This is a genomic window from Chitinophaga chungangae (assembly GCF_017742215.1).
GTDB classification, from domain to species: domain Bacteria; phylum Bacteroidota; class Bacteroidia; order Chitinophagales; family Chitinophagaceae; genus Chitinophaga; species Chitinophaga chungangae.
On sequence record NZ_JAGHKP010000005.1, the window covers coordinates 1 to 209,973 of the forward strand.

The window sequence follows — 209,973 nt, forward strand, 5'->3', positions numbered from 1 at the left end:
ATTTTGTCGATGTTGATTTTAAACCAGGAGATGATGATGTAATTGAAGCACTGGAACACCTGACATTGGTTCCATCCGCAAGCGGCTTCACCTTTAGCCAATCCGTAAGTTTCGATATTACCGACCAAGATCTTGCAGGTGCCAGCATCACCCTGTCCGCCGCACCTGCTTCCGTGGCGGAAGGCAGCAGCACCGTGATCACGGCCACATTGAATGGTGGTGTTACTGCTGTGAATAACCTGACCGTTACATTAAGTAAAAACGGCAGTTCAACTGCCGGTAACACCGAACATGGCGCGCCTGGCGTTATCACGATTCCCGCAGGCACTGCCACCGGCACGTTCACATTGACTACCAACACCGATCAATTAATAGAAACCAATGAAACAATAGTGATCGACGGCTCAAACGCACAAGGCATCGCCATTACCGGTACCACCGTAACTATTACCGATAATACCGGCCCGGTGAATATCACCCTGTCGCCCGCCACCGCCGCGGTTGCGGAAGGCGGCGTCGTGAAACTCAAAGCCAGCCTGCCGTCAGGCGTTACGTCCACACAAGACATCAACGTGAGCATCAGCAGGGCATCGGGCTCAACGGCCAGTCACCCGGCCGATGTGGGTTTCCCGTCTGCCATTACCATCGCGGCGGGAGAAACGGAAGAAGAATTTGATGTAACCGCCGTAGCCGATAATGTGATCGAATCCTCAGAACTGTTGAAACTCACCGCCACCGCCACTATCGCTGGCAACACGTCTACCGGCGCGGCTGATGTGACCATCACGGACGTTTCCGTGAAAACTATCACCGTAAGCGGCCCCGCAACAGTAACCGAAGGCAACCAGGCGGTATTCACCTTCAGCCTGCCCGCCGGCGTAACCACCGCCAGCCCGATCGTTATCCAATTAACGCAGGGCGCTGCAACACCGGCCGTAACTGCCGCGGACGTTGCAGGCGGCATACCGGCCACCGCCACCATCGCTGCCGGCGCAACTTCCGGCACACTCACGCTCGATATCAATACCGATGCTGTGATAGAGCCGGTGGAAAAACTGGAGCTGATCCCGTCTTCCGCAGGTTACACCATCAGCGGCAATATCCTGCTGGATGTGCAGGATGCGAATTCCGGAGGCGCCATTTCTTTCACCAGCAACAACGCCACCATCCGCGAAGGCAGCGGTACGGCCTCCATCACGGTGAGCCTGCCCGGCACGCTGACCGCTACCAGCGATATCGTGGTGGATATCGTGAAAGACGCATTGTCTGCCTCCGATAATACGGACCACAGCGCGCTGCCCGCATCGGTAACGATCACGGCCGGCCAGCACAGTGCCGCATTTAATATTACCGCACCGGCGGACAATATTCTCGAACAGCTGGAAACATTGCAGTTGGATGGTTCCGCACCAGGGTTCAGCGTGAACGGCGTCACTATCTCCATCGAAGATGCAACCAGCCTCGATGCGCAGAACACCGTGATCTCACTCGTGCACGACGGCGGCAGCATTGCGGAAGACGCCACGGGCGACTTTATGGTAAAACTGCCGGACGGCATCGTATCCAGCACGCCTATCACCGTTACGCTTTCTAAAACCGCCGCTTCTTCCACCGCCGCGGATACGGACCATACGCAGATACCGGTGAGCATCACCATTCCTGCAATGACCAACGCCAGCGCCGGGTTTGACATCTCGGCAGTGAAAGACGGCATCATCGAACCGGTGGAGACCATCCGTGTAGACGGTGCTGCGCCCGCAGGGTTTAGTTTCACCGGCGCGGATATCCAGATTACGGATATCACCGGTCTCGATCCCGCGAACAGGCAGATCTCCATCAGCATCGATTCAACCACCCTGCACGAAGGCAATAGCAGCAAAGTGATCCTGTCGCTGCCTGCCGGCATTACCACGGCGCTGCCCATCGCCATCAACCTGGCTGCGGACGCGGCTTTCAATGCGGATAACGCGGACTTCACCCTGCTGCCCGCCGCAGTGATCGCCAAAGACCAGCAGAAAGTGACGATTAATCTCACCGCGGTACAGGATAATCTCACTGAAGGCGATGAAGTGCTCCGGCTTACAGGCATCGCCGCCGGCTTCACCGTAACGTCTTCCGCGCAGGTGAACATCCCGGGCGACCCGGCGCCTGCCCTGAACGTAACCGTTGTAAAAACTGCCGATGCCGCAGAGCCAGCTACCAATGGCGCTTTCAGCATACAACTCACCGGCGCGGCCATCGCTCCGTACGACGTAACCGTGCAATATACCGTGAGCGGTACGGCCACTTCCGGCTCCGATTTCAACGCGCTTAGCGGCACGGCCATTATCAAAGCGGGTGCTTCATCAGTGGTGATACCGGTAACGGTTACAGACGATCATGTGATGGAAGGCGCTGAGACCATACAGATACAGCTGGCTTCCGGCAGCTTCCCATACTTCGGCAATACTGTAAACACTACGCTCGACGCGGTGAAAACCGCATCGCTGCAGATCGCTGACGACGAGATCAGTGCAGACCGCAGCATCCTGATCGGGAAGATCGCAGATGCCACCGAGCCGTCTGCCGCGGGCAGTGTGCGCGTGCGTTTCGCGAATACGCAGCTCACCGCCGCCGTACCGGTTACGGTTACCTACACGGTAAGCGGCACTGCAACGGCCGGAACGGATTATAACACATTGTCCGGCACCGTTACCATCCCCGCGGGCTCGAAAGAAGCAGTGATCAGCATCGCGCCGAAAGACGACATCCTGCTGGAAGGCACCGAAACCATCAACATACAGCTTACCGCGGCCAGCTCGGCCATGCCGGCCATCACCTGGCCTGTAGCCGCGCAGAACACAGCCAGCGTGAACCTGTACGACAATGACGTGATCACCGTAGAATTATTCACTTCCAGCGCCGCTGGCGAGGGCGGCGGTCTTACCGTGACGCTGAAAGCCTCACAGGCGCCGACTGCAAACATGCCGGTGAACATCAGTCTCCAACACGACGCGATCCGCGAAATAACCACCACTGTGCCGCAATCCGGCGGGAACCTAACGGTCACCATCCCGGCAGGCGAAACCGAAGTGAGCTTTATCCTGAACCTGGTAGATAACGATACGAACGACGACGACGGTTTCGTGAACCTCACGATCCAGCCGCATACCGGGGCGGGACAGCCTTACGGCAAAGGCTCCAGCGGCAATACGTCAACCGCCGTCACAGACAACGATGCGCTGGAGATCAGCTTCAGCAAAGACACGGCAAAAGTGCAGGAAGGCAACACCGGTATCGAGATCATGCCGTTCAAAATCGTGCTGAGCCGCCAGAGCACCAGGACCATTGTACTGGAATATGAATTTGCCGACGCGTTCGAAGGAGCGGGCGCGGATAAAGACCCGCAGCGCGCGAGGGCAGGGGAAGACTTCCAGGATCACATCAAACAGATCGTGATACCCGCGCTCACCAGCGAAGCCGAAATAGAAGTTCCGGTAACCGGAGATATTGTGCACGAATCGGATGAATATTTCGCGCTTAGGCTGAAAGCCGCCACCGTGGCTTCCGGTCAGCAACCGCCAGTACTGGGCGCGCAACGGACTGCTATCGGCGCCATTCTCAACGACGATGCGAAACCCGATTTCGAGATCAGGGTCCACAAAGGAATATCGCCGAACGGAGATGGCAAAAACGATGTGCTGATCATTGAAAACCTTGAAAAATATGCCCGGAACGAGATCGTGATCGTGAACCGCTGGGGTGGAACGGTGTTCTCCACCAGCAATTACCACAACCAGTCCAACAACTTCAACGGCCAGGCCAACAAAGGCAGCGGCGGCGGCAAGTTGCTGCCGGACGGCTCCTATTTCTATGTGCTGCACGTGTGGGACAACAATGGTAACATGACGCGGTACACCGGGTACGTCGTATTAAAATCTGCCCAATAATTAAAAATATTACTATGAAACCGAGCATGATGAATTTTAATATGCGGGGTGATGAACGGGGAGGTTCCATCCGTCCATTGAAATGCGGAGCATTCAAATGTGATCGAAGTAAAAGACATTTTGTATGGAAGAGCCTCAGAAGGCTGTTCATAGCCGGGTTTATCAGCGGTATGGCGCAACAGGCCGAAGCGCAGCAGCATCCTATGTATGCGCAGTACTTATACAACGGCATGGTCATCAACCCGGGTTACCCTTCGATGGACGAGTTCAGCAGCGCCACCGTAGTGGCCCGGAACCAGTGGGTGGGCATGGACGGCGCGCCCAAAACGGCCACGTTCTCCTTTTATTCGCCCATTAAAGCCACCAGTACCAGCGTGGGGTTTATGGCGATGAAAGACGAGATCACGATCTATTCGCAGACCGGGTATTATTTTAATATTTCGCAGAAAGTAAAGCTCGACGATAAGCTGTATCTGGCCATGGGCCTGAAAGGCGGCATGGAGCAGTTTAAGGAGAACAACGAGCACCTGGGCACGGACGATCCCGTTTTCGCGGCGAACCAGACCTATTGGAAAACCGATATCGGTTTTGGTTTCGTGTTGTACAACGAGAAGTTTTTTGTTGGCTTTTCCGCGCCTTCGTTCCATAATTTTGACATCGGCGGTTCTGTTAATAAAGTGGAATTCAAACGGCATATGTACCTCCACGGCGCATACCTGGCGAATATCAATAAAATCCTGAAATTCAGGCCGGGGGTGGTTTTGCGCCAGGTTGGGGGAGCGGGCGTGCAGGCGGACCTGAACGCGACGTTGATTTTAAAGGACATATTGTGGATGGGCGCCACATGGAGAACGGAAAAATCGGCCAGCGCCATGGTGCAGATACAGGCGACGAAGAATTTCTCCTTCGGTTATTCCTATGATTTTGCATCGGCCACCCATCTGAAAGGCATGCAGAGCGGGAGCCACGAACTGATGCTGAATTACCGGTTTTCGCTGCTGAAAGGCAAAACACTGACGCCCAGATTACTTTAATATAGTTATTTACATATTATAAAAACAATTATCCGGGTCCCAGAATCCGGTTTTTGTTTTTGTACGTAAATACTCTCGTAATAGGATATACGATGAAAAACCTTCCCCTCATATCAGCAATCTTTCAGCATAAAGAAATTTAGTTAATTGTTAGTTATCCTAACGTGAAATATTTGTTTGTTCGTTTTTTTCGTATAGATTTGGTTTAACGTTGATACTGGCAGAGGGCCACCATTAAGTTCTTTCAAACAAGATCATTAACTTTTTCACCATAAAATATTTGCAAGGTGTCGAACCTGCTCAAGAATTTGTCTTAAGCTAAATTGGAGAAAAAATCGAGCCTGATGGTCGTGTCGGGCTCTCTTTTTTACTTTCGGCATCTTGTTTGAATTGATTTTAAAGAGTCTATTTATTAGGGAATAAGGGATTTTTGTCTTAAGCTAAATTGGAGAAAACGAGCCTGATTGTCTTATCGGGCTCTTTCTTTTTAAAAATCAATCACTTCTGTTCGTCTTTTTTACACCCCGTTTCTTGTTAACCGGATATGCTTCCTGATATTAGTATTCCTAACAGAATAATATTTTTTTTGTAGCTTTGAAACCGGAATTCCCGGCTTGTGCGCATGATCAAAACCGACATTTATCATTCGATATATACCTCTTTATCCACTTTGCATTACTAGTTAATTTGGAGGATGGGCCTGATTTTCGAGTCGGGCTCTTTTTTTTGCCCCGACTTCAGCGCACGCTTTTCCCCTAAAATTTGTAGATTTAAGTAACGTAAAGTATCAGGAATTATGTTCGACCAGGAAATATGGCTCACATTGCTGTTTATGCTGCATATCTGGATAGTGGTGCGGTTCGTTGTGCAGCATACTTTCAAGCAGGGCGGCAACCGCCGGCCATATCATCTGAAATGGCTGATGCTCGTGTTTTTTCTCCCCTTCGTAGGGTATGGCCTTTACCTTTGGCTCACCCGCAATTATTCCTCTCCTTCCCGCTGACGGCCGTATTGGTCGCGCCACCGCGCTGAAAGCTCCCGGTGCTGCCGTACCGCTTTGACAGACAGCCGTATGCCGATGAAAAGGCAGAACAATGAAGCCATTATCAGGAAAAGACTGTTGCCGATAAAAAGGAAAAAGTCGAAAGCGCCATGGAATGCCGTGGCCCAAAAAAGCCCTGTGAACAATAATGTGCCGCGATGTTGGGGGATGAACTTCGCCAGCCCGGCGTAATATCCCATCAGGATGGCGAAAGCGGCATGCGCCGGCACGGAAATGAACATTCTCACCCACCCGGTGCCGATGCCGTACTGCATCACATAACTGATATTCTCCGCCGTTGCAAAACCCATCCCGATCATCACGGAATATACGATGCCGTCGAAAGGCTCGTCGAATGCGGGTTTGCGGAATGCATAATACCGCAGCACGAGGAATTTCCCCAGTTCTTCGCTGAGCCCCACGACGCCGAACGCAAAGATCGCTTTGTTCAGCACGCCGGGCACCGTGGCCGTCCATCCAAAGGATGCCGCCGCTATCTGGAAAGTCAAAGGCAGGATCACTGAAAACACGCCCAGGAGGAAACAACGTATCAACAGCCGCACCGGCTCACGGTCGTGCCCGTCGAGCATGTAGATCAGCAAGGAAATAGCGATGCCCGGGGCTACGGCAATGGCCAGTGCGTGCAATAGTTGCGGCGACATTTATAATCCTTTTTTGAGTTTGCGTGTTTCCAGGAAAGCTTCCAGTTCCGCGCGGCTGAAACTGCTGAGGTTCCGTTCTTTGGTCAGGCCGCCTTTTTGCGCGGCGAGCGTGCCGTAATGAATGTCTTTATATCCTTCAATCGCATGCGCATCCGGATCGATGGAGATCATCGCGCCTTTTTCGAGCGCGTAGGGGATCCATTCCCAGTCGATGTCCAGCCGGCGCGGGTGTGCATTGAGTTCTATCACTACATCGTTCGCCGCACAGGCTTCCGCTATTATTTTATGATCTACGGGGTAACCGTTGCGGCTGAGCAGCAGGCGGCCCGTCATGTGACCGAGAATGGTGGTGTAAGGATTGGAGATGGCTTTGAGCAAACGCGCCATGGCTTTATCTTCCGGCATTTTGAGATTGGTATGCACGGAAGCGATCACCAGGTCGAAAGTTTTCAGCACTTCATCGGGATAGTCGAGGCTGCCGTCGTTGAGAATGTCCGCTTCGATGCTTTTGAAAATGCGGAAGGGGGCGAGTTGTTTATTGAGCTCTTCTATCTGCTGGTGCTGTGCAACGATGCGTTCCACATGCAGGCCGTTCGCATAAAAGGCCGAACGGGAGTGATCGCTGATCACGAGGTATTCAAAACCCTGGTCCCTGGCAGCTTTCGCCATGTCTTCCAAACTGGCTACCCCGTCGCTCCATTGGCTGTGGGAGTGGATGATGCCTTTAATGTCCGTTGCCTGGATAAGCGCGGGCAAAGCGCCGTTTGCCGCGGACTGAACGATGGCTGCGGTTTCGCGCAGGGCGGGCGGTATAAACGCGATGCCGGCGTTGGCGAAGATATCTTCTTCCGTGGTTTCCTCGCCGCCGGACGATCGGCCGGTATGGGCGAAAAATGCGTCGAGGAAGGTTTCGGTACCGGTGGTGGTGAACAGTTTGGTTGCGAAATGGTCCGCTTCCACGCCGTAAACCTTTATTTTGATGTGCTCTTTGTAATGCAGCAGCACGGCATCGTCTGTATTATCGAGGCGTTCGAAGCCTTCGACCGATTTGAATTTTTCAGCCACTTGGTCTATCGCCATCCCGATCACGAACTCAAGCTCGTCGATGATGGGCTGTTGCCGCCTGAAAGCGCCGGTAACGGCTACTTTTGCGGGAGCGAAGAGGCGGGAGAGGAGCGTGGTGAGCTCACCGGCAAATTTTTCCACTTCGGCATAAAGGAACCTTTCGCGGTTGGACAGGAAAAATTCGATGGCCTGGCGGATGCTTTCCTGTGTTTTTTGCCCGAATCCCTTGAGCAGGGTGAGACGGTTTTCGTTGCAGGCGTAGAGAAGCTCGCCGAGCGTTTCTATTGCGAGTTCTTTCCAGATGGTGGCGATCTTTTTGGGCCCGATGCCTTTGATGCGCATCATATCGAGGATGCCGGCGGGCGTTTTGCCGAGGTATTCTTCCAGCAGGCCGAACTGCCCGGTTTCGAGCATTTCTATGACGCATTTGCCGGTGGATTCGCCGATGCCTTTGATACGGAAGATGCCGTCGCGCGGGGTATCCTGGAGGGGAACGGTGAGTTTTTCTATCTGGAAGGCCGCATTGGCGAACGATTTGGCTTTGAAGGGATTATCGCCGTGGATATCCATCAGTTTGGCCAGCAGGGAGAGGTTATCGGAGATGATGTAATTGTCCATAGAGGCCCTAAGTTAGGCAAAAAAAAAGAACCTCGATTTGCATCGAGGTTCTTTATGCTACAGTTTGTAATTCCGATCTTACATGGCCGGAGCTGCAGGTGCAGAAGGAGCAGCTTTTTTCTTGGGAGCGGCTTTCTTCTTAGGTGCAGCTTTCTTAGCCGCGGCTTTCTTTTTAGGAGCAGCTTTCTTAGCGGCAGCTTTTTTAGGAGCGGCTTTCTTAGCAGCAGCTTTCTTTTTAGGAGCGGCTTTTTTAGCAGCGGCTTTCTTTTTAGGAGCAGCTTTCTTAGCAGCAGCTTTCTTTTTAGGAGCGGCTTTTTTAGCAGCAGCTTTTTTAGGAGCGGCTTTTTTAGCAGCGGCTTTCTTTTTAGGAGCGGCTTTCTTAGCAGCAGCTTTCTTTTTAGGAGCAGCTTTTTTAGCAGCCGCTTTCTTAATTGTTGCCATTGTTTTTTGAATTTTGGGTTAGTAATTAAAATTGGGTATTAAAAAAACTTTATGGCAAACACTGCTTTTAGGCTTCTGCCTGGGCAGTGGTGTCAAATGATTTTACGGAAACGAAAGTTCTGTTCTCGCGACCTTTCCGGAACTCCACAACACCATCTGTGAGAGCGTAGATGGTAAAATCTTTACCGATGCCTACGTTAGAACCTGCGTGATATACGGTGCCCCTCTGGCGGATAATGATGTTACCAGCCACTGCCACCTGACCGCCGAAGATTTTTACACCAAGCCTTTTGCTTTGTGAGTCGCGGCCGTTCTTAACACTACCTTCACCTTTTTTATGTGCCATTGTATTGTTACTTTATAACTTTATTAATATTAAGCGATTTCGTTGATCCTGATCTTGGTAAAATGGGTACGGTGACCTACTTTCTTCCTGAAACCTTTTCTGCGTTTCATTTTGAAAGCAATCACCTTATCACCCTGAACATGGCTCAGGATCTCGGCCTTGATCACTGATTTTACATCAGTACCTACGGTAACTTTACCGTCGTTGTCGGTCAGCAAAACTTCTGCAAATTCTACTTTATCTCCAACATTACCAGCCAATTGGTGTACGAAGATCTCCTGATCTTTCTGTACTTTGAATTGCTGACCTGCGATTTTTACAACTGCGAACATAATATTCCAAAAATAATTTCCTGCAAAGGTATTACTTTGTTTTTTAATCAACAAAGATTTTATACATTTTTACAGGAATCAAGGCCCCGCTGACAGGGCACTGTATTGAAAAATAGCTTTTTACATATCAAAGATACGGAGTTTTTACAATTTTAGTTTTTTTTAACAATTGTTTAGCAACCCATTTCTGCCGCTATTTTACCCGTTCCCCCGTTTTTTGCCCGCTAATGCCCGCCAGTGGCCCGTTCTAAAAAGGCCCAAAGTTGTGCACAATTTTTATACATTTGTTTTTTACGTTGATCATTAAAATATCGGGGCATGAAGTTTAAATCACTGCTGGCCAAACCATTTGCTTCCATCATAGCCGGTAAGGTGAAGAAGGAAATGCTGAGGGCGGTGGAAGATCAGGAGGCTATCCTCCAGGATCTGCTTAAGACGGGCAAAAAAACGGAATTCGGGAAAGAACATAAATTCGACGGCATCAGCTCCTATGAAAACTTTAAACAGGCAGTGCCCATCCGCGATTACGAGCAATTTAAACCGTATATCGAAAAAATAAAGGAAGGAAAACACAACATCCTCTGGAAGGGCCAGCCCATCTACTTTGCCAAAACCTCCGGCACTACCAGCGGAGTAAAATATATTCCCATCACCAAAGAATCGGTGGACCATCACTTCAACACTTCCCGCAACGCGGTGTTCTGCAACGTGACGGAACTGGGCGACGCCAGCGCTTTCGACGGCAAGCTGATCTTCCTCTCCGGCTCGCCCGAGCTGGAAAGGGTAGGCGGCATCCCCACCGGGCGCCTCAGCGGTATCGCCAATCACCAGATCCCGCGGTATCTCCGCACGAATCAATTGCCCAGCTATGAGACAAACTGTATCGAAGACTGGGAAACCAAGCTGGGCAAGATCGTAGACGAAACCATCGGGCAGGATATGCGCCTCATCAGCGGCATTCCGCCCTGGATGCAGATGTACTTCGACAGCCTTATAGCCCGCAGCGGCAAGCCGGTAGGGGAGCTGTTCCCCAATTTCAACCTGCTCGTGCACGGCGGTGTGAATTTCGAGCCGTACAAAGCCAAACTGTTCGATTCCATCGGCCGGAAAGTTCCTGCTATCGAGACTTTTCCCGCTTCGGAAGGGTTTTTTGCGTACCAGGACAGCCAGCAGCACGAAGGCCTGCTGCTTAACACCAACGCCGGTATTTTCTTTGAATTTGTTCCCGCCGGCGAGATATTCTCCGAAAACCCGACCCGCATCACCCTTAAAGACGTGGAGCCGGGCGTGAACTACGCGCTCATCGTGAGCACCAACGCGGGTTTATGGGCTTACAACATCGGCGATACCGTGAAGTTCGTGAGCACCAATCCTTACCGCATCGTGGTGACCGGCCGCACCAAACATTTTATTTCCGCCTTCGGCGAGCATGTGATCGGCGAGGAAGTGGAGCAAAGCCTGATGGGCGTGGCCTCGGGCAACAACGTGCGCATCACCGAGTTCACCGTGGCGCCGCGCATACAGGTGAACGGGGAATTGCCGTACCATGAATGGTTCGTGGAGTTTGAGGACGTGCCGGGCAACCTGGAGGGTTTTGCCCTGGAGGTAGACCATGTGCTGCGCAAAAAGAACATTTATTACGACGATCTGTTAACCGGTAATATATTGCAGCCTCTGAAGATAAGGCCCGTGCGCAAGAACGGGTTTATCGACTATATGAAGTCCATCGGCAAGCTCGGTGGCCAGAACAAGGTGCCGCGCCTGAGCAACGACCGCAAGATCGCGGAAGAAATGGAAAAATACCTGCAAGCGCGCTGATACGGTCCAGGAAAGGCTTAGCCTCCCGCCAGCCGCGGGAAGGCAGGCGTTCGCACGCACAATAGATAAAAACCTTTAAATTTAAGCGCAGGAAACAGTCCTGTTTGATCATGAGTAAAAAACGCATAGGAATTTTCGGCTCCACAGGGTCCGTCGGCCGCCAGGCGCTCGACGTTATCGCCGCACACCCGGATAAGTTTGAAGTGGAAGTGCTCACCGCGCAGCAGAACGCCGCCCTGCTCATCGAGCAGGCCGTTCAGTTCAAACCCAACGCGGTGGTGATCGGCGACGAAACGAAATACACCGAAGTAAAGGACGTACTGTTCGATAAAGGCATCAAGGTATTTGCCGGCGCCGCCGCCATGGTGGAAGTGGCCGCGTGGGACAGCATCGACCTGGTGCTGGCGTCCATTGTAGGTTTCGCCGGCCTGGCGCCCACGCTCAGCGCGCTGGAGCAGGGCACGCCGGTAGCGCTGGCCAACAAGGAAACCCTGGTAGTGGCAGGCGATATCGTGATGGCGACCGCGCGCAGGAAAAACGTGCCCATCATCCCGGTGGATTCGGAGCATTCCGCCATTTTCCAATGCCTGCTGGGAGAGCCGCCAGGCAAGGTGGACAAAGTGATACTCACCGCATCCGGCGGGCCTTTCCTCGGGAAAAAGACCAATTTCCTGATCAATGTAAAAAAAGACCACGCGCTGCAGCATCCTAACTGGAGCATGGGCGCCAAGATCAGCATCGATTCCGCCACCCTGATGAACAAAGGGCTGGAAATGATCGAGGCCAAATGGCTGTTCGGCCTGGATGCGGAGCAGATCGAAGTGGTGATACACCCGCAGTCTATCATCCATTCCATGGTACAGTTCACGGACGGATCGCTGAAAGCCCAGATGGGCCTGCCGGATATGAAACTGCCCATCCAGTATGCAATGGGTTACCCGGACCGTTTGTCCAACGATTTCCCGCGTTTTTCTTTCAAGAATTACCCCTCCCTTACTTTTGAGCAGCCCGATACGAAAACATTCCGTAACCTTGCCATCGCCACAGAAGTATTGAAGAAAGGGGGGAATGCGGCCTGCGTCATGAACGCAGCGAACGAGGAAGTGGTGCTGGCGTTCCTGAAAAACAGGATCGGGTTCCTGCAGATGACGGAAGTGATCGAAGAAACCCTGGCGAAGATCCCCTTCGTGGAAAAGCCGACTTTACAGCATTATTACCAGGCAGATGCCGCTGCCCGCGAACATGCCGCAGAATTGATACATAGTCTCACCTGATTCATTTACCTTCGCAAACTAAGAGTATACATCCAAGCAATACATGGAAACATCGGAAATATTAATCAAAGCAGGCCAGTTGATTTTGTCGCTGTCGATCCTGGTGGTCCTGCATGAAATGGGGCATTTTATCCCGGCCAAACTGTTCAAGACGAAAGTGGAGAAGTTCTATCTTTTCTTCGATCCCTGGTTTTCCCTTTTTAAGTTCAAAAAAGGCGATACGGAATACGGCGTGGGCTGGCTGCCCCTGGGCGGTTATGTGAAGATTTCCGGTATGATCGACGAGAGCATGGACAAGGAGCAGCTGAACAAGCCGCCGCAGCCCTGGGAGTTCCGTTCCAAACCGGCCTGGCAGCGCCTGATCATCATGATCGGCGGGGTAACGGTGAACCTGATCCTTGGGTTTTTTATCTATTCCATGATCCTCTGGCAGTGGGGAGACGATTACCTGCCTATCCGCAACGCCAAATACGGTATTTATGCGGATTCGCTCGCCCAAAGCATCGGTCTTCGCGATGGCGATCACATCATTGCGGTGGATAGCGTTAAAAAGGAAAAGTTTGAAGAAATCACGGGAGACGTGATCCTGAATCAGGCCAAAACCATCCAGATAGAACGCGACGGCCGGGAAATGAGCATTACGATCCCGCAGGGATTCGTCAATAAAACCATCAACAAAAAAGCGCCCATTGCCCTGCCGAGGATGCTTTCGATATTGGATACCGTGTTCCCGAAAGGGAACGCCTACAAATCCGGCATCCGCAACGGCGATCGTGTATTGAGTGTGAACGATACAGCCGTGACCTACTTTATGGACATGGCGAAAATGATCAAACGGCAGGCAGGCAAACCGGTGAAACTCACCATCCTGCGCGGCGCCGACACATTGACGTTTAATCCGCTGGTATCGCCGAAAGACAATCTTATGCTCGGTTACAGCATCAACAAACAGCTGGACGTAGTGCATGTGAGTTATACTTTCGGCGAAGCGATTCCCGCCGGGTTCAAAAAAGCGATATCGACCCTTGTAAAATACGTACAGCAGCTGCGCCTGATCTTTGTTTCTCCTGAAGTAAAAGCAAGCGAATCGCTGGGCGGCTTCATGAGCATCGGGAGCCTGTTCCCTTCCGTTTGGGACTGGCAGAGTTTCTGGGAACTGACAGCATTGCTGAGCATTATTTTGGCATTCATGAACATCCTGCCGATCCCCGCGCTGGACGGCGGCCACGTACTGTTCCTCATTTATGAAATGATCACCGGCCGCAAGCCCGGCGAGAAGTTCATGGAATACGCGCAGATCGTGGGGATGGTGATATTGTTCGGTTTACTGCTGTATGCGAACGGGCTGGATGTATGGCGTTGGATCACCTCCAAATTCTGATGAAAATTCCGTATCTTTGCGGGGCAGATAAACTGGGGCCGACCGGTTTTGACAGCATAGGTCTTTGAAAGTGTAAGCATGCCGTGCGTTGGATAATTAGCACGTAAATCTGAATACCCAAACACTAATTGGCGAATCTAACTACGCCATGGCTGCCTAATTAAATTAGGTACCCATTATAGCCGCTTGAGCTTGTCGCCCTATGCGACTCTTGCCGCCGAATCAAAACCACATTGGGATAGGTACACATGGTTTCTGTGAGTGTGTAATGAAAATCTAAACGGATACGAACGAGGTTGGTTTGTTCTGCCCCTGCCGAGTTCCGACAACCCAATGCAGAAATAAGCATGTAGAAAGCTTTTGGAGGATATGTTTGGACGCGGGTTCGACTCCCGCCGGTTCCACTTCAAAGATAAAAGGCTATAAATCAATAGATCTATAGCCTTTTTTTATTTCAAATAACTAAACCCTACTTCGCCCTCAACGCCTCCCCTTCAAACATGATCCCCGGCCAGCCGTGCTGCATAAACTGCCGGATATTCTGATGGTCCGTGGCATAGGGATGGTCCAGCACGGATTGATAATGTTCCGCAAATAAATACAGCGTGTTTTCCTTGTCAAGGTTATTTAATTGAGCAAAAGCGAACACTTTCGCGCTGCCCTGGTTCTGGGCCGCTTCGTTGTATGTCCCGCCATTTTTAAAGGCCGTCGGCTGATGCTGGTAATAGCTTTCTATAAACGTGATCACATCTTTGAACTGGATCGAATTATTCTTCAATTGTTGCAGCAATGCCGTTATTTGTTCTTTCATGCAGCTTGTCGTTTAGCGGTCAAAAATAGAAATTCTCATTTAATACGCTCTTCAAAATCCCCAATGCTTCCACTATTTCTTTTTCATCCAGCGAAGCGAAGCCCATCCTGAGCCCGTTGACGGAAAAAGATTCGTTCCTGTAGAAGATCCCGTCGTCGATATTCAATCCTTTTTTTGCGGCTTCGCGCGACATTTTGACCAGGTCTATCTTTGGATGGAAGCGCGCCCACACGGCAAGTCCTCCTTCAGGCACGTCGAAAATGATTTCCTTTTTGAAGTCAGTCCGGAGTATTTCACAAAACTGGTCGCGGCGCTGCCGGTAAATTTTCAGCGACTTCCGGGAATACCGGTCCATCTCGCCGTTATTGTACATCACCGCAAACGCTTCTTCCATCACCGTGTCTCCCTGTTTGTCGATCAGTTCCCGCAAAGCGGCCGCGGCATCGACAAATTTCGGCGGCCCAAGCATAAAACCGATCCGCAGCGCGGGCGCAAAGGTTTTCGTGACGGAGCCAAGATAAATCACGCTCTGGTTATGATCGATGCTGGCCAATGGTAGGTAAGGCTTGTTATCGTAATGAAAGTCATAATCATAATCGTCTTCGATGATCGCAAAACGATATTCCTTTGCAAGGCCCAGCAGTTTCAGCCGCCGCTCCATGCTCATCGTAACGGTGGTTGGGCAATGATGATGCGGAATGATGTACACCGCTTTTATCTTCTTTTTCTTCAATACTTTTTCAAGATGGTCCACGTCCATGCCCTTGCCGTCTACGGGAATCCGCAGGAGATTTGCCCCGGCATGCCGGAAAGTATCGTCCGCCAGCGCGTAGTTCGACGTGCCTACCGCGATATGGTCCCTCGGCTGCAGCAGCAGTTGCGACGCCAGGTAAATGCCCATCTGGCTGCCTTTTGTGATCAGGATATTTTCCGCTGGAATGGCTACGCCGCGCGTTTGCGAAAGCGAACTGCGGATCGCGGAGCGCAAATGTTCCGAACCTTTGGAACTTCCATATTTCAGAAAATTTTTGCCATACGATTTCCGGGAAATACTCCGGTATTCCCGCATCAGTTCGTCCACCGGCGTAAGGCGCACGTCGGGGAAACCATCGTCGATAGCGAGCTTCGTTTTCTGGAGATTTTTGCTGGGAAGGGCATTTTCGAAACGGTTGGTCCAGGTGAAAGCGTCCTGTCCCCGGGTGTTTGTATTGTTTTCCGGCAGCTTTTTCCTGGCGATCACCGGCAGCCCCGGCAATACGAACACACCTTTCCGCTCCACGGATTCCGCCCAGCCCTGGCTGACCAACTCTTCATAAGCCAGTTTCACGGTGTTCCTGTTAATACCGATCAGTTCCGCCAGGATGCGCGACCCCGGCAGCACGTCCGAGGGCTGCAGCGTACCGTTCGTGATCAGCGCGATAAAACCGTTGCAAACCTGGATGTGAAGCGCCACGGCGGCGTTGCGGTCTACCCGGATCAATGATTTGTATGGAAGCATCTGGGCTGTAGTTTTTGTTGAATCTGGTCTGTAAATGTAGCCCAGCACCGCCATACTTTTGTATAAAATAGCAGGATGAAAAAAGTATTGGTCATTAATACGAGCGCAAGAACGGCCGGGTCCAAAAGCAGGAAACTGACGGAAATGTTCACTGAATCCTGGGAACGCACGCACGACCGCCCGGAGATCCGTTTCCGTGAGCTGGGCACGGGCGATGTGCCTCACATCAGCGGCGAATGGCTGACTGCGGCGTTTAAACCGGCGGCGGCCAGGTCTGAAGAAGAAAACGGGCTGCTGGCAAGGAGTGATATTTATATCTCCGAACTGCGGGAAGCAGATGTGATCGTGCTGGGCGCGCCCATGTACAACTGGTCTGTTCCCAGTACGCTCAAGGCCTGGCTGGACCATGTGATGAGGATCAATGAAACGTTCAGGGCAGATCCCGCCCGGGCGCCGCATCCTTATATCGGGCTGCTGAAGAATAAAACACTGATCCTTTTATTGACGAGGGGCAACGACGGGTACGAAAAAGGAGAGCACAGCGAACATATGAATTTCCAGAGTACTTACCTGGAAACGGTATTCAATATTATGGGCATCACCGACATCCATACGATCGCCGTTAACGGCGCTTCGCTGGGCGCGGAGATGCTGGAGAGTTCCATAGATAGGGCTCGTCAGGCAATAAACAGGCTCGTGAAGGGAGAATTGATCTTATGAAAAATTCAGTGATCAAAGGAAGCTTGTTTATTGCGCTGGGAGCCGCCAGTTACGGCATGCTGGCCACATTCGTGAAGATGGCCTACCGGGAAGGGTTCAGTACGGGGGAAGTGACGTTGTCGCAATACATGCTGGGCGTAACGGGGCTGTTTATCTTAACCCTGTTCCGGAAAAGGCAGCCCCCATCGGGCGTACAAACCGGGAGGATCAAAAGCGCCGGAAAGCTGATCGTGGCGGGAACTTCCCTGGGGCTTACCAGTATCGCGTATTACAAGGCGGTGCAGTACATCCCGGTGAGCGTGGCGATCGTGCTACTGATGCAAACGGTTTGGATGGGCGTAATCCTGGAAATGATGTTGCATAAAAAAAAGCCGGGATGGCAAAAGATCATGTCGGTTTTTATCGCGCTTGCCGGCACCGTGCTGGCCGCGGGCCTGCCGGGGCGATCCGTAAGTATGAACTGGACGGGTATTGGCTGGGGAATGCTGGCGGCAGTGTGTTACACAGCAACGATGTATTCTTCCAACAACGTTCAGTTGCAGATGCCGCCGCTGAAAAGAAGCCTTTATATGATTCTCGGGGGACTGATCATCATTGCCTGTATTTTTCATTCGTCGCTGTACGGTTTTTCCTGGCGGATATTTCTCAGCTGGGGCTTGGTACTGTCGCTTTTCGGAACAGTGCTGCCGCCGCTGTTGTTCACCATGGGTATGCCGCTCACAGGCATCGGTCCGGGCGCTATTATCTCGGCCATCGAAATACCGGTTACCGTAATGATGGCAAGCATACTCTTACACGAGCCGGTAAGCCCGCTGCAATGGGCCGGCGTTGTGCTGGTACTGTTTGCGGTAGTGATGATGAACGTGGGCGGGAAGACACGCATGAAACAGGAAAAGCATTTTCATAAACTTCAAAATCATAATGATCAATGACAACACGCATTAGAATCGACGCGGTTGAACCGGCGGGATACAAAGCTATTCTTGGATTGGAAAAATTCATCGAAAGCACGCCGCTCACCCGGACGCATAAAGACCTGATCAAGATCAGGGCATCGCAGGTGAACGGCTGCGCATTTTGTATCGATATGCATACCAGGGAAGCGCGCAGGGCGGGCGAAACGGAACAGCGCATTTATGCGCTCAACGCCTGGCGCGATGCGCCGTTCTTTTCGGAGGAAGAGCGGTCCATCCTGGCATTGACCGAAGAAGTGACGCTGATCGGCGGTCATGTATCGGACGAAACTTATGCGCAGGCCGCCGGATTGCTGGAAGAAACTTATCTCGCACAGGTGATCCTCGCGATCATCACAATTAATGCATGGAACAGGATTGGCATCACTACCAAACTGGTTCCGGCCTGAAGCTGAAACGACTGGTATGCCGTTTACGTAGGTTAAGCAGTAGCTGGCACGTCGTATTAGTTTGGTTTGAAAGGAGGCTTTTTAGCCTCCTTTTTTTGTGCCGCCTTAACGGGCCCATCGCGGCCATAACCGGCCCGGAACTTTCTCATGCCGCTTGTCGCAGCGATTGACCTTTGTTTTCGGCACGAGAGGCAGATAACCGTTCGCGATCATCCGGAAGACCCATAGGAACGGGCTTTCCCCCGAAAATACCTTTTTTATGCCGCGTCAGCGCTTTTTTTCTTTTATTTGTATCAAACAACCAAATCTATTTGCCGACGAGCCTACCATATGAAGGAACGAGTGAAGTGCAGCTGATTGCAGAGGGCAACGAAAAGGCGTTTTTTGAGTTTTATAACCATCATGCCGGGCTTCTCCGGCCTTTCCTGGTCAGGTATACCCGCTCCGAAACAGACGTGGAGGACATTATCCAGGAAACTTTCATAAAAATATGGCTTCACCGCGACCAGCTGCCGCAGATCGAAAACCTCCGCGCCTGGATCGTCCGCATCGCCACCCGCGTGTACCTCGACCATGTAGACCGCGAGCTGCGCAGCCGCAACCGTAAGGAATCGTTCAGCCGCGACTGGTATGGTGCGGGGGAAGTGGTTTCCGAAGAGCGCACCCGGCTGCTGGAGATCCGCAAAAATATCCTTCATGCGCTGGACGGGCTTTCCGAACTACGGAAAAAGATCTTCCGCCTCAACCGTGAACTGGGAATGAAACCCGCCCAAATCGCCGAATTGCTCGATATGCCCGTCGGTACCGTTAAAAACCAGCTCTCCGCCGCCCTCCGGCAGGTACGCGACCAATTGGCCGCCTCCGGTTACGGACCGCTGATAGCCCTGTGGCTTATTTCCCGCTTTTTTTAAAAAAATCCTCTTTTTGCCGTGACGTTTTTTTCCCGGCGCCGTCTATCGATATAGAGGCGCATTATAATGCCTGTACGTCAACCAATAATTTCACTCATGGATCAGCAACGGATCGATCATTTATTGAAACAATACGCCGCAGGCGAACTAACGGAAGAAGAACAGCAGGAGCTGGAAGCGCTGCTCGCGCAACCGGGACAAAAGGAGCTGGAAGAGCGCATCGCCGCGATAATGGGAGAGGAAGGCAGCCCGTCATACACCGTCAGCGAAGAAAGGTCAAACGCTACTTTCGGCCGCATCCTGTCGGCAGACAAACCTTTGCGCAGGAAAGTAAAACCGGTTCGCCGCTGGCTGGCGGCGGCAGCGGCGGTTTTGCTCGTCGTGTCCGCGGGAGGTTATTTCCTGCTGAACCGCAGCCGGCAGCCCGTTGAAACGGCGCAATCGCAACCGCTGAAGCCGGAGAAAGCGCCCGGCCGCAATACGGCCATCCTGTACCTGGCAGACAGTTCGGCGGTGGAACTGGACAGTCTCGGCAACGGCATTCTCGCCGCGCAGGGCGGCACGCGTGTGATGATGGCCAACGGGCAATTGTCGTACCTGCCGCAGCCCGGCGGAAGCCCGCAAAAGCCGGCGTTTAACCGCATCGTTACGCCCAGGGGGGGAGAGTTCACCATCGTGTTGCCGGACGGCACGCGCGTATGGCTCAACGCGGCTTCTTCGCTCATTTTCCCGACCGCGTTCAGCGGCGCCAAAAGGGAAGTGGAACTGACGGGCGAAGCGTACATGCAGGTGGCGGAAGACAAAGCGCATCCTTTCGAGGTGAAGATCCGGGAGGTGAATATTTCCGTGCTGGGCACACAGTTTAATATCATGGGGTACGAAGATGAATCGGGCATTGTGACCACGCTGGTATCCGGCTCAGTGCGCGTAACGGCCCCGGGCAACGACGCGCGGCTGCTGACGCCCGGTCAGCACGCGGTGGTGGACAGATCTGGCGCGCTGCGCATCGAAAAAGCCGACGTTGCGGAAGAAACCGCCTGGAAAAACGGCCGCATTTACTTCGAGCGGGCGAATATCCGGCAGATCATGCGCCAGGTGTCCCGCTGGTACGATATAGACATCGAATATCGCGGCAATGTCGCCGATATGGATTTCACCTGTACCGTTTCGCGCAGGGATAAATTGTCGAAACTGCTGGCCCTGCTGGAAATGACGGGGGCAGTCCATTTTACGATGGAAGGGAATACCATCGTGGTTCAACCATAAATCGGGGTTCAACCCGTCACCCGCGGCGGAAGGTGCGCGGAGAAAAAAGTTGCCGGCGGGAAGCCGGTACGATCGTCGTTCAATCAAACCAAATCTAATATTCAACCAAAAGAGACACTTATGCAGGTAACAACAAGATGATAAGCAGCCGCCCCCGACGGGGCGACTTATTTGGTCCGGGTATAAAAAAAGGCCGATGATGTTGACGCATCACCGGCCGGAGTATCGGATCGAACATTCGCAATTGACATTCCGCAAACATTAAATCCAACAATGCTAAAGTATGAAAATTACTGCTTTTGGGAGCGTCCCACCTATGCGCGGCCGGTTTCCCGCCAAAAGTTTATTAATTATGAGACTCATTTTTTTGTTGACGGTTGTAGCCACCCTTGAGAGCAGCGCTTCGGGCTGGGCGCAGACTGTTACGCTCAGCGTCAGGAATGCGCCGCTGGAAAAGGTGTTCCTCGAAATGAGACGGCAAACGGGCCGGCAGTTCGTGTTCAACTCGCAAATGCTGGACAGGGCCGCCAGGGTAACGCTTTCCGTCAAAAACGCACCGCTGGAGCAGGCGCTGAAGCTATCCCTCGCCGGGCAGCCGCTCACGTACGCCATCGTAGACAGCAGCGTAGTCATTAAACCGGCTCCCGTTACGGCGATCGCCGCGACACCGGACGCGAACGCCGCCATCGGCGTTACGGGCGTGGTGAAAAGCAAAGACGGTACGCCGCTGGCCGGCGTGTCTATCCTCGTGAAAGGCACCAACCTCGGCACGGTTACCGACGGCAACGGCCGCTTCGAACTGAAGAATGTCGCCGAAAACTCGGTATTGCTGTTCCGCTTCATCGGTTTCGCCGTAAAAGAAATAAAACTCTCGAACGCTTCCGCCAACCTTAACGTTGTGCTCGAAGAATCGGAAAATAAGATGTCGGAAGTAGTAGTGACCGGTTACCAGAACGTAGACCGGAAACTGTTCACCGGCGCGAGTTCCAAAGTAAGCGCCAAAGACGCGGAGCGCAACGGCGTGCCTGATATTTCGCGTATGCTGGAAGGCCAGGTGGCCGGCGTATCCGTTCAGAACGTATCCGGCACTTTCGGCGCGGCGCCCAAGATCCGCATTCGCGGCGCCACTTCGCTTTCCGGGGAAAACAAACCGTTGTGGGTGGTAGACGGCATCATCCTGGAAGACGTGGTGAACATTTCCAACGAAGCCCTTTCCACCGGCGACGCCAATACGCTGATCGGTTCTTCCGTGGCGGGGCTCAACCCGGACGATATCGAATCGTTCAACATCCTGAAAGATGCGGCAGCCACGGCCATGTACGGCGCCCGCGCCATGAACGGCGTGATCGTGGTGACCACCAAACGCGGCCGCAACACTGAAGGCAAACCGCAGGTGAATTACACCGGCACCTTCACCACTTACCTCAAACCCACCTACGACCAGTTCGATATCATGAACTCTGCCGACCAGCTGTCTGTACTGCTGGAGCTGGAAAACAAAGGCTGGTATAATCACAGCAGCGTATCGCGCGGCGCCTACGGCGGCATCTTTTACAAGATGTACAACCAGATGTACGAATACGATGCCGTAACCGATACGTATACGCTGAAAAACACAACGGACGACCGTTTGAAGTTCCTCGAAAGGTATGCGAAAGCCAACACGGACTGGTTCGACCTGCTGTTCCGCAATTCGCTGCTGCAGGAACATTCCCTCAGCGTCAACTCCGGTTCCGCCAATTCGCAGACTTACTTTTCCACTTCGATGATGAAAGATAACGGAATGACGCTTGGCGACAACGTGACCCGCTACACCGCGAAGTTCCGCAACAACTTCCGCCTCAGCGAAAAACTCCGCGCCGAAGTATTGGTGAACGGCTCCGTGCGCGACCAGCGAACACCCGGCACGCTCACCCGCAATTCAGATCCCGTGTACGGCGTTTATTCCCGCGATTTCGACATCAACCCGTATTCCTATGCGCTGAACACCAGCCGCCTGATGACCCCTTACGATGCAGACGGCAACGAGGAATATTTCGTGCGGAACTATGCGCCCTTCAACATCATTAACGAACTGAACACGAACTACCTGACCCTGAAAGGCATTGACCTGCAGGTGCAGGGCGGCATCAAATACAAGATCATTCCGCAGCTGGAATATTCTGTGGACGGGGCTTACCGCTATGCCAACACCACCCGCGAGCATTACGTGCTGGAAGGTTCCAACATGGCCGAAGCTTTCCGCGCGGATTACGACGCCACCATTGCCGCGGGCAATATCAATCTTTACACAGACCCGGACGATATCAATTCCCTGCCGGTAGTGGTGCTGCCCGACGGCGGTTTTTACAACACCACCATTAACTCGCTGAAGAATTTCTATTTCCGCCAGAACCTTGAATACGACAACACTTTCAACAAAGTGCACCGTTTCAATTTTTTCGGATCGATGGAATTGCGCGGCACCGACCGTAAAAACTCCGCGTATGAAGGCATCGGCTACCAGTATGCGAACGGCGGACTGGTGAACCCCAATTACCGTTATTTCAAAAAAATGATCGAAGGCGGCGATCCGTATTTTATGATGAACTACGGGGCTGAACGTTTCGCGGCATTCATGGGCCGCGCGGCATATGCTTTCGGCGAAAAATACAGCGTGAACGCCACCGCCCGGTACGACGGCTCCAACAAAATGGGCAAATCCAAAGTAGCGCGCTGGCTGCCCACCTGGAACGTGTCCGGCGCATGGCACCTGGACAATGAACCGTTTTACGGGGAAGGCATCAAAAAAGTGCTGTCCGGCGCCACGCTGCGCGGTACCTACGGCATGACGGCCAGCATCGGCGATGCGCGCAACTCTTCCGCCGTGTTCTACAACCGCGTGACCTACCGCCCTTACGAAAACGAAAAAGAATCCGGCGTTTTCCTGAGCGGCCTCGAAAACTCAGAACTGACCTGGGAAAAAATGTACGAACTGAACATCGGCGCCAACCTCGCATTGTTCAACAAGATCGATCTCACCATCGACTGGTATCGTCGCAATTCCTTCGATCTCATCGGCAGTCTCAATACCTCCGGCATCGGCGGCCAGTTTGTAAAAACGGCCAACTATGCGGACATGAAAGCGAGCGGCCTCGAATTTACCATCGCCGGCAACCCCGTTGCGTCCCGCGGTTTCCGATGGAGAACACAGTTCAACATCGCGATGAACAAAAACGAGATCACCAATCTGGATATCAACCCGAGCATCTGGACCAACGCCCGCGCGGAAGGCGGCATGCGCACCGGTTTCGCGCAACGCGGCCTGTATTCCATTCCCTTCGCCGGCCTCGACCCTGAATACGGTTACCCGACCTATAAAACGCTCGACGACAAAAGCCCGGTTACCACCACTTACGTTCGTTTGCAGGACGAAGACAAAAATTACCTGGTATATCACGGCCCTACCGACCCGACGCTTACCGGCGGTTTTTACAACAGCTTTTCCTATAAAAATTTTTCGCTCTCCACGCTGCTGACCTTTGCGGCCGGCAACTGGATCCGTTTGCAGCCTTCTTTCGCCGCCTCGTATTCGGACATGTACACATTGTCTAACCGGATGAACGACCGCTGGCTGCAGTCAGGCGACGAAAAACGCACCAATATCCCGTCGCTGCTGGGCGTGTACCATGTCGTGAACGGCGTGACGAATGGCTCCACCGGCGCGGTAGTGGACGGTGTATACCCTTACAACGCCTACAACTATTCCACCGAAGCCGTCGCCAAAGGCGATTTTATACGCCTGAAAAGGGTCGCGCTGGATTACACGCTGCCCGCCCGCCTGATCTCGCGCATCGGCCTCCGCAGCGCGCAGCTGTCGCTGGTAGGGAACAACATCGCGCTGCTGTACTCCGACAAAAAACTGTATGGCGCCGATCCTGAGTTCTTCAACAACGGCGGCGTTGCGATGCCGATCCCCAAACAATATACGCTGGCCGTAAAAGTGGGGCTCTAAACTGAAACCATTAAACCGACAACAAACCATGAAAAATAAGATCATATACGGCCTGTTACTGCTGGGAACGATCGTGGCGCCTTCGTGCAGCAAATACCTGGAGGTAACTCCCGATAACCGGGCCGAAATCAATACCGTGGAGAAAGTGGCAGGGCTGCTGGTGTCTGCCTACCCGGACAGGCATTACCTGTTCGCGGAATCCGCATCCGACAATGCGGAAGACCGTACCCGCGCGTTATCAAGCAACCAGTCGCAGCCCTACGTGGACCTTTACATGTGGAGAGACCCCGAAGGCTCGGGCAACAGTACACCCGCGGAATACTGGAATGCCTGTTATTCAGCCATTGCGGCGGCCAATCATGCGCTGCAGGCCATCGAGGAGAACAATCTCGGCAACCAGGCGAAGCCGTTCAAAGGAGAAGCGCTTATCGCGCGGGCTTATTGCCATCATATGCTGGTAACGCTTTTTGCGCAGGCGTACGAGATCGGCGGGGCAAACAGCGGGATGGGCGTGCCGTACGTAATGGAACCGGAAACCGTAGTGTCTAAACAATACGACCGCGGCACCGTTGCCAGCGTGTACGCGCAGATCGAAAAAGACCTGACGGAGGGCCTGGCATTGCTGGCCGGCGGCAGCTGGCAGGTGCCGAAGTATCACTTCACCCCGCAGGCGGCGCATGCGTTCGCGGCGCGTTTTTACCTGTTCAAAGGCGATTGGGACAAAGTGATCGAACACGCATCGGCCATTTTCCCGGAGAATAATTTCTACGACAATATCCGCCAGTATGCCGGCAACCTGTACAACCTCACGTCCGACGAGCACCGCCAGGATTACACCAAAGCCGAAAGGCCCTTCAACCTCCTGCTCGCCAACACCTATTCCGTGTATCACCGCAGCAGTGGCGCGGGAGCGAACCGTTACGGTTTCGGGGAACAGGTGAAAAATCACTACGCAGGCACTACCGTGTTCGGCGCCGTGTTCCGCACCAGGCTGTTCAGCTGGGGCGCGCCCAATTACAACCCGGGCAAGTTCAACGAATATTTCCATTACACCAACGTGGCGCAGGGCATCGGTTACCCGTACATCATGATGCCGCTTTTCACGGCAGACGAAGCGCTGATGAACCGCGCCGAAGCATATATCCAGAAACAGAATTACACCCTGGCGATCAACGACCTCAACGATTTCGCCCGTTCGCGCATCGTGAATTTCTCCGCCGCCACACACGGGCTCACCATGGAGAAAGCAAAAACTTTCACCGGCAGGGCGGACGATAAGGAAGCAATGCTGGAAGCGCTGCTGGATTCGAAAAAACGCGCGTTCATATGGGAAGGTATCCGCTGGATGGACATTCTCCGTCACAAGCTGACCGTAAAACATAACCATATAGACGACAGCGGAACCGAAACGTTCACCGAACTGAAACCCGGCGACAACCGCAGGATGTTCCAGCTGCCGCAGGAAGTAAAACTTTCAGGTGTACCCTTAAATCCCAGATAATCATGAAACTCAAACATATATTCTACGCAGGTTTCGGTGTGCTGCTGCTCGCGGGCGCCCCTTCCTGCAAGAAATCAGAAACGCTCGATGTGGATATGTCGCGATACAATGTAGACAATCCCCCGCCCACCGAGCTCGACAACTGGATCACTTCCAACCTCACCGATCCTTACAATATCCAGCTGGTGTACCGTTTTGAAAGAGGGCTGACCGATGTGGGCAAAGACATTTCGCCGGTAAAGCTCGATAAAGTAAAACCCACGGCCGAGGCTATCCTCAACATTTTTCTCAAAACCTACGAGAAAGTGGCCGGGCCTGCTTTTATTAAAACCTACACGCCGAAACAGTTCGTACTGTATGGTTCCCCTTCCTATAATTCCAACGGAACGATCACGCTCGGCACGGCAGACGGCGGCCGCCGCGTAGTGCTGTACGAGCTGAACGATCTCGACTTCACCAATGCCGCGCAGGTAAGCCGCAAGATGCGCACCATTCACCACGAGTTCACGCACATCGTGAACCAGATGATCGCCATCCCGCCGGAATTCAGGCAGGTAACGAAGGCGGAATACAACGAGGACTGGACCTCCGCTTCCGCCGCCACCGCGCAAAAACAGGGTTTTGTTTCCACCTACGCCAGCAGCCAATACACGGAAGATTTCGCGGAAATGACCGCGCACCTGCTCGTGGAAGGCCAGCTCTGGTTCGATGCATACGCCAAAGCAGCAGGTGCGGACGGGCAGGCAAAGCTGAAAAGAAAAGAAGCGCTGGTGGTGGACTATTTCAGACAATACTTCAACATCAACTTCCGTGAGCTGCAATACGAAGTAGCGAAAGTGCTGCGCGAAAAATATAACGACAACAGCAAATCGTTCCTGTACGCCTTACAAAACAATATGATCGCCAACCCGCTGGTGGTGGATTTCAACGGCGGCGCGCATTATGCGGAGTACGGGCAGTCCGCCAAGTTCAAAGAAGTGTGGGACGCGGTGATCGCGGGGCTGGGCGTGAACAACCGCAGGCCCGTATCTTTCAGCATCGTGATCAAATCCGCCACCGAACTGCAGGTGCAGCACAACTACACCAACGCCTCCGGTTCCAGCTTTTTCGCCTGGTACGATTTTAAGATCAACGTGGCGCCGAACGGGGACATTACGTTCGAACACTTCGATTCCGGCGCTACGGACACACAGTACAACAACGGGCGCAATTCGCAGGTGAAAGCGGGTTTCAAGCCGTTTCACGACTACCTGGAGGGACATGTTTTCCGCGGCGACTGGATACCCGAATCCGCCGGTCCGCTTAACTTCCTCAAGTTCGGCGGCTTCTACGTGAAAGACGATCCGTCCAATTACTTCTATGGTAAATTCTAAACGAACAAAGCATGAAAAAACTACTCTATATACTTTTTACGGCTTCCCTGTTTGCAGCCTGTCAAAAAGATTCGGCCAGGGTTTTTGAGGAACAGCCGGAAGAAAGGATGACGGCGCGGATCAACGAGCTGAAAACGGGCCTGCTGAGCTCGGAGCACGGATGGAAAGCGTCGCTGACCACTTCCGCCAGGGGCGGTTACGGTTTCTATATGGACTTCGACGCGGCGCAATCGGTAGTGATGGTAGCCGATCTCAACGACGAAACCGCCACCACGGCAAACACTTCATCGTTCCGCATCAAATGGGTGATGAACGCGACGCTGATATTCGATACCTACAATTACATCTCGCTGCTGCACGACCCCACGCCTTCGTCTTACGGCGGCACGGCGGGCTCAGGCCTGCAAAGCGACGTGGAATTCGAGTACCAGCGCACCAGCGGCGACACCATCGTGCTGCGTGGCTTCAAATATAAAAACGAGCTCATCCTGGTGAAAGCCACCGGTGAAGAAAAAAGCCGTTTTCTCGGCGCGGATTACAAAGCCAACATCGACGGCGTGAACGATTATTTCGCCACGCATGAGAATAACTATACGTCTGTGAACGGCATCACAAATAAAGTGGAATTCGTATTGGACAAATCCGGTAAAACCGCCAGCTTCCAGTATGTGGAGGAAAACGGCGATGTAAAACAGGTGAAAGGCAAATTCAATTATGAAGACGTGGGCATCCGGTTCGCCGCCGGTTTTGAACTGAACGGCGTTACTTTCGTAAAAGGCGGACTGGAAAACGGCGTGTTTGTACTGTACGACAACAAAGGCGGCCGGTACGAGATCAAACAGAACGATCTGCCTATCCTGCCCATGCCCGCCCTGTTCGCTTACAACGGCACCTACCGCGAGCTGTACATCGGCAGCGGGTTGCCCGTGGGCGTAACTTCCGGGTTCAATGAGGCGTACCAGAACTGTGTTGACAAGTTCAAGGCGATGAATCCTTCGCGTACGCTGCTGGACGTTCGTTTTACGCTCGCCAATTCCACCACGGCAACGGTTACGACGCGCAACAACAACGGCACGTCCACTTTCACGGCGGTAGCTTCATATAAGTATACCTATGAAAATGGCGTGATCACGCTGAGCAATCCCTCTTACGACGGCAACTGGACTGCCCGGGGGATACAGTTCTCGGACATTCAGTTTTACTTTGAGTATGCCGGCCCTTTCAGGGTAGATTATGTGAAAAGTTCAGACCCGGGCGTGGTGAACCTCGGGGGGCTTTACCCCGAAGCGGACAACAGTTCCTTCTTTTACGGAAGCCTTAGAAAATAAAATGCGGAGGGTGTATCAAATGATACACCCTCTTTTTTTGGGGAAACATCTTTATTTTTCTGTGGGGTTATGGTGTTGAAGTGCGATTTATCCGCTGTTAAAATCTTCTCAATGCAAGAGGTACCTGTTGTTTGAAATGTTCCATGCCAGGCCCTTCCCGGTGAATTCGCACGCCATCTTCCGCAAATCCGAAAATCGGATACGAGCCTTTTTCTCCTGCCGCTGTTGCGGTGATAATGAACGGGATGTTTCGTTGCTGCGCGAATTTCATGGCTTTGTCCAGCGCAGTGATGGAACCTTCGTGATGCCCGCTGATATTGCAGCTTGTGCATAGCGGCCCGCCATAGTTTTTCCCTTCCCAGATCTCATCCGGCGCATAATGCCTGAAAGAATTTTCGACCTGCCTGAACAGTTCGCGCAAAACGCCGTCCAGCAGCAGGCCCTGGTGCGTACCGCTGCGGATGGTTTTGGAGTGAAAACCTGCGTTTCGGAACTGAAGGCGGATAAAGCTGCCGGTCATGCCGCTGAAATGTTTGCCGGTATTAAATTGCGCGGGCAACGTTTCCTGCCGCGCCTGCGCGAGGAAAGAACGCAGGCTGCCGATGGCGGTGCCGTAATTTTTTCCTGCCAGCCGCATTTTGCAATCATCGAGCTGGCGTGCACCTTCCGTAGTGGGTGCGGCCAGCAGTGCGTACACGCTGGGCAGCTGGATCAATATGGGATGCCGGTGAATGGTTTGTACGGCCAGGGCCATGGCGCCGGGCTGATGAATATTGACCAGCGCTACGGCCGGCCGAGGCGAAAGGCGCGGGAATGGTTTGCTGATTTTGGGGCTGGCTGTTTCCAGCGGGAAGATCGTTTGCATAACGGCAGTTTTTTTGAACCGGGGAATGATCCAAAACTACTGCCGGTGCGGCTGTGCTTCACGGCGTTTTAACGAAGGGCGGTTCCGGGTTCACGGAAAGGGCGCCCGGTTTAATGGTCAGGCTTTTGCGGCGTTCAGTTCCTTGCTCATTTCCATAACATGTTTCCGGTGCCGGCTGCCCCAGGCGCCGAGCAGGTTCACGATCTCGGACAACGATTTGCTGTAGGGCGTCAGTTCGTAGATCACCTGCGTGGGGTTTCCCGCGATTTCCACACGTTGCAGGAAGCCGTTCAGTTCCATGTCTTTTAATTCTTTGGATAACACCTTCGGCGTAATGCCGTCGATGGCGCGTTCTATTTCGTTGAACCGGTTGGCGCCGCCCAGCATGGCGACCATCACCATCATTCTCCATTTTCCGCTGATCGCGTATAAAGCGTCGCGCACACCTTCCATCGTGGCCTTGCATTTTTCCGGGTTACGTTCGTTCTCACTCATTTTTTAGCAGGATTTGATGATCTGCTATCCTCCAGGATACCGCTATCCCGCTGGATAGGAGCAGCTTTTGTAAAGCTAGCGAAAATAATTTTGCATAGACAAAAGAACAAAACATGAAAATATTACATCTCATTTCAAGCCCGAAACAGGAAGGCTCTTTCAGCGTTCAACTGGGCAACGATATCGTGGCAAAACTGCAATCCAAATATCCCGGGAGCACGGTAGTGACGCGCAACCTCGGCGCCACGCCTTTTCCGCATCTCGAAGAAGTACATTTCACATCGTTCTTCACGCCGGCGGAAGCCCGTACAGACATGCAGGTGAACGCGCTGAAACACTCGGACGAGGCGGTGGCGCAGCTGATGGAGGCGGACATTATCGTGATAGGCGTGCCCGTGTACAACTTCGCCATTCACTCTTCGCTCAAAACCTGGATCGATCACGTGGTGCGCGCCGGGGTTACTTTCAAATACGGGGAAAACGGGCCGGAAGGTTTGGTGAATGGCAAAAAGGTTTACCTGGCAATCTCTTCGGGCGGCGTTTTCAGCGACGACAGCAGGAACGGACTGGATTTCAGCGAGCCTTACCTGAAAGCCATCCTGGGCTTTATCGGTTTAAAAGACATTACCACCTACCGCGTGGAAGGCCTGGCGATTCCGGGCGTAAAGGAACGCGCGCTCGAAAGAGCGGTGGAAGCAGTGGCCGTATAAATTGTGCCTGGTTTTTTCGTGGCCTTCTCCGGAAAGGGGAGGGCCATTTTGTTTTGAAGGAAGCCGTTATGCTTTTCCTTCCATCACTTCTTCGAACACTTCCTCAAAAGGCCGCCCGCGGTGTTTGGGCCAAAGGGCGGAAAATTTTATCTCGACGTTTTTCAGCAGCTGTATGCACAGCTGTTTATCGTCTTCCGTGAGCTCGCTCAACATCATCGCCGCCATTTTTTTCACCCTCGGAAAACTCGCCAAGATCGTTTTTTCGCCCTTGGCGGTAAGCTCGATGCGTTTGGAACGTTTGTCTTCCTGATCGTCGTACTCCCTGATCAGCCCGCGTTTCATCATCCTGCCCAACATATCGGTGCCGCTGCTCAGCTCGAACAGGTTGGCGTAGATCACCTCCGTTTTCCGGGGATTTTTTTCCTGCTGAATAGTGAGCAATATGCCGAATTCCTCGATCTGGTTGAGATCGGTTCCTTTCAGGGCGAGGTTGGCGTAAGAAAAATTGAGCTTGTGTACCCGACCGATGATCTTTAATAATAACCCGTCGGTTAACGGCGGCACCACGCCGCCCGTTAGCGGGGCTTTGGGCTCTTTTCCTTTGGGGCGCTGCCTTTGCGCGAGGTAATGACGGCAAAAGTCTTCCAGGTCCCCGTCAGGATGGTTCTCTTCGAACGCTCCCCAGGCTTTCACCAGTGCAACAGTTTTATTCATAAATCGTTATTTCGATTTCGAAGCAAATGTAAAAAAATTGCTTCGGGTATCATTGTTTTATTCCGTTAACGTCTTATATTTGATAGATATTAATTCGAAAACGAAATACTTTTACCATGACGACCATGACTATTTACCACATCGCGCTGATCATTCACATTACGGGACTGGCCGTGATGGCGGGCGCAACTATTCAGGACTTCTCCGTGTCTGCGCAGTTCTGGAAATATTTCGCCACCGATCGCACGCGCGGGCTGGCGATCCGCGAGGCGAGGGCCAGGTCTCCGCTGTTTTTTGCGGTCGGCGGGCTTTGTCTCATTCTTTCGGGCGTTACCATGATGTTCCTCACCAAAGGGGTGTACGGAGAACAGGTGTGGTTCCGGATCAAGTTTGCGCTGGTGCTGATCGTGATCGTCAACGGCATTATCGTAGGCAGGCTGCAAAAGGGGAGGCTGGGCAAAATGCTGGAGCAGCAGGCGCCGGAGAGCAGTTTGCTGAAAGTGAAAAACCTGATCGGCCGGTTCCATTTCGCGCAATTGCTCCTTTTCCTGACGATCTTTTGCCTGAGCGTGTTTAAATTCAACTGATCCTTTTCCCATATAATTTTATTTATCCTTTAAATATGCCTCGATGGCGGCAAATTTTTCCTTTTCACCGGGTGGCGTTTCGTTGGTGTGCTGCATGTACTGCGACCAGCCCAGCGGCGTGCCGTGATAAATGAGATCTGCCAGGCGTGTGTCTGCACCGGCTTCCACCAGCAGCATGACCGCCTCCAGCGAACCGGAAGAAACGGCCTGGTGCAGCGCCGTGGCGTGATAATGGAACCCGTAACCTTCAGTAGGCAGCGCGTTGATATTCACGCCATGCCGCAGCAGCAGCTCCAGCATATCCGCATACCCGTAAAACGCGGCGGCCACAAATGCCACTTGTCTTTCCGCTTCGTTGGAACGGTCCAGCAGCGCGGGCAACCAGTCTGTACGGCGAAGGCATACCGCTGCCGCCAGCGTCAGTTCGCCGCCGCGGTCGATGAGCCGTTGCGCCGCATCGATATTATTATGCGCCAGCGCGCCGATGCCCGTGCCGGGATTCGCGCCGTTATCTATTAAAAGGTCTATCAGCGGCAGCTGCACGCCCTGCTCGCGCGGTACGCGGCCGGTAGCCACCAGCGCCAGCGCATAATCCAGCTGCTCCTGCAACAGTTCGGGCGCATGCAGTCGAACGGCTTTGATGATCGCCGCGGCGATGCGCGGGATGTTTTGAGGAAGATGATCGTTGGTAACAGGATTGTCTGCAATGAACCAAAGCAGGTAAGGATGTTTGAAATACCCGTCTTCCGGGATGTCGCGGCGATGCGACGCCAGCTGGGGATGCCAGGCAAGCAGGTGCTCCAACTCGGGCAGATCGCCGGAGCCGATCGCGTTCACCGCTTTTTGAAAGATCGCTTCTGTAATGGCGAATGGCATAAAGTCGGTTTAATGGCTGATGTTAATTTACTGAATTTTGCCGCCAGCCCGAAGCAGCATTCCTGTCTTTGAAAAAATCGTTATTGATAATCAACCAAATAGAAAGGACGGTATACATTTTAATACCTAATTATCAACATATGCCTACCCCCGCAGAAGGCATGACCGGGTAAATTTGAGCGTGACCGGCTACCAGGTCATCCACGGAAATATTTGAGAAACGAACATTATGGCATTCAGGCAACTTCTGCGCACAGCATTTTTTTCAATTTTATTTTTGCAGCCCATCCCCAGTTTTGCGGGCGACCCGGTAAAGTTCATCCGCGAAAAGGATGGCGTAACGGTATTCCCGGAAACCTATCTTTCCGGCAATGCAAGAGCGGTAAAACTGCAGGTGATCACAGACAACATTATTCGTGTGATGGCTTCGCCGGGAAAAGAAATTCCCGGGCGTAAAAGCCTGATCACCGTGTACAGTCCGCCCTCGGCGGATTTTACGCTTACCGAAAGTACCGATAAGGTCACGGTGCAAACTTCTTCCCTCACCGCAACGGTCACACTGGCCACCGGCGCCGTTGTTTTTACGGATAAAAACGGCAGGCCCCTGCTGGCGGAACGGCCGCATAACGGCAGAAACCTGCAGCCCGCGGTATTCGAAGGCCAGTCCGTTTACGGCATCACGCAAACTTTTGAAACTACCGATGGAGACGCGTATTATGGCCTCGGTCAGCACCAGGACGATATATTTAATTATCATCACCGCCAGGTGTTCCTTTTTCAGAACAATACCGAAGTGGCGGTGCCATTTTTGATCAGCCGGAAAAATTACGGCATCCTGTGGGACAATTATTCGCTCACCAAAGCCGGCGATACAAGGGAATACCTGCCGCTTTCGCGCCTGCAGCTGTTTTCCGCCAAAGGCGAGCCCGGCTGGCTCACCGCGTCGTACAGCAACCAGCGGCAACACCCGGAGAAAGTCGCGTTCACCCGCGCGGAATCCATAATTGATTATCCTTATCTCGACGATAGTAAAAAAAATCTGCCCGCGGACTTTGCCGTCAAAACCGGCGTGCTTACCTGGGAAGGTTCCATCGCTTCGGACTTTAGCGGCTTGCACACGCTTCGTTTCACCTACGGCGGTTACCTGAAAGTTTGGGTAAACGGCAAACTGATGGCCGACAAATGGCGGCAGGCATGGAACCCCGGTACCGCATTGCTGGAGATCGACCTGGAAAAAAATAAAAAATACCCGGTAAAGATCATGTGGACGCCGGACGGCGATGTGTCTTACATCAGCGCCCGCTGGATCAATCCCGTGCCGGAAGCAGACCGCAATGCCTTTACCATTCAGTCCGAAGCCGGGCAATTCCTCGACTACTACTTTATTCACGGCAATAACATGGACGAAGTAGTGAGCGGTTACCGGCAGCTTACCGGCAAAGCGCCCATCGTTCCGAAATGGGCCATGGGTTTCTGGCAGAGCCGCGAACGTTATAAAACGCAACACGAACTGCTACAGGCCGTGGCGGAATACCGGAAAAGAAAATTGCCGCTGGACAATATCGTACTGGACTGGAGTTACTGGAAAGAAGACGCCTGGGGCAGCCAGGAGTTCGACCCGCAGCGGTTTCCATCGCCTGACAGCATGATACAGGCGCTGCACGAGCGTTATCATGCGCGGTTCATGATCTCGGTATGGCCCAAATTTTACGAAGGCATCCCGGCGTACCGGGAGTTCGACAAACAGGGCTGGCTGTACCGCCGCAATATTGCTGACCGGCAGCGGGACTGGATAGGGAAGGGGTACGTGTCCACTTTCTACGACGCATTCAACGAAAGGGCCCGTCGTGGTTTCTGGGAGCTGCTGCATAAAAAATTATACAACAAAGGTGTGGATGCCTGGTGGATGGATGCCAGCGAACCGGATGTGCTCAGCAATGTGTCGCCCGAGAAACGCAAGGAGCAGATGTCGCCCACGGCAAACGGCACCGCCGCGGAATACCTGAATGCATACCCGCTTGAAAACGCGAAAGGCATTTACAACGGCCAGCGCAGTGTGGATGCGGACAAGCGGGTGTTCCTGCTTACGCGCTCCGGGTTTGCGGGCTCGCAGCATTACGCCGCGGCCATCTGGAGCGGGGATATTGCGGCGAGATGGGAAGACATGCGCACGCAGATCTCCGCCGGGCTGAATTTTTCGCTTTCCGGTATTCCTTTCTGGACGATGGACATCGGCGGGTTTGCGGTGGAGCCGAGATATGAAAAGCCTACGGCTGCAGATCTTGAGGAATGGCGGGAATTGCAGGCGCGGTGGTTCCAGTTCGGTTCGATGGTACCGCTGTTCCGCTCCCATGGCCAGCTTCCGTTCAGGGAAATTTATAACATTTCGCCGGAAGGCCATCCTGCCTATAAAAGCATGCAATATTACAGCCGGCTGCGTTACCGGCTGATGCCATACATTTATACGCTGGCCGGTATGGCATATCACCGCGATTACACGATCATGCGCGCGCTGGTAATGGATTTTCCGGAAGATGAAAATGTGCGCGAGATCGGCGATCAGTTTATGTTCGGGCCGTCGTTGCTGGTGAGCCCGGTGTATGTTTACAAAGCCCGCGAGCGCAGCCTGTACCTGCCTTCCGGCGGCGGCTGGTACGATTTTTATTCCGGGAAATATTTTGACGGGGGGAAACGCATCACGGTTGCCGCGTCTTACGAAACCATGCCGGTGTTCGTGAAAGAAGGCTCCATCCTGCTTTCCGGGCCGGCGTTGCAATACACGGCGGAGAAAAAGGCGGATACGGTCACTGTGCATGTTTATACGGGAAAGGACGCGGAATTTACTTTGTATGAAGATGAGGACACGAATTACAACTACGAAAAGGGCGCTTTCAGCAATATCACTTTCAGTTACAAAGAAGCCGGCGGTACTTTAACGATCGGCGGGCGGCATGGCGAATTTCCCGGCATGCTTCGTGATCGTGTTTTCCGCGTGGTTTGGATAAGCCGTAACGAGCCGAAGGGCTGGAACCCGGAGGGGAAAGCGGATGAAGTGGTGCGGTACAGCGGGGTGACGGTGAAATTAGTAAAGAAGTAATAGTATATTTCATAAAACAGGTTGAACGTTATGAAAGGAACCATAGTTTGTATGTTACTGGCTTTGCCCGCGATGGCGCAGCAACGGATACAATTGAACCAGGCCGGTTTTTACCCCTATGCGCCGAAGATCGCAGTGGTGACGGGAAGTAATTCCGGAGAAAATTTTTACGTCGTCGCCGGGAATGGGAAAGACACCCTGTTCAGCGGACGGTTAGGCACGGAGCAACGTTCCGCCAATTCTTCCACGCTTACACGCATCGCTGATTTTTCGGTGGTGACGAAAGAAGGGCAATATGTGCTGGTAGTGCCCGGTGTGGGCGCGTCGTATTCTTTCGCGGTGTCGAAGGATGCATTAAAAAAACCGGCAGCAGCCAGCCTGAAAGGATTTTATTTCCAGCGGTCGAATATAACGCTGGAAGAAAAATATGCGGGAAAATGGCATCGCAGTGCGGGCCACCCGGACGATACCGTGTATGTACATGCCTCCGCGGCCGGCCCCGGGCGCCCTGCCGGTACGGTGATCGCTTCGCCGGGCGGCTGGTACGATGCCGGCGATTATAACAAATACATCGTGAACTCGGGTATTTCAATGAGCTCGTTATTGTCAGCTTATGAAGATTTTCCCGCGTATTACGCCTCGCTCCGCACAGCCATTCCCGAAAGCGGCAACGCCCTGCCCGACATCCTGGACGAAGCCGTGTATAATCTCCGGTGGATGCTCACCATGCAGGACCCAGCGGATGGCGGCGTGTACCACAAATGCACCAACGCATCGTTCGACGGCATGGTGATGCCCGGCGTCACTAAATTACCGCGTTACGTGGTGCAGAAAAGCACCGCGGCCGCGCTGGACTTTGCGGCGGTAACCGCGCAGGCGGCGCGTGTGCTGAAAACGTTCAGCCCCCGGTTGTCTGACAGCTGCCTGAAAGCCGCCGCTGCGGCCTGGCAATGGGCGGAAAAGAATCCCGCGGCGATGTACGACCAAAATGCGATGAACAAACAATTCCAGCCTGCCGTTACTACCGGCGCTTATGGCGACAATGACCTAAAAGACGAATGGAGCTGGGCCGCAGCTGAAATGTATATCACCACGAAAAACGAACGTTATTATGGAATTTTCAAAGAGCACTTAAAAGATAATGTTTCGCTGCCCACCTGGCGCAACGTGGCAATGCAGGGATATTACACGCTGCTGCGGGCTTCGGGCGACCTGCCCGCTGTGCGGGAAGACCTGCCTTTGATCAAAGAACGCGTGCTGCATTTGGCGGACGGGTATGTTAGCAAACAGCCGGGGAATGCATTCAGAACGGTGATGGGCCAGTCCCGCCGCGATTTCAGCTGGGGCGGCAGTTCGGTAGCGGCCAACCAGGGAATTTTGTTGTTATACGCGTGGCGGCTTACGAATAAACAGCACTACCTCGATGCGGCGCTCAGCAATATGGATTACCTGCTGGGCCGCAATGCCACCGGTTATTCCTTTTTAACCGGCTCAGGCAGTAAACCTGTGATGCATCCGCATCATCGCCCGTCTATTGCAGACGGCATCGAAGATCCTGTGCCGGGGCTGCTTTCAGGCGGCCCCAACCCCGGCAGGCAGGATAGTTGTTATTACCAGTTCACAGAGCCGGAAACGGCCTTTTCCGACACGGCCTGCTCGTATGCTTCCAACGAGATCGCGATCAACTGGAATGCCCCGCTGGTGTACCTCGCCAATGCACTGGAAGCGCTGAAGAAAAAGGCACGGTATGTGAAGTGAAAACGGTTTCCCGGGGAAATGCTCTTTGGCTGAAGGAGATCCGCTATTTCGTCGCCTCTTTTACGGAACACGTAAATGGCCACATGGTTCCGATACACATCATCTTTAGCGGAGAACTGTTCATCATTTCTTTTTCGTCGCTAACACGGACTGGTCGCCTTTGGAAAGCTGGAGCGCGGCTACCTGTCCATAGCTGTCCATTTCAAACTGCATGAGAATCGCTTTTTCAGCCACATAGAACTGGTGCTGGCCGGTGCGCACCATCAGGTGTTTGTGCCCGCTGGTGGGTATGCCGTACAGTTTGCCGTTTTCCAGTACCACCGTCAGGTCAGGATCGTCGGGAATGGCGTAGGTGCCGGTGTATACTGCAAACATCTTCAGTGAATCCGGCGTGTTCGGATTCGCCGGAAGGGAATCCCGGGTAGCAGTACCTTGAGAAACGGATTGTCCTTTGAGATGGCCGCCTGTCAATGCGCCAGCGAGACAGATCAGGACAAAACATTGCCAGGCCCCGGAGGGCAATAAAGATTTTCGGTTCATATTTTTTTGATTTAAAGTGAAATGATCAGGGGCGTTCGTTGTATCTGAGGTACAGGAAATAGGCGAGATAACTCAGTGCGATGCTGAATGCCATGATCGCGAGGGAATGAATATCCAGCGGAAGCGTGTAATACACAACCAGGAACCCCAGGCCTGCACCGGCGAGCATCAGGCACCATTTGAGGGCCTGCGAGCGGAGGTCGCGGTTCACCGGTTGAAGGAACTGCTCGGCTACTTTTTCCGATACGCCTTTATCGACCATTTTGGAACGCAGGCGGTGTTCCAGCACCGCTTTGACGATGTACAGCACGAATGCGCATACCAGGTACAGCATGATCAGCATGGCAGGGATCGTGAGAAGCTGGGCGCTGAATTCCCGGTTGTCCGCCAGGCGGAAGTTTTCGGCGAAAAGCGCCGCGGGCGTCAGCACTGTAACCATCAGTACGAATGTCTTCTTCATTTTGGGTGTGTTTTAATCTTTATTTCAACATCATGAATTGGCTTAATAATATTCCAGCCGTGCCATTTTTTGCCCGTGGCGGCTGAGTATGTCCGTTACCAACCACAACAGCAGCAGGGTGGCGGCCGGACCGAGACAGAACAGCAGGTAGGGGAGCGAACTGTTGAAAATGCCGGCGAGATCTTTCCTGAATGCATAACCTCCAATTCCGAGCGGCAATACGGCTCCCAGCACTATCACCAGTACCGGTAACCATCCGGACTTTCGCATGGTTTGCGGTTTCCCGGGCACCGGCAGCTGCGGCAGCACCAGCGCTTTTACATCAAAGTCGAACACGGCGGGCGGCGATGATTGAATACCTGAAAACATCCGCTGGTAGGCGGCTACAGCTTCGCGGCATGTTTTACATTGCTCCAGGTGCGCCGAAGCTTCGGGATGGTAATAGTTTTTATCCAGTGCAAATACCTGTATGATTTCGTCGTTTACATGTGCATTGCTCATAAGTTATTTTTTTACCGGTAGCGTCCATTAGTCTTGTTCTGCCCTTCCTTTTTGCTTCTTTTAATATCTCTCTTTCTTTACATCTTATTCTTTCACATTCCGGTTTTTCGTTGTCATTTCTTTTCCAAAACCTGTCCTCAAATTCTTCTTCGTTCAAATTCCCGGGTGCATCTCTCTCAAATTTCTCTTCATCACATTTCCTCCAAACCATTCTACATTATACTTCTCTCCAACCAATATCTTTTGCATTTGCCATCAACACATTTTTCATCAAACATTCCCTTACCACACTTCCGCTACACATCTCTCTCAAATTCCCGTTCATCACATTTCCATCATCACACTTACCTCAAACCCAATATTCATCCACATCCCCCAAACCCTCATCACCCATCCCCATCGTCCCCGCGCGGCTTCATCTCTTTCTCCCCGTAATACCACGACAGCCGTTCCTTCAACGCCTTCCGCGCCCGGAAAAGATAATTTTTTACCGTGCCTTCCGGCATGCCCGTGATCTCGCCGATCTCCCCATAACTCAACTCCTCCTGGTGATACAACGTCAGCATCGTACGATACACCGGCTGCAGCTTCTCCATGCCCGCCTGTAAAATACCCGCCAGTTCCTTCCGGTACATCTGCCCGTCCGCAGTGGTTTGACCCGGCCCGTCCACCGGTTCCCCGGGGTAAAACAACTTCTTCCGCCGCAAATAATCCATACACGCATTATAACTGATCTGCGCAATCCACGTTGACAACTTCGATCCATGTTTAAACAACCCCAGGCTCCGGTACGCTTTCAGGTAGATCTCCTGCGCAAGGTCCTTCCGGTCCTCCACGTTACTCACCATTCTGCACACGATCTGCGCAACCAGCTTCTCCGTATTACCGATAATGATCCCGAAAGCCTGAGCGTCGCCACTCAAAGCCCTGTGAACCAGTTGCTTGTCAGCCAGTTTATCGGGATCAGGAATCATTTGCTCTATATGACGGGCTTGGTTGAATAATGTTGCAGAATCATGAAAATAAATTTTAAACCGCACTTTTGTCGCATCACGCCCCTTTTTTTGACGCGCCGCACTGCCTTCCGTCTATAACATCCCCGCCGGCCGCTACCTCTCCATGACCGTCAAACCCTTCGGCCCGCAACTATCTAAATTCCCGCAGTTTTTCCAGGAACTGCCCGGTCACCCCATGGCCAAACCAGGCTCCATCGGGGTAGAACACTACAAAACCCTCGACACCGCCGTGCTGATGGTGCAGGTACGCTAAAAATGTATTTTCTTTGATGACTGTAACTGGAACGCACTTTGCAGTAGCGCACCGGCCAAAGACATCGATATGCATTTATTACAGGTTTCTGATATATACAGGAAAGATCAGCTGGGATTTGAACTGAAACCCATCTCATTTACGCAGCGGCAATTCCAGAAACTAGCCATAGCAGGAGCTTCCGGCTCGGGGAAAAGCACGTTGCTGCGCATTATCGCGGGCTGGATACAGCCTGACGGCGGACAGGTGCTGTTTGATGGAAAAAAAGTGAAAGGCCCTGACGATCAGCTCATTCCCGGGCATCCGCAAATAGCCTATCTCTCCCAGCATTACGAGCTGCGCAACAATTACCGCGTGGAGGAACTGCTGGGTTACGCCAATAAACTTACGCAGGAACAGGCCAACCGCCTGTTCGAAATATGCCGCATCGCGCATCTCGTAAAACGGAAAACAGACCAGCTTTCCGGCGGGGAAAAACAACGCATCTCCCTGGCAAGGCTGCTGCTCACCATGCCCACGCTGCTGCTGCTGGACGAGCCCTACAGCAATCTCGACCTCATTCATACCCGCATTCTCAAAGAAGTGATCCACGATCTCGGGAACGAGCTGGATATTACCTGCCTGCTGGTGTCGCACGATCCGGACGACATCCTGCCCTGGGCGGACGAGCTCATTATCATAAAAGACGGCGCCATCGTGCAGCAGGGACCGCCCGCGGAACTGTACCGCAAGCCGGCGAACGAATACGTGGCCGGACTGCTGGGCGATTACCATCTTTTTACGCCCGATAAGGCAAAGGTATTTTCACTGATGCCCGGCATGAGCGTTAACGGCAAAAACATGTTCGTCCGCCCCGAACAGTTCCGCATCGTGCGCGAAGGCACGGACGCGCTGAAAGGCCGCGTAAAAGCAGTGTATTTCGGCGGAAGTTACCACGATGTGGAAGTGGAAGTACCGGGCAACGTGATCCGCGTAAGGACTACTGCCGGCAATTATAAAAAGGGGGAAGCGGTGTTTGTTTCGCTCTCCCCGAAAGGCCTCTGGTACATGCCGTAAACGTGTTTTTGTTTATTTTGAAACATAAACTTTTCTGACCTTGAACCTTACCTCGAAGCTGCCCGGCTGGGGCACTACCATTTTCAGCGTAATGAGCGCGCTGGCGGCCGAACACCGTTCGGTGAACCTCGGCCAGGGTTTCCCCGACTTCCCGATGAACCAGGAACTGATCGCGAAAGTGAACGAAGCGATGTACAACGGCTTCAATCAATACGCGCCCATGCAGGGTTACCTGCCCCTGCGCGAAACGCTCGCGGAAAAAGTGAAATTCCTGTACGGTACGGATGTTGATCCGGACAGCCAGATCACCATCACGCCGGGCGGCACTTACGGTATTTACACTTCGCTTACAACAGTGCTGCAGCCGGGCGACGAAGTGATCATTTTCGAGCCGGCGTACGACAGCTACGTGCCGAACGTGCTGGTGAACGGGGCGGTGCCGGTGATGATAGACCTGCAATTCCCGGGGTATAAGATCAACTGGGAAGAAGTACGCGCGAAGATCACGCCGCGCACCCGCATGATCATGATCAACACGCCGCATAACCCTACGGGCGCGGTGTTGAGTGAAAACGACATCAAGGAGCTGCGGAAGACGGTGGAAGGAACGGATATTTTTATCCTGAGCGACGAAGTGTACGAACATCTTATCTACGACAATATTCCCCACCAAAGCATTTTGCGTTATCCTGACCTGCTGGAAAGAAGTTTCGTGTCTTTTTCATTCGGGAAATTGTACCACTGCACCGGCTGGAAACTGGGTTATTGTATCAGCTCGCCGGCATTGATGGCGGAATTCAGGAAAGTGCACCAGTACAACTGCTTCAGCTGCCACAGCCCTTCGCAGGTGGCGCTGGCGGGTTTCCTGCGCGACAGGGATTCTTATTTGCAATTAGGCAATTTCCTGCAGGCCAAACGCGACCATTTCCAGGAGCTGATGGCGCAGACGCGTTTTACGCCGATGCCCAGCCATGGCAGTTATTTCCAATGTTATCAATACCACCGCATCAGCGACGAAAGCGACCATGCATTTGCCGTGCGGCTCACGAAGGAATTCGGCGTTACGCCGGTGCCGGTGTCCGCATTTTATCAAAACGGGAAAGACCACAAAGTGCTCCGTTTTTGTTTTGCGAAGAAGGATGAAACGCTGGAAAAAGCGGCGGAGCTGCTGCTGAAGGTCTAGTTTATTCGATCCCTTTTACGTTCATTTTTAAGGTATACACGGATGTTCCGGCGGTCAGGAAAAGCTCGTCGCGGTTCTTCCCGCCAAAACATGCATTTGCCACCCACTTTTCCGGAACGGGGATATGCGAGATCTGCCTGCCTTCGGTGTTAAACACAAATACGCCGTTGCCGCAGATGTAAAGATTGCCGCGCTCATCGAGCGTAATGCCGTCGCCGCCTTTATCCGTGAAAAGGATGCGGTTGGCGAGCGAGCCGTCTGCCTGAATTTCGTAACGGTAGGTTTTGTTATCGCCGATGTCTGCCACGAAAAGATATTTCCCGTCTGGCGAGCCCACGATGCCGTTGGGTTTTTTGATATCGTCCGCCACCATCACCGGCTCTTTTTTGCCCGGCGCCAGGTAATACACGCGCTGGGAATCGATCTCCGGTTTTTTTCTTTCCCAGTAATTGCGCTGGTAATACGGGTCGGTGAAATAGATATTGCCGTTGGGATGGATCCAGAGATCGTTGGGGCCGTTGAGTTTCCTGCCTTCGTAGTTGTCCATCAGCACGGTATGTTTGCCCTTTTTGGTAAATGCCCGGAGCTCGTTATGATCGTCTGCACAGGCAATGATCCGCCCTTTTTTATCGATGTACAGCCCGTTGGAACGGCCGCTGGGAGAGGCGAACTCAACGAGCTTGCCGTTGGTGCGGTAGATCCATATTTTATCGTTGGGCTGATCGGTGAAATAGATATTTCCTTTTTTATCGCGCGCGGGGCCTTCGGTAAAACTGAATTGTTTGGACACCAGGTTTAATTTGGCGCCGTCGGCAACCAGTTTCTGCAGCGAATCGGACTGTGCCCGGGCGGAAAGCGTGAGCAGCAGCAAGGCGGCTATTTTCATGTGGAATCTTTGTTTCCGTCAAGATAATAAAAAAAGGGTGTAAAGTATAACTATACGGATTGCAGTTGCCGCAGCAGGCTGTTTTTGTCCGTCATCCCCGCATGCCGCCAAACGATCCGCCCTTTCCTGAAAATGATGAACGTAGGCACGGCGCTTACGTTGAACTGCATGGCCGCCGCCTGGTTTTTGTCGATGTTCACTTTTACCACGCGGGCCTTGCCTTCCACGGCTTTCGCCACTTCTTTGATCACGGGCGTCATGGCGTGGCAGGGCTGGCACCAGTCTGCGTAAAAGTCTACCAGCACCGGCTGGTCCGATTGAATAAGGTCGTTAAATGCTCCCATGGTTTGCTGTATTTTTTTGAAGGGCGGCCATGATGGAATCCCGGTCGTAGCCGCCGTTGTACCTGATCTCGTTGATGAAAAATGTGGGCGTGCCGTTCACGCCGCTGCGAACGCCGCTTTCGAAGTCCGCGTCCACTTTGTCTTCCAGCTCGCGGTCGTTGATGTCTTTTTCGAACTGTTGCATGTCCAGCCCGATGGTTTCCGCGAATGCCCATAATGCTTCGGCGCTAAGCTGCTGCTGGTTTTCGAAGATGATGTGGTGCATGGGCCAGAACTTTCTTTGCCTGCCTGCCGCTTCCGCCGCGATGGCCGCGGAAAGCGCCAGCGGATGGGCGGTTGAAAGCGGGAAATGACGGTACGCGAAACGCAGGCCGTGGCCCAGTTCCCGTACGATCTCTTCCACAATGGGATAGGCTTCGCCGCAATTCGGGCATTGGAAATCGCCGTATTCCACGAGGGACACCGGCGCATTGGCGTTGCCCCTTACATGGTCCAGTTTGGTGATGGGCGGTTTCAGTTTCGACATCGGCTCATTTTTTTGCGTTGATCTTCCGGAGCGCGTTCAGGATACCGTCTGCCCCGGGGTTTACAGATGGCGGCGACAAGTAATGCCAGCGAACGATGCCTCCGGCGTCCAGCACGTAAAGGGCGCGCTCGCAAAGACCTTCTTTTTCGTCGTACGCCCCGTAAGCCTTCGCCACGGCGCCTTTCGGTTCAAAGTCGGCCAGCAGGGGGAAGTGCAGGTTGCGGCTTTGCATGTAGGCCTGGTGGCACCACCTGCCATCTACTGAAATGCCGACGATGGCGGCATTCTCTTTCCGGAACAGCTGGAGCATTTCGTTGTAAAGCGACACCTGGTCGCCGCACACAGGGCTCCAGTCTGCCGGGTAAAATGCGAGGATGAGGTTTTTGCCGGAATAGTCCTTTAGCGAATGCTGCTGGTCTGGTGTTGAATAAAGCCGGAAATCCGGCGCTGCGCTTCCGATCGGTAACATGCCACACGATTTAAATGCTGGAAATGAGGTTTTTTCGCTGTATTATAAAAGTACGATCAAAAACCGTGCACACCGTTCCGGCTTACCACCCGATGCCGTAATCTTCGCCATGGTTGCTGCTGCCGCCCCAGATGCTGCCATGCAGCCGGTCGAGGAAGATGGCGTTAATGGGGCCGCTGCTGCGCGGGGTGAAACTGAGCGAATACCCCATTTTTTTGAGGGCTTCGCGGGTACTGTCCGGCGTACGGCTGTTCAGCAAAATGCTGCCGGGTTTGGGCATGCGTTCTTTCAGGGTGGTGCCGCCCAGGCTCAGCCACAGCTGGTTGCTGTTGATGTTCGGCGCTTCGGTAGCCTGCTGCACCGTCATGCCGAATTCGACCATATTGAGGAAAAATTGCAGCAGGTTCTGGTCCTGTGTATCGCCGCCCTGTACGGCAAAAGAAAGATAAGGTTTGCCGTCTTTCAGCGCCATGGACGGCGTGAGGGTCACACGGGGGCGTTTGCCCGGGGCGATCACGTTAAAGGGGCTGAGCGCCGAATCGAGCACGAAGCTCTGCGCGCGCTGGCTCATGCCTACGCCCGTACGGCCCGCGATGCAGGCGGGTAGCCATCCTCCGCTGGGAGTGATGGATACCACCCAGCCTTCTTTGTCTGCCGCTTCCACGCTGGTGGTGCCGCGCCACAGGCGGTCCATATAAGCGCTGTCTGCTTGCATGTAAGCCACTGCATCGTGTTTCGGCACAAAAAGGTCGTTTTTCTTTTCCAGCGTGGTGTCGGAATATAATTTTCTTTCTTCCAGGAATTTCAGCAGCGGGTTCTTTTTCCCTTCAAACGGATACGGGTCGCCCGGCCCCGCGGCGGCATCGTTGTGCGCGAGGTTGATCTGCGCGGCGCGTTGTTTTGCATATTCTTTGCTGAGCAATCCTTTTATGGGTGGATGTGAAAAGTATGGATCGCCATAATAAAAATCGCGGTCGGCGAACGTGAGGTTCAGCACCTGGTACAGGGTGTGGATGTATGCAGGGGAATTGAAGCCCATTTTTTTAAGATCGAAATTTTCCAGGATGTTCAATCCCTGCAGCAGCACGGGGCCTTGCGTCCATTCCTGCAGTTTGTACACTTCGATGCCTTTGTAATTTACATGCAGCGGTTCTTCCTCTAACGGTTTCCATTTCGCAAGGTCTTCCATGGTGATCAGCCCGCCCTGCTCCTGGCAGCCGCGCACGAACTCCTTCGCAATGTCTCCTTTGTAGAACCGGTTGTACGCCGCCATAATGGCTTCTTTCCGGCTTTTTTTATTTTTCAGCGCCTGTTGTTCCGCTTCGACCATTTTGGTGAGGGTGGCCAGGAGGTCTTTTTGTACAAAGATCTCCCCCGCCTCGGGCGCTTCTCTATTTTCCCCGGGATGCGTGAGAAAAACGTTTTTGCTGTAAGGCCACTGTTTGATGTAATTTTTCCCCCGCTCGATGCTGTTGGCCGTCTGCGCTTCGATGGGGTAACCGGCGGCCATTTCCATGGCGGGCGCCAGCACTTCTTTGAGGCTCATGGTGCCGTATTGGCTCAGCATATAACAAATGCCGCCGGGCGTGCCGGGCGTTACCGCCGCCAGCGGACCGTATTCCGGGGGGAAGTTGAAGCCTTTGGATTTATAAAATTCCGGGGTGGCGCCGGTGGGTGCAACCCCCAATGCATTGATGGCGATCACCTTGCCGGTTTTCGGGTTGTAAATGAGGGCCTGCGTTTCGCCGCCCCAGCTGAGCACGTCCCACATGGTGCAGGTAGCCGCCAGCATGGCGCATGCCGCGTCTACGGCGTTGCCGCCTTTCTGGAAGATCATCGCGCCGGCGGTGGCGGCCAGCGGTTTGCCGGTTACGGCCATCCAGTATTTGCCGTGCAGCGGCGGCTTTTGTGTTTGCTGTGCGAAACCGGCCGCGGCCAGCAGCAGGAATAGGGGAAGGAAGATTCGTTGCATGATCCTAAGTTAATAAAAAACGAAGGAAGGCGGCACGCACAAAAACAAAAAGGGCGTCTTGCAGGAAGACGCCCTTTCGTTTATCTGGAAAAATTGCTAAGCAGCTACTTTATTGCTTTCCTTCACTTTCACCGGCACGCCGCGAATATCCCACACAATACCCATCCAGCCCAGCACACGGATCACGTAATAGGTGATGTCGATCTCCCACCAGTAAAATCCCTGGCGCGCCGCGCTTTGATAATAATGGTGATTGTTGTGCCAGCCTTCGCCGAGGGTCACCAGGGCGAGCAACAGGCTGTTCTTGGATTCGTCGCCGGTCTTGTAACGGGGGCGGCCCCATTTGTGCATCAGCGAGTTGATGGTGAAAGTGCCGTGAAACAGCAGGATGGTGCTGAGGAAGAACCCGATGAACAGGGTGGAAAGCCCGGCCGACCAGTCGAACCAGCCCGCGCCGTTTACTTTGTTCCCGATAAAATACACCACGGCGGCCAGTATCACGGGCGGAACGAAATGATATTTATTGAGCCAGAACAGCTCTTTGTGTTTCATGTCTTTGATCAGGTCGTAACGTGTTTCTTTATGTTCCTTGTCCATGATCCAGCCGATATGCGCATGCCAGAAACCGTAGATCTTGGCGGAATGCGGGTCTTCTTCGGTGTCGCTGTGTTTGTGATGCACGCGGTGATTGGCGGCCCACCACAATACGCCTTTCTGGAAACTGCTCTGCGCGCCGCAGGCAAGTATGAACTGGAAGAAACGCGAAGTTTTGAAGGAACGGTGCGAGAAATAACGATGATAGCCGCCGGTCACGAAAAACATCCGGACAACGTACAGCGCCGCGCAAAGTATCCAGTCGAACAGCGTTACGTGCGTGAAAAATGCAAGGAACGGAACGAGATGCATCCCGATAAAATCCATCTCGTGCAGCCAGTTAATTCCTTTCTTTGGAGGAAGGGTCGTATTCATTTCCCAAAAATAATGGACGTTTTCAAAAAGACCAATGATTTATATCAATGATAATATAGACGGGCCCTGTAGTTTTAACATTGTTTTAACGTATTGTTAATATGCCGGAATGCCTGGCTGACGGTGCGGAACGGGCGAATAAAAAAACGGCTCCAGTTATCCGATAACAGGGAGCCGTTTGCAATATATATGGGAGTTGAGATGTAAATGCATTTAGGCAAGAGATTCTTGTGCCTTGGCGCTCATCTTTTTTGCCTTGTGGTTCATCTTGTGATAAGCGTTCCTTGCTGCGTCTTTTACATCATTGAGTGCCTGATCGGCACGCTGGCGGTTTTTCATATACCAGAAAACGCCTGCTGCGGCAGTACCTAATACGGATGCTGCGATAATTATCTTTCTCATGACTATATGATTTAGTTCATGAAGTATAAAACAATGTGCGTGCCAAAAAATGTCAATCAAACCTGAAAAGCCGCGCTGGGTATATATTTCCACACTTCCGTTTTTTTACGTTTCCGCTAAAACCCTGCCCGGCGCGGAAATGCAACAGCAGTACGGGTTTGGCGCATTCATTGCGCCGTTTCACCCTGACAGCACCATCCTCCTGACACTTTACAAATCACGGTTATGGCAAAAGAGCAAAACGGGAAAGACAACCCTAAAAAAGAACAGCTTGAAAATTACACGGAAGACAACACCGGGCAGTTTCTCACCACCAACCAGGGCACCAAGGTAAACGACGATCAGAACACGCTGAAAGCCGGCGAGCGCGGGCCTTCGCTGCTCGAAGATTTTATCATGCGCGAAAAGATCACGCACTTCGATCATGAACGCATACCCGAACGCGTGGTGCATGCAAGAGGCTCCGCCGCGCATGGCGTGTTTAAAGTGTACGACAATAAGCTGGGTAAATTCACGAGGGCGAATTTCCTGACCAATCCTTCGCTGGAAACGCCCGTGTTCGTGCGATTTTCAACGGTGGCGGGCTCCCGCGGCTCCACCGATCTTGCGCGCGACGTGCGCGGTTTTGCCGTAAAATTTTATACGGACGAAGGCAACTTCGATCTTGTAGGCAACAACATGCCCGTATTTTTTATCCAGGACGCGATCAAATTCCCCGACCTCATCCACGCCGTAAAACCCGAGCCGCACAACGAAATGCCGCAGGCCGCCAGCGCGCACGATACTTTCTGGGATTTTATTTCCCTCATGCCCGAATCCGCGCATATGATCATGTGGCTGATGAGCGACCGCGCCATTCCCCGCAGTTTCCGCATGATGGAAGGTTTTGGCGTGCACACGTTCAGGCTGGTGAATGCGAAAGGTACATCCACCTTCGTGAAATTTCACTGGAAACCTTTGCTTGGAGTGCATTCCGTGGTATGGGACGAAGCGCAGAAGATATCCGGGAAAGACCCTGATTTTCACCGCCGCGATCTCTGGGACGCGATCGATAAAGGGTTTTTCCCCGAATGGGAACTGGGCGTGCAGCTGGTGCCGGAGGAAGATGAACATAAATTTGAATTCGACCTGCTGGACCCGACGAAGATCATTCCCGAAGAGCTGGTGCCGGTGCAGCGTATCGGGAAAATGACATTGAACCGCAACCCGGAAAACTTTTTCGCGGAAACAGAACAGGTGGCGTTTCACCCGGGGCACATAGTGCCGGGCATCGATTTCACCAACGACCCGCTGCTGCAGGGCAGGCTTTTTTCTTACACCGATACGCAATTGATCCGCCTCGGCGGCCCCAACTTCCACGAAATTCCCATCAACCGCACGGTTGCGCCGATGCACAACAACCAGCGCGACGGTTTTATGCGGCAGGAGATCAACCGCGGCAAAACGAGCTACCAGCCCAATTCGCTGGGCGGCGGATGCCCCTTCCAGGCGAAAATGGTGGAAGGCGGTTACAGTTCCCATGCCGAAAAGATCGATGGCCAAAAAGTACGCGCACGCAGCCGGAGTTTCTTCGATCATTTCAGCCAGGCCACGTTATTTTACAACAGCCAGTCCGAGCCGGAAAAGACGCACCTGCAGGACGCGTTCAGTTTTGAGCTGGGCAAAGTGGAAACCGTGGAAGTAAGGCGGCGGATGGTGGGCATACTCACCCAGATCGATACGGGGCTGGCCACCAAAGTGGCGGACGCATTGGGGCTGCAGGTGCCCGCGCGGCCGGAGCATCCCATCAATCACAGCATCCCGGCAGACGGTAATCCCCCTGATTTTCAGCCGGTCAAAACAAAAAGCTCCCTGGACCGCTCTGCCGCGCTGAGCATGGCGAATACGCCGAAAGACACCGTTAAAAGCCGTAAAGTGGCGATACTCACCGCCGAAGGCGTGAACGCCGCCAGCGTGGAAACCATGCAACAGGCGCTGGCCGCCGCGGGAGCGGTGGGGGAGGTGATCGCGCCGAAACATGGGATGGTGGAAGCGGGCAACGGTAAAGACCTCCCCGTGAAAAACACCTATCTCACCACATCGTCTGTTTTGTACGACGCCGTATATCTTCCCGGCGGCACGGCCGCGCTGGCGGGCAACGGCGATGCGCTGCATTTCCTGAACGAGGCTTACCGTCATTGCAAAGCCATTGCGGCAGACGCGGATGCGAACGAAGTGCTTCGTTCCACCTGGTTTGCGGAAGGCGAAACGCCCGGCGTATTTATTGGCAATGATGTAAAAGCGCTGGCGGGCCAGTTCATCGAAGGCATGAAACAACACCGCTTCTGGGAAAGGGAAAAGATGGGGAAAGTGCCGGCGTGATCTTATTTCAGCTTCGCCTCCTTCGGCAGCCGCCCCGTCCAGCTTTTGAAGGCGCGGCGGAAGCTGGTATGGTCTGCATACCCGAGCAATAAGGCTATTTCGTTAATATTTTTTTTGTCGTTTTCCAGGATGGCAAGCGCGAGTTCTTTACGGAGATCGCTGCAAACGGCGCGGTAGCTGCTGCTTTCTTCGGCGAGCCGCCGCTGGAAAGTGCGCGTGTTCATTCCGAGATGCGAAGCGGCTACGTGAATGGGCGGCGCCTGGCCTTTGAAATCCGTCAGCAATGCGAGACGCAGCTCTTCCGAAAAAGTTTTGCGCGACGCCAGTTTTTGCTGTTTTTCCGTCAGCAGGTTATTAAATAACGCAAACAACGATTGGTCGTGGCTCAGCACCGGCGCGTCCATTACCGCTCGGGGAAACACCATGCCGTCACGCGGGGCGTTGAACACAAGCTCGCATTGCAATACGCGGCGGTATTCTTCCACATTGTTTTTACTGCAGGTAAACAGCGCTTTTAACGGCCGTGCATGTTGGCCGGTGAGCAGGTTAAACGTGCGGAGGGCGGAAGATTTGCCCACGTCTGCGCCCTGCTGCGCGCTCACCGGGTATTTGCTCCACCACAGTGGCATCGGTTCCATATACTGATACACCAGGTCGCCTTTTATTTCGGCGGTGTAACGGAAAATGGAAGAGAAGGTATTGTTGAAGCCGGATACCGCCGTAATTACCTCTCCGAATGTGCCGCAGGCCTGCAGCAGGTAACCGATCATGCCGTAGGCGGTGGGGCGTGTTTCCTGGCCGATGTGCAGGCCGATGAGCGGGTCGCCCGTCATTTCCACAATATGGTCCCAGAGATAGGGCGAATATTCCCAGGGTACCATTTTTTCCGCATCTTTCAGCGTTTCGGGGTCGATGCCGGCCCTGCGGCAGAGCTGGTGGAAATTGGCGCCGTGTTCTGCCGCGCCGTAAAGCATGTCCCGGATAATTGAAACCTGGAATTCCATGACATCAAAAACATTGAATTGTCGCAAATTACATCTTTTGCGCAGCCGTTAAGCCGCTACTTTTGTTCCCGGCGAACGAATTGAGAAAAAGCGCCGCTGAACCCCCAAAAATCCCGAATGATGAAGCGATTTTTTTCATGGGCGCTCAGGATATTCCTGGGCATCGTGACCGTTATTATGTTGCTGGTGCTGTATATCCAGCTTACTTACCGCCGGAAGTTCGATGCGCCGCCCACGGGCATTGTTGCCAGTAAAGATTCCGCCGTGATCGCGCGGGGAGAGTATATTGTAATGGGGCCGGGCCATTGCTGGACGTGCCATGCGCCGGACGCTATCGAAAATCTGCAGAAAGGCCCGGCCGGCGGCATGTCTGGCGGCGTCGAAATAAAACTCCCTTTCGGCACGCTGTATACGCCGAACATCACGAACGACGCCGCTACCGGCATCGGCACTTATTCCGACGAAATGCTGGCCCGCGCCATCCGCTTCAATGTAAAACACGACCGCACCGCGCTCATCCCTTTTATGAGCTACAATGGCATGAGCGACGAAGACCTTACCGCCGTGATCTCTTACCTGCGCGCTACAACGCCCGTCGTGCATGAAGTGCCGCCGCATAATATCAACCTGCTCGGTAAAGGCGTGATGCGTTTCCTGCTGAAAAATTACGAGCACGAAACGCCGCCGCCCGCCGCCATGAAACCCGATACCACGGCGGAATACGGCAAATATCTCGCGTTCAGCGTCACCAACTGCCACGGCTGCCATACCAACCGCGACAAAAACAACGGGCAGTTTATCGGCACACCTTTCGCCGGGGGCGCGGAAATGCCTTCGAAAAGCGGCGTTTTTTTCACGGCGAACCTGACCCCGCACCCTGAAAATGGCGTGCTGAGCAAATGGAGCGCGGAAGATTTTGTGCGCAGGTTCAGGACGGGCGCCGCGTATCCCGAAAGCCCCATGCCCTGGAAGTCGTACCAGCGCATGACGGACAACGATCTGAAGGCGTTGTATTATTTCCTGAAAACAGTAGAGCCGTCCGCCAACAAAGTGACGGCGTTCAGGCCAAAAACGGCGGAAGAAAAGAAAAATTGATCAGGCGCTGTACAATTCTTTCCCGAAGGGCGTGAACGTAAGCGTGAGCAGCTTGAAATGCTGGCGGGCAAAAGGAATGCCGATGATGGTGATGGTAAGCAGCAAACCGAAGAAAAGGTGCCCCAGCGCGATCCAGATGCCGCCGCAGAAGATCCAGATGATGTTCAGCACCGCCGCAATGCAGCCCGAAGCGCCCTGGATCTCGCGCACCTGCGTGCCGAACGGCATCAGCGTGAGTATCCCGATCTTGAAAAGCTGCAACCCGAACGGAATGCCGATGATGGTAAGGCAAAGCATAAGTCCGCCGAACATGTAGCCAACAAACGTAAAAAATCCGCCGAAGATCAGCCAGATGATATTACCCAATAGATTCATAAGAATAAATGTAATGAAAAAAGCGGCGCCTATGCCTGCTTTTTGGGGTATGTTTTTAACAGCTCGACAATTTCAGTGTGGCCCCTTCTTTCCGCCCAGGCCAGCGGCTGCGCCCATGGGCGGTCGTGCGGCAGGGAAGGATCGGCGCCTTTTTTCAGCAGCCATTCCGCCATTTCCTTTCGCCCGTGTTTCGCGGCGTAGCCTAATGGCGTGGTACAGTTTTCTTCATCTACCGCGTTGATGTCCGCCCCATGTTCCACGAAACTTTCCGCGTTTTCCAGATCGTTGTGCCCGGCGAATTTATGCAAAGGCGTAATGCCCAGCCACGAGCGGAGATTGGGGTTCATGCCATAACTGAAAAGCAGGTTGCGGAGGGCTTTGGTCTGTATCCTTTCTTCCGGTCCTTTTATGCTAACTCCAACGGATATACGTTTTGCAAGATCCGGCTGGTAATGCAGCATCAGTTTAACGAACAGTTCATTCCCCTGGCCCGCGGCGTTTTCCAATGCGTTCGTATCGTTGGCCAATGCAGGATTGGCGGCGAACATGGCAGCTGCGGTGAGCAGGTCGTTGTAATAAGCCAGCAGGTGTACTTTCCGGTAAGCGCCGTATGAACAAAGCAGGTCGATGATGGGCTGGTTTTTATTGCGGATGGCGCGGGAAAGCGCGTCGGCGGAGCTTTCCACTTCCACGTTCGCATGCGCGCCGTATTGCAGCAGGAGTTTTACGGTTTCAATGTCTTCCCGCACCACGGCCGTATAAATGGAATGCCCCATGGGCGCGATGCCCGGCTCGGACAGGTTCGGGTCCGCACCGCGCTCCAGCAGCAGTTTTACCACTTCCCTGTGCCCGCCGGAAACGGCGTTGTTAAGCGCCGAGCCGGACCCCTGGTAATAAGAAACGTAATCGGAAAGGCGGTTTGCCAGCGTTGGGTCTTCGTCCAGCAATTGACGTACGCGTTCGATATTGCCGGTAAGGCTCGCCATGTAGATGTCGATGTTCGCGCCGTGTTTTACCAGCAGTTCGTAAATGTCTTTGGGCGTGGCGGTTCCGTCTGCGGGCACGTCGCGCCAGCCGCGGTAACTGTAATCGCCGTTGCAAAGCTGGATGGGCCGCGCGCCGTCGTAGCGCTGTGCATTGATGTCTGCCCCGCGCCGCAGCAATTCTTCGATCAGCTCCGGCTGCCGCGTCATCACTGCCCAGTGAACGGGCTGATTGGTCGCTTCGTCCGGCGCGTGCAGCAGCTGCGGATTGGCGTCCAGCATTTTTTTTACCTGCCCGATGTTCCTGTCGCGGATCGCCTTTGCCATGTTGTTGCCTTCCGGGTGAACAAGCTGGCCGGTCGCTTTTTCGAGGAGGGTTTGTATTTCGGTGAAGCCACGGTCTTTCGCCATCAGCGATAAAATGTCTGAAGTGCCCGAAGAGACAGGATTTGCACCCTGTTCCAGCAGGAACTTCACCGCCTCCGCCTGGTTTTCTTTCACGGCGAAATACATGGGCGTGCGGTATTCGTATTCACATTTTATCAGTCCCGGGTCGCGGGAAAGCAGCGTGCGGAGCGCAACCACATCGCCGGTGGCGGCGGCCTGGAACATGTTCCACACGTCGATGCCGTTGCCATGCGACCAAATGAGCGGTTCGTTTTTGCTGAGCGCTTCAGGGCGTGTCATAAAAAATGATTTCAGGGTGAGAGGAGCGGTACATCAAATTACCGAAATTCCTTGGTTAATCCAGGATGCCGTACTTTTAATACATGAACGAACATCAACCTTACATGGAACGCTGCATGGAACTTGCCGCCATCGCGCAGTCGGAAGGGGAAAGCCCTGTCGGTTGCGTGATCGTCCAAAACGGGGTCGTTATCGGCGAAGGTATCGAGCAGAGCAAAAAGTACGGCGACATTTCGCGCCACGCGGAAGTAATGGCCGTGCTGGACGCACTGGGCAAGGGTTTTCAGCTTGCAGGCACGGTGTTGTATTCCAATGTGGAGCCCTGCATGCTTTGTTCCTACGTCATCCGCCACCACCGGATCGGTACAGTGGTGTACAGCACGCCCTGCGGCGAACTGGGCGGCACCAATCCGAAATTCAACCTGCTCACCACTAAAGAAATAGCTGCCTGGGAAAGCGCGCCGGAGGTGATCGTGGTATAAGCAAAAAAGGCCGCCCGCGGGCAGCCTTTCGTTTATCGTAAAAAAATATCCTAGATCCCGGGCTCCTGCTGGCTCAGGCAATGGAAGCTGCCCAATCCCCAGATGATCTCCGTACTGTCGATCCCCACTACTTCGCGGTCTTTAAAACATTCCGTGATAATGCGCAGCGCCTCGTCGTCTTTTTTACAGCGGAAGGTGGGCACGATCACGTATTTGTTGCTGATGTAAAAGTTCGCGTAAGATGCGGGCAGGCGCTGATCTTCGAACACCACAGCGTCCGGCATGGGCAGCGTAACGATGTTCAGCTGTTTGCCGCTGAGAAGGCGCATCTGCTGCAATTGTTTGAGGTTCTGCTGCAGCAGCTCGTAGTTCTCGTCCTGTTTGTCGGTTTCGATCACGGTCAGCACCGTGTCTTCGTTCACAAAACGGATGGTATCGTCGATATGGCCGTCCGTATCGTCGCCCACGATGCCTTCTTCCACCCACAACACCTGGTCTGCGCCGTAATACTGGTGCAGGTATTCTTCCACCTGGCCGCGGCCGAGGTGCGGGTTGCGGTTTTCGTTCAACAGGCAGCAGGTGGAGGTGAGAATGGTGCCTTTGCCGTTAAATTCCACCGATCCGCCTTCCATGATAATGCCGGGATTGAACAGCGGCAGCTGGTAATGGTTGGCGATGAGGGTAGGGATGATGTCGTCCTGGTCGAACGGCGGGTATTTGCCGCCCCAGGCGTTGTAATTCCAGTCCACCACGGCTTTTTTCTGCTCCGCCGCGGGGTTCAGCAGGAAAGCGGGGCCATGGTCGCGGCACCACGCGTCGTTGGTGGGATGGAAGAAAAATTCCACGTTTTGCATGTTCACGCCGGCCTGCAGGAGATGCCCGGTGGCAAAGGTTTTCATGGCTTCGTCCGCCACGTTGATGCGCACCTTCTCACTGTCTGCCAGGTATTTTACAAACAGGCTGTAATGCGGGAAAATGGTATGGATCTTTCCGGGCCAGCTGGCTTCTTTATGCGGCCAGCTAAGCCAGGTTGCAGTATGAGGATGGAATTCCGCCGGAAAATAATATCCTAATTGCTTGGGAGTTGGTTGCGTCATGCTTCGTCGTCGATGTATCTTTTGGTAATAGGTTGGTAGGAATCGATCCGCCTGTCGCGCAGGAAAGGCCAATGTGTGCGGTAACGGTCTGTTTTGGCAAGGTCCAGCTCCAGCACGAACACTTCTTCTTCCCCGTGTGAGCTTTGATGAAGCACCGTGCCGAATGGATTGGCGATGAAGGAGCCGCCCCAGAATTTCATCAGCCCGTTCTGCTCAAAACCGGTCCTGTTCACGCTCACCACGTGCACGCCGTTTGCCACGGCATGACTGCGCTGCATGGTTTGCCAGGCATTGTATTGTTCGGTATTGGTATCGCCGTCCTGGCTGGTGGCCCAGCCGATGGCGGTGGGATAGAACAATATCTGCGCGCCCATCAGCGAAGTGATGCGGGCCGCTTCGGGATACCATTGGTCCCAGCAGATAAGCACGCCGATGGTGGCGAATTTTGTTTTGAATACTTTATAACCGAGGTCCCCGGGCGTGAAATAAAATTTCTCGTAATACGCCGGGTCGTCCGGGATGTGCATTTTACGGTATTTGCCGAGGTAAGCGCCGTCTGCGTCCAGCACAGCGGTGGTGTTGTGATACAGCCCTTCGGTGCGTTTTTCGAACAACGAAGCGATGATCACCACGCCGAGCTCTTTGGCCACCGCGCCGAGCGATTCGGTGGAAGCGCCGGGGATGGGCTCGGCCAGTTTGAAGTTCTCATAATCCTCCACATCACAGAAATAAAGGGAGGTGAACAGCTCCTGGAGGCACACGATCTGCGCGCCTTTGGCGGCGGCCTCCCTTATTTTCACGATGGCTTTGGAAAGATTCTGCGCTTTGTCTGCAGAACAGCTCATCTGTACATAACCGACTTTTACTTTTGACATGGTTGCAAAGGTATAAAAAAGGCAGGGTTTCATACCATATTCCCCCTGTTTCGTCCCATTTCGGGAGAAAGCGGACAACTGTTCACTATTATTGCAGTAAAGAAAACGATCCATGGATAAAATCAGGAAAACGGAGTTCTGGCTGGCTACGGCTATTTACCTGCTGGTAATATTTGCCATGATCTTCCCGACCCTATTCAATGAAGGCGCCGGGTACGGTTATTACCTGGCGGACAGGTTCGAAAAGAACCACATGGCATACGACGGGTTTCTGCATTACCTGATGCCCCGAATGCTGATCGCCACAGTGAGTTATGTAACGTTCGTAGCGATCAACAACTGGCTGATCCCATATTTTTTCGAAAGGAAAAATGCGTTGTGGGGAGCGATCTTCACAGCGGCCACGATGTTTTTTTTCTGGGGGATGCTCACGATCGCATTTACCTGGCGGTACGGCTACATGCTGGGATACCGCAGCCTGGGCAGCTTTTATAACATCTGCTGCTGGCGTGCTTTTATTATCGTGTTCACGTCTGCGCTGGGATACGTGGCTTACCACCTGCTGAAAGCCACGTATTTCGGGTTCGTGCACCGCATGCTAGTGGAAAAGAAGATATGGAAAAAAGTACCGCTCGATATCATGTTGCTGGTGATCGTTTGGGCCCTGTCGGCGTTCATTATGGTGGCAGATAGCCGGCCGGCGCGGTTCCACATCGTATTGTGGGGAGGCATGGCCTACATTGTGGCCTACATGGCTTACTGCCGTTATATTTTCCTGCCGCTGTTCAGAAAAGAGCAGACCTTTAAAAAACTCGTGCCCGTCCTGCTGCTGATCCTGACGTTATCCTCCATTTTCGCATGCCTGCTGATCGATGGCTTCACGCGTATCGGGCAAATGGGCGCCATTTATGCGCTGGTCGTTTTTTGCAATGTGATGTTTATGCTGCCCCTGGCCGCATGGGTTTCATATAACCGCTTATCGAGAAAGAATGAGGTGTTGAACCTGGAAAAGGCGCTGGGTCGTTCTTCCGCCAATCTGGACTTCTTGCGCTCCCAGATCAACCCTCATTTCTTGTTTAACGCGCTCAATACGCTCTACGGCACGGCGCTCCAGGAAAACGCGCCCCGCACCAGCGAAGGCGTGCAGAAACTGGGCGATATGATGCGGTTCATGCTGCATGAGAACAACCAGGAAAAGATCGAGCTGGACAAAGAAGTGGGCTACCTGCAGAATTATATCGCGCTGCAGAAGCTGCGCACGCAGCAGTCGCCGGACATCAAGATCGAAGTGAACATCAACGACGCCGACTGCACGCACGACATTGCGCCCATGCTGCTGATACCTTTCGTTGAAAACGCTTTCAAACACGGCATCAGCCTGCGCAACCGCTCCTGGATCGTCGTGTCGCTTTCCTGCGACGAAAACCACATCTATTTCGACGCTTACAACAGCATTCATGTGAAGCCGGACAACGACCCGGAAAAACACAGCCTCGGCATTGGCCTCAACAACGTGCGCCGCCGCCTGCAGCTGTTGTATCCCAACCGGCACGAACTAAGCATCCGGCAGACCGCCACAGAGTTCTTTGTGCATCTCACGATCACGACGAAATAAGATCCTTATTCCCGGCTGATAGAAAATTAACCACAGCCTTACTTGAACGACAGGCATAGGATAGGTATAGGAGAGGTATAGGAGAGCACCGGGAGAATTACGTGAAAATAATATTACAGTATCCATCTTATATACTTAAACGCACAAAATGATCCGACAGCAAAACCCGGAAACCGACGCAGAACCTAAATCGTACGAGCCGGACGGCTTCACCCGCTTCCTTTGGTGGCTGGCCACCGCGGATGCGGACATTCTCAAACAATGCCAGGCAGACCGCGAGCGCTACCGCATTATCGGCATCGCCGTGCTGGTCACCGGCCTGTTCGCCACCCTGGCCTGGGGATATTTTTTCTCCACCGTGGTAAAAGACGACCTCGCCATTGCCGGACTGGCGCTGTTTTTCGGCTTCGCCATCCTTTCCATCGACCGCAGCCTGATTGCCGCCATGCACCGCAACGGCGGCAAACCGCAATTCCTGCCCGTAGCTTTCCGCCTGCTGCTGGCCGTTACCATCGGGCTGTTTATTTCGCAACCCGTAGTGCTGATGTTGTTCAAAAAAGACATCGACGCGCAGATGGTGCTGGACAGGCAGGAGAAAATGGACGTTTTCCGCAAGGAGCAGACCGATTTCAACGCCGCCAAAACCAAAGAAGTACGGCAGCAGATAACGGGTTTTGAAAAACAGCTGGTACAGAAGGAAGAACAGGTGAAAGAATACAAAGACGGCTACATCCGCGAAACAGACGGCACGGGCGGCTCGGGGAAAACCGGGGAATCGGTGATCGCGCGCGTCAAAAAAAGCGAATACCTTAAAGCCGAAGAGGAAATGCGGAAGCTGAAAAAGGAACTGGAGCCGCTGCGACTGGAGCAGGCGGAAAAACTGGCGCTGCTGAAAACGGAAGACAGTCTCAAAGAAGCCGCCTACAGCGCCACGCTCACCGACGGTTTTTTGTCGCAGGTGGAAGCGCTGAACACGCTCACGGAAGAACATCCGCCGCTCAAACAACGTTACCGCCTCATCGTGTTCATCATCACCCTCATCGAAGTAATGCCGCTGCTCACCAAGCTGCTGATGCCGAAAGGGGAATACGATGCAAGACTGGCCGCGCTTACCGAAGGCAGCGTACAGGCGTCGACGCTGGCGCGGGAAAAACAGCAGGAATTGCAGGAACATTACCACGAAGGGGCAACGGTGGCAGACAAGGAAGTGATGGACCATCTTTTCGGGCTGACGGAAAACCAGCGCCGCCGCGAAGCGGAAAAACTGGTGAAGGAATGGGAACAAAAAGACGGCCGCAGTTTCCAGCGTTTGTGGGCATCCGCGCGCAGGCTGCTGCTACTTCATAAAGTGTAATTTGACGTATCTTGGGTACCATGAACATGACCGCCATTGCGATAGACGACGAGCCCGTGGCCCTCAGCGTGATACAGGCGCACGCAGCCAAAGTGCCATTTATGGAACTGAAGGGCGTGTTCACCAACGCATTCGAAGCCATGGACTTTTTGCGGCGGGAAAAAATAGACCTGCTGTTTCTCGATATTAAAATGCCGGACATTTCCGGGCTGGACTTCCTGAGCAGTCTTCACGAGCCCCCCATGACGGTTTTTACCACCGCTTATTCCGAGCATGCCGTACAAAGCTTCGAGCTCGACGCGATCGACTACCTGCTGAAACCCTTTTCCCTGGCCCGTTTCCTGAAAGCCTGCAACAAAGCGCACAGCCTGTTCCAGCTGAAGCAGGAACGCGCGCAGAACCCCGTGCAGGCGGATTATATCTTTATCAAAAGCGGCTACGAACAACTGAAAATACAGTTGCAGGACGTGTTGTACATCGAAAGCGCAGGCAATTACGTGAATTTTGTGCTGGGTGATAAAAAGCTGCTGTCGCGCCTTTCCATGCAGGAGGCGCTGGCGCTGGTGCCGGCGTCGCAGTTCACGCGGGTGCACCGGTCTTACATCGTGGCCAACGGCCAGGTGGACAGGATAGACCGGAACTGCGTGTACATCCGGCAGGCGGTGATCCCGATCGGGGCGGCGTACGGCGAGGCGGTGAACCGCATTGCGGGAGAGGAACGAAGCTGATCGTCAGGGGGTTGTGAAACGAAACAGGCGCTGCGGAAGCAGCACCCGTGTCCTGTCAGTGTACTCGGTTTTAACACTTTCTTGTATAGAATCCAAAATATAAGACTATTGGGAAAAATGCAAATATATATTAAAATAATTTTCGAATTAAGATAATATTAATGTTGAGGCGGATTTTTGTAAAATTGTCATGCAGCGCCTTAAATACGTATATTTGGGCAAATACCTCCAGATGAAAAAGATATGTATGTTATTGCTGGGCGGGCTTTTCAGCGCTACGGCGGTGCTGGCCCAGCAGGAAATAACCCCGGCCCAGCCAGGCGTTACCTACGGAAAGGCCATTACGTCCGGACCGGCTATCGGCATGACGGACCTTCACAACAAATTACAGGCAGACACGGCTTTCACCGGCAAGATCGAGGGGAAAGTGGTGGAAGTGTGCAAGAAAAAGGGCTGTTTCATGAAGCTGGAAAGGACATCCGGCGAGGCGGTGATGGTGAAGTTCAAAGATTACGGTTTTTTTATGCCGCAGAACATCGTGGGTAAAACGGTGGTGTTGGAGGGCGTGGCCAAAGTGAACGAAACTTCCGTTGAGCGGCTGAAACATTTTGCCGAAGATGCGGGTAAAAGCAAGGAAGAGATCGCAAAGATCACCGAGCCGAAGAAAGATATCGTGATCGTGGCAGACGGTGTGGTGGTGGTGAAATAATTCTTCCCGCGAAAATATTTTATGAATGCCTCCCGGTGAAAGCCGGGAGGTTTTTTTATGTCCCGCTTCACGTTTTTAGCATCATTCACAACACCATAAAACTCCTGATCTCCCAGATCAGCACGGCATTGTTCACCCTGTCCAGCGGATGTTTGGTATCCGGCAGCACCGCCATAGAAGCCTGCGGCAGGCTTTTGAACACATGGAGCGTTTCTTCCACGCCCACCATTACGTCGCGGTCGCCGACCATTACGCGCACAGGGATATGGATCGTTGAAAGGTTGTCGGGCGTCAGCAGCGGGTTTGCGCCGAGAGCGGTCATCAGCCCGGCAGTGGCGGGAAGCAGGTCTTTCCAGCCTTCGCCGTGCAGTTCTTCGAGCTGGGCCACGAACGCGGGCGCTTTTTCCCGCAGGAACCCCGCATCCAGCTGCCGTGTTTCTTTCGCGGCGGCTTCGGGGCTCCAGTTGAATTTGGTCGCCAGCGTCTGCACCCGCAGCACCGCTTCCGGCGCCTGCAAAGCAGCGTGCAGCGCCACATAACCGCCCATGCTGTAACCGAATATCGCAACGGGGCCAAGACCGTTTTGCCGGATGTAATCCAATAACTGAGACGTACATGTTTCGATGCTGAGCGGAGACGATGGTAATGGCGTACCGCCGTGACCGTGAAAATCGAAACGGTGAATAACATACTGTTCACTCAATATGGGAACGATCGCATCGAAGTGCCGGGATGAGCCAAGAGCGCCGTGCAACAGCATTAAGGCAGGTTTCATGAAGACGGGGTTTTATAAAAAAGACTAACTATATCGGCTAATTTACTTATATTTATGTAAATCCTGACCGACCTTCAGCTTACAATCATCTCTTTTATCCCGTATCAAACTTATTTCCGTTTCTAAACGCATTGTCCTCGAAAACCCTACCGGCGCAGAAGGAAAGTGAGTAAAAATGGATAATATCCGCAGCGTACGCGCTGCGGTTTTTTTTTATAAAAGCATAAGGTCCCCTGAACGTGTTGCATACACGCTCCGTTTATTATAAAAAGTTTTGGGAGGAATTAAGCGGTCGCTTTGATCTGCTCGCCGAACTGCAACAGGTACCCGTTGTTGTCGTAGATGCCGAATTCGCGCATGCCGTAATCAAAATCCTGCACGGGGAAACATACCTCGGCTTTGTCTTTTACCTTTTCCCAAAGCTCGTCCACGCCTTCCATATGAATATAAATGGCGCCGGTGAACACGGGCTGGTCAAAAGGATCATCGCTGCCGAACGGGAATTTCGCCTGGGGGTGCACCAGTTGCATGGTCACCTTGTCTTTGTTGATGGACGCGAATTTCCATTGCTCGTCCATCGTTTTACAGGTAAAATCCAGCACGTTCACAAAAAAATCTACCGTTTCCTGCAATAAAGGAGTAGTTAATGTAGGGATGGCTGCCAACAGTTCCATAAATAGTTCGTTTCGGGTTAAAAGTGAATAACAGTTGTGTTTTAAAGTGCGACAGTTGTAAAAAATGACTCTCTTATAAATGTAAACAAATATTCCGCTTTGCAATTGCTGTTCCGATTAATTTTTATGCACATCCCTTTCCCTTATATTTGTCCCGGAGGCAAATCAAAAGTTCGGGCTATGCAGCAATCTTCGTTGTTAACACTGTTAAAACATCACTTCGGGTATACCCATTTCCGTCATAACCAGCAGGCGATCATAGAAAATGTACTGGCAGGGAAAGACACGCTGGTGCTGATGCCTACCGGCGGCGGGAAGTCTATCTGTTACCAGCTGCCCGCGCTGGCTTTCGGGGGGGTGACGGTAGTGGTATCTCCGCTGATCGCGCTGATGAAAGACCAGGTGGACGCGCTGCGGCAAAACGGCATCCCGGCGGCCTTTCTTAATTCCACCCTTTCCGGGCAGGAGCAGCAGACCGTGATCCAGATGCTGCGGGCCGGCCGGCTGAAGCTGCTATACCTCGCGCCCGAGCGCCTCGTGGGCGAAGGTAATTTCATGAGCCTGCTCGCCGAAGTGAACGTATCGCTTTTCGCGGTGGACGAAGCCCACTGTATCAGCCACTGGGGCCACGATTTCAGGCAGGAATACCTGGCGCTGGGCCAGCTGAAAGACCGTTTCCCCCAAACGCCGGTGATCGCCCTTACCGCCACGGCAGACGGCGTTACCAAGCAGGACATCCTCGAAAAGCTCAACCTGCGCCAGTATACCGTTTTTGAAAACTCCTTCAACCGGCCCAACATATTTTACGGCATCCGGCCCAAACGGGATTATTACGACCAGCTGCTTGCGTACCTGGGCGAACATAAAGAAGACAGCGGGATCATCTACTGCCTGTCCCGCTCCGCCACCGAATCGCTGGCGGAAGACCTGCAAAAGGAAGGTTTTTCCGCCGCGGCATACCACGCCGGGCTGGACAGGCAGGTACGCGAAGAAAGGCAGGAAAAATTCCTGCGGGACGAAGTGCGCATCATGGTGGCCACCATCGCCTTTGGCATGGGCATCAATAAAAGCAACGTGCGGTTCGTGGTGCATGCGGACCTTCCGAAGAACATCGAAGGGTATTACCAGGAAACGGGCCGCGCCGGCCGCGACGGGCTCGCCAGCGAAGCCATTTTATATTACGGCGCGGGCGACGTGTTCAAACTGAAACGTTTCGCCAGCGTGGAAGGCAACGAAGCGCAGAGCGCCGTGATGCTCAAAAAACTGGAACAGATGGCCGGCCTCGCCGAAACCCGCCAGTGCCGCCGCAAATACCTGCTGCAATATTTCGGGGAAGATGCGCCCGACCATTGCGGCAACTGCGATAACTGTCTTGGCCAATACGAAAGGGCCGACGGCACGATCGCCGCGCAAAAGATGCTCAGCGCCGTTTACCGCCTCCAGGGCCGTTTCGGGCTGAACTACGTGGTCGATTTCCTGCGGGGCGGCAGCACCGTGCGGGAAGCGCACCAGGAGATCAAAACCTACGGCATCGGGAAAGACATTTCCAAAGAACAATGGAAACAATACGCCCGGGAGCTGATCCAACTGGGCTACCTGGCGCAGTCCGGCGGGGAATACCCGCTGCTGCAGCTGACGGACACCAGCTGGCAGGTGCTGCGCGGCGAAGAAAAAGTGGAATTCACCGTGACCGCAACCGGGAAGGAACAGCCCGCCGGCGCCAAACCGACAAAACAAAGCGCGGAGATCGCCCATCCCGCGCTGTTCAACGAACTGAAGCAGCTGCGCCGCCAGCTGGCAGATAAAGAGAACGTACCGCCCTACATCGTGTTTTCAGACGCCACGCTGGCCGAACTGGTGGCGTACCTGCCCGTTACCACTTCCGACATTTCCCGCATTTCCGGCTTCGGCGATGTGAAACTCGCCAAATACGGCGACGCGTTCCTCGACGCGCTGCAGAGCTATTGCCTGCGCAACGGCCTCAGTACGCAAATGCATCTCAAAGCCGGTTCCGCCCGGCAACGGCCTAAAAAAACGCGGTCCGATACCGGCGGCAGCCAGCGGCAAACGCTCCAGCTTTTCCGGGAAGGCAATGCCGTGGAAGAGATCGCCGCGCAGCGGAACCTGGCGGTAAGCACCGTGGAAAGCCACCTCGGGGAATTCGTGCGCAAAGGGGAGCTGGACATCCAGGACCTTATCCCCGACGAAAACCGGCTGACCCGCATCCTGAAAGCCGTGGAAGACACCGGCGGTTATTCGCTCAGCGCGGTAAAGGAAAAACTGGGCGACGTAGGTTACGGGGAGATCAGGGCGGTGCAAAGCTATTACCTCTGGTTGCAGGAACAGGCCTGACGCCCGGCGCTCATCCGCCGGTAATGCACATCAGCGATTCTTTATATTGTAAACATTTTTTAGTACTTTGTTTAATGCTTCCACGTTTTACAGATTGAGCGTGTATGCTTTACAGTTATGAACTCATTACAAATCACAAACTCTTAAACAATGTCATCATCCACGAACCGCAGACATTTTTTACGCCAGCTGGGCATGGTTACCGCAGGCGCAGCATTCGGACCCGCTTTTCTCGCAGCCTGCAACAGCGGCGGCGTTAACGGCGGCGGAGATTCCACGAAAAACGATTCCACCGGCACCGGCGGCGTAAGCACGAAAGACCTTTTTTTCAAGATCTCCCTCGCGGAATGGTCTTTCCACAACGCACTTTTTTCCGGTAAAATGACCAACCTCGAATTTGCCGAGAAGGCCAAAAAAGATTACGGCATCACCGGTGTGGAATATGTGAACCAATTCTTCAAAGACAAAGCAAAAGATAAAACCTACCTCGCCGAGCTGAAAAAACGCGCGGACGACAACGGCGTTACCAGCGTGCTCATTATGTGCGACGGGGAAGGGGAGCTGGGCGACCTGGACGTTAAAAAACGCACGCAGGCAGTGGAAAACCACTACAAATGGGTGGAAGCGGCGCAATTTCTCGGTTGCCACTCCATCCGCGTGAACGCGGCGGGCGCGGGTAAGGAAGAAGACGTGAAAAAAGCCGCCATCGACGGCCTGGGCCGCCTGACAGACTTCGCGAAAGACTTCAACATCGGCGTGATCGTGGAAAACCACGGCGGCTATTCCTCCAACGGCATCTGGCTGAGCGATGTGATGAAAGGCGTGAACAAACCCGGCTGCGGCACCCTGCCGGACTTCGGCAACTTCTGCGTAAGGCGCCAGAAAGACGGCGACTACAGCACGCCCTGCGCCGAAGAATACGACCGCTACAAAGGCGTGACCGAACTGATGCCTTACGCCAAAGGCGTGAGCGCCAAAACGCACGATTTCGACGCGGCGGGCAACGAAACCCAAACGGATTTCAGGAAAATGATGGAAATTGTGAAAGCTGCCGGTTACAAAGGATTTGTCGGCATCGAATACGAAGGCAGCAAAGACAGCGAAGAAGTGGGCATCCGCAAAACCCTGGAACTGCTCAAACGCGTAGGCCAGGAACTGAGCTGAACAGGCATCTCAAAATAATCGTATATGGAAACGACACCCAATGGCATGACCACGCTCACGGGCGTGATGGAAGTATTGAAAGAACGCGGAATCGATCATGAACTGCGGCTGATGAAAGACGGGCGGCTGGAAGACCAGGATTCGCGCCGTATTTTCAGCGCGGAAGGCATGAAGATCATCCGTACCTACCGCTTCGAGGGAGAAAGCAACCCTTCGGATTCCGCGGTATTATACCTGCTCGAAAACGCCGACGGATTTATCGGCTACATCATCAATGCCTACGGCGCGTACGACGATTACGAGGGAGACCTCTTCGATAACCTGATCAGGAACCTGCCCGTGGACGAACGTGAGTTCTGAACCGGGGCATCCCGATATAATCTAAAAACCTTGCAGGATTTACCCTGCAAGGTTTTTTATGAATATCATAAACGATCTGAAAAAAACATGCCGGCTGTCTGCTTCAAACAACCGGCATTTCTTTTTGTGTTAGGATATGGAAAAACAACTGAGGGTTAGAATTTGATCACCACTTTATCGCGGGTAACGCGGTAGGTAAAACCGATGCTGTCGCCAAGGGTGGCGAGCAGGTCTTCCACAGACTGTGGGTTATACACGCCGGTCACATATTTGCTGCGGCCGTTTCCCTTCATTTCCATTTCAACGCCGAACCAGTCTTCCATCTTCTTTAACGCCGCGGGGAGCGGTGTATTGTTGAAGACCAGCTTTCCCTGCAAACATTCTTCCTGTTCGGCCAGTTCGAAGGTCTCTTTTTCCATCAGGTCAATGCCTTTGTTGGCCAGCACACTCTGCCCGGAGGAAAGGTCTTCGACGGCGTTATCGGTAGGCGAGTGGTAGCTTTTGCCCACATGTGCCTGCCCGTTGAGCACGAGACAATAGGCCCCGCTCTGGCTTTCGAGGGAGCGCAGGCGGAAGATGGCGCCCGGCGTGCGGGTTTTGAGCTTGTCCGTTAAAATGACCATCTCCTGACCGGTGGCGGGCACGGAAAAAAACGCTTCGCCATCCAGCACCAGCGCACGGTCTTGCGGGAAACCCTCGGGCATGTATAATTTGGAACGGGAGTTCAGGATCACGAGGGTACTGTCCGGCAGCTTCACCACTTTACGCTGGCCGTACGCGCTCTGGAAAGTGACGTACCGTTTGCCCGGCTCGAGCATGGCGGAACTGCGCTGATGGCGGCCCGCCAGGTAATATAACATGCCGGATGCAATGAGCATAACGACGATCAGCGTAAGGGCAACAGGTTGCCAGTTACGCCGTTTTTTCATATACAGTGGAAGCCTTGGCCGCCGGAGATGCGTATGTGTTGCGCTCATGGTTGGGAATAAGATTTTGGTGACACTGTCCCGGGTTAAATATAACAAAAAAAATTCCACCTCAAAGGGCGCGTTTCTGCTTGTATGTCAGAAAACTATCATGAGTGAAGGCTCTTTTTTGTTAGTCCAATGCCGTCCCCTTAACTTTGCCCGCCATGGAAAAGCAGCAACCACCATTATCATTCGAAGATACGGCTATCGCATTCGAACATATGTCGAACAAAGCGCTGAAACGGGCGAATTTCCTGTTCAGCAACATCGGCAAACCCTGGCTGGTGAAGTTCGGCGCCTTCGCCACACCACTCGCCTTCAAACTGCATCTGCCCGTTAAAGGCATCATCAAATCCACCATTTTCAACCAGTTCTGCGGAGGCGAAACCCTCGAAGAAGCCGTAAAGGCGGCGGAAGTGCTGGGCCGTTTCGGCGTGGGCGTGGCCCTCGACTACAGCGTGGAGGCCGTGGAAGGAGAAGAAAATTACGATAACGCCCTGCCGGAATTCCTGCGGGCCGTTCAATACGCCGCCGGAAAGCCGCACATTCCTTTTATTCCCATTAAAGTGACCGGCTTCGCCCGCTTCGGGCTGCTGGAAAAGATGCATAAAGGCGAAACGCTCACGCCGGAAGAAAATGAAGAGTTCGAAAGAGTGCGCAAACGCATCCATGCCATCTGCGCCGCCGCCGCCAAAGGCAAGGTAGGCGTGCTGATAGACGCGGAAGAATCCTGGGTGCAGCAGCCGGTAGACGACCTGGCCGACGAAATGATGGGGCTTTTCAACCGGTCTGAAGTGATCGTGTTCAATACCTTTCAGATGTACCGCCACGACCGTCTCGACTTCCTTCACAAAAGCTTCGAAAAGGCCAAAGCCGGGGGGTACCTGCTGGGCGCCAAACTGGTGCGCGGCGCATACATGGAAAAAGAAAGGAAACGCGCGGAAGAGAATGATTATCCTTCGCCCATCCAGCCGAATAAAGACGCGGCGGACGAAGATTACGACGCGGCGGTGCGTTTCTGCATAGACCGGCTGAACCACCTGGCCGTGTTTATCGGCACTCACAACGAAGACAGCTGCATGCTGGCCGCCTGCCTGCTCGACGAGAAGAACATCCCGCACAACCATCCCCGGGTCAGCTTTTCACAGCTTTACGGCATGAGCGACAACATCACGTTCAACCTGGCGCACGCCGGTTACCGCGTGTCCAAATACCTGCCATACGGCCCTGTGAAAGACGTGGTGCCTTACCTGATCCGCCGGGCGCAGGAAAACACCTCCATTGCCGGTTCCATGGGCCGGGAATTGAGCCTGATACGGAAAGAAATGAAACGCAGGGGGATTTAACCGGGAAAAATGTAACATTTTGCCGCCCTGCCTCGTTATACGGGTATACCAACCGGCAAATCAACGCATTATAACCGGGAACCAATTACTGCTATGCAAAGTTAAAAGCCGCTCCGGCCATCGTCGGAACGGCTTTTTTGTTTTCTTCCCGTCAGATCTGGCTTCCTTTTTCCTTTATCAGTTCGATTCCGGCAACGGGATGGGGAATTTGTCCCAAACCTTATCGTTCGGCCGGTCGTTGGGCAATTGGTTCAGGCGGTTGTAGCGCCGCATGTCTATCCAGCGGTGGCCTTCTGCGAACAGGGAAAAGCGCCGCTGGTTCAGCATTTCGGTGATCAGCGCGGCCTGTGTAACGGCCCCTGCGTATGGCGTCAGGTTGTGCTGCACCCTGATCCGGTTCAGCGCCACGATCGCGTCCGGGAGCTGGTTCAGGTTGATCTTGGCTTCGGCGTAGATCAGGATCAGTTCTTCGTTGCGGATGATGTACACAGGCGCGGTATTGCTCCGGTGGACCCATACGTCGCGGTTGGACTGCAGCCCGTCCAGCGATGCGGGCGCCGCCCTGAGCGTGGCTTTGGCGATGCGGTCGTCTCCCGGCGCGATCTGCGCGGCGTACGTAGGATGCGCCAGGCGCTGTTCGCCGGAGTTGTTCTGCGGCAGGAACACCGGGTTGAGCACATCGCCCGAATTGGCGCTGAAAATATGCACGTACCCGCTGTTGAAATCGCCGAGCAGGCTAAAGTTCGAGCCGTTGAGGGCTGTGAGCGCTTCCGCCCATTGCTGGCGGTACACGGCTACCCGGGCGGCCAGCGCGCGGTTGAACTGCATCAGCTTGGCGGCCGTTACGTCTGTCACGATAGACACGGGGAAGACGATCTCCGCGCCCGTCAGGTCCGTCAAACCTTCATTCAACATATTGGCGATGTCCGTCAGGCTTTCGGGATAACCTTTAATAGGCCCGAGGTTGTTCGCATCTTTCACATCGGTGCGGATGCCGTTGGTATACTGCATGTTAAGCGCCAGCAGCAGCTGGTAGGCCATGATGGTTTTTGCGTAACCGAGATACCCCTTTTTTTCGTTGGCAGACAGGCGGGAGCTGTTGTTCACCGCGTCCATCAGCGTATTGGCCTGCCTTACCACGCGGTAACGCGAAGCCCAGGGATTGGTGGTGTAAAACGTGTTGTTGTCCAGCGGCGAAGTGCCCATCAGCTCGGTGGTGTAACGCGGCTCGGAACCGGAGAAGCGGTAGATCTCGCGCCCCTGCAGGCCGATCGCGTCGTAATACGTATTTAGAGTGAGGCGAGTGCCCGATTCCATGGCAACGGCCAGGTTGTCTATCTGCTCCTTGGTGCCGTTGGCGATGATCTGGCTGGCCACCGGGGTGTTCAGGTTCGGTATCTCGCCTTTCTGGCAGGCTCCCAGGCCCAGCAGCATTGCGCTGAATAATAATATGCGATGTTGTTTCATGATGATTCTTTTTTGGTTGTACGGATCAGAAGGTTACGCCCAGGTGAAACATTGCGCGTTTGGACGCGGGGAACGGCGTTACTTCCACGCCGGTGCTGATGCCATTGCTGCCGCGCGAAGTGGCGGTGGAAATGGTGTTGCTGCCGAAGTTGGAAGTTTCCGGGTCGTAACTGTCATAATCCGTCCAGGTGAACCAGTTATTGGCTGAAATACCGACGTTCACGGCGGAAATGATATTGTTTTTCGGGATGGGAATATTGTAGTACAGTCCTATCTCACGGATACGAACATACGAAGCGTCCTGCACGCGCACGCTCGCGTCCGAAATAGCCGCCGCGTTCATCCTGTCCACGCCGTCTTTGACGCCGTTGCCGTTTTTATCATCGTCGTAATCGTAAGTGGTGGCGAAAATGTCGGAGAGATATTGCGTCAGGTTGATGTTGTCCCCGCCTTTTTTCCAGTGCAGCATCACGCGCAGGCTGAAGTTGGTGAGGAAAGTAACGTCGTTGTAAAAGCTCAGCTGGAAATCCGGCTCTGAATTGCCCAGTACGCCCACGCCTTTGTTGTTGCCCAGCGTACCGATGATCTGTGTGGCGGATTTGCCTTCTTCGATATAGAAGTTGCCGAGCGTATTACCGAAAGCGCCCATCGGGAACGGGGGAATGGTGAGCTTGGTTACTTCTGAAGTGTTTTTCCAGAAATTGACCTGCGCATTCCAGCGCACGTTTTTGGTGTTCACAGGAATGGCGCCGATGCCGATCTCCACGCCTTTGTTCCGCAGGTCGCCGCCGTTCACCCACTGCTGGGTAAAGCCGCTGGACGAAGGCACGTTTCTCCGCAGCAGCAGGTCGAAGATCTTTTTGTTGTAATACGTCGCTTCAAGGCTTAACCGGCCGTTGAAGAAACTCACGTCCAGCCCCGCTTCCAGCTCCGTCTGCCTTTCCTGCTCGATGTCCGGGTTGCCGAACTGGGTGTCTACAAAAGAACCGGGCTGCCCGCCGACATTGCTGGCGGTAAGCGCGAGGAACTTGGCGCCGTACGGGGCAACGTTGCCCGCTTGTCCGTAAGCCGCGCGCAGCTTGAAGCTGTTGATGCTCTGAATGCCCCAGAAGTCCATTTTCGCGAGGTTCCACGATGCGGAAGCCTTGGGCAATACAAAGTATCTTTTGTAATCGCCGTTGTTGGTGCTGCGGTCGAAACGCACGCCGGCGGCGAGGGTGATCGCGTCCATCAGCAGCACTTCTTCCTGGATGAAGATGCCATTGTCGCGGTATTTCTGGCGGAACTGCTGCAGCTGCGAACTGGCCGCCTGGTCTACGTTGCTCTGGTCTGGTATGAGGTTGGTGGCGATGGAAAGAATGTTGTCCAGGTTATTGGTTTCCAGCGTGGCGCCCAGCGAGGTGGTGAAGCTCAGGTCGTTGTTCGGCTGGAAATAGTTCACCAGCACGCCGGCGAGGTTGGTGTTGAGGTTGTTGGTATTGCCCTGGATGGAAGCGCCTTCCAGCCCGCCTCTCATGAATTGCAGCGTGCGGGGGAAAATGGCTTCCGTTTTCAGGTTGAAGAAATCCACGCCGCCGCGCACGATCAGTTTGGTATTGGTGCGGTCGTTGGTATGAAGGGTGGCCCTTATCTCGCCGCCGGTGATGAAGCGGTTGGTGGTTTCGTTGTTGCGCATTTTATCCCGTGTTTCGAGCGGGTTGGCTGCGGAAGGGTTCACGGGATAAACGCCGTTGGCGTCAGGGTGCAGCTCGAGATACTGCGGGATGGTGGCCAGCGACACGCCATAGGTCACGCTGTTGTTGTCGTTGTTGGTCAGCCCGCGGTCTGCCGAAGTATTCATGTAAGACGCGCGCAAACCCAGGCTGATGCGGTCGTTCAGCTGATGGTCCACGTTGATGCGGACGGCGTTGTTGAGATAACCGGAGTTTTTGACGATGCCTTCCTCGCTTTTCCGGTTGGCGGAAAAATACACGCCGGTGCGCTCGGTGCCGCCGTTTACACTAACGTTGGTGTTGGATATGAGGCCTGTTTCACCGTACATTTCATCTTCGTAATCGTACAGCTTGCCGGCATCGCGGGCAGCGATAAACAGATCTCTTTCCGTTGCGCCGCCCCTGTCGAACGCGGTCTGTTCGGTGAACTGGCGCACGCCGAGCAGCTTGCGGGCCTGCGCAAAACCAAGGTCCTGCCGCAGGCGCACCAGGGTGCGGCCGAGGTTGGTGCCTTTTTTGGTGGTGATGAGAATTACGCCAGCGGCGGCTTTGGAGCCATAAATGGCGGCCGCGGACGCGCCTTTGAGTATTTCAATGTTCTCGATATCGTCCGGGTTGATGTCTGCCACGCGGCTGGAAGGATTGTCCTGGTTCTGCGGGTTGCCTGCCGTGGCGGCACCGGTGATGAGGTTAAGACCGGCGGGCACGCTGATGTTGGAGATGAATACGCCGTCTACCACGTACAGCGGTTGCGAGTTGCTGAAAATGGAGGTTACGCCGCGCATCTTCACGGAAATGCCGCCGCCGGGGGCGCCGGTGTTGGCGGTGATGAGCGCGCCCGGAATTTTACCGCTGAGCGCCGCGTCGAAGGTTTGCGCGGGAGCCACGCCATAGAGTTGTTTGGCGGAAATGGTCGCTACCGCGTTGGCGAGATTGCTTCTTTTTACGGAAGTGGCAAGACCGGTGATCACCACTTCATCGAGATTGGCGTAATCTTCCTGGATGGTGACGTTCAGCGTGGCGCCATTGATCACGGTTTGTTGCGTTTTGTAGCCGGTGTAGGAAAAAATAAGGGTGCTGCCGTTGGGGGCGTCGATGGAATACCGGCCCTGTGCGTCGGTAACGGCGCCCCGGTTGCTGCCCTGCAGGCGCACGGTAACCCCCGGCACGGGATTGCCGGACGCGTCGGACACGAGGCCGGAGACCTTTTGCTGGGCAAACGACGCTACCGATAACAATAGCAGCATTACCAGCAACGTAAAGGATTTGGACAAATGCATGTTCTGGCGATTTAGAGGTTTAAGAATCGGGAGGTTGATAAAAAAATTTTGGGAAACATGGTTTCAGTACAGGCAATACGATGCCACCCATGCCGTCAATGTGGTAAATTTGTGCGCATGATAAAAGAATTTAGAGGTTGATAAAAAATCTTATCAACTGCAAGGCCAGATGGGAAATCGCTGTAGTGTTGTATCAGCTCTCAGGCTCCGGGTTTCGCTGTGTTCGTTCTGCTGCATGGTCTGACCCTGCAACGGATAATTAGGGTTGATGATAAACGAATAGTGCCTTTATTTTATAAGCGTTTAGATCTAAGTTTATAGTTTGTTTTGGATGTTGATTGATATGGCCGGGTACATTTCGCAGATTAACGAAATTTATGCTAAAGTAGATTTGTTTGTTTTCACCCTTTTGTTTATATTATTTCTGACTGTAATCTGACGGCCGTGGTAGGCTATTTCCCAATTTACATTTAACTTGCGGGGTCATGCAACAATACCTTGATCTATTACAACATATTATCGCCAAAGGGAATAATAAAACCGACCGCACCGGCACCGGTACCCGCAGTGTGTTCGGTTACCAGATGCGTTTTGACCTGAAGGAAGGTTTCCCGCTGGTGACCACCAAAAAACTTCATCTCAAATCGATCATATACGAATTACTCTGGTTCCTGAAAGGAGACACCAATGTGCGTTACCTGCAGGAACATGGCGTGAAGATCTGGGACGAATGGGCGGATAAAGACGGCAACCTCGGCCCGGTATACGGCAAACAATGGCGCAGCTGGGAAGGAGCGAACGGTAAAACCGTGGACCAGGTGACCGACCTGATCAGCCAGATCAAAAAGAACCCGGACAGCCGGCGGCTGATCATCAGCGCCTGGAATGTGGCCGACCTGCCAGACATGGCCCTGAGCCCCTGCCATTGCCTGTTCCAGTTTTACGTGGCAGACGGCAAACTGAGCTGCCAGCTGTACCAGCGCAGTGCGGACGTATTTCTCGGCGTACCGTTCAACATCGCTTCTTATGCGCTGCTCACGCTGATGATCGCCCAGGTGTGCGGGCTGGAGCCGGGAGAGTTCGTGCACAGCTTCGGTGACGTGCACCTGTACAACAATCATTTCGAGCAGGCGGAGCTGCAGCTGACCCGCCAGCCGCACCCGTTGCCGCAGATGAAGCTGAACCCGGATGTGAAAGATATTTTCGCTTTTGAATACGGGGACTTCACCCTCGAAAACTACCAGTTCCATCCTCACATCAAAGCCCCAGTAGCCATATGATCTCCATTATCGTAGCCGCTTCGGAGAACAATGTGATCGGCATCAACAACCAGCTGCCCTGGAGCCTGCCGGCCGATCTCCAGTTTTTCAAGAACACCACCTGGGGCAACCCGGTGATCATGGGCAGGAAAACGTTCGATTCGATGGGAGGCAGGCCGCTGAAAGGCCGGCAGAACATTGTGATCACGCGGCAGAAGGATTATGCGCCGGAAGGCGCCACCGTGGTATCTTCTATCGATGCGGCCATCACGATCGCGGAGGATTTCGATGTGGATGAGATCTTTATCACAGGCGGCACGGAAATTTTCCTGCAATCATTTTCACGCGTAGACAAGATCTACATGACGCGCGTGCATACCACCCTAAAAGGAGACGCTTTTTTCCCCGCCATCAGCCCCGATGAATGGGAGCTGACGCATGCGGAAGATCATCCGGCGGATGAGAAACATGCGTATGCTTTTACGTTTCAGACCTGGGAGCGCCGTTAACCTGCGTGTCACATAAAAAGTAAAACTGGGCTGTGTTTTCCTTTGCGATGGGCACAGCTACTTTTTATGTGACACGCAGATTAACGGCTTTGTGATAAAGACCTGGTTATTTGTGACGGCGCTATAGGCAATTTTATTATCAGCCTGCAAACGGCAATGCCAATAAGCCTGAATAATTTGTGATGGATCGGCTTTTCAGGGCATTCAATTTTTGTTGGGAATCATTTTCGGAAAGGCCATTCAAGAATCTTCTCAATACCAGCTTCTATTGTTTCAAACCTGTTCTCAAAGCGGATCTCCATTGAATTTATGCGGAGGTACAGCTTGTCCAGGCGTTGATTGACGCCGTCCGGTTTTGACAATACTTCCTGCAGAATTGATAGTACATCCATGTTGTTTTTTTTTACAACACGAAATTATGCCGGAACACAATATGGGACAAGGAAATCCGCCTCCTTTCGCCGGAGAATAGCTCAGTGTTTCGAAGATTGAAAAGCTGGTTTATTTAATGATCACCGTCCCCACCTTATCCGTCAGTTCCTTCGCCATTTGTTTCAGCTGGATGTCCATTTCAAGGCATTTCTTAATTTCTTCGAAGTCCGTGGCGGTTTTCAGCTCCTGCTGATTTTCTTCGATGAGTTTGCGGATCTTCCGGAGGATCAGGTAGTGGGTGGCGCTGAGGGTGTCTTTTACGAACGCATCGTCGCCGTAAACGGTCTTGATCTCGAACTTGTCCCGCCAGTTCGCGCTCAGTTCGGCCTCTTTGTCTTCGAGGATGAGGGCTACGTTTTGGGAGATCTCGGGGTCCTGGTGATAGAGGAACCATTTTTTATCGAGCGGCGCGCCCTGGTCGTATTGGGTTTTGTATTCGTGCAGGATCTTTTTCACCACCTCGCTTTCCGCCAGCGATTCGAAATCGTACGGCAGGTGGAAAATATAATCGGCGACGGTGGTTTTCTGTTCTTCGTCGAACATTTTATCGCCAAAGCGGAGCAAGACTTTCACCAGTTCACGTTCCTGCTTTTCGTCTTTATTAAAAAGATTTTCGGGAACGGCTTCCGGCTGGTTGTTTTCGTCGAAGTACTCGGGGTACATTTCGGCGAGGGAAGGGCCTTCTTCCTGCGCGGGCGCTTCCTGACCGCGGTTCTTAAAACGGTTCTGCTCCTGGTTGGCCTGTTTGGTGAGCCGGTCGCGGATGTATTTGTTCACCAGCGACACCATGCCTTCCTCGTCTATTTTGAGCAGCTGGCTGCACTGGCGGATGTAGTCCTGCTGTTTGGTGAAATCCTCCACCTTGTCGATGCGCGCGATGGTTTCGGCGATCTCGTTCACCAGTTGGCTTTTTTTCGCGGTATCGTTGCCGGCTTCGCGCAGGGAAACCTGCAGTTTGAAGAGGATAAAATCCTGTTTGTTGTCTGCAATGAACTGGCGGAAACCTTCCACGCCGATCTTCTGCACGTAACTGTCCGGGTCTTCGTTGTCCGGGATGAGGGCCAGCTTTACGTTCAGGCCTTCTTCGATGGCCATGTCCAGCCCGCGCAGCGCCGCTTTTACGCCGGCATTGTCGCCGTCGTACAAAATAGTGAGGTTGCGCGTGTATTTTTTGATCAGCCGCAGCTGGTCGGTGGTAAGCGAGGTGCCGCTGGACGCCACTACGTTCTCGATGCCGGCCTGGTGAAGGGAAACCACGTCCGTATATCCTTCCACGAGCAAACATTCGTCGAGTTTATCGATGGCGTGCCTGGCGAAATAAGTGCCGTACAGCACTTTGCTTTTTACATAGATGTCGTTTTCGGGCGAGTTGATGTATTTGGGCGCGCGGTCGCTTTTTACGAGAATGCGCGCGCCGAAGCCCAGCACTTTGCCGCTCTGGTTGTGAATGGGGAAAATGACGCGGCCGCGGTAATTGTCCGCCGGCTGATCGTTGCGGATGGTAACGAGCCCCGTTTTCTGCAACAGTTCCATGTTGTAGCCCTTGTGCTGCGCTTCGCGCACGAATGCGTCGCGGAGGTTGAGGCAATAACCCAGCTGGAATTTGCGGACGGTCTCTTCCGTAAAACCCCTTTCTTCAAAATAACTCAGGCCCACGTTCTGCCCTTCTTCGGTTTCGTGGAGGGTTTGGACGAAATAGTCCCGCGCAAAATTGTTGACGATAAAAAGGCTGTCTGCCAGCTGTTGCCTGGCGCGCATTTCAGGGCTTACTTCCTTCTCTTCGATCTCGACGTTGTATTTGGCGGCCAGCCAGCGGAGGGCTTCCACGTAAGAGTATTTTTCGTGCTCCATGAGGAAGTTGATCGTATTGCCGCTTTTGCCGCACCCGAAACACTTGTAAATTTCCTTGCTGCCGGAAACGGTAAAGGAAGGGGACTTTTCGTTGTGGAAAGGACAAAGCCCCATGTAGTTGGCGCCGCGTTTCTTCAGTTTTACGAAGGAACCGACGATTTCCACAATGTCTATCCGGTTGAGTATCTGTTGTATCGTGTCCTGGGAGATCAAATTCTTTATTGGGTTTGAGGAAGAAGCGCCTGACAAATTACTTTTTTGACCGGGAAAATGCCACGCTGCCGCCGTCTGCAAACTTAGTGAAAAATCGGTAAGGTCGGAATTTGCTATATTTGAGATTCCCCCCGAGGGGATCACCAAAACAACAAAATCATCAAGATGTCTAAAGAAGTATTTATCGTTTCCACGGCCCGTACGCCTATCGGCAGTTTAAACGGCGGGCTGGCTTCCGTTCCCGCGGTTACGCTGGGCGCCACTGTGATCAGGGCCGCGCTCGAGAGGGCGGGAGTGGGGGTAGACCAGGTGCAGGAATTATACATGGGCAATGTGATCAGCGCCAATATCGGCCAGGCGCCCGCCACGCAGGCGAGCCTGTTCGCGGGGCTTCCCAATACCGTGCCCGCCACCACGGTGAACAAAGTGTGCGCTTCCGGTATGAAAGCCATCATGCTCGGGGCGCAGAGCATTCTGCTGGGCGACAACGACGTAGTGGTGGCAGGCGGCATGGAAAGCATGAGCAACATCCCGTATTACCTCGATAAAGCCCGCAACGGCTACCGCCTGGGCCATGGCTCCGTGATAGACGGCATCCTGCGCGACGGCCTCTGGGACCCGTATTCCGATTTCCATATGGGCAACGCCGGGGAAATCTGCGCGAAAGAATACAAGATCACCCGCGAAGACCAGGATAATTTCGCACGGCAAAGCTACGAGCGCGCCGCGGCGGCTTATAAGAACGGTTATTTCACAGACGAGATCGTGCCGGTAGGCGTGGGTGGGAAAACGCCCGTAGTGGTGAACGAAGACGAAGAATACCGCAAGGTGAACTTCGAAAAAATGGCCACCCTGAAGCCTGCGTTCCAGAAAGACGGCACCATTACCGCGGCCAATGCTTCCAAGATCAACGACGGCGCGGCGGCCGTAGTGCTGGTGAGCGGCGAAAAACTGAAAGAGCTGGGCCTGAAGCCGGTTGCGCGCATCGTAAGTTTCGCGGATGCTTCACAGGCGCCGGAATGGTTCACCACCACGCCGGTGATAGCGGTAGGCAGGGCGCTGCAGAAGGCGGGTCTTACCATGCAGGACATGGATTTTACCGAGATCAACGAGGCATTCAGCTGTGTGGCGCTGGCCAACGAGCGCGACCTGGGCGTGAAACCCGGCACGCTCAACGTTTGGGGCGGCGCCGTGGCCCTGGGGCACCCGATCGGATGCAGCGGAGCGCGCATCGTGGTAACGCTTTCCTCGATTTTGCAGCGCCTCGGCGGCCGTTACGGAGTGGCCGGGATCTGCAATGGCGGCGGCGGAGCAAGCGCCATGGTGATAGAGAAAATGTAAATGCTTTGCTTTTTGGCAAACAAACGATAAATTTGCCCTGCCTTTTGAAAAAGGCGTGTATATATTTCAAATAACTTTTATAGAACCAAATGCGTCAGATAGCCTTCAGACAAGCCTTAAGAGAAGCCATACAGGAAGAAATGCGCCGTGATGAGCGGGTGTTCCTGATGGGCGAGGAAGTGGCAGAGTACAACGGAGCGTACAAAGTAAGCCAGGGTATGCTGGATGAGTTCGGCCCCCGTCGTGTAATTGATACCCCTATCGCCGAGCTGGGCTTTACGGCCATCGGTGTGGGCGCTGCCCAGAACGGGTTACGCCCGGTGCTGGAGTTCATGACCTGGAACTTTGCCGTGCTGGCGCTGGACCAGATCCTGAATACCGCCTCCAAAATGCTCGCGATGAGCGGCGGACAGGTGGGTTGCCCCATTGTTTTCCGCGGCCCTAACGGTTCTGCAGGCCAGCTGGGCGCGCAGCACTCCACTGCTTTTGAAAGTTATTACGCCAATATCCCCGGCCTGAAAGTGGTTTCCGTTTCCAACCCTTACGACGCCAAAGGCCTGCTGAAAGCGGCCATCCGCGACGACGACCCGGTTGTGTTCATGGAATCGGAGCAGATGTACGGCGATATGGGCGAGGTTCCCGAAGAGGAATACATCATCCCGATCGGTAAAGCGGATATCAAACGCGCCGGTAAAGACGTTACCATCGTGTCTTTCAATAAAATGATGAAAGTAGCCCTGGGGGCCGCTGAAGAGCTGGCGAAGGAAGGCATCGAGGCCGAAGTGATCGACCTGCGCACCATCCGCCCGCTGGACTGGTTCACCATCCTGGAATCCGTGAAGAAAACCAACCGCCTGGTGATCGTGGAAGAACAATGGCCGTTCTCCAGCATCTCCTCCGAAATCTCTTACCGCATCCAGAAAGAAGGGTTCGATTACCTGGACGCGCCGATCCGCCGCATTACCGCCGCCGACGCGCCCATGCACTATGCGCCGAACCTGGTGAAACTGTACCTTCCCGATATCGAAAGGACGGTGAAACTGGTGAAAGAAGTGATGTATATGAAGAAATAATTTCTCCGGATAAAGAAAAAGCCCGTTCCGAATGTTTTCGGAACGGGCTTTTTTAATTATTTGAAAAAAGGAAATGATACCCGGGCAACTAAATAGGCTGTTCGCAATTCACGAACAGCGGACAATTAGCGGTCACAATTTCTTATGGGTTCTTCTACGAACCGAAAAGGTCCGTGCTCAGGTACCGGTCCCCACGATCGCAGATAATACAAACGATCACGCCGCTGCTCAGCTCCCGCGCCACGCGAACGGCCGCCGCTACCGCGCCGCCGCTGCTCATGCCGCAGAAGATGGCTTCCTCGCGCGCCAGCCTGTTGGTCATAACACGCGCTTCTTCCTCCGAAATATCCATGATCCGGTCTACCCGCTGCCGCTCGAATATTTTCGGCAGGTAAGCTTCCTGCCATTTGCGGATGCCGGGAATCCTGGAACCGTCCGTCGGCTGGCAGCCCACGATCTGCACGCCCGGGTTCACCTCCTTCAAAAAGCGGCTCACGCCCATGATGGTGCCGGTGGTGCCCATGGCAGACACAAAATGCGTAACGCCATGCTGCGAATCGCGCCAGATCTCGGGCCCGGTGGTGCGGTAATGCATGCCGTAATTGTCCGGGTTGGCGAACTGGTTCAGCATATGATAACCGCCTTTTTGCACCTGCGCGTGCGCGTAGTCGATCGCGCCCTCCATGCTCTGCTCTTTCGGCGTAAGCACCACTTTGGCGCCGAAAGCCTCCATGGTAAGCACTCTTTCCCGCGTGGCGTCTTCAGGCATCACAATCTCGATCTCCACGTTAAAAAGATTGGCGATCATCGCCAGTGCAATGCCGGTATTGCCGCTGGTGGCCTCCACCAGTTTCACGCCGGGGCGAAGCTCTCCGCGGTCCAGCGCGCCTTTGATCATACCGTAAGCGGCCCTGTCTTTTACGCTGCCGCCGGGATTGGTGCCTTCCAGCTTGGCATAGATGGTTACGTCAGGGTTTTCGGGAATGCGTTGCAGGGCCACCATGGGGGTGTTGCCCACTAAATCCAGAACTGATCTCATGTTTAAATCACTTTTATACTGCCGTCTGCTTTGTAATAAATCCGGGAATGCGGCGCTACCGTTTTGATGAGCCATACGTTGCCGCCGATAATGCTGTGGTGGCCGATCACCGTGTCGCCGCCCAGGATGGTGGCGCCGGCGTAGATCACTACATGTTCTTCGATGGTAGGGTGGCGTTTGGCGCGCGCCATTTGTTTGTCGATGCTGAGCGCGCCCAGGGTTACACCCTGGTATATTTTAACGTGCGGGCCGATCACGGTGGTTTCGCCGATCACTACGCCGGTGCCATGGTCTATGCAGAACCAGGGCGCGATCTCGGCCGCCGGGTGAATATCTATCCCCGTGCGCGCATGCGCGAATTCGGTGATCACCCTTGGCAACAGCGGCACTTTCAGCAAATGCAGCCCATGCGCCACACGGTACGCTGCGATGGCGTAAAAGCCGGGATAGGCGCGGATCACCTCGTAAAGACAAGTGGCCGCGGGGTCGCCCTGGAGGATAGCCTCCGCGTCTTTCGTAAGGTCTGCATACATGCCGGGCACCAGTTCCATAAAATCATGCGCGATGGCTTCCGGCCTGTCTTTCAGCTGCGGGGCCATATTGGCCAGCAGCAAGGTCAGCTGCGTTTCCAGCTTTACGGCGTATTGCTCCAGCGCCGCTTCGTCCAGCACTTTGCCGTTGTGTTCCGGGAAAAGCCAGTTCAGCAGGTCGCTGCAAAATGCCCATACCTCTTCGGAGGAAGGGTAAGCCGATTCTCCCGCGGCGGCGTGCCGCGCTTTTAATTGCTCCAGTAATTTTTTCATCATAACGGATAGTTACCTGCCAGGGGCTAAAATTACAGAAAAACCGACAAGATCAGTAGACTTTATATATGCAAAGCGGCCATCCATCAAGATTTATTTTTATCACTGCTGTGGAATGAGAGTATTTTGTGGTAGGTTCCGTCTTTTCCTTTATTTTTGGCACTGTTTAAAATAGTAGACAACCTATGGCCAATATATTGATTATAGACGACGAGAAAAGCATCCGGAAAACGCTGTCGGAGATCCTGACCTACGAAGGGTACAAGATCGAAGAGGCGGCAGACGGGGCGGAAGGTTTCAAAATGTTCCAGGCCAAGGCCTACGATGCCGTGCTGTGCGATATCAAGATGCCGAAAATGGACGGCCTCGAATTCCTGGAAAAAGCAAAAGAAACCAACCCCGACGTGCCCATCATTATGGTGAGCGGCCACGGGAACATCGATACCGCCGTAGACGCGGTAAAAAAAGGCGCGTTCGACTACATCTCCAAACCCCCCGATCTCAACCGCCTGCTGATCACGCTGCGCAACGCGCTGGACAAAACCACGCTGGTGGCCGAAACCAAAACGCTGCGTAAAAAGGTGAACAAAATGCCGGAAATGATCGGCGAATCGAATCCCATCGTAAAAATTAAAGACACCATTCATAAAGTGGCGCCCACCGACGCGCGCGTGCTCGTAACCGGCGAAAACGGCGCGGGCAAAGAGCTGGTGGCCCGCTGGATACACGCCTACAGCAACCGTGCAAACGGCCCGCTGGTGGAAGTGAACTGCGCCGCCATCCCGAGCGAGCTGATCGAAAGCGAGCTGTTCGGCCACGAAAAAGGTTCTTTCACCTCCGCGATCAAACAACGCATCGGCAAATTCGAAGCGGCCAACGGCGGCACGCTGTTCCTCGACGAGATCGGAGACATGAGCCTCAGCGCGCAGGCTAAAGTATTGCGCGCCCTGCAGGAAGGAAAGATCACCCGCGTGGGCGGTGATAAAGAGATCAGTGTAGACGTGCGCGTGGTGGCGGCTACCAATAAAGACCTGCTGAAGGAAGTGGAAGACAAAAACTTCCGCCTCGACCTTTACCACCGCCTCAGCGTGATACTCATCCATGTGCCTTCGCTGAACGACCGGCGGGAAGACGTACCTTTGCTGGTAGATCATTTCCTGGACACGGTTTGCGCCGAATACGGCACCGCCCGCAAAGCGGCAGACAAAGACGCGATGAAGGCGCTGCAGAACCATCACTGGACAGGCAATATCCGCGAGCTGCGCAACGTGGTGGAAAGACTGGTGATCCTCAGCGGGAAAACCATCACGGCAGACGATGTGGAGAATTACGTGGTGCCGAACAGTGAGAAAAAAAAAGCCACTACCTGAATGACGAGCTGCTGATACTCACCCGGCTGCACGATTTCAGAGACGAAGTGGAGAAAATATTCATCGAATTCATGCTGCATAAGAACGGGTGGAACGTATCCCGCACGGCACAGGAACTGGATATTCAGCGAAGCCACCTTTACAACAAAATGGAACGGTACGGCATCCGTAAATCCGCCGAAGATGAGTAAAAAGCACATATACCTGATCAGCGGGCTGGGCGCGGACGAGCGCGTTTTCAGCAGGCTCAGTTTCCCGGAAGACTGCGACGTGCATTATCTCCCCTGGATCAATCCCCTGGGGCCGGACGAGCCTATCCAGGAATATGCGTCTCGGCTCTCGCGCCGCATCCTTCATCCCAACCCCGTGCTGCTGGGGCTTTCCTTCGGCGGGATGATGAGCATCGAGATCGCCAAACAACAGCCCGTCGAAAAAGTGATCATCGTATCCAGCGTAAAACATAAAGAAGAACTGCCGCCGTACTATAGCGGCATGGCGCGTTTGCTGCTGCGCAACCTGCCGGACCGCCTGCTGTTCGGCAACCGGCATTACATCGTGAAGCTGTTCATGCAAAGCAGGAGCGAGGAAGAAAAGATGTTGCTGAAAGATTACCTGCGGAAAAGAGATTTCCGCTACATGCGCTGGGCGCTGGCGGCTGTGCTTAACTGGCAGAACGAATGGGTGCCGCCGTCTACAGTGCATATCCATGGCAGTGCAGACAGGCCTTTCCCGCGCCGTTACGTAAATCCCACGCATACTATCGTAAAAGGAGGGCACTTCATGGTGATGAACCGCGCCCAGGAGATCAGCCGTATCATTGAAAAAGAGCTTGCCTAAGATTTTTCGGCATTTTTCCGTCTTGCATATTGCAGCACTTCCTCCATGCTCATAAGAACCGTAAGGTTTTCCGGCAGCGGCACCGTGATGCGCGCCACCTGCGGGCCTGAAATGGCGACGGGGATGCCGGGGAACAGCCTGCCGAGGTCTTTGATGAAATTATCCAGCGCCCTTTGCGGGAAATTGGTGATCACGTGCGTATAAATGTGCTCCACCTGTTTGCGCTCGGTGTAAAAACGGAGGTCTTCCAGCGGTACGTTGGCGCCGAAGTTCACCACGGTGCAGCCGTGTTTTTTGAGCATGTAGTGGATAAAAAGCAGCGGTATCTCGTGAAATTCCCCTTCGGGGAGAAAGATCATAAAACGTTCGCGGTCCTGCACGGGCGTGTCTAGCCCGTCGATGGCCACCATCAGTTTTTTGCGGATGATGTTGGACGCGAAATGCTCCTGCGCGGGGATCACGCAATCTACCAGCCACAGCAGCCCGATACGCTCGAGGTACGGATAGATCACCTTCAGCATCGTTTGCTCGAAACCCATGCGCAGCAGGATGTTGTGAAAGATCTTTTCGAATTTCACCTGGTCGAAATCGATCATCGCCTCCACCAGCTGGTTGATGTACACCTGGTACAGGTGCGTGCCTTTGTGGCCGGTTTCCTCCAGGGAAAGCTGCTTGATCTCCTCCTCGCTCATATTGGCGATGCGGGAGATCTTGTAACCATGGCGGTACAGGTAGGCGATGCGCATGATGTGTTTCAGGTCGCCATTGTCGTACACCCGGTGATTCGTATCTTTCCGCTTCGGCCGCAGCACATTGTAGCGCTGCTCCCATATCCTGATGGTGTGCGCCTTGATGCCCGTGAGGCTTTCGATGTCTTTTATCGTGAAAGTGTTCAATGTTCTGGATAATAGGATTAAACAAAAATAGACATAAACTGGTTTACCGTTGATTCTATTTGGTAAACTTAAGTGGGATTTTTTTATGAAAACTTTTGCGTGTTAAAACTGGCATACAATTAACAGAATATTATATTTGTCTTTAAAATAACTAAACAACACAGCATGAACCTGGCATTTTGGAGAAAGAAGGACGGTCAGCCCAAGAAGAAAAAGTCCGCGGTCCGCGAATGGATCGATGCGGCTGTTTTCGCTATCATTGCGGCTACGCTGATCCGAACGTTCATTTTCGAAGCCTATACCATCCCTACGCCTTCTATGGAAAAAACCTTGCTGGTGAACGACTTCCTGTTTGTAAGCAAAGTTAGTTACGGCCCCCGCGTGCCGATGACACCATTGGCAGTGCCTTTCACCCATCATACGCTTCCTCTCACCAAATATACCAAAGCCTATTCCGAAGCCATCCAGTGGAAATACCGCCGCCTTCCCGGTTTTGGCGACATTCACCGCACGGACGTGGTGGTGTTCAACTTCCCGGAGGGAGACACGGTGGCGCTGGAGCGGTCAGACGAAAGTTATTACGATCTCGTGCGCCGCTACGGCCGCGAAGCGGTGTGGAGCCAGTACCGGGTGATCTCCCGTCCTGTAGATAAACGCGAAAATTATATCAAACGTTGTGTGGGCATTGCAGGCGATACCCTGGAGGTGCGAAATGGCATCGTAGTGGTGAATGGCGTGCCGGAAACGCCTCCTCCCCATGGCCAGCGCCAGTACGCCGTAACCACCACCACCGGCGACCCGCTCAATGCCATGCGCCTCGAAGAAAAGGGCATTACCAATCCCTACGAAGTGATCATGGACAAACCGCATTACAACCTCACGCCCTCCGAAGCGCAGGAAGTAAAAGCCATGGAAGTGGTGAACGGCCAGGTGGAGCCGTACATCAGCCCGATCGTGGACGGCGTTTGGCCGCAGGATACCATCCACCAATGGACCGTAGACAATCTCGGCCCGCTTTATATCCCGAAAAAAGGCGCCACCGTGAAGCTGGACAGCTCCAATATCGAGCTTTACCGCCGCATCATAGCCGTGTATGAAAAAAACACCCTCGAAACACGTGGCAACCAATACATTATCAATGGCCAGCCAGCCTCCAGTTACACGTTCAAAATGAACTACTACTGGATGATGGGCGACAACCGCCACAAATCGCTGGACAGCCGCTATTGGGGCTTCGTGCCTGAAGACCATGTGGTGGGCAAGGCCTGGCTGATCTGGATGAGCTATGGCAGCAGCGGAATCCGCTGGAGCCGCCTGTTCAGCACCATCAAATAACACGCACTTTCCCGATAACGGCGAGCCGTTCACTTTGCAGAATCCGAAAAGAAGTATCTTCAGGAACGCAAAAGGAACGGCTCCCTTTTTTACCGCCGCCTTAAACCGGAACATTATGGAGAAAAAGATACAACAGGTTGAATACGAGGAATATAAAGACGCGTCCGAACTGCCGCCGGAGGATCTTTCCCTGCTGCAGCTCGCCCGCCGTGCACTGGAAGACGCCTATGCCCCGTATTCCCGCTTCAGGGTGGGGGCGGCGCTGCTTTTGGACAACGGGCAGACCGTAACCGGCACCAACCAGGAGAACGCATCGTACCCCGTGGGCATCTGCGCGGAAAGAACGGCCCTTTCCACGGCTTCCTCCCTTTACCCCGGCATACCGGTGCGGGCGCTGGCCGTAAGCTACCGTAACGAGCTGGGAACCAGCGAAAAACCGATCTCTCCCTGCGGCATCTGCCGGCAAACCATCTGCGAATACCAGCAGCGGTCCGGCACGCCCATCCGCCTCATCATGGCCGGGCTTTCCGGCCCCGCCATCGTGATCCGCGACGCGGGCAGCCTCATGCCTTTGTCTTTTTCTTCCAGCGATATGTTATGAATTAAATAAAATATGTATATTTGATCAGCGCCATTGCGCATCGACTATGTTCCTATACCGTATCCTACTGTACCTGTGCATCCTGCTGCCGCTATGCCGTATATCGGCCTCGGCAACCACCGCCGGCCACGACCGTGGCGCCCGGCAACTCTACGAGCAGGGCGTTCGCCTGAAGCTCAGCGGCCGCCTGCAGGAAGCGGAAGAACGTTTTGCCGCCGCCATCAGGGCAAACCACAATTACGCCGCTCCTTACCTCGAGCTGGCCAATCTTTACCGCCTTCAGCACCAACCCGAAACCGCCAAGCAGCAGTTGCTCCTGTTGCTCGAACAGCATGCCTCGCACGGGGAAGCGCTGGGCGCTCTCGCGGAAATATTCTTCGAACAGAAAGCATATGAAGATGCGCTGACTTACGCCTTCAAAGCACGAGACCAGGGCGCGCCGCATATGAACAGCATCATCGGGCTCAGTTACTCCGCCCTCGACCATCCCGCGGAAGCCATCCGCGCGCTGGAGCTCGCGCTGCTGGAAGAGCCCGGGCAACCCGTGCTGCTTTGCCGCATCGCCCGGCTGCACGCGCAGAACGAAGATTACGAACAAGCGCTTATATACTATGAAAAAGCACTGAAAGCAGACAGTACGTCGGCCAGTGTATATTACGAATCAGGAATGATGCATTTTAACATGAAAAACTACAAAAACGCCGCCGGGGCATTTGAACAGGCTGCCCGGTTAGGGCACCCCGGGAACGCAGATCTTTATGTAAACCTCGGACTGTCGCAACTCAAACAGTCCGCATTCGACGACGCTATCCGCAACCTGCAAGCCGCGCTCAGCTTAAGACCGAAAGACATCCAGATCATGCAAAGCCTGGCCAACGCCTATTACAAAAAACAGGATTACACGCAGGCCGCCGTGCAATGGAACAACATCCTCATGTTGCAGCCCATGAACGCTTTCGCGATGTTCATGCTCGGTAAATCGTACATCTGTTCCGGTGAAGTGGCCAAAGGCCAGAACATCTGCGACCAGGCGATGCAGCTGCAGTAAACCGCATTAAAAAAGCCGTCCCGGTATATCTCCGGGACGGCTTTTATATTTTTTTCTTCAGCCTACATTCTTTCCGGCACCTGTATGCCCAGCAGCTTCATGGCCTCCTTGATGGTATTGGCCGTGAGCATTGCGATCTGGAGGCGCAGCTTGCGTTTGTGGTCCGTTTCCGCATCCCTCACAGAATAAATGTATTTGCCGTTTTCTTTTTTCGCGTAAAATGAGTTGAAGGTTTGCGCCAGCAGGAACGCGTAGTTCGCGATCACCGAAGGGCTCCATTCTTTCTGCGCGTCTTCCAGCACGGTGCCGAACTGTTCGTTGATCATGATCAGTTCCTTTTCCATGGGAAGCAGGTCTTCGTTGTGCGTATAATCCGCCAGGGCCGCAAGGTCTGCGGTTGAGAACTCGCGCAGGATGGATTTGATGCGCGCGTGGCTGTACTGGATGAAGGGGCCTGTAAAGCCGTGCAGGTCGATGGATTCTTCCGGGTTAAAGATCATCCGTTTTTTCGGGTCTACCTTCAGCAGGAAAAATTTCATCGCGCCGATGCCGATGGTTTCATGCAGTTCGCGCAGTTCTTCTTCAGAAAAACCTTTCACCTTGCCGAGCTCTTCGGTGTGGGTGGCGGCGGTAGACACCATTTCGGCGATCATATCGTCTGCGTCCACCACCGTGCCTTCACGGCTTTTCATGCGGCCGTGCGGCAGTTCCACCATGCCGTAGGAAAGATGTTCGATGCCGCCTGCAGACGCGTCGCCGAGTTTCTGGAGGATGAGCCGAAGCACCTTGAAGTGGTAATTCTGTTCGTCGGCCACCACGTACAGGCTTTGGTCCATGTGGAAATCCGCGTATTTGAGCTTCGCCGTGCCAAGGTCCTGCGTGATGTACACGGAAGTGCCGTCGCCGCGAAGCACGAGTTTTTCATCCAGCCCGTCCGCCGTAAGGTCGATCCACACGGAGTTGTCCGGCTTGCGGAAAAACACGCCTTTCTGCAAACCTTCTTCCACCACGTCTTTCCCCAACAGGTAAGTATTGCTTTCGAAATACATTTTGTCGAAGTCGATGCCGAGGCGTTTGTAGGTTTCTTCAAACCCTTCGTACACCCAGCTGTTCATGGTCTGCCACAGCGCGCGCACTTCGGGGTTGCCGGCTTCCCACTGCTGCAGCATGATCTTCGCTTGCTGCATGATCTCGGTTTTATTCCGGCTCAGTTCTTTGATCTCGTCTTTTATTTTCCCTGCTTTCTCCGCATCGGCCTGTATTTCGGGCTTGTGCAGGAGGTTATGGAGTTTGATGATCCTTTCTTTTTCTTCCCCCTCAAAATCCTTAAAATTTCCTTCCAGCACGTCGGAGATGATGGTTTCAGCCTGTTCGCGGAGAATGGTCTCGAACCGCACGTAATAGTCGCCCACGAGGTGGTCGCCTTTAACGCCGGTGCTTTGCGGGGTGTCTCCATGTGCGAATAGCTGCCATGCCAGCATGGATTTGCAGATGTGAATGCCGCGGTCGTTCACCAGGTTCGCCTTGATCACTTCATAACCGTTGGCTTTGAGGATCTCCGAAATGGAATAACCGAGAAAATTATTCCGCAGGTGCCCCAGGTGAAGGGGTTTATTGGTGTTGGGGGAGGAGTACTCCACCATGACTTTTTTGCCGTTTGAGGGTTTCCTGCCGGGCGTTGCCTGCTGGTGCGCTTCCTTTACATAGCTCAACCAGTAATCGCGGTGGATGCTGAGGTTGAGAAAACCTTTTACCACGTTGAAACCGGCCACCAGGGAAGGATAATGCTGCACGAGGTAATTGCCCAGCGCCTGCCCGGTTTCTTCAGGCTTCAGGCGGCTGAATTTGGTGAACGGGAACACCACGATGGTGTATTCCCCTTCAAATTCGGGTTTGGTAGTGTTTACGGACACGTCCGCAACGGTGAAGGGCTGTTGGTATAATGCCTGTACGGCTTCGGCTGCTGCCTGTTTTATGGAAGAAACTACGCTCATTCAGTTGAATCTTATTGACGGCAAAGGTAACAGAATGTTGGGTGAAAGCCCAACATCCCCCGGCTGGCCTGCAAAATTGCCTGTTTTTCACGGGTTTGCAGCTGTGCCGATCACCAGCAGGCGCGGGGGAAAGGGGTTTAACACAACGTTCATCTCCATGCCGGCACTATTTTCGTAACTTTACCGCGTTTACATCCTGTTACCCCCGCCGATTGTTTCACCGAACAAACCGTTATGCATACCGCAGCTAACCCGACCTCTTTCGTTAAAATGGCCATTTTCGACATGGACAACACCCTGCTCCACCGTAGTTTTATCCACACTGCCGCCGCGGAACTGGGCTTCTCCGAAGATCTGAAACGCATTATCGCCGAATGCCACCCAGATGTGGTGCGCACGCAGCTCATTGCGCAGCTGCTGAAAGGAAGAACGCAGGAAGAATTGACCGCCGTGGTACGCTCCATCCCCATCGTGGAAGATGCGGCCGCCGTGGTGGCCTCGTTGATCGGGAAAGGATACGTGTGCGGCATTATCAGCGACAGCTACACCTGCATCACCAATTATGTGAAAGAAAAGCTGGGCATGCATTTCTCCTGCGCCAACGTGCTGGAGTTCGACAACGGCCGCGCCACGGGCGTCGTAAGCATCCCGGCGAACTTCCTGCGGGCAGCCGATAGCGGCTGCATGAACGATTACTGCAAATGCAACATGATGCACCACATGCGCTCGCATTACGCCATCAGCCTGGAAAACACGCTCGCCATCGGCGACGGCGTGAACGACATCTGCATGATCCGCCAGGCAGGCACCGGCATCGCTTTTAACGCCACCAACGAGAAAGTGAACGAAGTGGCCGATCATATCGTGGACGAGCGCAGCTTCATGCCCGTTCTGGGCCTGGCATAAAAAAGGCAGCACACCCGGAGATGCGCTGCCATGGGTTTTATAGGCAGACTACCTTTAGAATTTTCTTTTTTCCCGAACACGTAATACACGCCGATCCGCGCGAAACGGCAGTAAAAGAGTTAGTTTTTCATAATATGTTAAAATAATCACTGCCCATTTAACAAATAGTATGCCGGGAAAAAAGCCCCGGCGCGTGCCGGGGCTTTGTCATGTTGTCATATGATTGTCAGTGCGCTAGAAGATCGTAAACTCCACGCGGCGGTTCTTCTGCCTGCCTGCGGCCGTTTTGTTCGTCGCGATAGGCTGCAGTTCGCCGTAACCGGTGGCCTCGATGCGGCTCGGGTTCACGCCTTTGCCGGTGAGGTAGGATTTTACGGATTCGGCCCTGTCTTTAGACAGGCGCATATTGTTGGCTTCCGTGCCCACATTGTCCGTATGGCCGGCCAGTTTCAGGCTCAGGTTCTTGCGGACCATGAGATCGGCCACGCGGTCGAGCGAAGCGAAAGATTTGGGCAGGATATTCGATTTGCCGGTGGCAAATTCGAGGTTGGCGATGGCGTCGCGCACCAGGCGGCGGTCGTCTTCGGTGATGATCACCTTCACGGGCGCGGGCTTCACAGTGTCTTTCGGCAGCGGGCAGCCGGAGCCGTCCACTTTATCCGTAGCCGGGGTGTTCGGGCATTTGTCGAACAGGTCCGACACGCCGTCGCCATCGCTGTCTGCCTGCAGCTTAGCCACGCTGGCGGCCAGTTTGGCGTTGTTTTCCTTTTCGGCGTCGAGTTCCAGTTTAAGTTGTTCTTTTTGCGCCACCAGGTCGTCGTACATCACGGCCGGGGCGTTATGCCAGGCCAGCTGCGGTTTGGTGCGGTCGCCCAGCGCAAATTCCAGTCCCGCATAGCCGTAAGCGTAGCGGTCTTTGGAAGGGCCGTAATTGAACCCGTCCAGGTTGTCGCCGTCGAGGTAATGCATGGTGTAGCCAAGGTCGAGGTTCATGAAATCTGACAGTTTGAATTTCACCCCGGCGCCTACGGGCACGAAGAACTCGTTGATGCTGCCGGAGGATTTGTAATCGCGGGTGATCCCGCCCGGGGTAGTGATGGTCGGTTTATAACCGGCCAGGCCGCCGCCCACGGAAACGTAGAGCTGTGCCGCGCTCTGGCGGTGCAGCCAGTTGATGGTGGCAAGATTGAACACAGCGTTGAGGCTGCCGGACCAGTTGAGGGAAGTTTCGAAGCTTTGAACGGCCCTGTTCGGGTTTTCCCCGTTGCCGAGTTCCTTGCTGTTGTCTCCTTTCAGCTTACCCCCCACAAAATCGGCGCGGAGGCCGAGGAAGTGGAGCAGCTGCCATTTAACATAGGCGCCATAACCGTAGTTCAGCTGCCATTTGGTGAAATCGTTGCTACCGCCGGTAGCTACAGCAGGCACTAGCACCCCGCCGTTCACACCGATGGAGAATGTCCTGAATTGCTGGCTGCCGCCGAAAAGGCCGCCTTTGGGCGTTTGGGTCGTGGTTGCGGGCTCGGGCTCGGGATTTTGGGCAACAAGCGTAAGGGGCGATGCGGCCATCAGGAAAAAGGCCCATCGAAGCGTGTTTTTTTTCATATGATTACTGGTTAGTTACTCAGTGTGAAACAAATTTTGCGCCACTGTGTTGTATATATCCGCCCTTCTTTTTAAAACACATACACGGTTGTTAGCGGGAACTGACATATTTTCATACAGGCCTGCCTTGGCATAATCATTGACAAACGTAAGCTAAGTCCGGGAGCCCTCCCGGGCCACACTGTTTCACAAAGGAGAACATTAATTATTATGGGAAAAATCATAGGTATAGACTTAGGAACTACCAACTCTTGCGTTGCCGTAATGGAAGGTAACGAACCGGTAGTGATCGCAAACGATGAAGGCCGCCGCACGACGCCTTCCGTGGTTGCGTTTTTAAAGAATGGTGAAAGGAAAGTGGGTGACCCCGCCAAACGCCAGGCCATCACCAATCCCGTTAACACCATTATGTCGGTGAAGCGTTTCATGGGCCGCCATTTCGACGAGGTATCCAACGAATTGAGCCACGTAAGTTATAAAGTAGCAAAAGGCGACAACAATACAACGCGTATCGATATAGACGGCAGGTTATACACCCCGCAGGAAATTTCTGCGATGATCCTGCAGAAAATGAAAAAAACAGCGGAAGACTACCTGGGCCAGGAAGTTTCCGAAGCGGTGATCACCGTTCCGGCTTACTTCAACGACGCCCAGCGCCAGGCTACCAAAGAAGCCGGTGAAATCGCCGGTCTTACCGTTCGCCGTATCATCAACGAGCCTACCGCCGCGGCGCTGGCTTATGGTATGGACAAAAAACATGCTGACAGCATGATCGCCGTATTCGACCTTGGCGGTGGTACGTTCGACGTATCCATCCTCGAACTGGGCGACGGCGTATTCGAAGTAAAATCCACCAACGGCGATACGCACCTCGGTGGCGACGACTTCGACAAAGTGATCATGGACTGGCTGGCAGACGAATTCAAGAAAGACGAAGCGGTAGACCTGCATAAAGACCCGATGGCATGGCAGCGTTTGAAAGAAGCGGCTGAAAAGGCGAAGATCGAATTGTCTTCCTCACAGGAAACCGAGATCAACCTGCCTTACATCACCGCTGTAGACGGCGTTCCCAAACACCTCGTGAAAAAACTCACCCGCGCGAAATTCGAGCAGCTGAGCGACAGCCTGGTGGAAAGAACACTGGAGCCCTGCCGCAGGGCGATCGCCGATGCCGGTGTAGACATCAGCAAGATCGACGAAGTGATCCTCGTGGGCGGTTCTACCCGTATCCCCCGCATCCAGGAAGTAGTGGAGAAATTCTTCGGCAAAAAGCCCAATAAAGGCGTGAACCCGGACGAAGTAGTGGCCGTAGGCGCCGCTATCCAGGGCGGCGTGCTCACCGGTGAGGTGAAAGACGTACTGCTGCTGGACGTTACCCCGCTTTCCCTCGGTATCGAGACCATGGGCGGCGTATTTACCAAGCTGATCGAATCCAACACCACCATTCCTACTAAAAAGAGCGAAGTATTCTCTACCGCGGCAGACAATCAGCCGAGCGTGGAAATACACGTGCTGCAAGGGGAAAGGCCGATGGCCGCGCAGAACAGGACGCTGGGCCGCTTCATCCTGAACGACATTCCGCCCGCACAGCGCGGCGTGCCCAAGATCGAAGTGGTATTCGATATCGACGCCAACGGCATCCTTCACGTAACCGCGAAAGACCAGGGCACCGGTAAATCCCAGAACATCCGCATCGAAGCAGGCAGCGGCCTGAATAAGGACGAGATCGAAAAAATGAAAGCCGAAGCGAAAGCCAACGAAGCGGAAGATAAAGTAGCCCGCGAAAAGGTGGAGAAGATCAACCAGGCAGACAGCCTCGTGTTCCAGACGGAAAAACAACTCAAAGAATACGGCGACAAGATCCCCGCAGAGAAAAAAGCGCCGATCGAAGCAGCCCTCGAAAAACTGCGCGAGGCGCAGAAAACGCAGGACATTGCGCAGATCGACACAGCCGTGAACGAACTGAACACCGCATGGACCGCCGCTTCGGAAGAGCTCTACAAAGCATCCCAGGCACAGGGCCAGCCCGGTGCAGACGGCGGCGCCCAGCAAGGAGGCCAGCAACAGGGCGGCCAGCAGGGTAACGCAGGCGATACCGTAACAGACGCTGAGTTTGAGGAAGTTAAATAAGTGTAATAGTTACTGCGAATAATTGGTAAAAGCCCCGGCGTAAGGCCGGGGCTTTTTTGTATCTTGAGAGGAGTTTCCCTTACCATGCGACAGATAACCGTCAGTGTTTTCATACTTGTTCTACTCCTTCATGCATCGGCTCTCAAAGCCGAAAACTTCATCGTTACCTCCAGGGCCGACCGTGGCGCCGGCTCCCTCTGGGAAGCCATCGAACGGGCGAACGCCAACGGCACCGCCGACCGCGACTATATCCGCTTCAACCTGCCCGGCACTACCGTAGACGACCGTACGATCATTCTCGACAAACTCGAACTGCCCGCGCTTACCTCCAATATCGAAATAGACGGCACCACGCAGCCCGGCACGCCTTTCGGCATCAGCAACGCGAAAGTGAGGATATTAAAAACCAGCCTGGTAGGGGCGGGGTATTTTCATATGCTCAAAATATATTTTGCCGAAGATGTGGCGATTTACGGGCTTTTCCTGGATTTTCGCATACCGGAGACCGGCGCTTACGGCATTTCATTGTTCAACAGCAGCAACATCACCATCGGCGCTACCGGGAAAGGAAACGTGCTGAATGCGGCCGGCGGCAGCGTAGGCAGCGATGTCGTATCGCCCGGCAAATCGGAAAACATTCATATATCGTACAACATCATCGGTATGGAGCCGGATGGCATAACGGTGGCGGGCCTCGGAGCGCAGGCCAGGATCAATCTGCGTTCGTCAGGCGACGTGGAGATTGACCACAACCAGATCAGCGCGGAAACTATCATGGAGGAATTTCCCGCCAGTGTGCCCAACCCTTCGTCCCGCATTTACCACGTACACGACAACCTGTTTGGAACAGATCGTACCGGTACCCTGGCGGTTGGCGTCAGCCGGATGCTGATCACCAGTCCTGACCCCATGGGAGGGCCTGCCGCACGGATACATGTGCTGAACAATCACTTCGTTTCCGGCTATTTGGAATTACAATGTTTTGGCGGCGAAATAAAAGTGCAGGGCAATAAAGTAAATACTGACATAACAGGCACCATACATACCGGCACTACCGCTTCGCCGGCGGTCACCGTTTGGAACAATGGCGGAACAACGCTGATCGGGGGAGACCTTCCGGCGGAAAAGAACTATATCGCTGGCGGGCCATACGGCGTGTACGTTGCCGATGTGCATAATGCCACCATCAAAAAGAACAGTATTTTTTGCACGTTGACGAGAGGCATCCAGTCGATAGAAACTACTTTCCTGGAAACGCTTTCCGCTACCACCGTTACCGGCCGCAGCGAGCCGAACGCAACGATAGAGATCTACGAAGCGGACCATTGCGACGCACGTTCCGAATGCACCGGCAAGGTATTCATCGGTTCCACAACGGCCAACGGTGCAGGCCAGTGGTCTTTTTCCGGCACCCTGCCGCCTGATGTGGTGGCTACCGGTACCAATTCCGCAGGCCGCACTTCGGAGTTCACCCGCGCCACCATCGATCTCCAGCAGCTAGATATTGTGCCGCCGCTTTGCGGCACGCCGGGCAGCATCAAAGGGATACGTGTAACCGGAGCCATAAGCATGCAATGGGAAGACGGCGCGGGTAACTTGATCGCCGCCAACACGCCGGAACTTTTGAATGTTCCGCCCGGCACCTACAAGCTGTTCGCCAGCGCCAGCAACGATCCACATTCGGATTGCTCGCCGCAGGAATTTAGCATAAACATGATCAATACCCAGCCTGACATCATCACCACCGCCGTGACCGTTGTAAGTCCCTGCGGGAACAATACCGGCTCTATCAGGAATGTGATCGTTACCGGCGGGTATAAAAATACTTATGAATGGCGCAACGACAGGAACGAAATCGTAGGAACGGACGTAGAGCTGTTGAATGTTCCTTCCGGCTCTTACCGGCTTACCGCCTACAGTTCGCCCACCTGTTTCGATGTAAGCGACCCGGTGGTGATCACCGATCAGCCCGGGCCGGTGATCGATATCACCAATATGACCGTTACGCCTTCCACCTGTATGAACAACAACGGTTCGATCCGCAACATCCAGCTGGGCGGCATGGGCACTTTGGCGATACGCTGGCTGAATGAACAGGATACGCATATCGGTTCGTCCGAAAACATCGGCAACCTTGCGCCGGGCACGTACCGGCTGGAAGTGACGGACCAAAGCTCTTGTCCAGCCCTGGTTTCAGCGCCCATTGTGATCGGCGCTCTTGGCCAGGTTACGATAGACGTATCGCAGATGAAATCGCAGCCCGCGGGCTGCAACAACCAGCCTGGCGCTATTACGGGCATACAGGTCACCGGCGCCGAAACATACACCTGGCGCAATGGCAACAACGACATAGTGGGCAATACACCGGACCTCACCGGCGTGCCGGCGGGCGCATACATGCTGACGGCCACCAACAGGTATAACTGCACCGCACAAACCTTATGGATCGAAGTAGAGAATATGCAGGCCTCAAACTGGAGCGTAAAAGGAGAGATACATCTGCCGGTCTGCAACGAATCGAACGGTGAAATAAGGATCACGGACATCAGCGGCACGCAGGTGCAATCGCTGCGCTGGACGAATGCGGCCACCAACGCCACGTTGGGAACAGACCGTACGCTGGGCGGCCTTGGGCCCGGCGATTATAAACTTTATCTCACCGATCCGGACGGCTGCGAACTGGAAGTATACACCGCTAATATTCCCCAACGTACGCCGCCCGTATTGACCGGCACGCCGCAGATCACAAACGAATTCTGCGCAAGGGCGAACGGTTCCATAACGCTGCCGGGCGTGAATGGCGCAGGGCCGTTCCTGCTGCAATGGACGGATGCTGCGGGCGCGCTGATGAGCACCGAACAGCAGGCGAAAAACCTGAAGGCGGGCAGCTATTATGTTGAAGTGATGGACATGTACGGATGCACCGTGAAGTCTGACGCATATATCGTGCAAAACGAGGCCGAACCGCTGGCCCCGCCCGCCGACCAGACGATCACCATCGGGAAAGGCCTGCCGTTGCGCATCAACGTTACTTCGCCTTCCCCGGCCGTGTTTACGTTGTATGCGGACGCCGGTACAACCATGCCCCTGCAGGATAATACCACCGGCATATTCGACATGCCGCCCCTGCAGCAAAATACAACGTATTACGTCACGCTCACGGAAGACATCTGTAAAAGCCCGCCCGCGAAGATCGATGTGAAAACGGTGGATAAAGTAACGGTGGGCGTGCCTACCGCCTTCACACCGAATGGCGACGGGCTCAACGATATTTTCCGCCCGCAATATTCGATGATGACCTCTTTGGAATCTTTCACGGTCTTCAGCCGCTGGGGCAATGAAGTGTTCACCACCAAGACGATGGGCGTAGGCTGGAATGGCCGCCTGAACGGCGCGGAACAGCCTACGGGAAGTTATATTTACATCATCCGCGGGAAAGACGTGATGGGTAATCCTTTCCAACTGCAGGGCAGTGTATTGCTGATACGGTAAACGATAAAAGCAGCATAAAAAAATCCGCAGCGATCATCGTTGCGGATTTTTTGTTGGCAGGCGAATGTTTTATTTCGCGGAAAGTTCCGCGAAATCGAATACGAGGTTGCAGAACGCTTTCACGCCTACGTACAGCTCGCTATCGTCGATATAAAAATCGGGGGTGTGATGGCCGGGCGCTTTTTTCGGGTCGTTGCCTTTGGGCATGCCGCCGAGATAAAAGAAAAACGCCGGGGCTTTGGTACCGTAAAATGAAAAATCCTCCGCGCCCGTCACCCAGTTCATGACGGCCGTTTTACCGGCGCCGGCGGCCTTTTGCAGCGAAGGCACCATCTTTTGCACCAACGCCGAATCGTTAAATGTCACCAGTGTTTTTTTGTCGATAGACACAACGGCTTCCGCGCCCGCCGCTTCGGCGATCTTCACCGCCGTTTTGCGGATGCGCTGATGCACGTCTTCCTGCATCCTGCTGTCCAGCGTGCGGATAGTGCCTTCCAGCAGAGCTTCTTCAGGAATGATATTGCTGCGCACGCCGCTGTGGAACTTGCCGACGGTGATCACTACCGGCGCGTCCACGATGTTGGATTGCCGGCTGACGATGGTTTGCAAACCTTCCACGATCTGCGCGCCGGTCACGATCGGGTCTACGCTGTTCCATGGCGTCGAACCGTGCGCCTGCTTGCCTTTGACGGCAATGGTGAACCAGTCGGACGATGCCATCATAGCGCCCTGTCTATACCGGATGCTGCCCGCCTCGATGGCAGAATTGATGTGCAGGCCGAACACCGCGTCTACCTTCGGATTGTCCATCACGCCTTCTTTCACCATCAGCGGCGCGCCGCCTTCCTCATCGCCCGGAGGGCCCTCTTCCGCGGGCTGGAAAATAAATTTCACGGTGCCGGATATATCTTTTTTCATCGAAGCAAGCACTTCGGCGGTGGCCATCAGTATCGCCACATGACTATCATGACCGCAGGCGTGCATCACCGGCACCGTTTGCCCGAGATATTCGGCAGTTACCTGCGATTTAAAGGGAAGATCCACTCGTTCTTTCACCGGCAACCCATCCATATCCGCGCGGAGCGCCACTACCGGCCCGGGTTTGCCGCCTTTCAGCAGGCCCACCACGCCGGTTTTGGCAACGCCGGTCTGCACTTCGATGCCCAGTTTTTTAAGATGCGCGGCAACATACGCGGCAGTTTGCACTTCGCGGTTAGACAATTCGGGATGTTCGTGCAGGTACCTTCTCCATTCGATCAGTTTGGCGGAAATGGCGCCCGCTTTTGCGGCGATCTGCGCCTGCTGGTCCTGCGCCTGAAGGGATACGGCAAAAAAGGCCAGCCATAGGGTAAGCAATGTTTTCATTGTGGCAATGATTGGTAGTACCATAAAGTAATAAGTATACCGCTATTATCCTATTTTTTTAATACGAAATCTCCTGCCACTTGTGCCCCCGCCGGATACGTAACCGCCGGTCCCTTTTTTACGGGTAAAAGGAACCGGTCTGCTTTTTTCGTAATTTCCCCGTTATGACGCTGCGTTTTTTCGTACGGTACTCCACTTCCTGGGGCCAGCAACTTTCTCTCGCCCTGCATAATGGCCGCGTGCTACCCATGGACTGGCACGACGCAGACCACTGGACGGCCGAGCTGGAATGGAACGAGCCGGAGCTGCATTACCGTTACATTTTTACGCAGGGATGGGAGCTGAAAGAACAAGCCGATCGCGTGCTGGTATTCCGTGAAGGCGAAACGGAGCTTACCCTCCGCGACGAATGGCGGCAACCCGGGCGTTTGGCGGATAATTTGCTGAAGGCGCCTTTCCGCGACGTGTATTTTCATCATCCGCCGCAAGGCGTGCCACGCGGCGGATCGCATTATTTCCAGGTGAGCGTGCCGCTGCTGGAAAGCGGGAGGGAAGTGGCGCTGACCGGGAACATCCCTTCGCTGGGCGACTGGAACACCGCGCTGGCGGTGAAGATGCAGGCGCGGGAAGACGGCCGCTTCGCCGTCAATGTGAACATCCCGCCCGGCATGGACGTAGCGTACAAATATTTGCTGGACGGCGCTGAGTTTGAAACAGGAGAGAACCGTTCTTTCCATTCTTCCGCCGCCTGCGTGATCGACGACGGCTTTGCGCGGTTTAACCATCAGCCCTGGAAAGGCGCGGGCGTTGCTGTGCCCGTGTTTTCGCTGCGCTCTGAAAAAGGGCTGGGCTGCGGCGAGTTCGCAGACCTCAAGCTGCTGGCGGATTGGGCTTCGGCTACCGGTCAGCGCTTGGTGCAGCTGTTGCCGGTAAACGATACGATGACGGATAACAGCTGGAAAGATTCTTATCCTTACGCCGCCATTTCTGCGTTCGCGCTTCACCCCATGTACATACATCTTCCCGCACTGGGAGCGTCGGAAGGTTACACAGCTGTGCAGGAACGGCTCAACGCCTTGCAGGACATGGATTACGAAACAACTATCCTTTTCAAAATAAATGCGCTGCAAACGTTCTATCAAAATTTTCGCGGCGATGCGGCATTTGACGGATGGGTGAAGAAAAACCTTTACTGGCTGGAACCTTACGCGGCATTTTGTTGCAAACGCGACGGCAGCAGCGACGTTGTTTTTTATCAGTACGTACAATATTGCCTTCACCTGCAGCTCTCCGAAGCCGTGTCCTACGCGCATTCGCAGGGCGTCGCCATTAAAGGCGACCTGCCCGTGGGAATGGCATTGCACAGCGCGGACGTGTCGTATATGCCCGAGCTTTTCGACGCCACCGTGCAGGCCGGCGCGCCGCCGGACGAGTTTGCGCAGAGAGGCCAGAACTGGGGCTTCCCCGCTTACAACTGGCCCATTATGGAAGTGACGGGTTACGGCTGGTGGCGGCAGCGTTTGCAGCATATGGCGCAATATTTTTCCGCTTTCAGGATCGATCATGTGCTGGGATTTTTTCGCCTGTGGCAGATCCCGCGGCACACGAAAGAAGGCATACTCGGTTATTTCCACCCGGCAAAAGCTTTTACGGAACAGGAGATTATCGACTGGGGCATTCCTTTCGAACATGCGCGGTATTGCGAGCCGTACATTACGGACGATGTGCTGTACCGCATCTTCAGCGCCGATGCCGTAACGGTAAAGTCCGTTTACCTGGAACCTTCCGGCGACGGCCGTTACCGGCTGCAGGAAGCATACCGCCGCCAGTGCGATATTCACGAAGAAGACCCGGGCATCCGCCAGGGCCTGTACGATCTCATCACCAACGTTATTTTCCTGGAGCCTTCGCCGGGTGAATTTCATCCCCGTTTCGGTTTGCAGGAAACGGAATCGTTCCTCGCGCTGGACGCGGCGGTGCAGGAAAGCCTGCTGCAATTGTCTTTGCACTTTTTTTATCACCGCCACGACGAACTGTGGGAGAAAGAAGCGCTGCGCAAGCTGCCCGTGCTGCAATCCGCCACCGATATGCTCGTGTGCGGCGAAGATCTTGGCATGGTGCCGCATTGTGTGCCGGGCGTGCTGCAAAGGCTGGGCATTCTCAGCCTGGAAGTATTGCCCATGCCAAAACAGAGTGGGCAAACACCCGCCGGCGCGCCTTATCTTTCCGTAGTAACGCCTTCCACGCACGATATGGCGACCGTCAGGGAATATGCGCCGGGCAGGGAAGAAGAGGTGCTGCGGCTGCACCTTGAAGCCCCGGCCATGTGGTGCATAATGCAGCTGCAGGACTGGTTTTCGCTGGACGGTGCGCTGTGCGGCCGCCCGCCGGAAGAAGAGCGCATCAATGTGCCGGCAGTATCGCCATGGTATTGGCGCTACCGTATGCCGGTAACGCTCGAAACGCTTTGCCAAACCGCCCCGTTGAACGAAAAGATACGGTCGATGCTGCGGGAAAGCGGCCGCTGAAAACTACGCCCGCATTGTTTTACATCGTGATACATATAACAGATATTCCGGCATGAACGCCCGTAGGAAATGCCATAATCCCGCAGTATATTTAGTTTATGGAACTGACATTGTATCCCTTCGTACTGAAATTCAGGCATACGTTTACGATATCGAGAAAAAGCAAGGATGTGCAACCTTTGCTGGTGGCGGAACTGCGGCAGAACGGCCTTAGTGGTATCGGCGAAACGGCTGACAATGCCTATTACAACATCACCGTGCCCGGCCTGATGAAGGCCATCAATGCGCACCGGCCTTTTATCGAAAGTTACCAGCTCGATACGCCGGAAGCTTTCTGGGAGGAGATGTACCCGCGCCTGGCGGACAATATGTTCGCGCTTTGCGCGCTGGACCTTGCGGCGCACGACCTGTACGCCAAACAGCAGGGCAAAAAACTCTACGAAGTCTGGAACCTCGACCCATCGCATAATCCCATGACGGACTACACCATCGGCATCGATACAGTGGAGAACATGGTGAAGAAATTACAGGAATTTCCCTGGCCCATTTACAAGATCAAACTCGGCACCAAAGACGATATCGCTATCATCACCGAACTGCGGAAACACACCACCGCTGTTTTTCGCGTAGACGCCAACTGCGCCTGGGGCGTGGATGAAACGTTGCGCAACGCAAAAGCTTTTCGCGGGCTGGGCGTTGAGTTCATCGAGCAGCCGATGCCCGCGGCGGATTGGGAAGGCATGCGCAAAGTATACGCGGAATCTGCGCTTCCGCTGATAGCGGACGAAAGCTGCATCGTGGAAAGCGATGTGCGGAAATGCGAGGGTCATTTTCACGGCATCAACATCAAACTCACCAAATGCGGCGGCATCACGCCCGCACGCAGGATGATCATGGAAGCGAAATCGCTGGGCATGAAAGTAATGACCGGCAGCATGAACGAAAGCACCGTAGGCACTTCAGCGGTAGCGCACCTGCTTCCTTACCTCGACTATACAGACATGGACGGCCCGCTGCTGCTGGCCGACGACATTGCCGACGGCGTAAAGATCCGCGACGGCGAGATCATTTATGCCGACAGGAACGGCACCGGTGCGGAATTGCACCGGGCGTTCTGATGATCGCCATTTTTTCTTCCACTTTTTTTAAAGCATCGGTCTAAAAAAACAGACCGCCTCTCCCCGGTTAATCCCGGAAAAAAACGGTCTGTCAGGATCTGGAGAAAAAGTCGTTAATGTTTCGAAAGCGCAACGTCGGCGCTGGCCGTAAGGTTTTCAGGCTCCTGTTTCATGCCTGAAAAAGCGAACGACGGCATGTCGAAATTGTTGGTTACGACCATGTAACCGCTGATGATGTTGGCTTCCCTGAATTTGAAGTACACCTTGTTGTTAAGCAGCCACTCGTGCGGGTGGCAGGCAAGGCTGTACGGCTGGTCGCTGCGCAGGTCGGGCTTCATGATGAAATCATGGTTCTTGCCCGGCGCGATCATGCCTTTGATGTGACAGAAGTCCCTCCACTTCGGGTGGTAACGCTGGTCGTTTTCCATCCTCCCGTAAAAGAACATCCCGCGCGCGCTGTCTATATGCAGGATATAGCGCAGCTGGCCGGCGTCTGATTTAAAAGAGATGTAATAAGTTCCTAGAAGGGCAGCGGTTTTTTGCTGCATGATTTTGTTCACATGCTGGCTGTGCGATTGCAGGGGGATACATAGCAGGAAAACTGCAATAACGGTAACAGCCGGCCGGATGATAGAATGGCGGATCATGGCGCGACAATTTTAGTGCACTTAAAGTTACGACGCTTCCATACCGCAGTGGCGGCCAATATTACCGGTGGAAATAACAGGATTAGTTGGGTGTTAACGATCAGGCTTCGGGCTCTGGAATTTCCCGCCAGCTGCTGGCGAAGAAAACATAGTCGCTCCTGCGCCCCGTCGCTTCAATGAATTTACCGGCCAGTTTCGCCAAAGGGTTATCCGTAAAAGGATTGCCGCCCGCCGGGCGGATCAGGAAACTTCCGTCTTCCGTTTCCAGGTACACCCCGAGGCTCTCGCTTTTGGTCGTTCTGGCGAAGGTTTTCAGCACCAGGCGGCCTTTTACGGTAAGCTGTTTATTTTTTTTAGCGTCTGACATATTCGCGGTAACCGAGTATTTCACCGTTCCTTTCCTTCACCACCAGCACTTTCGTGCTTTTGAACTTCCCGTGAACGGTGCTCGCCGAATATACATGAAATTTCACGGGCGCAGTGAACGATTTCATCCCGCGGGTGAGCGGCGAAGTTTTGGTTTCGTTGACGAATACTTTTTTGTTGAATCCACGCGGCAGTTTACGCGTGTTCAGAAATCCCGCCAGCGCGGCATCTTCTTTCTTTTCTTTTGCCGGCTTCGGTACGGAGATAAAGGTGTTTAATGCCAAACCTTTCGCCATGGCGCCGGAACGGCGGTTCTGCCGCTGATCGCCCTGCGCGGCCGCAACGGCAACGGCTGTTAACGAAGGATCGCCCAGCAGGTAAAATTGCGCGATGGTCTTCAGTTCGTATGGATCAAGCGTCGGGCCCATTTCGTCGAGGAAACGCTGGCGCGCTTCCAGGAATGCGCGGCCGGTGGAAGCGCCTTTGATGGTATTGATCAGGAAATATTGCGTGAGCAGGTCTGCCAGCCCCTGGCCTTTGGCAGGCCCGTAAGCGATCGTAGAGCTGCCCGCGAAAGCGATGGCGTGATTGAGCAGGTAATTGCTGGCGATGCTGAGATTTGCCGTTTCCGTCAGCGAAGGATCGTACAGCTGTGCGCCGTAACAACATTCCGCGGCCACTATCGCGCCTTTGCTGATCTTTTTGGCGAGCAGCGAAGAACAGAGCGCTTCGGGGAATTTTTTGCCTTTCTGCCCGTAATAACTCGGGTCGTCCAGCGCACCATGACAATTGATAAAATGCGTCCTGGCTTTCAGCTGCGTGCCTGTCCATTCCGGGCCGAGCACAGGCGAAAGCTGCAGGCCGGCGTTGTCGCCAAAGATGTTGCGCAGGCTTTCCTGGGTTGAAAGCCGCCAGTCGTGCACGCTGACGCTGAAGTATCGCCGGTATTGCCGTTGTTTGCCGGGTTTGCTGGCGGTAACGTCCTGCACCAGCGAATGGAAATAAGCGGGGTCGCTGCCGCCGGGCACGTCGGGCAGGCGGCCTACCACGCGGGTGGGCGATACGAACCTGCCGGGGTCGGTGCTGTAAGCGGCTTCGCAGGCATAAGGCAGGTCGCTGGGGATCAACTCGTCTTCATCGTCTTCGCTGAACAGCAGGTTTTTCAGCGGCTGGAAAGGGATCACGTCCTGCGCGCCGGCGATCAGCAGGTAATCCGGCTCGAAATGCCTGAACAGGCCGTCTATCGCGAATTTGTGCTGTTTGGCGCTGCCGGGCGTTTTTACGGCGGGCGATTTATATTTTTTCATGAGGGCGGCATCGTCCACGAAAACTGTTTCGCTGTTCAGCCCGCGTTTTTTATCCGCAGCCTGCAAGGCTTTCAGGTCTTTTAAGATGGAAGAAAGTTTGCTGCCGTATTTTTTCTCCAGCGCGGAGCGGCAGGACACAATGAGTTTGTCCTTTTTCATAACCGGGGTCGTTTTTGGGGTGTGGTAACTGTTACGAAATTAAGCTATTTCGGACTTATTGCATAAATGCGGAGGAATGAGTATTTTAATCGTTCATTACAAATAGTCCATATGAACTACCCGCGTTATGCCTGTTTTATCACGCTCATTTTTTTTGCCATGACGGCCAATGCGCAGCTGCAAGCCCGTTACACGGTGAAAGCCGGGAAATACGCCCGTCACAATACCATCATTTCCGTGCCCGGCGAAGCGCAAAAGGGCGATGTATACCAGCTGTACCTCGTGAACGGCGACAGCAAAACACCCGTGCCCGTGCAGGTGAGCAACGGGAGGTTCGTATGGCCGCTGGGCGATGATCTGCAAGCCGGGCAGCGCCGCGTGTTCGAGTTGTGGAAGAACGGGAAAGACGATGCGCCGGCGAACCCGGACGATGCAGTAACCGTCGATAATTCAGCGGAGGGTTTTACGGTGAAACGCGGCCGCAAGCCGGTGCTGTTTTACCAGGCGGCGATCAAAGACGTGCCTCCCGGTGTGGACACGGCTTTTCGCAGAGGCGGTTTTATCCATCCCGCGTATACCCCGGGCGGAAAAGTGCTCACCAACATCCAGCCCAAAGACCACTACCACCACTACGGCATTTGGAACCCCTGGACGGATACGGAATTCGAAGGCCAGGAGGTCGATTTCTGGAACCTTTCCAAAAAACAGGGCACCGTGCGCGTGAATTTTGAAAGCGACCGCAATTACAGCGTGTCCGGCCCGGTTTGGGGCGGCTTTTTACAGGTACAGGACCATATCGTGTTCGGAAAAGGCGGCCCTGATAAAACGGCTATCAAAGAAGAACTGGAAGTAAGCGCTTACGGCGCCACGAAAGACGTACAGATATGGGATTACAATTCCACGATGGCCTGCGGTACGGGTTCGCCGATCACTTTGAAGGAATACCGCTATGGAGGCGGGTTTTCGATAAGAGGGGCCGAAGAATGGAACAATGAGAACAGCGCGGTGCTGACTTCGGAAGGGAAGACCCGCAAAGACGGCGATATGACGCATGCCCGCTGGTTCAAAATTACCGGCGAATTGAAAGGCGGTAAAGGCGGCATCCTCGTTTTATCTTCCCCGCAAAACTTCAACTCGCCGCAGCCGCTGCGCGTTTGGCCCGAGAAGGATCAGCACGGGCAGGTGTTCGCCGAGTTCAGCCCAACCAAAGACAAATCCTGGACGTTGGAGCCGGGTAAACAATATCTTCAGCAATACCGCGTGATCACTTACGACGGCGACCTCACGGCCGAGCAGGCGGAGGCTTATTGGAACGACTATGCCCATCCGCCGGTGGTGGATGTGGCGCCTGCGAGAAAAATCAAAAAGTAGCTTTACTGGATATACACCGTCTTGATATTCATGAATTCATGCACTCCTTCCACGCTCAATTCGCGGCCGTAACCGGATTGTTTGATGCCGCCGAAGGGAAGCCTGGCGTCTGACCGTACCATGGCGTTGATGAACACGTTGCCGCTTTCGATAAGAGAAGCGAGGCGGGCGGCCTTTTCAATGTCTTTCGTCCAGAGCGCGGCGCCGAGGCCGAATGGCGTTTGATTGGCGAGACGGATGGCGGAGGCTTCGTCGTTAGCCGTGATAATAACGGCCAGCGGCCCGAAAGTTTCTTCGTCGAACGCGGGCATGCCGGGTTTTACGCCGGTGAGCAATGCGGGGATAAAATTGCAGCCCTCGCGTTCGCCGCCCGCGAGCAATTGCGCGCCCTGGGCGATGGAACGTTCCATCTGCGAGGAAAGTTCTTCCGCCAGGTCCGGCCGGGCCATGGGGCCGGTATCAGTATCCGCCCGAAAGGGATCGCCCTGGCGCAGCGAAGTGATGACGGATTGCACCTGCTGCGTGAAGTCTTCCGCGATGTTTTTTTCCACGATCCATCTTTTTGCGGCGATGCAGCTTTGTCCTGCATTCTGCATACGCGCCTTGACGGCGGTTTTGGCCGCTTCGGCAAGGTTGGCGTCTTTCAGCACGATGAACGGGTCGCTGCCGCCCAGTTCCAGCACGGTTTTTTTGATGTATTTGCCTGCCAGCGCCGCGACGCTCATGCCCGCCGGCGTGCTGCCCGTGAGCGTAACGCCCTGCACTCGGCTGTCTGCGATCAGCGGCTCCATGTCTTTAGACGATACCAGCACGGTTTGAAATGCGCCTTCGGGGAAACCCGCTTCCAGGAACAGTTTTTCGATAGCCAGCCCGCAGCCGCTTACATTGCTGGCATGTTTCAGTATGGCGGCATTACCTGCCAGCAGGTTCGGTATGGCGAAGCGGAACACCTGCCAGTAAGGGAAATTCCAGGGCATGATGGCCAGTACGATGCCTTTGGGCTCAAACGCGGCGTAACTTTTTTTACCATCCGATTCGATGGGGCGGGGCTCCAGCAGCGGCGCGATGTTGGCGGCGTAATATTCGGCGGTGGTAGCACATTTCAGCACTTCGGCCTTCGCTTCTTTCAGGGTTTTGCCCATTTCTTTCGAAATGATGGTGGCGTGTTCCGTGGCATTGTTCTTCAGCAATTCCGCCACGCGCAGCATCCAGTCGCAGCGGCGCTGCAGGCTTTCATGACGCAGCGAGGCAAACGCCTTCCAGCCGGCCTGCATTTTCTTTTCGATCTCTTCCGGCGTATGCGCGGCATATTCAGCAATGGTTTCCTGCGTGTAGGGGTAAATACTCTTGAACGTCATGTTATAAAGTTAAGGAATTTTGCGCGTGGCGGCACTTGTCGCAAAACCGTTAACTTTGCAGCCGAAACAACGGGAAACATGTCTTTAAGCAAGCTGAACATTGCCGTGATGGCCTTATGCACGGGCCTTATCGTCGCGAACATATATTACGCGCAACCTTTGCTGGCGCTCATCAGCAGGGACTTCAACGTTTCCGAATCCAACGCGGGGCAGGTCACATTTTTTACACAGATCGGGTATGCAATGGGGCTGTTGCTCTGCGTGCCGCTGGGCGACAAGCTGGAGCGGCGCGGGCAGATACTGGTAATGACCGGTCTGGCGGTAGCTTCGCTGGTGGCGGCGGCGCTTTCCGTTAACATCGGGATGCTGAAAGTAACGGGTTTCGTGATCGGGTTCACTTCCATTGTGCCGCAGCTGATATTGCCGCTGGCGGCTTCGCTGTCGGCGCCGGAAAAAAGGGGAAAAGTGATCGGCGTGATCATGAGCGGGCTGCTGATCGGCATTTTGTTGTCGAGAACGGTGAGCGGCATTATCGGCGAGCACCTGGGCTGGCGCGCGATGTTCTGGATCGCGGGCGCATTGTCTTTCCTGATGATGGCGATCATGTTTTTTTCGTTTCCGAAAAGCAAGCCCGCGTTTACCGGGAGTTACGGCGCGCTGATGCGATCGGTGCTCGTGCTGGTGAAAGAGCAGCCGCTGCTGCGGGAGGCCTCGGCCATCAATGCGTGCGTATTCGCGGTTTTCGGGCTGTTCTGGACCACTTCGGTGTTCCTGCTGGCAAATCCTCCTTATAATTTCGGAAGCGATATCATCGGCCTGATGGGCCTTGCCGCGGCCGCGGGCGCTTTGGGCGCGCCGCTCGTGGGAAGGATAGCGGACAAAAAGAACCCGCGCATCGCGATCGGTTACGGGGTAACGATGATCCTGCTGAGTTACGTCGTGTTCTGGATCTTCCGCAATTCGCTCACCGGCATCATCGCCGGCATCGTGCTGCTGGACCTCGGTTTGCAGGGTGTGCACGTGTCTAACCAGACCCGCATTTACTCCCAGTTGCCGGAAGCGCGCAACCGGATGAACACGGTTTTTATGACGGTGAGCTTTATCGGCACTTCGCTCGGCTCCGGGATCGGCCTTTGGGTGTGGGACGCGGCGAAATGGACGGGCGTTTGCATCGCAGGGCTGGTCATGACGTGCATGGCTGTGCTGATCTACGCTTTTACTTACAGGAAACAGGCGCAGCTTCAATTATAAACATCCGTAGCGGAGGCTTGATTTTTGTGCCATGTTGGGGAAAAAAGACATGGAAACAACAACATTCGATATGCTGCTGCACCAGGTGCCTTATATAGTGAAAGCAACGCCTTTCCGGTTCAATGACGAAACCCGGTTTACGATCAGCTATAACGGCGGGCCGGATCACATATTCGCGTGGGACGATAGCACGATGGAATTTACTGCCATAGACGACGATGCGTCGGCGATTCCCGATGAAATGGAAAATGCGATCTCGCTCAAATTACAGCTGTTGCTGGCAGGCAAAAGTTAGATCATTGTTCTTCCCTGATCCGTATTACCAGGCCGCCCGTTGGCGGAAGCGTGAACTTTTCCGCGGCTGAAGCCTTTATGTTTTTCTTTTGAACCGCAAACCCTTCGCCGTCGCTTACCACGAGGGCCGCATAGTTTTTGCGGCCCAGGAAAACGGGGCGGAGGGTGAACGCCTGCGGCTGCTCCGTTCCGTTGATCACCGCCACATACCAGTCTTTCCCTTTTCTTTTTGCCAGCGCTGCCAGCTTGCCTATTTCACTTCCTTCGAGCGAGATCGTTTCGTCCCAGGTAACGGGGAGCGTTTGCAGCAGCGGTATTACCGGCGCATACAGCGGATCGTTTATGACGGTTACGGGGTTTTCCGCCATACATTGGAAGGGAGAATTAAAAAGGTAAAGCAGCGCCAGCTGGTGCGTATAAGTGGTGTTGCCTTTGTTCGAAAAGAAACCCGGCGTATAATCGCCATGCCCGCAGAGGAAACGCGTGAAAGGCAAGGCCGCATTGTGCCAGGCGGGGATCGGCTCGTTCATGTTATTCAGTTCCATGCCGCGGATGCCTTCCCTGGTCATTTCATTGGGATAGGTGATGTTTTCGCCTGTAGGGGCGTGGCACCCGTGGAAGTTAACCATCAGGCGGCGGGCGGCGGCGGCTTTGAGGAAATCAATCTCAAAATCCACCAGCGCTTTTGCTTCGCTGTTCATAAAATCGGTTTTAACGCCCGCTACGCCGCAAAATACCAGGCTGTCCAGGAAACCGTTGCGCTGCGCGGGCTCGCGCAGCCATTTGGAATCGCGCCAGACCCATACTTTCACGTTTTTTTCCGCTGCGTAGCGGCAGATCTCTTTCAGCTGCGCCCACTTGTCCGGCCATACGGTTTCCCAGCCTTCGTCCAGCAAAGTATATTCGAAATGCAGGGCAGACGCGGCGTCGATGAACCGTTTTTCCTCATCGGGCTGCATGTAATTTTCCTTCCGCGTGATCCAGCTCCAAACGCTTTTGCCGGGGCGGACCCAGGAGCGGTCTGCATACAAAGAGGTATCCGCGGGAGGCGCCAGCGCGGCGATCATCCCGTTGTTCACGAGGCTGTTCAGGTCTTCCGCGTACATCACTATCCGCCAGGGAGAATACCGGCCGCCTCGCACTTCAAAACCATTGTTCCCTTCCGTGAAATTCACCTGTACAAGGCGGTCGCCTTTCGCTTCCAGCCGCATGCCGCTGTAATCGTACAGTGCGGCTTCAGAAATGGCCATATAACTTTTATCCGTAAGCTGTATCACCAGCGGTTTGCCCTGCACCGGGCCGGATGAGGAAATAACCGGCAGGCTGTCTACCGTGGTATGCATCCACCATCCCGCATAAGATTTCAGTTTCCAGGCGCTGTTCCTCTCAAAGAACCACACGCGCGACGATGCGGGCAACGTAAATGATGTGCGTTCTTCTTTGACGTTTAACACGCCTTCGCCGGGAAAGCGGTAACGGAAAGCGCAGCCGTCGTTGAACAAGCGGAATTCCATCCGGAACGTTTGATGTGTTCCTTTCACCGTAACCTCGTACAGGCGGCTGTTTTGAACGGACGTTTCCCGCGAAATGTCAATGGCGGTGACGTTTTCCCCCAACACCCCGGCAAAAAGCCGCACGCCGGCGGGAGAAGGCGCAATGAGCGGTTTTTTGCCTGCAGAAAAAGACCAAAAGAGGTTGCCATTGCTGACGGACAATCTGGCGGAAAGTTTACCGTTGGGGGCTTTGAAATGAAGCACGCGCTGCGCATGCACTTGCGGCGTTAGGTACGATAACAGTATGAAAAGAAGGATGAATGGACGCATTGCTCAAAATAACAACTTCATGAAAATTCGCCGAACGGCTGCGGAAGGAAAAGGAGTGGGAGCGCTCCCATTTTGCGGGAATGCTCCCAAAACAAAAAGCCGGTACAGCGATGTACCGGCTTCGTTGAAAAAAATATGATCTGCCTTATTCTGGCACTCTTGTGATCTTCAGCATGTTGGTGGGCAGGTGCAGTTTAACGGGCGTGCTGCCGGTGTTTACCACCACGTCGTTCGTTTTCACGAAACCTCTTTCCTTCAGGATGTTGATCTGGTCGGAGATGATATCGTCGAGGCTTTCTTCTTCGCCATAGTAGAAGGCGCGTACGCCCCAGCTCAGGCTCAGCTGGTTCACCAGCGTTTTTTCTTTCGTGAAGATGAACAGCGGCGATTTCGGGCGGTAGCTGGAAAGCATGAAACCGGTGTAACCGCTCTGCGTCATCCCGATCAGCGCATCGGATTCCAGGTCTTCCGCGATCTTGCACGCATTGTAACAAAGCGCGTCGCTCAGGAAGGTGGGGGAGTGGCGGTGGGGGATCAGGTTGCGGTTGTAGATGATGCTTTCTTTTTCCACTTCGCCGATGATCTTGCGCATGGTCTGGATCACGAGGGTAGGATGGTTGCCGGTGGCGGTTTCGCCGCTCAGCATTACCGCATCGGCGCCTTCCAGCACAGCGTTCGCCACGTCGGTGATCTCGCTGCGGTTGGGGCGTGTGCGGTCTATCATCGATTCCATCATCTGCGTGGCCACGATCACGGGTTTCGCGCGGTGGATACATTTGCGGATAATGTCTTTCTGGATCATGGGGATCTGCTCTACGGGCAGCTCCACGCCCAGGTCGCCGCGGGCGATCATTACGCCGTCGCTTTCCCAGATGATCTCTTTCAGGTTCTGGATCGCTTCGGGTTTTTCGATCTTGGAAATGATCTTCATTTTGGAATTACGCTCTTTCAGGCGTTTGCGCAGCAGTCCGAGGTCTTTTACGTTACGCACGAAAGACAGCGCCACCCAGTCGCATTCATGGTCGATGATAAATTCCAGGTCTTCCTCGTCTTTCACGGTCAGCGCCGGGAGAGATACTTTGGTATCGGGAAGGTTGAAGCCTTTTTTGGAAGACAAAACCCCGCCCAGCAGTACTTCCGCCTTGATGAGGTGGTCGGGCGTGATCTCTTTTACCACGGTTTCGATCTTGCCGTCGTCCAGCAGGATCTTCTGGCCGGGACGAACGTCTTTGTGGAGGTCATGGTAAGATACGTAGATCTTTTCCATGGTTCCCACGCATTTTTCGGTGGTAAAAGTGAGGATGTCTCCTGTTTTCAGCGGAAGGGCGTTGTTCTCGATCTCGCCCACGCGCAGTTTCGGGCCTTGCAGATCGGCCAGGATGGCGATGTTGTAAGGCTCCGTTTTATTGATCTGGCGGATGTAGTTGATGATCCGCAGTTTATCTTCATGGCTCCCATGGGAAAAGTTCAGGCGGAATACGTTCACCCCGGCCTGTACGAGTTCCAATAATTTCTCATAGGTATCAGAAGCAGGGCCAACCGTGGCTACGATCTTGGTTTTCTGCTTCGCATGCGCCGCTCCGGCATCGTTGTCCATTTCCTTATGAAAGTATTTGGACAGATCTTTTGTACTCATAGACGTTTATTTAACTCGCAAGAATTTTGACGATCTTAAACCATTCCGGGTCGATTTTTTGTTTGGCTTTTACGGCCTTGTCGAGCGGAGTATATTGTATTTTATTATTCACGATACCGATCATGACGTTGGAGGTGCCGGTGATGAGGGCATCTACCGCGGCATAACCCATCCTGCTGGCCAGCAGCCTGTCCATCGTGGTGGGTGTTCCCCCGCGCTGGATATGGCCCAGGATACATACGCGCGTATCCAGCTGGGGCATTCTTTCCTGTACGTGACGGGCTACTTCGTTGGCGCCGCCGAATTCGTCGCCTTCTGCCACTACGATGAGGTTCACCATTTTCTGGCGGCGCTCGTTGGCCTGGAGGTCGTCGATCACATCGTCGATATTGGTTTTACGCTCGGGGATGAGGATGTGCTCCGCACCGGTGGCAATACCGCTGTGCAGGCCGATATATCCCGCGTCGCGGCCCATTACTTCGATGATAAAAAGGCGGTCGTGCGCATCCGCCGTGTCGCGGATCTTGTCGATGGCTTCCACGGCGGTGTTCACCGCAGTGTCGAACCCGATGGTGAAATCGGTACCAGCAATGTCTTTATCGATAGTGCCCGGTAAACCGATGCAGGGGATATCAAATTCCTGGCTGAATTTCTGCGCGCCTTTGAAAGAACCGTCGCCGCCGATCACGACCAGCCCGTCGATCCCGAATTTCTTCAGGTTCTCATAAGCTTTTTTCCTGCCGTCGGCTTCGTAAAATTCCTTGCAGCGCGCCGTTTTCAAAACCGTGCCGCCACGCTGGATAATGTTGGCGACAGATTTGGATTCCATAGGAAAGATCTCACCGGTCAACATCCCTTTGTAGCCATACATCACGCCGAACACGTTCAAATGATGGTAAATTCCCGTCCTTACTACCGCCCTTATGGCTGCGTTCATCCCCGGGGCATCGCCTCCGGAAGTAAGAACCGCGATGTTGTTCACTTTTTTCATGTGATAATTAATGTCTTCAATAATGCCACATGGAATGTTATTTCATGTGTAATCTTAATATTTTCCGTCAATGCCACATGGAATGGTCATTTCATAGTAATATTGCTCAGTAGACGCCCCTTTAAAAGGCGCACAAAATTAACATTTTTAAATAGTTTCCTATCATTATTCGATGAATTAACCTAAATTTTTAATTTTAATCAAATAAATGCCCAACTTTTTTTAAAAAATATATGTATGACAAAATTAAACCATAAACATGTGGCCATGGGTGTTTTGATGTCGATTACTACCGGAACGGTGGCTGCGCAACAAGCCCCGATCACTTATCCCCTTACCAGGAAAGTAGATACTGTTGATACCTATCACGGCAAAAAGATCGCCGATCCGTACCGCTGGCTGGAAGACGACAACAGCGCGGACACCAAAAGCTGGGTGGACGCGCAGAACGCCGTTACCCAGAACTACCTCGCTTCCATCCCTTTCCGCCCCCAGGTGAAACAACGGCTGGAAGAGCTCTGGAACTACCCCCGCTACGGCACTCCCTTCCGCGAAGGCAAATATTATTATTTCTATAAAAACGACGGCCTGCAGAACCAGGCCGTGCTGTACCGCCAGGAAGGCCTCAACGGTACGCCCGAAGTGTTCATCGACCCGAATAAACTCTCCGATAAAGGAACCGCCGCCCTCGGCTCGCTCAGTTTTTCCAAAGACGGCAAATATTGCGCGTACCTCATCGCCAAAGCCGGCTCGGACTGGCAGGAAGGTTTCGTGATGGACGTAGCCAGCAAACAGCTGCTCAGCGATAACCTCGACTGGATCAAATTCTCCGGCCTTTCCTGGAAAGGCGACGGCTTTTATTACAGCCGTTACGACGCACCGGACGAAAAAAGCAAACTCTCCAAAAAGAACGAGTTCCATAAAGTATATTATCACAAAGTAGGCACCGCGCAGGAGGAGGACGAGCTGATCTACGTGGATAAAGAGCACCCGCTGCGCAATGCAGGCGTGGGCCTCACGGAAGACGAGCGTTTCCTCATCCTCAGCACTACCGAAGGCACCAGCGGCAACGAACTGTATTACCGCGACCTGCAGGACCCTTCGCAGACCGGTTTTAAACTGCTGGTGAAAGGTTTTGCGTACGAGCCGTCTGTAGTGGAAAACGTGGGCGACAAACTGCTGCTGCTCACCAACCACGACGCGCCCAATTACAAGCTGGTGCTGATAGACCCGAAGAACCCGGCGAAGGAAAACTGGAAAGTTATCATTCCCGAACAAAAAGAAGTGCTGCAGGGTGTGGGCACGGCCGGCGGCAAATTGTTCGCCAGCTACCTGAAAGACGCATCCACCCGCATCGTGCAATACAGCGTGGACGGCAAACTCGAAAAGAACATTGCTTTGCCGGGGATCGGCTCTGCCGGCGGTTTTGGCGGTAAGAAGGAAGACAATATCCTGTTCTATACCTTCACCTCTTTCGTAGCGCCTCCCACTATTTACAAATACGATATCCGGAGTGGGAAATCCGAAGTGTTCCGCAAAACCGAGGTGAAATTCAACCCGGCCGATTACGAAACCAGACAGGTGTTCTTTACCAGTAAAGACGGCACCAAAGTGCCCATCTTCCTGTCTTACAAAAAAGGCATTAAAATGAACGGCCAGAACCCCACGCTGCTCTACGGCTATGGCGGTTTCAACATCCCGATGACGCCCGGTTTCTCCGTATCCAACCTCTTCTTTATGGAGCAGGGCGGTATTTACGCGGTGGTGAACCTGCGCGGCGGCAGCGAATACGGCGAAGAATGGCATAAAGCGGGCATGCTGGAAAAGAAACAGAACGTGTTCGACGACTTTACCGGCGCGGCTGAATACCTGATCAAAGAAAAATACACCAGCCCGGCGAAACTTGCCATCCGCGGCGGTTCCAACGGTGGCCTGCTGGTAGGCGCGGCCATGACGCAGCGGCCCGAACTGTTCAAGGTAGCGCTGCCCGCAGTTGGCGTGATGGACATGCTCCGTTTCCAGAAGTTCACCATCGGCTGGGCCTGGGTAACGGAATACGGCAGCAGCGACAAACCCGAGCAGTTCGATTACCTGGTGAAGTATTCCCCGCTGCATAACCTGAAAAAAGGTACGCATTACCCGGCTACGCTGGTTACCACGGCCGATCACGACGACCGCGTGGTGCCGGCGCACTCCTTCAAGTTCGCCTCCGCGCTGCAGGAAGCGCATGCGGGCGACAACCCGGTACTGATCCGCGTGGAAACGCAGGCGGGCCATGGCGCGGGCAAACCTACGTCTAAACTGATCGACGAGGCGGCAGACGTTTGGTCGTTCACCATGTTCAACCTGGGCATGAATTTCAATGCGGTGAATGTGGGCAAAAAAATGTAAGCATAAACTTTACCGATAAACGCCGCGTAATACTCCATGTTACGCGGCGTTTTAGTATATTAACATGATGAAAGTTTTAATCACAGGGAGCAATGGTCTCCTCGGACAATACCTGGTACAAAGGCTGGCCGGAAACCCGGATTACGATGTGATTGCAACCGGCAGGGGGCCTAACCGCCTGCGGATGAAAGAAGGGTATACCTACGAATCCGTGAACCTGGCGGACGAAGCGGCTGTAAAAGGCCTGGTGGACCGCCACAAGCCCGATGCGATCGTACATGCCGCGGCCATGACGCAGGCAGACGATTGTGAACGCAACAAGGATTCCTGCTGGATGGCGAACGTGACCGCCACCCGCTCCCTTTTGCAGGGCGCTGAAAAAGCCGGTTCGTTTTTCCTTTTCCTCAGCACCGACTTTGTATTCGACGGCCTCGCCGGGCCTTACCAGGAAGACGATCCCGTCAACCCCGTCAACTACTACGGCGCCAGCAAAGCCGCCGCGGAACGCATTGTAAAACAGGCGAAAATACCCTGGGCCATCGCCCGCACCGTGCTGGTGTACGGCGTGGCAGACGATCCGCGACGAAGCAACATCATCAGCTGGGTAAAGTCCAACCTCGAACAAAAGAAAAAGATCAAAGTGGTGGTGGACCAATGGCGTACGCCCACCCTCGTGCAGGACCTCGCCGAAGGCTGCAGGCTTATCATCGATAAAAAAGCGGAAGGCGTATTCCACCTTTCCGGGAAAGACATGTTAACCCCTTACGATATGGCCGAAAAAGTGGCGGATTACCTGGAGCTGGATAAGAAGCTCTTCGAAAAGGTAGACGCGTCCAGTTTCCGGCAGCCGGCGCAACGCCCGGCAAAAACAGGCTTCGTGATCGATAAAGCGGAACGGGAGCTCGGTTTTGAGCCCCATAGCTTTGAGAGCGGGCTGAAGATCGTGGTAGAGCAGCTTACAGGCAAATAAAAATATGCAGCATAAAAAAAGGCCGTCCTGGTAATGAAGGGACGGCCTTTTCTTTTTATGATCGTTCGTTAATAAGCGATGTGTACCAGCATTTTGAATTTTTCCGCTACGGAATCCTTCGCGGCGGCAGTATCCGCCGGCAGGCTGCGGAAAGGTACGGCCAGGTTGAACAGCGTGGAATCTTTAGACGCAAACAGCACCACCTCGGAATGACCCCAGGAGATCCTTTTGGCGAGGTTTTTTTCCGCGGTCTCTTTGGTTTTGAAGGTCTGGAACACCACGAAATAATTGATGCTGTCGCTCACCGGGGGCGCAACAGGCTCGGCCACGGCGGGCAGGGAATCCTGCACGGGCGGAGTAACCGCTGCCGGTTCGGGACTTGTATTGGCCGGGGCCTGCGGCATCAGCTGGTCTTTGAATATCCAGGCGGCTGCGCCCGCGCCGATCAGCGCGAGGGGCAATACCACCCACCACCAGCGGAAGCGGCCGCGGGATTCATCTTCCAGCACGGCTTCGGTATATTCCACGATCTCCTGGTTCACCACTTCGGTAGTGCCTTGCAGCACTTTGGGCGCCGCATCGTGCCGCAGCACGGGCGCCAGTTCCAGCGGCTGCCAGGCATCGGGCAGCTCCTGCGCGGTAAAACGTACCTGGCCCAGCGGGTCGAGGCGGAGGGAGCCGATGTTCGGCAGGTCTATTGGCTGGCCGGACTGCAGGTTTTCCCTGAACTCCTGGAGGTATTTTTCCAGCTTGAGGCTGGCCACAGATTCGATCAGGTTCTCTTTCTGGGAGATCCAGTGAAGGCAGGAGCCATCGTCTTCCCAGCGGGTCTCAAAGCTCACCTGCTGGCGGGGCGGCGTCAACACCTGTTCCACCACGGAAAAATGCGCCGGGATGTGCTGGATGGTGAACGTGCCCACCTGCGGCAGCGAGCAGGTCTGCTGTTTGAAGAGCACTTCTGTGATATATTGCTGTAGCATTACGGCCGGGTCGATTTTGAGTGCAAGTTTACGCAATTAAAACTTAACCATGATACCCCCTACCACATTCAGGCCATAGCTCTGGTACCCGTACCAGCGCTGGTACTTGTAACTGAGCAGGTTATTGGCATTCAGCCAGAGGTTGAAGTTTTTACCGATGTTGTACACCGCTCCCGCGTTCAGGTCCTGCGCCGGCTTGGTTTTCCCGAAGTCGCCGTTGCGCAGCACGTAATAGCTGCCGCTCAGGGTGTAAAGATTGGCGTTGAGGTGGAATTTTTTGCCGAAAGAGTACTGGGCAAACAGCGTGGCTTTGAAAGGCAGCATGTGCCAGGGTTTCAGCTCGGTTTCCTGGTCGTTCCAGTTATACCAGTCCACGCTTACGCGGGCCTGGAATTTCTCTTCCTGGATATACCCTACTTCCGCATGCAGCTGGAACGCCTTCAGTTCCTCTTCGTTCCGGATGTCGAATTTTTTCCCGTCGGCGGTGGAGGTATCGTTCACGAACAGCGGCAGGTTGTGCCAGGTGATGGCGCCGAACTTGGTGTTGTAAGTGAAATGATTGCCCAGCGTCCCTTTGATGCCGGTATACTTTTCTTCCACGCGGGTGTTGAGGATGCCGGCCGGGTAGGTGTTGATGAACGGGTTTTCGTTCGCCAGGTTGCGGAAGTTGTTCTTGTCGATATAAGAGATCCAGCCGCTGCTGAGGATAAGTTTTTTACGGATCAGGTGCGATTCGTTCACGATGTCCGGCAGCAGGTAAAACTTGCCGTTGCTCCAGGTAGGGTTGGCGCCGGCATGCAGCATAAACCCGGGCTTGGTGATCTCCACCGCTGGGTGGATCGCGGCCAAGTTGTTATTGATCTGCTCGTTGTTGTCTTCTTTGAACGTGCTGAGGTCGGCCAATCCTTCCACCTTGATCCAGATGTCTTCGAAAAGCTGTTTACGGATGGGCGCTTTCAGCACGAAGGTGTTTTCCATTCTTTTATACGAATCGCCGAACACCACGAACTCGGCCTGGGGGTTGAACCGGAACGCCCAGTCGTTCTGCGGCCTGTTTTTCAGTCCCACTTTGGCGATCACTTCGTTGAACGCCTGGTTTACGTCAGATTTTTCGAATTCATATTGAGTATGATCGTACCCGTAATAATGCACCTGGTTGCGGTTGTAACCCAGGCTGCCGTTGATCTCGAACAGGGGCGAGAAGTACGTGCCGGATGCCAGTACGTTCACGGTGGAATAGTCCTGGTTTTCGATATCGCCTTTGGAAGAAATGTAATTAAAGGCCAGCCCGAAGTTGTATTTGTCTTTGCGGCCGCTGCCGAACCCTGCCTGGATGAGCGGGGTGGAGTAATTGCCGTAACCGATCTTCACGAAATTGTTCTGCAGGTTGAGGGCCGAAGTGTCTCTCCCGAGCGCCAGCGGTTTGATGGGCACGGGCTGGTACATGAAATAAAGGTTCAGCGCGGGCACCTGGTAGCCGAGCCGCGGGCGCGCCGTGTCCAGCGAAGGCAGCGAGGCCGTAAGGTTCAGCTTGGCCGCGTCGCGCAGCTTGGGCTGGTACTTGCTGATGATGTCTATCGTTTCCTGCTTCAGGGAATCTTTCTGTGCGAAAGCGCCAAGTGGCAGTGCGAGTAAACCAAGGATATATCTGATCTTCATGTTTGTCATCATTTAATTTTAGAACCTGCTTTTTCTTCCGCTTCCACTTTTTCGAGCTTCTCTTTGGCTTCGGCTTTCAGCTCCGGTATCGGGCAGTTTTCCGCGATGCTCTGGAAGGTGGCTTTGGCGTTGAAATAATCTTTCTGGCGGTGATATACATCGCCCAGCAGGATGTATGCTTTGGCTGTCCAGGTTTCGTAGGAAGAAGTATTCTTGATCACGTCGAAGCCGGCTTTTTCGGCGGCAGCCAGGTCGTTTTTATCAAGATAACACTTGGCGATGTTGTACCGCGCTTCCGCGCCTACTTCCGATTTGGTAAGGCCCGTCACGATCTTAAACTCTTCGATGGCTTCGTTGTACTGCTGCTTTTCCTGCTGAGCCTTGCCGAGGTAGAAGTGCCCGATGATCTGATCGTCTGTGCTGATATTGGTGGCAGACAGCAGCTGTTCGGCGAACTGGCTTACTTCTTCCCAGTGTTTCAGCTGGTAATGACTGCGCAATAAACCTCTTTTAGCCGCCATGGTATTGTCTTTGGTGGTGGCCATGCTTTCCAGCTGCTGGTAGTAGCCCAGCGCTTTTTCATAATCCTTCACCTGGTAATAGTTCAGGTAAGCGGCCTGCAGTGCGGCCCTTTCAGCGAAAGGACTGGCGCCTTTGGTGAGCACGAACTCATAAGCGGGCAGGGCGGCGGCGTAGTCTTTTTTGTTGTAAAGACATTCGGCTTTATAGAAATTGGCCTGCAGGGCGAACTGCCCGGCCGGGAATTTCTGCAGGTAGGTATCGAACGCCGTGATGGCGCCCGCATAATCCCCGCTGCTGAAGCGCGTTTCCGCGGCGGCGTAGCTCAGCGAATCTTCCGCGGTGGCGGATACAGAGCGGCCGGTGGATTTCAGCAGGGCGAGATAATCGTCTGTTTTGCCCTGGTCTACATAAATAGTGCGGATATTCTGCAAAGCGGTATTGGCTTCGTTGGAAGCGGGGAATTTTTCCACCACCTGCCTGAAATAACCCACCGCGGTGTTGCCCTGGTCGGTGTTGAAATACGCAAGCCCCAGCTTCAGCAATGCTTTCGGCGCATTGGGCCCTTCGGGTGCTTTCTGAAGGATGTTCTTAAGATGGGGAATGGCGTCGCTGAAACGTTCGTCGCTCAGGTAAGTGTCTGCAATCTCCATTTCGGCGTCGTTGTTGAAACCGGAGTTGGGATACTTGGCGGCGAGCTGTTTGAGCAGGTTCAGCTTTTCGCTGTGTTTGCCCTGGATGCCGAGGATGATGCTTTTCTGGTAAGTGGCGTAATCTGCCCCGGGATCGTTGTTGGCGATGATGCGGTCGTACAGCGCGGTGGCTTCGGGGAAGCTGCGCAGCATATAATGACAATCGGCCGCGCGCAGCAATGCGTCTGTATTGATGCGCCCGGCATTGGGGCCGCTCGCGCGCTGGGCCGCTTCAAAATAAGGCAGCGCGTTGGCGTACTGTTCTTTTTTGAGCAGGCTGTAACCCATGTTGTAGCTGGCCGTTTGTACGTTGGCCTCGCCGGAAACAGGGGCGGAGCCGGTGCTGAAATAAGACTGGAGCGCGGAGATCGCTTTGTCTGTATTGTTCTGCCGCAGTGCTACTTCGGCTTTCCAGAACTGCGCCAGCTGCACGATGTTTTTGTCGTAAGGATTGGCCAGCGAAATATCCAGCAAACGGTCTGCCTCGGCCAGCTGCTGGTCGTTGATCAGCTGCGTGGCGCGGCCGTAGGCCACTTTCTGGTAGGCTTTCAGCACGGCCGGGCTTTTTTCCGGCAATTGTTCCAGTATGGCGATGGCTTCTTTGTAATTGTTGGTGTTGGCGAACAATTGCACGAGTATCTCGCGGGCTTCGCGGGCGTACTCGGAGCGGGGATAATTGTTCATGAAATTGGTCAGCTCGGCGATGGCCGCGTCCTGGTAACCGAGCTCGAAAGAAAGTTTGCCGTAATTAAAACGGGAAATTTCCTGCTGTCTGGCGTTGGAGCTGTTGCGGGCGCTGAAGGCGAAAGCGTTGCGTGCGTTGGCTTTCTGGCCGGTGCGCAGGTAACAGTCGCCCAGCAGGTACATGGAGTTCTGCCCCAGGGAATCCTTCTCGCTGCTCAATTGTTTGAATCCCGCGATGGCTTTGTCGAGATTGGCGGTCTGGTAGTAGGCGTAAGACAGCTGGTAAACGTCTTCCCTGCGCACTTCATCCGCGTTGTCGTTAAATTCTTCGAGGTAAGGGAGCGCTTTCTGGTAATCTTTCTTTTCAAAATAAGCCTGGCCCACGAGCTGTTTGAGTTCCGCGTCGTAATAGATGTTGCCTTTGCGGATAAGCGGTTCGGCGTAAGCGATCACCTGGTCGCGTTTGCCCTGGAAGTACAGGATCTCGGCGATGTAGTACGGTACTACGGTGGCGTATTTCGGTTCGTTCTTCACGCGGTCGAAGCTGCTGAGCGCGGCCGCGTACTGTTTGTTGTAATAGGAAATAAAGCCGTAATAATAGTTGGCCGGGATGTAGTATTTATTCTGGATATCCTTGATGGAAGCGAACAGCGGTTGGGCTTTCGCAAAATCCTTCACGTTGAAATAACAGTAGGCCAGTTCGAATTTCATATCGGCGATCTCTTCGTTGGAGAGATTGTCGATACTTGCTTTTTCGTAATAGGGAATGGCTTCCTGGAGTTTGTTGGCGTTGAAATAATACCTTGCGAGCTGGAAGCTGACCATTTGTTCGCGGGCGCTGTTGTTGAAATATTTCAGGAACTCCAGCGCTTTTTTCTCGGCATCGTCGTTGCCGAGCTTGAGGGCGCACATGGCGTAGTAATAATGTGCGTCGGTATTCACCAGCGAGCGGTTGGTTTCTTTGAAATACCCGATCCCGTCGATGGTTTGTTTAAAAAGTTGCTGGGAAACGGCGTATTTGCCTTCCTTGTAGAGTTGCTGCGCTTCTTTGAAAGTTTTGTCCGGCTCGGTATACACGCGGGTCTGCTGCGCGGACGCGGCAGTGGCCCCTGTAATTCCCGCCAGGATCAGGAGCGCATGCAATCGTGGAAAAGCGCAGTTTTTTCTGGTGAATAGCTTCATGCTTTTTATGTTATTTCGTACAATATTTTTTAAAAACGGTTCAGCCCCGGAAATATTTCAGTGGCCGCGCATTGCGGCTTTCGAAATATCCCGGCGCCGGGTCTGAAAATTGGCATCAAAAAAGGGGTGCAAACCGGGCAAATATAACCGTTTCCGCCTGTTTTGCCCTGCGCAGGTTATCTACCTTATGTGGATAAACTGTGGATGTGGATAACTATCAGGATGTGGCCTTTGGTTTTCGGGAAATGCCTCGCTAATTTTGAATTTTATGTTGATATGCATTAAGAATATCTAAATTTGAGTAGTGATCCCGATGCGGGAGTACTTAACAAGAATCAAACCAAATATCATCTATGAAACTTCTCTCTTCCAAGGTCAACAGCGGAGCACTGAATTTCGCCCTGTTGCTGCAACGCGTGGTGTTCGGCGCGCTTATCATGATGCATGGCTGGCCCAAGCTCGTGAATTTTGCGTCGAAAGCCCAAACCTTTTCAGATCCTTTGGGTATCGGCAGAACGCCGTCGCTCATCCTCGTCATCTTCGCCGAATTTTTCTGTGGCGCGCTGGTGCTGATGGGGCTGCTCACAAGGCTGGCCACCGTTCCGCTGATCATTCTTTTTTGCGTGATAGTTTTTATGATCCATGGCAACGACCCCGTGATGCAGAAAGAAGCCGCCGTGATGTTCCTCGGCATGTGGGTGTCCATCCTCTGCACCGGACCCGGCAGATATTCGCTGGACGCAGCCATCGGCAAATAACCTTTTTACATACATTTCCAGGGAGTTCCGTGCCATCCGCGCACGGAACTCTTTTTTTATCCCTGCCAAATCCCCTACATTTACAATCCATTTTAAAGACTGACCATGTACACAACGACGATCGATATACGCGTGCGGTACGGCGAAACGGACCAGATGGGCTATCTCTACTACGGGAACTACGCGCTGTATTACGAAGTGGGAAGAACCGACGCCATCCGCCAGCTGGGCTTCACTTACCGCGAACTGGAAGAACAGGGCGTGATCATGCCGGTAGCGGAGCTGAACGTGAAATACCTCCGCCCCGCGTATTACGACGACGTAATAACGGTGAAGACTATACTAAAAGAACTGCCCGCCAACCATAAGATCCAGTTCCACTCCGAATTATACAACCAGAAAGGCGAACTGCTGAACGTAGGCTCGGTAACCTTAGCTTTTATAGACGCCAGAACAAAAACACGTATGAATATGCCGCAGGCCCTGCGTGAAAAACTGGAGCCGCATTTTAAAACGGCGAAGTAGATCGGCATCGCCGCCCCACAAGATCTTATCATGGAAAAAATTTTAGCGAGCATTATCACGATCGGCGACGAGCTGCTGATAGGCCAGACAGTAGATACCAATTCCGCCTGGATGGGCCGCCAGCTCAACGATGCGGGCATCTGGGTGCAGCGCCGCGTAGCGGTGGGAGACGACCGCGAGGCCATCGTTCGCGCGCTGGACGAAGAAGGGAAACTGTCGCACATCGTGCTGATCACCGGCGGCCTCGGCCCTACGGCAGACGACATTACCAAACCGGTGCTGCTCGGTTATTTCGGCGGCAAACTGGTGCAGGACGAGCCCACGCTCGCCCGCCTCATGTCTTTTTTCGAAGCGCGCAAACTGCCCGTGCTCGAACGGAACGTAGCGCAGGCGCTCGTGCCGGACAGCTGCACGGTATTGCAGAACATGCGCGGCACCGCGCCCGGCATGTGGTTCGAAAAGGAAGGGAAGATCTATGTATCGATGCCCGGCGTGCCGCATGAAATGAAAGGCCTGATGGAATCGGAAGTGATCCCGCGGCTGCAGGAACGTTTCACCACGCCCACGCTGCTGCATCATACGCTCATTACCTACGGCATGGGCGAATCTTTCGTGGCCGAACGCCTCACCGGTTTCGAAGCCGCTTTGCCCCCGCACATCAAACTGGCGTACCTGCCCAGTTACGGCCTGCTGAAGCTGCGCCTCACTTCGGTTTCCCCCGGAAAAACTTCCGCCGCCACGGAAATGAAAACAGCGTTCGATACACTGAGATCCTTGCTGGCAGACGTTGCCGTAGCCGAAGCCGACGAGCCCATGGGCGTGATACTCGGGAAAATATTGCTCGAAAAAGGACTGACCGCCGGCACCGCCGAAAGCTGCACCGGCGGCAATATCGCCGGCCAGATCACCGCCGTGCCGGGCAGTTCCCGCTACTTCAAAGGCAGCGTCGTGAGTTACGCAAATGAAACAAAAATGAACCTGCTCGGCGTGAAAGCCGCCACGCTGGAGCAATACGGCGCGGTGAGCGAACAAACCGTGCGCGAAATGGCGGAAGGCGCTTTAAAAACGCTGAACGTAGACTGCGTGATGGCTGTTTCCGGCATCATGGGGCCGGACGGAGGCAGCGGAGAAAAGCCCGTAGGCACCGTATGGATCGCCGTTGGCGGGAAAAACGATATCCGGACAACGCTGCACCGCTTCCGCTACGACCGCTCGCGGAACACAGACATGACAGTGGTGGCGGCCATGAACGAATTGCGGAAATGGCTAAAACTTTAATTTCCCTTATTTTTGTCATCTATTAATAAAAAGCACTTATATGGCAATAGTCGAACTGGTGATGCCCAAAATGGGAGAAAGCATTATGGAAGCCACCATCCTGCGCTGGCATAAAAAGCCGGGCGATAAGGTGAAGGTGGACGAAACGGTGCTGGAGATCGCTACAGACAAAGTGGACAGTGAGGTCCCTTCCATTGCGGAAGGAGAGATCACCGAGATCCTTTTTAATGAAAATGACGTGGTGCCCGTGGGTACCGTTATTGCAAGAGTGCAAACCGAAGCGGGCGCTCCCGTGGCCGCATCTCCGGCAGCGGCGCCCGTAGCCCCGGCAAAACCGGCGCAAATGGAATCGCAGTTCCAGTCCGTGCCTTCGCCCGCAAGGCCGGAACCCGCGCCCAGCCAGCCTTCTGGCGAGCCGCGTTTTTATTCTCCGCTGGTGTTGACCATCGCGCAGCAGGAAGGCATCAGCTTCGCCGAACTGGAGAAAATACCCGGCAGCGGCAACGACGGCCGTGTAAGCAAAAGAGATATCCTTGATTATATCGCCCGCCGCGGCCAGCAGGTACAGGAGCCTGAAGTGGTGCACGAAGCGCCCCGGGCCGCAACGCCCGTACGGGAAATGACGACCGTGCCCGCTTCCAACAGCTATGGCGGCAACGTGGAGATCATCGAAATGGACCGCATGCGCAAGCTGATCGCCGACCATATGGTGCGCAGCAAGGCCATCAGTCCGCACGTGACCAGCTTCGCCGAGGCGGACGTGACCAACATGGTGCGCTGGCGCGACAGTGTGAAGAAGGATTTTGAGAAACGCGAGGGCGAAAAGCTCACTTTCACGCCGTTGTTCGTGGAAGCCGTGGTGAAATGCATCAAACGTTTCCCGCTGGTGAACTGCTCGCTGGACGGGGACAAGATCATCCTGAAAAAAGACATCAACATAGGCATGGCCACCGCTTTGCCTTCCGGCAACCTGATCGTTCCGGTGATCCGCAATGCGGACACGCTCAACCTGGTAGGCCTTACCAAACAGGTGAACAGCCTGGCCAACGCCGCGCGTCAGAACCGCCTGCGGCCGGAAGACACGCAGAACGGCACTTTCACGCTCACCAACGTGGGCACTTTCGGCAGCCTTACCGGTACGCCGATCATCAACCAGCCGCAGGTGGCCATCCTGGCGGTGGGCGCCATCAAAAAGCGCCCGGTGGTGGTAGAAACGGAACAGGGGGATTCCATTGCCATCCGGCATATGATGATCCTGTCCATGTCTTACGACCACCGTATCGTAGACGGCTCGCTGGGCTCTACTTTCCTGAGCGCGGTGGCTACGGAACTGGAAAATTTCGATCCCGCGAAGGAATATTAAGTCTTTCCGGAAAAATGATAGCAAGGCCGTCCCGCACCGGGGCGGCTTTTTTGCTGGCGGTTATCCGGGGAAATGCGGGCGCAGGGAAAGTAATGGTATATTATCCGGTATGCGGGGTACAACGATCCTTATAGGATCGATATGTGAGTGAAGGTAGAGAGAAGAAGGAGAGCAAAAGGCAAAATGATATGACTGGAGGGGACAGTCCTTCCATGGGGTAAAAGCGTTCAGACCGTAGCTGAAGCGCGGGCAAAGGCGTTCCGCTTTTAACAAAACCACCGTCCGGCGGCACTCCCGGCGTGCCGGGAACGTATTCGCTACCGGGCCGGCGGATAAAAATGTTCCGGTCCGATCCGGCTGGTAGCGGGAAAGATGGCGCCCGGGCTATGAATTTAATCGAAATGCCGCGTTTAAGCCGCTTTGCCGCCTGGGAGGGAAGCGGGCAGGGAAGGGGTGTTTCGGGGCTTTAATCAGCCCGCAGGGCATAAAAAAAGGCTTCCGGAGAAGCCTTTTATAGTGTCATCGATGTAAGTCTTATTAGTAACGACGATCGCGGCCACCGCCACCATAACCACCGCCACCGGGCCTGCCACCTCTGTTGCCGCCACCGGGGTTCGGTGCTTTCGGACGTGCTTCGTTGACCATCAGCTGTTTGCCTTCCACTTCACTACCGTTCAGACTCTCCATTGCTTTACCAGCTTCGTCCTGGTTAGGCATTTCAACGAATCCAAAACCACGTGAACGACCGGTTTCGTGATCTTTAATGATTTTTGCGGAGGTAACTTGCCCGAATTCGCTGAAGATTTGGTGAAGGTCCTCATCGTTCAACCTGTAATGCAGGTTGGCTACGTAGATGTTCATGATAAAGAAATTAAAAAATGAAAAATAATATTGAAGTTAAGGAATTAACTGAATAAAAAAATAACTCCCCGCATTTTTCAAGGATTTCACGTATTTGCCATATATGTTAAATAACGGTTAAATACAATATCATAGGCCTTTTTCAGGGATTATATACGGGGTAAAAAAATGTGAAAAACGTGGATGACCGTGTTATGTATTAGAAAATTTCGTAAATTCAATGAAGGCCGGATTAAATGGCCCGCCAACTATGAAAGCATTGAGCGACACATGGTTCGCGGAAGGGTTCATAGATTTTGAACTGAAAAAATATACCCTGCTCGCGTACCTCCAGGAAATCAACCGTTATTTCAACGAAAATAAATTGTACCCGCAGCTCGGCGATGTCATTTTCCACTACAACAACCTCGTCGCTTTCCGGGACAATAAACAGTTCCTTCAGCAGCATTTTCCCAAACGCCTCACCGCCGTTAATATGGAAAGGCTGCAGCTGCTTTACGAACAAATGATCGCAGACGACGAACTGATGGAAGAACTCGAAAACATTCTCCAATACGCTTTACAGAAGATGAACGGAACGATCAAAGAAGGAACGGAGATCTACGAGTTCGTGGAAGACAAACTCAATATCACCCCCGTCGGCCTCATCCCGCTCGATATCCAGGAAGGCTACATGCTGCTGTGCGACGGGCGTTTCAGCGATACGCGCGTTTATCGTTACCGCCTCACCATCTTCGAACGGCACGACGAAAAATACCGCGGCATCCATACCGATTTTATCAACACCTACACCCGCAGTCTTACGCAAACGTATTCCGGCATCAAACGCGACCTTATCCGTCACCGGAAAGACCTGCCTAACCCCGCGGTATACACGGTGGAAACAGACCTTACCTTCCCGGTGGAAGAAACGCTGCTGCCCGTTGCGAAACGCTGCCTGGTGAAATACATCAGCACCGGCGCGGCATAAAAAAAGACCGGCGGGAAGCCGGTCCTGGTATCTTCTGAAACCCTTGCGGGTGTTTAGTTTAGCTTTAATCTTTTTGGCGATTCGTTGCCGAATTTTACTTCCACATCGTACTTCAGCGGCGCGTAATAGGTGGCTATGATGTTCCTGATCTTTTCCTTGCATTGCTCAAGATACTGGGGATTGTTCGTCAATTGTTCGCGGGAAGTTTCGTAGAGTTTTTTCTGCACGTCAGTATAGGTTTCGTCGTCGGAAAACATAAGCCATCCTTTTTTATTGGCGGTTTCCATCTTATTCAGCTGCAGCTCGTAACTCAATAACGACGGGGCCGGGAGGTTTACGGTAATGAGCTTGTCCTTTTGCGAAACGGAAAAATTCTGATCGTTCACATCCACGCCATACTTTGCGGTATACGGAACCGTTACCCAGATGGTATTTTCGGCGAACACGCGTTTCAGGTTATCCGTCCATTCGCCGCTGTTCTCCACATTGCTGCGTTTGATGGAAGCATTGCCCTGCACTTCAAGGCTCGCCAGCTCCGCGATCTCTTTTACGATCAGGCTGTTCGACAGCACCTGCTGGTTCACGTTCTTCGAGCCGGAACACCTGCCCAGCATGAATATGCCGATTATAAAAAGTACGACGACCGCCCACTGGATGATCTTCTTCATGCAAATATTTTTTATGAATGCGCCTCGTTTATCCCGGCGTATGTTTTACCAATCCTTCTGCTCATGCATCTTTCCGGGTATTCCCATACCGTGAACCCGAACTGCGAATAAAGCCCCTGTGCGTCCAGCGTCATCAGCATCATTCTGCGGATCTGCTGCAGGCCGGGGTGGGAGAGGATCACTTCCATCATCCATTTGCTCAGCCCGAGGCCGCGCCTGTTTTGCAATACAAATACGTCCGCCAGGTAAGCGAACGTCGCGAAGTCGGTAATTACCCGCGCAAAACCGACCTGTTGCCCGTTTTCTTCATAAATGCCGAAACACAGCGAATTTTCAACGCTTTTTTCCACGAGGTCGCGCGGGATATGCTCCGCCCAATACGATTCGCCAGAGAGGTAACTGTGTATCACATCGATCTGTAATAATGACTTGTCCGTAGAAATCAAAAATCCGTCTTTCCGGGCTTCAACTGGTCTTTGCATGGTTTGTTGGTTAATGCCCTAAAAATAACAAAAACGCCGGATGCACGGCACCGGCGTTTTCAATATTCCGTACGCTTGTTAACGACTTATGCGTAACGCTGCCTGCGCAGGATGCGGGTGTACAGCTGCGGCGTAAGGCCCGTTACTTCCATGAACTGGCGTTCCAGTGTATGGCGGCTGGTTTTGAAGCGGAGCGCGAGCTCCAGCATGGCAACCTGCCCTTTTTGTTCAGTTAGGTAATCCACCATTTCATCCACCTGGCGAAGTGCCGGTTGCTGATACGGTAAAAGGCTTTCGAGGGCCGAATCCAGGATATGATGAATTGAATGGATGTCTGTCGCCTGGTGCAGCTGCGCGGCCGTGTCTTTCCAGCGAACGTCCACCTTGGTGAGATCGCGGAAATAATTGGTCACCGATTCCATGCTGATGCCCATCAGCCGGTGGCTGGCGTAGGCGTTGAGCTGCACGATCACTGCGTTGAGCGGCCCGTTCACGCGTGCGTTCACCACGCAGGTAAAAGGCCCGGTCACGGATGCTTCCGGCAATTCGAAAGACGCATGGTCCATCGGTTTAAATGCCAGACCGCCCTGCTGAATGAATACCAGGTATTGCCTGCCTGCCGTAAAAAGTTTCTTTTTAGCAATGTCTGCAGCTGAAGTGATGTTCTGCAGTACGATGTACTTTTGCACAAAAGGATGCAAAGTGGCTTTCGGACTAAGGATATAGGTGTTCATAGGACTGATTGCGGTTTTTTCGTAAACCTTCCGCACTGAATTCTGCTGTAAATATAGTTAAATAACTATATGCAATATCATTTTAATTAGAAAAATTTCTGCGATGCATGGAAGTTATTGAAAATCTTCCAGTTAACGACAGAATAACAAAGTCCCGGCGTTTGCCGGGACTTTGTGTTTATAACCAGTTGAATATCAATAATCAAATCCCCAATCTTTGCCCTTTTCCGTGGCCGGCACGCCTTTGCTCAGCCATTTCGGGGCGGGGGCGCCTTTCAGGAAATGATCGAAAAACTGCTGCTCCCGCACCTGGATGTCTTTCCGGTTTTGCCGCTGCACCAGGTTGTGCGCCTCTCCATTATAATTGAGCAGCCAGACCGGTTTGCCCAGCCTGCGCATGGCGGTGAACATTTCGATGCCCTGGTACCAGGGCACTGCACCGTCCGCATCGTTGTGCATGATGGCCAGCGGCGTGGTCACTTTGGGAATATGGAACAGCGGCGAGTTTTCGATGTACAGCTCCGGTTTGTCCCACAACGTGGCGCCGATGCGGCTTTGCGAATGTTCGTACTGGAACTGCCGGTTCATGCCGCTTTCCCAGCGGATGCCGCCGTAAGCGCTCGTCATGTTCGCCACGGGCGCGCCGGCCCATGCGGCTTTGAAAAGCGGGGTGGCGGTGATGAGGTAACATACCTGGTAACCGCCCCAGCTCTGGCCCTGGATGCCCATGTTGGTTTTGTCTATCCAGGGATTTTTAGCCAGCGCTTCCGCGCCGCTTACGATGTAGTTGTAGGCGCTTTTGCCGGGATGCCCCGTTTCATACCGGATGTCCGGCGCAAGCACCACGTAACCGCGGCTCACGAAAAACGTGATGTTCAGCCGCGAAGGCGTGGGAGCGGGCGCCTGGTAGCTGTAAAGACCGTCTGTCAGTTTCTCGTAGAAATAGATCAGCACGGGATATTTTTTGTTGGGGTCGAAGTCCTCAGGTTTGTACAGGATGCCTTCGGTGGTTTTCCCGTTGTAGGTCTGCCAGCTGAAAAGCTCCGCCGTGCCCCAGTTGTATTGGCGCTGCTGCGGGTTCAATGCGCTGATGCGTTCGGCTTTGGCGATATCCGCACCGGCGAACACGTCCGGCGATTCCACGAAACTGCTGCGCTGGAACAGATACATCTCCGCGTTCTTCGCCTTGTCCACGGCGGAATACGCATACGGCGCCATCACGAGCTGCTGCGGGCCTTTTTTGTCCTGGAGCTTCAGGCTCCACAGGCCGCCGTATTTGCTGGAATCGTTTTGCGCGGCCAGCAACAAATGTTGTTTGGGCAGTATAAAACGTTCGTCCTGGTCCAGTTTCAGGATGCGGAAGCTCGTGCGAAGCCTGCGCCCTTCGCCTTTGGTGAGGTTTACCGGGGTTTCTTTCCCCAGCGGGTCTACCTGCCAGATATCGTACCGGTCGTTGATGTACACGTATTTGTCGTGCTCCTGCCAGCCGTTGGTGCCGTATGCGCGCGGGTAATCGGGCATGTCCATTTCCTCGTCGGTGATGCGCGCGGGAATATTGGCGCTGATCACGCGGCTGGTGCCGGTGGCGGTTTCATAAGTATGCCACTGGCCTTCCGGCTGGTCGAACCAGAGGATAAAACGACCTTCGGAAGAGATGACGAAGTTGCCGTCCACGTCCGTTTTGATCACTTTGCGCTCACCGGTGGAAATGTTCACGGCGTAACCGGTTTTGAGCGTGCCGCCGGTCCATTGCATGGCCACGCGGCTGTTCGCGTCCGTATAGCCGACGCCGTAATTGGCGTTGCCTTCGTCGCCGGGGAAGAACGTTTCCATGCTGAGGTCCGCCAGCTGCACTACACGCTGCTGCGCGGGGAAATACACGGCGGCGTAATTCCTTTTCAGTTCGCGGTCGAGATTTTTGAGCTGCATGGTTTGCAGGTAATCGTCCTGGTAATGCCAGATGTCCACCTTCGCCACTTCAAAATCCACGATGGTAGTGTCTTTCGGCTTGGGGATGGGCGCGGTGCCGAAAAACAGGCGTTCGCCGTTGCGGGAGAAAACAAGCCTGCCGTCTTCTGAAACGTCCCAGTTGGCCGGGATGCCTTTTGTCGATTTGGTCACTACGATGCGCGCGGTATCCTGGCCGGGTTTGAAATAATACAGCGAATAGAATTTCTGCAGCGCTTTGGCGCTGTCGCGGCTGCCGACGTAGGCGAGCTGTTTGCCGGCCTCGTCGAACGCGAATTGCGCGAAGGCGCCGTGGCCGTTGCTGAGAATGGAAGATCTGCGCGCGGCCGCATCCCAGAGCAGCACGGCGGGTTTGGCGAGCGAATCTTTTTTAGGCGGATTGGTAACCAGTGCCAGGCTGTTGCCGGGTTTGCTGAGGGTGTAGGAAGTCACGTATTTCACCGTGTCTGCGGGGTGCTGTTTGCCGAGGTACACGATCACGAGATCGCCCGCGTCCGCGGCGGAAGATCTGCCGGGCGTATCGTCGTCCGCATCGAGATCTTTGAGCGGCGCGGGTTTGGTGAGATTTATTTTCGCGGCGGTGTCTTTTGGTCTTTCCATTAAATAAGCCAGCAGGCCGCTGCCTTTTTCGGGCGTTTTAAAGGACCTGACGTTGGGTATTTTGGTGACGGCGGTTTGCCCCAGCTCGAGAATACCCAATGAATCTTTGGGCATATCGGTGGGGATCTTCTTTTTGATGCGCGCCTGCCGCGTGTCCTGGAAAAACGGTTTGATGTAGAAGACCACGTAACGCGAATCTTCGGTGATCACCGGCGCGGAGCCGCGCGGGATGCTGACCTGTCGGCCGTCGCGGAGATTGCGCACCACCAGTGTGGCGTCGCCTTCCTGCGGTGTAACGGTATAGGCGGCCCACTGGCCGTTGTTGGAGATCGTTTTTACGCCGATGTTTTGCCAGCCATCGTACACCGTATGGTCCAGCGGTTTTTTGGATTGGGCGGATACCGATGCCGGGATCAAACAGGCCAGGGATAAGCTCCACCAGAGGGATCGTGTCATAGCAATAATGGTTTAGACTTGGATGAGACAGGCCCTAAATTAACATTTTTCCCCGCACAGGATGCGTTTAGATGACAGGCGGTTATACGGAAGGGAGGCTGCGGCGGTGCTGGCGCATCACGCGCAGCATCTGGAGCAGTACGGAAAGCAAAATGAGGCCGAGGCCGGCGTAAAAACCGTCCTGCAGCAGTTTATTTTCCTGGAAGATGACAAAAGCGAGAATGATGCTGTACAGGGGTTCGAGGTTAAAACAAAGATTGACGGTGAAGGCGGAAATTTTGGTAAGCGCGTTCATGGAAAGCGTGTACATCAGCACGGTGCAGAACCAGGCGAGTATGAGCAGGTAAAGCATATCCATCCCGGAAGGTATCAGCGAAGCCACGGGAAAGGCTTTGAGGTAGAAAGGCATGAGCACGGTAAGACCGAGGAAACCCACGCCCAGCTCGTAAAAGGTAATGCTGGCGGTGTCGTATTTTACGACCAGTCTTTTATTAAAAACGGTGAACAGGGCGCAGAACATCGAGGAGATGATGCCGAGAATGATGCCTGTGCGGTATTGCGTGTCGAAATGAAAGATCAGCAGGATGCCGGCGAGGGGGAGCATGCTAAGGAGCATCTCCGTTTTGTCGAACGGGCGGCGGTTGATCAGCGGGTCGAAAATGGCGGTGAAGAGGCTGGTGAGGGAAAAACAGACCACGCCGATGGACACGTTGGCATATTTGATGCTGCCGTAAAAAAATATCCAGTGCAGCATTACGATGCAGCCGGTGCCGCCGATGCGGAGGATGGCCTGCATGGGCAGTTTTTTCAGTTTGCCCTGCCAGCGGAACAGCACGTACATGGTAACGGCGGTGATCAGCAGCCGGTACCATACGAGCAAACCTTCGTTTAAGGTGATCAGTTTTCCCAGGATGCCGGTGAAACCGGCGAGGAAAACGGAAAGATGAAGCTGTAAAAATGCTTTTTTCACTGTAACGGAATTATCCAAACAAGCTCTGCCACTGGATCTTCAACACGCCTAAAATGCCTTCCTTCACAATGCCTTTGCTCATTTTGGAATAGCCTTCCTTACGGTCTATAAAAGTGATGGGAACTTCCCTGATGGTAAAGCCCAGTTTCCAGGCGGTAAATTTCATTTCGATCTGGAAAGCGTAGCCTACGAACTGGATGCTATCGAGATCGATCTTTTCCAGCACTTCGCGTTTGTAACAAACGAAGCCGGCGGTGGCGTCTTTCACCGGTATCCAGGTGATGCAGCGCACGTAAATGGACGCGCCGTAACTGAGCACGGCACGGTTCCAGGGCCAGTTCTCGGTTTTGCCGCCGCGCACGTAACGCGAGCCCACGGCCATATCGGCGCCTTCGTTTGCGCAGGCGTGATGGAGGCGCACGAGGTCTTTGGGGTTGTGCGAAAAGTCGGCGTCCATTTCGAAGATGTATTTGTACCCTTTTGCCAGCGCCCATTTAAATCCGTGTATATATGCGGTGCCGAGCCCCTGTTTGCCGCTTCTTTCTTCGAGAAAAAGCTGCCCGGGATGATCGGCCTGCAGTGATTTTACGATCGCGCCGGTGCCATCCGGGGAACCGTCGTCTACGATGAGGATGTGAAAGTCCTCCTGCAATGAGATCACCGCGCCAATGATCTGGCGGATATTGTCTTTCTCATTGTACGTAGGTATGATAACTAATTTTTCCAATTAGCACGGTTTTTATAAGGATGGCAAAAATAGATAAAGTCGCGCGCAAATTAGCACGTTTTACTAAAACATTAAGATTTTTTTAGCACCATACTGGTGTAGATCTCTGTCAGTTTTTGTTTGGTGTTGAGCGGAAAATCGGCTTTCATCATCCAGTCGTAATATTGGGGTTCGGCTTTAAGCACGTCTCTTACGGGTCTTCCTTTGTATTTGCCGAAGTTAAACATTTCCACGCCGTTCTGCATCACGATGCGGCGGGCAAAGTCCACGAAATCGTCTTCTTTGGTGAACGCTGCGAGGGCGTCCACATCGGCTTTGAGCTGCGATTCGTAGCGTGCCAGCTGCGCTTCGAGGATTTCGAAGGTGGCTAGCGCGTCTGCCTCGGCGCTGTGAGCGTTCGTGAGGTCCTTATCGCAATAGAATTTGTAAGCTGCGCTGAGCGTGCGTTTTTCCATGAGATGGAATATTTTCTGCACGTCTACGAAACGGCGGTTGCTCACATCGAAGGTGAGACCGGCGCGCAGGAATTCTTCCACCAGCATCGGGATATCGAACCGGTTGGAGTTATACCCCGCGATATCGCAGTTTTCGAGGAACTGGCGGTATTCGTTGGCTACCTGTTTGAAAAAGGGCGCGTCTTTCACGTCGTCGTCGGAAATGCCGTGAATGGCGGTGGTTACCGCGGGAATGGGCATGCCGGGATTGATCCGTTTTACTTTGTTTTGCACGGACCGGTCCGGCATTACTTTGATGACGGCGATCTCGATGATCCGGTCTGTGGCTACGTTGGTCCCGGTGGTTTCCAGGTCGATCACAGCAAGGGGGCGGGTAAGTTGTAAGGCAGACATTCTTTTATTGTGGTTTCTGTACCGTTAAATATTTTTTCAGTTCTGTAAGGTTGAGGCCTTCATAGTCGCCGGAGCTCATCAGCAGCAGGTTGGTGTTGGTAAAATCCTGCTGGTCGAGAAAACGTTCGAGCGCCTGGCGGTCCGTCAGTATTTTGAGGTCTTTCCGGGCAAAGCCGTTGCGTACCACGTCGGGCTCAAGGTAAGGCATCCGTTTGATCTCGAGGGCGTGGCCGCTGTAAAATACAGCCGCAACGTCCGCCGGGTCGAGGGCGCCTTTGTATTCGGTCATAAAACCGGCGTTGAGGCTGCTGTACGTGTGCAGTTCAAGTACGGCAACGAGCTTCCGTTCGGGGTACTGGTTGCGCAGCGCCTGGATGGTGGCCTTCACTTTGGAGGGGGCGTGGGCGAAGTCGCGGTAAATGGCCGTTTGTTCGTCTTTCACCACCAATTCCATTCTTTTGGCGGCGCCTTTAAAGGTGGCGATGGCCGCCAGGAAGTCGATATCGCCTACGCCGAGGGCGCGGCAAACCAGCAGGGCGGCGTGAATGTTGAGCAGGTTATGCTCGCCGAACACCATCAGGTCGGTGGAGGCGTTGCCGAAACGAACACGGGTATGGCCGTTGAGGATGGTATGTTCGGGCACGCCATAGGGGATGCATTCGAGGTGAGTGCCTTCTTTTTCAACGAGTTGGCGCAGCGTTTCGTCGGTATGATTGTAGATCAGCTTACCGCCCGGCTCCATGGTGCGGAGGAAGATGGCGAACTGTTCGAGGTAGTTGCTGAAAGTGGGGAATACGTTGATATGGTCCCAGGCGATACCGCTTAAAACGGCGATATGAGGGTGCAGGAAATGGAATTTCGGCCTTTTTTCGAGCGCGGAGGCGGGGTATTCGTCTGCCTCGCACACAATGAGCGGGGCATCGGTGACGTTTACGGACTGCGCGAAACCTTCCAGCCGGGCGCCCACGAGGTAGTCGAACTTGAGGCGGCATTGCTGCAGCACGTGCATGATCATGGAGGTGATGGTGGTTTTTCCATGGCTTCCGCCGATGGCTGCGCGGGTTTTGTGAAGGCTTTCCTGGTAAATGTATTCCGGGAAGGAGTATATCTTCAGGTTGAGTTCGCGGGCGCGGAGCAGTTCGGGATTGTCTGCCCGGGCGTGCATGCCGAGGATAACGGCGTCGAGGTCCGCTGAAATGCGCTCCGGGTCCCAGCCGAGGGTGGCGGGAAGGATGCCTGCCCGGGCGAGGTTGCTGCGGGAAGGCTCGAAGATCTCGTCGTCGCTGCCGGTTACCTGGTAGCCTTTATTCCGCAGGGCAATGGCGAGTTGGTGCATAACCGAGCCGCCTATTGCAATAAAGTGTACTTTTGCCATGCTTATCGGGTCCTTATGTGTTATTTCCGGGCCGTAATAACGGGTAGTTAACAGCACATAGGATTGTTTTTTTTAATATAAAGTATATATTTGCAAAATAACGTTACAAAACACGAATCACAAAGTTCTACAATCCAAGCCTATGAAATTTCGTTTATTTACTAAAAAGCAGACTATGAAATCAGGACGCCGTATTTTCGGTATTGTATGTTTGATGGCAGTATGCGCTGCCGCATTTTCTTCCTGCGCCTCCCAGAAGCTGGGTTGCCCTATGAAGATCACCAAGGTACAACATGTAGGAGACAAAAACTGTTAGGATTATTTATGATTATGATGTGGACGGCATTGGAAAGTGAAGAGCAATTAACGGAAATCAAATCCCGTTCTTTCGAACAACCGGTAGTGATATTCAAGCACAGTACGCGTTGTTCCACCAGCAGCATGGTGAAATCGAGGCTGGAGCGGAGCGAGGCGCCGGAGGGTTTCGGGTTTTATTACCTGGACCTGATCAGGTACCGCTCGGTGAGCAACCTGGTAGCGGAAACGTTCGGCGTGCAGCATGAATCGCCGCAGGTGCTGGTGATCCGCAATGGCGCGTGTGTGTACGACGAGAGCCATATGGCCATACGGATGGAAGAGTTGCCGGAGATGAGCTGATAAAGACATTTACCTTAGTAATAAGGCCCTGTTGAAAAGTATTTTGCTTCTCAACAGGGCTTTGTTTTTTGTAGCTTTGCGGATATGAGCGTGCAAAAGAAACATCGTATAGTAGTGGCGGTTACTGGGGCGAGCGGTTCCATTTACGCCCGCCAGCTGCTGGGCAAGCTGGTTGCGTTGAAAGACCAGGTGGATCAGGTGGCGATCGTGATGACGGAAAATGCGAAGACCGTTTGGGAAACGGAGCTGGAAGACAAGGGGTTTGAGCATCTGCCGTTCCCTGTGTATTCGCAGCACGATTTCCATGCGCCGTTCGCGTCCGGCAGCGGGCGGTACGACATCATGATCATTTGCCCGTGTTCCATGGGTACACTGGGGCGAATTGCCGGCGGTATATCCAACGACCTGATCACGCGGGCGGCGGACGTGGTGCTGAAAGAGCGCCGCAGGCTGATCTGCGTGCTGCGGGACACGCCTTATAACCTGGTGCATATCCGGAATATGCAGGCCGTAACGGAAGCCGGGGGGATCGTTTGCCCGGCCACGCCGTCTTTTTACAGCAAACCCCGCACGATAGAAGAAGTGGCGGCCACGGTGACCGACCGGGTGATAGACCTGGCAGGGCTTGAACAGGATACTTTCCGCTGGGGGGAATCATCAACACGATAAATCCGAATATGAAAATAGCGATCATCAACGGCCCCAACCTGAACCTGCTGGGCAAACGCGAGCCGGAGGTTTACGGCAGCCTTACATTCGAACAATATTTAGACACGCTGAAAGCGCAGTTCCCGGAAGTGGAGTTTGTGTATCACCAGAGCAATGTGGAGGGAGAGGTAGTGAATTTTCTGCACCAGGCCGGTTTCGACCACGACGGCATTTTGCTGAACGCGGGGGCTTATACGCATACGTCGGTAGCGATCCGCGATGCGATCGCGGGTATCAAAACGCCGGTGGTGGAAATACATATCAGCAATATTTATGCGCGGGAAGAGTTCCGGCATACGTCGCTGACGGCGGCGAAAGCGGTGGGGGTGATCTGTGGATTGGGGATGAAGGGGTACGCGCTGGGGGTGCGTTTTTTTCTCGAAAAATAATCCCTCCGGGAAGCGGAGATATTTGCCCCTGAAAGTGAGATATTCTCAGGGCTGAAAGTTGGTGTGGTCAAGGGGGTTGGGGTAGATTGCGGATGAAGTATAAAGATCAGTACGATACAAGATTGATTGAAGACGAAGGGATATTGATTTTTCAATTTGTCAGCCGAGGTCTCAGGGAATTATTCAAAGCGATCGAATTTCATCCGCAGTTTTATGAGATATACCGACGGTCGGTGTACGGCTTGATATTTGGTGTCTATAAAGATGAAGATCGCCGTTTGCGCGATTTTCGAATTACGACCCCGGAAAAGCATATGATGAGACCATAATATTCCAAAAATAAAATCCACTATAAAAAAAGGAGCAAACTTTAGTATGAGGTTCAGATTGCGGCGCAAGTCCCGGCAGCAAATACTGGAAAGAAGACGGAGCGTCCGGTTCCTGAAAAGCCTTAAGGGCAAAACACCGCTTTTCCCCGAAGCATACGCAAGAGCACAAGAAGTATTAAAAAACGCAGTCTGGGATGAAAAACTTGAAGCGCTCTTCGCGTTAAAACAATGATCCATTTAATATTTTAACTTTTAAAATGGAATTATGAAAACGGAGAAAATCGTCATTGAAATTTCCGCCGGAAAATCCATCGAAGAAGTACGGGAGATATTACACGATGTAGCAGATATGTACGGGAAAAGCCTGCCGAGAAAGCAAATTATAACAGCACAAGAATATTTAAGAAATTCCATTTGGCCTGAAGACCTGGAAGAGACTTTAAAGAGTTCGCCAAAATAGAATTCACTAAAAAAAGGAGCAAATTCTACTCAACCTTCATGATTAAGAATATGAGACGGAAAATTATCATCGAGATACCTCCAAACATGCCGTAAGAGACAAAAGCGCGATTAACGGAACTCGCCCTGAGCCATGTGGGAAACACTTTTCCCCAACGGCTTGCAGAGGCTGAAAAGATATTGAGAAATTCGGTATGGCCGGCAAACCTTGAGGAATTATCGGCCTCCTGAAAAACAAAAAGCCACGCTTCACAGCGCGGCTTTTTTACAAAAAATATCCTCTATCTAGTGCACATGCACATGTTCCTCTTTAAATGCTTCACGCGGCTTCAGCCCCAGTAATTCGAACATCATGTGATCTTCCTCGAAGGAAGGGTTTTTAGTGGTCAGCAGCTTCTCGCCGGTAAAGATCGAGTTAGCCCCCGCCATAAAACACATCGCCTGCTCGGAAAGGCTCATTTCAGCGCGGCCGGCGCTCAAACGTACCATCGCTTTCGGCATCAGGATGCGCGCAGTAGCGATCATCCGCACCATATCCCAAAACTCTACCTTCGGCAAATGCTCCAGCGGCGTGCCTTTTACGCGGGTCAGCGCGTTGATGGGAACGGAATCCGGATGTTCGGGCATCGTGGAAAGCGTGAGGAGCATGTTGATGCGGTCCTCATGACTTTCACCCAGGCCGATAATACCGCCGCAGCAAACCGTTACGCCTGCCTTGCGCACGTTGTCGATCGTTTTCAGACGGTCGTCGTAAGTACGGGTGGTGATGATCTCGCTGTAATATTCGTCTGAAGTGTCCAGGTTGTGGTTGTAGGAATAAAGCCCGGCGTCAGCCAGCTTTTGCGCCTGCGATTCGGTGAGCATGCCCAGGGTGCAGCATACTTCCATGCCGATCTCGTTCACTCCCTTTACCATTTCGATCACACGGTCGAAATCGCGGTTGTCGCGCACTTCCCTCCATGCCGCACCCATGCAGAAACGCGTGGAACCAGCTTCTTTGGCTTTACGGGCATATTCCATTACCTCGTCCTTTTTCATCAGGGCCTGTACGTTGATGCCGGTATTATAACGGGCTGCCTGGGGGCAGTAAGCGCAGTCTTCGGAACAGCCCCCCGTTTTGATCGAAAGCAGGGTGCAAACCTGTACTTCCGCCGTGTCCTGGTGCTCACGGTGCAGCGTGGCCGCACGGTACATCAGCTCCAGCAGGGGCGTATTATAGATATCCTTTATTTCTTCGAGTGTCCAGTCATGACGGATCATATGCTTCGGATTTGACGGCAAACCTATAAAACTATTGCGAATTATCAATTATGAATAACGAATAATATTATTATTTAATTGATAAAGTGTTAGTTACAGGTAGTGAAAGTTGGTTTTTGGTGTGATATTGAGTAAAGTCTGGTAGATCAGCTGGATGGTCTGCTCTATATCGTCCTTTTTCACCATTTCCACGGTGGTATGCATATACCGCAGCGGCAGGCTGATAAGGGCAGACGGCGTACCGTCGTTGGAATAGGCGAACGCGTCCGTGTCTGTTCCCGTGCTGCGGCTTACGGCATGCAGCTGGTAAGGGATCTTTTCCTTTTTCGCGGTGGAAATGATCAGGTCGCGGAGAATATTGTGCACCGCCGGGCCATAGGTGATGCTCGGGCCGCTGCCGCATTTGATCTCCCCTTCGATGTTTTTATTGATCATCGGCGTGGTGGTGTCGTGCGTAACGTCGGTGATGATGGCAACATTGGGCTTGATGCGTTTAGCGATCATTTCCGCGCCGCGCAGCCCTACTTCTTCCTGCACAGCATTCACGATGTAGAGGCCGAAAGGCAGGCGCTGTTTGTTTTCGGAAAGCAGGCGGGCTACCTCGGCGATCATGAAGCCGCCGATGCGGTTGTCTATCGCGCGGCAGATATAATAATCATAGTTCAGTTCCTCGAATTGATCGTCGAAGGTCACCACGCAGCCAACATGGATGCCGAGGTCTTCCACCTCCTTGCGGGAACGGGCGCCGCAGTCCAGGAAAATGTTGTCTACCTTGGGTTGCGGCTCTTTGCCTTCGTTGCTGCGCAGGCGTGTGTGGATGGCGGGCCAGCCGAACACGGCTTTTACGATGCCTTTTTCGGTGTGGATGTTCACCCTTTTTGAAGGCGCGATCGACTGGTCGGAGCCCCCATTGCGGATCACGTAAATGAGCCCCTCGGGTGAAACGTAATTCACGAACCAGGATATCTCGTCCGCATGCGCCTCAATCACCACTTTAAAGGCGGCTTCGGGGTTGATGACGCCAACGGCCGAACCGTAAGGGTCCACGATCGTATCGTCGATATAAGGTTTAAGATATTCCAGCCATAATTTCTGCCCTTCTTTCTCAAACCCCGTGGGAGCGGGGTTGTTGAGGTAATTTTTCAGAAAGGTCAGCGATTCCTTCGTCAGTATTGATTTCTGTTTCTTAGACATCTTTTGTTCAGGTTATGTACTTGTATCCGGCAAAAATACGGATTCCGCGCATTCGCTCCTCAAATTCCCCCCGCGGCAAGCCAGCCGAGGTGCAGCAGGGCAGACAGCATCATGAGCCCGTCCAGGAAAAAATAATATACGTAATCGGACGTATGGCGCTGTGAATATTCTTTCACCAGGGCCGTTACCGCCACCGGCGCCAGCAGGCTGAACACCACGTACAACGGCACCGCCGGCGCCAGCGCCAGGGCAAGGCCCGCGGCAATGACCAGCGAAATATAATACAACCGGTCCAGCTGCTTTTCAGGCAGGAAGGTGATCAGGCTGCGGATGCCCTGCTGGCGGTCTTCTTCACGGTCGCGGTAATCGAACAGGATGCAGATGGCGTAGATCAGGAAAAAGCGGTACGCAGCCAGGAATACCAGGTCCCACACGTCGGCCAGCATAATGTCCGCCATAAAAGCCGGCAGCAGCGTGGTAACGTACATCCACACAAAAGCGAGGAAAATGGTTTTCCCCACGGCGATCTTCGACAGCCAGCTGAAAGCCCGGTGCGGCACTTTGGGAGCGGAATAAAGGAAGGTCAGCACTACAGCCCCGCCGATCGGCAGCCAGTGATGGTACAATTGGAAAAAGAACCACAAAGAGCCTACCAGCCCGATGCCGCAGCCCAGCAGCTGCAAAGACCGCCGGCGCTGCCCCCAGAGGATGCGCTCGGAATGCCGGATAGACCCGGGCGTGAGGTACCAGTGAAAATTGTAACTGCAAATGGTGGAGAAAAACACGAACCCGGCAAAGTTGAACCTGTCCAGCTTCAGCTGTAAGATCTCTTCCGTTTGCCAGGCCATGGCCAATGCGCATAATGCGATATAAATCGAGCTGAATAGCAGGAAATTAAAAAAGCCCCGGATCATTCGGCTAAAATAGAAAGAAATTACTTGTCCTTTAAAAGGGATTCGTACAGGGCGTAATTTTCATCGTCGAAACAAACGAAAGTAACGGACAGCGGGCCTTCATGCCCATTCAGGAACGCCTTTACCGTGTCTACGGCGATGCGCGCCGCCAGGTCTTTCGGGAAATGGTAAATGCCGGTGCTGATATTGGGAAAGGCGATGGTATGGATATCGTTTTCCACGGCCAGTTTCAGGGAATTCCGGTATGCATTGCCCAGCAGCTGCGGTTCGCCTTTGTCTCCGCCATTCCAAACAGGCCCCACGGTATGGATCACGTATTTAGCTTTCAGGTTGCCGCCGCCGGTGATCACGGCCTCGCCGGTTTTGCAGCCGCCCTGCCGGTTGCGTATCTCGACGCACTCGGCCAGTATTTGCGGCCCGCCCGCACGATGGATCGCACCGTCTACCCCGCCGCCGCCCAGCAGCGACGAATTGGCGGCGTTCACGATCGCGTCGGCGTTTTGTTTCGTGATGTCCCCCTTGACAAGATGGATGCTTTTCCGCATAATGACGCGTTTTACAGTGAAAACATATCCGAAAGGTATGCAAATAATGAATATTTTGTTCACTGATAAAAAGCACGCCTCCGGGGTGGCGACATTTACGGATATGATGGGGAAGGAGGTCTTGACCTGTTTGCCATACAGCTTTCAGGGAACGCGCCGGCTGGTGAAGCGCGCAATCTCGGCGCCCCGCTCAATTCCCCGCAGGACGATTTCGGCATGTGGCTCAACGCGGACGGCAACACGGGTTATTTCAGCAGCAACCGCTATGGAACTGACGACGTGTTCGGGATGGAACGGAAGTGATTACGAAATAGCGTTGATGTAAATGAGCTTGGCAATTACCGAGGCGATAACGATCCCGTAAACAATAAATACCCATCGTTTGCTACCCTTGGCAAGCAACAGGCCGAAGAAGATGAAGAGGAATATCAGCGGGGAAAAAAAATTCATTACTTCGATCGACTGATCGTCAGGTTGCTTGATCGTTTCGTCCCAGGCATATTTGTAAGGCGAAAGACACCCGAAACATAAAGTGAAAAAAAGAACGATGATAAAACAGAGCACCTGGAGCAACTTATTTTCTTTCATGGTATTGCAAAGCTGGCCTTAATAAACGTAACGATTCTGACGTATTGATGTTAAAAATAAAAGCCTCCGTTTTCCGGAGGCTTTTAGTATTTACAACGGAATGTTCCCGTGTTTTTTCTTTGGCATGTTCACCACTTTGTTTTCGAGCATTTTGTAGCCCCTGATGAGTTTTTCCCTCGTTTCTTCGGGCGTCACCACTTCGTCGATATACCCTTTTTCGGCGGCGAGGTATGGGTTGGCGAAACGTTCGGTGTAATCGGCCACGAGCTCGTTCATGCGGGCGTCTTTATTTGCCGCCGCGTCGATCTCTTTTTTGTAGATGATCTCCACCGCGCCTTTCGGCCCCATTACGGCGATCTCCGCCTGCGGGAATGCAAAGTTCAGGTCTGCCCCGATGTGTTTGGAATTCATCACGCAATACGCGCCGCCGTAAGCTTTACGGGTTGTTACGGTGATCTTCGGCACGGTGGCTTCGCTGAGCGCGAAAAGCAGTTTGGCGCCATTGGTGATGATGCCGTTCCATTCCTGGTCGGTGCCGGGAAGGAAGCCGGGCACGTCTACCAGCACCAGCAGCGGGATGTTGAACGCGTCGCAGAAACGCGTGAAACGCGCGCCTTTCACGGACGCGTGAATGTCGAGCACGCCGGCCAGCACGGCGGGCTGATTGGCCACGATGCCGATGCTTCTGCCCGCAACGCGCGCAAAACCGACAATGATATTGTCCGCGAAATCTTTATGTACTTCCAGGAAGCTGCCCGCATCCGTCAGTTCCGCGATCACTTCCTTCATGTCGTAAGGCTGGTTCGGGTTCTCCGGGATCATGTTATTCAGCGCAGGGCGAAGTTCGTTGCCGTTTTCGTAAGGATACACCGGCGCATCGTCTTCACAGTTCTGCGGCATATAACTCAGCAGTTCCTTGATGTTGCGGATACATTCCACTTCGTTGGCGCACGCGAAATGCGTGACGCCGCTTTTGGTGGCGTGGGTATGCGCGCCGCCGAGCGCTTCGCTGGTCACTTCTTCGTGCGTAACGGTCTTTACCACGTTGGGCCCGGTTACGAACATATACGAAGTGTTCTCCACCATCAGGATAAAATCGGTGATGGCGGGCGAATACACGGCGCCGCCCGCACAGGGCCCCATGATGGCGGATATTTGAGGGATCACGCCGGAGGCGCGGGTATTGCGGTAAAAAATATCGGCGTAACCGGCGAGGCTTACCACGCCTTCCTGGATACGCGCGCCGCCGCTGTCGTTCAGGCCGATGAGGGGCGCGCCGTTTTCCATGGCAAGGTCCATCACACGGCAGATCTTGCGGGCATGCGGCTCGGATAGACTGCCCCCGTACACCGTAAAGTCCTGCGAAAACACATACACCAGCCTGCCATTCACCGTGCCGTAACCGGTCACCACCCCGTCTCCGGGAAACTGTTCCTGGTCGGTGGTCATGCCTTTATTGCGGTTGTGCACGAACATGCCCAGTTCCTCGAACGAACCTTCGTCCAGCAAAAGCTGTAATCTTTCACGGGCGGTCAGTTTGCCTTTTTTATGCTGGGAATCGATGCGTGCCTGTCCGCCGCCGAGCTGCGCTTCAGCGATCTTGGACTGTAGTTCCTGGATTTTGCTCATTTTTCAAATGTACGGAAAGCGCCTCAATAGTGGATCGCCACTTTGGGCAGGCGAAGTGTGTCTGATGCGTTGCCGGCCTTGTCCACAATGTACACCTTTAGCTGGCTGGTATCGGGATTGGTGGTGGGTGTGGGATTGTTGCCGCGCAAACGCAGGAAGTTGCTTTCGTTCACATCGCTTACGACGAGGGTAAGCTCCGCTTTCAGCTTGATGCCGCTGTGGGATTCGAGCCCGGGCATCAGCATATAGTCGTATTTGGTGGAATCCTGGCGGTAAATGTCGGTCACGAAAAATTCGCCTTCCGTGTCGCCGTCCCCGTCCTGGAGGTCAAAAATATAGTGGATCTCATGCACGTCGGTGGGGATGTCTTCCATCGTCACGGACTTGAAGGTGAGCACCGGCTTTTTGCCCGCTTCCCCTTCTTTTTTGCAACCGAAGAAAGTAAAGGCGATAGCGGATAAAAGAATTATTTTCTTCATATAACAAACCTACATTAAAATGACCAAAAGGCAAAACACCCTGAATTATAAACGTCAGGTATCGCCGGTTTGTTACATATACCTCCCGGTATTCGTAAATTTGCCATCCAGATGAAGGACCAATTCGCAGACAGGATATTTTCAGCAAAAGACCCGATGGCCCTGGCGCCGGAGCTTTTCCGCTACCAGTACGGGCAGAACGCCATTTACCGGGCGTATGTGGACGCCCTGAAGGTGGACCCGGCGGCCGTACAGCGCGTGGAAGAGGTGCCTTTCCTCCCCATCCGTTTTTTTAAGACCCACCCGGTGGTTTGCGGCGAATTCGAGCCGGAAGCCGTGTTTGAAAGCAGCGGCACCACGCAAACGCAGAACAGCCGCCATTTCGTGAAAGACACGGGGATCTATACACGTAGTTTTACCGATGCTTTCCGGCGGATGTACGGTCCCGCGGAAGACTTTGTGGTGCTGGGCCTGCTGCCTTCCTACCTCGAGCGGCGGCATTCCTCGCTGGTGTTCATGGTTCAGGAAATGATCGCCCGCAGCCGTCATCCCGAAAGCGGGTTTTACCTCTACGAGCACGATAAGCTGGCCGATACGCTGCTGACCCTGGAAGCCCGCCGCCAGCCGGTATTGCTGATCGGCGTCACTTTCGCCCTCCTGGATTTCGCGGAAGCTTACCGCCTTGACCTGGACCATACCATCGTGATGGAAACCGGCGGCATGAAAGGCCGCCGAGAAGAATGGACGCGGGAAGAACTGCACGCTTTTCTCATGGAACGGCTCGGCGTGCCCGCCATCCATGCGGAATACGGCATGACCGAACTGCTCAGCCAGGCGTATTCCAAAGGCCAGGGCCGCTTTTACTGCCCACCCTGGATGAAAGTGCTGCTGCGCGACGAAAACGATCCCTTCGACCTTACCGCTGCTTCCGGCGTGATCAACGTGGTAGATCTCGCCAATATCCACTCCTGCGCGTTCATCGCCACCGACGATATCGGCCGGCTGGGCGCGGACGGCAGCTTCGAAGTGCTCGGCCGGCTCGACCATTCCGCCCTGCGCGGCTGCAGTTTGATGGTCGGTTAGTATGGAGGATTAGAATAATATGTTTACCTTTCGGGAGAATTTCCAGACACCTATGAAAAAACCTATCCTCCTGGCACTGGCAATGATCCTCAGTATGCCGGCCCTTCACGCCCAGCTGCTCAAAAAGCTGACCGGTAAAAAGAAGCAGCCCGCGGAAACCGAAGAGACGATCGACGAAACGTTCCCGCAGGCGCGCGGTTCCGCTAAAAACGCGCAGCCCGAGCCTACGCTCATCATCGGGGGCGACGATGCCGTGAAAATCGATTCCTCCTACGAATACGACTGGGCCGTTTACCAGGAAAGCGAGGCTTTCCAGGGCAGCCAGCGGGTGATAGACGGCGGGGAAGACATCGTGATCTATTACAGCAGCACCCAGGCCGCTTTCAGCATACAGCTCAAAAGCCGCAGCACCGGCACCAAATATCATTTTTACGGGGATTTCGGGAAAGAATCGCAGCTGATGCTGGCCGGGGTGGGCGGCATTGCCAGCGGAGACAAAACGCGGCTGCAGCTGGAAGGCATGGAGCCGGTATACCCCGGCGAGATCGGCTACCTCAGCCAGCTGACGCGCACAGGCAGCAAAAAAGTGATCGCCGGCGTGGCCTGCGAGGAATATGTGGCGCACAACCTCCGGCAAGACCCCCGGGTGGTGAACACCAATCATTCCAAAGTAACTGCCTACGTCTGGATACCCATGGACCCGCACGCCGTTTTCCCCGGCTACAGCCTGATGCCGGAACATTTCAAGATACAGATCGAACGGATGCGCATAGCAGGCTCCTACCCGCCGGTAGTGATGCCGCTGGAAATGTTCCTGGAATACGGTAACGGGGATAAGGTTTTCACCCATACCACGCACATCATCGTGAATGAAAGGAGGAAGGTGGAATTGGGCGACATCAATAAATAAATACCCTGTACGCGCACCCGGAAGGGCGTTTGCAAAGGTTCTTTCATGGGGGATTCGGACAGACCTTCGTGTACATGCCCGCCTGGCAAACGACGGACAATTTATGATGAAAAAAATCTGGATCTGTGGGTCGGGCGCTGTTTTGGTTTCACGTTAATGGCCGCACGCTGCGGAAAGAGCGCAATATAAACAGTATTGGTATACTGAATTTAACAAGATCGGGGCTTATAAACTATTTTATCTTTCGGCAGATTATCCGTATATTCTGGAAAAGGCGAAAGCCGGTCGCAATGACCGGCTTTCCATAAGCTGAGCGAAGGTTTCCGTTCAATACGTTCAGCTGAAAACAGGGGTTCCCGGATGAATACGGTGGAGGGTAAACGACGGATGAAAGACCGGCCCTGCATGTACTGGAATGGCGGAAGCGCACATGCGGATTGCTGCCTCTAAAGTATATGCTGAAGTGTAAAACTTATGTGAAATGTTTGTGAAGCAAATGCTAAAGTAGCCGTAGTAATCCGGGGGGAATCTACCCGTATTGCAGGATTATGTAAATTGGGACAGATTTTTGATCTTACACTGCGAACCAATTTTTTTTTAAAACCAGACCAAATGCGACGTTTAGCCACTTTATTATTCATCAGCGGAGCGGCCATCCTGATGTCCTTCGCTGCGCCAGCCAGCGAGAACCCTGCAAAACCTGCCGTACACGCCCGGAAAACATATGCAGTTTACCAGGTAGACCACCAGCAGAGCAAACTGACCTGGAACGCCAAAAAAATGACCGGCTCCCATGCCGGCGCCATCAGCGTAGCCGCCGGGCAGCTCAATATCGATAACAACGTGCTGAAAGGCGGCAGCTTTACGCTGGACACTAAGAGCATCACCGTTACCGACATCACCAATGCCGATATGAACGGCAAATTGGTGGGCCACCTGAAAAGCGACGATTTCTTTTCCGTGGAAAAACACCCCACCGCCACGTTCGTGATCACCAGCGCCACTTCCAAAGGCGGCGGCAATTACGACGTAACCGGCAACCTGACCATCAAAGGCATCACCAACGCGGTTTCTTTCCCCGCTACCGTGGCCGTTTCAGGCGGTAAAGCCACCGCAAAGGCGACCGTAACGGTAGACCGTACCAAGTTCGATATCAAGTACCGCTCCAAGAACTTCTTCGAAAACCTGGGCGATAAAGCGATCTACGACGACTTTACGCTCGACGTAACGCTTGTGGCCAACGCCAAATAATCCGCGCTTTTCAGCGATAAGGGACCATCCGGGCATACCGGGCGGTCCCTTTTTTATGCCCGTACGGCGCGAAAAGGTCAAATTGGCGTACTTTTGCGGCTTAATCGTACCGGCACACTATGACTTTCAACGATCTGAACCTGAACAAACCGCTGCTTGCAGCCCTGCAAGACCTGAACGTGACCACGCCTACCACCATCCAGCAAAAGGTGTTTTCCGTGGTTATGAGCGGGCAGGACGTATGCGGCATCGCGCAAACGGGCACGGGCAAAACCTTTGCTTACCTGCTGCCCTGCCTGCGCCAGTGGTCGTTTACCAAAGACCGTTTCCCGCAGATCCTCGTAGTAGTGCCCACCCGCGAGCTGGTAGCGCAGGTAGTGGAATCCGTGAAAAAACTCACGCCGTACATGAACGTGGAAGTGGCGGGTTTTTACGGCGGCACCAATATGAACCCGCAAATGGCGACCGCCGAAGGCAAACTGGACGTGGTAGTGGCTACGCCCGGCCGGCTGGTGGACATCGTGCTGAGCGGCGCGCTCAAACTCAAGAACATCAAAAGACTGGTGATCGACGAAGTGGACGAAATGCTGAACCTCGGCTTTCGCACACAGCTCAAAAACATTCTCGATCTGCTGCCCGCAAAAAGGCAGAACCTGATGTTTTCCGCCACCATCACCCCGGAGGTGGAAGCGCTCATCACCGAATTTTTCAATCACCCCGCCGTAATCGAAGCCGCGCCCGCGGGCACTCCGCTGGCAAACATCGCGCAGAGCGTTTACCATGTTCCCAACTTCAACACAAAAGTGAACCTGCTGGAATTGCTGCTGAAAGAACGGGCAGACATGAGCAAGGTATTGCTTTTCGTGTCTACCAAACAACTGGCGGACCAGCTGTTTGAAAGCCTCGAGGCAGACATGCCGGGCAAAGTGGGGGTGATACATTCCAACAAAGAGCAGAACTACCGTTTTAATTCCGTGAACCAGTTCCAGAACGGCACTTTCAGGCTGCTGATCGCAACGGACATCATCGCGCGCGGGCTGGACATTTCAGAGGTCACGCACGTGATCAATTTCGATATGCCCGAAGTGCCGGAAAGTTATGTGCACCGCATCGGGCGTACCGGGCGGCAAGACAAAGAGGGCATCGCCATCAGTTTTGTAACGGAGAAGGAAATGGAGCAGCTTGAAAAAGCGGAAGCGGTGATGAATTATCAAGTGCCGGTAACGCCATTGCCTGAAAATTTAGAGATCTCTACGGTGCTTACCAAAGCCGAAATTCCTGAAACGATCGTGCCGAACATTGCGCTGAAACAGCCAAAACGCGAATCCGGCGGGGCTTTTCATGAAAAGTCGGCGAAGAATAAAAAAGTGAACGTGAAGGTGAGCCACAAGGACAAAATGATGAAAAAATACGGCAAACCGAAAACGCGCGGCGGTAAAAAACGTTGATCCTACAAATTCAATAGCCCGAATTTATACAGGTTGTTCACGGGTTTGTTGTCCCAGAAAAGCTCGAAATCTTCCAGCCCCGCCGCGGCGTAGCTGTCTTTCACTTCCTGCAGCGTAAGCGTTTTGGGCTGGTCCACGGAAGCCTTCTCCAGTATGCCGGCCAGCCATTGGCCCTGTTGCGGGTCCACATTGATATTGATCTTTTCTTTCCGGTTCTGGAATGTGAGGGAAGTTACTTCCCAGGTATTGCCTTTTTTGCTTTTGGTATAAGTTTCGAGCATGGGTTTTTTGCCGAGCCACACGATTTTAGCGGTGGGTTTGGCGGAAGCGAAGCGGTCTTCCAGCAGCGCGTTCACGATGTAATCGGGCGCTATCCTCGTTTTCGGCACTTTGAACTCGAACCATTTCTGCAATGGATCATCCAGGCAAATGCCGTGCATGAAATTAAACAGCGATTTTTTGAGGCCGAAACTGAATGCTCCGTGATCGGCGCCGCTTTCGTCGATATGCTGGAGGTCGTTGTTGGCGAAAGCGCCCAACGCTTCGTTTTCCTTGCGCACTTTGAATTTCGCGGGCTCGAGGCCCACGGGGCTGTGGGCCGTCATGGTGAAAAGGTGCCAGAAGGCGGATTGTAATATGCCCGCTTTGAACATCTGCCGCACCATTTCGAGCGAATCGATGGTTTCCTGCGCGGTTTGAGTCGGGAAGCCGAACATCAGGTAAGCGTGCACCATAATGCCGGCTTCGGTGAAGTTGCGGTTCACCTGCGCCACCTGCGCCACGGTAATGCCTTTCTGTATCAGTTCCAGCAGCCTGTCTGAAGCCACTTCCAGCCCGCCGCTCACCGCGATGCAGCCGGATTCTTTCAGCAACAGGCAAAGGTCGCGCGTGAAACTTTTTTCGAAACGGATGTTCGTCCACCAGCTTACGGTCAGTTTCCTGCGGATGATCTCCAGCGCCAAAGCCCGCATCAGCGCGGGCGGCGCGGCTTCGTCCACGAAATGGAAGCCGGTTTCGCCGGTTTGTTCGATGATCTCCTCTATCCTGTCAACCAGCAGCGACGCGGCCACCGGCTCGTACAAACGGATGTAATCGAGCGAAATATCGCAGAAGGTGCATTTGCCCCAATAACAGCCATGGGCCATGGTGAGCTTGTTCCAGCGGCCGTCGCTCCACATGCGGTGCATCGGGTTCACCACTTCTATCGCGGAAATGTATTTGTCTAAAAGAAAATCGCTGTAGTCCGGCGTGCCTACCTGCCCCTGTTTATAATCGGTGCAGCTTTGATTGTTGAAATACGTTACTTCGCCGTTTACCAGCATAAACGTGCGTTTCAGTTCCTCCTGCTTTTTGGCGCCGGTGATAAAACCGTAGAGGTTTTCGATGGGCGCTTCCCCGTCGTCCAGCGTAATAAAATCATAAAATTCAAACACGCGCGCGTCGCTGAGCGAGCGCAGTTCCGTATTGGCAAAACCTCCGCCCATCGCCACTTTCACGCCCGGGTATTTTTTTTTGATCCACTGGCCGCAGCGCAGCGAAGTGTAAAGGTTGCCGGGAAAAGGGACGGAAATGGCTACCATGGCAGGTTGTACGGTTTCCATCCGTTTGGAGAGCAAACGGATAAGTATCTCGTCGATGTACGTGTAAGGTTGCTGCAGCGCTTCGTACAGTTCGTCGAAACTGTTGGCGGAGCGCGCCAGTTTTTCGGCGTAACGGCTGAAACCGAAATGTTCGTCCACGCATTCCATGATCAGGTCGCTCAGGTCTTCCAGGTACATGGTGGCGAGGTGTTTGGCCTTGTCTTGCGTGCCCATGGAGCCGAAGGCCCAGCTAAGGTCTTCCAGCTGCGCGAAGCGGCCGGCTTCCGGGAGGAAATCGCGTTTGCAGATGCGGTGCGCCAGGGTAGGGTTGTGACCTTGCAGGAAACGCACCACATCGTCTACCGTGTGAATATAATCGTCCTGCAAAGCGATAATGCGGGAAACGTTTTCGGAAACCGGTTTATCGTGGCGGCTCACGCGTTCGAACAACGTTTGCAGCCCGTTTTGGGAAAACAGCGCAAGCGTAACCTCGATACCCAGGTCCGCCTGGAAAGCCGGGATATTTTTGGTATTCAGAAAACCTTTCAGGTAGGCTGTGGCCGGGTAAGGCGTGTTCAGCTGTGTAAAAGGCGGTGTGATCAGGAAAACGGGTGCGCTCAAGTTCAAATCGGTTTAAACCGCAAAAATATCACTAATTCGTTAAACGGTTCGCGTCAGTTTGCCGGCTGTATCAAAATAGGGGCGCCGGCTTGATGGTATTTTGCTTTTTGAGCGGAATCGTGGCCCAAAATTGCCGTGAAATAGCCGGGAAACCGCCAGGGTTAATAAAAGAGATACAGGCGAGACGGAGTTGAGCGGGACAGGAGCCGGACTTGATCCGTGCGCCGGGAGGTTAATATCCTATCAGATATGAGGGCCTGCATTACCGGTCTTCCATGTCGCATACGATCCATTAAAGCGGATTTCCTATTTTGCGGCCTTATGGCTCCCATTAAAACCTTGACGACCCTTTTTGCCGTGGCGGTTTCCTTTCCCGCCCTGGCACAAACCGATACAACCACCCTGGGCGGCATCACCGTGCATGGATATTCACAGCAACGCGCGCTGAGCGCGGTGCCCGCGGCCGTGAGCCTCGTGCGCCCGCAGGATCTGCAAAGGCTTTCGGGGCAATCTATTTTGCCCGCGCTCAATACCCTGCCGGGCGTGAGAATGGAAGAACGTTCGCCCGGCAGCTACCGGCTCAACATCCGCGGCAGTTCCCTGCGCTCGCCGTTCGGGGTGCGCAATGTGAAAATGTATTACAACGGCCTGCCTTTCACCGATCCGGGCGGCAATACTTACCTGAACCAGTTCGCGCTTGGCAATTTCACCGATATGGAGATCCTGAAAGGCCCCGGCAGCAGCCTGTACGGCGCGGGCACAGGCGGCGTGCTGCTGGCAGACAGCGATTTCGGGGAAACCGACCGTTTTACCGCGGGTTATACGGGCGGCAGTTTCGGCAGTCATTTACTGACGGGCAAAGGCAGCTGGGGAAACGACGTGTTCCGGCAGCAGGCATTGCTCAGCTGGCAGGAATCGAACGGTTACCGCGCGCAGACTTACATGAACCGCAAGGTGGCGGGTTGGGGCGGACAGTGGAAACCCAACACCAAAGCCACTTTAGAAGGATATGTGTTGTACGGCGACCTGTTTTATGAAACGCCGGGCGGCCTTACGCTGGCGCAATATGAAGCAGACCGGAAACAGGCAAGGCCCGCGGGAGGCGGTTTTCCTTCCGCGCCGGACGCACATGCGGCTATCCGCCAGCAAACCATTTGGGGCGGCGCGCAGTTCGGCTACCGCTGGAACGAGCACTGGCAGCAGACCACCGGCGTGTATGGCGCATTCAGCACCGTGGAAAACCCGACCATCCGCAATTACGAGAAACGCAGGGAACCGCATTTCGGCGGAAGGACCGTATTCACTTATTCACGTTCCGTTTTGCGCGTGCTGGCCGGCGCGGAAGCGCAGCACGGGAATTTCTCCACGAAAGTGTTCACGAACGCAGACGGGGAAGCGGGCGTGTTGCAGACGGACGACAAGGTCAACAATACCATCTATTCGCTTTTCCTTCAGCCTGAATTGCTGCTGCCGCATGGCTGGACGATCACGGCGGGCATTAGTATGAACAATAACCGTACGGCCTTCACGCGTTTGTCTGAAACGCCGGCATTCCGTTTCACCAGCCGTTACAAAAACGAATGGGCGCCAAGACTGGCGGTCATGAAGCAGTTCGACGCATGGGCGAATGTATACGCGATCGTGTCCAAAGGTTTCAGCCCGCCCACGGTGGCCGAGCTGCTGCCCAGCACGAGCGTGATCAACACGACGCTGCAGGCGGAGAAAGGCTGGAACTACGAAGCCGGCGTTCGCGGCGGCGGGAAAAACGGTTTCTGGTACGACGTGAACGTTTTCTGGTTCCGCCTGCAGGACGCGATCGTGCAGCGGAGAGACGCCGCCGGCGCGGATTATTTCGAGAATGCCGGGGCCACCACGCAGAAAGGTTTTGAAGCGTTGCTGCTGTACCGTTTCAACAATTTGCTCGCGCTTCGCGGGGCATACACCTTTCATCATTTCCGGTACGACGAGTTTCGCCAGCAGGATAAAGTGTACGACGGCAACGCGCTTCCCGGCACGCCCGCGCACACCGTTGCAGCTACCGCGGATGTCAACGTCACGCGCGCGCTGGGGCTTTTCCTTACCTATCAATACAACAGCGACACCTGGCTGAACGACGCCAATACCGATAAAGCAACATCCTTCCACCTGTTAAGCGTAAAGGCACAGTATACATTTGACCGGAACGATAAATGGCAGGCGGCAGTGTTTGCGGGAGCGGATAACCTGCTCGACGAAAAATACAGTCTTGGCAACGACATCAACGCCGCCGCGGGCCGTTATTACAACGCCGCTCCGGGCCGTAATTTTTATGCGGGTTTCAGGATCGGGCTCCATGGAAAATAACGAACCCGGGCTTGCTTGCGCTGCCCGGGCCGTGCTTTGCGATACTAGGGAAAAATAGGACGTAAGCATGATTTCCGTTCATGCATTAAAATAACGTCAGGGTTGTTTTTTGTATTTGCCTGAAATGAGCGCGTGGCGGCTGTTCACTTCCAGTTTTTGATAGATGTTCTTGATGTGTGTTTTCACCGTTTCAAGGGAAATATCGAGCCGGATGGCGGTTTCTTTGTTGGTAAGCCCTTCTTCAATGGCCTGGAGTATCTGCGCTTCGCGCGGGGTGAGTTTTTCTTCCAGGTCTTCGGCCGATCTCGGGTTAAAATATGCTACCACTTTGCGGGCCACGCCGGGCGACATTGGCGCGCCGCCATCGCGCAGGCTGATGAGGCCTTCCCTGATCTTTTGCAGGGGCGTTTGTTTCAGCAGGTAACCGGTTGCGCCGGCGCAAAGCGCCTGGAATATTTTTTCAGGATCGTCGTACACCGTGAGCATCACTACCTGGCAGCGGGGCGAGCGGCGTTTGATGCGCTGAATGCCCTGTATGCCCGATTCGCCGGGCAGCCCGATGTCTGACAATACCATGTCGAGTTTTACCTGTTCGTCCCATGCTTCCATGAAAGACACCACATCGCCTTTGCTTACGGCGCAAGTGAATCCCGGCTGCCGCGAAAAGTACTCCGTCAGCGTTTGCCTGATCTCTGCATCGTCTTCCAGGATTCCCAGGTAAATCATGCTGTAAAGATGTGTATTAAGGGTGAAAGTATCTCTCCCTCTTTTGGGGGAGGAAATTTACCAGGGTACAGACAGCCTGACCTTGAAAGCGCCTTTCCCGGCGCAGGTTTCCAGTTCCCCTTTCATGCGCCCCGCCCGCAGCTTCATATGCTGCAGGCCCTGCCCGCCCTGGTAAGCGCCCATCGAGCGCGGCGGTTCTTCGCAGGGATTCTGCACGGTCAGTTCCAACCGTTTGCCGAAATGAAGATGAATGTTCACGGCGCCTTCGGAAGCATACCGCGCCGCATTGTTCACTGCTTCTTTAAAAATGAGGAAAAAATTCTGACGGATGATCTGGCTGAGCGGCTTGTCTTCATACCCGCCCGTTACCTGGAAAGAACAGCCCAGCTCGAGTTCCTGCTGCAGCTTCACGATGTAATCCCGCATACGGCTCACGAGATCGGCGGCCGTGTCGAACCGCGCGTCGATAGACCATACCATATCGCTCATGGTGGTGAGCGCATCGCGGCTGGTATCGGCGATCTTTTGAAGGGCGGGCGCGTTTTCTTCTTTCATGCGCAGCAGGTCTGCCTGGAAATAAATGCGGGTGAGCGAGCTGCCCACTTCGTCGTGCAGGTCGCCGGCTATTTTGGTGCGCAGCTGTTGCTCCCTCAGCAATTGCCGCAAACGGTAACGGTAAACGAGCCAGATGGCGCATACGGCGAACAGCAGCGCCAGTGTGCGGAACCACCAGGTCTGGTACCAGGCGGGCAACACGGTAAGCGGCATAGTGAGCAGCGTTTGCGTGGCATTGCCTGGCGAAGAGCGGGCGGCGAGCTGTACTAGGTATTCACCGGGATCGAGGCCCGCGAAGCTGATCTCCGGCTGCCTGCCCAGTTCTTTCCAGTCTTCATCTTTCAGCCGGTAGAAATATTGCAGCTGCCGCATTTCCTGGTCAGGCCCGCCGAAACGCAGCGAAAAATATTCGGTGCGGGGCGGCACCCGCAGGGCTTTAACAGTGCGGTAAGGCAGCGTGTAGTCCTGCACCTGGCCCCGGTGACTGCTGGTGGTGAAACTGGTGAAATACAGCAGGGGAAAGCTTTGCGCCGTATCGGCGGCCAGCAGCTGGTTGGGGTCGAATGCGGTGAAACCGTTGATGGTGCCGAAATACATCTTATCCCCGTCCTGCAGCGCGGCGGAGTGGTTAAATTCGTTGGAAGGAAGTTTGTTCAGCCGGGAAAAATTACGCGCCGCATACGTAACCGTATGCACCAGGCTCAGGCCATGGTCCGTTCCGGCAACGGCATACGGCCCGGCTAACAGTACCGAATATACGGCGTTTCCTGCCAGCCCGTTGCCGGTGCCGATCGTGGCGGTCAGTTTTCCCTGCATGTCCGTCACCAATATACCGCGGCCATTCGTGCCCGCCCAGATATGATCGTTCACTTCACGCAGGCAATACACGCCTGTTTCCGGCTGCCCTTCCGGCACCCGGGTAATTTTTCCCGAACGGGCATCGAAAATAAAAAGCCCGGCGCCCGTGGCGATATATTTCAGGGAACCTTTGGCCAGTACCTGGAAAACTTTCGCAGTCATGATACGTTTGTTGGCGTACAAGCCGGGAACCGGCACTATACGGCCTTTACGCGCGTTGAGCAGGTAAAGGCCGCTGTAGGTGCCCACCCACGCCAGCGAATCGTTTTCGCGGTAAAGGCTCACTACGTAGCGGGTTTGCGAAGTAAGACCGCCGGCGGGGTCTTTCCTGAGAGGGCTGAACGCCAGCGACGAAGGATCGAGCCACATCAGCCCGTCTCCTTCCGTGCCCGCCAGCAGTGAATCTTTGCCCCAGGGCAGCAGGGTGTAAATAAACCGCTGCGCGATGGGCGTAATGCGGCCGGTCTTTTCGTCGAGCAGGGTGAGCCCGTCGCGGTAATTGCCGATGATCCAGGAACTGTCTGCCCGGCGGTAGATGCAGCGCACGCTGTACGGCACGGTTTCGGAGGAAGCGGTGCCGAGATAATTATGAAACGGGGTGCTGACGGGCTCCAGCACTGCAATGCCTTTGTTGAAGCTGAAATATGTTTTTTCTGCCCGGCCGGGAAACATCAGCATGCCCGCGTTGGTAAAATGCTGCAGCACTTCGGGCTCCGTTTCCATGGACTGCCCCGTTTCCGGATCGAGGGCGATGAAGCCATATTTATTGATGTATACGCCAACATTATCGTTCTGCAAATTGAAAAAACTGACCTTGCGCTGTGTGGCAAGCGAATCGTTGAGCGGGTGTTTCCAGCGGGAAACTTTGCCGGTTTTGATATCGCCGGTATACACGCCGTCGTTGGAAACATTGAATATCACCTTCCCGCTTTTGTGAAACAATACGCGGTCGGTGATGGCGTCCTTTAAATCCGCGGAAGGAAAAAAACGCACGATCTTTTGCCCGCGCAGCACGGCGAAGCGCCCGTTCACCAGGGCCCACAGTTCGCCGTCCACCGGCTCGAATACGGCGCCCAGCTGCACGTCGGGGCCGGGTATGAGTTTTCTGAAATCGGCCACCGTAACCAGTTTGCCGTTGCTGACGCGGTATAATACGCCGTTGTTGGAGATGACGTAAATGGAGCCGTCTTTTCCTTCGCAGATGATCCGCACGTAAAGGCTTTCTTTTGAACCGGGATGGAATTGCCAGCTCACGGCTTTCCATGTGTGCAGGTCGATCATGGTGAGACCGTTGGGAGAGCCGGCCCAGATGCGGTCCCGCCCGTCTGCCAGCAGGCAGTTGATAGCGTTGCTGATGATGGCGGGTTTGCTGAAGAGGTCGAACGTGAGCAGGCGGTTGCCGTCGTACCGGTGAAGGCCGCTGCTGGTAGTGAACCAGATGATCCCTTTCCTGTCTTCCGCCACGTGGGTGATGCTAACATCGCGCAGGGAAGCGGGCAGGTCCAGGAAACGGAACCGCAGGCCCTCGTGCGCATGCAGCAACGACGGTAACAGGAACAGGCAGCAAAATATCCAGGTGCGGGTCATGGTTCTCGCATGGTTGGGAAAGCGTTCCGGAAATTCACAGGATATTGCAGGATTATATCGGCAGGTCACCGCTTTCTCCGGATAAAAATACGATTTAACGCCCTAATTTTCCATGTATTCCCATGCGCTGCGGTATGCGTCGCGCGCTTCGGCGTAAGCGATAAAATCGGCGTAAAAGGGGAATTGCGAAAGCGTGGCGCTGTCGCCGATCACCACCAGTTTTTTGCGCGCGCGCGTCATGGCTACGTTCATCCTCCGTACGTCCGACAAAAAACCGATCTTGTTTTCGGTGTTGCTGCGCGTCATGCTGATGTACACCACGTCGCGCTCCTGCCCCTGGAAACTGTCGATCGTGTTCACGGAGATGCGGTCGCCGTAAGCTTTCAGCTCCGGCGAATGTTCGAGCTGCTCCTTCAGCAGGTAGATCTGTTCCCGGTACGGCGATATCACGGCGATGCCGGGAAAGTTTTCTTTGCTGTAATGTGTGCTCAATGTGCCGACCAGCTGGCGGAGATGTTTGAAAAGGAACGCGGCTTCTTCGGGATTGCTCGTGCTGGTGCCTTCCGTTTTTTCATCGAACCCGCAACCGGCCGTATCCACGAACACCAACGGGGTTTCGGTGGGGTGCAGCAGGTGGTCCGCCACGGAAGCGTGCGCTTTGAGTTTGTCTTTATAAAAAATGGACGAGGAATATCCCATGATGGTGGCATGCATGCGGTATTGTTCTTCCAGCATCACCACGGCTTCGGGATAAAGCGCGGTGCATTTTTCGAGCAGGGTGGTACTGAGCCCTTTGCGCGCCGCTTCGTCGGATTTAACGGTGGGGGACAATTGGTGATGATCGCCCGCCAGCACTACTTTTTGCGCTTTGAGCACGGGTATCCAGCATGCCGGTTCCAGCGCCTGGCCCGCTTCGTCGATCACGACGGTGTGGTACTGCCGGCCGCGGACGGTGTAGTGATTGGCGCCTACCAGCGTGGCGGTTACCACCTGGGCTTTGGCGATCACATCGTCGATGATATACTGTTCGGTGTTTTCGACGGATTTGAGGATGTTCCTTGCTTCGGCGAACAGTGCTTTGCGTTGCTCGCGCTCCGACCTGCCGAAATTGCGTTTGTATTTGTGCGCCATGTCGCGGAACTCGTTGGCTTGTTTTTTCAGGCGTTTGATCTCCTTGCTGGAAGGATGTTCGGCGATCTTGCTGTCCAGCGTGAGGGCAGTGAGTTTTTCGGACACTCGTGCCGGGTTGCCCACGCGCAAAACGTTCAGGCCTTCTTCAAAGAGTTTTTCGCTGAGCAGGTCTACTGCGGTATTGCTGGGCGCCACCACCAGCACCTGCTGCGGTTGCTGTGCGATGAGGGCTTTGATGGCCTGCACCAGCGTGGTGGTTTTGCCGGTGCCGGGAGGGCCGTGTACGATGGCGATATCGTTGGCGGAAAGGATCATTTGCACGGCTTCCCGCTGCGAGTTGTTGAGGCGCGCATGCTGGAAAGGCGGCGTGCCGGCATGAAAAGAAGGCGCCTGTGTGCCGGTGAGGATGCGGACGAGCCTGCCTTCATTGGTTTTTTCGGCGAGCGCGGCGGCCTGTTTGAGGGCGTTCTGCATTTCGTCGTAGCTGTTGTCGTCGAACAGCAGGTCGACGCCGAGCTTGCCATCGTCCGCCCAATCCGGCAGTTCGTCCGTGCGCAGCGTGAGTTTCAGACGGTTGCCGCTTTGCCAGGAAATAACGCCTTCCACGTGATGTTCTTTCGGATTGTGATGCGAGAACAACATGGCGGCGGCGCCGAAACGCAGCTGGTGCACGATCTCCTGGTGGGTGGTGCGTTCCATTTCCACGGTCAGGTAATCGCCGCGGCTCATTTCGGAGCCGCGGATGGCGATGGGGTACCAGGTAAGGCCGTTCGCCCGCCTGACGGCCACCGGTGAGGTTTCCGTAAGCTGGCGATAGTTCCTTTTATCTTCTTCCTTTTCGATTTTTAACAGCTCCTGCAGCCTTGCAAAATAATCCATCGCGCGAAGGTACGATTACTTTTCGTCCTCCTGCAACACGGAAAGGATGTTGCCCGCGGGGTCTTTGAACCACGCGATCACCGGCCCGTTGCCGCGCATGATGCCTTTTTTGTCCGTTTTCAGGTCGCCTTCGTTGTAATGCTCGAACTGAACGCCTTTCTGCATGAGCGCATCCACGGCCTCGTCCACGTCTTTCACCGGGAAGTTGAGAATAGTGAAGGAAGCTGGCGTGTGGTTGGGTTTCGGGTAGATGAGTATGTTGGCGCCGCCTTTTATGCTGAGGTTCAGCGTGCCCATTTCACCGTCCTGTACGTTGAGGCCAAGCGTTTGGCCGTAGAACTGTTTTGCTTTTTCGAGGTCATTCACGGAAAAACTGCTGAATGCTTTGGTGTCTTTGAACATAAGCCTGGTTTTTTTTATAAAGTTACGGGCTTAGGATGAATGAAAGGAGGGGTGATTGAGGCAAATTGGGTGGCGGAATTGGCAACAGCAGTGGGTTTACGGTTGTTGTGAAAAGAAAAGCCGCCTGTTTTTGCAGGCGGCTTTCCGTATACGGCAACGTTGTTTTTTACGGTTTGTCCCACCAGATCGGCTGGTTGAGGTAGGTCGGTTTCGCAGCATCGGGATTGGCTTTCAACACCTGCTCGATGTTGTAGTTGATCTCGTAGCTGGCGACTGCAAACCTGCGGGGCCAGTCGGTCTGGTTCGGGTATGCTTCCACATACACGTGAGACGGGCGTTTGAAGCCTTTGTATACACCGGAGGCTTCGTTGTAATTGCCGGCGGCGTCTGTGCAGTAGTTCATGCGGCGCAGGTCTACCCACAGTTCGGGTGAGTACGACATCGCGATGTATTTCTGGATCATGATGTGGCTCATGGTGAGCTGCGCGGGATTTTGTACGATAGACGTGCTGAGGCTGAACTCGCCGATGGTGAGCGGACTAACGCCCATGAGGGACATATGCGACGCGATGCCTGCTTTATAGGCTGCAAGTGCTTCGATCGGGCGGTTGAGGCGAAGCAGCACTTCCGCTTTGATGAACTCCATTTCAGAAACCGTCAGCAGCAAGCCTTTTGCACCACGGGCGGTATACCAGGTGCCCGTGCTCTGTATGCGGTCTGACGATGAAGGCGCATAGGGTGTTTTACGCAGGGTCACGTAGATGGAATCTTTGTTGGAGAAGGAATTGGTGTTTGCGTTGTACGAAACGGCGGCCGGGCCTGTTTTGGGCAGGTCGCTGGTCATGTCTACCCCCTGGGTCCGGTAGAACATGTTGAATTTGTTCGTGGAACGGGGAATGAGCAGGTTGGCGCGCGGGTCTTCCATGTTATTGACGCCGGTGGGCGCACCGGTGTAGTTGTTCAGGATGTAATCCATGTACAGTTTGGTAAGCCTTGCGGTAGTACCGGTATTGGTGTACTGCAGGGCTTCCTTAGCTGCGCTGGGTACGGTTGGCCCTTCGTCGACGTATTGCATCACGGTGCTTTGCAACTCGTTTTGCGGGCCTTTGTTTGCTGCGTCCAATACGGCTTGTGCGTCGAAGTTGGCTTTTTTACTGGTGTGCAGCATGAAACGGGCTTTGAGGCCCCAGGCCAGGCGTATCCAGTTGTCTACTTTCCCTTTGTTGAGAATGTCCCCCTTCGCCAGCGGCGGCGCTATTGGGCCCTGTGTTTTCTGCAGATCGGCGATGGCTTCGTCCAGCAATGCCAGTACTTTACCCTGGATATATTCGGCTTCGTCGAACTTGGGCGTGAGGATGTCTTTGTTATTGAACTCATCGTAAGGCAACATACCATAAAAATCGGCGAGATAACCGAATCCCCATGCTTTGATGACTTTGGCCGCACCGATGTAATGCCATGCTTCCACTTTTTCGGCCGCGGTGATGAGCGGATCGATATTCACGGCAGTGTTTACGTACCAGCTTTGCCAGGGCCAATTGGCGCTGCTCACGTTGGAGTACCAGCGGGTAAGGTTCCAGTTGTTGTTGTTGGCGTACACCACGGCCAGCTGTTGGGATACAAAAGCGGCGCGGGTGCCTGCGCTTTCGTAGCCGTCAACGAACTGTGCGATCAATGGCGGGAGGCGCTGTTCCGCGGTAGGTACCGTGGAGTTGGCGCTGTTCGGGTTCTCGTTGATGTCCACCCATTTTTTACAGGAGACAAAAACGAGCGACAAACTTATATAACAGAGTATCTTTTTCATTACCGTAACTTTTAGAATTTAAGATTTAAACCAACCGCAAAGCCGGAGGTGGCGGGCACGCCGGCATAGTCGATCCCCACCGAGCCTGAGCCGATCACACCTGCGCCGGCAGCGCTGGTTTCAGGGTCCATGCCTTCATAGTTGGTAAACAACGCCAGGTTGGTGCCGGTAGCGGTGATGGTCGCGTCTTTCAGCCAGGGTATGCGGGTGAAGGCGGTCCTGGGCAGAGAATACGCGAGCGATACGGAACGCAGGCGCAACCAGTTCGTTTTCGTGATGAAGAACGGCGCATGGTTGGAATAAATGTCCCGGTAATACTTTTCACTAGCAATCACCGTTTTCGTTACCGGTTCGTATTTGGACGTGGCCGGGTTGAGGCTCATGCCGGTGAAGGTGATCTCGCTGCCCCTGTTTTCGGTGCGTTTGCTGAGACCATAGGCGGTGAGCAGGTACTCGGTACCGTTGTAGATGTCGCCACCCACGCGGAAGTCCCACAGCATGGAGAAATTAAAGTTCCGGTAGCTGAGGCTGTTGTTCAAACCGCCCAGCAGGTTAGGCTCGCGGTTGCCAACTGGCGTAGTGGTGAGGGTGGATGTAAGCGGGTAACCCGTAGCCCAGTCGATCAGCAGGTTGCCGCTTTCGTCGGTCTGCCATTTTGAACCGCTCAGGCCCATGAAGTTGCCTTTGTCGAAAGAGGCGGCTTTGGCATTGCCTACCTGTACATCAGTTACGTAAAGGATCGGCAGCGCGGCCGGGAGGTCTTTTACAACGCCTTTGTTGTGGCTCATGTTGAGCGACATGTTCCAGTTGAAATTTTTCCTTTTCACCGGGTTGGCGTTGATGGTTACTTCCACGCCTTTGTTTTCGATCTCGCCGGTGTTTACAAAGCTGAGGATGTATGCGGTAGCATTACTTACACGTGGCTGCAGGATCTGGTCCCTGCTGTTATTGATGTAATACGCCACATCCAGCCCAAGGCGGCCGTTAAGGAACCGCAGCTCGGCGCCAAACTCGGTAGAAGTAGTGGTTTCAGGCTTCAGGTCTTCGTTGCCACGCGTCCAGTAGTTACGGAAACCGCCGCCAATGGTCAGCTCAGGACCGAACAAATAAGTGGCCGTCTGGTACGGCGGTGCGTCTTTCCCCACCTGCGCCCAGGATGCGCGGATCTTTCCGAAGGAAAGGATGTTGCTTTTCGGTAGTATTTCCGTAAACACGAAACTGCCGCTAACGGAAGGATAGAAGAATGACTGGTTTTTTACCGGCAGGGTGGAGGAGATGTCGTTGCGGCCGGTAGCGCTCAGGAACAACATGTTTTTATACCCCACTCTTACATCGCCGTAAAAACCTGCAAGCCTTTTGCGGGTGATGGCCTGTGAGAAATACTGGTTCTCCTTCGCCGCGTTGTTGATGCTGATGAATTGCGGGATGGAGAAATTCTCCGCGCGGGCGGAATTGGATTTCACGTAGGAATCTTCCGTTGTAACGCCCGCTATCGCATTGATGTCCCAATCGCTGAACGTTTTGTGGAAGTTCAGCATGAAATTGGAATTGATGTAATTGTAATAGCGGTTGGTTTCAGACAACATCCCGTTCTGCCAGGCCACTTTTACGCTGGAACCGGGGGAAGTGAGGCTGCTGAACTGGGTGGTGTAATTATCCACGCCGAGCCTGTAGGTCGCATCGAGCCAGTCGGTGATCTTCAGGTTAACGTAAGCCGTACCGATAAAGCGGTTGGTTCTGTCTGACTGCGGATTTTTATAGATCAGCCAGTACGGGTTGTCTACATCGGTGTCCAGCGCAGCGTCCGGCAGCAGCCGGTGTTTGGTGCCATCGGGATTTAGCCAGAATGTCATATCGTCGTTACGCGGCCAGGCGATGATGCTTTCCATGTAACCTGTACCGTTTGAGCCCCAGAGGCCGCTGCCGGTAAGGGTTTTCCTGGTTTCGCTCACTGCGTACGATGCATTCAGGCCAAAGGTGAACCGGCCGATCTTCTGTTCGCCGTTAAAACGAACGGTGCTGCGGTCATAATCAGTGGTAGGCACAATACCGCCCTGTTTGAGATTGGAGCCTGACAGGAAAAAATTCCCGGTCTTGGAACCGCCGGAAATAGTGAAACTGTTGTCGAACGCATTGGCGGTTTTGAAGAAGTCGCCCATGTTGTCGTAGACCGGCTCGCCGGACTGGAACTTGTCGCCCCAGGAGCGGGAGGTCTGGTCCGTAAAAGTGCCGCTGTAATAGGAGCCTTGTTTGTATATGCTTTGCTGCTCGGGCAGGCGGTTCACCCAGTTAGCGATGTACCGGCTGGTAACGGAGCCCGTTACAGTGCCTTCCGCGCCTTTTTTGGTGGTGATGATGATGGCGCCCGCCGCTGCGCGGAGACCGTACAAAGCCGCCGCAGCAGGGCCTTTCAGTACAGAAATGCTTTCAATGTCTTCGGGGTTGATGTCCATCGCGCGGTTGCTGTTGGTGGTGGACAGGTTCACGCTGCCATCGAACGCGCTGTTGTCTCCCTGGCCGGTGGAGTTGTCCATCGGCATCCCGTCTATCACGAACAGCGGCTGGTTGTCGCGCTCAAGCGAAGTACCGCCGCGAATGATGATAGACGCGGAAGAACCGGGCGCGCCGCCGGAATTGGTGATGTTGAGGCCGGCGATCTTGCCGTTCAGCGAATTGATGAGGTTGGGGTCTTTGTTTTTCATCAGCTCTACGGCCTGGATGTCCTGCACGGAATAACCCAGCGCCTTCCGCTCTTTTTTGATGCCCATGGCCGTCACTACCACTTCGCTCAGCGCGCTTTCCGAAAGCTTCATGCTGAGGTTCACGGTGGCATTGGCGCCCACGGTCACCCGTATTGTTTCATAACCGATGAAGCTAAATTCCAGCACTTCCCCTGGAGAAGCCTGGATGCTGAAATAGCCTTTTACGTCCGTTTGGGCAAAACGGCTGTTGCTACCGGAAATCCTTACTGTAACGCCGGGCATAGGGGTGCCTTCTTCAGACAGTACGGTACCGGTGATGGCTTTTTGTTGCCGGGCAAGCAGCGCCTCTGGCAACATGAGCAGTACTAGCGACAATATCGCTAATAACCGGAGAGATCTTCTCATGTTTTGCTGTTTTTGTAATTGGAATAGATAAACTGGTTGACTAAGTGATTTGACCTTGGATTTTTGAAAAACTAGATTTTGATTTTGACTTTAAATTCGATTCGATTTTTTTAAGTGCATGGTAAATGCTATATCATAAGCGCAGCATTCCTATTCCTTTCAGAAAAAATATAAGGAGGGTCTCCGACATAAAGTCGCTTTATACAGTGTGATTGGAACAGTGCTACCAGATTTCCTACTAAGATAACTACCGGCCGTCAATATTTTTAAGAAAAAAATCAGAAAAATGACCAACTTGAGTCACCATCAAATCAGTTATAATATGTCTTCAAGAAGGAGCTTCCTGCGGAATGCCGCGCTGGGCGCGGTTGCAACTACCGTTTCCCCCATGCTGGGCAAAGCCGCGTTCACGCCCTATGCAGGGCCCGACAGCTTCCCCGTGGGAATGGCCGGGTACACTTTCGCTAAATTCGACCTGGACCAGGCCATCGTTATGATGAAACGCGTAGGCATCCAATTCATTTCCGTAAAGGATATTCACCTGCCGCTCAACAGCTCGCCCGAAAAAATCAAAGAGGTGCTTGATAAGTTTGCGGCGGCGGACATTAAAGTATACGCCGTAGGCGTGATCTATATGAAAACCGAAAAAGCGGTGGACGACGCATTCGCATACGCCAAACGCGTAGGCGTGCCGCTGATCGTGGGCGTGCCCAATCCCGAACTGCTGGATTATACGGAAAAGAAAGTGAAGGAGTACGACATCCGTATCGCCATTCATAACCACGGACCGGAAGACAAACTTTATCCCGGCCCGAAAAACGTATACGACCTCATCAAAAACCGCGATCCCCGCATCGGCATCTGCCTGGACATCGGGCATGCCATGAGGGCGGGCGAAGAGCCGGGGAAAGCCATCCGGGAATACAAAAGCCGGATTTTCGACCTGCACATCAAAGATGTGACCGTGGGGTCCAACAAAGGCAAAGCAACGGAGATCGGCCGCGGCGTGATCGATTTCGCGGGACTGATCAAATCCATGCAAAAAATAAAATTCGCCGGCGTCGCCAGCATCGAATACGAAAAAGACATGAGCGATCCCTTGCCGGGCATCGCGGAATCAGCGGGCTTCTTCAGGGGAGTGATCAAAACGCTGGCATAAAATCGCACGTTATCCGAAAATCCCTTCCGGTATGCCGGGAGGGATTTTTATTTTTTGATGAGGCGCATGATGCCGGTAAGCTGATAGGTTTCATCTTCCCTTGAGCTTGTAAATTCATAAAAGTCTTCGCCCGTCCGGGTGATTTTTGTTCTTAGTCGCACATTTTTCCGTTCAGCGACAACAGAATCGGGATCGGCTGGGTCCGCCGAAATATATTTCAATTCATATTCGCAGGGAGTAATCCAACGAACGGCAAAGGTGCCGATCTTCCCGGTGCTATGGTCGATTTCCTTCTGAATGGAATCTTTGCGTATCATCGTCCATCGCCTCTCTGAATCGGTTGCTTTGTACGAAAATTCTCCATTTCTGAACCTTTGACAATCGACCTGCTGTGGCGCATTGTTACAGGCTGCAATCAGGCAGATCGAAATGATTGCCGGGTAACGCATAGAACGATTTTAGTTTTTTTTCAAGATACGCATACGGCTGCTGAGGGCAATGTCGTCCTTCTCCGTCGGAACGATCGTAAATTCATAAAAATTCTCTTCCACGCCGGTGATCTTCACGTGCACCACTCTTTTTCTCCTTTCCACCACGCTGCTGCTCGTGTCTTCCGGTTGGGAATGAAGGTAACGCAGTTCGTACTCGCAGTCGTTGAGCCATTTTACAGACAGCGTATTGATCTGCCCGGAGTTGTGATTGATTTCCGTCTGGATGGAATCGTTCCTTACGATCGTCCATTTCTGGTCCGGCGCGATCTCGTTGCCGGCCATCTGGAATTCGCCTGTTTTTACTTTCCCGCAGCCTGATTTTTCCGGCGCAGTGCCGCAGGCCGTAAACAGGCAGATAAAAAAGATGCTGGAATAACGCATAGGGATCATTGTTGAGGCTTCAAGATAGAAAATTTTCCGTCAGGGATAAATGAAAAGCCGCAGGATGTACGAGATCTCGTACAACAGGAAAACGATCACCAGTATGCTGTGGAACCGCGGACTGTCCGTATACATCGCGATCATGCACAACACGAAATGCACGGCGTTGCGGATGGGATATTCCACTCCGAAATGATGATAATAATCGAGGCCTTTCATCAGCGTATCGACCACGTCCAGCGCATAACTCGCCCCCAGCAGCCCGAAGAACCATTTCCTGCGCGAATAAAAATAATCGCGGAAACCATTGTAATCCTTGAGATCGTCCGGGTACAACAAGGCGCATATCACGTAATATACGATGATGTAAACGATCACGAAAAAATACTCCGGGAAGTTCCAGTGCGTAATGCGGGTGAGGTGCCATTCCCACCACCAGAAATGCACCATGAGCAGGAAAATGTAAAAAGACCATACAAAATGCACCCAGTAGAAAGGGTTGCGGTCCGGGTGCTGCACCAGTTTGATCGCGCCGTTCAGCAACTGCCTGATGCTGAGGCCCAGCAATATCCCGAGGATCACTTTGATGTGGGCAAATGAATCCATGAAACGGTTTTTGGGTCAGGGTATATATAAAAATAAGCAAAACTGCTGTTCCCGCCATGGCCTCTTTTTTGATGAGCATGTCCCATGCGGCAGTTAAATTCTCCCGGCAATCCTGTGATCAGGCATAAATACACGGCGGGCCCGGGGCCGGTATAATACAACCGGCCATGTCGCGATCTGCCTTCAGAAAGACGTAATCATACCGCCTTCATCCGGCAAAGGAAACTTACTTTTGTAATGTTCCATCAAGCCCCTTATGAAAAAAACGAATACCGTTCCGAATAAAACAACGGCAAAAAAAGCAACGGAGCCGCGCGTTCCGAAGCTTTCCAAAACGCCGCCGGCGCCTGTTATCCGTACGCCCGATGTACCTGAAAAAACAACGGCCGATAATTTCATCAAAGCCATGCAGGAATACGTGTCGCCCGCGGAGCGCGAAAAACTGATGAAATATTTTAAGCAGGCAGGCCAGGACCAGTTCATCGGCATCCGCATGGGCCAGCTGTTCGCCCTCGCCAAAGCCTTTATCGGCATGCCCCCGGCGGAACTGGACAAACTTCTGCAAAGCCCGGTGCACGAAGTGCGGGCGGGCGCGCTCAGCATTATGGACAAACAGGGGCGCAGCAACAAAACGCCCGACAGCCGCCGGAAAGAACTGTACGATCTTTACCTCAAACGCCACGAACGGATCGATAACTGGGACCTGGTAGACCTTGCGGCGCAATTCGTGATCGGCCGGTACCTTATCGATAAACCCCGTACGATCCTTACCAAACTGGCGAAATCGAAGAACGAATGGGAACGCCGCACGGCCATTACCGCAACGGCTTATTTTATGCGGCAGGGCGAAGTGGAAGATACTTTCAAAATAGCCGCCATGTTGGTGCACGATCCGCACGACCTGGTGCAGAAAGCCGTGGGCGGATGGATCAGGCAGGCGGGGAAGGGCCGTCACCGCCGGGAACTGTTGCTTTTCCTGGACCGGTATGCCGCCACCATGCCCAGGGCCGCCTTACGCTATGCTATCGAGCACCTCAGTGAAAGGGAGCGGCAACATTACCTGGGCCTGAAACAAAAATAGCAGGGGCTCCTGCGATATTATTTTATCATTTTATACGGAGATATTGTTGAAAATTTTCGTTATAGCGGGAAACGCCTAATTTACTGAAGAATAAGTGCGTTATTGACCACGTTGTAACTACAGGAATTTCAAAAGATCTTAACCGGCACGCGAAAGCGTTTATTACGCTTTATTGTATCGATGATGAACAAACCCGAACTGGTAAATATGCATAGGAGAAAATTCATCACACAAACCGCAATATCCGCCGCAGGGCTGCTCAGCCTGCCGTTGCCGTCGTGGGCGAAGGGGATGTTCCCGGTGGCCGCGCCTTACCCGCTGCACAACATTCCCGCCGATAAAAAGCTGGACGTGGCCTGGGTGAGATCGTTGTACGAACGGGGACTGCCCACCGCTTACCTCAAAACGAAGAACGAGTTGCGTTACATCGGCATGCCCGCGGGCGGCCTGCACGCAGGCACTGTGTATCTTGGGGGCGACGGGCGGCTTTGGCTGTGGAGCATTTACAACGACGAAAGGGAAGGCATCGACCCGAAAACGGTGTTGTGGAATGACGGCGTTGCAGACAGGAAGATCCGCAACCGCGACGGCGCTTCGTATGTGGAGCCGGCTATTGCGGCGAACAAACGGGTGCTGGAACAGGGTTTTGCCGTGCTCATCGAAACGGGCGGGAAAAAAGTCGTGAAAGAACTGAAAGAAGAAGACTGGGACGAGATCATTTTCGAAGCGGCCTATCCTGTTGCGACGATCAGGTACATCGATAAAAAATTGCCGGTGGAAATTACCGCCAAGGCAGGCGGGATCTTCATTCCGCTGGATGCGGACAACTCTTCGCTTCCCGCGACTTTGTACGACATCAGCGTGCGCAACCACGGTAATGCGCCGGTAAAAGTAACGGTGGCTGGCTGGCTGGAAAACGGCGCGAAAAAAATCACCGCAAAAAAAGAAGAAGGAGAGAAACGGAATGCCGCCATCAGCGGTAAACAGTTCAGCGGTGTATTTTCCGATTTTAATTATACGACGCAGCCGGAAAAAACCGCGGCAGACGATGGCTCCACCTGCATCCTGTATCTTGGGGAAGGCGGAAAAGCCAATCCCGGCTCGGCTCCATGGCCGGTAACGGCGGGTTTTTTTGAAACGGAGGGAAAGGAGATGTTTTTGTCTGCTGCAGATGAAAAGGCGGTTGGCTGTGCATTTTCGCCATCGCAAACATTGGCGTCGGGAAAAACCTTACGCGCGAAATATGCGTTGAGCTGGCATTTTAATCATCCTTTCCCCAAACTGGAAAAGAAACTGAAAGACACCGGCGAAGGGTATTTCTACGGTACAAAATTCGCCACCGCGGCGGAGGTTGGAAAATACATCGCCGGCAACCCGCAGCTGTGGGAGCAAACCCTTCGCTGGCACGAAACGTACTACGATTCCACCCTGCCGCACTGGCTGCTGGAAAGGGCCCTGCTCAACATCGGCACGCTTGCCACGGCCAACACCTACCGCTTCGGCAGCGGCCGCTTCTGGGGCTGGGAAGGCGTGAACGCCTGCGAAGGCACCTGCACGCACGTGTGGCAATACGCGCAGGCCATGGGCCGAATATTTCCCGCGCTGGAAAGGGATTGCAGGGAACGTACCGACCTGGGCATCGCCATGGAAGAAAACGGCGGCATCATTTTCCGCGCGGAATACGAATCGCGCCCCGCGATCGACGGGCAGGCCGGCACCATTCTCCGCGTCTACCGCGAGCACCGGATGAGCGCGAACGACAGTTTCCTCCGCAAAAACTGGGCGCATACAAAAAAAGCCGTGCAGTTCATGCTGGCGCAGGATAAAAACGGCGACGGCCTTACCGACACACCGATGGAAAATACGCTGGACGCGGTGTGGGAAGGCGAGATCGCATGGATCGCGGGCCTGTGCATCGCGGCAGCGAAAGCGGCGCAGCATATGGCCGAAGAAATGAACGACGCCGCGTTTGCCGGAACCTGCAAAACCTACGTGGAAAACGGCTGCCGCAACATGGAAGAAAAACTCTTCAACGGCGAATATTTCATCCACCGGCCAGACGCGGTACAGGGCAGGAAAAAACTCGGCTCGTACAACACCTGTCATATCGACCAGGTGTACGGCCAGAGCTGGGCCTGGCAGGCCGGCCTTGGCCGCCTCTGGAGCCGCGAAAAAACGCTGTCTGCCCTGCGCGCCCTCTGGAAATACAACTTTACACCGGACGTGGGGCCTTACATCAAAACGCACACCGGCGGCAGGCCGTACGCAGTGGAAGGAGAAGGCGGGATGGTGATGAACACCAATCCGCACAACGAACCCAAACCTTTCGGCGAAAATGTGACCTGGCAGCTGGGGTATTTCCACGAATGTATGTCCGGCTTCGAACACCAGGTGGCCAGTCATATGATGGCCGAAGGCATGACCGTTGAAGCGCTGGTGCTCACAAAAATGATCCACGACCGCTACCATGCCGCCAAAAGGAACCCTTTCAACGAAATAGAATGCAGCGACCACTACGCCCGCGCGATGGCGAGCTACGGAACACTGATCTCCGCCTGCGGTTTCGAATACCATGGCCCGAAAGGGCACATCCGTTTTGCGCCGCGGTTACAAAACGGAGCGGCCTTTAAAGCGCCGTTCACCGCCGCCGAAGGCTGGGGCGCTTATTCCGTCAAAAAAAACGGTAATGTTTCGGAGCATACACTGGCTGTGAAATACGGCTCGCTGCAACTGAGCACGATCGGCCTTGGCGGAACGGCTGGCGGAAATGCCGCCGTAAAACTGGCGGGGCAGACGCTTAAGGCCACGGTCGAAAAAGATGCGGACGGCATGCGGCTGGTATTCCCTTCTCCCGTGCGTATTCGTGAAAACGAAACTCTGCACATTACGATCAGCTGAAAATAATACAACCGCTTCCGGCAGGGAGCGGTTTTTCTTTTATTTGTTTACTTACTACTAAGTAAGTAACTTGTGTACTTTAATGCGGTTCTTATGACTGAAACAAAAGATAAAATTGTGTCGCTGGCGGATAAGCTTATCCGGGTGAAAGGTTTCAACGCTTTCAGTTATAAAGATATCTCTGAGCCGCTGCAGGTGAAAAATGCGGCCATTCATTATCATTTTCCCACGAAATCGGAACTGGGGCTTGAAGTGGTGGAAAAAGAGATGCGCACGCTTGCGGAAAATACCGCCAAATGGAAAAAGCTGCCGGAAGACGAGCAGCTCAGTAAATTCTGCGGCGTGTTCCGCAAACATTGCAACCAGGGGAACGTTTGCCTGATGGGGTCGCTGGCGCCGGATTACGAAACGCTCAGCCCCGAAATGCAGGAGAAAGTGCAGCAAATGGCATCCGCCATTCTCAGCTGGATGACCCACTGCCTCGAACAGGGCCGCAAACACAAACGTTTCCGTTTTAAAGGCGACGCGGGCGACAGGGCGCTGCTCGTGATCTCCAATCTTCAATCCTCCCTTTTATTATCGCGCGTTCTGGGGCCTTCGGCGTTCAGCCGTATCAGCCGTCGGTTGCTGGAAGACCTTGGCGCTTAAAACTATCATACTATGAAAAGAATCGTTATTACCGGTTTGGGCGCTATCACGCCGCTTGGCAACAATGTGGCCGCGTTCTGGGAAAACCTCGTGGCGGGAAAAAGCGGTGCGGCCACCATCACCCGCTTCAACGCGGAAAAGTTCAGAACGCGTTTCGCCTGCGAGCTGAGGGATTACGATCCTTCGCTGGCCTTGGAAAAATCGGAGCTTCGCAAAACAGACCCGTTCACACAATACGCGCTTTCCGCTACCGCGGAAGCGATCGCCGATTCAGGACTGAACTTCGCGGCCATGAACCCTTTCGATACCGGCGTGATCTGGGGATCAGGCCAGGGCGGCATGCAAACCTTTGAAGAACAGGTGACCGAATACGTGGAAGGCGATTACAACCCGCGTTTCAGCCCCTACTTCGTTCCCCGTCTCATCACGAACATGGCTTCAGGCATGATCTCCATCAAATACGGGCTGATGGGCATCAATTATACGACCGTTTCCGCCTGCGCTACTTCCAACACGGCCATCATGGACGCGCTGAATTACATTCGCCTGGGCAAAGCCAAAGTGATGATCACCGGCGGTTCGGAAGCGCCCATAACGCCTGCGTCGATAGGCGGGTTTTGCGCGATGAAAGCCATGTCTGTCAGAAACGACGATCCCGCTTCTGCTTCCAGGCCGTTCGACGTGGCGCGGGACGGTTTTGTGATGGGCGAAGGCGCCGGCGCGTTGATCCTCGAAGAATACGAGCATGCCAAAGCAAGGGGCGCAAAAATTTATGCGGAAGTGGCCGGCGCGGCCATGACGGCAGACGCGTATCACATGACCGCCACGCATCCCGAAGGGCTGGGCGCTTACCAGGCCATGAAATCCGCGCTGGAAGACGCGGAACTGAATACGGAAGACGTGCATTATCTCAACGCGCACGCTACTTCCACCCCGGTAGGCGACCTCAGCGAGATCGCGGCCATCCGGCGCGTGTTCGGCGATAAAGCGCCGCAATTGCATATCAGCGCCACCAAATCCATGACAGGCCACCTGCTCGGCGCGGCGGGCGCCATCGAGGCGATCGCATCGGTTAAAAGTATTACGGACAACCTCATTCCTCCCACCATCAACACCACTGACCTCGACCCGCAGATACCGGCGGAATTGAAGATCGTGCTTGCATCCGCACATAAAAAGGAAGTGCGCGTGGCCATGAGCAATACCTTCGGGTTTGGCGGGCATAACGGCATCGTGGTGTTCAAAAAAGTATAGTGTCATTATTCATAAAAGAAAAAGGTTGCTTCCTTTCGGAGCAACCTTTTTTTATAGGGCACATTCAGAAACGGTCAATCTTTTAAGATCCACATCACTTCGTTCACATTATCCCCGTTGTTGTATTGGCGGCGGATGGCCTCGTCGAGATTTTTATTGTTATAGCTCAGCTCATTGGAAGGGTAGAGCCAGCGCACGGGAAACTGCGTGGTAGGCGTGTTCAGGTTCGTGCCGGAATTGAGCTTGAACACGGGGTAGCCGGTGCGGCGCTGCTCGTACCACGCGCTGTAGTTGCAGCCATGCAGGAAACCCGCGAGGTATTTTTGCGTGATGATCTGTTTCAGCTGGTTGTCTGTGCTGCCCGTCAGCGCATTGGCCGCAACATACCCCTGGATGTAGGCGTCGTCGATTTTCATATTGTGATGATAATCGGGTACATCGGGCGTGTAAAAAGCAGTGAACTTCATGGCGTTGGTGATGCCGGCCGCATAATAGTCCTGTGCGGGCGTGCCGGTAATCCAGCCTCTCAGCGCTGCTTCCGCCAACAGGAACTGTTGCTCCTGGTAGCTGAAAACACTTACCGGTTCTGCGTTTACAAGGTTTACGTACCGGTTGTTGAGGTCTGAATAATCTTTAGACACGCGCATGGACTGCAGGTCCGGAAAGGCATCGGAAGGTTCGGCGCCGAGGTATGCGTCCCAATCGGAAGGCGTTTTGCCACCGGCGATCTTTACCGGGGAAGGTTTGGCGTAATAGAACAGCCGGCGGTCTCCCATAGCTTTGAGCGGATCTATCAGCGTGGCTGAAAGCATGGTGTAGTTAGACTTTACGAAGGAGTTGCGGGAACCTGCCGGCACGTCGGACCAGGGATAGTTCTGACCGGCGGTGGCGTTGTAGGTCAGCGCGAAATTATCCGCATAGCTGCGCATCAGCGGCCGGTTGGCCACAATGTCCTTAAACCGCGCGATCACTTTCAGATCGGCATCGCCGGTCTTTTTCCAGAGCTGCATCAATACGTGCAGCTGGAAACTATTGGCGAGCCTGCGCCAGTTATCCGCTTTGCCGCCATAAACAGGGTCGCCTCTAAAATCGGCACCGGTGGAAAAGAGGATATCCGCGCTGTCCAGCTCGTTGATAATGCCCAGGAACACGCCTTTCTGCGCATCATAACGCGGCTGGATGATATTGTCTGATTCACCTTTGATGGCTTCGGAATACGGGATGTCGCCCACCTGCATGGTGGTCTGGTAAAACTGCCAGGCGCGTATGAAATGACCGAGGCCGCTGTAGGACCGGTGCAGCTCTTCGCTGCTGGCGGCATCTACCATGGGCTTGATATTACGCAGGAGGGTCAGCCTGTCAAAATTTGTTCTTCCCAAACGGTTGTACTGGAAGTTTTCCTGTCCTTCGCCCCAGGTGAGATATTTGCCCAGCAGGAACGGCTGCATAAAACCTTTGGTGTCGGAGATATTGCCTTCGGTGATGTTGAGGATCATATCCGTGGCAAGCATATCAGAACTGGCCTGCGTGGTCCTGTTGGGGTTGGTGTTGATCTCTTCGAATTTGGAACATCCCGTGCCAAACGTTACTGCCAGCGGGATGGAAAACATATATGCGAGTTTGCTGTATTTCATGTGTTGCTGTTTTGATGATGGATGAGCTTAAAAACCAACCCTGAAATTAACGCCGATCATTCTTTGTGAAGGCGAGTTCAGGTTTTCTTCGTCCACATCCGGGTCGGAGAACCTGAATTTGGTGAACAGGAACAGGTTTTGCGCGGTGATGGACACGGAAGCGTTCTTGATGCCGGATTTGCCGAACGCGCTGGCCGGAAACCGGTATGCCAGGGACATTTCCCTGATTTTCACGAAACTTTTCTTTTGCACCCCGAAATCGCCTTCGCGGAAGTTCTGCGTATAGTCCTGGTAAGACACGGCTACATCGTTCGCCGCATACTTGCGCGTATCGCTGGTAATATTGCCGTAGTTGTCGTAGGTCACCGTTCCTGAAGTTACTTTTACGCCGTTGCCCACATAATTCGTTTTCCCGTTCACCACTTCGTCGTAACGCCAGGAATTGTCCGTATCGGGATGGGTGCCGGTATCGTACATCTTATCGTTGATGTAATTGTACATCAGCCCGCCGATTCGCCCGTCTACATTCAGGCCGAGAGTGAAGTTGCGGTACCGGAAAGTGTTGATGAAACCAAAGCTGAACTTCGGATCGTAATAGCCATATTTTTTCACGTAATCGCTTTCGACGGGGTAACCGTTGTTGTGTATCACGTTGCCTTCGGGGTCTCTCAGCCAGTAATAGTCCGTATACACGTCCATCCGGCCGCCTTTATTGACCCAGGGCGTTTTCGCGGAGTATACTGAATCGAGGTCTTTATAATATCGGTGCTGGTTAGAAAGGTTAATGGTGCTGATCCATTCGAAGTTCCGGTTTTTGATCACGGAGCCGGAAAGGGTTATTTCCGCGCCTTTGCGCACATAGGTTTGGTCGGTATTGATGAGTGTCGTTAAAAAACCGGAGGCGCTGGAAATAGAAGCGGAAGTTTGCTGGTTGAAATAAAATTTATTGAAATAGGCCACGTCCACATTCAGTCTTTTCCGGAACAGATAGGCCGCCGTACCGATTTCCCAGGTGCGTGCCGAGCTGGGCAGCAGACCGGCGGAGCCGAGAAGGTTGGAAGGGTACCTGGCCGAGTTCAGGTTGTTCCAGTCGGCCGTAACGGTGGTGTAGAGGCGGTTGGTGGCGTATACGCCGGCAGGGGTTTTAAATGTGGCCCAGGAGCCGCGGATTTTCCACATATCTACAAAAGCGGGCATCTTCACCAGTTCGGAAAGCACCACGCTGGAACCGATGGAAGGATAGAAATAAGCCCTGTTCTCTTTCGGTTGCGAAGAGTTCCAATCGTTCCTGCCGGTAGCGTCTATAAATATGGCATTTTTCCAGCCGATGGCGGCGCGTCCGTAAAGACTGTTCACCTGCCTGCTGGAATAACCCGGCGAAATGGTGGGCGGCTCCACGGAGCCTGCAAGGGAAAGGAAGGTGGGGGATGTAAGACCGTTCTTGGTGCTGGCGGTAAGATTTTCATCTATCCAGAAATAAATGGTGCCGCCGCCCATTACATCGAACGTGAAGTCGCCGGCCTTTTTGTTGTAGCTGAGCATGATGTCGTCGTTCGTGCTCCAGCCGTAATCCTTATCGATCGTATAACGTCCTTTTGCATTCCAGCCGCCGCGCGTGGAATAGATGTTCACGGCGGGGTTGGTGAACGTTTCTTTGTTATCGTACACATCGTAACCGATGCGCACCAGCAGGTTAAGGTCCGGGGTGAATTTGTAATTCGCGGTAAGACTGGCGTTGATGGTGTTCTGCTGGATGCCGTTGAGTTTTTCATATGCAATGAGATAAGGATTGTCGTACCAGTTGGTATACATCCAGTTCTGCGTCTGGTTGGGCACTTTCCAGTAATCGCGGTATTGGCGGATGTCGTATTCCGGGCCGGTCCACATAGTGAGCTGGTAAATGTAGCCCTGGTTGCCGTAACCCGTTCCCCAGATCTGCGGCGCCATTCTTTTGCTGACGCCAACATGGCTTTCGAGCGTAAATTTATCGGTCGCTTTCAGTTCGCCGCCCAGCGTAAAATTGAACATGTTCAGTTTGGCGTTGGGAAACTGGCCTTTCTGGTAAATATGGTTCAGCGACGCGCGGAAGCTGCCGTATTTGCCGCTTTGGGCAACGCTGATGTTGTTATTGGTGATGAGGCCCAGTTCCATGAAGTTTTTGAGGTTGTTCTTGCCAAGGGATTTCAAAGGCCGGTCGTCTTCAAACTGTTTGGTTTCCGGGTTCCAGTCGCGGGCGGTTTCCCCGATGTCCAGCTTCGGGCCCCATACGTAATCGTTGTCTATCTGACCGTTTTGACCGCGGCCGTAGGAGCTTTGGGTTTTGGGAATGGCGAGGAAGCCGGTTTGCAGCATGGTGTTGCTGTTGATGTTCACGCTGAGCCCTTCGCCGGCTCCTTTTTTGGTGGTGATCAGCAGCACGCCGCCGGCGGCCCTCGAGCCGTACAACGCGGATGCGGTGGGGCCTTTCAGCACGTCGATGCTTTCGATATCGTCTGTGGGTATGTCGCGCAGGTTGGTGTTGCCGTAAGGAACGCCGTCTATCACCAGCAGGGCGCCTTCGCCGCGCAGTTCGATAGCCGGCCGCGCAAAAAATTCGGTGGAATTTTTCACCACCAGGCCAGACACCTGGCCGGTGAGCGAGGTGGCCACGTCTACGCCTTTTACGGTCTGCACTGCGTCGCCCTTTACTTTCTGAACCGCGTAACCGAGCGCTTTTTCCTGTCTTTTAATGCCCAGCGCCGTTACCACGAACTGGTCCAGCGCGATGGAAGATTCTTTCAGCACCACGGTGATGTTTTGCTGGCCGGTGAGGGTGTATTCCACCGGGGAATAACCCAGGAGCGTAAAAACGAGCACGTCGCCGTTGTTTGCCTGTGCCAGCGTGAAATGCCCGTCTTTGTCGGTGGTGGCGCCTTTGCCGGTGCCTTTGATCTGCACGCTTACGCCGGGAAGCGGGGCGCCGAGGGAATCTTTCACGGTGCCACGTACTTCCTGCCGCGGTATTTCATCCGTTTTTGTTTCCGGCATTTTTTCATCGGCCGTTCCGGCTTTCACCACGAATAGCCTTCCCCCCAGTTTTTTACATACCAGTCCCAGCGGGGCGATATACCGGTTCAGCGTCGCCTCGATCTGCCCCTGTTTAAAAACGTTCATGCCGGGAATGGTGACCTGTTTGTTTTTGAGTAGCTCGGTGTTGTAATTGAACCGGATATCGAACCGGCTTTCCAGATCGTTGATCACCGAAATGAGCGATACCGCCTGCGGGGTATGGCCGGCCCTGGTCCGCTGCGCGTCGCACAGCTGCAGGGAAAATAGCAATACGATGCCCGTAATCAGTTTTGCACTGATCGTTCTGACTTTTCTCATAATGTAATTTTGGTTGTTGGTGTTGGCTGAAGGCGTTATTTAATGTTAACGTGAAGCTGTTTGTCGAGTAACGTGATCTTTAACGTGAATGCCTGTTCTAAAGTGAGCAATGCCTGGGGCAGATCGTTGGAAGACAGGTAACCGGTGAATACCAGGTTTTCTGCTCCCGCGTGGTCGAACACCACGCCGATGCCGTATTGTTCTCCGAGTTTTTCCATGACTTCTTTCAGAGGCCGCGCTTTAAACGCGATCAGGTCGTATTTCCAGGAGGTGAACAGCAACGTATCGGCCTGCTGCCTCAACAGTTTCCCGGTAGCGGCGTGATAGTCCGCCATTTCACCGGGATTCAGCACCATCTGCGTTTCGCCCGTGCCTACTTTTACGCGGCCGGCGTTCAGCACCACCTGTGTGCCGTTTTTTTGCGCATTTACGTTGAAGGCGGTGCCCAGCACCGTTACGTCCAGGGAATGGGCGGTGTGCACGGTAAACGGTTTTTTGTCAGACGGTTGTACGGAAAAAAAAGCTTCCCCTTCCAGCCACGTTTCGCGGCCGTCTGCGCTTACGGATACACGGGCCTGCTGGTTGAGGCTCACGATGCTGCCGTCGCTTAGCCGGATGGTCTGCACGCTTTTGGTATCGTTTGCGTATTGTATGCGGCGCGGTTCCTTTGCGAGCCACAGGGCCAGTCCCGCCACGCCGATAACGGGCAGCGCTGCCGCGGCGATCTTCAGCCAATTGCGTTTGCGCATGGGGCGCACTATGGCCGGCTCTTCCTGCCGGAGAATGCGGGCCAGTATGTTTTCCGCTTCCGCGCCGGGCATCAGGGGCCAGCTGTCTTCATTGGCAAGCTCTTCCAGTTCCGGCAGAGCTTGGGGGGAAGGGTTGCGCCGGAGATATTCCAGCAGCTGCAAACGTTCGCCCGGAGTGCTTTTTCCTTCCGCCAGCCTGATGAACAGCGATTTGATGTGATCCTGATTTTCGTCCATGGAATGCGGTTGATCTTAAGTAATACGATTGAGAAAGCGGGGAAGACGATCCCGCATAAAAATTTTTTTTCAGGAAGGCAACATGATGCGAAGCGCAGCCAGCAGCACGGCAATGTCTGCATGCCGGTGAAGATAGGCCCTTACGAAACGGGAGGCTTTTACCAGCTGGTCCCTGACGGTATTGATGGAAATGCCCAGTTGGTCGGCTATTTCCTGGTTGCTGCAGCCTTCCACTTTACTCAGTTTATAAATGAGTTGCCGTTGGGCGGGAAGACAGGAAATGGCGTTCATTTTGATCGCTTCGAGCTGTTTGGTGTAAAGGAGATGGTCTGAGCTGCCGAACCCTTCTTCGAAAGAATGCAGGAATGACTGCCGGAATTTTTCGCTGTGAACGGCTTTTTTAAGGTAATCGAAAATATAATTGCGCGCCGAGCGGAAAAGATAGGCTTTCAGCGACCGGGAAGGATCGAGGGTGGCGTGTTTGAGCCAAATGTTCATAAATACTTCCTGCACCGCGTCGAGCGCTACTTCGGGCGAGCCGCAGAGTGTAAGGGCGTACCCGTAGATCCGGTGGCGGTACCGGTCATATAAAACGGTAAAAGCGGCCTGTTCCCTGTTTTTGATCATTCCGCACAGCGCTTCATCTGTTGCATCGACCATTTACAACAACGATTTTGGTTAATATGGTAATAAAGGTAGCCTGCCAAATATATAAAATAATGGACTGTTTCCGCAAAGGGGATTCGCATTAATTATTACTAATATGTGTTTAGGGTGGAAAATGTTTTGTAGTTATATTACTACAACGTCATTCAAATAATACTATAAGCGGTTAGCGCGCATTGGTCTAGTTTCGCATTGTATTGTTTTTTTTTCGGAGTGGACAGGCTCCGTTCCCAATACCAGGACCGTAACATATCCTAACCTTAATTAACCGTTTCCTATGGGAAAATTTTACGAGAAACCCGCTGTGTGTATCCCGAATACCCAGTCACAGCCATTTTTGCCATTTATTGTAATCCAGACTATTTATTGTTTAAAATCACTTGTGCGGCATTATTTGACGTACCGGTAATTTCCGTCTGCAAGCACACCATATCCGAAATGCATAACTGAGGCCCCGTCGTAGAGCCTCCCTGGCATGCCGTAGTCAAACGCAGGCCGGGGTGACTGTTTTTTACCCAAAGCACCGTACCATGTTCCGCTTGAATGCAACCAATCCGAATGCGAGATCTTTCAGCAAAAGCTGCAAACGCTTTATGCTTTTATTGTTTGGCATTGCGATAACTGCCACCGCGGTGGCGGAAACCTTTCCCGTTACCAACACCAATAACGCCGGCCCGGGCTCACTCCGGCAGGCCATCCTGGATGCGAACGCAGCGGGAGCGGGGCCCCACTCTATCGTATTTAACGTGCACGGGCAGATCTCGCTGGCCACTTCTCTGCCGACCATTACGGCGAAGAAGTTGACCATTGACGGGGAGAACAAGATCACGCTGTTTGCAACGGGCAGCGATGCCATTGTCAATCCTTTTGTGATCGATGCGGACAGTGTGACGGTGCGGAACTTCACGTTGCAGAACAACGGCGATATCAACGTGGATATATTTGCGAACAGGAAGGGCATCACCATTGAAAATCTCCGCTCCTTCAGCACAGTCGGCAATTTCCTGAATGCGTTCGTGCGGGCGCGGGGAGCGACCACCGATCTGACGATAAGGAACATCACTTCCACCGACCTTCAACCAGTCGGCGGCGAATACTACGGGCGCGGTTTTTACTTTACAGGCGGTACGCAAACAAACCTGGTGATGGATAATATCAATCTGGGCTCTCAGGGGAATATACGTGGTGGGGAAGCCATCGTGTTCCGGGATGCGTCGGTGAACGGTTGGACGCTGACGAATACCAATATCAGCGGTTTCCAGAACGCGATCGTGCTGGATAACACTGCGGGGGCGGTGGAAACGGCCAACAACATCATGCTCCGGAATGTTACGATCGATTCGCTGTACGGTGGCTTGTCTTTGGGTTTTTACAGCGATTTCGTCAACACCAATATCGAGCTGAACAGGCTTACTGTGGACATGGATGGGGTAGGGGACAATGAGGGAGATTATGCCATCCGTTTCGATAATACAACGAATAATGTAACACTGGATACGATCAATATCAATGAAAACGATCTTCATTGCATCTGGTTCAATGGCGCCGCCGGCAATATTACGATCAACCAGGCCATGATAGGGCTAAACATGCCCGGGATTTACCCGTCTCCTGCCTATATCAGATTCGAAAGCACGTCAAACGTCGTTAATATCAGCAATTCTGTGCTGGATGGCGACAAGCCCGGCAATGCGGACGATGCGGATTACGGGATGTACTTCGTAGGCGCTGCGACGGGCGTCACTATCGATAACGTCTCCTTCAATGAGTTTGATGGCGACGGCATTGTTGTAACCGGCGCGGCCACCAACTTCCTGGTCACCGATTCAAAATTTACCGGTAACAATGACGGTATCGAATTCGCCGGAAACTTCGCGCGAAGCAATGTAGATATCGTTAATTCTTCGTTCAGGGACAGTAAAAGGTCCGGCATTGTGCTCAACGGCGCCAATGCTGTTTCCGATTATGACCTGACAGGCGATACGGTGATTAATTCCGCCCAGCACGGCATCTGGTTCTTCGGCGCCGCGGGCGTAACGGATGCGCAGGTGACCGGCTGCGTGGTATATGGCAACGGCGGCACAGGTATTAATAATGATGCGCCCAACAAAGTGATCATCACCAACAACTCTATTTATAACAATACCGGTATCGGTATTTCAAACCCCGCTGGCAACTGTACCTACACCGCTGCGGCCAACCGTACGCCGGTGCTGGTATCATCCACCCGGCTGGCGGGAGGGCAGTACCAGATACAGCTCACCGTTCCGAACATAACGGCTGGCGCGCAATACACGATAGATATCTATGCCAACGATCCCGCTACGTCCAAAACGAGCGGGCAATATTTTGTTACCTCCATACCGAATGTGAGCGCGGGCACTTCCACGCAAACGATCACTTACAATACCGGCCCGGGGGCTTCCGGCCTGGGTTTCTGGACTGCCACGCTCCGCATTCCCGCCAATAACTGCGGTACATCGGAATTCGGCAATAGCATAGCCATGACACACTCAGGTCCTGCCTGCGTGAACAGTGCCGTGGTGGCGTGGTACCGGGCTGACCAGGCGGTGAGCGGCGTGAACTGGGGCGATATTTCCGGCAATGCCAATCACATGACAGTGATAGGCGACCCCGACGGTACTACCCATCTCGTGAACTTCAACCCCGCTATTTATTACGATGGCAACGACGCGCATCGCGTACCTGCCAGCGCTGGAGAGAACAGCGCTTATACCATGATGGGCATGGCCCAGCTGGAAGGCTCACAGACCGGCCGTGTATTTACCAGTTCCACCGGCAATAAATTGTTTGGCTGGCATGCTAACTTCGAAAACCGGTTGTTCGTGGAAGCATGGTTAAATACAGGTAATGCGGTTACCACCAAAAGCAAATTGTATTCCTATGAAAGGACTAATACCGGGGCTTATGAGTTCCGTGGAGACGGCGCGGCGGTGAAAACCGGCACGGCTTCCGATGGAGGTGTGTGGACGCTGGACGTAGGTGGTGGCGCCTATAGCGAATTTTCGAAAGTACTGGTGCCGGAAGTATTTATCTACGGCCGCGACCTGACGCCGCTGGAAATGCAACGCATAGAATCTTACATGGCGCTGAAATACGGTATTACGCTCAACAACGGCGCATCCGATTATATTACAAGCGACGGAACCGTACAAACATACACCGCCGCGAACAACACAGGTTACGGCAGACGCATCACCGGCATCGGCCGCGATGAATGCACCATGCTGAACCAGAAACAGTCGCTGAGCCAGGACACCGGCATGGTGACCATCGCGCTGGGCAACGCCATCATGGCATCCAATGCCGCGAATACGAATACTTTCACCAACGATAAAGCCTTCCTGGTGTTCAGCGATAACGGCGGAACACTTAATTATTTTACGGCGGTTACAGGAACCAATGTGACGCGCCGCATGGGCCGCATCTGGAAAGTGCAGAAGACCGCTGCCTGGGATAATACCCAGCAGGTAACCCTGAAACTGGATGGCGGAACGCAGGACAATTACCTGCTCATCAGCACAGCTGCCGATTTCGGGACCATCACCCAGGAGCTGAAGCTGAGCAGCAACGGTACGGTTACGCTCTCCAGCGCCGACCTGGCAGATGGGGCTTTCTTTACCTTCGGCAAACAACAACGTTTCCCCGGCGGCGTGGCCAACAACCTGCAGTCATGGGTGAAAGCCGATGCAGGCATCAACGCGGTGGATGACAACGTTAGCTCATGGACCGACCAGGCTGCAGCGCGGGAATGGCTGAAAGCCCATCCTGCCGTGGTTCTTCCCTGGCAGGCGAACGCCATTAACTACAACCCGACCGTTAATTTCGCGGGTAACAGTTATTTCACCATACCGAGCATTACCAGCGCGTATACTGCGGGTGAGGTATTTTCCGTGCAGTTCTCCACCCTGGCGGCTACTTCCGTTACCGCCAGCTTCCCGTTTGAATTCGGCGGCGATCCTTCCACCCTTACGGACCAGTTCTATCACTACAGTAACGGCTCGCACTATACGCACTTTGGTACCAATACGCGGCCGGGCTTCCCATTGGGCGGCATCAACATGACGCGTGCCCATATATTAAATAACTGGAGCGCTCCCGGCAACTGGGGACTGTCCTTCGACGGCAGATCAATTGGCAGCAGCACCACTTTCCCGGTTACGTTCAGCAGGGGGGCAGGTACCAACTCCGCTATCGGCGCAGGCCATAATTCAATTTTCCAGGGCCGCATTTCCGAGGTGATCCTGTACAACAGGCGCCTGAACGACGATGAACGTTTACAGGTGAACAGTTACCTGGCGCTGAAATACGCCCTCACCCTGCGTACCGCCGCCGGCGGCCTGACGGATTATGTGGCCAGCAACGGCACCACCCGGATGTGGACTGCCTCCAAGAACACGGGCTACGGCCAGCGTATCACCGGTGTGGGCCGTGATGACAACGGCACCCTGTTCCAGAAGCAGAGCCGCTCACAGGAAGTTGGCGCTGTTGTGAGCATTACCACCGGTACGGCCTTTTATCCTTCCAATGCGGAGAACCCCAGCACCATCAGCAACGACCTTTCTTTCTTCACCTTCAGCGATAACGGCGGAGCGGATGCGTATACCCAACCCATTACCGGGCTCGGCAACATTACCGTGCGCACGGCGCGTATCTATAAAATAGACCGTACCAACTGGGCCAAAACGATTATGCGGGTGTCGCTCATGGCAGCCGACAGCACGAAATACCTGCTCGTAAGCGCAGATGAAAACTTCGGCGCCGGCGACCAGGTTTATCAGCTCGACGAAAGAGGTCTCGTTACGCTGGATAGCGACCTGCTGCCCGACCAGGCATACTTTACTTTCGCCGCCGCGCAATCCGCCCCCGCCGGGGTGGCAGCCGGGCTGGAAGTATGGGCACGTGCAGATTACGGCATAACAGGCGGCACCAACGTTACACAATGGAAAGAGCTGAGCGCTTCCGGCCGTGTATGGCCCAAGGTGAATAGTGCCGCGGCAACATGGAAACCGGCATCTTTCAACTTCAACCCAGGTGTAGGCTTCGCCGGTGCCACCTATTTCTGGCTGCCTCAGTTTGCAAACACCTTTACGGCGGGTGAAATATTCTCCGTACAGCTGTCCAACCTTGATAACAATTCAGCCACTTTACACTATCCTTTTGAGTTTGGCGGTACCTATGCAAGCAATCAGGCAACGTATACATGGAGTAACAGTAATCAATATACTTATTTCGGCACCGCTACCGCACGCCGCAACTTTGCTTACCCGGCCGGGGTGAACGTGCGCAACCCGCATATGCTGAACATCTGGAGCGCCCCGAACGACTGGTCGGCTGGTATAGATGGTAAGGCGCTGTTAACCGCAAATGTCAACGCAGTAAGCTTTGCCTCTGCACCGCTTAATAATTATATAGGCGCCGGCCACAACTCTGTCTTCTACGGCGATATCCCTGAAGTGGTAATGTACTCCCGCAAGCTGAGCGCCCTTGAACGCCAGCAGGTACAATCCTACATGGCGCTCCGCTATGGCCTTACACTGGGCATCGATGTGCCCATGGACTACCTGGCCAGCGACGGCACAACCACCATGTGGCAAGCCGCTGAAGGTGGCAGCTATTCCCGCCGTATCACCGGCATTGGCCGTGATAACAGGGGCATGCTGTACCAGAAACAATCCCTCAGCGCGGAGAACGGCATCGTAACGATCGCTGCCGGTAATACTATCGCGGTATCCAATGCAGACAATGCCACGGCGATCACTAATGATCTTTCTTTCCTCAGCTTCGGCGACGACAATGGCGCTACCACGTTCCTGACCCCTGTTAGCGGTGTCGGCACCGTGAACAACCGCATGGCCCGCATCTTCAAAGTGCAGAAAACCAACTGGGCCGACCAGGAGATCACCATCAGTCTGAACAGCAGCGAAGCTGAAACTTACCTGCTGGTGAGCGCGGATGCGACCTTCGGGGCGGGAGACGCCGCGTATGTGATGACCGGCAACACCGTTACCATCAACAGCAACCTGCTGCCCGACAACGGTTACTTCACCTTCGCAAGAACGCTGAGAGGACCGAACGGCGTGAGAGACGGCCTTACATTCTGGCTGCGTGCGGATGATGGCAGATCTTTCGGCGGCCAGTGGGACGATTACAGCAACCAAGGCAACAACGCTTTACAAGCTACATCAGGCAGCCGCCCCGTTACCGATGCGCGCGGCATGAACTTTAACTACAGCCTGGTGTTTGACGGAACGGACGACTACCTGGATATTACCACTACCCGCATAGATCCTGCTACTTCGACTATTTTCGCCGTTGCGAGCGGCAGCGGGTTCAATACAGTGAGAGACCTGGTGGGCAGCGGCGCCGTAGGTTCCGCCCATGGCATGGAACTCCGGATCACGGATCAGGCCAAACTGAATTTCCTGGAAAATGCGGCTTCCATTACCGGAGCCGGGGGCAACAGGACGATACTGCCCAACAAAACCTATATTTTCAGCGCTACTGAATCCAGTACCGCGAACGGCTTGCGCCTGTTCGAAGATCATGCCCTCGATATCCAGGGTACTTCCACCCTCATTCCCGCTACCGCCAATTTGATCGCAATCGGCTCCCGCACCATTGCGGCCCGTGGGCTTTACTGGTTAGGCAACATGGGAGAGGTGATCGCATATAACCGTGTACTTTCCGATGTGGAACGCCAGACGGTTGAATCGTATCTTGGCCTGAAATACGGCGTTACACTGAACGGCGGCGCTACCAATTACCTCGCCACCGACGGCACGCCTTACTGGACGGCAGACGCTACTTATAAATTCGCTGTAACCGGTATAGGCAGGGACGATGCGACCAACCTGAACACCAAACAATCCCTCAGTGTAGACGACGGGTTTATGACGCTTTCACTGGGCAGTAGCATCGCCATTACCAATGAACAGAACATCAACACCATCACCAACGATAAATCATTCTTTGTATTTGCAGACAATGGTTTATCCAGCACCGCCTATTCCGAAGTAGTGAGCGGTACGAACGTAACCCGGCGCCTGCCGCGCGTTTGGAAGGTGGATAAGACTAACTGGGCGGATCAGCTGATCACCCTCAAAACCAATGCCATCGGCACCGGCGTTCATCTGCTGATCAGTACCGATCCCACTTTCGCTACGATCGACCAGGAATTGCCGCTGAACGCCGATAAGTCCATTACGTTGAACAGCAGCCTGATGGCGGACGGCATTTACTTTACCCTCGGCGCGCCGGTAAAATATCCCGGTGGCGTAAGCAGCGGCAGCCTCATCTGGCTGCGCGCGGATGTGGGTACTTCCGCCACTGCCGACAATACTCCGATAAGCGCCTGGAACGATTACAGCCCCAACGGAAACAATACCGCCCAGGCCACAGCGGCCAACCAGCCGACCTATTTCAATAGTGCCGCCAATAACCTGAACTTTAATCCCGTGGTAAGGTTTAGTGGCGGTACGCAGTCTTTGGTAGGCCCTTCTTTATTGAAAACCGGCAGTTACAATGCGGCATCTGCTTTCCTGGTAAGTAACCAGGCAACGGCAAATGCAGCGGTTATTTTCACAGAACAGCTGGCCGCCGGTACCCAGTTTACGCTGCATGCCACCTGGTCGGACAATATTGTGTATTGGGATGCTCCCTATACCAGCAACCGTATTACGTATGCGGCGGGAAACATTAATAACCAGACCATCCTCTGGTCGGCCACCAATAACATTACGCTTCCGGCAAACAAACAGGCCATTTACAGAAATGGGTTGAATGTGGCTACGGGTAACTTTACCAGCGTAATGACCGGTAATAACAGTCCCTTCTGGGTGGGCCGGAACGTGAGCACAGTTCCTTACAATGGCCGCATGGGCGACCTGATCGTGTATGCCAATGCGCTGACGCCTATCGAGCAGCAGCGTATCAATACATACATGGCCATCAAGTACGGTATTACGCTGAACAACGGCGCGACGGATTACCTGGCTACCGACGGTACCACCAAAGTGTGGGATGCCACCGCCAACACCACTTATAAAAACAATATCGCCGGTATAGGCCGCGACGATGCGGAAGATCTCCAGCAGAAACAGAGCCGCAGCATCAATACAGGCATGCAGCTGGCTGTGGGCTTGAATGCGCTGGCCGAAACCAATCTTGCCAACACCAATGCGTTTACGGCAGACAGATCGTACCTCGTATGGGGAGATGATGGCGCCAGCACCTTGTTCAAAACTGCCATCACTGGCAACCCGGCGGTGAATTTCCGTATGGCCCGCTTGTGGAAAGCCCAGGAAACCGGTGCCGTTGGAAGCGTGCAGATCGCAGTGCCTTACGATGCATTGCCCAATGCCTCCGAAACCTTCCTGGTAGTGAGCGGCGATGCAACATTGAATGGTTCGGACCAGTTCATCCCCTTGAACGAGATCACCTTAAATGGCGTGAAACATTATGCAGCCGATATAGATCTTACCAACGGTCAGTATTTCAGCTTCGCATCTTATATCAAAGCGCCGGGCGGCGTGCCGGGTACCAGCCTTTGGCTGCGCGCGGACGCCGGTACTTCCAGCACTACAGACAATACGGCTATCGACGGCTGGACGGATTATGCGTCGGACCTGAATAACGCCACACAAACCGCCGTGCCGGCCAACCAGCCCTTGTACCTGAACAATACAACAAACAATACCAACTTTAACCCGGTGGTGAAATTTGACGGTAATGATTTCATGGGACTGGATGTTTCCAAGCTGCCGACAGGTACCGGCGCCAGAACAGTCATCGGCACAGGCAGCTTAACCAGTACCGCCGGCGGCAATAAGTTTATCCTGGCTTATGGCGCCGGAGCTACCAATGTAGGTTCCGGTCTTGCGGTAGTCGGTGGAAACGGAACCGCCGATTTCGTGGGATGGGCTAATGACGTGACCAGCCCTGCCGGCAACTGGCAATCCGGCGTGTTCAACGAAATGGTGGGCGTGTGGGCAGGTAATGGCGGTAATGCCACCCTGTACAGCAAAATGAAAGTATTAGGCGGGCCGGTGGCAAAAGCGTGGAATACGGGCAGCGTAGATGCCGGCATAGGTGCCTGGCCCTGGGATCGGGCGCAGTCCTGGAATGGTACAATGGGAGATATTATCGTATATCCCACAGCGTTAACAACCACCGAACTGCAACGCGTTTCGACTTACCTTGCCATCAAGTACGGTTATACGATAGACCAAACCGCTGCCACCGATTACCTGGCTACCGACGGCACTACCAAAGTATGGGATGCCACGGCCAATTCAACCTATAAAAATAACATCACCGGTATCGGCCGCGACGATGTGGAAGGTCTTGCCCAGAAGCAATCCCGAAGCATCAATGCGGGCTTCCAGCCCATAGTGGGCATTGGCGGCATTGCGGCGACCAACATCACCAATACGAATACATTCACGACGGATAAAACCTATATGGTATGGGGCGATGATGGCGCTTCCACCACCTTCATTACCGGCATCACCGGCAAACCGGGGGTAAACGCCCGCATGACCAGGATCTGGAAAGTGCAGGAAACCGGCAGCGTCGGGAACGTACAGATCGCCATCCCTGCGAACATCGTTTCAGGCACCATTACCGCACCACAGCTGGTAGTCAGCAACGATGCCACCATCGATGCAGCAGACCAGTACAACGGGCTTACGCCGACCAACATCGACGGCACGGATTATTATACTGCAACCATTGACCTGAACAGCAATCAATACTTCACCTTTGCCGCGATGGTAGCCGCACCGGGCGGTGTGCTGGGCGATGTATTATGGGTGAAAGCCGATGCCGGCGTGCAAGCGAATGCCAGCAACCAGGTAGAGCAGTGGAAAGACCAGAGTGGAAGCAACAATACCGTTACTGAACTGCGTGCTTCCACGATCACCCATACGGATCCTATTACACCTACGGCAGCGATCGTGCAGGTGCCAAACGCTATTAACTTTAACCCCTCGCTGGACTTTACCGGAGCTGTGAACAGATCCCTTAAAGGAAATGCCGTAGCCGACTGGAATGCCACTGCTACAACCATCTTTAGCGTAAGCGTGGTAGAAGGCGCAATGGGCAATGCCAGCGCCGGATTCTTTGGAGGTATATTTGATGGGTTGAACGACTGGACAGTTGACAGTCCAACGCCTTCAGCCGGGATGGGGCTGTATGCTGGTCCGACCGATTATCGTCTTGATGGAGCTGGCTGTTCACCGGCTATAAGTACTTCGCCCACCACAGGAATGCCGAGAGTAGTCCGAGGTATCTATAATACGCCTGGTAATGGTCTTAACAGCCAGCTGGCGGTGAATGGCAGAATTGAAGTAGCTGCCGGTACAAACTGTCTAGGTTATGCCACCACCCTATTCGAAGTGGGCGGTCGCACATCAGGAGCCGCTGTATATGACGCCCGCATCTTCAACGGGAAAATACCCGAAGTGATCGTGTACCGGACCGCTCTTACACCGGAGAACAGTTTAAAAGTTGAATCCTACCTTGGCATTAAATATGGCCTGACACTGGATCAGACTGCGCCTACCGACTACGTGGCCTCTGATGCAGTGCCATTCTGGACGGCAGCGACAAACAGCACCTACAATATCAACATCTTCGGTATCGGTCGCGACGATGCCTCTGCCTTATTGCAGAAGCAATCCCGCAGCGTGAACCCGGGCAGCGTATTAACGGTCGGCCTGTATACCATAGCCGCTAGCAATGCAGAAAATACCAACATCTTCGCAGCAGACAGGAGCTACGTGATGCTGGCCGGCAACAGCGCCGCTACAACCGTTTCCAGCACCGACCTGCCGGTGGGCAGCTGTATCGCGGAAAGGCTGACGCAGGAATGGAAAGCGCAGATCACGAATTACGATATGTCCACGCAGCCGCTCAGCCTGCAGTTCGATCTGAACGGCATCGCCACGGCAGGCACTGCCGCGGAAGATTTCACCATCATGATCGACGAGGACGGCGACGGTAACTTCGCCACCGGCGCGGTTACTGAAATACCAGCCACCGGCTTCAACGGCGGCATTGTGAGCTTCGAGAACGTAACGGCCATCACCAATGGCACCGTGTTCACCCTCATTACCAGTCACCCCGAACGCACCGCCAACCTGGTGCCGGATGCTACCGTGAGAACGGTGCTGAATACTTGTATCGAGAACGGCACGCTTTATTTCATCGATCCTTCGGATCCCAACAAATACATCGCATCCATCGCCCTGAACGGCAATACTATCGACGTGACCAAACTTTCCGCCGTAGTAGACGTGAACAGGGATATGGCGGCTGCCCTTGGCAGGAACAGCGGTACCGACTACGGTACACAGCTGATGCGCAGGTTGTTGAACATCACTTACACCGGCGCGGACCTTACCGCCAATGGCGGCGTACAACTGCGCCTGTTCTGGGACCCCCTGGAAAGGACCAATGCCGAAACAGCGCTTTCCACTACCCGCGGGGTAACCGGCGCGCAGAAATGGATGTGGTTCAAACACAGCGGCGATATCACCGCCACCCTGGCTGACCTTACCGCCGAAGGGCTGACAAACAGCACCGAACTTACGCCCGTTGCCGGCCAGCAGGACGGCGTGGAATACGTTGAGTTCAGCGGCATACAGAACTTCTCCACCTTCGGTGGCCTGGCCACCGCCAACCAGGTGCTGGCCATCACCAAAATACTGGACGGCGCGGAAGGCACGCAGGATGGGTCTTTCAGCATTAGCCTGCCCGGCAGCGTAACGGCTGCGGAGGATATCAGCATCAGCTATACCGTTACAGGGACGGCGGCTAACGGAGTTGACTATACGACGCTGAGCGGCGCTGTTACCTTCCCTGCCGGCCAGAACAGTATAACCCTGCCGGTAACCGTTACCGACGACAACATTATTGAAACAGGAGAGAGCATAACCGTTACGCTCGATGCAGCTACCGGCAATTCCGGTACCGTTAGCATCAGCGGTACGCAGAACGCAGCTTCCGCTACCATTACGGACAACGATGCCAATGACCCGGCCAAAACAGTAGTGGGCGTAACCAAAGACAGCGACGCAACAGAACCGGCGGCGAACGGCGGATTTAGCATAGGATTGCCTGCCGGGGTCACTTCTTCCGAGGATATCACCGTGAACTATACCATTGGCGGTTCCGCCACGGCTGGTGCAGACTATGGAACGCTGACGGGCAGCGTAATGATACCCGCGGGCCAGAACAGCGTGGCGATACCTGTAACGGTGAACAACGACCAGCTGGTGGAAGCCCAGGAAACTGTGTTGATTACGGTAACAGGCGGCAGCTCAACCAGCTTTACGCTTACACCGAGCGGCACAGCGGGCAGCGCTACCGTGAATATCAACGACGATGAAAACACGCCGGCAAATATGGTGGTGAGCATTACAAAAGACGCGGACGCAGCAGAACCGGCCACGAACGGAAACTTTACCTTCAGCCTGCCCACCGGTATCATCCCGACGGCGGACATTACCGTGAATTACACCGTGGGCGGTACAGCTACGGCCGGGGCCGATTACACCGCGCTCCCCGCTTCAGTGACCATCCCCGCCGGGCAAAACAGCGTAACCCTGCCGCTGACAGTTGCAGACGAACAGTTGATCGAAAACACCGAAACGGTGACCGTGACGCTCAGCAGCGCAACTTCCACCGGCTTCACCTATACGGTCAGCACCACTAACGGCAACGCTTCGGCAAACATCACGGACAACGATAACATTACCGCCAACCGCGTGCTGAGCATCGAACAGGCTGCGGACGCGGCTGAGCCCTCAACCGGTGGTTCATTCACCATCAGCCTGCCCACGGGCGTTACGTCTTCCGAACCCGTCAACGTAAGTTACACGGTAGCAGGCACCGCCCTCAGCGGCACCGATTACCCCGCTTTGACCGGAACTATCATGATACCCGCCGGTCAGAACAGCATTACGTTGCCATTTACAGTAACCGACGATAAGATCATCGAAAATACCGAAACCGTGATCGCAACGCTTTCCGGCGGTAGCAGCACCAGCTTTAACTTTACTGTCAGTGGCACAGACGGGAATGCGAGCGCGAATATCGCCGATGATGACAACGTTCCCGCAAACCGCATCCTCGCCATCGCGAATGCTGCGAATGCGGCCGAACCGTCTACCAACGGCGGGTTCACCATCAGCCTGCCCGCGACGATCACTTCTTCTGAACCCATCACGGTAAATTATACGATCGGTGGTACAGCGGCCAACGGCGTCGATATGACCACGCTGACCGGTTCGGTGATCATACCCGCGGGTCAGAATAGCGTACCGGTGCCGGTGACTGTAACCAACGATCAGCTGATCGAAGGCGCCGAAACAGTTATACTGACCCTGAACGGCGGCAGCTCCGCCAGCTTTGCCTACACCGGAACCACTTCGGCTACGGTGGATATTGCGGACGACGACGATAACCCGGCCAACAGGGTGCTGAGCATCGCCAAAACGGCCGATGCCGCTGAGCCTGCTACCAATGCGGCATTTACTATCAGCCTGCCCACCGGGATATTGCCTTCCGAAGCGATTGACGTTACCTATACGATCGGGGGCAACGCAACCAACGGTTCCGATTACACGACATTGAGCGGCACGGTAACCATCCCGGCCGGTCAGAACAGCGTGAGCGTTCCTGTGACCGTTACCAATGACTTCGAAATAGAAAATACGGAAACGGTTACGCTGACTGTCACAGGTGGCAGCAGCACCAACTTCAATTATACCGCCAGCACTACCAACGCCAGCGCTTCAGCTGACATTGCGGACGACGACAATACTGCCGCGAACCGCATACTGAGCGTAAGCAATACCGGCAATGCGGCAGAACCCGCTACGAACGGCAGCTTCAGCATTAGCCTGCCTGCCGGCGTAACCTCTTCACAACCGGTTACGGTAAATTATACCATCAGCGGTACAGCCGCCGCCGGTACGGATTATGACGCGATCACCGGCGCCATCACCATTCCTGCCGGTCAGAACAGCGTGGCAGTACCTGTGACGGTTCTGCCCGACCAGATCATCGAAAAAACCGAGACCGTGATACTGACCGTTACGTCAGGCGCCAGCACCAGCTTCAGCTTTACGGCATCGGCCACAAGCGGGTCTGCCACTGTGAATATTGCCGACGACGACAATACCGCGGCAAACCGCATGGTATCGGTGATCGTATCGAGCGACGGCGCTGAAGGCAGCAGCGGCTTCTTTGGATTCAGTTTGCAGCTGCCTCCGGGCATCAGCAGTTCAGAGAATATCACGGTCAACTACACTGTAAGCGGTACTGCGGTGAAAGGTGCAGACTACAACGGGATAAGCCCGGTACATTTCAGCGGTACCGCAACATTGCCTGCAGGTCTCTCTACAGCCATCACCGGCACTGTGGTAGACGACCAGGTCATTGAGGGTACGGAAACTGTTGTAATTACGATCACCAGCGCTTCTTCGCCAAGCTTTACCTTTACTGCCGATCCGGCCGCAGCCACCGCTACGGCGAATATTACCGATAATGACGACATCCCGGCCAACCGTGTGCTGTCCATCACCAAAAATACCGACGCAGCAGAACCCGCCACGAATGGTTCCTTCAAGATCAGCCTGCCCACAGGCGTTACCATCGCGCAACCCGTTACGGTGAACTATACCGTTGCCGGCACTGCCACCGCGGGTACGGATTACGTGAACATGAGCGGTACCCTTACCATACCTGCAGGCGTTAACAGCGTCAACCTGCCTGTGAATGTGATCGACGATAAGTTCATCGAAATTGCGGAAACCGTGACGGTTACGATTACCGGCGGCACCGCAGGATCGCTGACCTTTACGCCGAGTACCACTGATGGCGACGAAACGATCGATATCGCAGACGACGATAATACAGCGGCTAACCGCATACTGGGCATACAGAAAATTTCAAACCTGGAAGAACCGGCCATCAATGGTGCATTCAGGATCAGCCTGCCGGCAACGATCAGGTCTTCCGAAGCCATCACGATCGCTTATACCGTAAGCGGAACAGGTACTAACGGCACCGACTATGCGAACCTGGGCGGATCGGTGGTAATGCCTGCCGGCCAGAACAGCGTGCTGATAGCGGCGGACGTTATAGACGACCAGATCATCGAAGGTACCGAGACCGTAGTGTTAACCGTTACCGGCGGCAACAGCACCAGCTTTGCATTTAACCCTGCGGCAGCTCCCAATAACAGTGCGTCTGCGGATATCGTAGACGATGATAATGTTGCAGGCAACCAGGTATTAACTGTTACCAAAAACGCAGACGGCGCCGAAGCGGCGACGCCCACGGCCGGATCGTTCCTGATCAGCCTGCCGGCGGGTTACACTTCCGCCTTGCCCGTTACGGTAACTTATACCATTGCAGGCACTGCCGGCAGCGGAACGGATTATACCGCCCTTTCCAATACTGTGGTGCTGCCCGCGAACCAGAACAGCGTGACAGTGCCCGTACCGGTGTTGAATGATGCATTGGTTGAAAATACGGAAACAGTGATCATGACGCTCACGGGCGGCACGGCCACCGGCTTCACGTATACCGGCACCAATAGCGCGACGGTAAATATCATAGACGACGAGAACAGCGCGGCTAACCGCGTGCTGAGCGTTGCCAACACGGGCAATGCGGCAGAACCGGCTACCCCGGGCAAATTCACCATCAGTCTGCCGGCGGGCATTACGCCATCTGAAGACGTGGATATAACCTATATTATCAGCGGTACAGCCCAAGGTGGACCTGATTACACCGCGCTGACGGGCACGGTGGTGTTACCTGCCGGTCAGAATAGCGTGGATGTGAATGTTGCAGTGGCCAACGACCAGATCATTGAAGGCACCGAAACGGTGATCCTGACGCTCAGCGGCGGCACCAGCGCCAACTTCGCCTTTACCGCAAGCACCACCAATGGCAATGCTACCGTGGATATAGCCGACGACGACAATACGGCCGCCAACCAGGTGCTGGCCGTTACCAACGAAGGAAATGCCGCAGAGCCTAATACCGACGGTAAATTCAGGATCAGTCTGCCCACAGGGGTGACTTCCGCAGCCGACATCCAGGTGAGCTACACCATAGGCGCCGGCACTTCGACCCCCGGAACGGATTATACCGCTATTACCAACGTAATAACCATACCAGCGGGCCAGACTTTCGTGGATGTGCCAGTAGCCGTGGTAGATAACACCATTATAGAACCGACAGAGACCGTAATCATGAACATCACCGGCGGCAGCGATGCGCTGCATTCCTATACAGTAGCCGGTGGTGCGGGTTCCGCAACTGTGAACATTGACGATGACGATGCGGCAAGCAACAGCATGGTAGTACTGCTGACCAAGGTTTCAGACGCTGTTGAAGGCGGAACGAACGGACAGTACAGGATATCCCTGCCGCCGGGCGTTACCAGCTCCGAAGATGTGGTGATCACTTTCACACTGGGAGGTACGGCTTCCCTCATACCTGCGCCCACTGTGCCGGATTATGCGATGGCTGGCCTTTCAGGAGGCAATATCGTGATACCCGCAGGCGCCAATGAAGTGTATATTGATGTGGATGCAGGTGACGATAATGTCATTGAAGGCCCTGAAACCGTGGTGTTGAACCTTACCGGCGCGGCTTCGTCCAGCTATCCTTTCACGATTGATCCTACAGGCAATGGTGCGGTGGTGAACATTGTAGACACCGATGGCTCCGTTTCCACACCGCTGCAGGTAATAGCCGGCTCCGACGCCGGTGAGCCCAACACCACGGGCACGTTTACCGTGCAGCTGGATGGCGGCGCAGTTTCAGCACAACCGGTTACGGTTGGCTACAAGATATCCGGTACCGCCGTATCCGGTGTGGACTATGAGGCAATCGGCGAGATCATCATCCCTGCGAATGTCAACAGCGTTCCTGTAACGCTCACCGTGAAGGATGACCAGATCATCGAGCCGAATGAAACAATGATATTCACGATCCTGTCCGGCAGCTCTACCGATGGCCTTGGAAATGGCGAACTCTTCCAGCCTGATCCGAACAATGCAGAAATAACCGTGAATATAGCCGACAACGATGCAATAGCCGCCAACCAGGTGTTGAAGGTAGTGAAGAACACAGATGCGTCAGAACCGGGCACACATGGTTCTTTCACCATCAGCCTGCCCACGGGTTATACTTCCAGCACGGACATTACACTCGATTACGCGATGACCGGCACCGCTACCGATAATACGGATTACACGGTAACCACCGTTACCCTGCCTGCTTACGCCAACAGCGTAACCATTCCGCTGACCGTAATTGACGACAAGATCATAGAGAACCCTGAGACAGCCACCCTCACGCTGGGCAACAGCCAGGACGGCAGCTCCTTCATCTATACGCCCGATGCAACCGGCATTGCCGCCACTATCACCATTGCGGACGATGACAATACACTTGCCAACAATGTGCTGCTGGTGACCAATACCGCCGACGGCTCCGAGCCCAATACTCCCGGCGAGTTTACCATCAGCCTGCCCACGGGATATACTTCATCCGAAGACGTTACCGTCAACTACATAGTGACTGGTACCGCCACGCCTGGCGCGGGCAACGACTATGCATCCCTCGGCGTGTCCGTGGTGCTGCCTGCCGGCCAGAACAGCGTAACGGTATCCGTGCCCGTACAGGACGACGATATCATTGAAGGAACAGAAACAGTGATGCTCACGCTGGGCAACAGCAACAGCGCCAGCTTCGCCTTTACGCCTTCCGGCGGTAATACGGTGGCAACGGTGAATATTGCGGATAACGACAATATTGCGGCTAACCGCGTACTGTCCGTAACCAAAACCGACGCGGCAGAACCCAATACAGACGGCTCATTCGTCATCAGCCTGCCCACGAACGTAACATCCGCCCAGCCGGTAACCGTGAACTATACTATCACCGGTACCGCACTGGATGGCACGGATTACGCGGACCTGGCTGGTACCGTGGTAATACCGGCCAACCAGAATAACATAACAGTACCGATCGATGTTACTGACGACCAGATCATAGAACTGACCGAAACAGTCATCCTTACTATCGACAACGGCGCTTCTCCCAGCGATAACTACACCGCGAGCACTACCAACGGCAGCGCTACGGCCAATATCACTGATAACGATAACGTGACTGCGAACCTCGTACTGGATGTAACTAAAACGGCCGATGCTTCAGAACCAGGTACCAACGGGAACTTCCGTATCACATTGCCTTCCGGTTACACCGCTTCACAGCCGATCACGGTAAGCTACACCATTTCCGGCGATGCTGCAGGCGGAACGGATTACAATGCCCTGACAGGCACCGTATTGCTCCCGGCCGGCCAGAATGCCGTGAACGTACCGGTTGTGGTGAACGACGACCAGATCATCGAAAACCTGGAAACGGTAACGATGACCATTACCGGCGGCCTTTCTGCCGATTTCACGCTTAACCCGGGCACACTCACTGCCGCTACCGTGAATATCGCGGACGACGACAATACGCCAGACAACATAGCGCTGAGCGTGATCAAGACCACCGACGCGGTTGAGCCTACGACAAACGGCGAGTTCCTGATCAGCCTGCCCGCGGGCGTAACCGTAGCGCAAGACGTAACGGTGAACTTTACGATCACCGGCACCGCCACCAATGGCGATGATTATACGACCCTGCCTGCATCCATCGTGATACCGGCCGGTCAGAACAGCGTGAGCGTGGTTGTAACCGTTACCGACGACCAGGTGATCGAGAACACAGAAACCGTGACCCTGACGATCAATAACGGCGCAAGCACCAACTTTACATTTGCCGCCAGCGCAACCGCGGCTTCAGCGGACCTCGATATCGCCGATGACGACAACATCCCGGCTAACCTCCTGCTCAGCATCGCGCAAACGACGAATGGCTCAGAGCCTTCTACCAATGCAGGTTTCAGCATTAGCCTGCCTGCCCCTTATACTTCATCTGAAGACATCACGGTGAATTATACCCTCTCCGGTACAGCTACCCAGGGCGACGACTATGCCACCATGAGCGGCAGCATCGTGATACCGGCCGGGCAAACCAGCGTATCGCTGCCGGTAGACGTTTCCGACGACTTTGTGATCGAAACGCAGGAAAGCGTGATCGTTACACTGACCGGTGGAACATCCGCGAGCTTCAGCTTCCTGGCAGACGGCTCCGCAGGCAGCGCCACCGCCTTCATTGACGATAACGACAACGTAGCGGCCAACCTGGTGCTGATCGCGGAAAAGACCGCTGACGCGGCTGAGCCCAATACCAACGGTACGTTTACCGTAAAACTGCCGGCAGGTTATACTGCTTCGGAAGACATTACCGTGAATTATACCGTTGCCGGCACAGCCACCGCAGGTATGGATTACCCGGCATTGAGCGGCTCCGTGGTGATTCCGGCCGGTCAACCCGGCGCGCCCGTAACCTTAATCGTTACCGACGACCAGGTGATAGAAGTTACCGAAACGGTATTGTTGAACCTGACAGGAGGCGCTTCTGCCAGCTTCACGCTTGTGCCCAGCACAACGGAAGGCAGCGCGTCGCTGGATATAGGCGATAACGACAACACTGCGGCGAACATTGAATTGAGCGTGATCAGCACGGGAGACGCGGCAGAGCCCAATACGAACGGAACATTCAGCATCAGCCTGCCGGCAGGCGTCACATCGTCTGAGCCCATCACCGTAACCTATAACATCGGCGGCAACGCCGGCGCAACGGATTACACTTCCCTCCCGGGCACCGTGATCATCGCCGCGGGACAGAACAGCGTTGCTGTGCCCGTGCCCGTACTGGACGACCAGGTGATGGAAAGCACCGAAACGGTGGTTATGACCCTTGCTTCGGGCACGTCCCCCAACTTCGGGTTCACCGTAAGCGCTGCTAACGGCTCGGCAACCGTGAATATCAACGACAACGACAATTCCGCGGCCAACCGCGTGCTGAGCGTAGTGAAGACGAACGATGCGCAGGAGCCCGGCACCGACGGCCTGTTCACCATCAGCCTTCCCGCAGGCATAGCCTCTTCCGAGAATATTACTGTGAACTACACCGTGAGCGGTACTGCCACCGCCGGCTCCGATTACACATCCATCGGCGCTTCGGTAGTAATACCCGCAGGGGACAACAGCGTGACCGTGACCGTTCCGGTGAGGGACGAACAGGTGATAGAAACCACGGAAACCGTTATACTCAAGATCACTGACGGCACTGCGCCGGGCCTGACCTTCACGGCCAGTGCTACGAGCGGCGAAGCCACTGTGAATATCCTGGATAACGACAACGTAGCAGCCAACCTGTTCGTAAGCGTACCGGCCACAGCCGATGCGGCGGAACCCAATACCAACGGTTCCTTTACAATAAGCCTGCCCGCAGGTTATACCGCGTCCGAGCCCATCACCGTAAATTATACCATCGGTGGCGTCGCCACTGCCGGTGCGGATTATACCGCACTGAGCGGCTCGGTAGTGATACCCGCCGGACAACCAGATGTGCCCGTAATTGTTACCGTATCCGACGACGACATCATTGAATCAGCCGAAACAGTTGTGCTGACGGTTACAGGCGCGGCTTCGGCTAATTTCACACTGCTGCCCAGCACTACCGCGGGCAACGGTACCGTACTGATCAATGACAATGACAATACAGCGGCCAACCGCGTACTGAGCGTAACCAATGCGAACGATGGGGCAGAACCTACCACCAACGGCAGCTTCAACATTTCCCTGCCCTCCGGCGTTTCCGCTGCGGAAGACGTGACCGTGAATTACACCATCGGCGGTACAGCTACCGGCGGCACGGATTACGGCGCCATCAGCAGCTCAGTAGTAATACCTGCGGGACAAACCAGCGTTTCCATTCCCGTCGCGGTGATCAACGACCAGATCATAGAAGGCGAGGAGACCGTTATCCTTACCATCACGAACGGCACCTCAACGACCCTGGGAGGCTTTACTGCCAGCGCCACCAATGGCAATGCGGAAGTGAAGATCGCCGACGACGACTACACCACTGCAAACCGTGTGCTGGTGATAACAAGAACAGCTGATGCGGCCGAACCGGCTATCAATGGCAGCTTCAATGTTAGCCTGCCCCCGGGCATCACGGCAACGGAGGATATCACCGTGAACTATGACGTGACTGGTACCGCCACCGGGGTTGACGATTACGCAACGCTCCCCGGCAGCATCGTGATACCCGCCGGCCAGAACGGTGTGACCATACCGGTAACGGTTGCCGACGACCAGGTGATCGAAAGTACCGAAACCGTGATCGTGACACTGACCAGCGGCGGTTCCGCCAGCTTTACATTTGACGCCAGCAATAACGCAACGGTGAGCATTACAGATGAAGACAATGCCACTGCAAACCGTGTACTGACAGTAACCAAATCGGCAGACGCCGCAGAACCGGCTACCAACGGTGGCTTCAGCATCGCACTGCCGGCTGGCTATACCGCCGCGGAAGATATCACCGTGAACTTCGGCATCTCCGGTACCGCCACAAACGGTACAGATTACACCACCCTGGGCAACAGCGTGGTGATACCCGCCGGTCAGAACAGCGTGACAGTACCGGTAACCGTAACGGACGAAAAGGTGGTTGAGCTCAGCGAAACCGTGGTCCTTACCCTTTCCGATGGTACTTCCGGCAGCTACAACTATACCGGAACCGGCAACGCTACCGTGAATATCGCGGATGACGACAACATCCCGGCTAACCTGGTGCTGAGCATGACAAAAACGACGGATGCCTCAGAGCCCGCTACCAACGGCATGTTCACTATCAGCCTGCCGACGGGCATAACCGTATCGGAAAACGTGGCGGCTAACTATACCATCGCAGGTACAGCTACGCCTGGTACGGATTACAGCAGCCTGGGCGGCTCCGTGGTAATACCCGCGGGCCAGAACAGCGTCGCCGTACCGGTGAACGTAAACGATGACAACATCATCGAAAACACTGAAACCGTAACCGCAACCATGACGGGCGGTTCTGCCACCAACTTCACCCTCACGGTTGCAGCGGGCAATGCGACCGTGAACATCCTGGACAACGACAACGTCCCGGCGAACCTTGCGCTCACCGTAGCCGCAACGGCGGATGGAGCAGAACCCGGTACCAATGGCGTATTCACCATCAGCCTGCCGTCAGGCGTCGTGTCTTCAGAAGACGTAACGGTGAACTATACCGTTGCCGGTTCAGCCACCAGCGGTACGGACTATACAGCCCTCGGCACCACGGTCATCATCCCGGCCGGCCAAAACAGTGTAACCGTTACCGTGCCCGTGCTGAACGACCAGGTACTGGAAAGCAGCGAGACAGTCAGCATGACCCTTAACGGCGCAGCGAGCACCAGCTTTACCTTCACAGGTGCCGGCAACGCAACGGTAAACATCACTGATGATGAGAACACACCTGCTAACCGCGTGCTGAGCATCCTGACAACAGCGGATGCAGCCGAGCCCGGCACTAACGGCAGCTTTGAGATCAGCCTGCCCGGCACCATCACTTCAGCGGAAGACATTACCGTGAGCTTCGCGGTGGATGGCACTGCAACAGCAGGTGCGGATTACGCGGCCATCACAGGCACCGTGACCATACCCGCAGGCCAGCACAGCGTGAGCGTACCGGTAACAGTGATCAACGACCAGCTGATAGAAAATACAGAAACAGTGGCCATCGCCATCACAGGCGGCACCAGCACGGGCGGTAATACCTTTACTGCGGGTTCTGCCAATGGAAATGCCACGGTGAATATCACAGACGATGAAAATGTGCCGGCCAACCTGGCATTGAGCATAACAAATACGACAGACGGTGCCGAACCTGCCACCAACGGCAGCTTCACTATCGGCCTTCCCGCGGGTATCGCGTCTTCCGAAGACGTGACGGTGAGCTACACCATCGGTGGTACCGCTGCCACCGGTACGGATTATACGGCCCTGACAGGAACCGTGGTAATACCCGCCGGTCAGAACAGCATAAACGTACCGGTAACCGTTGTGGACGACCAGCTGATCGAGAACATCGAGACTGTGATCGTGACACTGGCGGGCGGAACCAGTACCAGCTTCAGCTTCACCGGCGTCGGCAACGGCACTGTGAACATCACAGACGATGAGAATACCGCGGCCAACCGTACGCTGACCGTTACCAAATCGGCAGACGCCGCAGAACCCGCTACCGACGGCGGTTTTGTGATCGGCCTGCCAGCCGGCATCGCATCTTCCGAAGATGTGACGGTGAACTACACGATCGGCGGCACAGCCACGGCTGACGACGATTACACGGCCATCGCCGGCACGGTTACCATTCCCGCAGGGCAGAACAACGTGAGCGTGGCGGTAACCGTAGCGGACGACAAGATCATCGAAAACACCGAAACCGTGATCCTGACACTGGCGGGAGGCAACAGCACCAGCTTCGCCTTCACCGGCACCGGCAACGAAACGGTAAATATTACAGACGACGAAAACGATCCTGCGAACCGTGCGCTGACCATCACCCAATCGGCTGATGCGGCGGAACCGGGCACTAACGGCGCGTTTGAGATCAGTCTGCCTACGGGTATTACCGCGGCGGAAGACATCACCGTGAATTATACGGTGGCCGGCACAGCAGCCAGCGGTATGGATTATACAGCCCTCACCGGCACGGTAATTATTCCTGCGGGACAGAACAGTGTATCCGTTCCTGTTACAGTAACGGACGACCAGGTAATTGAAGAAACGGAAACGGTGATCGCTACGCTGAACGGCGGCAGCAGCACCAGCTTCGCCTTCACTGGTACCGGCAGCGCGACGGTGAACATTACGGACGATGAAAGCGGTGTGCCTGCTAACCTTGCGCTGACCATCACGAAAGGGGTGGACGGGGCAGAACCTGCTACCAACGGTAATTTCATCGTTGCTTTACCGGGTGGTATTACTTCCGCGGATGACATCGTTGTGAATTACACTGTAACCGGCACGGCTGCCAGCGGCACCGATTACACGGCCTTGAGCGGCACCGCAACGATCCCTGCGGGCCAGAATAGCATATCCGTTCCAGTTATTGTAACAGACGACAAGGTGATAGAAGAAACGGAAACGGTGATCGCCACGCTCAACGGCGGCAGCTCCGCGCACTTCACTTTTACCGGTACGGGTAACGCCACGGTAGATATTACGGACGACGAAGCTACGGACCCGGCGAACCTTGCACTGGTTATCACAAAAGATGCAGACGGTGCGGAACCTGGAACCAACGGTGCGTTTGAGATCAGCCTGCCTGTGGGCATCACTTCTTCGCAACCGGTCAGCGTAAGCTACACTGTAACCGGCACTGCCACCAGCGGCGCGGATTACACAGCCCTCACCGGTACCGTGATCATCCCCGCAGGACAGAACAGTATATCCGTTCCGGTGATCGTCTCAGACGACCGGATCATAGAAGAAACAGAAACCGTGATCGCGACGCTTGGCGGCGGAAGCTCTTCCAGCTTCTCGTTCACCGGCACCGGCAGCGCGACGGTGAATATCAACGACGATGAAAGCACCGTTCCCGCGAACCTCGTCCTTACGGTGACCAAAGACGCAGATGGCGCCGAACCTGCCACCAACGGCAACTTTATCATCAGTCTGCCCACCGGCATCACTTCGTCTGAAGACGTTACCGTGAACTACACCACCGGCGGCACCGCAACGGCAGCGGACGACTACGCAAGCCTCGCCGGCTCAGTGGTGATCCCTGCGGGACAAACCAGCGTATCCGTACCGGTAACGGTAATAAACGATGTGGTGATCGAACCGGTGGAAACGGTGATACTCACCCTCAACGGCGGATCATCCGCTCACTTCACCTTCACGGGCGCCGGCAATGCCACCGTGAACATTACGGACGATGAAAGCACCCCGGCGAACCTTGTGCTGAATGTAGTTAAAGCGGGAGATGCGGCAGAACCGGCTACGGGCAACAGTTTCGATATCAGTCTGCCCGGCGGCATTGTTTCTTCCGAAGCCATCACCGTAAACTATACCATCGCAGGCACCGCTGCTGCAGGCCAGGATTACACGGCCCTTAACGGCACCGTGGTGATACCGGCAAACCAGAACGGCATCAGCATACCGGTAACCGTGATCAACGACGAACTGATCGAAGGAGACGAAACGGTGGTGGTGACCATCACCGGCGGCACGGCCAACGGCCTCAGCTTCACGCCCGGCACCAACAGCACCGCGAGCATGAACATTGCGGACGATGATGACGATAATCTTGACATCGTGGTAACCGCCGCTACGCCGGCAGCTTCGGAACCTGCCACCAATGGCGCGTTTACGATCAGTCTTGCAGGCGGCAAGATACCGGCGGCCGACGTTACCGTGCATTACACCATCACCGGCACCGCCGCGGCAGGAACGGATTACAACGCGCTCAGCGGTACCGTTACGATCCCGGCGAATAACACCACGGGTGTGACCGTTTCGGTGAACGTGACCGACGACGATCTGATAGAACCGGCAGAGACCATAATACTCACGCTCAACAGCGGCGCGTCTTCCAATATCACCTACACCATTGGCGCAGCCAATACCGCTACGGTGAATATTTCGGACGACGATCACAGCGACCTGGGCCTGGTGGTAACCGCCAGCATCCCTGATGCAACGGAACCGGGCGTAAACGGCGAATTCACGATCAGCCTGCCGAACGGCAAACGTACGTCAGAGCCGATCACGATCCATTACATGATTGGCGGCTCGGCCACACCGGATGCGGATTACAGGGCCATCAGCGGCACTATCACGATCCCGGCGAATGCAGGCAGCGTAACAGTTCCTGTAACCGTGTACGACGATACGGAAGTAGAAGAAACGCCTGAGCTCGTGCAGCTCATCCTCACCGGCGGGCAGTCTGCAAGCTACACTTACACGGCTGGCGCGGCAGCCCAGGCAGTTGTGACCATAACAGACACGGATAAACTGGCCGGCGACCTGGTAGTGACGAAAACGCTTGTTGCGCCTGCGACCGGGCCGTACAAGATGGGTCAGAACCTGACCTACCGCATTACGGTAACCAACGTTGGCAACATACCGGTGACCGATGTGAGAGCTATAGACCGCCTGCCTGTACAGCTGGATGTGCCCACGCATACTTCCGCTGAAAGAGGCGTGGTAACGGTAACACCCGCAACGAAACTGGTAGAATGGAGCATCGGCGACATGCAGCCCGGCGCAACCGCACAGATGACGCTCACCTCGCGCGTGATCGAAGGCGGCGCACTGGTGAACGAAGCCGCTGCATACAGTTCCAACATGCCGGACGCGGATTCCACGAACAACGTTTCCGCTGCAAGCACGGCTGTAGAAGGGTTTGATCTTAACTTCCCGAACGTGATCACACCCAATGGCGATGGTAAGAACGAAAGGCTGATCATCGGCGGGCTGGAGAAATATCCGGGCTCAAGCATCCAGATATTTAACAGGTGGGGCGGACAGGTATACCGGTCAAACGATTACCGCAATGACTGGAACGGTTCCAACCTGACGGAAAGCACTTATTACTACATCCTGGAAGTGAAGAAACCGGGCGGAAATAAAACGTATAAAGGATGGGTATTAATCGTACGGTAAAATTATCTGCTGATCATAAAAGTGTAAAGATGCAAACAGTACTCAGAGCAGCGGTAATAGCCCTGCTGCTAATAACAGGAGGGCGCGCGATGGCGCAGCAGAACATCCAGTTCAGCCAGTACGTGTTCAACGGGTTGAGCATCAACCCGGCGTATGCGGGGTATAAAGAAGACCTGTACCTGAACGCGACATACCGTCATCAATGGGCGGG

153 protein-coding genes and 1 other RNA gene are annotated in these 209,973 nt (G+C 54.0%); 75 read left to right on the top strand and 79 right to left on the bottom strand.

Going from position 1 to position 209,973, the window contains the following annotated elements:
- The first annotated feature begins 65 nt into the window (after positions 1-65).
- From J7I43_RS23305 to J7I43_RS23315, 3 genes are all read left to right on the top strand, one after another.
- Positions 66-3,929 (top strand): Calx-beta domain-containing protein, encoded by a 3,864-nt coding sequence (locus J7I43_RS23305; protein WP_209148404.1) that lies wholly within the window; start codon positions 66-68, stop codon positions 3,927-3,929.
- A 170-nt stretch (positions 3,930-4,099) separates the two neighbouring features.
- Positions 4,100-4,963, top strand: a complete 864-nt coding sequence (locus tag J7I43_RS23310; RefSeq protein WP_209148405.1) for a PorP/SprF family type IX secretion system membrane protein — start codon at positions 4,100-4,102, stop codon at positions 4,961-4,963.
- Between the two features lie 796 nt (positions 4,964-5,759).
- Positions 5,760-5,966, top strand: a complete 207-nt coding sequence (locus tag J7I43_RS23315; protein WP_209148406.1) for a hypothetical protein — start codon at positions 5,760-5,762, stop codon at positions 5,964-5,966.
- Here J7I43_RS23315 and J7I43_RS23320 read toward each other — a convergent pair.
- The 5 genes from J7I43_RS23320 to rplU all read right to left on the bottom strand — a co-directional run bounded on the left by J7I43_RS23320 (position 5,945) and on the right by rplU (position 9,523).
- On the bottom strand, positions 5,945-6,667 hold the full coding sequence (locus J7I43_RS23320) for a PrsW family intramembrane metalloprotease (RefSeq protein WP_209148407.1): 723 nt from the start codon (positions 6,665-6,667) through the stop codon (positions 5,945-5,947). The two genes, J7I43_RS23315 and J7I43_RS23320, sit on opposite strands and share 22 nt — an antisense overlap.
- Positions 6,668-8,350 (bottom strand): helix-hairpin-helix domain-containing protein, encoded by a 1,683-nt coding sequence (locus tag J7I43_RS23325; RefSeq protein WP_209148408.1) that lies wholly within the window; start codon positions 8,348-8,350, stop codon positions 6,668-6,670.
- A 78-nt stretch (positions 8,351-8,428) separates the two neighbouring features.
- Positions 8,429-8,791 (bottom strand): hypothetical protein, encoded by a 363-nt coding sequence (locus J7I43_RS23330; protein WP_209148409.1) that lies wholly within the window; start codon positions 8,789-8,791, stop codon positions 8,429-8,431.
- A 67-nt stretch (positions 8,792-8,858) separates the two neighbouring features.
- On the bottom strand, positions 8,859-9,137 hold the full coding sequence (gene rpmA / locus J7I43_RS23335) for a 50S ribosomal protein L27 (protein WP_120515559.1): 279 nt from the start codon (positions 9,135-9,137) through the stop codon (positions 8,859-8,861).
- A gap of 29 nt (positions 9,138-9,166) precedes the next feature.
- Positions 9,167-9,523, bottom strand: a complete 357-nt coding sequence (rplU, locus tag J7I43_RS23340; protein WP_209148410.1) for a 50S ribosomal protein L21 — start codon at positions 9,521-9,523, stop codon at positions 9,167-9,169.
- A gap of 264 nt (positions 9,524-9,787) precedes the next feature.
- Here rplU and J7I43_RS23345 point away from each other — a divergent pair, with 264 nt between their 5' ends.
- The 4 genes from J7I43_RS23345 (at position 9,788) to ssrA (ending at position 14,349) form a co-directional block, all read left to right on the top strand.
- On the top strand, positions 9,788-11,287 hold the full coding sequence (locus tag J7I43_RS23345) for a GH3 auxin-responsive promoter family protein (protein WP_209148411.1): 1,500 nt from the start codon (positions 9,788-9,790) through the stop codon (positions 11,285-11,287).
- A 110-nt stretch (positions 11,288-11,397) separates the two neighbouring features.
- A complete protein-coding gene (locus J7I43_RS23350) occupies positions 11,398-12,561 on the top strand; it encodes a 1-deoxy-D-xylulose-5-phosphate reductoisomerase (protein WP_209148412.1) in 1,164 nt (387 codons plus the stop codon).
- A 43-nt stretch (positions 12,562-12,604) separates the two neighbouring features.
- The gene (rseP, locus tag J7I43_RS23355) at positions 12,605-13,942 is read left to right on the top strand and encodes an RIP metalloprotease RseP (RefSeq protein WP_209148413.1); all 1,338 of its coding nucleotides are present in this window, start codon (positions 12,605-12,607) and stop codon (positions 13,940-13,942) included.
- Positions 13,943-13,976: 34 nt separating this feature from the next.
- Positions 13,977-14,349, top strand: a transfer-messenger RNA (tmRNA) gene (gene ssrA / locus J7I43_RS23360).
- Positions 14,350-14,411: 62 nt separating this feature from the next.
- Here the strand turns inward: ssrA and J7I43_RS23365 are convergent.
- Together J7I43_RS23365 and J7I43_RS23370 are read right to left on the bottom strand one after the other, a co-directional pair.
- Complete coding sequence (locus tag J7I43_RS23365) at positions 14,412-14,753, bottom strand: HopJ type III effector protein (protein WP_209148414.1); 342 nt, start codon at positions 14,751-14,753, stop codon at positions 14,412-14,414.
- A gap of 19 nt (positions 14,754-14,772) precedes the next feature.
- Positions 14,773-16,251 (bottom strand): aminotransferase-like domain-containing protein, encoded by a 1,479-nt coding sequence (locus J7I43_RS23370; RefSeq protein WP_209148415.1) that lies wholly within the window; start codon positions 16,249-16,251, stop codon positions 14,773-14,775.
- A gap of 75 nt (positions 16,252-16,326) precedes the next feature.
- On the opposite strand from J7I43_RS23370, the gene J7I43_RS23375 reads away from it, so the two are divergent.
- From J7I43_RS23375 to J7I43_RS23415, 9 genes are all read left to right on the top strand, one after another.
- Entirely contained in the window at positions 16,327-16,971 is a 645-nt protein-coding gene (locus tag J7I43_RS23375; protein ID WP_209148416.1) for an FMN-dependent NADH-azoreductase, read from the top strand.
- Positions 16,968-17,903: a DMT family transporter gene (locus J7I43_RS23380; RefSeq protein ID WP_209148417.1), complete on the top strand. Its 936-nt coding sequence runs from the start codon at positions 16,968-16,970 to the stop codon at positions 17,901-17,903. Before J7I43_RS23375 ends, J7I43_RS23380 begins: the two co-directional genes overlap by 4 nt.
- The gene (locus J7I43_RS23385) at positions 17,900-18,334 is read left to right on the top strand and encodes a carboxymuconolactone decarboxylase family protein (protein WP_209148418.1); all 435 of its coding nucleotides are present in this window, start codon (positions 17,900-17,902) and stop codon (positions 18,332-18,334) included. Before J7I43_RS23380 ends, J7I43_RS23385 begins: the two co-directional genes overlap by 4 nt.
- Positions 18,335-18,645: 311 nt before the next feature.
- Positions 18,646-19,245 (top strand): RNA polymerase sigma factor, encoded by a 600-nt coding sequence (locus J7I43_RS23390; protein WP_209148419.1) that lies wholly within the window; start codon positions 18,646-18,648, stop codon positions 19,243-19,245.
- 96 nt (positions 19,246-19,341) lie between these two features.
- Positions 19,342-20,511, top strand: a complete 1,170-nt coding sequence (locus tag J7I43_RS23395) for a FecR family protein (protein WP_209148420.1) — start codon at positions 19,342-19,344, stop codon at positions 20,509-20,511.
- A 352-nt stretch (positions 20,512-20,863) separates the two neighbouring features.
- A complete protein-coding gene (locus J7I43_RS23400) occupies positions 20,864-24,505 on the top strand; it encodes a SusC/RagA family TonB-linked outer membrane protein (protein WP_209148421.1) in 3,642 nt (1,213 codons plus the stop codon).
- 28 nt (positions 24,506-24,533) lie between these two features.
- Positions 24,534-26,006 (top strand): RagB/SusD family nutrient uptake outer membrane protein, encoded by a 1,473-nt coding sequence (locus J7I43_RS23405; protein WP_209148422.1) that lies wholly within the window; start codon positions 24,534-24,536, stop codon positions 26,004-26,006.
- Between the two features lie 2 nt (positions 26,007-26,008).
- Positions 26,009-27,379: a substrate import-associated zinc metallohydrolase lipoprotein gene (locus tag J7I43_RS23410; protein WP_209148423.1), complete on the top strand. Its 1,371-nt coding sequence runs from the start codon at positions 26,009-26,011 to the stop codon at positions 27,377-27,379.
- An 11-nt stretch (positions 27,380-27,390) separates the two neighbouring features.
- Positions 27,391-28,707, top strand: coding sequence for a DUF4302 domain-containing protein (locus J7I43_RS23415; protein WP_209148424.1), 1,317 nt, complete (start codon positions 27,391-27,393; stop codon positions 28,705-28,707).
- A gap of 97 nt (positions 28,708-28,804) precedes the next feature.
- Here J7I43_RS23415 and J7I43_RS23420 read toward each other — a convergent pair whose 3' ends face one another.
- Both J7I43_RS23420 and J7I43_RS23425 read right to left on the bottom strand, forming a co-directional pair.
- Entirely contained in the window at positions 28,805-29,572 is a 768-nt protein-coding gene (locus J7I43_RS23420; RefSeq protein ID WP_209148425.1) for a hypothetical protein, read from the bottom strand.
- Positions 29,573-29,689: 117 nt separating this feature from the next.
- Positions 29,690-30,067 (bottom strand): winged helix-turn-helix transcriptional regulator, encoded by a 378-nt coding sequence (locus tag J7I43_RS23425; RefSeq protein ID WP_209148426.1) that lies wholly within the window; start codon positions 30,065-30,067, stop codon positions 29,690-29,692.
- A 113-nt stretch (positions 30,068-30,180) separates the two neighbouring features.
- On the opposite strand from J7I43_RS23425, the gene J7I43_RS23430 reads away from it, so the two are divergent.
- On the top strand, positions 30,181-30,777 hold the full coding sequence (locus tag J7I43_RS23430) for an FMN-dependent NADH-azoreductase (RefSeq protein ID WP_209148427.1): 597 nt from the start codon (positions 30,181-30,183) through the stop codon (positions 30,775-30,777).
- 66 nt (positions 30,778-30,843) lie between these two features.
- On the opposite strand, the gene J7I43_RS23435 is transcribed toward J7I43_RS23430, so the two are convergent.
- Complete coding sequence (locus J7I43_RS23435) at positions 30,844-31,491, bottom strand: MarR family winged helix-turn-helix transcriptional regulator (RefSeq protein ID WP_209148428.1); 648 nt, start codon at positions 31,489-31,491, stop codon at positions 30,844-30,846.
- A 116-nt stretch (positions 31,492-31,607) separates the two neighbouring features.
- On the opposite strand from J7I43_RS23435, the gene J7I43_RS23440 reads away from it, so the two are divergent.
- Positions 31,608-32,078 carry a hypothetical protein gene (locus J7I43_RS23440; RefSeq protein ID WP_209148429.1) on the top strand — a complete coding sequence of 157 codons (471 nt, stop codon included), beginning with the start codon at positions 31,608-31,610 and terminating at the stop codon, positions 32,076-32,078.
- Positions 32,079-32,096: 18 nt separating this feature from the next.
- On the opposite strand, the gene J7I43_RS23445 is transcribed toward J7I43_RS23440, so the two are convergent.
- Entirely contained in the window at positions 32,097-32,954 is an 858-nt protein-coding gene (locus tag J7I43_RS23445; RefSeq protein WP_209148430.1) for an ankyrin repeat domain-containing protein, read from the bottom strand.
- 277 nt (positions 32,955-33,231) lie between these two features.
- Between J7I43_RS23445 and J7I43_RS23450 the strand changes: the two genes are divergently transcribed.
- Positions 33,232-36,051 carry a TIM-barrel domain-containing protein gene (locus J7I43_RS23450; RefSeq protein WP_209148431.1) on the top strand — a complete coding sequence of 940 codons (2,820 nt, stop codon included), beginning with the start codon at positions 33,232-33,234 and terminating at the stop codon, positions 36,049-36,051.
- A 30-nt stretch (positions 36,052-36,081) separates the two neighbouring features.
- Positions 36,082-37,809, top strand: a complete 1,728-nt coding sequence (locus J7I43_RS23455) for a glycoside hydrolase family 9 protein (RefSeq protein WP_209148432.1) — start codon at positions 36,082-36,084, stop codon at positions 37,807-37,809.
- A 123-nt stretch (positions 37,810-37,932) separates the two neighbouring features.
- Here J7I43_RS23455 and J7I43_RS23460 read toward each other — a convergent pair whose 3' ends face one another.
- From J7I43_RS23460 to J7I43_RS23475, 4 genes are all read right to left on the bottom strand, one after another.
- Entirely contained in the window at positions 37,933-38,349 is a 417-nt protein-coding gene (locus tag J7I43_RS23460; RefSeq protein ID WP_209148433.1) for a DUF3471 domain-containing protein, read from the bottom strand.
- Positions 38,350-38,374: 25 nt separating this feature from the next.
- Complete coding sequence (locus tag J7I43_RS23465) at positions 38,375-38,809, bottom strand: hypothetical protein (protein ID WP_209148434.1); 435 nt, start codon at positions 38,807-38,809, stop codon at positions 38,375-38,377.
- A gap of 42 nt (positions 38,810-38,851) precedes the next feature.
- Positions 38,852-39,310: a hypothetical protein gene (locus J7I43_RS23470; protein ID WP_209148435.1), complete on the bottom strand. Its 459-nt coding sequence runs from the start codon at positions 39,308-39,310 to the stop codon at positions 38,852-38,854.
- Positions 39,311-39,696: 386 nt separating this feature from the next.
- Positions 39,697-40,284 carry an RNA polymerase sigma factor gene (locus tag J7I43_RS23475; protein ID WP_209148436.1) on the bottom strand — a complete coding sequence of 196 codons (588 nt, stop codon included), beginning with the start codon at positions 40,282-40,284 and terminating at the stop codon, positions 39,697-39,699.
- 145 nt (positions 40,285-40,429) lie between these two features.
- On the opposite strand from J7I43_RS23475, the gene J7I43_RS23480 reads away from it, so the two are divergent.
- The 3 genes from J7I43_RS23480 to J7I43_RS23490 all read left to right on the top strand — a co-directional run bounded on the left by J7I43_RS23480 (position 40,430) and on the right by J7I43_RS23490 (position 42,818).
- On the top strand, positions 40,430-40,579 hold the full coding sequence (locus J7I43_RS23480) for a hypothetical protein (protein ID WP_209148437.1): 150 nt from the start codon (positions 40,430-40,432) through the stop codon (positions 40,577-40,579).
- 69 nt (positions 40,580-40,648) lie between these two features.
- Positions 40,649-41,635, top strand: a complete 987-nt coding sequence (locus tag J7I43_RS23485; protein WP_209148438.1) for an ABC transporter ATP-binding protein — start codon at positions 40,649-40,651, stop codon at positions 41,633-41,635.
- Positions 41,636-41,675: 40 nt separating this feature from the next.
- Complete coding sequence (locus tag J7I43_RS23490) at positions 41,676-42,818, top strand: methionine aminotransferase (RefSeq protein WP_209148439.1); 1,143 nt, start codon at positions 41,676-41,678, stop codon at positions 42,816-42,818.
- Position 42,819: 1 nt separating this feature from the next.
- Here J7I43_RS23490 and J7I43_RS23495 read toward each other — a convergent pair whose 3' ends face one another.
- The 7 genes from J7I43_RS23495 to J7I43_RS23525 all read right to left on the bottom strand — a co-directional run bounded on the left by J7I43_RS23495 (position 42,820) and on the right by J7I43_RS23525 (position 48,386).
- Positions 42,820-43,704 carry an SMP-30/gluconolactonase/LRE family protein gene (locus tag J7I43_RS23495; protein WP_209148440.1) on the bottom strand — a complete coding sequence of 295 codons (885 nt, stop codon included), beginning with the start codon at positions 43,702-43,704 and terminating at the stop codon, positions 42,820-42,822.
- A gap of 50 nt (positions 43,705-43,754) precedes the next feature.
- Positions 43,755-44,048 (bottom strand): thioredoxin, encoded by a 294-nt coding sequence (trxA, locus tag J7I43_RS23500; RefSeq protein WP_209148441.1) that lies wholly within the window; start codon positions 44,046-44,048, stop codon positions 43,755-43,757.
- Positions 44,035-44,574, bottom strand: coding sequence for a DsbA family protein (locus tag J7I43_RS23505; RefSeq protein ID WP_209148442.1), 540 nt, complete (start codon positions 44,572-44,574; stop codon positions 44,035-44,037). Before J7I43_RS23505 ends, trxA begins: the two co-directional genes overlap by 14 nt.
- Before the next feature lie 4 nt (positions 44,575-44,578).
- A complete protein-coding gene (locus J7I43_RS23510; protein ID WP_209148443.1) occupies positions 44,579-45,043 on the bottom strand; it encodes a redoxin domain-containing protein in 465 nt (154 codons plus the stop codon).
- 82 nt (positions 45,044-45,125) lie between these two features.
- Positions 45,126-47,015 (bottom strand): gamma-glutamyltransferase family protein, encoded by a 1,890-nt coding sequence (locus J7I43_RS23515; RefSeq protein WP_209148444.1) that lies wholly within the window; start codon positions 47,013-47,015, stop codon positions 45,126-45,128.
- Positions 47,016-47,111: 96 nt separating this feature from the next.
- Positions 47,112-47,984, bottom strand: coding sequence for an acyl-CoA desaturase (locus tag J7I43_RS23520; protein ID WP_209148445.1), 873 nt, complete (start codon positions 47,982-47,984; stop codon positions 47,112-47,114).
- 213 nt (positions 47,985-48,197) lie between these two features.
- Positions 48,198-48,386 (bottom strand): hypothetical protein, encoded by a 189-nt coding sequence (locus J7I43_RS23525; protein ID WP_209148446.1) that lies wholly within the window; start codon positions 48,384-48,386, stop codon positions 48,198-48,200.
- Between the two features lie 225 nt (positions 48,387-48,611).
- Between J7I43_RS23525 and J7I43_RS23530 the strand changes: the two genes are divergently transcribed.
- On the top strand, positions 48,612-50,747 hold the full coding sequence (locus J7I43_RS23530) for a catalase (protein ID WP_209148447.1): 2,136 nt from the start codon (positions 48,612-48,614) through the stop codon (positions 50,745-50,747).
- A gap of 2 nt (positions 50,748-50,749) precedes the next feature.
- Here the strand turns inward: J7I43_RS23530 and J7I43_RS23535 are convergent, their stop codons facing one another.
- Positions 50,750-51,751, bottom strand: coding sequence for an AraC family transcriptional regulator (locus tag J7I43_RS23535; RefSeq protein WP_209148448.1), 1,002 nt, complete (start codon positions 51,749-51,751; stop codon positions 50,750-50,752).
- A 117-nt stretch (positions 51,752-51,868) separates the two neighbouring features.
- Between J7I43_RS23535 and J7I43_RS23540 the strand changes: the two genes are divergently transcribed.
- Entirely contained in the window at positions 51,869-52,846 is a 978-nt protein-coding gene (locus J7I43_RS23540) for a c-type cytochrome (RefSeq protein WP_209148449.1), read from the top strand.
- On the opposite strand, the gene J7I43_RS23545 is transcribed toward J7I43_RS23540, so the two are convergent.
- Both J7I43_RS23545 and J7I43_RS23550 read right to left on the bottom strand, forming a co-directional pair.
- Positions 52,847-53,221: a YccF domain-containing protein gene (locus J7I43_RS23545; protein WP_209148450.1), complete on the bottom strand. Its 375-nt coding sequence runs from the start codon at positions 53,219-53,221 to the stop codon at positions 52,847-52,849.
- A 29-nt stretch (positions 53,222-53,250) separates the two neighbouring features.
- On the bottom strand, positions 53,251-54,891 hold the full coding sequence (locus tag J7I43_RS23550) for an ankyrin repeat domain-containing protein (RefSeq protein ID WP_209148451.1): 1,641 nt from the start codon (positions 54,889-54,891) through the stop codon (positions 53,251-53,253).
- 83 nt (positions 54,892-54,974) lie between these two features.
- Between J7I43_RS23550 and J7I43_RS23555 the strand changes: the two genes are divergently transcribed.
- Positions 54,975-55,373, top strand: a complete 399-nt coding sequence (locus J7I43_RS23555; RefSeq protein ID WP_209148452.1) for a nucleoside deaminase — start codon at positions 54,975-54,977, stop codon at positions 55,371-55,373.
- A gap of 50 nt (positions 55,374-55,423) precedes the next feature.
- On the opposite strand, the gene J7I43_RS23560 is transcribed toward J7I43_RS23555, so the two are convergent.
- Complete coding sequence (locus J7I43_RS23560; RefSeq protein ID WP_209148453.1) at positions 55,424-56,470, bottom strand: agmatine deiminase family protein; 1,047 nt, start codon at positions 56,468-56,470, stop codon at positions 55,424-55,426.
- The gene (locus tag J7I43_RS23565; protein WP_209148454.1) at positions 56,467-57,345 is read right to left on the bottom strand and encodes a carbon-nitrogen hydrolase; all 879 of its coding nucleotides are present in this window, start codon (positions 57,343-57,345) and stop codon (positions 56,467-56,469) included. Before J7I43_RS23565 ends, J7I43_RS23560 begins: the two co-directional genes overlap by 4 nt.
- Positions 57,346-57,457: 112 nt before the next feature.
- On the opposite strand from J7I43_RS23565, the gene J7I43_RS23570 reads away from it, so the two are divergent.
- The 4 genes from J7I43_RS23570 to J7I43_RS23585 all read left to right on the top strand — a co-directional run bounded on the left by J7I43_RS23570 (position 57,458) and on the right by J7I43_RS23585 (position 61,751).
- Positions 57,458-58,960 (top strand): sensor histidine kinase, encoded by a 1,503-nt coding sequence (locus J7I43_RS23570; RefSeq protein ID WP_209148455.1) that lies wholly within the window; start codon positions 57,458-57,460, stop codon positions 58,958-58,960.
- 148 nt (positions 58,961-59,108) lie between these two features.
- Complete coding sequence (locus J7I43_RS23575; RefSeq protein WP_209148456.1) at positions 59,109-60,314, top strand: DUF4407 domain-containing protein; 1,206 nt, start codon at positions 59,109-59,111, stop codon at positions 60,312-60,314.
- A 20-nt stretch (positions 60,315-60,334) separates the two neighbouring features.
- Positions 60,335-61,042, top strand: a complete 708-nt coding sequence (locus J7I43_RS23580) for a LytR/AlgR family response regulator transcription factor (RefSeq protein WP_236023470.1) — start codon at positions 60,335-60,337, stop codon at positions 61,040-61,042.
- A 232-nt stretch (positions 61,043-61,274) separates the two neighbouring features.
- Positions 61,275-61,751 carry a DUF4920 domain-containing protein gene (locus J7I43_RS23585; protein ID WP_209148458.1) on the top strand — a complete coding sequence of 159 codons (477 nt, stop codon included), beginning with the start codon at positions 61,275-61,277 and terminating at the stop codon, positions 61,749-61,751.
- A gap of 85 nt (positions 61,752-61,836) precedes the next feature.
- Here the strand turns inward: J7I43_RS23585 and J7I43_RS23590 are convergent, their stop codons facing one another.
- Both J7I43_RS23590 and J7I43_RS23595 read right to left on the bottom strand, forming a co-directional pair.
- Positions 61,837-62,526 (bottom strand): alpha/beta fold hydrolase, encoded by a 690-nt coding sequence (locus J7I43_RS23590; RefSeq protein ID WP_209148459.1) that lies wholly within the window; start codon positions 62,524-62,526, stop codon positions 61,837-61,839.
- 284 nt (positions 62,527-62,810) lie between these two features.
- Positions 62,811-63,200, bottom strand: coding sequence for a VOC family protein (locus J7I43_RS23595; protein ID WP_209148460.1), 390 nt, complete (start codon positions 63,198-63,200; stop codon positions 62,811-62,813).
- Positions 63,201-63,380: 180 nt separating this feature from the next.
- On the opposite strand from J7I43_RS23595, the gene recQ reads away from it, so the two are divergent.
- From recQ to J7I43_RS23610, 3 genes are all read left to right on the top strand, one after another.
- Positions 63,381-65,552, top strand: coding sequence for a DNA helicase RecQ (recQ, locus tag J7I43_RS23600; RefSeq protein ID WP_209148461.1), 2,172 nt, complete (start codon positions 63,381-63,383; stop codon positions 65,550-65,552).
- 150 nt (positions 65,553-65,702) lie between these two features.
- On the top strand, positions 65,703-66,716 hold the full coding sequence (locus J7I43_RS23605; RefSeq protein ID WP_209148462.1) for a sugar phosphate isomerase/epimerase family protein: 1,014 nt from the start codon (positions 65,703-65,705) through the stop codon (positions 66,714-66,716).
- Between the two features lie 24 nt (positions 66,717-66,740).
- Entirely contained in the window at positions 66,741-67,076 is a 336-nt protein-coding gene (locus J7I43_RS23610) for a hypothetical protein (RefSeq protein ID WP_209148463.1), read from the top strand.
- Between the two features lie 155 nt (positions 67,077-67,231).
- Here the strand turns inward: J7I43_RS23610 and J7I43_RS23615 are convergent, their stop codons facing one another.
- Complete coding sequence (locus J7I43_RS23615; protein WP_209148464.1) at positions 67,232-68,005, bottom strand: FecR family protein; 774 nt, start codon at positions 68,003-68,005, stop codon at positions 67,232-67,234.
- Positions 68,006-68,208: 203 nt separating this feature from the next.
- On the opposite strand from J7I43_RS23615, the gene J7I43_RS23620 reads away from it, so the two are divergent.
- The gene (locus J7I43_RS23620; RefSeq protein ID WP_209148465.1) at positions 68,209-69,390 is read left to right on the top strand and encodes a proline dehydrogenase family protein; all 1,182 of its coding nucleotides are present in this window, start codon (positions 68,209-68,211) and stop codon (positions 69,388-69,390) included.
- A gap of 177 nt (positions 69,391-69,567) precedes the next feature.
- Here J7I43_RS23620 and J7I43_RS23625 read toward each other — a convergent pair whose 3' ends face one another.
- On the bottom strand, positions 69,568-70,857 hold the full coding sequence (locus tag J7I43_RS23625) for a RagB/SusD family nutrient uptake outer membrane protein (RefSeq protein WP_209148466.1): 1,290 nt from the start codon (positions 70,855-70,857) through the stop codon (positions 69,568-69,570).
- Between the two features lie 25 nt (positions 70,858-70,882).
- Positions 70,883-73,849, bottom strand: coding sequence for a SusC/RagA family TonB-linked outer membrane protein (locus J7I43_RS23630; RefSeq protein ID WP_209148467.1), 2,967 nt, complete (start codon positions 73,847-73,849; stop codon positions 70,883-70,885).
- 485 nt (positions 73,850-74,334) lie between these two features.
- On the opposite strand from J7I43_RS23630, the gene J7I43_RS23635 reads away from it, so the two are divergent.
- A complete protein-coding gene (locus tag J7I43_RS23635) occupies positions 74,335-75,129 on the top strand; it encodes a thymidylate synthase (protein WP_209148468.1) in 795 nt (264 codons plus the stop codon).
- Positions 75,126-75,617, top strand: coding sequence for a dihydrofolate reductase (locus tag J7I43_RS23640; RefSeq protein ID WP_209148469.1), 492 nt, complete (start codon positions 75,126-75,128; stop codon positions 75,615-75,617). Before J7I43_RS23635 ends, J7I43_RS23640 begins: the two co-directional genes overlap by 4 nt.
- Positions 75,618-76,118: 501 nt before the next feature.
- On the opposite strand, the gene dnaG is transcribed toward J7I43_RS23640, so the two are convergent.
- The gene (gene dnaG, locus J7I43_RS23645) at positions 76,119-78,113 is read right to left on the bottom strand and encodes a DNA primase (protein ID WP_209148470.1); all 1,995 of its coding nucleotides are present in this window, start codon (positions 78,111-78,113) and stop codon (positions 76,119-76,121) included.
- A gap of 165 nt (positions 78,114-78,278) precedes the next feature.
- On the opposite strand from dnaG, the gene J7I43_RS23650 reads away from it, so the two are divergent.
- Together J7I43_RS23650 and J7I43_RS23655 are read left to right on the top strand one after the other, a co-directional pair.
- The gene (locus J7I43_RS23650) at positions 78,279-79,454 is read left to right on the top strand and encodes an acetyl-CoA C-acyltransferase (RefSeq protein WP_209148471.1); all 1,176 of its coding nucleotides are present in this window, start codon (positions 78,279-78,281) and stop codon (positions 79,452-79,454) included.
- Between the two features lie 89 nt (positions 79,455-79,543).
- Positions 79,544-80,527 carry a pyruvate dehydrogenase complex E1 component subunit beta gene (locus J7I43_RS23655; protein WP_209148472.1) on the top strand — a complete coding sequence of 328 codons (984 nt, stop codon included), beginning with the start codon at positions 79,544-79,546 and terminating at the stop codon, positions 80,525-80,527.
- 154 nt (positions 80,528-80,681) lie between these two features.
- Here the strand turns inward: J7I43_RS23655 and cysM are convergent, their stop codons facing one another.
- Positions 80,682-81,566: a cysteine synthase CysM gene (cysM, locus tag J7I43_RS23660; RefSeq protein WP_209148473.1), complete on the bottom strand. Its 885-nt coding sequence runs from the start codon at positions 81,564-81,566 to the stop codon at positions 80,682-80,684.
- Positions 81,567-81,568: 2 nt separating this feature from the next.
- Entirely contained in the window at positions 81,569-82,372 is an 804-nt protein-coding gene (locus tag J7I43_RS23665) for a serine O-acetyltransferase (protein WP_209148474.1), read from the bottom strand.
- A gap of 182 nt (positions 82,373-82,554) precedes the next feature.
- Here J7I43_RS23665 and J7I43_RS23670 point away from each other — a divergent pair, with 182 nt between their 5' ends.
- The 3 genes from J7I43_RS23670 to J7I43_RS23680 are packed head-to-tail and all read left to right on the top strand — an operon-like array spanning position 82,555 to position 84,576.
- On the top strand, positions 82,555-83,739 hold the full coding sequence (locus tag J7I43_RS23670; protein WP_209148475.1) for a sigma-54-dependent transcriptional regulator: 1,185 nt from the start codon (positions 82,555-82,557) through the stop codon (positions 83,737-83,739).
- A gap of 47 nt (positions 83,740-83,786) precedes the next feature.
- Positions 83,787-83,930 carry a helix-turn-helix domain-containing protein gene (locus J7I43_RS23675; RefSeq protein WP_317197092.1) on the top strand — a complete coding sequence of 48 codons (144 nt, stop codon included), beginning with the start codon at positions 83,787-83,789 and terminating at the stop codon, positions 83,928-83,930.
- Positions 83,923-84,576: an alpha/beta fold hydrolase gene (locus J7I43_RS23680; protein ID WP_209148477.1), complete on the top strand. Its 654-nt coding sequence runs from the start codon at positions 83,923-83,925 to the stop codon at positions 84,574-84,576. Before J7I43_RS23675 ends, J7I43_RS23680 begins: the two co-directional genes overlap by 8 nt.
- Here the strand turns inward: J7I43_RS23680 and J7I43_RS23685 are convergent.
- Positions 84,573-85,472 (bottom strand): MerR family transcriptional regulator, encoded by a 900-nt coding sequence (locus J7I43_RS23685; protein ID WP_209148478.1) that lies wholly within the window; start codon positions 85,470-85,472, stop codon positions 84,573-84,575. The two genes, J7I43_RS23680 and J7I43_RS23685, sit on opposite strands and share 4 nt — an antisense overlap.
- Before the next feature lie 165 nt (positions 85,473-85,637).
- Between J7I43_RS23685 and lepB the strand changes: the two genes are divergently transcribed.
- From lepB to J7I43_RS23700, 3 genes are all read left to right on the top strand, one after another.
- Complete coding sequence (gene lepB, locus J7I43_RS23690; protein ID WP_209148479.1) at positions 85,638-86,807, top strand: signal peptidase I; 1,170 nt, start codon at positions 85,638-85,640, stop codon at positions 86,805-86,807.
- Between the two features lie 115 nt (positions 86,808-86,922).
- Positions 86,923-87,408, top strand: coding sequence for a cytidine deaminase (locus J7I43_RS23695; RefSeq protein WP_209148480.1), 486 nt, complete (start codon positions 86,923-86,925; stop codon positions 87,406-87,408).
- Between the two features lie 46 nt (positions 87,409-87,454).
- Entirely contained in the window at positions 87,455-88,456 is a 1,002-nt protein-coding gene (locus J7I43_RS23700) for a tetratricopeptide repeat protein (protein ID WP_209148481.1), read from the top strand.
- Between the two features lie 62 nt (positions 88,457-88,518).
- Here the strand turns inward: J7I43_RS23700 and J7I43_RS23705 are convergent, their stop codons facing one another.
- Positions 88,519-90,450 carry an arginine--tRNA ligase gene (locus tag J7I43_RS23705; protein WP_209148482.1) on the bottom strand — a complete coding sequence of 644 codons (1,932 nt, stop codon included), beginning with the start codon at positions 90,448-90,450 and terminating at the stop codon, positions 88,519-88,521.
- A 234-nt stretch (positions 90,451-90,684) separates the two neighbouring features.
- On the opposite strand from J7I43_RS23705, the gene J7I43_RS23710 reads away from it, so the two are divergent.
- On the top strand, positions 90,685-91,356 hold the full coding sequence (locus J7I43_RS23710; protein WP_209148483.1) for an HAD-IB family phosphatase: 672 nt from the start codon (positions 90,685-90,687) through the stop codon (positions 91,354-91,356).
- A gap of 234 nt (positions 91,357-91,590) precedes the next feature.
- On the opposite strand, the gene J7I43_RS23715 is transcribed toward J7I43_RS23710, so the two are convergent.
- Complete coding sequence (locus tag J7I43_RS23715; RefSeq protein ID WP_209148484.1) at positions 91,591-92,958, bottom strand: OmpA family protein; 1,368 nt, start codon at positions 92,956-92,958, stop codon at positions 91,591-91,593.
- Between the two features lie 210 nt (positions 92,959-93,168).
- On the opposite strand from J7I43_RS23715, the gene dnaK reads away from it, so the two are divergent.
- Complete coding sequence (dnaK, locus tag J7I43_RS23720; protein ID WP_209148485.1) at positions 93,169-95,088, top strand: molecular chaperone DnaK; 1,920 nt, start codon at positions 93,169-93,171, stop codon at positions 95,086-95,088.
- Between the two features lie 84 nt (positions 95,089-95,172).
- Complete coding sequence (locus J7I43_RS23725) at positions 95,173-98,580, top strand: gliding motility-associated C-terminal domain-containing protein (RefSeq protein WP_209148486.1); 3,408 nt, start codon at positions 95,173-95,175, stop codon at positions 98,578-98,580.
- Positions 98,581-98,649: 69 nt separating this feature from the next.
- Here the strand turns inward: J7I43_RS23725 and J7I43_RS23730 are convergent, their stop codons facing one another.
- Positions 98,650-99,945, bottom strand: a complete 1,296-nt coding sequence (locus tag J7I43_RS23730; protein WP_209148487.1) for an amidohydrolase — start codon at positions 99,943-99,945, stop codon at positions 98,650-98,652.
- A 164-nt stretch (positions 99,946-100,109) separates the two neighbouring features.
- On the opposite strand from J7I43_RS23730, the gene J7I43_RS23735 reads away from it, so the two are divergent.
- The gene (locus J7I43_RS23735) at positions 100,110-102,473 is read left to right on the top strand and encodes a 4-alpha-glucanotransferase (protein ID WP_209148488.1); all 2,364 of its coding nucleotides are present in this window, start codon (positions 100,110-100,112) and stop codon (positions 102,471-102,473) included.
- Positions 102,474-102,571: 98 nt separating this feature from the next.
- Positions 102,572-103,591, top strand: a complete 1,020-nt coding sequence (locus tag J7I43_RS23740) for a dipeptide epimerase (RefSeq protein ID WP_209148489.1) — start codon at positions 102,572-102,574, stop codon at positions 103,589-103,591.
- Positions 103,592-103,704: 113 nt separating this feature from the next.
- On the opposite strand, the gene J7I43_RS23745 is transcribed toward J7I43_RS23740, so the two are convergent.
- From J7I43_RS23745 to J7I43_RS23755, 3 genes are all read right to left on the bottom strand, one after another.
- Positions 103,705-104,238 carry a hypothetical protein gene (locus J7I43_RS23745; RefSeq protein ID WP_209148490.1) on the bottom strand — a complete coding sequence of 178 codons (534 nt, stop codon included), beginning with the start codon at positions 104,236-104,238 and terminating at the stop codon, positions 103,705-103,707.
- A gap of 100 nt (positions 104,239-104,338) precedes the next feature.
- Positions 104,339-104,605 carry a hypothetical protein gene (locus tag J7I43_RS23750; RefSeq protein ID WP_209148491.1) on the bottom strand — a complete coding sequence of 89 codons (267 nt, stop codon included), beginning with the start codon at positions 104,603-104,605 and terminating at the stop codon, positions 104,339-104,341.
- The gene (locus J7I43_RS23755; protein ID WP_209148492.1) at positions 104,592-106,070 is read right to left on the bottom strand and encodes a hypothetical protein; all 1,479 of its coding nucleotides are present in this window, start codon (positions 106,068-106,070) and stop codon (positions 104,592-104,594) included. Before J7I43_RS23755 ends, J7I43_RS23750 begins: the two co-directional genes overlap by 14 nt.
- 111 nt (positions 106,071-106,181) lie before the next feature.
- On the opposite strand from J7I43_RS23755, the gene J7I43_RS23760 reads away from it, so the two are divergent.
- A complete protein-coding gene (locus J7I43_RS23760; RefSeq protein WP_209148493.1) occupies positions 106,182-107,441 on the top strand; it encodes a DUF6807 domain-containing protein in 1,260 nt (419 codons plus the stop codon).
- A 2-nt stretch (positions 107,442-107,443) separates the two neighbouring features.
- Here J7I43_RS23760 and J7I43_RS23765 read toward each other — a convergent pair whose 3' ends face one another.
- Positions 107,444-108,799, bottom strand: a complete 1,356-nt coding sequence (locus tag J7I43_RS23765; protein WP_209148494.1) for an NAD-dependent succinate-semialdehyde dehydrogenase — start codon at positions 108,797-108,799, stop codon at positions 107,444-107,446.
- A 78-nt stretch (positions 108,800-108,877) separates the two neighbouring features.
- Between J7I43_RS23765 and J7I43_RS23770 the strand changes: the two genes are divergently transcribed.
- Positions 108,878-110,050 carry an MFS transporter gene (locus tag J7I43_RS23770; RefSeq protein ID WP_209148495.1) on the top strand — a complete coding sequence of 391 codons (1,173 nt, stop codon included), beginning with the start codon at positions 108,878-108,880 and terminating at the stop codon, positions 110,048-110,050.
- A 49-nt stretch (positions 110,051-110,099) separates the two neighbouring features.
- Entirely contained in the window at positions 110,100-110,345 is a 246-nt protein-coding gene (locus tag J7I43_RS23775) for a hypothetical protein (protein WP_209148496.1), read from the top strand.
- Position 110,346: 1 nt separating this feature from the next.
- On the opposite strand, the gene J7I43_RS23780 is transcribed toward J7I43_RS23775, so the two are convergent.
- The 3 genes from J7I43_RS23780 to pfkA all read right to left on the bottom strand — a co-directional run bounded on the left by J7I43_RS23780 (position 110,347) and on the right by pfkA (position 114,794).
- Positions 110,347-112,167, bottom strand: coding sequence for a glycoside hydrolase family 97 protein (locus J7I43_RS23780; protein WP_209148497.1), 1,821 nt, complete (start codon positions 112,165-112,167; stop codon positions 110,347-110,349).
- Between the two features lie 145 nt (positions 112,168-112,312).
- Entirely contained in the window at positions 112,313-113,803 is a 1,491-nt protein-coding gene (gene pyk / locus J7I43_RS23785; protein WP_209148498.1) for a pyruvate kinase, read from the bottom strand.
- Between the two features lie 10 nt (positions 113,804-113,813).
- On the bottom strand, positions 113,814-114,794 hold the full coding sequence (pfkA, locus tag J7I43_RS23790) for a 6-phosphofructokinase (RefSeq protein WP_236023467.1): 981 nt from the start codon (positions 114,792-114,794) through the stop codon (positions 113,814-113,816).
- A 237-nt stretch (positions 114,795-115,031) separates the two neighbouring features.
- Between pfkA and J7I43_RS23795 the strand changes: the two genes are divergently transcribed.
- On the top strand, positions 115,032-117,185 hold the full coding sequence (locus J7I43_RS23795) for a prolyl oligopeptidase family serine peptidase (protein WP_209148499.1): 2,154 nt from the start codon (positions 115,032-115,034) through the stop codon (positions 117,183-117,185).
- A gap of 64 nt (positions 117,186-117,249) precedes the next feature.
- Complete coding sequence (locus J7I43_RS23800) at positions 117,250-118,155, top strand: SDR family oxidoreductase (protein ID WP_209148500.1); 906 nt, start codon at positions 117,250-117,252, stop codon at positions 118,153-118,155.
- Positions 118,156-118,223: 68 nt separating this feature from the next.
- On the opposite strand, the gene J7I43_RS23805 is transcribed toward J7I43_RS23800, so the two are convergent.
- From J7I43_RS23805 to J7I43_RS23815, 3 genes are read right to left on the bottom strand one after another with little or no spacing between them, the layout of a single operon-like run.
- Positions 118,224-119,135 (bottom strand): HU domain-containing protein, encoded by a 912-nt coding sequence (locus tag J7I43_RS23805; protein WP_209148501.1) that lies wholly within the window; start codon positions 119,133-119,135, stop codon positions 118,224-118,226.
- 36 nt (positions 119,136-119,171) lie between these two features.
- Positions 119,172-120,794: a hypothetical protein gene (locus J7I43_RS23810; protein ID WP_209148502.1), complete on the bottom strand. Its 1,623-nt coding sequence runs from the start codon at positions 120,792-120,794 to the stop codon at positions 119,172-119,174.
- Between the two features lie 8 nt (positions 120,795-120,802).
- Entirely contained in the window at positions 120,803-123,871 is a 3,069-nt protein-coding gene (locus tag J7I43_RS23815) for a tetratricopeptide repeat protein (RefSeq protein WP_209148503.1), read from the bottom strand.
- A gap of 353 nt (positions 123,872-124,224) precedes the next feature.
- Between J7I43_RS23815 and J7I43_RS23820 the strand changes: the two genes are divergently transcribed.
- From J7I43_RS23820 to J7I43_RS23835, 4 genes are all read left to right on the top strand, one after another.
- Entirely contained in the window at positions 124,225-124,629 is a 405-nt protein-coding gene (locus J7I43_RS23820; RefSeq protein WP_209148504.1) for a DoxX family protein, read from the top strand.
- Between the two features lie 105 nt (positions 124,630-124,734).
- Positions 124,735-125,154 carry an acyl-CoA thioesterase gene (locus tag J7I43_RS23825; protein ID WP_209148505.1) on the top strand — a complete coding sequence of 140 codons (420 nt, stop codon included), beginning with the start codon at positions 124,735-124,737 and terminating at the stop codon, positions 125,152-125,154.
- A 30-nt stretch (positions 125,155-125,184) separates the two neighbouring features.
- Positions 125,185-126,432 carry a CinA family nicotinamide mononucleotide deamidase-related protein gene (locus J7I43_RS23830; RefSeq protein ID WP_209148506.1) on the top strand — a complete coding sequence of 416 codons (1,248 nt, stop codon included), beginning with the start codon at positions 125,185-125,187 and terminating at the stop codon, positions 126,430-126,432.
- Positions 126,433-126,472: 40 nt separating this feature from the next.
- Positions 126,473-127,795, top strand: a complete 1,323-nt coding sequence (locus J7I43_RS23835; protein WP_209148507.1) for a dihydrolipoamide acetyltransferase family protein — start codon at positions 126,473-126,475, stop codon at positions 127,793-127,795.
- A 537-nt stretch (positions 127,796-128,332) separates the two neighbouring features.
- Here J7I43_RS23835 and J7I43_RS23840 read toward each other — a convergent pair.
- Positions 128,333-128,656, bottom strand: a complete 324-nt coding sequence (locus J7I43_RS23840; protein WP_209148508.1) for an RNA recognition motif domain-containing protein — start codon at positions 128,654-128,656, stop codon at positions 128,333-128,335.
- 250 nt (positions 128,657-128,906) lie between these two features.
- Between J7I43_RS23840 and J7I43_RS23845 the strand changes: the two genes are divergently transcribed.
- Positions 128,907-129,626, top strand: coding sequence for a hypothetical protein (locus J7I43_RS23845; RefSeq protein ID WP_209148509.1), 720 nt, complete (start codon positions 128,907-128,909; stop codon positions 129,624-129,626).
- A gap of 53 nt (positions 129,627-129,679) precedes the next feature.
- On the opposite strand, the gene J7I43_RS23850 is transcribed toward J7I43_RS23845, so the two are convergent.
- The 8 genes from J7I43_RS23850 to J7I43_RS23885 form a co-directional block, all read right to left on the bottom strand.
- Positions 129,680-130,294 carry a DUF4230 domain-containing protein gene (locus J7I43_RS23850; protein WP_209148510.1) on the bottom strand — a complete coding sequence of 205 codons (615 nt, stop codon included), beginning with the start codon at positions 130,292-130,294 and terminating at the stop codon, positions 129,680-129,682.
- Between the two features lie 11 nt (positions 130,295-130,305).
- Entirely contained in the window at positions 130,306-130,776 is a 471-nt protein-coding gene (locus J7I43_RS23855; protein WP_209148511.1) for a GNAT family N-acetyltransferase, read from the bottom strand.
- 86 nt (positions 130,777-130,862) lie between these two features.
- Positions 130,863-131,510 carry a helix-turn-helix transcriptional regulator gene (locus tag J7I43_RS23860; protein ID WP_209148512.1) on the bottom strand — a complete coding sequence of 216 codons (648 nt, stop codon included), beginning with the start codon at positions 131,508-131,510 and terminating at the stop codon, positions 130,863-130,865.
- A 195-nt stretch (positions 131,511-131,705) separates the two neighbouring features.
- The gene (locus J7I43_RS23865) at positions 131,706-134,534 is read right to left on the bottom strand and encodes an alpha/beta hydrolase family protein (RefSeq protein ID WP_209148513.1); all 2,829 of its coding nucleotides are present in this window, start codon (positions 134,532-134,534) and stop codon (positions 131,706-131,708) included.
- 82 nt (positions 134,535-134,616) lie between these two features.
- Complete coding sequence (locus J7I43_RS23870; protein ID WP_209148514.1) at positions 134,617-135,504, bottom strand: DMT family transporter; 888 nt, start codon at positions 135,502-135,504, stop codon at positions 134,617-134,619.
- Positions 135,505-135,514: 10 nt separating this feature from the next.
- Entirely contained in the window at positions 135,515-136,231 is a 717-nt protein-coding gene (locus tag J7I43_RS23875; protein WP_209148515.1) for a polyprenol monophosphomannose synthase, read from the bottom strand.
- Positions 136,232-136,302: 71 nt separating this feature from the next.
- A complete protein-coding gene (locus tag J7I43_RS23880; RefSeq protein WP_209148516.1) occupies positions 136,303-137,079 on the bottom strand; it encodes a 3'-5' exonuclease in 777 nt (258 codons plus the stop codon).
- A gap of 4 nt (positions 137,080-137,083) precedes the next feature.
- Entirely contained in the window at positions 137,084-138,454 is a 1,371-nt protein-coding gene (locus J7I43_RS23885; protein WP_209148517.1) for a UDP-N-acetylmuramate--L-alanine ligase, read from the bottom strand.
- A gap of 324 nt (positions 138,455-138,778) precedes the next feature.
- On the opposite strand from J7I43_RS23885, the gene ytxJ reads away from it, so the two are divergent.
- The 4 genes from ytxJ (at position 138,779) to J7I43_RS23905 (ending at position 140,997) form a co-directional block, all read left to right on the top strand.
- Positions 138,779-139,111, top strand: coding sequence for a bacillithiol system redox-active protein YtxJ (gene ytxJ / locus J7I43_RS23890; RefSeq protein ID WP_209148518.1), 333 nt, complete (start codon positions 138,779-138,781; stop codon positions 139,109-139,111).
- An 84-nt stretch (positions 139,112-139,195) separates the two neighbouring features.
- Entirely contained in the window at positions 139,196-139,780 is a 585-nt protein-coding gene (locus J7I43_RS23895; RefSeq protein WP_209148519.1) for a UbiX family flavin prenyltransferase, read from the top strand.
- 8 nt (positions 139,781-139,788) lie between these two features.
- Positions 139,789-140,208 carry a type II 3-dehydroquinate dehydratase gene (gene aroQ, locus J7I43_RS23900; RefSeq protein ID WP_209148520.1) on the top strand — a complete coding sequence of 140 codons (420 nt, stop codon included), beginning with the start codon at positions 139,789-139,791 and terminating at the stop codon, positions 140,206-140,208.
- Between the two features lie 594 nt (positions 140,209-140,802).
- The gene (locus J7I43_RS23905; protein WP_209148521.1) at positions 140,803-140,997 is read left to right on the top strand and encodes a hypothetical protein; all 195 of its coding nucleotides are present in this window, start codon (positions 140,803-140,805) and stop codon (positions 140,995-140,997) included.
- Positions 140,998-141,281: 284 nt separating this feature from the next.
- On the opposite strand, the gene bioB is transcribed toward J7I43_RS23905, so the two are convergent.
- From bioB to J7I43_RS23940, 7 genes are all read right to left on the bottom strand, one after another.
- On the bottom strand, positions 141,282-142,256 hold the full coding sequence (gene bioB, locus J7I43_RS23910) for a biotin synthase BioB (protein WP_209148522.1): 975 nt from the start codon (positions 142,254-142,256) through the stop codon (positions 141,282-141,284).
- Positions 142,257-142,349: 93 nt separating this feature from the next.
- Positions 142,350-143,450 carry a M42 family metallopeptidase gene (locus tag J7I43_RS23915; protein WP_209148523.1) on the bottom strand — a complete coding sequence of 367 codons (1,101 nt, stop codon included), beginning with the start codon at positions 143,448-143,450 and terminating at the stop codon, positions 142,350-142,352.
- Positions 143,451-143,509: 59 nt separating this feature from the next.
- The gene (locus J7I43_RS23920) at positions 143,510-144,298 is read right to left on the bottom strand and encodes a UbiA family prenyltransferase (protein ID WP_209148524.1); all 789 of its coding nucleotides are present in this window, start codon (positions 144,296-144,298) and stop codon (positions 143,510-143,512) included.
- Positions 144,299-144,384: 86 nt separating this feature from the next.
- Positions 144,385-144,909, bottom strand: coding sequence for an O-acetyl-ADP-ribose deacetylase (locus tag J7I43_RS23925; RefSeq protein ID WP_209148525.1), 525 nt, complete (start codon positions 144,907-144,909; stop codon positions 144,385-144,387).
- Positions 144,910-145,212: 303 nt separating this feature from the next.
- Entirely contained in the window at positions 145,213-145,497 is a 285-nt protein-coding gene (locus J7I43_RS23930; RefSeq protein ID WP_209148526.1) for a hypothetical protein, read from the bottom strand.
- A 90-nt stretch (positions 145,498-145,587) separates the two neighbouring features.
- A complete protein-coding gene (locus tag J7I43_RS23935; protein WP_209148527.1) occupies positions 145,588-147,126 on the bottom strand; it encodes an acyl-CoA carboxylase subunit beta in 1,539 nt (512 codons plus the stop codon).
- 23 nt (positions 147,127-147,149) lie between these two features.
- Positions 147,150-147,605 carry a hypothetical protein gene (locus J7I43_RS23940; RefSeq protein ID WP_209148528.1) on the bottom strand — a complete coding sequence of 152 codons (456 nt, stop codon included), beginning with the start codon at positions 147,603-147,605 and terminating at the stop codon, positions 147,150-147,152.
- Positions 147,606-147,716: 111 nt separating this feature from the next.
- On the opposite strand from J7I43_RS23940, the gene J7I43_RS23945 reads away from it, so the two are divergent.
- The 4 genes from J7I43_RS23945 (at position 147,717) to J7I43_RS23960 (ending at position 152,297) form a co-directional block, all read left to right on the top strand.
- Complete coding sequence (locus J7I43_RS23945) at positions 147,717-148,688, top strand: LuxE/PaaK family acyltransferase (RefSeq protein ID WP_209148529.1); 972 nt, start codon at positions 147,717-147,719, stop codon at positions 148,686-148,688.
- A 52-nt stretch (positions 148,689-148,740) separates the two neighbouring features.
- A complete protein-coding gene (locus J7I43_RS23950) occupies positions 148,741-149,598 on the top strand; it encodes a hypothetical protein (RefSeq protein ID WP_209148530.1) in 858 nt (285 codons plus the stop codon).
- A 612-nt stretch (positions 149,599-150,210) separates the two neighbouring features.
- Positions 150,211-150,849, top strand: coding sequence for a YceI family protein (locus tag J7I43_RS23955; RefSeq protein ID WP_236023469.1), 639 nt, complete (start codon positions 150,211-150,213; stop codon positions 150,847-150,849).
- Between the two features lie 119 nt (positions 150,850-150,968).
- Positions 150,969-152,297, top strand: coding sequence for a DEAD/DEAH box helicase (locus J7I43_RS23960; protein WP_209148531.1), 1,329 nt, complete (start codon positions 150,969-150,971; stop codon positions 152,295-152,297).
- Positions 152,298-152,299: 2 nt separating this feature from the next.
- Here the strand turns inward: J7I43_RS23960 and J7I43_RS23965 are convergent, their stop codons facing one another.
- Positions 152,300-154,498, bottom strand: a complete 2,199-nt coding sequence (locus tag J7I43_RS23965) for a B12-binding domain-containing radical SAM protein (RefSeq protein ID WP_209148532.1) — start codon at positions 154,496-154,498, stop codon at positions 152,300-152,302.
- Between the two features lie 339 nt (positions 154,499-154,837).
- Between J7I43_RS23965 and J7I43_RS23970 the strand changes: the two genes are divergently transcribed.
- On the top strand, positions 154,838-156,841 hold the full coding sequence (locus J7I43_RS23970) for a TonB-dependent receptor family protein (RefSeq protein ID WP_209148533.1): 2,004 nt from the start codon (positions 154,838-154,840) through the stop codon (positions 156,839-156,841).
- Between the two features lie 96 nt (positions 156,842-156,937).
- On the opposite strand, the gene J7I43_RS23975 is transcribed toward J7I43_RS23970, so the two are convergent.
- From J7I43_RS23975 to J7I43_RS24000, 6 genes are all read right to left on the bottom strand, one after another.
- Positions 156,938-157,567, bottom strand: coding sequence for a response regulator transcription factor (locus tag J7I43_RS23975; RefSeq protein WP_209148534.1), 630 nt, complete (start codon positions 157,565-157,567; stop codon positions 156,938-156,940).
- Between the two features lie 57 nt (positions 157,568-157,624).
- Entirely contained in the window at positions 157,625-160,567 is a 2,943-nt protein-coding gene (locus tag J7I43_RS23980) for a sensor histidine kinase (RefSeq protein WP_209148535.1), read from the bottom strand.
- 102 nt (positions 160,568-160,669) lie between these two features.
- Entirely contained in the window at positions 160,670-162,577 is a 1,908-nt protein-coding gene (locus J7I43_RS23985; protein ID WP_209148536.1) for an AAA domain-containing protein, read from the bottom strand.
- A gap of 15 nt (positions 162,578-162,592) precedes the next feature.
- Positions 162,593-162,979: a VOC family protein gene (locus J7I43_RS23990; protein WP_209148537.1), complete on the bottom strand. Its 387-nt coding sequence runs from the start codon at positions 162,977-162,979 to the stop codon at positions 162,593-162,595.
- 166 nt (positions 162,980-163,145) lie between these two features.
- A complete protein-coding gene (locus J7I43_RS23995) occupies positions 163,146-164,783 on the bottom strand; it encodes a SusD/RagB family nutrient-binding outer membrane lipoprotein (protein ID WP_209148538.1) in 1,638 nt (545 codons plus the stop codon).
- Between the two features lie 11 nt (positions 164,784-164,794).
- Positions 164,795-167,890 carry a SusC/RagA family TonB-linked outer membrane protein gene (locus J7I43_RS24000; protein WP_209148539.1) on the bottom strand — a complete coding sequence of 1,032 codons (3,096 nt, stop codon included), beginning with the start codon at positions 167,888-167,890 and terminating at the stop codon, positions 164,795-164,797.
- Positions 167,891-168,212: 322 nt separating this feature from the next.
- Between J7I43_RS24000 and J7I43_RS24005 the strand changes: the two genes are divergently transcribed.
- The gene (locus tag J7I43_RS24005) at positions 168,213-169,049 is read left to right on the top strand and encodes a sugar phosphate isomerase/epimerase family protein (protein WP_209148540.1); all 837 of its coding nucleotides are present in this window, start codon (positions 168,213-168,215) and stop codon (positions 169,047-169,049) included.
- A gap of 47 nt (positions 169,050-169,096) precedes the next feature.
- Here the strand turns inward: J7I43_RS24005 and J7I43_RS24010 are convergent, their stop codons facing one another.
- Genes J7I43_RS24010 through J7I43_RS24020 form a run of 3 tightly spaced genes read right to left on the bottom strand, consistent with a single transcriptional unit; the run spans position 169,097 to position 170,527 of the window.
- Positions 169,097-169,498 (bottom strand): hypothetical protein, encoded by a 402-nt coding sequence (locus J7I43_RS24010; protein ID WP_209148541.1) that lies wholly within the window; start codon positions 169,496-169,498, stop codon positions 169,097-169,099.
- A gap of 9 nt (positions 169,499-169,507) precedes the next feature.
- Positions 169,508-169,921 (bottom strand): hypothetical protein, encoded by a 414-nt coding sequence (locus J7I43_RS24015; protein WP_209148542.1) that lies wholly within the window; start codon positions 169,919-169,921, stop codon positions 169,508-169,510.
- Between the two features lie 39 nt (positions 169,922-169,960).
- Positions 169,961-170,527 carry a hypothetical protein gene (locus J7I43_RS24020; protein ID WP_209148543.1) on the bottom strand — a complete coding sequence of 189 codons (567 nt, stop codon included), beginning with the start codon at positions 170,525-170,527 and terminating at the stop codon, positions 169,961-169,963.
- A 256-nt stretch (positions 170,528-170,783) separates the two neighbouring features.
- Here J7I43_RS24020 and J7I43_RS24025 point away from each other — a divergent pair, with 256 nt between their 5' ends.
- From J7I43_RS24025 to fabF, 4 genes are all read left to right on the top strand, one after another.
- On the top strand, positions 170,784-171,608 hold the full coding sequence (locus J7I43_RS24025) for a DNA alkylation repair protein (protein ID WP_209148544.1): 825 nt from the start codon (positions 170,784-170,786) through the stop codon (positions 171,606-171,608).
- A 207-nt stretch (positions 171,609-171,815) separates the two neighbouring features.
- A complete protein-coding gene (locus tag J7I43_RS24030; protein ID WP_209148545.1) occupies positions 171,816-174,506 on the top strand; it encodes a GH116 family glycosyl hydrolase in 2,691 nt (896 codons plus the stop codon).
- 93 nt (positions 174,507-174,599) lie between these two features.
- Complete coding sequence (locus tag J7I43_RS24035) at positions 174,600-175,154, top strand: TetR/AcrR family transcriptional regulator (RefSeq protein WP_209148546.1); 555 nt, start codon at positions 174,600-174,602, stop codon at positions 175,152-175,154.
- 12 nt (positions 175,155-175,166) lie between these two features.
- The gene (gene fabF, locus J7I43_RS24040; RefSeq protein ID WP_209148547.1) at positions 175,167-176,408 is read left to right on the top strand and encodes a beta-ketoacyl-ACP synthase II; all 1,242 of its coding nucleotides are present in this window, start codon (positions 175,167-175,169) and stop codon (positions 176,406-176,408) included.
- 74 nt (positions 176,409-176,482) lie between these two features.
- Here the strand turns inward: fabF and J7I43_RS24045 are convergent, their stop codons facing one another.
- The 4 genes from J7I43_RS24045 to J7I43_RS24060 all read right to left on the bottom strand — a co-directional run bounded on the left by J7I43_RS24045 (position 176,483) and on the right by J7I43_RS24060 (position 183,054).
- Positions 176,483-178,042, bottom strand: a complete 1,560-nt coding sequence (locus tag J7I43_RS24045) for a SusD/RagB family nutrient-binding outer membrane lipoprotein (protein ID WP_209148548.1) — start codon at positions 178,040-178,042, stop codon at positions 176,483-176,485.
- 27 nt (positions 178,043-178,069) lie between these two features.
- A complete protein-coding gene (locus J7I43_RS24050) occupies positions 178,070-181,408 on the bottom strand; it encodes a SusC/RagA family TonB-linked outer membrane protein (protein ID WP_209148549.1) in 3,339 nt (1,112 codons plus the stop codon).
- Between the two features lie 35 nt (positions 181,409-181,443).
- Positions 181,444-182,394, bottom strand: a complete 951-nt coding sequence (locus tag J7I43_RS24055; protein WP_209148550.1) for a FecR family protein — start codon at positions 182,392-182,394, stop codon at positions 181,444-181,446.
- A gap of 69 nt (positions 182,395-182,463) precedes the next feature.
- Positions 182,464-183,054, bottom strand: a complete 591-nt coding sequence (locus J7I43_RS24060; RefSeq protein ID WP_209148551.1) for an RNA polymerase sigma-70 factor — start codon at positions 183,052-183,054, stop codon at positions 182,464-182,466.
- 599 nt (positions 183,055-183,653) lie between these two features.
- Here J7I43_RS24060 and J7I43_RS24065 point away from each other — a divergent pair.
- The gene (locus tag J7I43_RS24065) at positions 183,654-209,762 is read left to right on the top strand and encodes a Calx-beta domain-containing protein (protein ID WP_209148552.1); all 26,109 of its coding nucleotides are present in this window, start codon (positions 183,654-183,656) and stop codon (positions 209,760-209,762) included.
- Between the two features lie 29 nt (positions 209,763-209,791).
- Positions 209,792-209,973 (top strand): type IX secretion system membrane protein PorP/SprF (locus J7I43_RS24070; RefSeq protein WP_209148553.1); only part of this gene is annotated, 182 nt, incomplete at its 3' end.

Excerpts from the sequence above, each read along its gene's own strand:
- J7I43_RS23310 (WP_209148405.1), top strand. The coding sequence starts at position 4,100 with ATGGCGCAACAGGCCGAAGCGCAGCAGCATCCTATGTATGCGCAGTAC.
- J7I43_RS23315 (WP_209148406.1), top strand. The coding sequence starts at position 5,760 with ATGTTCGACCAGGAAATATGGCTCACATTGCTGTTTATGCTGCATATC.
- J7I43_RS23320 (WP_209148407.1), bottom strand. The coding sequence starts at position 6,667 with ATGTCGCCGCAACTATTGCACGCACTGGCCATTGCCGTAGCCCCGGGC.
- J7I43_RS23325 (WP_209148408.1), bottom strand. The coding sequence starts at position 8,350 with ATGGACAATTACATCATCTCCGATAACCTCTCCCTGCTGGCCAAACTG.
- J7I43_RS23330 (WP_209148409.1), bottom strand. The coding sequence starts at position 8,791 with ATGGCAACAATTAAGAAAGCGGCTGCTAAAAAAGCTGCTCCTAAAAAG.
- rpmA (WP_120515559.1), bottom strand. The coding sequence starts at position 9,137 with ATGGCACATAAAAAAGGTGAAGGTAGTGTTAAGAACGGCCGCGACTCA.
- J7I43_RS23345 (WP_209148411.1), top strand. The coding sequence starts at position 9,788 with ATGAAGTTTAAATCACTGCTGGCCAAACCATTTGCTTCCATCATAGCC.
- J7I43_RS23350 (WP_209148412.1), top strand. The coding sequence starts at position 11,398 with ATGAGTAAAAAACGCATAGGAATTTTCGGCTCCACAGGGTCCGTCGGC.
- rseP (WP_209148413.1), top strand. The coding sequence starts at position 12,605 with ATGGAAACATCGGAAATATTAATCAAAGCAGGCCAGTTGATTTTGTCG.
- J7I43_RS23365 (WP_209148414.1), bottom strand. The coding sequence starts at position 14,753 with ATGAAAGAACAAATAACGGCATTGCTGCAACAATTGAAGAATAATTCG.
- J7I43_RS23370 (WP_209148415.1), bottom strand. The coding sequence starts at position 16,251 with ATGCTTCCATACAAATCATTGATCCGGGTAGACCGCAACGCCGCCGTG.
- J7I43_RS23375 (WP_209148416.1), top strand. The coding sequence starts at position 16,327 with ATGAAAAAAGTATTGGTCATTAATACGAGCGCAAGAACGGCCGGGTCC.
- J7I43_RS23380 (WP_209148417.1), top strand. The coding sequence starts at position 16,968 with ATGAAAAATTCAGTGATCAAAGGAAGCTTGTTTATTGCGCTGGGAGCC.
- J7I43_RS23385 (WP_209148418.1), top strand. The coding sequence starts at position 17,900 with ATGACAACACGCATTAGAATCGACGCGGTTGAACCGGCGGGATACAAA.
- J7I43_RS23395 (WP_209148420.1), top strand. The coding sequence starts at position 19,342 with ATGGATCAGCAACGGATCGATCATTTATTGAAACAATACGCCGCAGGC.
- J7I43_RS23400 (WP_209148421.1), top strand. The coding sequence starts at position 20,864 with ATGAGACTCATTTTTTTGTTGACGGTTGTAGCCACCCTTGAGAGCAGC.
- J7I43_RS23405 (WP_209148422.1), top strand. The coding sequence starts at position 24,534 with ATGAAAAATAAGATCATATACGGCCTGTTACTGCTGGGAACGATCGTG.
- J7I43_RS23410 (WP_209148423.1), top strand. The coding sequence starts at position 26,009 with ATGAAACTCAAACATATATTCTACGCAGGTTTCGGTGTGCTGCTGCTC.
- J7I43_RS23415 (WP_209148424.1), top strand. The coding sequence starts at position 27,391 with ATGAAAAAACTACTCTATATACTTTTTACGGCTTCCCTGTTTGCAGCC.
- J7I43_RS23420 (WP_209148425.1), bottom strand. The coding sequence starts at position 29,572 with ATGCAAACGATCTTCCCGCTGGAAACAGCCAGCCCCAAAATCAGCAAA.
- J7I43_RS23425 (WP_209148426.1), bottom strand. The coding sequence starts at position 30,067 with ATGAGTGAGAACGAACGTAACCCGGAAAAATGCAAGGCCACGATGGAA.
- J7I43_RS23430 (WP_209148427.1), top strand. The coding sequence starts at position 30,181 with ATGAAAATATTACATCTCATTTCAAGCCCGAAACAGGAAGGCTCTTTC.
- J7I43_RS23435 (WP_209148428.1), bottom strand. The coding sequence starts at position 31,491 with ATGAATAAAACTGTTGCACTGGTGAAAGCCTGGGGAGCGTTCGAAGAG.
- J7I43_RS23440 (WP_209148429.1), top strand. The coding sequence starts at position 31,608 with ATGACGACCATGACTATTTACCACATCGCGCTGATCATTCACATTACG.
- J7I43_RS23445 (WP_209148430.1), bottom strand. The coding sequence starts at position 32,954 with ATGCCATTCGCCATTACAGAAGCGATCTTTCAAAAAGCGGTGAACGCG.
- J7I43_RS23455 (WP_209148432.1), top strand. The coding sequence starts at position 36,082 with ATGAAAGGAACCATAGTTTGTATGTTACTGGCTTTGCCCGCGATGGCG.
- J7I43_RS23460 (WP_209148433.1), bottom strand. The coding sequence starts at position 38,349 with ATGAACCGAAAATCTTTATTGCCCTCCGGGGCCTGGCAATGTTTTGTC.
- J7I43_RS23465 (WP_209148434.1), bottom strand. The coding sequence starts at position 38,809 with ATGAAGAAGACATTCGTACTGATGGTTACAGTGCTGACGCCCGCGGCG.
- J7I43_RS23470 (WP_209148435.1), bottom strand. The coding sequence starts at position 39,310 with ATGAGCAATGCACATGTAAACGACGAAATCATACAGGTATTTGCACTG.
- J7I43_RS23475 (WP_209148436.1), bottom strand. The coding sequence starts at position 40,284 with ATGATTCCTGATCCCGATAAACTGGCTGACAAGCAACTGGTTCACAGG.
- J7I43_RS23480 (WP_209148437.1), top strand. The coding sequence starts at position 40,430 with ATGACCGTCAAACCCTTCGGCCCGCAACTATCTAAATTCCCGCAGTTT.
- J7I43_RS23485 (WP_209148438.1), top strand. The coding sequence starts at position 40,649 with ATGCATTTATTACAGGTTTCTGATATATACAGGAAAGATCAGCTGGGA.
- J7I43_RS23495 (WP_209148440.1), bottom strand. The coding sequence starts at position 43,704 with ATGAAAATAGCCGCCTTGCTGCTGCTCACGCTTTCCGCCCGGGCACAG.
- trxA (WP_209148441.1), bottom strand. The coding sequence starts at position 44,048 with ATGGGAGCATTTAACGACCTTATTCAATCGGACCAGCCGGTGCTGGTA.
- J7I43_RS23505 (WP_209148442.1), bottom strand. The coding sequence starts at position 44,574 with ATGTCGAAACTGAAACCGCCCATCACCAAACTGGACCATGTAAGGGGC.
- J7I43_RS23510 (WP_209148443.1), bottom strand. The coding sequence starts at position 45,043 with ATGTTACCGATCGGAAGCGCAGCGCCGGATTTCCGGCTTTATTCAACA.
- J7I43_RS23515 (WP_209148444.1), bottom strand. The coding sequence starts at position 47,015 with ATGCAACGAATCTTCCTTCCCCTATTCCTGCTGCTGGCCGCGGCCGGT.
- J7I43_RS23520 (WP_209148445.1), bottom strand. The coding sequence starts at position 47,984 with ATGAATACGACCCTTCCTCCAAAGAAAGGAATTAACTGGCTGCACGAG.
- J7I43_RS23525 (WP_209148446.1), bottom strand. The coding sequence starts at position 48,386 with ATGAGAAAGATAATTATCGCAGCATCCGTATTAGGTACTGCCGCAGCA.
- J7I43_RS23530 (WP_209148447.1), top strand. The coding sequence starts at position 48,612 with ATGGCAAAAGAGCAAAACGGGAAAGACAACCCTAAAAAAGAACAGCTT.
- J7I43_RS23535 (WP_209148448.1), bottom strand. The coding sequence starts at position 51,751 with ATGGAATTCCAGGTTTCAATTATCCGGGACATGCTTTACGGCGCGGCA.
- J7I43_RS23540 (WP_209148449.1), top strand. The coding sequence starts at position 51,869 with ATGATGAAGCGATTTTTTTCATGGGCGCTCAGGATATTCCTGGGCATC.
- J7I43_RS23545 (WP_209148450.1), bottom strand. The coding sequence starts at position 53,221 with ATGAATCTATTGGGTAATATCATCTGGCTGATCTTCGGCGGATTTTTT.
- J7I43_RS23550 (WP_209148451.1), bottom strand. The coding sequence starts at position 54,891 with ATGACACGCCCTGAAGCGCTCAGCAAAAACGAACCGCTCATTTGGTCG.
- J7I43_RS23555 (WP_209148452.1), top strand. The coding sequence starts at position 54,975 with ATGAACGAACATCAACCTTACATGGAACGCTGCATGGAACTTGCCGCC.
- J7I43_RS23560 (WP_209148453.1), bottom strand. The coding sequence starts at position 56,470 with ATGACGCAACCAACTCCCAAGCAATTAGGATATTATTTTCCGGCGGAA.
- J7I43_RS23565 (WP_209148454.1), bottom strand. The coding sequence starts at position 57,345 with ATGTCAAAAGTAAAAGTCGGTTATGTACAGATGAGCTGTTCTGCAGAC.
- J7I43_RS23570 (WP_209148455.1), top strand. The coding sequence starts at position 57,458 with ATGGATAAAATCAGGAAAACGGAGTTCTGGCTGGCTACGGCTATTTAC.
- J7I43_RS23575 (WP_209148456.1), top strand. The coding sequence starts at position 59,109 with ATGATCCGACAGCAAAACCCGGAAACCGACGCAGAACCTAAATCGTAC.
- J7I43_RS23580 (WP_236023470.1), top strand. The coding sequence starts at position 60,335 with ATGAACATGACCGCCATTGCGATAGACGACGAGCCCGTGGCCCTCAGC.
- J7I43_RS23585 (WP_209148458.1), top strand. The coding sequence starts at position 61,275 with ATGAAAAAGATATGTATGTTATTGCTGGGCGGGCTTTTCAGCGCTACG.
- J7I43_RS23590 (WP_209148459.1), bottom strand. The coding sequence starts at position 62,526 with ATGAAACCTGCCTTAATGCTGTTGCACGGCGCTCTTGGCTCATCCCGG.
- J7I43_RS23595 (WP_209148460.1), bottom strand. The coding sequence starts at position 63,200 with ATGGAACTGTTGGCAGCCATCCCTACATTAACTACTCCTTTATTGCAG.
- recQ (WP_209148461.1), top strand. The coding sequence starts at position 63,381 with ATGCAGCAATCTTCGTTGTTAACACTGTTAAAACATCACTTCGGGTAT.
- J7I43_RS23605 (WP_209148462.1), top strand. The coding sequence starts at position 65,703 with ATGTCATCATCCACGAACCGCAGACATTTTTTACGCCAGCTGGGCATG.
- J7I43_RS23610 (WP_209148463.1), top strand. The coding sequence starts at position 66,741 with ATGGAAACGACACCCAATGGCATGACCACGCTCACGGGCGTGATGGAA.
- J7I43_RS23615 (WP_209148464.1), bottom strand. The coding sequence starts at position 68,005 with ATGAAAAAACGGCGTAACTGGCAACCTGTTGCCCTTACGCTGATCGTC.
- J7I43_RS23620 (WP_209148465.1), top strand. The coding sequence starts at position 68,209 with ATGGAAAAGCAGCAACCACCATTATCATTCGAAGATACGGCTATCGCA.
- J7I43_RS23625 (WP_209148466.1), bottom strand. The coding sequence starts at position 70,857 with ATGAAACAACATCGCATATTATTATTCAGCGCAATGCTGCTGGGCCTG.
- J7I43_RS23630 (WP_209148467.1), bottom strand. The coding sequence starts at position 73,849 with ATGCATTTGTCCAAATCCTTTACGTTGCTGGTAATGCTGCTATTGTTA.
- J7I43_RS23635 (WP_209148468.1), top strand. The coding sequence starts at position 74,335 with ATGCAACAATACCTTGATCTATTACAACATATTATCGCCAAAGGGAAT.
- J7I43_RS23640 (WP_209148469.1), top strand. The coding sequence starts at position 75,126 with ATGATCTCCATTATCGTAGCCGCTTCGGAGAACAATGTGATCGGCATC.
- J7I43_RS23650 (WP_209148471.1), top strand. The coding sequence starts at position 78,279 with ATGTCTAAAGAAGTATTTATCGTTTCCACGGCCCGTACGCCTATCGGC.
- J7I43_RS23655 (WP_209148472.1), top strand. The coding sequence starts at position 79,544 with ATGCGTCAGATAGCCTTCAGACAAGCCTTAAGAGAAGCCATACAGGAA.
- cysM (WP_209148473.1), bottom strand. The coding sequence starts at position 81,566 with ATGAGATCAGTTCTGGATTTAGTGGGCAACACCCCCATGGTGGCCCTG.
- J7I43_RS23665 (WP_209148474.1), bottom strand. The coding sequence starts at position 82,372 with ATGATGAAAAAATTACTGGAGCAATTAAAAGCGCGGCACGCCGCCGCG.
- J7I43_RS23670 (WP_209148475.1), top strand. The coding sequence starts at position 82,555 with ATGGCCAATATATTGATTATAGACGACGAGAAAAGCATCCGGAAAACG.
- J7I43_RS23680 (WP_209148477.1), top strand. The coding sequence starts at position 83,923 with ATGAGTAAAAAGCACATATACCTGATCAGCGGGCTGGGCGCGGACGAG.
- lepB (WP_209148479.1), top strand. The coding sequence starts at position 85,638 with ATGAACCTGGCATTTTGGAGAAAGAAGGACGGTCAGCCCAAGAAGAAA.
- J7I43_RS23695 (WP_209148480.1), top strand. The coding sequence starts at position 86,923 with ATGGAGAAAAAGATACAACAGGTTGAATACGAGGAATATAAAGACGCG.
- J7I43_RS23700 (WP_209148481.1), top strand. The coding sequence starts at position 87,455 with ATGTTCCTATACCGTATCCTACTGTACCTGTGCATCCTGCTGCCGCTA.
- J7I43_RS23705 (WP_209148482.1), bottom strand. The coding sequence starts at position 90,450 with ATGAGCGTAGTTTCTTCCATAAAACAGGCAGCAGCCGAAGCCGTACAG.
- J7I43_RS23710 (WP_209148483.1), top strand. The coding sequence starts at position 90,685 with ATGCATACCGCAGCTAACCCGACCTCTTTCGTTAAAATGGCCATTTTC.
- J7I43_RS23715 (WP_209148484.1), bottom strand. The coding sequence starts at position 92,958 with ATGAAAAAAAACACGCTTCGATGGGCCTTTTTCCTGATGGCCGCATCG.
- dnaK (WP_209148485.1), top strand. The coding sequence starts at position 93,169 with ATGGGAAAAATCATAGGTATAGACTTAGGAACTACCAACTCTTGCGTT.
- J7I43_RS23725 (WP_209148486.1), top strand. The coding sequence starts at position 95,173 with ATGCGACAGATAACCGTCAGTGTTTTCATACTTGTTCTACTCCTTCAT.
- J7I43_RS23730 (WP_209148487.1), bottom strand. The coding sequence starts at position 99,945 with ATGAAAACATTGCTTACCCTATGGCTGGCCTTTTTTGCCGTATCCCTT.
- J7I43_RS23735 (WP_209148488.1), top strand. The coding sequence starts at position 100,110 with ATGACGCTGCGTTTTTTCGTACGGTACTCCACTTCCTGGGGCCAGCAA.
- J7I43_RS23740 (WP_209148489.1), top strand. The coding sequence starts at position 102,572 with ATGGAACTGACATTGTATCCCTTCGTACTGAAATTCAGGCATACGTTT.
- J7I43_RS23745 (WP_209148490.1), bottom strand. The coding sequence starts at position 104,238 with ATGATCCGCCATTCTATCATCCGGCCGGCTGTTACCGTTATTGCAGTT.
- J7I43_RS23750 (WP_209148491.1), bottom strand. The coding sequence starts at position 104,605 with ATGTCAGACGCTAAAAAAAATAAACAGCTTACCGTAAAAGGCCGCCTG.
- J7I43_RS23755 (WP_209148492.1), bottom strand. The coding sequence starts at position 106,070 with ATGAAAAAGGACAAACTCATTGTGTCCTGCCGCTCCGCGCTGGAGAAA.
- J7I43_RS23760 (WP_209148493.1), top strand. The coding sequence starts at position 106,182 with ATGAACTACCCGCGTTATGCCTGTTTTATCACGCTCATTTTTTTTGCC.
- J7I43_RS23765 (WP_209148494.1), bottom strand. The coding sequence starts at position 108,799 with ATGACGTTCAAGAGTATTTACCCCTACACGCAGGAAACCATTGCTGAA.
- J7I43_RS23770 (WP_209148495.1), top strand. The coding sequence starts at position 108,878 with ATGTCTTTAAGCAAGCTGAACATTGCCGTGATGGCCTTATGCACGGGC.
- J7I43_RS23775 (WP_209148496.1), top strand. The coding sequence starts at position 110,100 with ATGGAAACAACAACATTCGATATGCTGCTGCACCAGGTGCCTTATATA.
- J7I43_RS23780 (WP_209148497.1), bottom strand. The coding sequence starts at position 112,167 with ATGCGTCCATTCATCCTTCTTTTCATACTGTTATCGTACCTAACGCCG.
- pyk (WP_209148498.1), bottom strand. The coding sequence starts at position 113,803 with ATGAGTACAAAAGATCTGTCCAAATACTTTCATAAGGAAATGGACAAC.
- pfkA (WP_236023467.1), bottom strand. The coding sequence starts at position 114,794 with ATGAAAAAAGTGAACAACATCGCGGTTCTTACTTCCGGAGGCGATGCC.
- J7I43_RS23795 (WP_209148499.1), top strand. The coding sequence starts at position 115,032 with ATGACAAAATTAAACCATAAACATGTGGCCATGGGTGTTTTGATGTCG.
- J7I43_RS23800 (WP_209148500.1), top strand. The coding sequence starts at position 117,250 with ATGATGAAAGTTTTAATCACAGGGAGCAATGGTCTCCTCGGACAATAC.
- J7I43_RS23805 (WP_209148501.1), bottom strand. The coding sequence starts at position 119,135 with ATGCTACAGCAATATATCACAGAAGTGCTCTTCAAACAGCAGACCTGC.
- J7I43_RS23810 (WP_209148502.1), bottom strand. The coding sequence starts at position 120,794 with ATGAAGATCAGATATATCCTTGGTTTACTCGCACTGCCACTTGGCGCT.
- J7I43_RS23815 (WP_209148503.1), bottom strand. The coding sequence starts at position 123,871 with ATGAAGCTATTCACCAGAAAAAACTGCGCTTTTCCACGATTGCATGCG.
- J7I43_RS23820 (WP_209148504.1), top strand. The coding sequence starts at position 124,225 with ATGAAACTTCTCTCTTCCAAGGTCAACAGCGGAGCACTGAATTTCGCC.
- J7I43_RS23825 (WP_209148505.1), top strand. The coding sequence starts at position 124,735 with ATGTACACAACGACGATCGATATACGCGTGCGGTACGGCGAAACGGAC.
- J7I43_RS23830 (WP_209148506.1), top strand. The coding sequence starts at position 125,185 with ATGGAAAAAATTTTAGCGAGCATTATCACGATCGGCGACGAGCTGCTG.
- J7I43_RS23835 (WP_209148507.1), top strand. The coding sequence starts at position 126,473 with ATGGCAATAGTCGAACTGGTGATGCCCAAAATGGGAGAAAGCATTATG.
- J7I43_RS23840 (WP_209148508.1), bottom strand. The coding sequence starts at position 128,656 with ATGAACATCTACGTAGCCAACCTGCATTACAGGTTGAACGATGAGGAC.
- J7I43_RS23845 (WP_209148509.1), top strand. The coding sequence starts at position 128,907 with ATGAAAGCATTGAGCGACACATGGTTCGCGGAAGGGTTCATAGATTTT.
- J7I43_RS23850 (WP_209148510.1), bottom strand. The coding sequence starts at position 130,294 with ATGAAGAAGATCATCCAGTGGGCGGTCGTCGTACTTTTTATAATCGGC.
- J7I43_RS23855 (WP_209148511.1), bottom strand. The coding sequence starts at position 130,776 with ATGCAAAGACCAGTTGAAGCCCGGAAAGACGGATTTTTGATTTCTACG.
- J7I43_RS23860 (WP_209148512.1), bottom strand. The coding sequence starts at position 131,510 with ATGAACACCTATATCCTTAGTCCGAAAGCCACTTTGCATCCTTTTGTG.
- J7I43_RS23865 (WP_209148513.1), bottom strand. The coding sequence starts at position 134,534 with ATGACACGATCCCTCTGGTGGAGCTTATCCCTGGCCTGTTTGATCCCG.
- J7I43_RS23880 (WP_209148516.1), bottom strand. The coding sequence starts at position 137,079 with ATGTCTGCCTTACAACTTACCCGCCCCCTTGCTGTGATCGACCTGGAA.
- J7I43_RS23885 (WP_209148517.1), bottom strand. The coding sequence starts at position 138,454 with ATGGCAAAAGTACACTTTATTGCAATAGGCGGCTCGGTTATGCACCAA.
- ytxJ (WP_209148518.1), top strand. The coding sequence starts at position 138,779 with ATGATTATGATGTGGACGGCATTGGAAAGTGAAGAGCAATTAACGGAA.
- J7I43_RS23895 (WP_209148519.1), top strand. The coding sequence starts at position 139,196 with ATGAGCGTGCAAAAGAAACATCGTATAGTAGTGGCGGTTACTGGGGCG.
- aroQ (WP_209148520.1), top strand. The coding sequence starts at position 139,789 with ATGAAAATAGCGATCATCAACGGCCCCAACCTGAACCTGCTGGGCAAA.
- J7I43_RS23905 (WP_209148521.1), top strand. The coding sequence starts at position 140,803 with ATGAAAACGGAGAAAATCGTCATTGAAATTTCCGCCGGAAAATCCATC.
- bioB (WP_209148522.1), bottom strand. The coding sequence starts at position 142,256 with ATGATCCGTCATGACTGGACACTCGAAGAAATAAAGGATATCTATAAT.
- J7I43_RS23915 (WP_209148523.1), bottom strand. The coding sequence starts at position 143,450 with ATGTCTAAGAAACAGAAATCAATACTGACGAAGGAATCGCTGACCTTT.
- J7I43_RS23920 (WP_209148524.1), bottom strand. The coding sequence starts at position 144,298 with ATGGCCTGGCAAACGGAAGAGATCTTACAGCTGAAGCTGGACAGGTTC.
- J7I43_RS23925 (WP_209148525.1), bottom strand. The coding sequence starts at position 144,909 with ATGCGGAAAAGCATCCATCTTGTCAAGGGGGACATCACGAAACAAAAC.
- J7I43_RS23930 (WP_209148526.1), bottom strand. The coding sequence starts at position 145,497 with ATGAAAGAAAATAAGTTGCTCCAGGTGCTCTGTTTTATCATCGTTCTT.
- J7I43_RS23935 (WP_209148527.1), bottom strand. The coding sequence starts at position 147,126 with ATGAGCAAAATCCAGGAACTACAGTCCAAGATCGCTGAAGCGCAGCTC.
- J7I43_RS23940 (WP_209148528.1), bottom strand. The coding sequence starts at position 147,605 with ATGAAGAAAATAATTCTTTTATCCGCTATCGCCTTTACTTTCTTCGGT.
- J7I43_RS23945 (WP_209148529.1), top strand. The coding sequence starts at position 147,717 with ATGAAGGACCAATTCGCAGACAGGATATTTTCAGCAAAAGACCCGATG.
- J7I43_RS23950 (WP_209148530.1), top strand. The coding sequence starts at position 148,741 with ATGAAAAAACCTATCCTCCTGGCACTGGCAATGATCCTCAGTATGCCG.
- J7I43_RS23955 (WP_236023469.1), top strand. The coding sequence starts at position 150,211 with ATGCGACGTTTAGCCACTTTATTATTCATCAGCGGAGCGGCCATCCTG.
- J7I43_RS23960 (WP_209148531.1), top strand. The coding sequence starts at position 150,969 with ATGACTTTCAACGATCTGAACCTGAACAAACCGCTGCTTGCAGCCCTG.
- J7I43_RS23975 (WP_209148534.1), bottom strand. The coding sequence starts at position 157,567 with ATGATTTACCTGGGAATCCTGGAAGACGATGCAGAGATCAGGCAAACG.
- J7I43_RS23980 (WP_209148535.1), bottom strand. The coding sequence starts at position 160,567 with ATGACCCGCACCTGGATATTTTGCTGCCTGTTCCTGTTACCGTCGTTG.
- J7I43_RS23985 (WP_209148536.1), bottom strand. The coding sequence starts at position 162,577 with ATGGATTATTTTGCAAGGCTGCAGGAGCTGTTAAAAATCGAAAAGGAA.
- J7I43_RS23990 (WP_209148537.1), bottom strand. The coding sequence starts at position 162,979 with ATGTTCAAAGACACCAAAGCATTCAGCAGTTTTTCCGTGAATGACCTC.
- J7I43_RS23995 (WP_209148538.1), bottom strand. The coding sequence starts at position 164,783 with ATGAAAAAGATACTCTGTTATATAAGTTTGTCGCTCGTTTTTGTCTCC.
- J7I43_RS24000 (WP_209148539.1), bottom strand. The coding sequence starts at position 167,890 with ATGAGAAGATCTCTCCGGTTATTAGCGATATTGTCGCTAGTACTGCTC.
- J7I43_RS24005 (WP_209148540.1), top strand. The coding sequence starts at position 168,213 with ATGTCTTCAAGAAGGAGCTTCCTGCGGAATGCCGCGCTGGGCGCGGTT.
- J7I43_RS24010 (WP_209148541.1), bottom strand. The coding sequence starts at position 169,498 with ATGCGTTACCCGGCAATCATTTCGATCTGCCTGATTGCAGCCTGTAAC.
- J7I43_RS24015 (WP_209148542.1), bottom strand. The coding sequence starts at position 169,921 with ATGCGTTATTCCAGCATCTTTTTTATCTGCCTGTTTACGGCCTGCGGC.
- J7I43_RS24020 (WP_209148543.1), bottom strand. The coding sequence starts at position 170,527 with ATGGATTCATTTGCCCACATCAAAGTGATCCTCGGGATATTGCTGGGC.
- J7I43_RS24025 (WP_209148544.1), top strand. The coding sequence starts at position 170,784 with ATGAAAAAAACGAATACCGTTCCGAATAAAACAACGGCAAAAAAAGCA.
- J7I43_RS24030 (WP_209148545.1), top strand. The coding sequence starts at position 171,816 with ATGCATAGGAGAAAATTCATCACACAAACCGCAATATCCGCCGCAGGG.
- J7I43_RS24035 (WP_209148546.1), top strand. The coding sequence starts at position 174,600 with ATGACTGAAACAAAAGATAAAATTGTGTCGCTGGCGGATAAGCTTATC.
- fabF (WP_209148547.1), top strand. The coding sequence starts at position 175,167 with ATGAAAAGAATCGTTATTACCGGTTTGGGCGCTATCACGCCGCTTGGC.
- J7I43_RS24045 (WP_209148548.1), bottom strand. The coding sequence starts at position 178,042 with ATGAAATACAGCAAACTCGCATATATGTTTTCCATCCCGCTGGCAGTA.
- J7I43_RS24050 (WP_209148549.1), bottom strand. The coding sequence starts at position 181,408 with ATGAGAAAAGTCAGAACGATCAGTGCAAAACTGATTACGGGCATCGTA.
- J7I43_RS24055 (WP_209148550.1), bottom strand. The coding sequence starts at position 182,394 with ATGGACGAAAATCAGGATCACATCAAATCGCTGTTCATCAGGCTGGCG.
- J7I43_RS24060 (WP_209148551.1), bottom strand. The coding sequence starts at position 183,054 with ATGGTCGATGCAACAGATGAAGCGCTGTGCGGAATGATCAAAAACAGG.
- J7I43_RS24065 (WP_209148552.1), top strand. The coding sequence starts at position 183,654 with ATGCTTTTATTGTTTGGCATTGCGATAACTGCCACCGCGGTGGCGGAA.